The sequence below is a fragment of the Caballeronia sp. DA-9 genome (assembly GCF_051615025.1).
Classification (GTDB): domain Bacteria; phylum Pseudomonadota; class Gammaproteobacteria; order Burkholderiales; family Burkholderiaceae; genus Caballeronia; species Caballeronia sordidicola.
The window spans coordinates 1,823,395-2,054,080 of the sequence record NZ_CP195133.1; the positions used below are offsets into that span (position 1 = coordinate 1,823,395).

General features: G+C 61.3%; 197 protein-coding genes, 1 other RNA gene and 1 pseudogene (2 of these 199 running past the window's edge). 76 read left to right on the plus strand and 123 right to left on the minus strand.

Translation table 11 applies throughout. The features are described 5' to 3' along the window. The 5 genes from ACRWA7_RS24635 to ACRWA7_RS24655 all read left to right on the plus strand — a co-directional run. Positions 1 to 29: the end of a sugar ABC transporter ATP-binding protein gene (locus ACRWA7_RS24635; RefSeq protein ID WP_438396651.1), read on the plus strand. Its footprint begins 1,501 nt before the window's first position; only the last 29 of its 1,530 coding nucleotides appear in the window; its start codon lies beyond the left edge, outside the window; the stop codon is at positions 27 to 29. A 40-nt stretch (positions 30 to 69) separates the two neighbouring features. Continuing rightward, positions 70 to 2,169 (plus strand): ABC transporter permease subunit, encoded by a 2,100-nt coding sequence (locus tag ACRWA7_RS24640; RefSeq protein WP_438396652.1) that lies wholly within the window; start codon positions 70 to 72, stop codon positions 2,167 to 2,169. Between the two features lie 17 nt (positions 2,170 to 2,186). Further along, positions 2,187 to 3,134 carry a 3-hydroxyacyl-CoA dehydrogenase gene (locus ACRWA7_RS24645; protein WP_438396654.1) on the plus strand — a complete coding sequence of 316 codons (948 nt, stop codon included), beginning with the start codon at positions 2,187 to 2,189 and terminating at the stop codon, positions 3,132 to 3,134. Between the two features lie 13 nt (positions 3,135 to 3,147). After that, complete coding sequence (locus tag ACRWA7_RS24650; protein WP_060858931.1) at positions 3,148 to 4,050, plus strand: SMP-30/gluconolactonase/LRE family protein; 903 nt, start codon at positions 3,148 to 3,150, stop codon at positions 4,048 to 4,050. A 174-nt stretch (positions 4,051 to 4,224) separates the two neighbouring features. Further along, positions 4,225 to 5,364 carry an iron-containing alcohol dehydrogenase gene (locus tag ACRWA7_RS24655; protein ID WP_438396655.1) on the plus strand — a complete coding sequence of 380 codons (1,140 nt, stop codon included), beginning with the start codon at positions 4,225 to 4,227 and terminating at the stop codon, positions 5,362 to 5,364. A gap of 74 nt (positions 5,365 to 5,438) precedes the next feature. On the opposite strand, the gene ACRWA7_RS24660 is transcribed toward ACRWA7_RS24655, so the two are convergent. Together ACRWA7_RS24660 and ACRWA7_RS24665 are read right to left on the minus strand one after the other, a co-directional pair. Continuing rightward, positions 5,439 to 8,450 (minus strand): EAL domain-containing protein, encoded by a 3,012-nt coding sequence (locus tag ACRWA7_RS24660; RefSeq protein WP_438396656.1) that lies wholly within the window; start codon positions 8,448 to 8,450, stop codon positions 5,439 to 5,441. A 188-nt stretch (positions 8,451 to 8,638) separates the two neighbouring features. Beyond that, positions 8,639 to 9,487: an N-acyl amino acid synthase FeeM domain-containing protein gene (locus ACRWA7_RS24665; protein WP_438396658.1), complete on the minus strand. Its 849-nt coding sequence runs from the start codon at positions 9,485 to 9,487 to the stop codon at positions 8,639 to 8,641. A gap of 249 nt (positions 9,488 to 9,736) precedes the next feature. Between ACRWA7_RS24665 and ACRWA7_RS24670 the strand changes: the two genes are divergently transcribed. The 6 genes from ACRWA7_RS24670 to ACRWA7_RS24695 all read left to right on the plus strand — a co-directional run bounded on the left by ACRWA7_RS24670 (position 9,737) and on the right by ACRWA7_RS24695 (position 17,975). Then, positions 9,737 to 10,975: a site-specific integrase gene (locus ACRWA7_RS24670; RefSeq protein WP_438392302.1), complete on the plus strand. Its 1,239-nt coding sequence runs from the start codon at positions 9,737 to 9,739 to the stop codon at positions 10,973 to 10,975. Positions 10,976 to 10,977: 2 nt separating this feature from the next. Continuing rightward, positions 10,978 to 12,522 (plus strand): site-specific integrase, encoded by a 1,545-nt coding sequence (locus tag ACRWA7_RS24675; protein WP_438392301.1) that lies wholly within the window; start codon positions 10,978 to 10,980, stop codon positions 12,520 to 12,522. Further along, positions 12,519 to 14,843 carry a hypothetical protein gene (locus ACRWA7_RS24680; RefSeq protein ID WP_438392300.1) on the plus strand — a complete coding sequence of 775 codons (2,325 nt, stop codon included), beginning with the start codon at positions 12,519 to 12,521 and terminating at the stop codon, positions 14,841 to 14,843. Before ACRWA7_RS24675 ends, ACRWA7_RS24680 begins: the two co-directional genes overlap by 4 nt. Further along, the gene (locus tag ACRWA7_RS24685) at positions 14,836 to 15,342 is read left to right on the plus strand and encodes a hypothetical protein (protein ID WP_438392299.1); all 507 of its coding nucleotides are present in this window, start codon (positions 14,836 to 14,838) and stop codon (positions 15,340 to 15,342) included. The genes ACRWA7_RS24680 and ACRWA7_RS24685 overlap by 8 nt, the downstream gene beginning before the upstream one ends. 106 nt (positions 15,343 to 15,448) lie before the next feature. Beyond that, complete coding sequence (locus ACRWA7_RS24690; protein WP_438392298.1) at positions 15,449 to 15,955, plus strand: hypothetical protein; 507 nt, start codon at positions 15,449 to 15,451, stop codon at positions 15,953 to 15,955. Between the two features lie 409 nt (positions 15,956 to 16,364). Continuing rightward, positions 16,365 to 17,975, plus strand: coding sequence for an MFS transporter (locus ACRWA7_RS24695; RefSeq protein ID WP_438396660.1), 1,611 nt, complete (start codon positions 16,365 to 16,367; stop codon positions 17,973 to 17,975). Between the two features lie 115 nt (positions 17,976 to 18,090). Here the strand turns inward: ACRWA7_RS24695 and ACRWA7_RS24700 are convergent, their stop codons facing one another. Then, the gene (locus tag ACRWA7_RS24700; protein ID WP_063493218.1) at positions 18,091 to 19,260 is read right to left on the minus strand and encodes a YbfB/YjiJ family MFS transporter; all 1,170 of its coding nucleotides are present in this window, start codon (positions 19,258 to 19,260) and stop codon (positions 18,091 to 18,093) included. Beyond that, on the minus strand, positions 19,257 to 20,165 hold the full coding sequence (locus ACRWA7_RS24705) for a LysR family transcriptional regulator (protein ID WP_438396662.1): 909 nt from the start codon (positions 20,163 to 20,165) through the stop codon (positions 19,257 to 19,259). Before ACRWA7_RS24705 ends, ACRWA7_RS24700 begins: the two co-directional genes overlap by 4 nt. Before the next feature lie 118 nt (positions 20,166 to 20,283). On the opposite strand from ACRWA7_RS24705, the gene ACRWA7_RS24710 reads away from it, so the two are divergent. Beyond that, positions 20,284 to 21,519 carry an MFS transporter gene (locus ACRWA7_RS24710; protein WP_438396664.1) on the plus strand — a complete coding sequence of 412 codons (1,236 nt, stop codon included), beginning with the start codon at positions 20,284 to 20,286 and terminating at the stop codon, positions 21,517 to 21,519. 62 nt (positions 21,520 to 21,581) lie between these two features. On the opposite strand, the gene ACRWA7_RS24715 is transcribed toward ACRWA7_RS24710, so the two are convergent. Then, positions 21,582 to 22,400, minus strand: coding sequence for an isocitrate lyase/PEP mutase family protein (locus ACRWA7_RS24715; RefSeq protein WP_438396665.1), 819 nt, complete (start codon positions 22,398 to 22,400; stop codon positions 21,582 to 21,584). Positions 22,401 to 22,515: 115 nt separating this feature from the next. Next, the gene (locus tag ACRWA7_RS24720; RefSeq protein WP_438396667.1) at positions 22,516 to 23,412 is read right to left on the minus strand and encodes a LysR substrate-binding domain-containing protein; all 897 of its coding nucleotides are present in this window, start codon (positions 23,410 to 23,412) and stop codon (positions 22,516 to 22,518) included. A gap of 119 nt (positions 23,413 to 23,531) precedes the next feature. Between ACRWA7_RS24720 and ACRWA7_RS24725 the strand changes: the two genes are divergently transcribed. Further along, positions 23,532 to 24,794 carry an MFS transporter gene (locus ACRWA7_RS24725; RefSeq protein ID WP_438396668.1) on the plus strand — a complete coding sequence of 421 codons (1,263 nt, stop codon included), beginning with the start codon at positions 23,532 to 23,534 and terminating at the stop codon, positions 24,792 to 24,794. 22 nt (positions 24,795 to 24,816) lie between these two features. Here ACRWA7_RS24725 and ACRWA7_RS24730 read toward each other — a convergent pair whose 3' ends face one another. The 5 genes from ACRWA7_RS24730 to ACRWA7_RS24750 form a co-directional block, all read right to left on the minus strand. After that, complete coding sequence (locus tag ACRWA7_RS24730; protein WP_438396670.1) at positions 24,817 to 27,069, minus strand: xanthine dehydrogenase family protein molybdopterin-binding subunit; 2,253 nt, start codon at positions 27,067 to 27,069, stop codon at positions 24,817 to 24,819. A 19-nt stretch (positions 27,070 to 27,088) separates the two neighbouring features. After that, on the minus strand, positions 27,089 to 28,093 hold the full coding sequence (locus ACRWA7_RS24735; protein ID WP_438396672.1) for an FAD binding domain-containing protein: 1,005 nt from the start codon (positions 28,091 to 28,093) through the stop codon (positions 27,089 to 27,091). A gap of 12 nt (positions 28,094 to 28,105) precedes the next feature. Next, the gene (locus ACRWA7_RS24740) at positions 28,106 to 28,678 is read right to left on the minus strand and encodes a (2Fe-2S)-binding protein (RefSeq protein ID WP_438396674.1); all 573 of its coding nucleotides are present in this window, start codon (positions 28,676 to 28,678) and stop codon (positions 28,106 to 28,108) included. A 268-nt stretch (positions 28,679 to 28,946) separates the two neighbouring features. Continuing rightward, positions 28,947 to 30,500: a UxaA family hydrolase gene (locus ACRWA7_RS24745; RefSeq protein WP_438396676.1), complete on the minus strand. Its 1,554-nt coding sequence runs from the start codon at positions 30,498 to 30,500 to the stop codon at positions 28,947 to 28,949. Positions 30,501 to 30,544: 44 nt separating this feature from the next. Continuing rightward, positions 30,545 to 31,882 carry an MFS transporter gene (locus ACRWA7_RS24750; protein WP_060856176.1) on the minus strand — a complete coding sequence of 446 codons (1,338 nt, stop codon included), beginning with the start codon at positions 31,880 to 31,882 and terminating at the stop codon, positions 30,545 to 30,547. 146 nt (positions 31,883 to 32,028) lie between these two features. Between ACRWA7_RS24750 and ACRWA7_RS24755 the strand changes: the two genes are divergently transcribed. The 5 genes from ACRWA7_RS24755 to ACRWA7_RS24775 all read left to right on the plus strand — a co-directional run bounded on the left by ACRWA7_RS24755 (position 32,029) and on the right by ACRWA7_RS24775 (position 37,260). Next, complete coding sequence (locus ACRWA7_RS24755) at positions 32,029 to 32,982, plus strand: LysR family transcriptional regulator (protein ID WP_438392854.1); 954 nt, start codon at positions 32,029 to 32,031, stop codon at positions 32,980 to 32,982. Positions 32,983 to 33,050: 68 nt separating this feature from the next. Continuing rightward, a complete protein-coding gene (locus tag ACRWA7_RS24760; RefSeq protein ID WP_060856178.1) occupies positions 33,051 to 33,956 on the plus strand; it encodes a LysR family transcriptional regulator in 906 nt (301 codons plus the stop codon). A 248-nt stretch (positions 33,957 to 34,204) separates the two neighbouring features. Then, positions 34,205 to 35,533, plus strand: coding sequence for an MFS transporter (locus ACRWA7_RS24765; protein ID WP_438392857.1), 1,329 nt, complete (start codon positions 34,205 to 34,207; stop codon positions 35,531 to 35,533). A gap of 21 nt (positions 35,534 to 35,554) precedes the next feature. Continuing rightward, positions 35,555 to 36,577 carry an amidohydrolase family protein gene (locus ACRWA7_RS24770; protein WP_438392859.1) on the plus strand — a complete coding sequence of 341 codons (1,023 nt, stop codon included), beginning with the start codon at positions 35,555 to 35,557 and terminating at the stop codon, positions 36,575 to 36,577. 14 nt (positions 36,578 to 36,591) lie between these two features. Then, the gene (locus tag ACRWA7_RS24775) at positions 36,592 to 37,260 is read left to right on the plus strand and encodes an RraA family protein (protein ID WP_438392860.1); all 669 of its coding nucleotides are present in this window, start codon (positions 36,592 to 36,594) and stop codon (positions 37,258 to 37,260) included. On the opposite strand, the gene ACRWA7_RS24780 is transcribed toward ACRWA7_RS24775, so the two are convergent. From ACRWA7_RS24780 to ACRWA7_RS24790, 3 genes are read right to left on the minus strand one after another with little or no spacing between them, the layout of a single operon-like run. Continuing rightward, positions 37,257 to 38,378 (minus strand): aminotransferase class I/II-fold pyridoxal phosphate-dependent enzyme, encoded by a 1,122-nt coding sequence (locus ACRWA7_RS24780; protein ID WP_438392862.1) that lies wholly within the window; start codon positions 38,376 to 38,378, stop codon positions 37,257 to 37,259. The genes ACRWA7_RS24775 and ACRWA7_RS24780 overlap by 4 nt on opposite strands. Positions 38,379 to 38,383: 5 nt before the next feature. Beyond that, the gene (locus tag ACRWA7_RS24785; RefSeq protein WP_438392864.1) at positions 38,384 to 39,787 is read right to left on the minus strand and encodes an FAD-binding oxidoreductase; all 1,404 of its coding nucleotides are present in this window, start codon (positions 39,785 to 39,787) and stop codon (positions 38,384 to 38,386) included. A 7-nt stretch (positions 39,788 to 39,794) separates the two neighbouring features. Next, positions 39,795 to 40,766 (minus strand): isopenicillin N synthase family dioxygenase, encoded by a 972-nt coding sequence (locus tag ACRWA7_RS24790; protein ID WP_438392866.1) that lies wholly within the window; start codon positions 40,764 to 40,766, stop codon positions 39,795 to 39,797. A gap of 417 nt (positions 40,767 to 41,183) precedes the next feature. Between ACRWA7_RS24790 and ACRWA7_RS24795 the strand changes: the two genes are divergently transcribed. The 5 genes from ACRWA7_RS24795 to hutC are packed head-to-tail and all read left to right on the plus strand — an operon-like array spanning position 41,184 to position 45,094. Further along, positions 41,184 to 42,017 (plus strand): transporter substrate-binding domain-containing protein, encoded by an 834-nt coding sequence (locus tag ACRWA7_RS24795; protein WP_060856185.1) that lies wholly within the window; start codon positions 41,184 to 41,186, stop codon positions 42,015 to 42,017. A gap of 52 nt (positions 42,018 to 42,069) precedes the next feature. After that, a complete protein-coding gene (locus ACRWA7_RS24800) occupies positions 42,070 to 42,726 on the plus strand; it encodes an amino acid ABC transporter permease (RefSeq protein ID WP_438392869.1) in 657 nt (218 codons plus the stop codon). 1 nt (position 42,727) lies between these two features. Beyond that, on the plus strand, positions 42,728 to 43,396 hold the full coding sequence (locus ACRWA7_RS24805) for an amino acid ABC transporter permease (RefSeq protein ID WP_438392870.1): 669 nt from the start codon (positions 42,728 to 42,730) through the stop codon (positions 43,394 to 43,396). A gap of 40 nt (positions 43,397 to 43,436) precedes the next feature. After that, positions 43,437 to 44,315 carry an amino acid ABC transporter ATP-binding protein gene (locus ACRWA7_RS24810; RefSeq protein ID WP_060856188.1) on the plus strand — a complete coding sequence of 293 codons (879 nt, stop codon included), beginning with the start codon at positions 43,437 to 43,439 and terminating at the stop codon, positions 44,313 to 44,315. A gap of 5 nt (positions 44,316 to 44,320) precedes the next feature. Continuing rightward, a complete protein-coding gene (gene hutC / locus ACRWA7_RS24815) occupies positions 44,321 to 45,094 on the plus strand; it encodes a histidine utilization repressor (protein WP_438392872.1) in 774 nt (257 codons plus the stop codon). A gap of 30 nt (positions 45,095 to 45,124) precedes the next feature. Here the strand turns inward: hutC and hutH are convergent, their stop codons facing one another. The 6 genes from hutH to ACRWA7_RS24845 form a co-directional block, all read right to left on the minus strand. After that, a complete protein-coding gene (gene hutH, locus ACRWA7_RS24820) occupies positions 45,125 to 46,654 on the minus strand; it encodes a histidine ammonia-lyase (protein WP_438392874.1) in 1,530 nt (509 codons plus the stop codon). Positions 46,655 to 46,997: 343 nt separating this feature from the next. Next, complete coding sequence (locus tag ACRWA7_RS24825) at positions 46,998 to 47,636, minus strand: LysE family translocator (protein ID WP_060856191.1); 639 nt, start codon at positions 47,634 to 47,636, stop codon at positions 46,998 to 47,000. 131 nt (positions 47,637 to 47,767) lie between these two features. After that, positions 47,768 to 48,637: an ABC transporter substrate-binding protein gene (locus ACRWA7_RS24830; RefSeq protein ID WP_438392876.1), complete on the minus strand. Its 870-nt coding sequence runs from the start codon at positions 48,635 to 48,637 to the stop codon at positions 47,768 to 47,770. A 68-nt stretch (positions 48,638 to 48,705) separates the two neighbouring features. After that, a complete protein-coding gene (locus tag ACRWA7_RS24835; protein WP_438392878.1) occupies positions 48,706 to 50,100 on the minus strand; it encodes an MmgE/PrpD family protein in 1,395 nt (464 codons plus the stop codon). Beyond that, a complete protein-coding gene (locus tag ACRWA7_RS24840; RefSeq protein WP_438392880.1) occupies positions 50,097 to 51,017 on the minus strand; it encodes a polysaccharide deacetylase family protein in 921 nt (306 codons plus the stop codon). Before ACRWA7_RS24840 ends, ACRWA7_RS24835 begins: the two co-directional genes overlap by 4 nt. A gap of 3 nt (positions 51,018 to 51,020) precedes the next feature. Further along, the gene (locus ACRWA7_RS24845) at positions 51,021 to 51,890 is read right to left on the minus strand and encodes a polysaccharide deacetylase family protein (protein WP_438392882.1); all 870 of its coding nucleotides are present in this window, start codon (positions 51,888 to 51,890) and stop codon (positions 51,021 to 51,023) included. 181 nt (positions 51,891 to 52,071) lie between these two features. On the opposite strand from ACRWA7_RS24845, the gene ACRWA7_RS24850 reads away from it, so the two are divergent. The 3 genes from ACRWA7_RS24850 (at position 52,072) to ACRWA7_RS24860 (ending at position 54,491) form a co-directional block, all read left to right on the plus strand. After that, on the plus strand, positions 52,072 to 52,977 hold the full coding sequence (locus ACRWA7_RS24850) for a LysR substrate-binding domain-containing protein (protein WP_060856195.1): 906 nt from the start codon (positions 52,072 to 52,074) through the stop codon (positions 52,975 to 52,977). Positions 52,978 to 53,304: 327 nt separating this feature from the next. Continuing rightward, on the plus strand, positions 53,305 to 53,634 hold the full coding sequence (locus ACRWA7_RS24855; RefSeq protein ID WP_438392884.1) for a hypothetical protein: 330 nt from the start codon (positions 53,305 to 53,307) through the stop codon (positions 53,632 to 53,634). A 53-nt stretch (positions 53,635 to 53,687) separates the two neighbouring features. Next, positions 53,688 to 54,491 carry a glycosyltransferase family 2 protein gene (locus tag ACRWA7_RS24860; protein ID WP_438392885.1) on the plus strand — a complete coding sequence of 268 codons (804 nt, stop codon included), beginning with the start codon at positions 53,688 to 53,690 and terminating at the stop codon, positions 54,489 to 54,491. Positions 54,492 to 54,542: 51 nt separating this feature from the next. Here ACRWA7_RS24860 and ACRWA7_RS24865 read toward each other — a convergent pair whose 3' ends face one another. From ACRWA7_RS24865 to ACRWA7_RS24890, 6 genes are read right to left on the minus strand one after another with little or no spacing between them, the layout of a single operon-like run. After that, a complete protein-coding gene (locus ACRWA7_RS24865; RefSeq protein WP_438392887.1) occupies positions 54,543 to 55,598 on the minus strand; it encodes a vWA domain-containing protein in 1,056 nt (351 codons plus the stop codon). After that, a complete protein-coding gene (locus tag ACRWA7_RS24870) occupies positions 55,595 to 56,122 on the minus strand; it encodes a hypothetical protein (RefSeq protein ID WP_438392889.1) in 528 nt (175 codons plus the stop codon). The genes ACRWA7_RS24865 and ACRWA7_RS24870 overlap by 4 nt, the downstream gene beginning before the upstream one ends. Further along, a complete protein-coding gene (locus ACRWA7_RS24875) occupies positions 56,119 to 57,099 on the minus strand; it encodes a vWA domain-containing protein (RefSeq protein ID WP_438392891.1) in 981 nt (326 codons plus the stop codon). Before ACRWA7_RS24875 ends, ACRWA7_RS24870 begins: the two co-directional genes overlap by 4 nt. After that, a complete protein-coding gene (locus ACRWA7_RS24880; RefSeq protein ID WP_438392893.1) occupies positions 57,096 to 57,959 on the minus strand; it encodes a calcium incorporation protein MxaA in 864 nt (287 codons plus the stop codon). The genes ACRWA7_RS24875 and ACRWA7_RS24880 overlap by 4 nt, the downstream gene beginning before the upstream one ends. Then, a complete protein-coding gene (locus ACRWA7_RS24885; RefSeq protein WP_438392894.1) occupies positions 57,956 to 58,828 on the minus strand; it encodes a DUF58 domain-containing protein in 873 nt (290 codons plus the stop codon). The genes ACRWA7_RS24880 and ACRWA7_RS24885 overlap by 4 nt, the downstream gene beginning before the upstream one ends. Positions 58,829 to 58,832: 4 nt before the next feature. Then, positions 58,833 to 59,852, minus strand: a complete 1,020-nt coding sequence (locus ACRWA7_RS24890; RefSeq protein ID WP_438392896.1) for an AAA family ATPase — start codon at positions 59,850 to 59,852, stop codon at positions 58,833 to 58,835. Positions 59,853 to 60,138: 286 nt separating this feature from the next. Between ACRWA7_RS24890 and ACRWA7_RS24895 the strand changes: the two genes are divergently transcribed. Beyond that, positions 60,139 to 60,405 carry a hypothetical protein gene (locus ACRWA7_RS24895; RefSeq protein WP_438392898.1) on the plus strand — a complete coding sequence of 89 codons (267 nt, stop codon included), beginning with the start codon at positions 60,139 to 60,141 and terminating at the stop codon, positions 60,403 to 60,405. A gap of 42 nt (positions 60,406 to 60,447) precedes the next feature. On the opposite strand, the gene ACRWA7_RS24900 is transcribed toward ACRWA7_RS24895, so the two are convergent. Genes ACRWA7_RS24900 through ACRWA7_RS24915 form a run of 4 tightly spaced genes read right to left on the minus strand, consistent with a single transcriptional unit; the run spans position 60,448 to position 63,761 of the window. Then, positions 60,448 to 61,359, minus strand: coding sequence for an MBL fold metallo-hydrolase (locus ACRWA7_RS24900; protein WP_438392900.1), 912 nt, complete (start codon positions 61,357 to 61,359; stop codon positions 60,448 to 60,450). After that, the gene (locus ACRWA7_RS24905; RefSeq protein WP_438392902.1) at positions 61,346 to 62,119 is read right to left on the minus strand and encodes an SDR family NAD(P)-dependent oxidoreductase; all 774 of its coding nucleotides are present in this window, start codon (positions 62,117 to 62,119) and stop codon (positions 61,346 to 61,348) included. The genes ACRWA7_RS24900 and ACRWA7_RS24905 overlap by 14 nt, the downstream gene beginning before the upstream one ends. Positions 62,120 to 62,133: 14 nt before the next feature. Beyond that, complete coding sequence (locus ACRWA7_RS24910; protein ID WP_438392904.1) at positions 62,134 to 63,114, minus strand: shikimate dehydrogenase family protein; 981 nt, start codon at positions 63,112 to 63,114, stop codon at positions 62,134 to 62,136. Continuing rightward, positions 63,111 to 63,761 (minus strand): glucose-6-phosphate isomerase, encoded by a 651-nt coding sequence (locus ACRWA7_RS24915; RefSeq protein ID WP_438392905.1) that lies wholly within the window; start codon positions 63,759 to 63,761, stop codon positions 63,111 to 63,113. The genes ACRWA7_RS24910 and ACRWA7_RS24915 overlap by 4 nt, the downstream gene beginning before the upstream one ends. 263 nt (positions 63,762 to 64,024) lie before the next feature. Here ACRWA7_RS24915 and ACRWA7_RS24920 point away from each other — a divergent pair, with 263 nt between their 5' ends. The 5 genes from ACRWA7_RS24920 to ACRWA7_RS24940 all read left to right on the plus strand — a co-directional run bounded on the left by ACRWA7_RS24920 (position 64,025) and on the right by ACRWA7_RS24940 (position 70,052). Then, positions 64,025 to 65,452: an FAD-binding oxidoreductase gene (locus ACRWA7_RS24920; RefSeq protein WP_438392907.1), complete on the plus strand. Its 1,428-nt coding sequence runs from the start codon at positions 64,025 to 64,027 to the stop codon at positions 65,450 to 65,452. Between the two features lie 23 nt (positions 65,453 to 65,475). Beyond that, entirely contained in the window at positions 65,476 to 66,453 is a 978-nt protein-coding gene (locus tag ACRWA7_RS24925) for a sugar ABC transporter substrate-binding protein (protein ID WP_099050539.1), read from the plus strand. Positions 66,454 to 66,521: 68 nt separating this feature from the next. After that, the gene (locus tag ACRWA7_RS24930; RefSeq protein WP_060856209.1) at positions 66,522 to 68,030 is read left to right on the plus strand and encodes a sugar ABC transporter ATP-binding protein; all 1,509 of its coding nucleotides are present in this window, start codon (positions 66,522 to 66,524) and stop codon (positions 68,028 to 68,030) included. A 31-nt stretch (positions 68,031 to 68,061) separates the two neighbouring features. Beyond that, positions 68,062 to 69,060: an ABC transporter permease gene (locus ACRWA7_RS24935; protein ID WP_438392908.1), complete on the plus strand. Its 999-nt coding sequence runs from the start codon at positions 68,062 to 68,064 to the stop codon at positions 69,058 to 69,060. A gap of 134 nt (positions 69,061 to 69,194) precedes the next feature. Continuing rightward, the gene (locus ACRWA7_RS24940; RefSeq protein ID WP_438392909.1) at positions 69,195 to 70,052 is read left to right on the plus strand and encodes an SIS domain-containing protein; all 858 of its coding nucleotides are present in this window, start codon (positions 69,195 to 69,197) and stop codon (positions 70,050 to 70,052) included. A gap of 14 nt (positions 70,053 to 70,066) precedes the next feature. Here ACRWA7_RS24940 and ACRWA7_RS24945 read toward each other — a convergent pair whose 3' ends face one another. The 8 genes from ACRWA7_RS24945 to ACRWA7_RS24980 all read right to left on the minus strand — a co-directional run bounded on the left by ACRWA7_RS24945 (position 70,067) and on the right by ACRWA7_RS24980 (position 79,139). Then, entirely contained in the window at positions 70,067 to 70,972 is a 906-nt protein-coding gene (locus tag ACRWA7_RS24945; protein ID WP_438392910.1) for a PhzF family phenazine biosynthesis protein, read from the minus strand. 231 nt (positions 70,973 to 71,203) lie between these two features. Beyond that, complete coding sequence (locus tag ACRWA7_RS24950; RefSeq protein ID WP_438392912.1) at positions 71,204 to 71,974, minus strand: SDR family NAD(P)-dependent oxidoreductase; 771 nt, start codon at positions 71,972 to 71,974, stop codon at positions 71,204 to 71,206. Positions 71,975 to 71,995: 21 nt separating this feature from the next. Continuing rightward, positions 71,996 to 73,087, minus strand: a complete 1,092-nt coding sequence (locus ACRWA7_RS24955; RefSeq protein ID WP_438392913.1) for a glycerol dehydrogenase — start codon at positions 73,085 to 73,087, stop codon at positions 71,996 to 71,998. Positions 73,088 to 73,096: 9 nt separating this feature from the next. Further along, entirely contained in the window at positions 73,097 to 73,756 is a 660-nt protein-coding gene (locus tag ACRWA7_RS24960; protein WP_438392915.1) for an HAD family hydrolase, read from the minus strand. Beyond that, positions 73,753 to 75,258 (minus strand): xylulokinase, encoded by a 1,506-nt coding sequence (locus ACRWA7_RS24965; protein ID WP_438392916.1) that lies wholly within the window; start codon positions 75,256 to 75,258, stop codon positions 73,753 to 73,755. Before ACRWA7_RS24965 ends, ACRWA7_RS24960 begins: the two co-directional genes overlap by 4 nt. Positions 75,259 to 75,518: 260 nt before the next feature. Further along, positions 75,519 to 76,463 (minus strand): ABC transporter substrate-binding protein, encoded by a 945-nt coding sequence (locus ACRWA7_RS24970; protein WP_060856336.1) that lies wholly within the window; start codon positions 76,461 to 76,463, stop codon positions 75,519 to 75,521. A gap of 101 nt (positions 76,464 to 76,564) precedes the next feature. Continuing rightward, entirely contained in the window at positions 76,565 to 77,593 is a 1,029-nt protein-coding gene (locus tag ACRWA7_RS24975) for an ABC transporter permease (RefSeq protein WP_438392918.1), read from the minus strand. Beyond that, on the minus strand, positions 77,586 to 79,139 hold the full coding sequence (locus ACRWA7_RS24980) for a sugar ABC transporter ATP-binding protein (protein ID WP_438396773.1): 1,554 nt from the start codon (positions 79,137 to 79,139) through the stop codon (positions 77,586 to 77,588). Before ACRWA7_RS24980 ends, ACRWA7_RS24975 begins: the two co-directional genes overlap by 8 nt. 259 nt (positions 79,140 to 79,398) lie before the next feature. Here ACRWA7_RS24980 and ACRWA7_RS24985 point away from each other — a divergent pair, with 259 nt between their 5' ends. Both ACRWA7_RS24985 and ACRWA7_RS24990 read left to right on the plus strand, forming a co-directional pair. Then, positions 79,399 to 80,091 (plus strand): FadR/GntR family transcriptional regulator, encoded by a 693-nt coding sequence (locus tag ACRWA7_RS24985; protein ID WP_060856218.1) that lies wholly within the window; start codon positions 79,399 to 79,401, stop codon positions 80,089 to 80,091. Between the two features lie 309 nt (positions 80,092 to 80,400). Next, the gene (locus ACRWA7_RS24990; protein WP_208603281.1) at positions 80,401 to 82,596 is read left to right on the plus strand and encodes a TonB-dependent receptor; all 2,196 of its coding nucleotides are present in this window, start codon (positions 80,401 to 80,403) and stop codon (positions 82,594 to 82,596) included. 75 nt (positions 82,597 to 82,671) lie between these two features. On the opposite strand, the gene ACRWA7_RS24995 is transcribed toward ACRWA7_RS24990, so the two are convergent. From ACRWA7_RS24995 to ACRWA7_RS25020, 6 genes are all read right to left on the minus strand, one after another. Further along, positions 82,672 to 84,261: a PepSY-associated TM helix domain-containing protein gene (locus ACRWA7_RS24995; protein WP_438392921.1), complete on the minus strand. Its 1,590-nt coding sequence runs from the start codon at positions 84,259 to 84,261 to the stop codon at positions 82,672 to 82,674. A 6-nt stretch (positions 84,262 to 84,267) separates the two neighbouring features. Next, entirely contained in the window at positions 84,268 to 84,657 is a 390-nt protein-coding gene (locus ACRWA7_RS25000) for a hypothetical protein (protein ID WP_438392923.1), read from the minus strand. Beyond that, positions 84,588 to 84,860 carry a hypothetical protein gene (locus ACRWA7_RS25005; RefSeq protein ID WP_438392924.1) on the minus strand — a complete coding sequence of 91 codons (273 nt, stop codon included), beginning with the start codon at positions 84,858 to 84,860 and terminating at the stop codon, positions 84,588 to 84,590. Before ACRWA7_RS25005 ends, ACRWA7_RS25000 begins: the two co-directional genes overlap by 70 nt. Positions 84,861 to 85,331: 471 nt before the next feature. Beyond that, entirely contained in the window at positions 85,332 to 85,649 is a 318-nt protein-coding gene (locus tag ACRWA7_RS25010; protein WP_438392925.1) for a hypothetical protein, read from the minus strand. A gap of 24 nt (positions 85,650 to 85,673) precedes the next feature. Beyond that, complete coding sequence (locus tag ACRWA7_RS25015) at positions 85,674 to 86,822, minus strand: Rieske 2Fe-2S domain-containing protein (protein WP_438392927.1); 1,149 nt, start codon at positions 86,820 to 86,822, stop codon at positions 85,674 to 85,676. 240 nt (positions 86,823 to 87,062) lie between these two features. Next, positions 87,063 to 87,698, minus strand: a complete 636-nt coding sequence (locus ACRWA7_RS25020; protein ID WP_438392929.1) for a DUF938 domain-containing protein — start codon at positions 87,696 to 87,698, stop codon at positions 87,063 to 87,065. 360 nt (positions 87,699 to 88,058) lie between these two features. On the opposite strand from ACRWA7_RS25020, the gene ACRWA7_RS25025 reads away from it, so the two are divergent. From ACRWA7_RS25025 to ACRWA7_RS25040, 4 genes are all read left to right on the plus strand, one after another. After that, complete coding sequence (locus tag ACRWA7_RS25025; RefSeq protein WP_438396775.1) at positions 88,059 to 88,577, plus strand: ankyrin repeat domain-containing protein; 519 nt, start codon at positions 88,059 to 88,061, stop codon at positions 88,575 to 88,577. A 119-nt stretch (positions 88,578 to 88,696) separates the two neighbouring features. Beyond that, positions 88,697 to 89,788 (plus strand): hypothetical protein, encoded by a 1,092-nt coding sequence (locus ACRWA7_RS25030; RefSeq protein WP_244164068.1) that lies wholly within the window; start codon positions 88,697 to 88,699, stop codon positions 89,786 to 89,788. Between the two features lie 14 nt (positions 89,789 to 89,802). Then, positions 89,803 to 91,086 carry an MFS transporter gene (locus ACRWA7_RS25035; RefSeq protein WP_060856225.1) on the plus strand — a complete coding sequence of 428 codons (1,284 nt, stop codon included), beginning with the start codon at positions 89,803 to 89,805 and terminating at the stop codon, positions 91,084 to 91,086. Positions 91,087 to 91,092: 6 nt separating this feature from the next. Further along, on the plus strand, positions 91,093 to 91,836 hold the full coding sequence (locus ACRWA7_RS25040; protein WP_060856226.1) for an enoyl-CoA hydratase/isomerase family protein: 744 nt from the start codon (positions 91,093 to 91,095) through the stop codon (positions 91,834 to 91,836). Between the two features lies 1 nt (position 91,837). Here the strand turns inward: ACRWA7_RS25040 and ACRWA7_RS25045 are convergent, their stop codons facing one another. Then, entirely contained in the window at positions 91,838 to 93,223 is a 1,386-nt protein-coding gene (locus tag ACRWA7_RS25045; protein ID WP_438392932.1) for an FAD-containing oxidoreductase, read from the minus strand. 226 nt (positions 93,224 to 93,449) lie between these two features. Between ACRWA7_RS25045 and aldA the strand changes: the two genes are divergently transcribed. From aldA to ACRWA7_RS25065, 4 genes and pseudogenes are all read left to right on the plus strand, one after another. Next, positions 93,450 to 94,874, plus strand: coding sequence for an aldehyde dehydrogenase (aldA, locus tag ACRWA7_RS25050; RefSeq protein ID WP_438392934.1), 1,425 nt, complete (start codon positions 93,450 to 93,452; stop codon positions 94,872 to 94,874). A 66-nt stretch (positions 94,875 to 94,940) separates the two neighbouring features. Then, a pseudogene (locus ACRWA7_RS25055) lies at positions 94,941 to 96,268 on the plus strand (MFS transporter). Then, positions 96,265 to 97,482, plus strand: coding sequence for a mandelate racemase/muconate lactonizing enzyme family protein (locus ACRWA7_RS25060; protein ID WP_438392936.1), 1,218 nt, complete (start codon positions 96,265 to 96,267; stop codon positions 97,480 to 97,482). Before ACRWA7_RS25055 ends, ACRWA7_RS25060 begins: the two are co-directional and overlap by 4 nt. Before the next feature lie 15 nt (positions 97,483 to 97,497). Next, positions 97,498 to 99,162: a GMC family oxidoreductase gene (locus ACRWA7_RS25065; RefSeq protein WP_438392937.1), complete on the plus strand. Its 1,665-nt coding sequence runs from the start codon at positions 97,498 to 97,500 to the stop codon at positions 99,160 to 99,162. On the opposite strand, the gene ACRWA7_RS25070 is transcribed toward ACRWA7_RS25065, so the two are convergent. Then, positions 99,129 to 100,025: a LysR substrate-binding domain-containing protein gene (locus ACRWA7_RS25070; RefSeq protein WP_438392939.1), complete on the minus strand. Its 897-nt coding sequence runs from the start codon at positions 100,023 to 100,025 to the stop codon at positions 99,129 to 99,131. The two genes, ACRWA7_RS25065 and ACRWA7_RS25070, sit on opposite strands and share 34 nt — an antisense overlap. Positions 100,026 to 100,279: 254 nt before the next feature. Between ACRWA7_RS25070 and ACRWA7_RS25075 the strand changes: the two genes are divergently transcribed. After that, positions 100,280 to 101,578, plus strand: coding sequence for a cation:proton antiporter (locus tag ACRWA7_RS25075; protein ID WP_438392941.1), 1,299 nt, complete (start codon positions 100,280 to 100,282; stop codon positions 101,576 to 101,578). Between the two features lie 37 nt (positions 101,579 to 101,615). On the opposite strand, the gene ACRWA7_RS25080 is transcribed toward ACRWA7_RS25075, so the two are convergent. Both ACRWA7_RS25080 and ACRWA7_RS25085 read right to left on the minus strand, forming a co-directional pair. Then, the gene (locus tag ACRWA7_RS25080; protein WP_438392942.1) at positions 101,616 to 102,725 is read right to left on the minus strand and encodes a saccharopine dehydrogenase NADP-binding domain-containing protein; all 1,110 of its coding nucleotides are present in this window, start codon (positions 102,723 to 102,725) and stop codon (positions 101,616 to 101,618) included. A 156-nt stretch (positions 102,726 to 102,881) separates the two neighbouring features. Beyond that, positions 102,882 to 103,343: an Lrp/AsnC family transcriptional regulator gene (locus tag ACRWA7_RS25085; protein ID WP_438392943.1), complete on the minus strand. Its 462-nt coding sequence runs from the start codon at positions 103,341 to 103,343 to the stop codon at positions 102,882 to 102,884. 247 nt (positions 103,344 to 103,590) lie between these two features. Between ACRWA7_RS25085 and ACRWA7_RS25090 the strand changes: the two genes are divergently transcribed. Together ACRWA7_RS25090 and ACRWA7_RS25095 are read left to right on the plus strand one after the other, a co-directional pair. Continuing rightward, positions 103,591 to 104,112: a Spy/CpxP family protein refolding chaperone gene (locus ACRWA7_RS25090; protein ID WP_438392945.1), complete on the plus strand. Its 522-nt coding sequence runs from the start codon at positions 103,591 to 103,593 to the stop codon at positions 104,110 to 104,112. Between the two features lie 169 nt (positions 104,113 to 104,281). After that, positions 104,282 to 104,716 (plus strand): PGDYG domain-containing protein, encoded by a 435-nt coding sequence (locus ACRWA7_RS25095; RefSeq protein ID WP_060856235.1) that lies wholly within the window; start codon positions 104,282 to 104,284, stop codon positions 104,714 to 104,716. Positions 104,717 to 104,756: 40 nt separating this feature from the next. Here ACRWA7_RS25095 and ACRWA7_RS25100 read toward each other — a convergent pair whose 3' ends face one another. The 8 genes from ACRWA7_RS25100 to ACRWA7_RS25135 form a co-directional block, all read right to left on the minus strand. After that, on the minus strand, positions 104,757 to 105,125 hold the full coding sequence (locus ACRWA7_RS25100) for a DUF3022 domain-containing protein (RefSeq protein WP_438392947.1): 369 nt from the start codon (positions 105,123 to 105,125) through the stop codon (positions 104,757 to 104,759). A 1-nt stretch (position 105,126) separates the two neighbouring features. Beyond that, on the minus strand, positions 105,127 to 105,945 hold the full coding sequence (locus ACRWA7_RS25105; RefSeq protein ID WP_099050540.1) for a YhfC family intramembrane metalloprotease: 819 nt from the start codon (positions 105,943 to 105,945) through the stop codon (positions 105,127 to 105,129). Positions 105,946 to 106,009: 64 nt separating this feature from the next. Continuing rightward, on the minus strand, positions 106,010 to 107,050 hold the full coding sequence (locus ACRWA7_RS25110; RefSeq protein WP_438392948.1) for a LacI family DNA-binding transcriptional regulator: 1,041 nt from the start codon (positions 107,048 to 107,050) through the stop codon (positions 106,010 to 106,012). 89 nt (positions 107,051 to 107,139) lie between these two features. After that, a complete protein-coding gene (locus ACRWA7_RS25115) occupies positions 107,140 to 108,114 on the minus strand; it encodes an NAD(P)-dependent oxidoreductase (RefSeq protein ID WP_438392950.1) in 975 nt (324 codons plus the stop codon). 29 nt (positions 108,115 to 108,143) lie between these two features. Next, positions 108,144 to 109,442, minus strand: coding sequence for an MFS transporter (locus ACRWA7_RS25120; protein WP_438392951.1), 1,299 nt, complete (start codon positions 109,440 to 109,442; stop codon positions 108,144 to 108,146). A 31-nt stretch (positions 109,443 to 109,473) separates the two neighbouring features. After that, positions 109,474 to 110,445 carry a sugar kinase gene (locus ACRWA7_RS25125; RefSeq protein ID WP_438396776.1) on the minus strand — a complete coding sequence of 324 codons (972 nt, stop codon included), beginning with the start codon at positions 110,443 to 110,445 and terminating at the stop codon, positions 109,474 to 109,476. 58 nt (positions 110,446 to 110,503) lie between these two features. Beyond that, on the minus strand, positions 110,504 to 111,331 hold the full coding sequence (locus ACRWA7_RS25130) for a sugar phosphate isomerase/epimerase family protein (RefSeq protein ID WP_438392953.1): 828 nt from the start codon (positions 111,329 to 111,331) through the stop codon (positions 110,504 to 110,506). Between the two features lie 166 nt (positions 111,332 to 111,497). Continuing rightward, positions 111,498 to 112,382, minus strand: coding sequence for a LysR substrate-binding domain-containing protein (locus ACRWA7_RS25135; protein WP_438392955.1), 885 nt, complete (start codon positions 112,380 to 112,382; stop codon positions 111,498 to 111,500). 106 nt (positions 112,383 to 112,488) lie between these two features. Between ACRWA7_RS25135 and ACRWA7_RS25140 the strand changes: the two genes are divergently transcribed. From ACRWA7_RS25140 to ACRWA7_RS25165, 6 genes are all read left to right on the plus strand, one after another. Then, positions 112,489 to 113,553: a YeiH family protein gene (locus ACRWA7_RS25140; RefSeq protein WP_438392956.1), complete on the plus strand. Its 1,065-nt coding sequence runs from the start codon at positions 112,489 to 112,491 to the stop codon at positions 113,551 to 113,553. A gap of 254 nt (positions 113,554 to 113,807) precedes the next feature. Beyond that, on the plus strand, positions 113,808 to 114,542 hold the full coding sequence (locus tag ACRWA7_RS25145; protein WP_438392957.1) for a glutathione S-transferase: 735 nt from the start codon (positions 113,808 to 113,810) through the stop codon (positions 114,540 to 114,542). A gap of 52 nt (positions 114,543 to 114,594) precedes the next feature. Continuing rightward, positions 114,595 to 115,398, plus strand: coding sequence for an aldo/keto reductase (locus ACRWA7_RS25150; RefSeq protein ID WP_438392958.1), 804 nt, complete (start codon positions 114,595 to 114,597; stop codon positions 115,396 to 115,398). A 166-nt stretch (positions 115,399 to 115,564) separates the two neighbouring features. Further along, positions 115,565 to 117,301 (plus strand): ClcB-like voltage-gated chloride channel protein, encoded by a 1,737-nt coding sequence (locus tag ACRWA7_RS25155; protein ID WP_060856245.1) that lies wholly within the window; start codon positions 115,565 to 115,567, stop codon positions 117,299 to 117,301. 276 nt (positions 117,302 to 117,577) lie between these two features. After that, positions 117,578 to 117,853 (plus strand): hypothetical protein, encoded by a 276-nt coding sequence (locus ACRWA7_RS25160; protein ID WP_438392960.1) that lies wholly within the window; start codon positions 117,578 to 117,580, stop codon positions 117,851 to 117,853. Between the two features lie 26 nt (positions 117,854 to 117,879). Further along, complete coding sequence (locus ACRWA7_RS25165; RefSeq protein WP_438392961.1) at positions 117,880 to 118,122, plus strand: DUF2795 domain-containing protein; 243 nt, start codon at positions 117,880 to 117,882, stop codon at positions 118,120 to 118,122. A gap of 19 nt (positions 118,123 to 118,141) precedes the next feature. Here the strand turns inward: ACRWA7_RS25165 and ACRWA7_RS25170 are convergent, their stop codons facing one another. Further along, a complete protein-coding gene (locus ACRWA7_RS25170; protein ID WP_060856248.1) occupies positions 118,142 to 118,771 on the minus strand; it encodes a TetR/AcrR family transcriptional regulator in 630 nt (209 codons plus the stop codon). A 246-nt stretch (positions 118,772 to 119,017) separates the two neighbouring features. Between ACRWA7_RS25170 and ACRWA7_RS25175 the strand changes: the two genes are divergently transcribed. The 4 genes from ACRWA7_RS25175 to ACRWA7_RS25190 all read left to right on the plus strand — a co-directional run bounded on the left by ACRWA7_RS25175 (position 119,018) and on the right by ACRWA7_RS25190 (position 125,699). Then, a complete protein-coding gene (locus tag ACRWA7_RS25175; RefSeq protein WP_438396777.1) occupies positions 119,018 to 120,172 on the plus strand; it encodes an efflux RND transporter periplasmic adaptor subunit in 1,155 nt (384 codons plus the stop codon). Continuing rightward, a complete protein-coding gene (locus ACRWA7_RS25180; protein ID WP_438392962.1) occupies positions 120,169 to 123,354 on the plus strand; it encodes an efflux RND transporter permease subunit in 3,186 nt (1,061 codons plus the stop codon). The genes ACRWA7_RS25175 and ACRWA7_RS25180 overlap by 4 nt, the downstream gene beginning before the upstream one ends. After that, entirely contained in the window at positions 123,351 to 124,817 is a 1,467-nt protein-coding gene (locus ACRWA7_RS25185) for an efflux transporter outer membrane subunit (RefSeq protein ID WP_438392964.1), read from the plus strand. The genes ACRWA7_RS25180 and ACRWA7_RS25185 overlap by 4 nt, the downstream gene beginning before the upstream one ends. Before the next feature lie 135 nt (positions 124,818 to 124,952). After that, positions 124,953 to 125,699, plus strand: coding sequence for a hypothetical protein (locus ACRWA7_RS25190; protein ID WP_438392966.1), 747 nt, complete (start codon positions 124,953 to 124,955; stop codon positions 125,697 to 125,699). Here ACRWA7_RS25190 and ACRWA7_RS25195 read toward each other — a convergent pair. The 10 genes from ACRWA7_RS25195 to ACRWA7_RS25240 form a co-directional block, all read right to left on the minus strand. Continuing rightward, a complete protein-coding gene (locus tag ACRWA7_RS25195) occupies positions 125,696 to 126,835 on the minus strand; it encodes a diguanylate cyclase (RefSeq protein ID WP_438392967.1) in 1,140 nt (379 codons plus the stop codon). The genes ACRWA7_RS25190 and ACRWA7_RS25195 overlap by 4 nt on opposite strands. 58 nt (positions 126,836 to 126,893) lie before the next feature. Then, positions 126,894 to 127,916, minus strand: coding sequence for a chemotaxis response regulator protein-glutamate methylesterase (locus tag ACRWA7_RS25200; protein WP_438392969.1), 1,023 nt, complete (start codon positions 127,914 to 127,916; stop codon positions 126,894 to 126,896). Between the two features lie 38 nt (positions 127,917 to 127,954). Next, the gene (locus tag ACRWA7_RS25205; RefSeq protein WP_438392970.1) at positions 127,955 to 130,288 is read right to left on the minus strand and encodes a hybrid sensor histidine kinase/response regulator; all 2,334 of its coding nucleotides are present in this window, start codon (positions 130,286 to 130,288) and stop codon (positions 127,955 to 127,957) included. After that, positions 130,285 to 131,064 (minus strand): chemotaxis protein CheW, encoded by a 780-nt coding sequence (locus ACRWA7_RS25210; protein ID WP_438392972.1) that lies wholly within the window; start codon positions 131,062 to 131,064, stop codon positions 130,285 to 130,287. Before ACRWA7_RS25210 ends, ACRWA7_RS25205 begins: the two co-directional genes overlap by 4 nt. Continuing rightward, complete coding sequence (locus tag ACRWA7_RS25215) at positions 131,057 to 132,571, minus strand: CheR family methyltransferase (RefSeq protein WP_438392973.1); 1,515 nt, start codon at positions 132,569 to 132,571, stop codon at positions 131,057 to 131,059. The genes ACRWA7_RS25210 and ACRWA7_RS25215 overlap by 8 nt, the downstream gene beginning before the upstream one ends. Further along, entirely contained in the window at positions 132,568 to 133,035 is a 468-nt protein-coding gene (locus ACRWA7_RS25220; RefSeq protein WP_438392975.1) for a chemotaxis protein CheW, read from the minus strand. The genes ACRWA7_RS25215 and ACRWA7_RS25220 overlap by 4 nt, the downstream gene beginning before the upstream one ends. Before the next feature lie 15 nt (positions 133,036 to 133,050). After that, positions 133,051 to 134,712: a methyl-accepting chemotaxis protein gene (locus ACRWA7_RS25225; RefSeq protein WP_438392976.1), complete on the minus strand. Its 1,662-nt coding sequence runs from the start codon at positions 134,710 to 134,712 to the stop codon at positions 133,051 to 133,053. A gap of 519 nt (positions 134,713 to 135,231) precedes the next feature. Next, positions 135,232 to 136,500 carry a type II toxin-antitoxin system HipA family toxin gene (locus ACRWA7_RS25230; RefSeq protein ID WP_438392978.1) on the minus strand — a complete coding sequence of 423 codons (1,269 nt, stop codon included), beginning with the start codon at positions 136,498 to 136,500 and terminating at the stop codon, positions 135,232 to 135,234. Further along, positions 136,497 to 136,769 (minus strand): helix-turn-helix domain-containing protein, encoded by a 273-nt coding sequence (locus tag ACRWA7_RS25235; protein ID WP_438392979.1) that lies wholly within the window; start codon positions 136,767 to 136,769, stop codon positions 136,497 to 136,499. Before ACRWA7_RS25235 ends, ACRWA7_RS25230 begins: the two co-directional genes overlap by 4 nt. A 175-nt stretch (positions 136,770 to 136,944) precedes the next feature. Further along, positions 136,945 to 139,332, minus strand: coding sequence for an AsmA family protein (locus tag ACRWA7_RS25240; RefSeq protein ID WP_438392981.1), 2,388 nt, complete (start codon positions 139,330 to 139,332; stop codon positions 136,945 to 136,947). A gap of 99 nt (positions 139,333 to 139,431) precedes the next feature. On the opposite strand from ACRWA7_RS25240, the gene ACRWA7_RS25245 reads away from it, so the two are divergent. Together ACRWA7_RS25245 and ACRWA7_RS25250 are read left to right on the plus strand one after the other, a co-directional pair. Beyond that, positions 139,432 to 140,112: an ABC transporter ATP-binding protein gene (locus tag ACRWA7_RS25245; RefSeq protein ID WP_438392983.1), complete on the plus strand. Its 681-nt coding sequence runs from the start codon at positions 139,432 to 139,434 to the stop codon at positions 140,110 to 140,112. Then, on the plus strand, positions 140,109 to 140,918 hold the full coding sequence (locus ACRWA7_RS25250; RefSeq protein ID WP_438392985.1) for an ABC transporter permease: 810 nt from the start codon (positions 140,109 to 140,111) through the stop codon (positions 140,916 to 140,918). Before ACRWA7_RS25245 ends, ACRWA7_RS25250 begins: the two co-directional genes overlap by 4 nt. A 13-nt stretch (positions 140,919 to 140,931) precedes the next feature. On the opposite strand, the gene ACRWA7_RS25255 is transcribed toward ACRWA7_RS25250, so the two are convergent. From ACRWA7_RS25255 to ACRWA7_RS25295, 9 genes are all read right to left on the minus strand, one after another. Further along, a complete protein-coding gene (locus tag ACRWA7_RS25255) occupies positions 140,932 to 142,872 on the minus strand; it encodes a hybrid sensor histidine kinase/response regulator (protein ID WP_060856260.1) in 1,941 nt (646 codons plus the stop codon). 66 nt (positions 142,873 to 142,938) lie between these two features. Beyond that, complete coding sequence (locus tag ACRWA7_RS25260) at positions 142,939 to 143,403, minus strand: response regulator (protein WP_060856261.1); 465 nt, start codon at positions 143,401 to 143,403, stop codon at positions 142,939 to 142,941. 59 nt (positions 143,404 to 143,462) lie between these two features. Beyond that, positions 143,463 to 145,898, minus strand: a complete 2,436-nt coding sequence (locus ACRWA7_RS25265) for an ATP-binding protein (protein WP_438392988.1) — start codon at positions 145,896 to 145,898, stop codon at positions 143,463 to 143,465. Beyond that, positions 145,895 to 146,494 carry a biliverdin-producing heme oxygenase gene (locus tag ACRWA7_RS25270; RefSeq protein WP_438392990.1) on the minus strand — a complete coding sequence of 200 codons (600 nt, stop codon included), beginning with the start codon at positions 146,492 to 146,494 and terminating at the stop codon, positions 145,895 to 145,897. The genes ACRWA7_RS25265 and ACRWA7_RS25270 overlap by 4 nt, the downstream gene beginning before the upstream one ends. 329 nt (positions 146,495 to 146,823) lie before the next feature. After that, the gene (locus ACRWA7_RS25275; protein ID WP_060856264.1) at positions 146,824 to 147,132 is read right to left on the minus strand and encodes a hypothetical protein; all 309 of its coding nucleotides are present in this window, start codon (positions 147,130 to 147,132) and stop codon (positions 146,824 to 146,826) included. Positions 147,133 to 147,172: 40 nt separating this feature from the next. Beyond that, the gene (ligD, locus tag ACRWA7_RS25280; RefSeq protein ID WP_438392992.1) at positions 147,173 to 150,001 is read right to left on the minus strand and encodes a DNA ligase D; all 2,829 of its coding nucleotides are present in this window, start codon (positions 149,999 to 150,001) and stop codon (positions 147,173 to 147,175) included. Between the two features lie 27 nt (positions 150,002 to 150,028). Beyond that, a complete protein-coding gene (locus ACRWA7_RS25285) occupies positions 150,029 to 150,970 on the minus strand; it encodes a Ku protein (RefSeq protein ID WP_438392994.1) in 942 nt (313 codons plus the stop codon). A 124-nt stretch (positions 150,971 to 151,094) separates the two neighbouring features. Further along, positions 151,095 to 151,652 carry a DUF6013 family protein gene (locus ACRWA7_RS25290; protein WP_438392996.1) on the minus strand — a complete coding sequence of 186 codons (558 nt, stop codon included), beginning with the start codon at positions 151,650 to 151,652 and terminating at the stop codon, positions 151,095 to 151,097. Between the two features lie 189 nt (positions 151,653 to 151,841). Then, on the minus strand, positions 151,842 to 152,858 hold the full coding sequence (locus tag ACRWA7_RS25295; RefSeq protein WP_438392997.1) for a zinc-binding alcohol dehydrogenase family protein: 1,017 nt from the start codon (positions 152,856 to 152,858) through the stop codon (positions 151,842 to 151,844). A gap of 367 nt (positions 152,859 to 153,225) precedes the next feature. On the opposite strand from ACRWA7_RS25295, the gene ACRWA7_RS25300 reads away from it, so the two are divergent. Both ACRWA7_RS25300 and ACRWA7_RS25305 read left to right on the plus strand, forming a co-directional pair. Then, complete coding sequence (locus ACRWA7_RS25300; protein ID WP_438392999.1) at positions 153,226 to 153,462, plus strand: BrnT family toxin; 237 nt, start codon at positions 153,226 to 153,228, stop codon at positions 153,460 to 153,462. Continuing rightward, the gene (locus tag ACRWA7_RS25305) at positions 153,446 to 153,739 is read left to right on the plus strand and encodes a BrnA antitoxin family protein (protein WP_060856270.1); all 294 of its coding nucleotides are present in this window, start codon (positions 153,446 to 153,448) and stop codon (positions 153,737 to 153,739) included. Before ACRWA7_RS25300 ends, ACRWA7_RS25305 begins: the two co-directional genes overlap by 17 nt. A 19-nt stretch (positions 153,740 to 153,758) precedes the next feature. On the opposite strand, the gene ACRWA7_RS25310 is transcribed toward ACRWA7_RS25305, so the two are convergent. Then, positions 153,759 to 154,976: a cytochrome P450 gene (locus tag ACRWA7_RS25310; protein ID WP_438393001.1), complete on the minus strand. Its 1,218-nt coding sequence runs from the start codon at positions 154,974 to 154,976 to the stop codon at positions 153,759 to 153,761. A gap of 128 nt (positions 154,977 to 155,104) precedes the next feature. Here ACRWA7_RS25310 and serB point away from each other — a divergent pair, with 128 nt between their 5' ends. Continuing rightward, positions 155,105 to 155,950, plus strand: a complete 846-nt coding sequence (gene serB, locus ACRWA7_RS25315; protein WP_438393002.1) for a phosphoserine phosphatase SerB — start codon at positions 155,105 to 155,107, stop codon at positions 155,948 to 155,950. A 31-nt stretch (positions 155,951 to 155,981) separates the two neighbouring features. On the opposite strand, the gene ACRWA7_RS25320 is transcribed toward serB, so the two are convergent. The 10 genes from ACRWA7_RS25320 to ACRWA7_RS25365 all read right to left on the minus strand — a co-directional run bounded on the left by ACRWA7_RS25320 (position 155,982) and on the right by ACRWA7_RS25365 (position 168,174). Then, entirely contained in the window at positions 155,982 to 157,178 is a 1,197-nt protein-coding gene (locus ACRWA7_RS25320) for a cystathionine beta-lyase (protein WP_438393004.1), read from the minus strand. Between the two features lie 79 nt (positions 157,179 to 157,257). Then, the gene (locus ACRWA7_RS25325; RefSeq protein ID WP_438393006.1) at positions 157,258 to 157,908 is read right to left on the minus strand and encodes a hypothetical protein; all 651 of its coding nucleotides are present in this window, start codon (positions 157,906 to 157,908) and stop codon (positions 157,258 to 157,260) included. Positions 157,909 to 157,930: 22 nt separating this feature from the next. Then, on the minus strand, positions 157,931 to 159,118 hold the full coding sequence (gene bktB, locus ACRWA7_RS25330; RefSeq protein ID WP_438393007.1) for a beta-ketothiolase BktB: 1,188 nt from the start codon (positions 159,116 to 159,118) through the stop codon (positions 157,931 to 157,933). A 21-nt stretch (positions 159,119 to 159,139) separates the two neighbouring features. Continuing rightward, entirely contained in the window at positions 159,140 to 160,516 is a 1,377-nt protein-coding gene (gene rimO / locus ACRWA7_RS25335; protein WP_438393009.1) for a 30S ribosomal protein S12 methylthiotransferase RimO, read from the minus strand. Positions 160,517 to 160,805: 289 nt separating this feature from the next. After that, positions 160,806 to 161,393, minus strand: a complete 588-nt coding sequence (phaR, locus tag ACRWA7_RS25340) for a polyhydroxyalkanoate synthesis repressor PhaR (RefSeq protein ID WP_060856274.1) — start codon at positions 161,391 to 161,393, stop codon at positions 160,806 to 160,808. Between the two features lie 155 nt (positions 161,394 to 161,548). Next, a complete protein-coding gene (locus ACRWA7_RS25345; protein WP_060856275.1) occupies positions 161,549 to 162,289 on the minus strand; it encodes a 3-ketoacyl-ACP reductase in 741 nt (246 codons plus the stop codon). 64 nt (positions 162,290 to 162,353) lie between these two features. Further along, positions 162,354 to 163,535 carry an acetyl-CoA C-acetyltransferase gene (locus tag ACRWA7_RS25350; RefSeq protein WP_438393012.1) on the minus strand — a complete coding sequence of 394 codons (1,182 nt, stop codon included), beginning with the start codon at positions 163,533 to 163,535 and terminating at the stop codon, positions 162,354 to 162,356. 226 nt (positions 163,536 to 163,761) lie between these two features. Next, positions 163,762 to 165,744 carry a PHA/PHB synthase family protein gene (locus ACRWA7_RS25355; RefSeq protein ID WP_438393013.1) on the minus strand — a complete coding sequence of 661 codons (1,983 nt, stop codon included), beginning with the start codon at positions 165,742 to 165,744 and terminating at the stop codon, positions 163,762 to 163,764. A 316-nt stretch (positions 165,745 to 166,060) separates the two neighbouring features. Then, the gene (gene pgeF, locus ACRWA7_RS25360) at positions 166,061 to 166,930 is read right to left on the minus strand and encodes a peptidoglycan editing factor PgeF (RefSeq protein WP_438393015.1); all 870 of its coding nucleotides are present in this window, start codon (positions 166,928 to 166,930) and stop codon (positions 166,061 to 166,063) included. 5 nt (positions 166,931 to 166,935) lie between these two features. Further along, positions 166,936 to 168,174: an RluA family pseudouridine synthase gene (locus ACRWA7_RS25365; protein WP_438393017.1), complete on the minus strand. Its 1,239-nt coding sequence runs from the start codon at positions 168,172 to 168,174 to the stop codon at positions 166,936 to 166,938. A 57-nt stretch (positions 168,175 to 168,231) separates the two neighbouring features. On the opposite strand from ACRWA7_RS25365, the gene ACRWA7_RS25370 reads away from it, so the two are divergent. Beyond that, positions 168,232 to 169,104: an outer membrane protein assembly factor BamD gene (locus ACRWA7_RS25370; protein ID WP_438396778.1), complete on the plus strand. Its 873-nt coding sequence runs from the start codon at positions 168,232 to 168,234 to the stop codon at positions 169,102 to 169,104. Between the two features lie 102 nt (positions 169,105 to 169,206). On the opposite strand, the gene ACRWA7_RS25375 is transcribed toward ACRWA7_RS25370, so the two are convergent. The 3 genes from ACRWA7_RS25375 to ACRWA7_RS25385 all read right to left on the minus strand — a co-directional run bounded on the left by ACRWA7_RS25375 (position 169,207) and on the right by ACRWA7_RS25385 (position 172,584). Next, entirely contained in the window at positions 169,207 to 171,429 is a 2,223-nt protein-coding gene (locus ACRWA7_RS25375; protein ID WP_438396779.1) for an ATP-dependent DNA helicase, read from the minus strand. Positions 171,430 to 171,538: 109 nt separating this feature from the next. Continuing rightward, entirely contained in the window at positions 171,539 to 171,757 is a 219-nt protein-coding gene (locus tag ACRWA7_RS25380) for a DUF465 domain-containing protein (RefSeq protein WP_060856278.1), read from the minus strand. Between the two features lie 86 nt (positions 171,758 to 171,843). Continuing rightward, positions 171,844 to 172,584, minus strand: coding sequence for a hypothetical protein (locus ACRWA7_RS25385; protein ID WP_060856279.1), 741 nt, complete (start codon positions 172,582 to 172,584; stop codon positions 171,844 to 171,846). Positions 172,585 to 172,790: 206 nt separating this feature from the next. Here ACRWA7_RS25385 and ACRWA7_RS25390 point away from each other — a divergent pair, with 206 nt between their 5' ends. Further along, complete coding sequence (locus tag ACRWA7_RS25390; protein ID WP_279616264.1) at positions 172,791 to 172,916, plus strand: hypothetical protein; 126 nt, start codon at positions 172,791 to 172,793, stop codon at positions 172,914 to 172,916. A gap of 27 nt (positions 172,917 to 172,943) precedes the next feature. Continuing rightward, a complete protein-coding gene (locus tag ACRWA7_RS25395; protein ID WP_438393018.1) occupies positions 172,944 to 175,304 on the plus strand; it encodes a Tex family protein in 2,361 nt (786 codons plus the stop codon). An 87-nt stretch (positions 175,305 to 175,391) separates the two neighbouring features. Here the strand turns inward: ACRWA7_RS25395 and ACRWA7_RS25400 are convergent, their stop codons facing one another. From ACRWA7_RS25400 to ndk, 17 genes are all read right to left on the minus strand, one after another. Then, the gene (locus ACRWA7_RS25400; protein ID WP_060856356.1) at positions 175,392 to 177,284 is read right to left on the minus strand and encodes a potassium transporter Kup; all 1,893 of its coding nucleotides are present in this window, start codon (positions 177,282 to 177,284) and stop codon (positions 175,392 to 175,394) included. A gap of 228 nt (positions 177,285 to 177,512) precedes the next feature. Further along, on the minus strand, positions 177,513 to 178,073 hold the full coding sequence (locus tag ACRWA7_RS25405; protein ID WP_060856281.1) for a phosphoribosyltransferase: 561 nt from the start codon (positions 178,071 to 178,073) through the stop codon (positions 177,513 to 177,515). A gap of 91 nt (positions 178,074 to 178,164) precedes the next feature. Beyond that, positions 178,165 to 179,511 (minus strand): adenylosuccinate synthase, encoded by a 1,347-nt coding sequence (locus ACRWA7_RS25410; RefSeq protein WP_438393020.1) that lies wholly within the window; start codon positions 179,509 to 179,511, stop codon positions 178,165 to 178,167. Positions 179,512 to 179,675: 164 nt separating this feature from the next. Next, a complete protein-coding gene (locus ACRWA7_RS25415; RefSeq protein ID WP_060856283.1) occupies positions 179,676 to 180,827 on the minus strand; it encodes an ATP phosphoribosyltransferase regulatory subunit in 1,152 nt (383 codons plus the stop codon). Between the two features lie 130 nt (positions 180,828 to 180,957). Then, positions 180,958 to 181,149 carry a DUF2065 domain-containing protein gene (locus ACRWA7_RS25420; RefSeq protein WP_047897627.1) on the minus strand — a complete coding sequence of 64 codons (192 nt, stop codon included), beginning with the start codon at positions 181,147 to 181,149 and terminating at the stop codon, positions 180,958 to 180,960. A 43-nt stretch (positions 181,150 to 181,192) separates the two neighbouring features. Next, the gene (gene hflC / locus ACRWA7_RS25425) at positions 181,193 to 182,107 is read right to left on the minus strand and encodes a protease modulator HflC (protein WP_438393021.1); all 915 of its coding nucleotides are present in this window, start codon (positions 182,105 to 182,107) and stop codon (positions 181,193 to 181,195) included. Positions 182,108 to 182,118: 11 nt separating this feature from the next. After that, entirely contained in the window at positions 182,119 to 183,594 is a 1,476-nt protein-coding gene (gene hflK / locus ACRWA7_RS25430) for an FtsH protease activity modulator HflK (RefSeq protein WP_438393023.1), read from the minus strand. A gap of 47 nt (positions 183,595 to 183,641) precedes the next feature. Continuing rightward, positions 183,642 to 184,916, minus strand: coding sequence for a GTPase HflX (gene hflX, locus ACRWA7_RS25435; protein ID WP_060856285.1), 1,275 nt, complete (start codon positions 184,914 to 184,916; stop codon positions 183,642 to 183,644). Positions 184,917 to 184,951: 35 nt separating this feature from the next. Next, on the minus strand, positions 184,952 to 185,188 hold the full coding sequence (gene hfq, locus ACRWA7_RS25440) for an RNA chaperone Hfq (RefSeq protein WP_031356421.1): 237 nt from the start codon (positions 185,186 to 185,188) through the stop codon (positions 184,952 to 184,954). Positions 185,189 to 185,350: 162 nt separating this feature from the next. Then, a complete protein-coding gene (gene der, locus ACRWA7_RS25445; RefSeq protein WP_056364601.1) occupies positions 185,351 to 186,688 on the minus strand; it encodes a ribosome biogenesis GTPase Der in 1,338 nt (445 codons plus the stop codon). 455 nt (positions 186,689 to 187,143) lie between these two features. After that, the gene (gene bamB / locus ACRWA7_RS25450; protein ID WP_438393026.1) at positions 187,144 to 188,283 is read right to left on the minus strand and encodes an outer membrane protein assembly factor BamB; all 1,140 of its coding nucleotides are present in this window, start codon (positions 188,281 to 188,283) and stop codon (positions 187,144 to 187,146) included. A 145-nt stretch (positions 188,284 to 188,428) separates the two neighbouring features. Beyond that, positions 188,429 to 189,058, minus strand: a complete 630-nt coding sequence (locus ACRWA7_RS25455; RefSeq protein ID WP_060856286.1) for a tetratricopeptide repeat protein — start codon at positions 189,056 to 189,058, stop codon at positions 188,429 to 188,431. 100 nt (positions 189,059 to 189,158) lie between these two features. Beyond that, positions 189,159 to 190,505 (minus strand): histidine--tRNA ligase, encoded by a 1,347-nt coding sequence (gene hisS, locus ACRWA7_RS25460; RefSeq protein ID WP_438393029.1) that lies wholly within the window; start codon positions 190,503 to 190,505, stop codon positions 189,159 to 189,161. A 6-nt stretch (positions 190,506 to 190,511) separates the two neighbouring features. Further along, positions 190,512 to 191,831, minus strand: a complete 1,320-nt coding sequence (gene ispG, locus ACRWA7_RS25465; RefSeq protein WP_438393031.1) for a flavodoxin-dependent (E)-4-hydroxy-3-methylbut-2-enyl-diphosphate synthase — start codon at positions 191,829 to 191,831, stop codon at positions 190,512 to 190,514. 239 nt (positions 191,832 to 192,070) lie between these two features. After that, positions 192,071 to 193,225 (minus strand): RodZ domain-containing protein, encoded by a 1,155-nt coding sequence (locus tag ACRWA7_RS25470; protein WP_438393033.1) that lies wholly within the window; start codon positions 193,223 to 193,225, stop codon positions 192,071 to 192,073. A gap of 242 nt (positions 193,226 to 193,467) precedes the next feature. Beyond that, positions 193,468 to 194,610, minus strand: a complete 1,143-nt coding sequence (gene rlmN / locus ACRWA7_RS25475) for a 23S rRNA (adenine(2503)-C(2))-methyltransferase RlmN (protein ID WP_438393034.1) — start codon at positions 194,608 to 194,610, stop codon at positions 193,468 to 193,470. A gap of 96 nt (positions 194,611 to 194,706) precedes the next feature. Next, entirely contained in the window at positions 194,707 to 195,132 is a 426-nt protein-coding gene (ndk, locus tag ACRWA7_RS25480) for a nucleoside-diphosphate kinase (protein WP_047897645.1), read from the minus strand. Between the two features lie 308 nt (positions 195,133 to 195,440). Between ndk and ACRWA7_RS25485 the strand changes: the two genes are divergently transcribed. Beyond that, complete coding sequence (locus ACRWA7_RS25485) at positions 195,441 to 196,139, plus strand: Bax inhibitor-1/YccA family protein (RefSeq protein WP_060856291.1); 699 nt, start codon at positions 195,441 to 195,443, stop codon at positions 196,137 to 196,139. Between the two features lie 92 nt (positions 196,140 to 196,231). On the opposite strand, the gene rlmD is transcribed toward ACRWA7_RS25485, so the two are convergent. The 15 genes from rlmD to ffs form a co-directional block, all read right to left on the minus strand. After that, positions 196,232 to 197,596, minus strand: coding sequence for a 23S rRNA (uracil(1939)-C(5))-methyltransferase RlmD (gene rlmD, locus ACRWA7_RS25490; RefSeq protein WP_438396781.1), 1,365 nt, complete (start codon positions 197,594 to 197,596; stop codon positions 196,232 to 196,234). 141 nt (positions 197,597 to 197,737) lie between these two features. Continuing rightward, positions 197,738 to 198,514 carry a 3'-5' exonuclease gene (locus ACRWA7_RS25495; RefSeq protein ID WP_060856293.1) on the minus strand — a complete coding sequence of 259 codons (777 nt, stop codon included), beginning with the start codon at positions 198,512 to 198,514 and terminating at the stop codon, positions 197,738 to 197,740. Positions 198,515 to 198,579: 65 nt separating this feature from the next. Next, positions 198,580 to 199,674, minus strand: a complete 1,095-nt coding sequence (gene rpoS, locus ACRWA7_RS25500) for an RNA polymerase sigma factor RpoS (RefSeq protein WP_438393037.1) — start codon at positions 199,672 to 199,674, stop codon at positions 198,580 to 198,582. Between the two features lie 11 nt (positions 199,675 to 199,685). After that, positions 199,686 to 200,672, minus strand: a complete 987-nt coding sequence (locus ACRWA7_RS25505) for a peptidoglycan DD-metalloendopeptidase family protein (RefSeq protein ID WP_438393039.1) — start codon at positions 200,670 to 200,672, stop codon at positions 199,686 to 199,688. Between the two features lie 5 nt (positions 200,673 to 200,677). After that, positions 200,678 to 201,907, minus strand: a complete 1,230-nt coding sequence (locus ACRWA7_RS25510) for a protein-L-isoaspartate(D-aspartate) O-methyltransferase (RefSeq protein ID WP_438393041.1) — start codon at positions 201,905 to 201,907, stop codon at positions 200,678 to 200,680. Continuing rightward, on the minus strand, positions 201,904 to 202,662 hold the full coding sequence (surE, locus tag ACRWA7_RS25515; protein WP_438393042.1) for a 5'/3'-nucleotidase SurE: 759 nt from the start codon (positions 202,660 to 202,662) through the stop codon (positions 201,904 to 201,906). The genes ACRWA7_RS25510 and surE overlap by 4 nt, the downstream gene beginning before the upstream one ends. Positions 202,663 to 202,923: 261 nt before the next feature. Next, positions 202,924 to 203,748, minus strand: a complete 825-nt coding sequence (locus ACRWA7_RS25520) for an ABC transporter permease (RefSeq protein WP_438393044.1) — start codon at positions 203,746 to 203,748, stop codon at positions 202,924 to 202,926. Between the two features lie 25 nt (positions 203,749 to 203,773). Further along, positions 203,774 to 204,601: an ABC transporter ATP-binding protein gene (locus ACRWA7_RS25525; RefSeq protein WP_438393045.1), complete on the minus strand. Its 828-nt coding sequence runs from the start codon at positions 204,599 to 204,601 to the stop codon at positions 203,774 to 203,776. A 3-nt stretch (positions 204,602 to 204,604) separates the two neighbouring features. Beyond that, on the minus strand, positions 204,605 to 205,642 hold the full coding sequence (locus ACRWA7_RS25530; protein ID WP_438393047.1) for an ABC transporter substrate-binding protein: 1,038 nt from the start codon (positions 205,640 to 205,642) through the stop codon (positions 204,605 to 204,607). Positions 205,643 to 205,717: 75 nt separating this feature from the next. Beyond that, positions 205,718 to 206,923 (minus strand): CaiB/BaiF CoA transferase family protein, encoded by a 1,206-nt coding sequence (locus ACRWA7_RS25535; RefSeq protein WP_060856301.1) that lies wholly within the window; start codon positions 206,921 to 206,923, stop codon positions 205,718 to 205,720. A 58-nt stretch (positions 206,924 to 206,981) separates the two neighbouring features. Continuing rightward, positions 206,982 to 207,206: a DUF1653 domain-containing protein gene (locus tag ACRWA7_RS25540; protein ID WP_060856302.1), complete on the minus strand. Its 225-nt coding sequence runs from the start codon at positions 207,204 to 207,206 to the stop codon at positions 206,982 to 206,984. A 60-nt stretch (positions 207,207 to 207,266) separates the two neighbouring features. Next, on the minus strand, positions 207,267 to 207,863 hold the full coding sequence (gene recR / locus ACRWA7_RS25545) for a recombination mediator RecR (protein WP_438393049.1): 597 nt from the start codon (positions 207,861 to 207,863) through the stop codon (positions 207,267 to 207,269). Between the two features lie 40 nt (positions 207,864 to 207,903). Further along, positions 207,904 to 208,230, minus strand: coding sequence for a YbaB/EbfC family nucleoid-associated protein (locus ACRWA7_RS25550; protein ID WP_056363948.1), 327 nt, complete (start codon positions 208,228 to 208,230; stop codon positions 207,904 to 207,906). A 139-nt stretch (positions 208,231 to 208,369) separates the two neighbouring features. Next, complete coding sequence (locus ACRWA7_RS25555) at positions 208,370 to 210,883, minus strand: DNA polymerase III subunit gamma/tau (protein ID WP_438393051.1); 2,514 nt, start codon at positions 210,881 to 210,883, stop codon at positions 208,370 to 208,372. Positions 210,884 to 211,128: 245 nt separating this feature from the next. Continuing rightward, positions 211,129 to 211,227: signal recognition particle sRNA small type (ffs, locus tag ACRWA7_RS25560), an RNA gene on the minus strand. A gap of 378 nt (positions 211,228 to 211,605) precedes the next feature. Between ffs and trxA the strand changes: the two genes are divergently transcribed. The 12 genes from trxA to ACRWA7_RS25620 all read left to right on the plus strand — a co-directional run bounded on the left by trxA (position 211,606) and on the right by ACRWA7_RS25620 (position 230,332). Then, positions 211,606 to 211,932 carry a thioredoxin TrxA gene (gene trxA / locus ACRWA7_RS25565; protein WP_031356443.1) on the plus strand — a complete coding sequence of 109 codons (327 nt, stop codon included), beginning with the start codon at positions 211,606 to 211,608 and terminating at the stop codon, positions 211,930 to 211,932. Positions 211,933 to 212,281: 349 nt separating this feature from the next. Beyond that, the gene (gene rho, locus ACRWA7_RS25570; RefSeq protein ID WP_056363952.1) at positions 212,282 to 213,547 is read left to right on the plus strand and encodes a transcription termination factor Rho; all 1,266 of its coding nucleotides are present in this window, start codon (positions 212,282 to 212,284) and stop codon (positions 213,545 to 213,547) included. Positions 213,548 to 213,652: 105 nt separating this feature from the next. Next, positions 213,653 to 214,189: a MerR family transcriptional regulator gene (locus tag ACRWA7_RS25575; RefSeq protein ID WP_060856305.1), complete on the plus strand. Its 537-nt coding sequence runs from the start codon at positions 213,653 to 213,655 to the stop codon at positions 214,187 to 214,189. Next, the gene (locus ACRWA7_RS25580; RefSeq protein WP_438393053.1) at positions 214,189 to 215,736 is read left to right on the plus strand and encodes an MFS transporter; all 1,548 of its coding nucleotides are present in this window, start codon (positions 214,189 to 214,191) and stop codon (positions 215,734 to 215,736) included. Before ACRWA7_RS25575 ends, ACRWA7_RS25580 begins: the two co-directional genes overlap by 1 nt. 24 nt (positions 215,737 to 215,760) lie before the next feature. After that, a complete protein-coding gene (locus tag ACRWA7_RS25585) occupies positions 215,761 to 216,585 on the plus strand; it encodes a zinc-dependent peptidase (RefSeq protein WP_438393055.1) in 825 nt (274 codons plus the stop codon). A 187-nt stretch (positions 216,586 to 216,772) separates the two neighbouring features. Then, positions 216,773 to 217,027 carry a type B 50S ribosomal protein L31 gene (locus ACRWA7_RS25590; RefSeq protein WP_438393057.1) on the plus strand — a complete coding sequence of 85 codons (255 nt, stop codon included), beginning with the start codon at positions 216,773 to 216,775 and terminating at the stop codon, positions 217,025 to 217,027. A 272-nt stretch (positions 217,028 to 217,299) separates the two neighbouring features. Further along, positions 217,300 to 219,063, plus strand: a complete 1,764-nt coding sequence (locus ACRWA7_RS25595; protein ID WP_438393058.1) for an ArnT family glycosyltransferase — start codon at positions 217,300 to 217,302, stop codon at positions 219,061 to 219,063. 2 nt (positions 219,064 to 219,065) lie between these two features. Beyond that, positions 219,066 to 220,412, plus strand: a complete 1,347-nt coding sequence (locus tag ACRWA7_RS25600; RefSeq protein WP_438393060.1) for an MATE family efflux transporter — start codon at positions 219,066 to 219,068, stop codon at positions 220,410 to 220,412. A gap of 127 nt (positions 220,413 to 220,539) precedes the next feature. Beyond that, positions 220,540 to 226,509, plus strand: a complete 5,970-nt coding sequence (locus ACRWA7_RS25605) for an MG2 domain-containing protein (RefSeq protein ID WP_438393062.1) — start codon at positions 220,540 to 220,542, stop codon at positions 226,507 to 226,509. Between the two features lie 17 nt (positions 226,510 to 226,526). Then, a complete protein-coding gene (pbpC, locus tag ACRWA7_RS25610; RefSeq protein ID WP_438393064.1) occupies positions 226,527 to 228,731 on the plus strand; it encodes a penicillin-binding protein 1C in 2,205 nt (734 codons plus the stop codon). Between the two features lie 329 nt (positions 228,732 to 229,060). Beyond that, a complete protein-coding gene (locus tag ACRWA7_RS25615) occupies positions 229,061 to 229,648 on the plus strand; it encodes a ComEA family DNA-binding protein (protein WP_438393066.1) in 588 nt (195 codons plus the stop codon). A gap of 228 nt (positions 229,649 to 229,876) precedes the next feature. Next, positions 229,877 to 230,332, plus strand: coding sequence for a YidB family protein (locus ACRWA7_RS25620; protein WP_060856359.1), 456 nt, complete (start codon positions 229,877 to 229,879; stop codon positions 230,330 to 230,332). 65 nt (positions 230,333 to 230,397) lie between these two features. Here the strand turns inward: ACRWA7_RS25620 and ACRWA7_RS25625 are convergent, their stop codons facing one another. After that, positions 230,398 to 230,686, minus strand: partial view of a nuclear transport factor 2 family protein gene (locus ACRWA7_RS25625; RefSeq protein WP_060856314.1) — the 3' portion only. The gene runs 146 nt beyond the window's last position; the window shows 289 of its 435 coding nt (coding positions 147–435); its start codon lies off the right edge, out of view; it ends in the stop codon at positions 230,398 to 230,400.

Below are 230,686 nucleotides of genomic sequence, written 5' to 3' on the forward strand. Positions count from 1 at the left end.
ACGTGATGCGCAAGATGCTGTCGAGCTAGAAGTAATGTTGAGTCGAACCGAAGCAACCAGAGGTCGATCATGAAAATTGCAATTGCGTCACCCGACAGCGAGATCGTGCGGCCAGGCGCGCACGTCGGATTGCGGGCGCGCATCGATCATTATCGCGGGCTGATCATCGCCATTGGCGCGCTTCTCGCGATGTTGATCGCGTGGGTGTCGCTCTCGGCCACGCCCGTTGGAATGTATGACATCGGTTCCGTGATCTCCAGCGGCACGACACTCGCGCTGGCAGCCATCGGGCAGACAATCGTGGTGCTGAGCGGCGGTTTTGATCTGTCCGCTTCGGCGGTAGTGTCGCTCTCCAACGTGCTTGCCGTGCGTTTCGTGCAAGGCACGCCGGTCGAGCAATGGGGCGGCGTTGCATTGATCATCGCGATAGGCGGCGGGATCGGCCTCATCAACGGCGCGCTGATTGCGTGGTTCAGGCTTCAGTCGATCGTGGTCACGCTCGCGACCATGTTCATGGTGCAGGGCCTGACGCTGCTGATCCAGAACAAGCCGGGTGGCAGTATCGGCGATCAGTTCGGAGGACTGATCACGTCGGACCTTATCCCCGACAAGGTGCCCATGTCAGCCGCCGTGCTGATCGTCGCGCTGCTGGTGTGGACCTTCATCAAGCGCACGCGTTTTGGCGTTGGCTTGTACGCGCTCGGCAGCGATCCGGACGGCGCTTATTCGAACGGCATGCCGGTGCGTGGATATCGGATTGCGACGTACGCGCTCGCCGGGATGTTCTACGCGGCGGCGGGACTGTATGTATCGGCGCAAACGGGCTCTGCCGATCCGCTCGTCGGCCGGCCATTGCTGCTTTCCATGTTCACCGCGGTCGTGCTTGGCGGGACGTGGCTGGGCGGCGGGCGAGGCGGTTGTGTCGGCACCGTGTTCGCGGCCATGACGCTGATGATTACCGTCAACATTCTACTCGTACTCAACGTATCGGCGTTTTTCACGACCATTGCTGAAGCGGTGATCCTGATTCTCGCCGTGCTGGGATCGTCCATCGGCAAGCAGTCGGCGGCGCATCATTGCGCGCGATATGCCGGCCGGTGGCTGAGCGCATGGCGAACCGGAACGCGCGCGAGGGACGATCGGCGTGCACGCCGCGTGAACTTCGAAGTCGAGCACTTTCGTCCGATGGAAAACACCGAGCTCAAGGGCCGCGCGATATCGGACTGGATAGAACGCAATCGCGAATGGGTGAAGTACGTGGTGCCCGCCTATTTGCTGTTCTTCGGCGTCATCGCGATCACGGGCGTGGTGTACGGACCAGGCGTGCTTGCAAGCGCCAACTTTTATACGAGCCTGCTGACGTTGACGCTTTTCCTCGCGATCCTCGGCCTGGGTCAAGGTGCGGTAATTCTCACAGGTGGTCTCGATCTGTCCGTGCCGTGGCTCATCACGTTATCCGGTGTACTGCTCACCGGCCTCACGCATGGTCTCAACGATGCCGCGCTCTGGGCCGTGCCGCTCGTGCTCGGCGCAGGGCTGCTGGTCGGCGTCTTCAACGGCGTCGGCGTGGTCGTGCTCGGCTTGCCGCCGATCGTGGTGACGCTTGCCGCCAACGGCCTGCTGCAGGGCATCACGCTGATCTATTGCAATGGCTCGCCGCAGGGCTGGGCGCCATCGGCAATAAGCAATTTCACGAACGGCCGCTTCGGGCCGCTGTCGCTGGCTGCGTGGTGCGTGCCGTTGTTCCTTGCGCTCGCGTTGTTGCTATTGCATCGCACGTCGTTTGGGCGGCGTGTCTATGCGGTCGGCAATTCGCCCATCGCGGCCAAGCTTTCGGGCGTGCGTGTGGGCGCGACGCTGATCGCGGTGTATTGCCTCTCCGGGTTGTGCTCGGCGGCCGTGGGCCTGTTGCTCGCCGGCTTCAGCAGTCAGGCGTTCCTTGGCATGGGCGACCCATACCTGTTGCCATCGATTGCAGTCGTGGTCGTGGGCGGCGCATTGATCACCGGCGGCCGCGGCCATTACCTTGGCGTGTTCGGCGGCGCACTGTTGCTGACCGCGCTCGGCACGTTGCTCGCGGGAACCACCGTGCCGCCGGCCGTACGCGACATCATCAACGGACTTGTTGTGCTGGCTGCGGTGATCACGTTGCGCGACAAGAAAGCTTGAGTGTTCAGGAGCATGCGATGACAGCATCGAAACGTGTTGCCGTGATTGGATCGGGGCGCATTGGACGCGCGTGGGCCATTGTGTTTGCGCGTGCGGGATTCGAAGTGCATCTTCACGATGCCGACCCTGCAGTGCTCGAAGGCGCGATTCCATCCATACGCGAAAGCGTTTCCGACCTCCGCGAATATGATCTGGTCGATGAGTCCATCGACCAGATTGCCGCGCGTATCAGCGCTCACGAAAATCTCGCCGATGCCGTGCACGATGTCGATCTGGTGCAAGAGAACATTGCGGAAATCCTGGAGGTGAAACACACGCTGTTCGCCGAACTCGACAGGCTGACGCGTCCCGACACGGTACTTGCAAGTTCGACTTCCGGCCTGCCCGCGTCGACGTTCACGGAAGACCTTGCCGGCCGCGCGCGATGTCTCGTGGCGCATCCCGTGAACCCGCCGTCGCTCGTGCCGCTTGTCGAGCTATGCGGCGCGCCGTGGACCACGTCCGAGACGATCGCCCGCGCTCGTGCGCTATACGAGGAAGCCGGTCAACAGCCCGTCACTGTCACGCGCGAGATACCCGGTTTCCTCTTGAACCGGCTTCAGGGCGCGCTGCTCGATGAAGCCCTGAGCCTTTATGCACGCGGTTACGCGAGCGCGGCGGATCTCGATACCGTGATGCGCGACGGCCTCGGGCTGCGCTGGTCGTTCATGGGCCCGTTCGAAACCATCGACCTGAATGCGCCGGGCGGCATTTCGGATTACGCCACGCGTTATGGCGCGATGTATCGATCATTTGCGAAAGACAGCGCGCCGTTCGACTGGTCGCCCGAGAGCATCGCGCGGCTCGACGCCGAGCGTCGCGAAGTGCTGCCGCGCGGCGAGATAGAAAACCGCAGCCGCTGGCGTGACAGACGGCTGATGGCGCTTTTGGCGCATCGGCGAGCCACTGCAAAGTCAGACAAATAAACCGGAGACAACCATGATCGAAACGCGCCTGATCGTCGATGCCGACAATCATCTTGGTGAAGGACCGTTGTGGGATGTGAAGGAACAGCGCCTGTACTGGATCGACAGCACGGCCGCTGAAATCAGCAGTTGCCGCGCCGACGGCAGCGACATCCGGCGTTATTTCGTGCCGCGCCACATTGGTTCCATGGCCCTACGCGAAGAGGGCGGCGCCGTGGTTGCGCTTGCCAACGGCCTGCATTTCTACGACTTCGATGCGCAGACGGTCAAGCTCATTGCGGACCCGGAAAGCGATGATCCAGAGACGCGTTTCAACGACGGCAAGGTCGACCGGCGAGGGCGGTTTATCGCGGGAACCATGGCCTACGACTTCGACCGTTACGACGCCGATCGCGGCCAGCGTTCGAGCCGCAGCGGCGCGTTGTATCGGCTGGACACCAACGCTCAGGTGACGCGGCTCGATGGCGGCATCAGTTGCTCGAACGGTCCTTGCTGGAGCCCGGACAATCGCACCTTCTATTTCACCGATACCTACGACCGCCAGATGTACGCATATGACTACGACATCGAAACCGGGTCTGTTGCGAACCGGCGCGTGTTTGCTTCCGCGCGCGACATGGCGGGAACGTTCGATGGCGCGACCGTGGATGCCGAGGGCTACGTGTGGTCTGCGCTCGTGTTCGGCGGTCGAATCCTGCGTTTTGCGCCCGACGGAACGCTTGACCGCGTGGTGCCATTTCCGGTGCGCAACCTGACGAGCGTGATGTTCGGCGGCCCTGAACTCGATATCCTTTTCGTCACTACAATGGGACGCCCGATGTGGGGCATTCCGCAGAAGGAGCGCGACAAGGGCGGCCTTTTTGCAATTACGGGGCTCGGCGTGAAGGGTTTGCCCGAGCCGCGTTTCGCGGGTTGAAGGATTTTGGGGCCAGGCGCGCTCAGACTTGAGCAAAAGCGATAGCGGCATGAAATCTTGTCAATGTTCAGGTCAGGGGGCCAAGCCTATACTGCGTGACCAACCAGCGCGAGACGCGCTGCAAGACGCGTTTCTGCCGGTCTGATAACCCATACATAGTGCTTGCCCATTGCCATGTCGCTCATCAATTACATCACGCAGATCCAGTTCGACTTCGGCGCCGTCAAGCTCATTAAAAGCGAATGCGAGCGCATTGGTATTCATCGTCCATTGATCGTGACCGACGAGGGCGTGAAGGCCGCGGGCATAGTCGATACGGTGCTCGACGCCCTCGCGCAAGCCGGACCGGTCCCGGTTTATGACCGCACCCCGCCGAATCCCAACGAGGCCGCCGTACGCGACGCCGTAGCCCTGTACAAGCAATCGGAATGCGACGGAATCATTGCGATAGGCGGCGGTTCGTCGATCGACCTCGCGAAGGGCGTGGCCGTTTGCGCCACGCACGAAGGGCCGCTGCAAAGCTTCGCTGTCATCGAAGGCGGCACCGCGCGCATTACGTCCGCCACGGCGCCGCTGATCGCGATCCCGACCACCGCGGGCACCGGCAGTGAAGTAGGGCGCGGCGCGATCCTGATTCTTGACGATGGCCGCAAGGTCGGCGTCATATCGCCGTACGTGGTGCCGAGGTCGGCCATCTGCGATCCGGAACTCACCATGAAGTTGCCGCCCGCGCTGACCGCCGCAACCGGCATGGACGCCATCGCGCATTGCATTGAAACGTTCCTGGCCCCGGCGTTCAATCCGCCTGCCGACGGCATCGCGCTCGACGGATTGTGGCGCGCGTGGCGTCACATCGAACGCGCCACGCATCGACCCGATGACCGCGTGGCACGCATGAACATGATGAGCGCATCGATGCAAGGCGCGCTCGCGTTCCAGAAGGGACTCGGGTGCGTGCACAGCCTGAGCCATTCGCTTGGCGGCATCAACCCGAAGCTGCATCACGGCACGCTCAACGCAATCTTCCTGCCCGCCGTGATCGACTTCAACAGCGCGGCGCAAAGCGTGAAGAATGAAGGCAAGCTCGGCCGTCTCGCCCTGGCAATGCAACTCGAATCCGGTGACCAGGTCAGCCCGGCGATTCGCGACATGAGCCGCAAGCTTGGCATGCCTTCGGGACTGGCCGGGCTCGTCGTGACGCATGACATGTTCGAGCGGATCATCGGCGGGGCGCTGAAGGATCACAGCCACAAGACGAATCCGCGCGAGGCTACGCCGGATGACTACCGCGACATGCTCGAACGCTCGATGTAATCGGTAGGAGTAATCGGTCCAGGCCCGTTAGCTCCTACACCGTGACTCGCGGGTAGCACGAGAAAAAATAATCGCTAGTGCAGGGGACTCGTCGAGCGATCGCTTTGCGCGAACTCAACGGTTCGTGGCCCGATCAACGCGAGAATCTCGGGGTCAGTAATGAAGTCCGCCGCCGACGTGGCCGCAAGGATCACCTCCGGCAGTTGCGGCCGGGCGATAGCGAACCCCTGCACGTAATCCACGCCCATGGTCTGCAGGATCTCGAGCGTGTGCGCGTCCTCGACCCATTCTGCAATGCTCTGCATGCCGAGGTTGCGCGCGAGGCCCACGATCGCTTCGACAATCGCTGCATTCGCCGAAAATTCCCTGATACGCCGCACGAAACCGCCATCGATTTTCAAGGCATCGGCGGGCAGTTCGGTCAGGTAAGGGAACGACGTATAACCCGCGCCGAAGTCATCGAGCGCGACTTTTGCGCCGAGCCGCTGCACGCTGTCGATAAGACGCCGCGTATTGTTCAGGTCACGCAATGCAACGCCTTCCGTGATCTCGATGCAAAGCATGGGAACCACGTGCTGATACCGGCGCAGCAGATCGCCCACTTCCGCGACAAACCGTTCGTCGTTCAACGACGCAGCGCTTACGTTGACCGATACGAACCGCGTTCTCGACAAACGCGTGAGGTTGCGGTCGATCCAGCACAGCGTGGTCTCCATGACCCATTTATCGACAAGGGAAATGGTGCCGTTGGCTTCCGCCGCCGCGATCACTTTCACGGGCGGGATCACCGTGTTGCCGGGACCGCGCATGCGCAGCAGCACTTCGAAATCCAGCGCGTCATACGGTGTTTTCAGCGACATGATCGGCTGCATCTCGAGGAACAGGCCGGTCAGCGGAAGATCGCCGCTGAACCGCTCGATCAGGCTCAATTCATGATGCCGTTCCACGAACATCGGTGCATCGCTCCGATACACCACCACGCGCCCGTTGCCGTTGAGCTTCGCTTCCCGGCAGGCGCTGTCGGCGGCCGAAATGGCTTCCTCCGCCCGCAAATCCGCAGGCGACTCGATCAAGCCGACCGATGCGTGCACATGGAACGCACGCTGGCCGATCTGATAGGACTCGCGGCCGATGGTATCGATAAGGGCCTGCGAAGCGAGCGCCGCCGCGTCCAGCGATGTATCGCGAAACAGGATGACAAACTCGTCGCCGCCGATCCGGCAAATCCGGTCGGCTGGCCGCAATCCGGTTTCAATGCGCGAGCAGACTTGCTTGAGCACTTCGTCGCCAATGTGATGGCCGAACAGATCGTTGATCAGCTTGAAGCGGTCGAGATCCAGATACGCGATGATCAGCGGTATCGACTGGCGTCCGGCTGCCGTGGTTGTCTCGGCGATACACCGGTCGATACCGCGCCGGTTCAGGACGCCCGTCAGCGGATCGTGGTGCGCGAGGAAGCTCAGGGTATGGATCGCCTGCTGCCGCTCGGTAACGTCCTGCACGGAACCTTCCAGTTGCGTGCCGGCGGACGCCGCCTTGATCAGATAGTGGTGCTGGTGAGCGCCGCTTGGATGGGACGCAGCCGGGAGATCATCTGCTGCAACGGGCGGTTTGCCGTCGAGCGTCATTTCGAATTCGACCGCGCCCGTTTTCATCGCCTGCTTGTAGATGGGCCGCCAGCTTCCCGCCTCGAAGTAATCGTCCCAGTGCCGGCGTTGCGCGTTGTCCGCCATGCCGAGCATTGATTCGAGCGCCGGGTTGACGCGCACGAAACCGCCGTCGGGATCGAGCGTGAAAAGCCCGACCGGCGTCACTTCATAGGCGCGGCGGACCTCGGCTTGCGCCCGCAGACGCTCGGCGCGTTCGGCCCGCATCTGCTCGGCGATGGCGAGCGCCGCCATCAGGCTGGACACGAGCGCCGCCGTCACGCTATTGAACGCGGGGATAAAAAAGTGCGTCTTGAAAGCCGCCGAGGCAACCTCCGAAAAGCTCGCGAGCAGCGCGATTGCGAGCGCGGCGCTGTACCAGAGCGCCGTGCGCGATGGCGCGATGATCAGCAAGCGAACAAGAATGAAGACGATCACCGCGATCGAAAAGCTCGCAATACTCCACATCAGCGGCAAGTAGAACCGGACTGGCAGCGCTATGGATGCGATCAGCAGCACCGGCCCGAGCCATTGAATGGCGCGAAGCAAACGCTTGTGCCCAACGCGCGGCAGGTCGTTCCTGAAAAGGTTCTGAAAGAGCGTCCACGTGAGGATGTAGTAGACGGGAACCGTGATCTTGCGGATCAGCGAAACCCAGCCGAGCGGCAACGCCGAGCCGAGCCATTGTTCGTCCCAGCCCATGGAGATTGCGCCCAGACGGAGATTGCCGAACAGCCACGCGGCGAACAGCACGTAGACCCAGTCACGGTTGATGATGGCCGTGATCAGCACGAATGCGGCCAGCGTCGCGAGGCCGCCTTCGAGCAATCCTGAATGCCGATAGAACGAGTCGTTTCGATGCTTCAGATCACTCGGTGACAGGCTCAAGGCCGAGTGGACCGCAGGGCCGCTGAAGCGTGCCCGGCACACCACGCCGTCGCGTGGACTCGAAGTCACCGCAATGCCGCTGCCCGAGCGGGCGAGGGCGCCTGAAGCAGGCGCGTCTTTCGATACGCTGCCAATTGGCGCAAACGTCGATATGTCGAAACAACTGATCTGCTGGATATGCCGAGAGGGGAAAAAAATTGCCTGAGGAGCTGGTGCAGCGGCATTCAACACATCCGGTCCGGACGACTCGATCGAGAACCAGGTCGGCGCTTCGCTGAGCCGCGTATCGTAGCGATCCTGCAGCGGCTGGGCACGCAGCGCGGCGACTGCGCTCGCCACGTCAAGTTGGCTTTTTTGATCGACCAGGATGTGCATCGACAGCGGCCTGCCGCTTTCGTTGCCTGAGGGCGTGCCCGGGTGCAGTAGCACGATCAGCGACAGAATCCCGATAGCAAGCGGAGTCGCGTAGTAAGAAAACAGAAATGAAAACGTATCGATCGTGAAGCCGGCCCGCGCTCTCGTCCGACACTGCTTTCGGTCAAACCATTTCATTCATCGGCCTGTCAATGTGCGTGGCGGCATTGGATCGATCCCGCCGGCTGCGCAATATGGATGCGCGGCGGGTACTTTACTCGTAAAAAGCCGCCTCCGTCTGAAGGCTGAGGCGGCTTAGATGGCAACGTTCCAATTTCGACGGCAATGCCACGCCTTTCGGCGCGGCATGTACCTGTGAATGCCGGTTAGTAGTGCAACGCCTCGCCAGTGCCCGCAGAGCCGTTCGCTGTTTGCCTTTGCTGAGGCGGCAAGCTGCTTGGAGTATTGATAGCACTTGCTGAACCTGCTGCTGGGGGCCAGTTCAGAGAGGGCGCTGCGCTCAGATCGATATCCGGATGATGTGTCGCCACCATGAAATCATAAAGTGGATGACGCGCTTCATGCCAACGCTGCTGCGCCGTGGCTACTTCGAAAGCCATGACACGGTGCGGGATGTTGTTGGCGTGGGCAAGCGGAATAAACTCCTTCTCGCCGAAAACGTCGCGAAAAAGCATTGCGGCGTATTGGCGATCGAGCGGCGTTCGCGCGGCAATCACCATCCATTCGATTTTCTCAAGCATGCAGTATAAATAGAACGCTTTAAATAGCGCAGTTTTAACCATGCGTCCGGCAGCGCCGGCCTCGACCCCGAGCCGTGTTGCGCCGACCAGTTTGCCGGAGACCCAGTCAGGCAGGTCCACCGATGTCTGGAGCGAGAGCCTGCGATACCGGTTGCTCTGGATTCGCATGGTGCCGACGGGTGCGCCGTTGAGTTTCGCCTCCGCGAGAAAGATCAGGCCGCCAGGTTCGCGGTCGTAGGGTTCCGGCTGGTCCATCGTTCGGGCGAAATCGGGAACGTGCCGTTGATACGCCGCCTGCCGCATTTTCAGAGCGCGTTCGAGAGCCTCGTCGTCGGCGACCACGCGAACCGTGAACGGCAAGCGCGCCTCGCGTTGGATATTTTGCGACGCTGTGGTTTGCGCGGCCGGCGAAAGCGGCATGAACGATGGGCTTGCGAGCGTTGCCGCTCGAACTTCGTGCGTTGCGTCGTGCATGTGTTGCTCCTGGTTGAGCTGGCGCCGGGTGGCGTCAGTAATCGGAGCTTCGCACGGACGTCAAATTGTGTAGTTCGCGGGGCGGGAGCTGGTTGCGGCTGAATCGCGGCTTCTGCTAACTAAGTTGACATAACATAAATTATCAACTTCAGTGGTATCTAAAGAAGTGTTGCGGATTTCGCCTCGCTGTCATGGATTCGACGCAACAGCTTCATATCATTTGGCACCTTTTTACCGTTGCGTCGATCGATGACTTTCCTCCAGTTATCGGATTCGCTGGTTCCGGGCCAACTGAGAAGCGTCACCCTGGTCGGTGAGTCTGCAATTCCACGATATTGGGCCAACGTCTGGCTGATCATGTCGATGGGCCATCTGGCCGAATCGACCCAAACTGGCAAGCTTCGGTACATCGAGGACCTTTACCAGCACGCGGACCGGATTCTGGGACCAAACGGTCTCGACGATGCGCTTGCTGGCGTCGATGATGGCGCGCTGGCCGACGTTCTTGAGTCGTGGTTTGTCTCGATCCGGAATCGGCCGCGAGCCACCCGAGCCGACGAGCTGCGCTGGCATGCCGGCCTCGGGTTTGTGACGGACGTGGTGACATGGCGTTCCAAGAGCCGAATTCCGGATGATCGCCTGCGAGCCATCGAGGCGCGCTTGCACAGGCTTTCGACCTTATACAGCCAATTGCATGTGCGGAAAACCAGTCAGGTTGAAACCGTCCGCTCATTGCCAGCATCCGTCGTGGAGGCGCTTTACGATCTGCTGGACCCGGAGTCGAGTGGGAATCCGTTCACGCGTGCGAAGACCCGCTGGCGCATTTACATCGCCTTCGTGCTGATGTTGCATCAAGGACTGCGGCGTGGCGAGTTGCTGCTGCTTACAGCCGACTGTGTAAAGTCCGGCTTTGACAAGAAAAGGCAAACACCGCGTTATTGGCTCAATGTGCAGGAGAACGAATATGAGGACGGCGAAGCCGATGAGACGATCGACTCGCGGTACTCGAAGCCAAGCATCAAAACAGTCCATTCTGTCCGACAGATTCCTGTCAGTGGGCTAACGGCTCAGCTGGTCCAGACCTACGTTGAAAACTATCGCGGCCGCCCGAGCCACCCCTTCCTGCTTAATTCATATCTTGGCAACCCGCTCGCGACTGAATCGCTGACAAAAGCGTTTCGCGAAGTCTCGAATGTGTTGCCGGAGCCGGTACGTCGTGAATTGAGCGATCGCTGTGGCAAGGATTCCGTTATGCCGCATGACCTGCGTCACACAAGCGCTGTCGTGCGCTTACATCAACTGCTGGATAGCGGTGACGCGATGGATGAGGCACTGCAGAAGATGCGAGCGTTCTTCGGATGGTCAAAGAAATCGTTGATGCCCTCACGCTACGCGCGGGCTGTGTTCGAGGACCGGCTAGCGGACGTGTGGAATGACAGTTTCGATGACCAGGTAGCGTTGCTACGCGCCATCCCGAAAGGGCTCTGACCATGCAAGTGCCCCGCAGCATCGGCGTTGCGGATGTCGCTCGCAAGGCCGGAGATCTGATCGCCGACGTGGTCTCGCGACTTCCAGCGCTTCCTCCCATCATCCGCTACTACGACGAATTTGATGACGCTACCCGCTCGATCACTTCGCCCGCGGACACTGTGGTATTCGAACTGTTGATATATGGGCGGCTGCACAGGCTGGACTTCGATCGTTGTCCAGGCGCATATGGCATGCTGGTGAAGCAGCTCTTCTTGTTTCTGCTAGGCAAAGGACTTCATGTCGTTTCCGCCTTCAAGGCAGCCAGTGGAGCGATGCACTTCTCGGTTCCCGAAGTCGAAAGGCTGGTCGACGCCGGCCCGCACAAAATCGGTCGTGAATGGGCCGTCATGCGCGCTCGCGACTTGCCTCAGGATGCGTACCGCTTCGGCAAAACACTGCTGCGGCTGCTGTGTGCCCACCGACTTTGCGGCTGGTCTCCGACGTATGAAGAATTTATACGCTCTTCCCTGCCTGGTCCTGCAACAGATTCGCACGCTGGAGTGCATTCTGGAGATGTCTTTCTATCGGTCGACGAAGAAGCAGCGATCGTGAGGCATCTGGACGAAACGGTTTCAGCTCTCACGTCGTCCGTGAGCGCACCTCCAGCACACGAGGACCTCTGCGACGCCGGCATGTTGCTGTGTGCCTATCAGTTTGCCATGCGTCCGATCCAGATCGCGATGCTGAGCATGAGAAATGTGCGTATCTGGCAGGATGCGCCGGATGGTCCGCCGACGGTGCATTTGACCTTCCATATGGCCAAGCAGAAAAGTACCTCAAAAAGAAAGCCACTCACGCGCCGGGTCAAGCGAGAATGGGCTCCGATCATCGTTGCGTTTAATGGTCACCGGCAAGCTGAAGGAGCTGCTGGTGCCGCTCGTTTCTTTGCTGTTCAATCGAACTACGAAGCGGGAGCGCGCATTGCCACGCTGGTGAGGAAACTGATCGGTTCTGATGATCTCGGTACGGCCATGGACCTGCGACATACAGCGGCCCAACGACTCGTTGACGCCGGTGCCAGTCACGAGGAGCTCGCCGAATTCATGGGCCATTCCAATGTGCGGACCGGGCTCGTTTACTACGAAACATCTGCCACTCACGCGGAGCGCGTCAACCGTGCACTCGGCGCATCGGACATATACCGACGCGTGGCGAAAATTGCACACGACCGGTTCATCTCCCCGGAAGAGCTCACCCTTCTTAAAGGTGAGCAACAGATCGCTGGTGTGCCTCACGGCATTCCGATTGCAGGTATCGGCGGATGTTCTTCGGGGCAACCTGCCTGCCCTTACAACCCGGTCACGTCGTGCTATGGATGCAGGAAGTTCATGCCCTTGCACGATAAGGCGATGCATGAGCACGTGCTAGCCGCCATGCGTGAAGTAGTGGTGTTCTTCGATCAGAGTTCTCGCGGCGACACCAGCTCGCCAGCCTACCTGCAACTGCAGCGCACGATCGCTGAAATACAGTCGGTCATCGAGGAACTGGAAGGCGAGAATCGATGAATCCACACTACTCCGCGTTCATCGATCTGGGCAAAGCGCTGGCCCATGAGAAAGGCCTGTCATGGGACATGCCTCTCGACGAAACAGGCGCCGCATGCGACGGCGTCGGCTGGAATCTTACTGTCATTGCCGGCGACGTACCGCCACCGACCCATTACCTGCGAGATCTCGGACCTGATGCGAAGGCGCTCGCGATCATCAATGCGGAGCGCGCTGAGCAGGGCCTGGCGCCACTGCCCCGGCGCCCTCTCTCGCCGGCCTGGCAGGACCTGATCAAGGCATCCGTTACCGAACAGTTACTGTTCAAACGGAACACCACCGGACATGTCATGCAACACATCGCGCGCCCGCTCCGGGTGGTTGCAACATGCGTGGAAAAGGATCCTTGGCAGCTAACCGTTGATGATCTCCGTATCGCGATCCGCATTGGAGCAGCGATACAGGCCAGCGGCAAGCTTGGCGATCTGGTCGCCGGTATCGTCAAGGTGATTCTTGATGCCCAGCACCTCTGCGATGTGGGGCAGTTGTATCCGTCGCTAGACAGTGCGCGCATGCGTACGAAAAGCGTGATCAAGGCGAAACATACCTGGTCGCAGGACGAGTTGCGCGCCGACCTGGAGGCACGCAAGCGCAAGGAGCGGCTACCCGAACGCCGGGCGTTCTGGGAACTGACCCGGATCGTGATGACCGAGAGCCCGCGGACGTTCATGGACGATCTGCGGTTCGCCGCCGTGCGGACAATGATCGTGACTGGCATGCGTGCGGGCGAAGCTGCCCTGTTGCCGGTCGACTGGAAGCGCGAGCGGACGTATCTGGACTCAAAGGGGCGGCCTGCCGGCGAAGCCGGTGGAATCTCAACGTCGCTGATGGCCCGGCACTTCGCGGAAAAGCAGCAGGACGACGAGTCGGACAGCCGCTTCCTGCGTGAAAACACCCAGCCTGTTCCCGACATGTTCCGGGCTCTGCTGACTGAGACGCTTGACCACATCGCGAAGCTCACAGATCCGCTACGCGCGACGCTGAAGCTGCAATGCGAGACAGGGCGTCTGCTTCCGTGGTACCCGAGCGACGGCCTCGTGCCCATCATCGAAATCTATACGCGGTTGATGGGTAACCCGTTCTGGCTGGACATCAAACGGGAACCGTTCATTGAGCGCTACCGGCAGGAATTCGATCCGGAGGTGCTGATTGAGTTGTATCGTCACCAGACGGAACGGTATCTGCACGGTCCGGTCGGACTTGATATGGCGGTCTACAAGTTCGGAAGCAGACTACTAAAGAAAATGCGGGACGGACACACTACCCTTCGCGTCCGCCGTGCTGACGGTAGGGCCATCGGGGACCGACAGCGTGCGGGATGGCATGACAGCTATCTGAACATCGGCGAGCTTGAGGAGCATATCCGTTCGGCGACCCCGACGAAGGTCTCTGATATAACACCGCTGCCGCTTGCGGTCGGCGTGGTGCAACCGTGGGAGTTTCTGTTCGTTCAGCCCAAGCGCTCGCTCGCCGAGGAGCGCAACGACGGCGTTTGCGACGTGACCCGCTACATGGCGGTCAACCGGCCTGATCCTACGTTCATCGGACAGGCGCTCGGCGACTCGAAGGACCTGCCGTCGCTGTTCGAAAAATACGGACAGACCGACGAAGACCGTGCCTTGAAGATCGAGTCGCACATGCTGCGTCATCTGCAAAACACCGAGCTGTTCCGGCTGGGCGTCGCCGACACCATCATCTCGAAGCGCTTCAACCGGCGCAGCGTCGCACAGAGTTACGAGTACGACCATCGCAGCCTCGCAGAAGATTTGGACCAGATCGAGATCCCCCAGGACATCGAGATCATGCTCGGTGAAAAAGCCAGCACGGTTGCCAGGCTCATCAAGGGCGGCAAGGCCAATGGCCCGATCGTGGACGCGTTCCGGCGCATCCAGGCAACAGAGGGCGACACTGCCGCGTACGAGTACCTGCGCGCCGAAGCGGACGGTTTCCATGTCACACCGTATGGGCATTGCCTGAATTCATTTACGGTCGATCCCTGCCCCAAACATCTCGAGTGCTTCGCGGACTGCCGCCATCTGTCGGCCACCGACCTGCCGGAGAACCGGCAGAACCTGATCCGGCTCGAGGGCAAGTTCAAGCTTGCCCTTGAGTCGATCAAGGCTAGACCATCAACCAGCATCGGCTGGCAAAACCAGCTTGACCACGCAGAAAAGCGCTTGGCCGGCGTACAGAAGCTCCTCACGACGCCACCAGGAGAACGTCCCTTCCCTGATGGCCCGGACCTGTCACAGCCCCGGGAACGTGGAGTACTTGATGACTAAACCGAACGAGATTGCACCGTCCAACGACAACGAAATGCGCGAGATCCTCGAAACGTTGCTGGCCGATGACGCAGACATTACGGCACGCGCCGTCGCCCGACTGCACCCGTCCATCAATGCCGCATCATCTATCACGCGCAGTGAGCCACGAAGCAAGTTGCTCGCTGAATATCAGCAGCGTCAGGCGGAGTATCGGCGCTGGCGCGCTCGCGTTGCGAAACGGTCCGGCGCAGACACGGCAACATCACTAGCCGACAAGAATATCCGGATCGCAGAGCTCGAGTCGACCGTTGAGTTGCTGACGGCATCGCACCTCGCCATGCTACGCGCCGTTGGTGAACTGGGTGGCTTCAGCACGTGGGCGAAGTTCTACGAGCCGTATCGGGAAGCACGAGACAAACTCGCCGAGCTTGGTGCGCTGCCGGAGGCGGCAGTGTCTGCGATGTCCCCGGACTCTCGCGTCGAGCCGGCCCGTGGCCCGGCGAAGAAGCGACGCTGAGTTCTTGGTCTAGCGCTATAGCGGTATGCTAACGGTTGTCGAACGCTTTGCCACGAAATGGCTGAGCCTCGCGGCTGGCGCCGCCCTCTCCCGAAAGGAGTGTCACATGTCCTACTGCCCGTTCTTCCAGACGCTGCATGATGAAACTCGTCCCGTGGGCCATCTCGGCCGGGGAAGTCACTACTCCGTTCTGCGAGTACCGACGTGGCACGATGAGCTGTTGAATCCGCTCCAGAGCGCCACGTTTCTTGACTTCGCTATTGTCTGGGATGAGGACCACGACGAGCGGATCATCGATGCGATTCTGATCCTTTACCTTGGTGGCCTGCTGGCTCCGGTTCGATTCATCGGGGAACGAAAAGGTGTGCTCTCGATACTCCTGGCGCCGGCCGTCATAGACGCGTGGGATGAGCCGACTTTGCAGCGTTATCGTGACGATGTTGAGAGCGTTTGCACGAGCCTTGAGGATCCGTGGACGGCGGAAGTGAACAGCATTGATAGCTCGCTACATTCAATCATCCACGCGGCACCCGAGGACGTCGCCACATATCTGAAAAACATCGACATGCTGTGGCGACTCGGGACCAGAGCAGCCGGGGATCAATATGCGTGAACGCAACAACCACCAAGCATGTCGTGTCGGCGATGAGCCACGGGTGTTGCGTCACTACGCGCTTGGGCGCGCAACGCTGGGGTGCTCTTCGTTAGCGCAACAGCACTTCGACAAATACTCTGCGCCTGTGGATAACTTCGACCTTATAAATAAAGGAAGAGTCGAAGAACAGACCTTCGCAACACCACGCCCTAGGTGCCAAGAATCACTTTTTTACGTGTGCGAACTTGACCGGCCAATAATCGTCTGTCCACGCAGCCAGTCCCATTATTCGCGTTTCCCGACAGATGAATTCGCATTGCCTTCCTTTATCCACGACGTTGACATCCCTACGATTGACGCACTCGCAGGAACGGGAGAAACCCGTCGCGCCGCTCCTGTATTGCATGAACCCTAGGGAATCTTATCGATGCTCCAGCGCACCACGCATGCTTCTCCAACGGCGCCCTCGTCAAAACGAGCCAAAACCCTTGTTCTCATTGCGGTGATTTTGGCCTGCATCAGCTTGCCTTTGAGTCTTTCCGCGGGACCTGCCGCTCAGACATTCATCGGTCGAGACCTTGCGGGAGGCACCGTTGCGCTTTCCTGGATCACCAACGCGTTCATGCTCGCCTGCGGCAGCACCTTGATGGTGGCCGGCGCGCTTGCCGATCACTATGGGCGCAAGAAAATCTTCTTCATCGGCATGCTGGTCATGACGGTCGTTTCGCTTCTGATGCCGCTCGCCCCAAGCGTCTTGTGGCTCGATTTCCTTCGCGTCCCGCATGGTCTTGCGGCGGCGTGCGCTTATGCCGGCGGCGTATCAATGCTGGCCCAGGAATTCGAAGGTCCCGCACGCGTCAGGATTTTCAGCCTTATAGGAATCGCGTTTGGCGCAGGCCTGGCCTTTGGCCCGACTCTGGCCGGTATCCTGATCGCTTCTTTCAGTTGGCATGCGGTCTTTCTCAGCAGTGCGCTTATCAGTGGTATTGCGCTGGTCCTGTGCATTTTCTTCATGACGGACAGCAAGAATCCTTCGGCGCATGGTCTTGACTGGGCAGGAGCCGGCACCTTCACCCTCATGTTGACGCTCTTCACCTTCGCAGTGGTTGAAGCCCCAGTGCATGGATGGACGAGTCCGCTCGTCCTGGGACTCTTTCTGGCGAGCGCTCTGGTGCTGGCCCTCTTTGTCGTGATCGAGATGAGAGTCTTGAATCCCATGCTCGATCTCAGCCTTTTTCGATATCCGCGCTTCCTGGGCGCACAACTTCTGCCGCTTGCGACCGCGTATTCATATATTGCGCTGCTGGTTATTCTGCCGCTGCGGTTCATCGGGATTGAAGGACTCAATGCACTCGATGCTGGCATCCTGATGCTTTATTTCTCGGCGCCCCTGCTCTTTATTCCGTTCTTTTCGGCGATGCTTACCCGATTTGTTCCGGTCGGCATCCTTTCGGGTCTGGGCATGCTCATCTCGGTCGCGGGCCTCTTTTTATTCACTCAGGTGCCACTCGGAGATCATGGCGTCCTGATGCGCATGGATCTGGTTTTGATCGGGCTGGGTGCTGCCATCCCATGGGGATTGATGGATAACCTCGCCGTCAGTGTCGTTCCCAGCGACAAAGCCGGTATGGCTGTTGGTATCTTCGGCGCCTTGCGCGTTTCGATTGATAGCACGGCCATGGCTATCGTAGGTTCGTTGCTGGCATTTTTTGCGCGCCAAACCCTGACAGGAATCAGGCCCGATCAGAATCCGGACACGCTGGCGTCAGGTGCAGCGCAGCTTGCTGCCGGAACGCTGGCGAAAGCCGGATCGATCCTTTCGGACTTCGATCATGCACACCTGCTTCTCGCCTATGACCTTGCGTTCAAGCAGCTTCTTTGGGTCGCGATCATCCTGACCCTGATTGCTGCCGTCCTGGTCTTTGCTCTGCTTGGGCGGGTTCGTTCCGACCACGGAGAAGTTAAAGCCGATAAGGAGGACGAAACGCATCGTGGGATAGCTACGCCGTTGGCACAAGAATCGCCTGCTCTCGATTAATGACTTCCTGAGTAGCGCCCCGGCACTGAGTCATGCATTACTACCCTGCACTTCGGCCTTGGGGCAGCTAAATGCCCAAGGTCTTGCGCGAAACTCCGCATCATCTGCCCTGATCTCAGCCACGCGAAATATTCGGACGCACGCATAACAACGCCGCCACGGCGAGCGCTGCCGCCGCCGTCTCAAGCGACGTTGCGAACGAATGATGCGATGTATACATTGCATTGGCGACAAGCGGTCCGACTATCTGCCCAACGCCGAAGCACGCGGTCATCATTGCAAGAATGCTGATGCGCATGGTGTGCGCGACGCGACGCGCGGCCAGCATCGCAATGGTCGCGGTGCCCATGAACGTCCCGCCTACGATCAATGCACTGCCAAGATACCCGATGGGGTTCGCAGCCAGCACCGGCAAGACGACGCCCACCGCCTGCAGCGCTAGATTCAGAAACAGTGCCCGCCTCGTGCCAAGCCGCATGTGGACCGCGTGCCATACAAAGCACGACGGTATGGCGCCCAGACCAAACAGTGCCCAGACCTGGATTGGATCGATTGAACCAATCGCGTCCCTGACGAAGAGCGGCAGATAGGTTGCTGTGATGATGTAGCCGAAGCCGGCAAGTCCATAGAGCGCTATCAGCGGTTTCGCGCCAAGCGCGGGAAAGGACTCGTGGCCGTGTAACGCAGCACGCGTTTGCGTGTCGTGGACCGGACGTGCATCGAGACCGGGTAGCGCAACTGCCCCGAGGACCACCGCACCGGCAGCCAATACCCACCAAAGTCCAGCGCTATGCAGGCCGGAAGCACGGCCGGCGACCAGCATTTCGGACGACAGCACAATGCCGATGCCCACGCCTGCATAGAGCATGGGCGCGCCGCGTGTGTGACCGCGATGCTGCAAGAGCCAGAGAGAAGCCGCCACCATGGTGACCGCGCTGACAGCGCCAGTCATCCCGCGCATGGCGATGATCAACCAGGGCGCATTCAACAACGCCGTCACACCGAGACAAACCGCGATGCCCACAAGCGCAAGCATGCACAACCTGCGCGAGTGCCGCGGATGAACGGCCGCAGTCAGCAATGCCCCAGCCAGATAACCGGCATAGTTGGCGGAAGCGGCGAGCGTTCCCTGATGCACGGTAAGCACTGCATCGCTGACCATGACCGGGTAGATGCCTGTAAAAGCAAACCGTCCGAATCCCATTCCAACCGCCATGACGAGCGCGGCAACCAGCGCGGCCATACCCTGGCCTGCAGTCGATGAAACCTGCCGGATCGTGCTCATGACAATGCCCCTTTGGTGGTCCGAAGCTTCGGCATGAATGGCGTAAGCGCCTCGCGCAGTGCGTTGTATGCAGCGGTCTGATATCCACTTCGATAGACCAGCCACGTATCCACTTTCGCGACGACGTGTGTGCGGAACTTCGGTGGTTCGCGCAGCAGCTCGAGCACGCTGCGCGGTACGAGCGACACGCATCCCCCCGCCGCTACGCATGCGAGCATGCTGTGATACGAACCGACCTCCTGGATGTCGAGTGGCGATGCGCCCTGCCCGAGCCACTCTTCGGCGAGCACGCGATAACTGCAGCCCTGCGCGAATGCGGCAAGCGAACGCACGGCAACGTCCTCGCCCCGGCGAACCGCGCCATGTCCGGGCGGCAGCACGAGCAGTATCTCTTCGCGAAAGACCGGTTCGCCGTGAAGTCCCGCAGCCTCCAGATCCGATGCCGATGTCATGTCGCCACAAGGCGGCAACGCCGCGAACGCGCAATCGATGAGACCAGTGCTAACTTGTTCAAGCAACTGCCTGGAAGGCGCCGTCGAAATCCGGAGCTGGACCTCCGGATACTGGACGTGAAGCGCTGCAAGCGGGCCGGGCAAACGAGCCGCCGCCGTACTTTCCATGGTGCCGATCCTGAGCGTGCCCGACGGTGCTTGCGGGGCGAGCACCTGCCGCGCTTCGTCGGCAAGCGCGAGCATGCGGTTCGCATAGCCGAGAAAGCGTTCGCCTTCGGCACTTAGCGTCAGCCGATTGCCATCGCGCCGAAACAGCGCAACACCCAGCTCTTCTTCCAACTGCTGGATTCGCGTCGTGACGTTCGATTGCACCCGGCCAAGCCGCTTGGCCGCGCGGGTCACGCTGAGTTCGGCGGCAACGACACAAAAAATGTCGAGAGTCGTATGGTCCACTTAAAATCTCTTATAGAGAACGATGTAAACATGTTATTCCCAAATAGAGATAATATGCAAGCCACGTACTTCGTTTCACGGTCACTGATCAACGCTCCTACGGACAATCGAGGTTTCCATGAATCAGCAAGCAGCCGGCGTACTCAGCTATGCCGAGCGCAACGCGCCTTATTGGCGGCGCAATCTTTTCGTCTGCGTGTTCGGATCCTTCACGACCCTGCTGAGCCTGAGTATGTTGTTGCCGTTCCTTCCGCTATACGTCGAGCAGCTGGGCGTGCGAACGCCATCGGCAATAGTGCAGTGGTCGGGCGTCGCCTTTGGCGCGACGTTTTTTGGCACTGCGGTTACGGCACCGCTCTGGGGCCGTCTTGCCGACCGGTACGGGCGCAAGCCAATGCTGGTGCGCGCGGCGCTCGGCATGGCTGTCGTGATGTCCTTGATCGGCCTGGCTCATAACCTGACCGAGCTTGTCGTGCTGCGTTTGATGGCCGGATTGATTGGCGGCTACGCATCCGCGTCCATAGTCATGGTCGGCACACAGGTCCCGCGCGAACGTTCAGGATGGGCGCTCGGCGTGCTGTCTACAGGCGCGCTCGCCGGCAATCTCGTAGGGCCGCTGGTCGGCGGCTTTCTGCCTACATGGGTTGGCATCCGCGGAACGTTCTTCGTAGGCGGCGTGATCATTGCGGTCGCTGCCATTCTCACCATCTTCGTGGTCCGGGAGAACTTCGATCGCGCCATCGACACAAGGAAAAGGACCAACCCGGGCGTGGCGTCGTTGCCATCCGTCAATCGCGGGGTGATCGCCGTGTTGCTCGTGACGGCAATGATGGTGTTGCTGGCAAACATGTCGATAGAACCGATCATTACCGTCTTCATCGAAGAACTCGGCGTGGCCGGAGATCACGTTTCACGCATGGCAGGCATTGTGATGGCGGCCTCGGCGTTCGGCAGCATGCTGACCGCCGCACGGCTTGGCGCCCTCGCTGACCGGATTGGAAGCGCCAGGGTAATCATTGGATGTCTGGCCGCAACGGCCGTGGTCCTCGTGCCGCAGGCGTTTGTCACTCAATGGTGGCAGCTTGCCATTCTTCGCGGCCTGATGGGCATGTCGCTTGCCGGATTGCTTCCATCGATTGCGAAGGAAGTGCGGCATGCAGTTGCCGATCACAACTCGGGCAAGACCCTCGGATTCCTGCAGTCCGCTCAATTCAGCGGACAGGTCATTGGTCCGTTGATTGGCGGCCAGATTGGCGCACATGTCAGCTTGCGCGCTGTGTTTTTTGTGACTGCGGCCCTGCTGCTCGTTTGCGCGGGTTTGAACGGGTGGACGAGGCGCGAAACCGTGAGATAGAAATGGCAAGGCGAGTTCGCTTCAGCGTGAAGCGAACGTGCTGTTTTCATGCGAGCGCGTGCTCAGCCGCCAAATTGTGCGTTCAGCGTCTTGCCGGGCGCCGCGCCCTCAAACCCATCGAAACGCCCTTCTGCCAGCAACTCGGCTGCACGCATGAAACCTCCCCATGCCGCGCGCGCCAGCGCGCCTCCCACGCTCACGCGCCGCACGCCGAGGGCCGCGATCTCGTCCACGGTCAACTCGCTCGCAGACCCAACCAGCAGATTGACCGGCTTTGGCGCAACCGCCGCGACTACGGCCGCAATCTGTTCATGCGTGCTGATTCCCGGCGCATACAAGCAATCCGCGCCCGCGTCCGAATACGCTTTTAATCTCGCGATAGCATCCGCCAGATCCGGCCGCCCGGCGATGAAATTCTCCGCGCGGCCCACGAGCAAGGTGTCCCCGCCTGCTGCGTCGATCGCCCTTCGCGCAGCCCGCAATCGCTCGACCGCAACGTCGATGCTGTATAGCGGCTGGTCGGCATTGCCCGTCGAATCTTCGATCGACAATCCGGCCACGCCTGTCTCGATTGCCAGGCGTACGCTTTCGGCGACGCCGTTGGCATCGGTGGCATAGCCGCTTTCGAAGTCCGCGTTGACCGGCAAGTCGGTCGATGCAACCATGTCCCGCAGATGCGTCAGGATCAGGTCGCGCGCGACGGTGTTGTCCGCGTGTCCCTGCGACCATGCGAAGCCGGAACTCGTGGTCGCCAGCGCCTTGAATCCGAGGCTTTGCAGATACCGCGCGCTGCCAACGTCCCAGGGATTGGGGATCACGAAACAGCCTTCTTCATGAAGGGTACGAAATACGGCGCGTTTTTCGGCGATAGATCGATTCATTTGAAGTCTCACAGTTGGCGCATGAAAGTCGGGCGGTTGCCCTGAGAGGAATACTAAGCGCTTCCTTCTCCACTGTGCGATTTTCGCGGTCATGCGCTCCACGCGGGGCGAATCATCAAGCAGTTCTCGCTTCGCGCGTTCGTAATGGACGCTCGACCGGCGTATCGAGGACAAGCCTGCCGAACTCCTTAGCTGCCAGCGTCTTTTCACCCTTGCCCCACAGCAGCCTGAATTCGGCCTCGGGCAATGCGGGCAGGCCGTACTGCCCGTCGATGACGGCGATCCCCGGTTCCAGATCGTCACGCGTGAACACGGTAACGCCCAGTCCCGCCATCACGGCCGCACGAATGCCCGACTGACTCGACGACGTGAACGCCACATGCCAGTCCACAGCCAGGGCATCGAGCGTTTCGACAGCCACGCGCCGGTTCACGCAAGGCGCGGGAAAAAACGCCATCGGCAGCGACGCGCCCTCGCGCAGTTCAACCGATTCAGCCGCGACCCAGACAAAACGCGTGCGGCGCAACACGATGCCTTCGTCACCGGTCTTGCGCTTATGGTCGCGCACGCACAAGACCACGGCGAGATCGAGTTCCTGCGCGTCGACCATGGCTTCCGAATCGATACTCATGCCAACACTGACATCGAGCCTCACGTTCGGAAACGCCCGCGAGAATTGTGTCAGCAACACGGGCAGGCGTTCGCCCATGAAAATATCGGGCGCGCCGAAACGCACCACGCCTGATGCCGGCGACGAATGAAAGCGCTGCGTAACCGCCTGCATTGCGTCGAGTATCTGGGTGGCATACCGCAGGAAATCCGCACCGTCTTCCGTCAGCGTGAGCGCGCGCGTCGTTCGATAAAGCAGCGGCCTGCCAACTTCTTCTTCGAGCCGGCGGATCTGGTGGCTAATCGCAGATTGCGTGAGATTCAAGCGCCGCGCGGCCTTGGTGAAGCCGCCCGCTTCGGTGACAGCAATAAATGCACGCAGCAGGGCAGGATCGAGATTCACAATAAATCCGATGATGAAGTGATTTAATGAATGATAGTAAATTAAATCATTTCCGTCATGGCGGTGATTTACCGAGAATGGGACTGACACTTTCGTACATCTTTTTCCGGTAGATCCTCATGGATGATTCGCCTCACGTCTTGCGGCCCGTCGTGCTCACACTGCTGCTGAGCGCCGTGATTGCCGCGACCTATGGCTTCGGCGTCTATCTGTTTCCGGTCGTATTGCCGGAAATGAAACACGAGATCGGCTTCGGCTACGCGCAGGCCGGCTATATCACCGCAGCCAGGCAGATTGCGAATGTCGCGATGGCCTTGCTGTCCGGGCTCGCCGCATCGCGTTTTGGCGCGGCCAGAGTCATGCTCGCGGCCACCGCACTCTCGGCCGTGGGACTTGCGTGTCTGGCATTCGCTCAAGACGCGTGGCTCGTGGGCGTGGTGATCGTTGCACTCAACGCATGTGCGGCGGCGACCTGGGTTCCCATGATGGCGCTCGTTGCTCCATTGATCGATGAACGGCATCAGGCAAAAGCCATCGGCGTGATTGGCAGCGGCACCAACTATGGCGTACTGCTCAACGGCCTTTTGGTGCCGGCGTTGATGGCGTCATGGGGATGGCGTTCAGTCTGGCTCGCAACCGCATCGCTTACGGCGGCGCTCAGCGTTGTGATCGTGCTGCTGTTTGCGCGGCTTGGTACGTCAAGGCAAGCGGCGAGCGTCCGGCCACGGACAACACGTCCGCGCATGGAAGTACGCTCGATGCTGTCGCGGCGCTGGCTGCTCGTCTATGCCATTGCGCTGCTGTCGGGCTTCGCGGGCGTTCCCTTCGTCACCTACTTCTCGGCTTACGCGCATGACGACCTGCATCTCGGACTCAATGTCACCGCGCACGCCTGGGCTCTGGTAGGGCTCGCCGGTGCGGTGAGCGGCCTGGCGCTCGGCATGATTGGCGACGCACGATCCGCTGCCGGACAACGGCAACGCGACGGCATGCGCACGGCGCTGATAAGCGCAGGCATCCTGTTGCTGTGCGCATCGGCGATAACAGCATCGCGGCCCGGCGTTCTTGCGCTGATGATCGCGGCGGTCGCGTTCGGTTTCTCGTTCTTTCCGCTTTTCGGACTGCTTCATGCTTATGTTGGCAAGACGAGCGCGCCGGCATTCGCGGCTATTGTTTGCGGCGTCTGCGAAGCGTCGTTTGGTGTGGGCGGCGCAGCGGGCAACCTGATCGGTGGCCTGTGCAAGAGCGTATCCGGATCGTTTCAACCGGTTTATGTCTGCGCCGCCATTGCTTCCTTTCTTGTTGTGGGACTGACGTGGTTTGTGCCGGGCGTGCGGCGAGCGCCACAGGCCAACCCATGCGCGCTCGCCAACTTGCGTTGAAAGTCGAAAGTTCAAATACCGCCTAATTTTGCGCGCCGAGCAGATCCTCGATCATCACCGGCAGCCTTCTTACCCGTACACCCGTCGCGTGATAAATAGCACCCGTGATCGCCGCCGCGATGCCCGCTAACCCGATCTCCGCGATACCCCTTGCCCCGAGCTCGTTGAAGATCGTATCGGGATGATCCAGGAACGTGACATCGAGCCTGGGTGTATCCGCATGAGACGCCATGATGTAGTCGGCCAGATTGCTGTTGATGGGCGCGCCCGTGCGTTTGTCGTAACTCGTGTGTTCGAACAGCGCCATGCCCACGCCCATCACAATCGCGCCTTCTATCTGGTTGCGCCCTGCCTTCAGATTGAGGATGCGCCCGGCGTCGATTACCGTTGTGACGCGGCTCACCCGCAGTTGTGCGATTTCCGGCTGCCACGTGACTTCGGCGAAATGAGCGCCATACGAATGGATCGAGTATTTCTTCTTCAGCGGATCGTCGAAGCCGCCCTTCGCGCTCGCGCTTCCCGAGGCGGCATGCATCTTTGCGGCGCCGAGAATCTCGGCAAAAGGCACGCCGCGTTCAGGCGCTTCGTTCTTCGAATGCACGCGGCCATTGCTGAACGCGAGCGTATCCGCCTTCGCGCCTTCGAATGGCGAGCCGGAGACCGAAGCCGCGCGTTCGAGCACAGCCTTGATCGCCGCGCCCGCGGCATCGGAGACGGCTGGAATCAACGATGCCGTCGCCGCCGAGCCACCCGAGATCGGGCCACGCGGCAAAGCGGTGTCGCCCAGTCCGACTTCGATCCTGTTCAGCGGCAAGCCGGTTTGCGCGGCCACGAGTTGCGCAAGAACGGTGTACGTTCCCGTGCCGATATCCTGCGTCCCGCACACCACCCGCGCGGTCCCATCGGCACGCAGATCCACGGTAGCGTCAGCCGAAAATCGTATGCCGGGCCAACTGCACGCGCCTACGCCCCAGCCGAGTGTGAGGCCATCGCGTTTCATTGAACCAATGCCCGGCGTGCGTTGCGCCCAGCTAAATTTATCGGCGCCGGTTCGCAGACATTCCGCCAGATGCCGCGATGAAAACGGCAGGCCGCTGCTTTCATCCACGCTCGGTTCGTTTTTCAGGCGCAGTTCCACGGGGTCCATATTCAGCTCGACCGCCAGTTCGTCCATGGCCGATTCGAGCGCGAACAACCCCGGCACCGCGCCGGGTCCGCGCATGGCGGTCGGCGACCCCACATTGCGTGCAACCGTGCCCGCTGTCACACGCAGGTTCGGCGTGCTGTAAAGACCCGGCGTGGCCTCGCCACAATCTTCTGCGTAGGTATCGAGGATCGACGTGTGGTTGAGATAATCCTGCCGGATGGATGTCAGCGTACCATCCTCTTTCGCCGATAAACGCATGCGCTGCTGCGTGAGTGGCCGGTGTCCGACGTTCTGGAACATCATCTTGCGATTGAGCACCAGCTTGACCGGATGCCCCGTATGACGCGTCGCGGCAGCGGCAAGCAACGAGTGCGGCCACATCCACAGCTTGCCGCCGAAGCCCGATCCAAGATAACGCGAGATCACCCGGACCTTTTCCTTAGGTAAGCCAAGCATCTGCACGAGCGTGCCCTGATGATTGGAAATGGCCTGCGTGGTTTCGTAGAACGTGTAGGAATCGCCGTCCCAGTAGGCGACCGTGGCGTGCAGTTCGATCGGATTGTGCGTCTCGACCGGCGTGACGTAGGTTTCATCTATCTTCACGGGCGATGCATCGAATGCGCTGGCCGCATCGCCACGTTCGCTTTCCACATCCGATTCTTTGGCGCTCGCAAGCGTGGTGCTCACATCGTGCTCCGATGTTTCATAACCGACCTTGATCGCCGCCGCCGCGGCGCTTGCGGCCTCGAAGGTATCGGCAATAACCAGCGCGACGTACTGTCCGTAGTAGCGAATCACATCGTCTTCGAACGGCGGGCGCGCTTCATCGACAAAACCTGTGTCCATCGAATTGCCGGCGATCCGATAAAACCGCCCGATATTCCCCCGATGCAGCACCGCATGCACACCCGGCATGGCTTCGGCAGCGGCGAATTCGAGCGACACAAGCTTGCCGCTCGCGATGGTGCTGCCCACTGGAACCGCGTGCAGCATGTCCGGCAAATCGACATCGGACGTATAGGTTGCTTCACCGCTGACTTTCAGCGGGCCATCGATGCGCGAATGCCCGCGGCCAATGACGTCATGAGCGTCATGAACTGCCTGCGATGATTCAGATATGGTAGACATGGAGCGTTCCTTTATGCGGTCAGGTTGAACGCGTGACGAGCGTCAGCGCATGCACAAGGCAGCGTTGCGCGAGTTCAACCTTGAAGCCATTTTCAGATTGCGGCTGAGCCTGGGCCAGTGCGTCGCTTGCCGCGCGCCTGAAGCTCGCGGCATCTGGCGTGGCCGATGCAAGCGCGGCCTCTGCTTCGCGCGATCGCCAAGGCTTTGTGCCGACTCCGCCGAGCGCCACGCGCGCATGGCTGATATGGCCATCGGTGACACTGACCACCACCGCCGCCGAGACCAGCGCAAACTCATACGACGCACGATCGCGCAGTTTCAGATACAGCGAGCGGCTGCCTGTTGCTGGCGGCGGCAACGTGACATGCGTGATGAGATCGCCGGGTTCGAGCATGGTTTCGCGCTCCGGTGTATGACCCGGCAGCAGGAAGAAATCGTCGATGGCCACGCTGCGTTCGCCGCGCGTCCCCTGAATATGAACCACTGCGTCGAGCGCCATCAGCGCCACGTTCATGTCGGACGGATTGCTTGCAATGCATGAATCGCTTACGCCTAGAATGGCTTGCGTGCGGTTGAAGCCGCTGATTGCCGCGCACCCGGATCCGGGATTGCGCTTGTTGCAGGCCATTGCGGTATCGCGGAAATAGACGCATCGGGTGCGCTGCAGCAGATTGCCACCGGTCGTCGCCATGTTGCGCAATTGCGCCGATGCACCGGCAAGCAGCGCTTGCGACAGCACCGGGTAAGCATCGTGAATCAGCGGATGGTTCGCGAGATCGGCATTGCGCACTGTCGCGCCAATCTTCACACCGCCGTCGACCGTTGCTTGAACCTCGCCAAGCGGCAAGCGGCTGATGTCGATCACCCTGCCCGGCCGTTCCACGTTCAACTTCATCAGGTCGAGCAGCGTGGTGCCGCCCGCAAGAAAACGCACTTCGGCGCCTTGCTGCGCCGTGTGCGATGCAGCACCGTGCTTGATCGCGTCCTGCACGTCGCGCGCGCGGGATAGTTCGAAGAGATCCATGGTGGCGGCTCCTCAGGCTTTGCCGCGCACGGTCTGGATCGCCGCGACAATGTTCTGATAAGCGCCGCAGCGGCACAGGTTGCCGCTCATGGCTTCGCGCACGTCGGCGTCGCTCGCGCCGACAGGTTCGCCGAGTAGCGCGACCGCCGACATGATCTGCCCGGACGTACAGTAGCCGCACTGATAGCCATCGCACTCAACGAACGAGGCTTGCATGGGATGCAGCGCGTCGGAACTGCCGATGCCTTCTATGGTGGTGATATCGTCGCCCGCGTGGTTCGCCGCGAGACACAGGCAAGAATTGACGCGGCGTCCGTTGACGTGCACCGTGCACGCGCCACACTGCCCGTGGTCGCATCCCTTCTTGGTGCCGGTAAGGTGCAAATGCTCTCGCAATGCGTCGAGCAAGGTGGTACGAGGATCGAGCGAAATCGCGTAATTTCTGCCGTTGACTGAAAGCTCGACGGCAATAGTGACGGATTCGGTTGTGCGCGCAGTCACGTTCTGATTGTTCGATACCGGCGCTTCGGCTTTAGGCCCGACCGTTTCATCCAATAGGCGCGTGGGGGAAGACTGGACATTCATGGCGGAAATCTCCTGGCTGTGGGGGCATGGAGAAGTCGGTTGCATCGAACGCGCTCACGCGACTGGCAGTCAGCTTAGCGATGCGTTGCCGGTAACTGGCGGGTGCGTGTGGAAGCCCCAAAATTTGCGTCGATGACCAACGACGTGGCTAGTATAAGCAGCCATTTCCAACTCTGCTAATTCACGTTCCCAAAGGCAGCGGGAACGTTTTTTGATGCGGTATCGAATAAAATAATGGCGCGTTCTCAATGACGCGCCATTTGGATTTTTAGGTAATCGCACCAATTTGCCACGGGACGAATTCGTTCTGCCCGTAGCCATGCACTTCGCTCTTCGACAACGTGCCCGACGCTGTTTCCAGCATCAGTTCGAAAATCTCCTGACCGAGTTCATCGACGCTCTTTTCGCCGTCGAGAATCGAGCCGCAGTTCAAGTCGATATCTTCTTCCTGACGCTTCCACAAAGCAGTATTCGTGCTGAACTTGAGCGACGGCGATGGCGCGCATCCGTATGCGGAACCGCGTCCCGTCGTGAAGCAGATAAGGTTTGCGCCGCCCGCGACCTGCCCTGTCGCCGACACCGGATCGTAGCCCGGCGTGTCCATGAACACGAGGCCGCGCGCACTGACATGCTCGGCATACCGATATACATCAACAAGGTTCGTTGTCCCGCCCTTCGCCACTGCGCCGAGGGATTTCTCGAGGATCGTCGTGAGTCCGCCCGCCTTGTTGCCCGCCGACGGATTGTTGTTCAGGTCGGCGTTCATTCGCGCGCAATATTCCTCCCACCAACGAATGCGTTCGATCAGCTTGTCGCCCACCTCCCTCGATACTGCCCGCCGCGTCAGCAAGTGTTCCGCGCCATAAATCTCAGGCGTCTCGGAGAGGATGGCCGTGCCGCCGTGCGCGACAAGACGATCGACCGCTGCGCCGAGCGCGGGATTCGCCGTTATCCCCGAATAGCCATCCGAGCCGCCGCATTGCAGGCCGATCACGAGATGGCTTGCATCGACACGTTCGCGCACCACTTCGTTTGCGTCCCCAAGCATTACCTTGATGGCTTCAATACCTGCCGCAACCGTGCGCGCCGTGCCGCCCGTTGCCTGGATTGTCATGGTCCTCAGTCGGGCGCCTGTTTGAAGATGCTGTTCCTGCAGGAGTCCATCGATCTGATTGGTCTCGCAGCCGAGCCCGACCATCAGCACGCCGGCAAAATTCGCATGCCGCGCGTAGCCGCCAAGCGTGCGGCGAAGCATCTGCAGCGCCTCGCCTTCGGAGTCGACCGCGCAGCCCTGACCATGCGTGAGCGCGACCACGCCATCCACGTTCGGAAACGCGGCAAGCGCTTCGGGATGCACGTCACGCCGAAAATAGTCAGCGATAGCGCGCGCGGCTGTGGCCGAGCAGTTCACGGACGTCAGCACTCCGATGTAATTGCGCGTCGCGATTCGTCCATCGGGACGGCGGATGCCCAGGAAGGTCGCGGGCTGCGCTACACGTTGCGTGGGTTTGGCGTCGGCGCCGAACGCATAGTCGCGAGCGAAATCGCCCATCGCGAGGTTATGCACGTGCACGTGCTCGCCCACTTCAATGTCACGCTTCGCGAAGCCGATGATCTGTCCATAGCGGCGCACCGCCTGACCTTGCGCGAGCGCCTTGACCGCAATCTTGTGACCCGCCGGGATCAGGCCGCGAACGGTGACGTCGCCATCGGCGAGTTGCATGCCGGCGACAAGTTGATGGCGCGCGATAAGCACATCGTCGACAGGATTGAGGCGCACCGTCGCCGAATTTGCAGTGGCTGTTTCGATTACCGATTTCATGTTGGTTTCTCCGTCGTTCGCGCGATAGTCTGCGTCACTGCCCCTCAGCGCGAGGCCGTTTTCGATGCAGCCAGTTGCCCTGCTTCCTGACGGCGCCCTCGCATACCGATACTCAGCAGCAGCAGCACGCCGATCACACCCGCCACCGCGAGCGCGCCCATGCCCGCGCGCTGACTCTGAAAGAGGGTCTCGACCGCGGTCTTCAACGTGGGCGCAATGAAACCGCCAAGGTTGCCCAACGCGCCGATCAACGCGATACCGCTCGCTGCCGCCGTCCCGCTCAGATATGCCGTAGGCAGTGTCCAGAACAGCGGCTGCACGACTACGAAGCCGATGGTGGCCACGCAAAACGCGAACAGCACGGGCACGAGATGCGTGCCCATCGTCGAAAATCCTATTCCCGCTGCCGCCATGACCAGCATCAGCACCGCGACTTCACGATGCTTGCCGCGTGCATCGGCATAACCCGTCACGAAACGCAACGCCACTAGCGCGCAGAACCACGGAATCGCAGTGAGAAAGCCCACCTTTGCGCCTATTGCCGTGCCGGTCAGTTCGGAGATGCGAGTAGGCAGATAGAAGATCACACCGTACACGCTGACCTGGATCGCGAAGTAGATAGCGACGAAGCGCAGCACGTTCCAGTTGCCGAGCGCGGCAAGCGCAGTCGTCGGACCATGCGCCACCTTGTGGCGATCCTCCGCCGCGATGGCCGATTCGAGCGCATCTTTTTCGGCGTCTGTCAGCCACTTCGCGTGACGTGGCTTGCTCACGAGATAAAAGAACGCGATCACGCCCACAACGGACGCAGCCAGCCCTTCGATCAGGAACATCCACTGCCAGTTGCGCAAGCCGAGCAAACCGCCCATGACTTCCATCAGATAGCCGGACAATGGACTGCCGAGCACGAGCGCGACCGGCACGCCAAAGTAATAGATGCCGAGCGCCTTGCCGCGTTCTCTCGCCGGAAACCAATACGTTGAATAGAGGATCACGCCCGGAGAAAAGCCGGCTTCCGCCACACCGAGAATAAAGCGCAGCACGTAGAACGCCGTCTCGTTGTGCGCGAACATCATGGCCGCCGACGCAATGCCCCACGTGACCATGATGCGGCTCAACCAGAGCTTCGCGCCAACACGATGCAGCATCATGTTGCTCGGAATCTCGAACACCGCATAGCCGATAAAAAAGATCCCGGCGCCCAGCGCAAACGCGGCATTACCAATGTTCGAATCGACCTGCAGCGCCTGCTTGACGAAGCCGACGTTGGACCGGTCGAGCATGGATAGCGCGAACATCAGCGCGAGAAAAGGTGTCAGGCGCAACCGCGCCTTGCGCACGGCGCTCGCCAGCGGCTGGGACGAGAGTGCCTGGGTCTGCATGTGTGTTGTCTCCATCGTGAGGACGCCGGATCCGCCCCGGTCTATTCATCTGGCATCACTTTAAGCCAACTCGGCAATAAACATCCAATCGCTTATTGGCTACAATCGATTCCATCCGGTTATGAGTCGATACAGGTTAACCCTCCATGTCGAAACCTTCCGCGCTGGTTTTATCGGCCATTCTTGGCCGTCTGCGATACCGGCACCTGCAGTTGCTCGACATTCTCGGACGCACGCGCAACATGCGCGTCACCGCCGAGCAGATGCATATGACGCAGCCTGCAGCGACCAAAATTCTCGGCGACATGGAAAGCCTGCTCGACGCGCCGCTGTTCGAGCGGCTGCCGCGCGAGATGAGGCCGACCGAACTGGGACATCTTGCCTTGCGGTATGCAAACACCGCGCTCGGCGATCTCGGGCGCTTTGTCGGCGAGTTCACGACCCTCAAGAATGGCGGCTATGGACACATCACGGTCGGCGCGATTTCAGCCTCGGCGGCGCAACTGGTGACGGCCGGTATTGGCGAGATCCGCCGAATGCGGCCTCAACTGGTCGTAAAATTATTCGAACTCAGCAGCGATCAACTCGCAATCTGGCTGGACGAAAAGAAGCTGGACGTCATGGTCGGCCGGCTGACCGAGCCGCGTCATCATGCGTTGTTCGACTTCGAGGTACTCGCCGCCGAACCGGTCTGCGTGGTGGCGGGAAGCCATCATCCGCTACTGAAGAAGCGCAAGCTGGAACTGGCCGATCTTGCCGAATGGCCCTGGATTCTTTATCCGCAGGCCACTGCGATCAGGCAGTTGTTCGAGGAGACGTTCTCGGCCGCGGCCATTCCTGTTCCGGTCGGGATGGTGGAACTGACGTCGATTTTTTCCGCGCTGGAACTCCTGCAGGCCACCGACATGATTTCATTGCAGCCACAAGCCGCTGTCGAAAAATATGTGAATCACGGCTTGCTGGGACAGCTTCCAGTTCCGATCCGCCGCATCATGACCAGTTACGGAATCGTGACGCGCAAGCATGAGACGCCCGCGCAGCCGGTGCAGGAATTTATCGGCATATTGCGGTTGCTGGCAGCCGGAAAGGAGAATCCTTGAGCGTTGCCTCGTAACCCTTTGTGCCAGGGCCAACTCATGACCGAACAAACGCTTAAAGTCGAAACACCATGAATCTGCGCCATCTGCACGCGTTTGTCGTACTTGCGGAAGAACTGAACTTCAGCCGAGCGGCGGATCGACTGCATGTCGCACAGCCGGCGCTCAGCCAGCAGATTCGCGCGCTGGAGGACCGGCTCGGCACGCAGCTCGTGGATCGGGGCAGCCGTCCGCTGCGGCTCACCGAAGCAGGGAGCTATCTGTGCATCGAGGCGCGGCAGATCCTTGCATCGTTCGATCAGGCCGCGCTCGGCACGCGTGAAATAGGACTCGGCTTGCGCGGATGGCTCGGCATAGGCTTCACCCGTTCGTCGATGTATAGCGTGCTGCCGCCCGCGCTCAAGGCGTTCCACCTCGCCTATCCCAACGTGGAACTGAAGCTCTTCGAGATGCTCACCGAAGAGCAAACCGATGCGCTTCACGAGACGCGGATTCACATCGGCATCGGGCGGCAGGTTCAGGACATCGCAGGCTGCACGACGCTGCCGCTGTTGCATGAGCGCGTAACCGTTGTGCTGTCGCCCGACCATCCGCTTGCGCGCGCAAAGTCCGTGCGTATAGCGCAACTCGCCGATACCCCGCTGGTCCTCTACCCGAAGCATTCGAACGGACAGTATTCGCGATTCGTGGAGTCGCTTTATCGGAATGCGGGCGTCACGCCGCATATCGCGCATCAGGCCTATGAAATCCAGACTGCCATTGCGCTGGTTGCGGCCGGACTGGGTGTGACGTTCGTGGGTGAGTCGGTCGCGCGGCACGGCCGCTCCGACGTCGTCTATGTGCGCCTGAACGCGCCGCTGGCTTCCCAGATCACGACGCTGTCGGCGAGCTTTCGCAGCGACGACACGTCATCCCATCTTCAGGCCTTCCTCAAGTGCCTGGCGCCCGTGCCCCGGAAACCGCGCGCCGCACTATAAGAAAATCATTATAAAAAGATAAAAACACGGTCTTGGACGCGCGGTGCGCAGGTTCGTAACATGGCTATACCGGTCATGCACTGGATGCAGCACAGCGCCCGCAGCAGTTCTGGTTTTCGCATGGCAAACCAATTGGCGTTCACGGCGGACAACGCGGCATCGCCCGCGGGAATACGCTCGCCTCTGCCATAAGCGAGCCATACATATGACGCCCGGTCCACGGGCGCCCGAAAAGACAGGAGACGTCGATGATCGACCCAATTGAAAGCGCGACTATGCGCAAGGTTTACGGCCGTCTCATGCCGTTGCTCTTCGCCATGATGTTCTTCAATTACCTGGACCGGATCAACATCGGCTTCGCCGCGCTCGACATGAACAAGCAGCTCGGCTTCAGCCCCGCTGTCTTCGGCTTTGCGGGGAGCATCTTTTTCTTCGGCTACATGCTGCTCGAAGTCCCGAGCAATCTCCTGTTGCACCGGCTCGGCGCGCGGCGCTGGATCGCGCGGATTCTCCTGACATGGGGCGCTGTGGCAGCCGCTACCGCGTTTGTCTTCAGCGAGTCGAGTTTCTACGTGCTGCGCTTCCTGCTGGGCGTGATGGAAGCGGGCTTTCTGCCCGGCGTTGCCGTGTATCTCACGAAGTGGTTTCCGTTGCGCTACCGGGCGCGCGCGGTCGGCGGCTACATCATCGCGGGATCTTTTTCGGCGGTGCTGGGTGGCCCTATTTCAACCGCGCTGATGACCTACGCGAACGGGCCGCTCGGCCTGCAGGGATGGCAATGGATGTTCATCCTGGAAGGCGTTCCCGCCATGCTGCTCGGCCTCCTGACCTTGCGCCTGATGACCGAGCGCCCGTCGGAAGCGGCGTGGCTCGCGCCAGAACAACAACACTGGCTCGAGTCCACGCTCGCGAAAGAGCGCGAAGCGCTTGGCGCAGATAAACATTTTCCGATGCTGCGCGTAGCCAGCGACATCCGCGTATGGAGCCTTGCCTGTCTCTTCGGCTGCGCGCTCGTGGGTATCTATGGCCTCTTCCTGTGGCTGCCGCAGATCGTGAAGAGCCTTGGTCATTTGAGCAACCTCGAAGTCGGATTTCTTTCCGCCATGCCGCCGCTTCTTGGTGTTGTCGGCACGATGGTCATCAGCCGCAGTTCCGACCGGACCGGCGACCGGAAAAAGCATCTTGCCTTCGTTTATGGAATGAGCGCGCTCGCCATTGCAGGCAGCGCATATGCGCCGAATCCGGTGATCGCCTACGCGCTGCTTTGCGTGACGGGTCTCTTTATCTATGCCGGAAATCCGCTGTTCTGGAGCCTCGCCTCGTCGTTCAGGACGGGCGCGGCGGGTGCAGCGACCATTGCGCTGATCAACACCATCGCGCAGTTCGGCGGGCTGGTCGGTCCGTGGAGCATCGGGCTCGTGCGCAATGCGACCGGCAGCTTCAAGTTAGCCCTGCTGACCATTGCGGCCTTCCTGATCGTGGCGACCATCATTGCGCTGGTGATGCGGGTGAAGCCATCGGAAGACGAACACGACTCGCTGCCTGCGGGCGATTCCCCTGCGGGACACCTTCATTAAGCCTCGATCTGGAAACCAGCAATGATTATCGACTGTCACGGCCACTACACGACATCCCCGCCCGAGCATGAAGCCTGGCGGGCGGCGCAGATTGCCGCGCTGAAGGACGGACTCCCACCGCCGCCGCGCCCGGTCATTTCCGACGAACAGATACGCGAGAGCATCGAGACGGGACAGTTGCGCATTCAGCGCGAGCGCGGCACCGACCTGACGATCTTCTCGCCGCGCGCAGCCGGCATGGGCCATCACCTGGCAGGTGCCGAGGCCAACGCGCGCTGGTCGCAAGAGAGCAACGACCTGGTGCACCGCGTCTGCTCGCTGTTCCCGCGCAACTTCGTGGGTGTTTGCCAATTGCCGCAAGCGCCTGGCGTAGCGCCTTCGAATTGCATTGCGGAGTTGCGCCGATGCGTCGAGGAACTCGGATTCGTTGGATGCAACCTGAATCCCGATCCTTCTGGCGGGCATTGGAGCGGCTTGCCGCTGACCGACCGCTCCTGGTATCCGCTATACGAAGCCATGGTCGAACTCGACGTGCCCGCGATGATCCACGTGTCGTCGTCATGCAATCCGAATTTCCATGCGACCGGCGCGCACTACATCAATGGCGATACGTCCGCATTCATGCAGTTGCTGACAGCCGATCTGTTCGCTGACTTTCCTGCGTTGCGTTTCATCATCCCGCATGGCGGTGGCGCAGTGCCGTATCACTGGGGCCGTTATCGCGGACTCGCTCAGGACATGAAAAGACCTTTGCTGAAGGACTATCTGCTCAAGAACGTGTTCTTCGATACCTGCGTGTATCACCAGGCCGGCACCGACCTGCTGGCGAAGGTCATACCTGTCGAGAACATCCTGTTCGCATCGGAGACGATTGGCGCGGTTCAGGGCATCGATCCCGAGACAGGCCATTACTACGACGATACGCGCCGTTATATCGACGCCATTGAATGGCTGACCGACGACGACCGCCAGCGCATTTACGAGGGCAACGCACGCACCGTGTATGCGCGTCTTTCGAGCCAGCTCACCCGCCAGTTTTCCTGAAGGAGATGACAGTCATGAATCAACCTGGATGGCGTCGCAATGCATCCGCTAGCCAAGCGAGTCCTGAAATACTCGAAGTCCTGCGCGGCCTTGCCGTATCGCTATTGAGCGACAACATGGCGCGCGTGAGCGGCACGACAGGACTCATGCCTTATCACAAAGCCAGGCCGATGGCCGGGACGGCAGTGACCGTGCGCACGCGTCCGGGCGACAATCTCGCGATTCATCGGGCCTTCGATTTCTGCCGCCCCGGAGACGTGCTCGTGATCGACGGCGGCGGCGACGTAACCCAAGCGCTCATGGGCGAAATCATGGCAACCTACGCCGAAAGCCTCGGGGTGCAGGGGCTGGTGATCGATGGCGCAATCCGTGACGTCGGCGCATTAAGCGCGCATGACTTTCCCGTTTACGCACGCGGCGCCACGCATCGCGGGCCGTATAAGAACGGGCCCGGAGAAGTCAATGTGCCGGTGAGTGTGGGCGGCATGGTCGTGCATCCGGGAGACATCGTGGTCGGCGACGAAGACGGCGTCCTCGCGATTGCTCCCGGAGACGTGAGCACGGTGATCGAAGGCGCGAAGCGTCAGGCGGACAAGGAAGCCGCGGCGCTTCGATCCATCGCCGAGGGACGTTTCGACCGCGCGTGGATTGAAGCGCAAGAGAAGAAGATGATGGGCGTCTAACCCGCTGTGCGGCGCCGCTTGAACGAGTCGATAAACAACGCGTTGTCGACGGCGCTTCCGACCGATACCCGCATGCACGTCTCATAGCCCGCTTCACGCCACGGCTTCACGATCACGCCATCGGCGAGCATGCGCGCGGCGAGCGCCGCAGCGTCCTCGCCGCAATCGAAGAAGAGGAAATTGGCGAGCGAACGCGCGGGATCGATGCCGAGCGCTTCGAGCGCAGCCCGCATCTGCGCTCGCCCAGCGCGCGCATCTTCCACGCTCGCCGCAACATGTCCCTCATCTTGAAACGCGATCGCCGCCGCTTCCTGCGCGATCTGGTTGATGTTGAACGGCGTGCGCACGCGATCCATCAGGCCCGCCAGTTCCGGCGCCGACGCGATCCCGTACCCCACGCGCAGCCCGGCAAGTCCGTAGGCCTTCGAAAAAGTACGCAGCAGCAGCCATGGCAGTCGTGTTTCACGCAGTATCGCGAGGCTGTCGGGATAATCTTCTTCGTTCTCAGCGTACTCGAAATAGGCCTCGTCCCATAGCACGAGTGTATTCGGCGATACCGCGTCCAGCAGCCGTCGCATTTCCTTCGCGTCCATTGCACAACCAACGGGATTGCTCGGATTACTAATGATCAACATTCGCGTTTGCGGCGAGAGTGCGGCAATCAACGCGTCGACATCGAATTCAAAATCGGAGCGCATGGGCACAGTGATGACATTCGCACCGACACTTTGCGGATAAATGATGTGCAGGCCGAACGATGGCACCACGGTGACCACGTCTTCGCCCGCGGCTATAAACGTATGCGCCGCAATGGCAAGCAAATCTTCCGAGCCGTTGCCAAACAAGATCTGTTCAGGTTCGACGCCCAGCTTGTCGGCAATCATTGTGCGCAACACGCTGCATGAAGGATCCGGATACAGCGCGAGCGAAGCAGCGGTCGTCCACTGGGTGAGATGTGCCAAAACCGCCGTACTTGCCCCGCGCGGGTTTTCATTGCTGCCGAGTTTCGCGACGTGCGGCACGTCATAACGCGTCCGCACGGCGTCGCTTGAAAGACCCGCGTTGTAAGCAGGCAAGCCACGCACTTCAGCACGCAGTCCGTCCATAAAACCTTTCACGCTCATTAGATTCCTTCCTGATTATCCGCCGCGGGCAGCACCTTGCCGGGATTGAGAATGCCACGCGGGTCGAGTGCGTGCTTGATCGCGCGCATACACGCGAGTTCCGCGGGACTGCGCGAGTAGCCGAGAAATGACCGCTTGAGCAAGCCAATCCCGTGTTCCGCGGATATGGAACCCTTGCAGTCGCGCACCATGCCATACAATGCATGATCGACCTCCTCCACGGTGACACCGGGAATCGATCGGGCGTCGAGCGTGACGTGCAGATTCGAGTCGCCGATATGCCCGAAGTACACGCCATGATGCGTGGGCCAGCGCGCGCTGAAATCCTTGCGGCAGGCATCGACGAAATGCCCGATCTCGCCTATGGGCAAACTCACGTCGAAGTTGATCGGTTCCAGTTTCACTGGCAACTCCGCCGTTGCTTCACGGATCGCCCAAAGCGCTTGCGTCTCGGCTTGCGACTGCGCAATCACCGCATTGAGCACCACTCCGGCTTCAAGCTGCGCGTTGAGCGCCGCCGCAAAGCGCTCGCCGTGGTCATCGGAAAAACCCGCCTGCTCAATAAGCGCGTACAACGGATACGCATTGCCCAGCGGCGATTGTCCCGAACGCGTCAGCGATACACCGAAGTCGTAAAACTCCGGCCACATGATTTCGAATGCGCCTATTTCATCGCCGAACGTGGATTGCAGCGCGCGCAACAGCGCAACCGCGCCGTCGTAGTCATTCAATGCGCATAGCGCCGTGCTTCGAGCCGCCCGACGCGGTTTCAGGCGCAACACCGCGCGCGTGATGATGCCGAGCGTCCCCTCTGATCCAATGAACAGATTGCGCAGGTCGTAGCCCGTATTGTTCTTGACCATCTTGTTCATGGAACTGAGCACGCTGCCATCGGCGAGCACGGCTTCAAGACCCAGCACCTGCTCGCGTGCCGTGCCCGACTGCAGCACACGAATGCCGCCCGCGTTCGTGGCGAGATTGCCGCCGATCTGGCAGGATCCTCGCGCGCCGAGATCCAGTGCGAATTCGAAACCTGCGGCTTGCGCGGCGTCCTGAACAGTCTGCAACGTGGTGCCGGCAAGCACCGTCATGGTCGCGGCTGCCCGGTCGAGTTCTTCGATACCTACGAGCCGTTCCATCGAAATGCAGACGTCTTTGCCCGAGGGAATGGAGCCGCCGGCCAGGCCCGTCATGCCGCCTTGCGGCACGACACTTTGATGCGCCTCATTGCAAAGCCGCAAGACGTCCGAGACCTCGCTCACGGTACGCGGCAACACAACCGCCAGCGGTGCAACTGCCGAACGCCCGCTCCAGTCGCCAAGATAGCGCGGCTCGATTGCATCGCCGGAACGCACCGACTCCGGACCGAGTACATCGATCAGCTTTTGTACGATCGGCTTCATTGCATGCTCAGCCATTAGCGCGCTTCTTTCTATAACCCATTGAGTCGTTGATGCGCCCGAGTATGTAGTCGCCTGCCGCGACCGGATCATAAAGCGGCGGTGCGCCATCCAGGCCAAGGTCGCGAGGATCGACGCGTGCGCTGTAGGTTGGATCGTAAAACGTGGCGATCGAATAACGCTCCTTGCCCGAACGATTGATCACCCGGTGCAGCGTGGAACGAAAGCGGTCGTTGGACCATCGCGCAAGCAGATCGCCGACGTTCACCACCAGCGTGCCAGGAATCGGCGGCGCGTCGATCCAGCTATCGGTGGCAAGCTCCTTCACCTGCAAGCCGCCTATGTTGTCCTGCCACAGAAGCGTAATGCAACCGTAGTCCGTATGCGGCGCCACACCGAACTGGTCGGCGTCGGACTTGGGCGCTTGCGGCGGGTAATAGACCATCTGCGTGCGCTGCATGCGCTTCGTGTACTTGTCGGCAAAAAACGCTTCATCGATATCCAGGCTCACCGCCACTGCCCGCAATAAATCCGCGCCACAGGCGCCCACCGCTTCGTAGTAGCCGTACAGCGCGGGACGCAACGACGGCATGAAATCCGGCCAGTTGTTAGGACCCCGCAAGGCTTCGCCCGCGAGCACGCTGGGATCGTCCTCGGGCAACTCCAGGCCGATGCTGAAGAATTCCTTGTAGTCGGGCTTGGTCGCCTGATACATGACGGCGTCGCCAAGCGCATTGAAGCCGCGGTGCCGATGATTCACCGCCACGCGACGCTTCACTTCCGGTGGATGCGCAAAGAATTCGCGTGCGCCCTTAACTGCGCCATCTAGCACGTCCGAAGGCACACCATGATTGCTCACATAGAAAAAACCGATGCTTGTGCACGCATCACGGATAGCAGCAGCGGCTTCTCGCAAGCCCACGGTATCGTGCGCGCGAACAGCCGCCATATCGACAACAGGAATATGGGAAGCCGGACTCATCCGTAACTCCAGGGTTGATGTCAGGTTTGCAAACCGTCGATACCGCACGCTCGAAACCCAGGGACGTACGGTGGCGGGAGGTATATACACCACGTACTTACTACGTCAGATCCGTCGTGACGCGCGTTGGTGGCAACGACCTGCGCATAAGTCAGGACCACGCGCAAGACCGCGTCAACATTGTCTGTATATACCGCCGATTACTCGAACGCAACCCGGCGTTTGTTCGAACTTGAACATGCCTCCACGCAAGCCCGATACTGCCTTTCACGAAGTATTTTTGACACGCTTGGCAATGCAAATTGACGGTATATACTGAATCGCGTCATCTGGAATTCAGCATGCTTGCTCACAATCCGCCCATCAAAACCGCTCGCTAAACAAAGCCGGGTTCTCTTATATCAGGGGAGTTCAACAATGAATGTGTTCTCGAAGTTGAAGGGTCGCCTGCTCGTGACCGCATGGGTCATGGCGGCGATTTCGGTTTCAGCGCATGCGGACGACCAGTTGGCGAAGGTCAAGAAGGCGGGAGAACTGGTCGTTGGAACCGAGATGCAATTCGCTCCGTTCGACTTCCTGGAAAACGGTCAGCAACAAGGCTTCAACAAGGACTTCTTTGCTGAACTCTCGAAGGAAATGGGCGTGAAGGTACGCTCCATAGACTTACCCTGGCCGAGCGTGCTACCGGGCCTGGAAGCCGGCAAGTTCGACATTGTCAGCGGTCCCGTGACCATCACCAAGGCGCGCATGGAGCGCTACGAATTCATGCTGCCGATTGCGGACGGCACGGTCGCCCTTCTCAAGCGCGCAAACGACGCAAGCATCAAGACGAACGCCGACGTCGCCGGCAAGGCGGTCGGCGGCGGCAAGGCAACCGCCCAGCTCGACCAGTTGAAGCAATATGTCGCCACACTGCCGGGCAAGACCAGTGTGCGTGAATATATCGATAACAACCAGGCTTATGCCGACCTTGCGGCAGGCCGGATCGTCGCCGTGGGCAACTCGCTGCCGAACATTGCCTATGTGGCGCGCCAGCGTCCCGACACCTTCGCCGTGGTGCAACCGCCGTTCGGCACGAAAGTGTATTTCGGTTATCTCGGGCGCAAGGACGCAGACAGCAAGCCGCTGCTCAATGCGATCAACCAGGCGATCATCAAGATGCATGGCGACGGGCGCCTTGCCGCCCTGCAAAAGAAGTGGTTCGGCGTGACCATGGATACGCCGACAACCATGCCAACGCCTAACTATTGATCCGGGAACCGATGGCGGTTCGCCGCGCCTTCGAATTCCCGCCGGACAGCCCATGTTCAGCCTTCATGCATTGTTGGACGCCCTGCCGCTTCTCATCAAGGCCGCGCAAGCCACGGTCCTGATTTCACTTGTCGGGCTCGTGGTGGGATTTGTCGTTGCGATCGGCGTGTGCAGCGCGCGGCTTTCCAGGAACCGCGTTGTGTCGAAGCTCGGTGGCGCGTATGTCGGTTTCTTTCGCGGCGTGCCGCTGCTCGTGCAGCTTCTGCTGACCTATTATTTCCTGCCCTTCATAGGCATCAACGTGCCGCCGCTGGTCGCCGCGGCCGCGGCGGTTTCCCTGTGCGAGGCCGCTTATCTCGCGGAGATCCTGCGTGGCGGTTTTATCGGCATTGCGCATGGGCAACTGGAAGCCGCGCAATTGCTCGGCTTGTCGCGCATGCAGGCCGTGCTGCGAATTCAGGTGCCGCAGGCGCTGCGCATGACGCTGCCCTCGCTCGTCAATGAAATGGTGATGCTCGTGAAAGCGTCTTCGCTGATCTCGGTCGTGGGTGTCGCCGACGTCACGCGCACCGCGCAGAATATTGCGGCGAGCACGTACCGGCCGCTCGAAGCGTATGTGGCGGCCGGGCTGGTGTATCTCGTCATCAACGGTGCGCTCTCGCTCGCGGGTCATCGCGCCGAGCGCCGCCAGGCTCAAGCTGCGGCGTAGCATGGCCATTCATTTCGATCCAACCGTTCTCACCGGTTCCCTGCCCGCCCTGGCCGAAGGCTTCGCGACGACCATCGCCGTGTGGATTGGCGGCGTGATGATCGGCATGGGGATTGGCTTCGCCATCGCGATCCTGCAAATTTTCTGCGGCAAATGGGTGCGCGGGTTCCTGCGCGCGTATATCGAGATTTTTCGCGGCACGCCATTTCTTGTACAACTTTTCGTGCTGTATTACGGCGGTCCGTCACTGGGGCTGTCGCTTGAACCGTTGACGGCCGGTATCGTGGGATTGGGCTTGTACGGCAGCGCGTATTTCGCTGAAGCATTTCGTTCGGGCTTTACTTCCGTGCCGCGCGGCCACATTGAAGCCGCGCAGTGTCTCGGCTTCACGCGGCTGCAAGTCATCATGCGCGTACAGTTGCCGCAGATGCTGGTGATCATCGTGCCGGCGTTGACGAACCTGATTATCGTGCTGAGCAAGGAGACTGCCGTGCTGTCGGTTGTCACGGTGCCGGAGTTGACGTTCGTACTGACGGGCATCGGCTCGGAAAAGTTCGCATTCGTCGAGACACTCCTCGCGCTGTGCGTGTGTTATCTCGTGCTCGTTGAAGCTGCCTCACGGGCGGGACAGTGGGTCGAACTGCGTGTCGGCCGATTCCTTGCGCGATGAATCCATGAACGGCAGCAACACACAACGCGAGTTCTGAATCATGAAAAAACCGCTCAATGGCAACGCGCCGGCGCAAACCGAATATCTCGTCGATGCCCGGCATGTCGGCAAGCATTTCGGCACGCTCAAGGTGCTGGACGACGTATCGCTCGCCGTGCGCAAGTCGGAGGTGACGTGCATCATCGGGCCATCGGGTTCAGGCAAGAGCACCTTGCTGCGATCGCTTGCGTTCCTGGAGGAATACAGCGAAGGCGAGATATACATTGAGGGAGAATTGCTCGGCTACGTGACCGGACGCAACGGCAAGCGCGTGCGCGCACCGCAGGCCGAGATCAACCGCGTGCGCCGTAACGTGGGCATGGTGTTCCAGCAGTTCAACCTGTGGCCGCACATGACGGCCATGGAAAATGTCGCCGAAGCGCTCGTGCGGGTGCGCAAGCTGCCGAAGGCCGAAGCGCACAAACGCGCGCTAGCAATGCTCGATAAAGTCGGCCTCGCCGATCGTGCGAACAATCATCCCGCGCGCCTTTCCGGCGGCCAGCAGCAGCGCGTGGCGATTGCCCGGGCGCTGGCAATGGAACCGCACATCATGCTCTTCGACGAACCCACGTCTGCGCTTGATCCCGAACTCGTTGGCGAAGTGCTGCAGGTCATGAAGAACCTCGCCAACGACGGCATGACCATGGTCATCGTCACGCATGAAATGGGGTTTGCGGCGCAGGTGGCCGACACCGTCGTGTTTATCGATCATGGCAGGATTGCCGCGCACGGTTCGCCCGAGGATGTGTTCCATAATGCGCAGCAACCGCGCCTTCGCCAGTTTCTGCAAAACTATCTCGACCGCAATGCATTCTGGGCGCGTCGCGAGGAAACCGCTCCGGGCGCCGTGCCGGTCGCGACCGAATCCAGCAGGATATGACGAACATGAATACGAACGGGCTTTCCAATCCAGCGCCGGCGCCCTCTGAGGCTGCCGCGCCGCTCGCACGCTACGAGCGCGTGAAGGAACATATCCGCACGCGCATTCTCTCCGGTGAATGGCGGCCGGGTGACCGGATTCCATCGGAGATGACGCTGGTCGGCGAGCTGGGTGTATCGCGCATGACCATCAACCGTGCATTGCGCGAGTTGACCGAGCAAGGTGTATTGACGCGCTTTTCGGGCGTCGGGACGTTCATTGCAGAAGAGAAGCCGCAATCCACGTTACTGATGATCGCGCACATAGGCGACGAGATCCGCGCCCGCGGTCACGAGTACGGTTACTCCATCATGCTCGCCGCGCGCGAGGCGGCCGCAAGCGATGTTTCCGCCGCGCTCGGTCTTGCGCCGGGCGCGTCCGTGTTTCATGTGGTGTGCGTGCATCGTGAAAACGGCGTGCCGGTGCAACTCGAAGACCGGTATGTGAACCCGGAAGTCGCACCGCATTTTCTCGAGCAGGATTTTTCGGCCGTGCGGCCGTCGGAGTATTTGTTCAACACCGTGCCGGCGCACGAGGTGGAGCATGTCGTGGATGCCGTGCTTCCATCACGCGCCGATGCAAAGCTGCTCGAGATCGGAGCCGATCAGCCGTGCCTGACACTGGTGCGCCGTACATGGGCCAACAACGTGGCGGTGACGTTCGCGCGCTTCGTGCATCCTGGCACGCGGTATCGGCTGGGATGCCGTTTCAGCAACGACAGCATGCAGCGGCAGAGTTGACCACGCATCTGCCGCTGCAAGGTGCAAAGCTTAAAGCACGCCGTGCGATGCGAATTGCAGCGGGCAGAATCCGGCAATCTTGCCGCTCGTGACCTGCTTCGCCACCGCCACAATGTCGGGCGCGAAGTAATGATCGAGTTCGTAGTGCTCCACGTCGGTGCGAATGGACTGCATGACGGGCTGCAGACGCGGGCTCGTGAGATGCGGAGCGCGCAGGTCCACGCCTTGTGCCGCCGCGAGCAGTTCGATTGCGAGAATATGCGTGACGTTCTCGGCAATATCGCCAAGCTTGCGGGCCGCGAACGTTGCCATGGAGACGTGATCTTCCTGGTTCGCCGAGGTCGGCAACGAGTCGACCGAAGCCGGATGCGCGTAGGTCTTGTTCTCCGACGCAAGCGCCGCCGCCGTCACGTGCGCGATCATGAAACCCGAGTTCACACCGCCATCGCGAACCAGAAAAGGCGGCAGGCCAGAGAGCGTGGCGTCGATCAACAATGCAATCCGGCGTTCCGCCAATGCGCCGATTTCCGCTGCGGCAATGGCGAGGTTGTCGGCCGCGAACGCGACCGGTTCCGCGTGAAAGTTGCCGCCTGAAAGCACTTCGCCGGTGTCCGGGAAAATCAGCGGATTGTCCGATACGGCGTTCGCTTCGATCAGCAACACATTGCCGGCGTGACGGATCTGGTCGAGGCATGCGCCCATGACTTGCGGCTGGCATCGCAGGCTGTAGGGGTCCTGAACCTTGTCGCAATCCTGATGCGACAGGTTGATGTCCGAGCCTTCCAGCAATGTGCGATAAGCCGCCGCTGCATCGATCTGGCCTTGATGGCCGCGCAGCGCGTGAATGCGGGCATCGAAGGGAACGACGGAACCCATGGCGGCGTCCACCGACAACGCGCCCGACACCAATCCCGTGCGATACAGGTCTTCGATTGCGAACATGTTGTACAACGCAAGCGCTGTGGATGCCTGCGTGCCGTTGAGCAGCGCGAGCCCTTCCTTTGCTTGCAGCGTCAGCGGCGCGAGTCCCACCGACTTGAGGCCGTCGAGCGCGGGGGCAATTTTTCCATCGAGAAACACTTCGCCGATACCCATCAGGACGCCCGACATATGCGCGAGCGGCGCAAGGTCGCCCGATGCGCCAACCGACCCTTTGACAGGAATGACAGGCAGCACGTCCGCGTTGAACAGCGTGATCATGGCGTCCATCACCTTGCGGCGAATGCCGGAGTGACCGCGCCCGAGGCTCGACAATTTCAGCGCCATCAACAGGCGTACAACGGGCGGCGACATGGGCTCGCCTACCCCGACCGCGTGCGATAAAACCAGATTGCGCTGCAGGAGTTCAAGCTGGTCGGCGGGAATATGGGTGTTGGCGAGGCGCCCGAAACCCGTGTTGATGCCGTAGGCCGGCAAACCTTTCGCGGCGATCTCCTCGACCGCTTTCGCGCTGGCGTCGATAGCCGCGTGGCTTGCGGCATCGAGTTCCAGCTGGACGCGCTCACGGGCGATCTGGCGCAGTTGCGGGAGAGTGAGTTTGCCGGGGGTTAGCTTGATCATCGGTTGTCCTTGGGCTGTGAGGCTGCGCGTTTTCGCGCAAGGCTATCTTGTCTATACAAGAGCATACCCGCGAGTCTAGGACAACAAAATCGGTATATACAAGTACTTTTTAGATTCGGGCTACGTGAAAGCGGCCGGAAATTTTGGCTCGCGGCGGCCGTACTGGGGCTTTGCGCATAAAAGGTGGAAATAAAATCGAATCGTGAAATTTTAAACCCTGGCATCCGCTCCGCTCATTCCGTGTCATGAAATTTCCTGTCTATACCGCGTGAGTGCCACGGCAACTGCGGCAACGCGGTTCAACGTCAGAATTCGCGAAGTTGGCTTCCAGATGCATTGAACTTCATATGCCCGCTTTGTGCGCCGCAAAAATCAGCCGCAGCCCCAGCAAGGCGACCGCCGTCGCGGCAACGCGATCCACCCATTTCTTCCCACGCAGATAAACCTCCCGCGGACGGCGGCTCGAAAAACACAATGCAACGATGGTGTACCAGCCAGCCTCGATTCCGAAAAGCATGGGAGGCAGAACGAGATAGCACCAGAGCGGCGGGTGTTGGGGTAAGAGCGCCGCGAAAATACTGCCATACCAGATGGCGGTCTTCGGATTGCTGAGTTGCGTGGTGAGTCCAATCAAGAACGACTTGCGCAGGTTCCGGTTCTGCGCAGAACGCGCCTGGTCCACCGATAACGGACTTGATGCACCACGCCAGATATTGAACGCTATGTAGATCAGATAAAGCCCGCCGGCAATTTTCAAGGCCACGTAAAGCCACTCGACCGCCGACAGCAGCGTATACAAACCCGCAAGCGCGATGCCGCTAAAGAAGACTCCGCCCACGCCCATGCCGAGCGCGGTAGCGAGTCCATCGGCGCGAGACAGGCCGATTGCGTTGCGCGCGACCAGTACAAAGCTTGGACCCGGACTCATGGCGCCCATCAATATCGCAGCGAGAATGGCAAGAACGGCGGCTGATGCGGTCATTGGCGAAGCTCCTTTTTGCGAGCGGCGAAGCGTTTTCGAGATCATGAAAATAACACGGTAACGCAGGCTGATCCAGCGCTCGCGCAACGCCTCAACGGTGTTTTTGAAATCGAGTCGAATCCGATGCAGCCCTAACGAAGCGTCGTACCGTTCAACGTGATCTGCCTGACCGCGCTCGATTGCAGATTCCACTTCGCGGCAATCGCGGCGTACGTCCCGTTGGCGATCAACGTATTGAGCGCGCCGAGCACGGCGTCGCGCAATCTCGCATTCGACTTCGCGAACGCAATGCCTTCGGGCGATGTCGCAAACGGTTCGCCGATCGGCTTGTACGTATTCGGCTCAAGCTTCATGACGTACGGCAGGGTTTCGCTGCCCTGCACGCCTGCTGCAATCCGGCCCTGCTTGAGCTGCAGACGCGCCGCGGATGTGTCCTCGGTTCCCGCTACGTCTATTGCGGCCTTGCTCGCGCCTTCGCAATGCTTCGCACTCCAGGCGGTTGTATCGGCGGGGAAGGATGTGCTGCGGCTCGTTCCGACCGGTTTGCCGCAAAGATCCGTGGCCTGCCTGATCTCGTTTGCACGCGACGCGAGGATATAAAACTGCGCGCCCGAATTCAGGTAGTCCAGAAAATCCGCTGTATCGCGACGACCCGGGACGTCGCTCAAGCCGCTCAGGATCATGTCGACACGACCCGTCGCCAGCGACGGCAACAATTGTTCGAACGCCGACTCTTGCCAGTCGAGCTTCACACCCAGTTGCCTCGCAATCGCGTTTCCAAGATCGATGTCGAAACCGACCAGATCGCCGCTCTCTGGATCCTTGTATTCCATCGGCGGATAGATGGAATTCACCGCGACCTTGATCACCTTCGACTTCATGATTGCATCGGGCAAGGCCTGCGCGTTCGCGCCGCTTGCGAACAGACCCGTCAACAGACACGCCGACAGGCACACGGTCATCAGGCTGGAAACGGCACGCATCAAGTTCAGCTTTTTCATGGAAGTCACCCCTGTATGGAAGGTCTGGTTGAGTCGGATTTCGCGCTTTGATATGGCGAGGTGCGTGCCTAGAGCAGTACAGGGCGCGCGTCGGCGTCGCCGTCGAGCCACTGCGCGAGCGCTCGTGCATCGGCGAGATGGTCGAGATCGAGCACCGCGGTTTCAATCGCGTTGACCGATGCTTCGGGAAGCGTCAGGCTCGCCAGCGCGCGGAACTTCGCAGCCAGGTCTGCATCGGAAAAGGGGTTGCGCGGGTCGCCAAGCGGCACGTTGACCTGTTGCGAACGCGGCTTGGCGCCGGACATGGCGAGCGTGATGACCGGCTCGTCCAGATCCGACATGGCGGGATCGATCTCGAGCGTGATACGTCGCATGGCGGCTGCAATGCGAGGGTCGTGACGCTGTGCATCGAGGTACGCACTTATGCCCGCGTGACCGTTGACCAGCACCGTGGCGATAGCATATGGCAAGCTCATCTGCGCCGACGCAAGCGTATTCAGGTCACGTCCACCGCACATCTGATTCACGAAGGCGCTCAAGTTGACATGCACGCCGGTCAGTTTGTCCAGGTCCGCCGCTCGCCCCTGCAAGAGCTCCAGCGTGGCATCAATGGCCGCATGCGTGCTTCGGCACGCGGCGTGCGGTTTGATCGAACAGCGCATTAGCTTCCACACAATGCCGAGATCCGCGAGCAAGGCGTCGGGTTGCTGCGTATTGCGTGCGAAGGCGTTGAAAAAACCGCCCCATACATCCTCGAAAATCTGCTTTGGACCACTGATATTCTCTCGCGCGAGCAATGCGGCAAGCAATCCGCCCTCTGCCGCGCGGCCCGTATGCATGCGTTTTGTCTGCGATGCATCATGGATGAAGCCCCACAATCCGCCGCTGAAACTTCCGGCGTGGCCGAGTGCTGCGGCAATCCCGGTGGCGTCGAGGCCAAGCAGACGCGCGCTCGTAGCCGCCGCGCCGAACACGCCACACGTCATGGTGGAATGCCAGCCGGTGTTGTTGTGCGGCGAATATCCTCCGCATGCTTCGAGCACGCGGCGGCCGACGTCATAGCCAATCACCACTGCTGTCAGGAATTCTCGCCCCGATACTGGCCGCCCGGTGCAGGCAAGCGCGGCGAATGCCGCGGGCAGTACAACCGCGCCCGAATGATCGCAACCGCCGGCGTCATCGAGTTCGAGGGCATGGGCCGCAACGCCGTTGACGAAGGCGGCGTCGCGCGCGTTGAAGCTCGAGGACGTACCCCATGCGCGCACATGGCCCACGCTTCCCATGCTCATTACTGCACGCGCGCTGCGCGCTTCAACCGCCGCCGCGCCGCCCAACGCGGCGCCGAGCGTATCGAGGATATGGCGCTTTGCTTTATGCACGACGGCGTCTGGCAGCGAGTCGCCTGAAGTCTCGCCGATAAAATCCGCCAGTCTCTGCGACAAGGTCGATTCGCGTATGTTCATGCGTGCTCCTGCCTGTGCCGGGCATACACTTCAACCGGATGACCGGACTCATTGCGCGTGACGCGCTCGCGCCACCACGCGGCCATCTCCGCACCGGTCGCAATCCAGACATCGTTGTGCGAGCGGAGATGGGCGAGCAGTTCGCGCAGTACGTCAATGCGCCCCGCCGTGCCGATAATTTCCGGATGCAGCCTCAGCACAAAGCACAATCCAAAACGATGAAACGCCGCGAAGTCATGCTTCCAGTTAGCAAGCACTTCACGATAAGACGGGATACGCGGCTGCCCGACAGGCACCGCCGGCGAGAGGTTGTACGCGAAGTAAGGTTCGTCTTCGAGTTCGTAGTGCAGGGGCAATTCAACAAGCGGCGGCTTGGTCAGCACGGCATCCGTATCCGGCAGATGGAGGTACGGAAGATCGTCGCCGCGCCAGGACGACGACCATGTGACGCCTTCGTCCCGGAGAAAGTCCGCGAAGCCCGGCGCCCAGTTTCCAGTGAACGAGCGAAAGCCTTCGGCACGGCGGCCGGTGACGTGTTCAAGCGCGGCTTGCCCTCGCGTGAAGACATCCTTTTGCTGGCCGAGCGTGAGCGCATCGAAGTTTTCGCACACGTAACCGATATTGCCGATCTCGTGTTTCTGCCCTGCTATCCGGGCAAGCAGTTCCGAATGCGTCTCGGCCACGCGGCCCGGCACGAACCAGCTTGAACGGACATCGAATTCTTCCAGTGCATCAAGCACGCGATCCACGCCGCGTTTCGCGCCATAACGCCATACCGACAGCGATTTTTCCCGGCCCGCAATACGTGGCTCCTGCATAAGGATGCCGTGTTCATCGTTGAAATCGACCGTGACGACCACGGCGCTTCGCGCATCCTGCGGCCAGCGCGAAGCGTGTGTTGCCTGTTTCTCCTGCATCGCTCAGGCCTCCTTCGGATTCATGGGTGCGTACTCGTCGTGCCACCATTGCGCCACGTCGCGGCACGTGGCGAACCACACGTCGCCTTTCGCGTGCATGTGATCGAGCAGGCTCTCAAGCAGCGCAATGCGCCCCGGCTTGCCCGAGACCTTCGGATGAAACAGCGTAGTCAGACACAGTCCGTCGCGATGCGAACCGTCGAACTCACGGCGCCAGTTGTCGAGCGTGGTGTCGTAGCTGGCAATGCGATCCAGGCTCGCCGGGAAGTTCGGATTGCGGTGATACGCAAGCGACGCATAGTCGTCCATCTCCCAGCGCCCGGGGATCTCGACCAGGGGCGTACCGCCGCGTTGCGCGGGGAGGAAGTAAGGACGATCGTCGCCGCGCATGGAGCTCGAATAGCGCACGCCGGCTTCCATCAGGACGCCGATAGTGTCAGGCCCCCAGTCGCCCGAGGGCGTGCGGAAACCGACCGGGCGCATGCCGAGATATTTGTCGAAGACTTGCGCCGAGCGTTCCATCACCGCGCGCTGTGCATCGCGGTCGAGCGTCCAGAATGCTTCATGCTGGTAGCCGTGATAGCCGATCTCATGACCGCCTTCCAGGATCGCCGCGCATTGTTTCGGCCAGTTCTCGAGGACCCACGCGGGCACGAAGAACGTGGCGGGTACGTTGCGTTCCGCGAGCATGCCGAGCAAACGGCCCAAGGCGCGCCACGGGCCGTAACTGCCGAGCGTGAAATACGCCGGGTTGTTCCAGATCGAACCGTCGAGCATGGCGTCGCCAGTGGGACCATCGAGATCGAAAGCGAGTGCGAAGCAGGATCGCTTTCCATCGGGCCAGCGTGGTCTGTCGAGATCAGTTGCCGGCATTGATGAACGCCTTCTGGTCTGAGTGTTGACTCATGCGAAATCTCCACGGAACTGATGATTTGCAGCGGTGGCTAGCGATCAAAAACGCAAAGCGGCCCACGCCATTCCACCGATTTTATGAACGCCAATTTCTGGCCCACCAACGGTAAAATCTCATGGTTACCATGCACAACTTGCATAAATGAAAATCGAGCGATATCCGCCGTTCAATGTTCTGCAGTCGCTGCTCGTAGTTGCGCGGTGCGGGAATTTCACGGCGGCTTCACAGCAGTTGTTCCTGAGCCAGAGCGCCGTCAGCCGGCATATCCAGCAGATCGAGGAGTATTTCGGCTGCGCGCTTTTTGTGCGCCATACCCGCATGGTCGTCCCGACGGAGGCGTGCCAGCGACTGGTGCCGATCGTGGAAGAGTTGCTGGCAACCGCGCGCCGATCCATGCATGTCACGAGCACGGGCGGCCAGACAGTGACCTTGCGCGTCACGCCGACGCTCGCCGCGCGCTGGCTGATGCCGCGCCTGCCGAGCTTTTATGAGGATGTGCCGGGAACGCAGCTCAATATAGATACCGCGTGGTTCCTGCCGACCAATTTCGGCGAAGGCACGCTCGATGCCGCCATTCTCTTTGGCAACGGCCGTTGGGACGGGCTGGAAGCGACGTGCCTGATGCGGGAAAGACTGACGCCGGTCTGTTCGCCGCAGACGGCGCACGGAGAGCCGCCGCTGCGCACGCCGGCAGACCTGAAACGGCACACGTTGCTGCATTCGAGCTTTGGGCGGCGCGGCTGGATGTTATGGCTGCAGCAGGAAAGCGATGAGCTTGCTTCGCATGCGTATCGGGAGCAAGTCTTCGATACGCTCGACCTCGCGTTTGGCGCAGCCGTTCGCGGGATGGGCGTCGCGCTGGGCGATTTGAATCTGGTGCAGGAGAATCTGGCGAACGGCGCGCTGGTAGCGCCGTTCGACCGTGTGCTGGAATCGGGCTCGGGATATTACCTCGTGCATCCGCCGCGCAATGAATATCGCGAGAAACTCAGGCCGCTGCTTGCGTGGTTGCAGGGGATTGCGGCGGCAAATCTGTACACAGGCTAATGCGTGACTGTCCTGTCCATTGTCTTCAGACTCAGACCAAAAGCAGTATTGGCGTAAGCGAGATTCAACCGTCGCACCGCCAAATGCCATCTGTTTTCTGCGAAATCACCGACCTGCGGGCTTTTCGGAAAATTAGGACAATGCTTATGCCCCAAAGATCAATAATTCGATACATTTGTTTCCCGACGAATATTCGTGATTTTCCAGTATGGAGCGTCTCAATCGTTGACGTTTATTCGCGGAAAAGATGGGAAGCATCTTTTCCGGAAGTGTCGAGGTTGAATATGGCTATTAATTTTTATCGAATTAGCAGGAATGGAGGTCTTAATGGATTCGCTTGATTCAGCGCACAGATTCATGGGCGGGGTTTTTCTCGGAGCGCTTGTTGCTGCGGCAATTTCACTTCTTCTCGGCTACGTCGGCGACTATATTCCCTTTATTGTAGCAATGCCGCCGATTGAGAAAATCGTCATATCGGCAATCATCTCGATCATTATCGTATGCACAAAGCCGTGCATAGAAAAATTTATTCAAAAACGCGACGAAGATAATCCTGTGCTACGTGAAGACCGGAATTCGGTCATTCGCGGAAGGATTACCGGAGTTCCCTTGGGTGTTATCGTTGCAATTCTGATTCAAATTTATATTATTGCCTAGCACGTAATGCACGCTGATTTAAGTTAGCCAGATATCCGGAACATGTTGAGCTCATGAATCAGCAAATAGATACGCCAACGCTAGCGACCGTTATCCGTTGCCACAATGGTGCAAGCACATTGGCTCGCGCCATTCTTTCCGCAATAAACCAGGTCGAGCTAAATGAACTCGTAGTTGTAGTGGACGCGTCTTCCGACAACAGCGCGCTCATTGCACAGCAGTTCGCGCAATCCGATCCGCGAGTACGCGTCATCGATCTCGTGACGCGAGGCGGGCCGGGGTTCGCGCGCAACATCGGCGCGGCTGCGGCCACCGGCGACATCCTGTGTTTTCTCGATTCCGACGACGAGCACTTACCCGGGTATTACAAGTTTGCAAAAGCCGCACTCACGGCCAATCCGCAGTGGGGAGCGGTGAAATCGGGTGCCGAGATCGTCGGCCTGCCCGCGGACCTTTCTTGCGAAGACAGTGATCCGCGCTACGCCGCCGCCATGTACTCGGCGCCCTGGAATCTTGCAATGCGCAGGCCGCTTTTCTGGCTGGTTGGAGGTTTCCCCCAAAGCGCACTCTTTCTCGGCGAGTTCGGCGGCGAAGACATCGCGTTGAACAGGGCATTTCATGCCAACTTTCCAGTTGCGATTACCGCGCTAAAGTTCTGTCGGCATTACAACCATCACAATTCGCACCTCGAAAGGTTTCTGCGGCGCGCTACCGTGGTTGACGGAGAAATAGTGGTCAGCAAAGGTCAGCCGGATAAACGCGATCTTGCGGTGAATGACGCCGTGCTCCAGCACGTCGCCCAGGCGGCAGCCAACCGCTCTGTGCTATCGCGTTACATGGCCCTGGATCAGCCCTGAACAAACGCCGGAAAAAGATAATGCCGGCGCTTCTCTCCACGAGCGCCCCCGCTATTCGGAAAACGCACGAGTTCCAGCCGGGTTAGTCGTCGCCGTGGTTATATGACGCGAGGCCAACTCCCGATTCCTCTTGCCTCGTTTGATGGTCTGCAAAGCTGCTACCGGAGCTATTGCGGCAAGCGCTGCGCGTCGTGGGACCCGCCTCGCGGGTAACGGCAGGAACCTCCACGTCAGCAACAGCAGCGCAAGCAATGCCGGGCATCCATTGACCTTCGTCTCCGCAGGTTCGCTATGCGCCAGATTCGGATCGAGCATTGCTTTGGTCAACGACGAAGCGTCGCGCAGGCGTGCATAGCCAAAACCAATTCGCGAGGCCACAGAAGCCAGATACTCACCGCGCAGCGACGACAACTCTTCGTGACTCTCAGCCGTAGTTGGCTTGCCCGGAATTGTCGGAACCTGGATGACCTGATCGGCACGCCAGAAACCTGTCCTGTTGCCGTTCGCATCTGTCTTCGGAACGCTGACCGGCTGATCGCCACCCACGCCGATCAACCAGCCGCGCACCTTGCTATCGGCAATCGCGCGAACCCGGTCATTCGATGGCAACACAGGCGGCGCTTCCTGCCCATCGGTAAAAAATATCACGGCGCTGTTCATCGCGACCTGCTCCGCCGTGTGCACCGCCGAATAAATTCCACCTTCGGCCACGCGGCTCCAGTTGGTCCAGCGCATACGCCCATTGATCTCGTTGAGCGACGAAAGCAGCGCATCGAAGTTGCCGCATACTTCAATGGGCGGCATCAACAACAAGGTCCGCTGGCCGGTGAAAATGCTCCATCCGAGCTTCGATCCACAGGGCAATTTGCCAAGCGTCTCGCGCATGGCCGCACGCGCGTAATCGAGCCGGCTCAACGGAATCTGGCCGCTGCCGACATCTTCCGTATCCATGCTTTGCGTGATGTCGAACGTGACAATGTAGTTGGCGTTGTCGCGCGGCAGCTTTACAGGCGGCATGACAAGGGCTGCGATCAGCAACAGCAGCGCGAGGGTAATCGGCCATTGGCGTTTGCCGGCGAGGCCCCGCGCGAGCGCCCGGATCGTCATGGCAGATCCTCGGCTTGCGCGCCGCGAAGCTTCACGTCGTGCTGTTCCTTCACATCGGGTTCGTCGGCGCCCTGCGCCGCTTCCGGTGCGAGCCACAGCACACGCTCGAGGTTATAGCGCGCGTCCCAGTCGTCCGGGCTCACGCGCAGCAACTGCCTGTAGCGTTGCTTCGCCTGCTCGAGCAGCGGCAACGATCTGACCGGCCCCGCACTGCCCTCGCCTGTCGCCTGCCGCACGTACATATTGCCCAGATCGAATAGCGCATCGTTCGCGACGCGTCCCGAGTTTTCGTCCTGGATCAAGGCGTCATAGAGCTTTTGTGCGTCAGCATAGGCTTGTGATTTCGATAACATCATCGCGCGCGCGAGCCGGACTTCGGGCGCATCCACGTTTTGACTTTGCGGGTTTGCAACTGCTTGCGCGATATCGGCTGCATGCTTCAATTGCAGTGCGTCATAAACCGCGACGACCGCACAACCTAGTGCGATCACGCCGAACGCGATGTGCACCGTCGAGCGCTTCATGCCCAACTCCTCACCTGAATGAGATGCAGCGCAAGCAGCAAGGTGCAAAACATGAGCGCGGCCGCGAAGCAATATGAACTCCGGTCCTGGCGCGGCAACTGTTCCACGAACGACACCTGATACTTCTGCTGTCGGTTGATGTCGGCCATGGCGGCGGCCATTGCGTCGGCATCGCTTGCCTGATAGAGATGATACGGGGACCTGAGCGTAAGGAAGAACCGATGCAACTCGGCTTCCGCAGACGCGTCGCTGGCGGCCAGCGCCCGCAGGTCGGGACTATAGACGCCGCTGCGCAAGTAGATGAAATACAGGTCGATGCGATTGCGCGCAAGCCCATCTTCAATGTCACGGCGCGCTTGTGCGTCGAGTCGTGCGCCGCCGTCGGAGACGAGTACGATTGCGCGCCGCGCATCGAAGCTGCGGCCGTCGAACTGGCCGATCGCCGCCTTGAGGCCGCGATCAAGCTGCGTGTCCGCCATGCCACGGCCAATGCCGGTTCCGCCGATTGCATCCAGAATGATCCGGTGATTCGCCGTGAAGCGCGCCACGGGGATCGGGCTGATGCCGAACATCATGAAAGCGAGGCGATCGTTGGGACGTTCGTCGACGAAACGGCTGATCGAACGCCGCGCCACTTCGTTCTTCGACATGCCGCGCGAATCGATGGGCTGTCCACCCATTGCGTCGTCCATGCTCGAACTGCGGTCCATGAGAATGAGGATTTCGGCGCCCGTACCGGTGCGCAACGCGCTCAGGTTGGAGCGGCCCGGACCCGCCAGCCCTACGACAATGGCAAGAATGGTCAGCATGGCGCATGCTCTCCACAGCCATCCCACAGCGCGTCCAACCTGATCGGCCGGCAGCCATCCAATGTACGAAAAGCTGAGCGTATCGCCTCGCCGGCGCAGCAGAGGCAAGAGCGCGAGCGGCAAGAGCACGAGTGCCCAGGGCTGAGCGAAATCGACAGGCGACGTCATCGCTGCTGCCGCCTTTGTGCGCGATAAAGCGAGCGGCATAAGTCCGGTAAGGAGAATTCGGCATCGGACAAAGGGAGTTCACGCGATGCAAAAAACCGCTCCCCGGAGTGCTGGTAGAAGCGTTCAAGCTGCGCTTGCATGGGCCGCAAATAAGGCGCCTTCGCGAACAACGCGGCAAGCGTTCCCGCATGCACGACCTGCCCTGCCGTCTCATTCAACGCACGATGCAAACACAGCCAATCGCGCGCGCCCCTATTCTTTCCATCGTCCTTCGAGCCCCGCATCTCGTTCCATGCGCGCGCGAACGGCAGGCGTTCTGCATCGCGGCGATTACGCCATTGCCACCAGCCGAACCACGCCAGAAGCGTGAGCGCGAGCACACCGAGCGCCCACGTCATCTGCCGGCGCAGCGGCGCGGTTCCAGCAACCCACGCCTGCCGGTCAGGCCGCAGCGCCTGAAGATCGCCTGTCGAAAACGCCGTCTGGGGCGTCAACGGACTCACGCTCACGGGCCACTCGGGCACCTGCAACGCACTGCCGCCGGGTACGTTCAACGTCAGCGATGGCAGCATGACGGTAGTCAGCGCTTGCGGTGCATTGGTGATCTGGTAGTCGATCGTGAGCCACGCGCGGCCTTGCGCGTCGTGTTCGATCCGGGGATTGTGCCGCTCGAACCAGACGCCGGCACGCCCGGTCGATGGCATCGCCACGTTGCCCTTTGACGGGAGCAAGATGCGTTGCGTCAGGACGTCCCCAATCACATGTCCGAAGGCGCGCGGCTGCTCGACGGTGGCGGCCTGCATTGTCAATGCAATCGAGCAGAGAGTGATGGCGGCCAGCCCGCGCGCGAAAAATCTCATGCGGCTGCTTCCAGGAAGTATCGCGACAACGCTTCTGCGCTGAATGCTCCTTCAATGTAGAAGGGCCGCAAGCCGCGTTTGTCGAAGAGACTGTTTATTTCGGCGCGCCGGCGCAGCACGCCCGCACGCCAGTCCTGACGCGTTTTTTCGCGCAACCACAGGGTTCGCCGGTCACCCGTTTCAGCGTCGTCCACGCTCAGCAGCGAGCCGTGACCGGGCGGCTCGGTCTCCGCGCGATCCCAGACGATCATCGGGATGACGTAGGCATGCGTCAGCGTATCGAGCACCTTCGGCAAGCGCGTGAGCGGCCAGTGAAAGTCCGACACAATAAAAATAATGCCCTGCCGCCCCGCCAGTTTCGCGACCGACTTCTCAAGTCCATCGATACCGCCCGCCACGCCCGGCATCCGCGCGGCCTCCCGCAGCAGGCTGGCCAAAACGTCGCCCACTCCCTGACCGTAGCGCGCCGGTGAATACAGTTCTTCGCGCTCGGTTGCGTCGAAGGCGAGCATGCCAACCTGGTCTCCCGCGCGAAAAGCGCTATATCCCAGCGCTTCGACAAAATCTGCCGCCACGTCCAGCTTCGTCTTAAGCAGCCCGAAATGCATGGACGCGGATACGTCGATAACCACATAAACCGGCACTGCGACTCTTTGAAGATGAACCCGCACGAGCCATTCGGCGGGAATGGCGCGCATGCTCGCGCGCAAATCCATGCGGCGCGGGTCCGGGTGATCGAACAGGCGCGCGTGCATGGCGAATGCCTGACCCGCGCCGAAGCTCGAACCCGGATGCGAGCCAGGACGCGATCCACCGGCGCGCATCGGCAAGCGGTAGTGAAATTCTGGCATCGCGCTGAATGTATTCATGATTTCAAGGCACCGCGACTTTTGCCATGATCTGCGCAATCAATGCTTCCGCGAGTTCCTGCCGGCGCAACTCGTAAATAGGCGTGAAGAACACGCGATGACCGAGCGCGGGCAGCAAGACCGCGTGAATATCCTCGGGAATCAGATGCGAGCGGCCTGCGAGCCACGCAATCACGCGCGCGGCCCGCAGCATGGCGCTCATGCCGCGCGGACTCGCACCAACGAGAATGAGCCGCTGCATGTCGACGTTATCCAGCGCGATATCGAAGTGTTGCGGGTTTTCAGTCGCCTGCCAGATGTCGAGCACGTAGCGCTCGATAGTCGCGCTGGCGCTCACGCTGCGCTGAATGTCCGCGCCAATGCTGTTCAGTTCTTCCCACCGGACCACGCCCGGCGTGACTTGCTCGAGCAGTGCGTCGACATCGTGGAAAACAGGATCGAACACCAGCGCGCGGCGCACCTCCGGGTCGGACGGCGTCGGCATGCTTAGCTCGAAGAGAAACCGGTCGCGTGCCGCCGATGCCAGCTCGAACGTTTCCTCGCGCTCGACCTTGTTCCTGTCGGCGAACACGATCATGTGCGGAAAACGATATTCCCGGTCGAACGCCGAGACGGAACGCTCGGCCATTGCGCGCAGCAGGAGCGATTGCACTTGCGGCCGGGCGCGGTTGATCTCGTTGAAGAAGAATGTGGTCAGCCTTTCGCCGTGCCGCAGCAAAGGCCCGGGATCGATCCGCGGCTGGCCCCCGGCATCCACATAGGTGTGGTAGACGAGATCGCCCGGCATCATGTCGATGGTGCCTTCAACCCGTCCAAAATCCCCGCCAATAGCACGAGAGAACGCCCGCAGCACCGTGGTTTTCCCGACCCCGACACCGCCTTCGAGCAGCACATGTCCACGCGCAAACAGCGCTACGTTGATGAGGCGAACAGTCTCGCGCTGCCCGATCACGGCTTTTGCCACGCTCTGTTCGACGCGCAACGCACTCTCGCGCCAATCCTGCAGGTGCTCGTCAAAAGCCATCTATCGGGTCTCCATTCGCACGGCGGCACCATGCCGGAATCAACGCGCCGATCAGGCCATGCATAAGTCATACCGAGCTATGAGAACCTTGGTAACAGTAACAAGAGCGCCTTGAATTCAGCGGCCGGGAAACAGACTGTCACAGCATTCGATACACCTTGTGCCTGCGCTGCTGCATTGCAACTCATCACGCCTTGACGCCGATTGGGCACATCGGATGCTGAATGAAAGATGTAATGCAGCGCGAGCGGCGCTGTCCAAACCTGAAGAACATTTGGAGAAAATCATGAAGACCATGATCGTGGCAGCATGCCTGCTTGCGGGTATTGGAAGCACGTGTGTCTATGCGCAAAACAGCGGGAACAAAAGTACGGCGAACAGCGGAACAGCCACACAGGGCAATCCCGCAAGCGCAGGCGAAGCGATGGGTCAGCCCGCAAGTGCAGGAACCAGCACATCGGGTAATCAGGGATCGCTGATGCAACAACGGCAGAAAGCAATGTCGCCGCAAGGCGCATCAGGCGGCGCAGCCACGGGCACGATGAAGCAATGAGGCAAGCGCAAGCAAAAGCGCAGCGCAGCAAAGTCGTGCGCTTTAAACGATCGCCCCTGGCTGGCTTGCGCGCTTCAAACGCCAGGCCAAGCCGGTTTGCGCACGCAACAGGGTTGAGCGACCGCTTGCCTCAAGCTCTATACGCTGATCGATGACATCGGCAGAGATAGTATTGAAATCGAACAAGCCATAATGATGCGCAATCAATGCCCGGGCGCCACTGTTTTTGGCGAGCGCAACAGCTTCGTCGAGCGTGAAGTTTCCGGGCACGCCATTGCCGCTGCGCTCGGCATCGCGACCGTTCACGGGCAGCAGCGCCACGTGCGGCTCGAACGCCGACACTGCTTCATCGAGCCCAGCATACGGCACGCAATCGCCCGAGTGATACATACGCAATCCGCTTGCTTCTATCGCGTAGCCCAGCCACGGATAGCGCCCCTCGGCGTCCCGATCCAGCGACTCGTGCGCGGACGCAATCGGCGATACGAAGCAGCCGGGAAGGACCTCGATCCGCTCGCCCGCGTTCACCGGAACCAGACGTTCGCTGTCAACGCCACACCGCTTGATTGCTTCATCGACGACCGCTGCGGGAACCACGAACCTGAGATTTTGGAACTGCCGGCCAAGCGGCTGCAATGTTCCGGGGTCCATATGATCCGTGTGCCGATGCGTGCACAACACGACATCCAGCCGGTCGAGCTCATCGGGCAAGACCGGCGCTGCCATCATTCGTGTATGAGGAAACTTCGTGCCCTTGTACTTCTCCGCGAGCGAGTCCGAGAGATACGGATCGATCAACATCCTGAAGCCGCCAGACTCGATCACGAATCCAGCCTGCCCGAGCCAGTACAACACGACTTCGCCATGACGAGGCGCCGCGCTGGAATCGGCCAGCCGTTCGCGCAAGGACGTGGAAAAAGTCTCGGTCAGCAGCTGCACGTCACCAGCAGACATAACCGCCATCGGCGAGCACGATCGATCCCGTCATGAGGCTCGATGCATCGCTTGAGAGGAACAGGATCACCGACGCAACTTCGTCCATGCGTCCGAGCCGGTTCATGGGCGTGCCGCCCACCCATTTGTCGAACATTTCCTTGTTCTGATACACGTAGGTATTCATCTCGGTATCGATATACGTAGGCGCAACCGCATTCACCCGCACGCCGCGCGCGCCCCATTCGGCCGCAAGCGACCGCGTAAGGTGATGTACGCCCGCCTTCGACGCGTTGTAGTTCGCCTGTTCCTGCGGACGATTGACAATGAACCCCGACATCGACCCCACGTTCACGATACTGCCCGCGCCTCGCGCAAGCATGCCTTTGCCGAATGCGCGGCACGCCCAGAACACGCCGTTGAGATTAACGTCGATCACCTTGTTCCAGACTTCGTCCGACATGGTTTCGGCAGGATGATTCGAGATCGCGATACCCGCGTTGTTCACGAGCACGTCCACGCGCCCATGCCGCGCGACCACTGCGTCATTCACGCGTTGCGCCGCGCTCGAATCGGTGACATCGAGCAATTCGGTTTCAACGCGATACCCCTTCGCCGCAAGGTCTGCCGCAGCTTTATCCAGCAACTCCGCGTTCATGTCGGTGAGGACCACGAGCGCGCCGGCTTCCGCCAGCGCCTCGGCCGTGGCGAACCCGATACCGCGCGCGGCGCCCGTCACCACGGCGATCTTTTTATCGAGCTTGAATTTGTCGAGATACATGCGTGAGTTCTTCCTTAAGCTGTTTTGGCTGGCGCGGGTTTGCCCGCTTGCGCCGCGATGCGGCTGATTTCATCGAAGCCGGGACCGCTCACCGGAATCTCGACGTGAAAGACTTCGGCGATCACGCGCGTCCATCCATAGATGAAGTAGGTCCAGCCGTCCTCTATCTGCAGCTTGCGTGCGGTTTCCTGCGCGCGCGCCTGATCGAGGAAAACCAGGTCGCCACGATAATTCAGGTCCCACACGACCGCACGTTCCGGAAACACGGCCGCGTTGCTCAGCGGTGAGCCCGGCGCGTCCTTGCCGAGGCCCGTCGCGTTGATCACGAGCGCGCCCGGCGACAGCCGCGCGAGCACGGCGTCGTTATCTTCGGGTCGCGGAGCCACGACATATTCGCACGGTACATCGAATTCGAGTTCACGATGAATACGTTCGATTTCTTCGAGCCGTCCCGCCGACCGGTTCGATACGATCACCTTCGAAGGACGGTTCGCGCCCCGCGCCTTTTGCATCAGATGCCACGTCAGCGCAATGGTCGAACCGCCCGCGCCCATTGAAAACACTTCCGCGCCGGTGTTGGCGAAATGGTTCGCCGGCAGAAAACCATCGAGCGACAAGCCCGATGTAATGGGATCCTTGGCATGACAGATGAATTTTTCACCCTGCTTTGACAGGCAACTCGTCTCGCCCATGATCCTGGCGGTTGGATCGATGACGTCGAAGAGGTCCTTGCACGCCGCGTACAGATCTATCTTGTGCGTGGTCACCAGCGCGCCAACCGACATTGGATCGTGCTTCAGGAATTCCACCGCTTCCCTGTACGCCTCGAGCGCTGCATGCGGCTGGAAGTCAATGCCCTTGATCTCGACATCGCCAAGACCGAGATGCTTCGCCCATTCCGGGAACACGCGCATGATGGAACTCTGCGCCGTCGTGACGCCAATGAAGTAGAACGTCGGACGCGTCGCGGCCTGGTATTTTGCGGAAGCGCTCATCGGCCGGCTCCTTCTGCGGCGAGCGCGCCGCGCGCGAGCAGCGCCTGAACTTCTTCGGGCGTGCGCTCCTTGTAATCGGGATTCGGCTCGCTGCGCCACGACCCCGCGCCGTCATCGACAATGCGCAACTTCATGCCGTTCGACTGCTCGATGATCGCGTAATCCTGCCCCGAATCCGCCGGATAACAAAACAGCATCACGAAGTCCCCCCGTCCAAGATTCACCGACCGATGAATCCAGCGCGGCGGCACGTAACACGCCGTGTTCGCCTTCACCTCGACCACGCGCGTGTCGCCGGAGGGCGACTCCATCAGCATCACGCCGTGACCCTTCAGGCCAAAATAAAGCTCGGGCCGGTCTATGGCCGCGTGAATGTGGCCGCGCGTCATGAAGAATTCGTCGCCGACCTTTCCCGGGCTCATGCGCGTCACGCCCGTGATCAGGTCGCCGGGATTGCTGTTCGGCCGATGATCGGTGACTTCGTACACGACCTCTTCGCCGCGCTCGGCTGCAAGCGCACTGAACGCGGCGCTGTCGGCGTAAAGCCCGCTCAGGTCGCGAAGGAATTTCTGATAGCGCGAGCCGGTGCCATTCATCAGGCCCGTCTGCAAATCGACATCGAAGGAACGGGGTTCAGGCCATTGCATCGGGTCCATCTCCTGGAAAAGTGCAAGCCGCCTCGCGCAGCAAAGCGAACGTTAGTTTTAATAATGATATAGTTAACTTAAATACAAAACATCAGGGTTTTCCCCGCCGTAACCGTGCTGTTTTTCGGCTTAATGATAGCTATACTATCGTTCAAGGTGTGCAGAGACAACGTTACTTCTACTTAAGTTGAATCGGCGTTTCTGCTCATGGAAGGAAAGCTGGAAGCGAACCATTGCTCGATCCCATCTGCTGGAGACATTCAATGCAAGACAAGCAGCCCTCCGGACACACTCCGCCCAACGCCGCGGTTACGGCGCTGCGCGAGGCGCTCGGAGCCGACGTGGTCAGCCTTCCGCATGAATTCGCGGGGCGCAGGAACTCGGATTCGAGCCGCATGCCCTGCGACGAACCGTTGGCATTGATCCGTCCGCGCACGACCGAACAGGTCGCGACCGTCATGCGGATCTGCCACGAGCACAGGCAGCCGGTCGTCACGCAAGGCGGACTGACGGGCCTCGCGGGCGGCGCGTGCTTGCTCGGCGGAGAGGTTGCGCTGAGCCTGGAACTGATGAACGGCGTAGAAGCCATCGACGAAGTCGGCGCGGCCATGACGGTCTGGTGCGGCACGCCGCTTCAGGTCGTGCAGGAAGCCGCCGATGCCGCCGGTTTCATGTTTCCGCTGGATCTCGGCGCGCGCGGAAGCTGCACGGTAGGCGGCAACCTCGCGACGAACGCAGGCGGAAACCGCGTGATCAAGTACGGAATGATGCGCGATCAGGTGCTGGACATCGAGGCGGTGCTCGCGGACGGCAGTGTGGTCGGCGGCCTGCGCAAGATGATCAAGAACAACACCGGCTACGACCTGCGCCACGTGTTGATTGGCAGCGAGGGAACGCTCGGCGTCATCACGCGCGCCGTGCTGCGGCTGCGGCCAAAACCGCGGGCGGTATCGACGGCATGGTGCGGATTGCCGGACTACGACGCGGTCACCACGCTCTTGCGACGCGCTCAGGAAGGCTTGCCCGCCGGCGTCTCGGCCTTCGAGGTCATGTGGCCCGGTTACTACGATTTCGTGTTGTCGCGTTTGCCCGAATTGCGCGCGCCGCTCGAAGGCAGGCACGCGTATTACGTGCTGCTCGAAAGCAGCGGCGCCGACCCGCAACGGCAAGCGGACGCGTTCGAGGATTTCCTCGCCGGGATGCTGGAGACAGGCGTGATCAGCGACGCCGCCCTCGCCTCATCCGAATCCGACGCCGCCGCGTTCTGGGCGATCCGCGACGCCCCCGGCGAGTATCAGCGCCTGATTCCCGGCCGCGTTTCCTTCGACGTGAGCTTTTCGATCACAGACGTGGGCCGCGCCGCGCACGAATGCGAAAAGCTGCTTCGCGCGCGCTGGCCCAACGCAACGATCCTCATCTACGGGCATCTCGGCGACGGCAACCTGCATATCGTCGTGCAGGAACCCGACTGGCCGCCGACGACCGCGCCCCAAGTGCAGGAAGTCGTCTATGGCGTGACCGGCGCAATGGGCGGATCGGTCTCGGCCGAACACGGCATTGGCACGAAGAAACTGAAGGTGCTCGCGTTATCGAGGACACCGGCCGAACTGGCCGCGATGCGCGCAGTGAAAGCCGCGCTCGATCCGCTGAACATCTTGAACCCAGGCAAGTTGTTGTTGAACGTTGTTTAAAAATCCCGATAAAAGGAGGAGACATGACGCGATTCGTAAAGAAGGTGATGTGTGGTGTGGCGCTGGCAGTCGCAGGTGTAATCGCGGCATCGCCGGCAATGGCCGCCGACAAGATGAAAGTGGGCATCTCCATGAAGGTGCTCAACGCGCCTTATTTTTCGGCCGCCATGGAATCGGCCAAGGCGCGCGCAGCCGAACTCGGCAATGACGTCATCACGGCCGACGCGCAAGGCAAGATGGGCAAGCAGATTTCGGACGTCGAAGACATGCTGACGCGCGGCATCAAAGTGCTGATCATTGATCCGGCCGATCCAAAAGGTCTCGTCAACGTGGTCAACACAGCGACCGCCGCGGGCGTCAAGGTGATCGTGATCGACAGCACGCTCGATCCCAAAGCCAACTACCTGACGCTCGTGCAATCGTCCAACCGCGAGAACGGTGCGCTGGTTGGTTCGTGGGTCGTCGACACCATGGGCGACAAGCCGCTGAAGATCGCGCTGATCTCGGGCGAGAAAGGCAATCCGGTTGGCAAGGAACGGCGCGACGGCGTGATTGAAGGGATTGTCGAAGCGCAGCTTGCGAAGACCGGCAAGGTCAACTTGCAGATCGTGGGCCAGGGCTGGGGCAACTGGTCCGACGAAGGCGGCCTGAAGGCGATGGAAGATCTGCTCGTCGCCAACAAGGACATCAACATGGTGCTCGGCGAAAACGACAGCATGGTGCTGGGCGCGCGGCGCGCCATCGAAAGCGCGAACCGCACGGGCATCACGCTGGTTGCCGCCGCCGATGGCCAGAAGGAAGCGCTCAACCTGATCAAGCAGGGCAAGTACGGCGCGACCGCGCTGAACGATCCGGCGCTGGTCGCGCGTACGGCGGTGGATATTGGCGTGAAGGCGGCGAAGGGTGAAGCCACCAACGTGCCGAAGATCTCGTACACGCCGTCCGCTGCAATCTATAAGAGCAACGTCGACAAGTACTACAACCCCAAAGCGATTTTCTAACGCCTGCGGGTTCATGCAAGAGCGCGCCGGCGAGTCCGGTGCGTCCCGCATTCTGGAGACACCTTCATATGATTCCCTTTATTGCGCTGACCGGCGTGGACAAACGCTTCGGCGGCATTCACGCTATCGAGGGCGTGGATTTCGACGTCTTCAGCGGCGAAGTCCACGCGCTGGTCGGCGAGAACGGCGCGGGCAAGTCCACGCTGATGCGCATTATCGGCGGTGGTCATCAGCCCGACTCCGGAACGATCAAGGTCGAAGGACACGAGATGTCCTTTCGCAATCCGCACGCGGCAATGGAAGAAGGCATCGCGGTGATTCATCAGGAAACGGCCTTGGCGCCGGATCTGTCCGTGGCGGAAAACGTGTTCCTGGGCGCGTTGCCGGCGGTCATCGACTGGGGAACGCTGCGCAGGAATGCACGTGCGCTGATCGCAAGTCTCGGCTTCGATATCGATCCCGCCGCGCTCGTCGCCGACCTGTCGGCGGCGCAATGCCAGGTGATCGAGATTGCCAAGGCGCTGAGCCGTCAAGTGAAGCTCCTCGTACTCGATGAACCCACGGCCGCACTCGCGCCATCGGATGCGAACAAGCTGCTTGAAATCGTGCGCGAGTTGCGTTCGCGGGGCGTGGGCATTGTTTATATTTCGCATCGGCTGGAAGAGGTGTTTGCGATCGCGGACCGCATCACTGTGCTGAAAGACGGCAAGCGCGTGGACACCATCAAGCCGGCCGACGTCACCATGGACGGCCTGATCCGCAAGATGGTCGGCCGCCCTCTTTCCGTGCTGTTTCCACAACGCCATGCCACGCTCGGCAAGGAAGTGCTGAAGGTCACGGCGCTGGTGCGCGGTCATGCGGTGCGCAACGTGTCGTTCACGCTGCGCGCCGGTGAAGTGGTCGGCCTGGGCGGGCTGATCGGCTCGGGACGCACGGAAGTCGCACGCCTGATTTTCGGCGCGGACACGCGCGATTCCGGCACCATCGAATTGAATCAGAAGGTCATGGCGATCCGCTCGCCAATGGCCGCGGTCAAGGCCGGTATCGGCTTCGTGCCGGAAGACCGCAAGGGGCAAGGCGCGGTGTTATCCATGCCGATTCGCGTCAACGCCACGCTCGCCGCGCTGAAGTCGGTAAGCAGTCCGGGAGGGTTCCTCGCCTTCGGCCGCGAACGCGCCTTCGTGCAAAAGCTGATGGAACAACTGCGCATCAAGGCGCGCTCCATGGACGCCGATGTCTCCACGCTCTCGGGCGGCAATCAGCAAAAAGTCGTGCTGGCGAAATGGTTCCACGCGGACGGCGACCTCATCATCCTCGACGAACCCACGCGCGGCGTGGACGTAGGCGCGAAGGTCGAAATCTATACGCTCATCAACCAGCTTGCCGAACGCGGCAAGGCGGTGCTCGTGATTTCATCCGAACATCAGGAACTCATGGGCCTGTGCGATCGAATCCTGGTGATGGGCGAAGGCGAGATTCGCGGCGAACTGCAACCCGCCGACTTCAGCGAGGAACAGATCCTCTCGCTGTCGCTGCGCCGCGCGCCGGACGAAGCGCCGGCCACGCTCACTCATTAAATGCATTGTGAATAATCCGGAGACCCGCATCATGAATCCCAGCGCCGTCACCCCGAAAACGCATCCGGCGAGCTCGGCACAGGCCCACGCAAAACAATGGTGGTCCGTCGCGCGACGCTTCAACACGGTCGCGATCCTGATCGTGCTCGTGATTGCCGCGTCGTTTGTATCCAGCGACTTTTTCTCCGTGCCCAACCTGTCGAACATTTCGCGTCAGGTCGCGGGCGTCGGCATCATGTCGGTGGGCATGTTGCTGGTCGTGCTGACGGGCGGTATCGATCTGTCGGTGGGTTCCATCGCCGCGCTTGGCAGCGTGTTGTCCGCATTGCTGATTCCGCAGTACGGGCTGACGGTCGCCCTCCTCGCCACACTGGTTATCGGCGGCTTTTGCGGCTTCATATCCGGCGCGCTGATCGCGTGGTTTCGCCTGACGCCGTTCGTCGTCACGCTCGCCATGATGACGGTCGCGCGCGGTGTCGCAATGATCGTGTCGAACGGCTCGCCCATTCTCGTCGATGACCCCGGCCAGGCCCTGCTCGACTTCGGCCGTCATTCGTACTTCGGCATTCCCGGTCCCACGCTCGTGATGCTGATCGTGTTCGTGATCGGCGGCATTGCGTTGAACCGCTTGCGCGCGGGCCGCGTGGTTCGCGCGATAGGATCGAACGAAGAAGCCGTGCGGCTTTCCGGCGTGCCGGTTGCACGTCATGTGCTTGGCACGTATGTCAGCTCGGGATTGCTGGCGGCGCTCGCCGGCATTATCTCGACGTCGCGCGCGGGCGTGGGCGCGCCGACCGTTGGCGTGGGCGATGAACTCACCGTGATCGCGGCGGTGGTGATCGGCGGCGCGAGCCTTGCCGGTGGCAAGGGCGGCGCGCTGAACACGCTGATGGGCGTGCTGATTCTTGGCGTGATCGGCAACATCATGAATCTGGCGAGCGTGCCGGGATACCATCAGCAAGTGGTGATGGGTGTGATCATTGTCGCGGCCGTGCTGTCGCAGCGCGGCGCGCGGTTCTGGCGCCGCTAGGCGGAGCCGCCGCGTTTTCCGGCTAATCCGATACACTTGGAAGCCAGGTATCAACGCAGGACATCCGCACAAAGAGCACGAAGCACGGGGCGCCGCTTGCGGCGCCCCGTTCATAATGAACGAAGGAATATCGAGTGCCCGATTACAACATCCTCGAACTGATCGACCGCGCGCGTCCCAATCTGCGCCGTGGCAGCCGGCAAGTGGCCGAGTACATTCTCGCAAACCTCGGTTCCATCTCAGACATCAACCTGGCCGAACTCGCGCGCAACGCGAAAGTGAGCGAGCCTACCGTGCTGCGGTTTTGCGCGTCGCTCGGGTGCAGCGGCTTCAAGGACTTCAAGATTCGCGTGGTGCAGAGTCTCGCGCTCGGCGCGCCCGCCACGCATTCGGTACTCGGCAAGGCCGATGATCCTGAAACCGTCGCGACCAAGATCTTCGACTACACCATTACAAGCCTCGACTGGGCGCGCAAGAAGCTGGATTTCGCTGCCGTCGGCCGTGCGGTCGATTTGCTGGCGAAAGCGCGGCGCATCGAGTTCTTCGGGTTCGGCGCGTCGGGCATTGTCGCGCTGGACGCGCAGCAGAAGTTTCCGCTCTTCGGCGTGCCGTGCGTTGCGCACCAGGATTCGCATCAGCAATTCATTGCGGCGTCCATGCTGAAGCCCGGCGACGCCGTGGTCGCCATTTCCAACACCGGGTCCACGCGATCATTGATCGAAGTCGCGCGAACGGCGAAAGAACGCGGCGCGAGTGTGATTGTCATCACCGGCTCGAATAGCCCGCTGACGAACTTTTCCGATGTCGCGGTCATTGCCGAGACGCTCGAAAACACGGACGTATACACGCCGACGACCTCGCGCCTCGCCGCCCTTGTGATTATCGATATCCTTTCGACGAGCGTAGCGCTGCGCAAGGGCGAGGCGCATACGCTCGAAGTGCTGGACATGAAAAAGCGTCTTGCGGACATGCGTTCCACGGGCGTGATTTGAATCGATGAAATGGCTCAGCCTTCTCCATCGAGATAAAACGAGCCTTCCATCACGCTCACGCATGTCCCGCCGATGCGCACGCGCGGCTGACCGTCATGAACATCCACGGTTGTAATCAACACGCTCGGGCGGCCCATATCGACGCCCTGGCTCACACGCAGCAATAACCTGGACTCACCCCGCACGTCGGCAATAAGCGCAACGGCCGCCGCAGTCGCGCTGCCCGTAGCAGGATCTTCGGTCATGCGCGGCGTGAACATCCGGGACTGGATATCGCAGGATGTGTCGTTGCCGACATCTCGCGTATAGGCATAGATCGATACCGCGCCATCGACGGGCAGCACCTTCTTGTAGTCCACGAGACTGGGAATGCACCGGCGCAACGCTTCCCGCGATGCAAGCTCGGCCACGACAAACGGCAGGCCGACAGACGCCACTTGCGGCGCGTGAGCGTCGGTGCGGATATCGGATGCATCGAGCGACAAACAGGCGGCCACGCTTTCGGCCGAGAGCGTCGACAGGCGTGTCAGCCGTTCCGGCACGGTGAGTTCCGCGCCGGCCGCGACTCCGCCCTGCTTCATTTGCGTGACCGGCACCAGGCCCGCGGCCTCCTCGAACACGAGCCGGTCGGGCAATGGCGTTCCGTTAGCCGCGGCTCGCGTTGCAAGGACGAACGCGGTGCCTATGTTCGGATGCCCGGCAAACGGAATCTCGCGGATTGGCGTGAAAATGCGGACCCAGGCGGTATGCGCCGGGTCGCGCGGCGGCAATACGAAGGTGGTTTCGCTGTAGCCGAACTCGGCGGTTATCGCCTGCATCTGGCTGGTGGAGAGACCTTCTGCGTCCAGCACGACGGCGACCGGATTGCCGTGGAATCGTGTGTGGGTAAAGACGTCCGCTGTGACGTAACGACGGTTCATGGCTCATGCCCCTGTAGGATGATGCACCCGCGACAAGCCCTGATTGTGGCCTTATCCATCGGTCATGCACCATGTACAGTTATGTAAGCGAGCATTGGGCCAGCATCCCGGATTCACCGGATCACATGCACAGTTTTACGACTGCGAACACACCGCCGGCGATCTCGCTGGCATCTCGCTGGAAAACAGAAGCTGCTGAAAGACCCTGGCTCACGCTCGAAGCCCAAGCCGTCAAACCCCGCTTGCGTATCCGCCGTCCACCGGCAACGTCACGCCCGTGATGAACGCCGACGCCGGCGATGCCAAAAACAGCGTCGCCCCAACGAGGTCGTCGACTTCGCCCCAGCGCTTGAGCGCGCTGCGCGCGGCGATCTTGTCGGCGCTCGCCGGCACTTCCCAGAGCGCGCGCGTCATGTCTGTCCGATGGTAGCCTGGCGCAATCGCATTCACGCGCACGCCCGCGGGCCCGAACGCGTGCGCAAGCGAACGCGTCAGACCCAGAATGCCCGTCTTGCTCGCGCAATACGCGGGCACTTCCACGTCGGCGATATAGCTAAGCATCGAGGCCACGTTCACAATCGAGCCATGCGCCCGCTCGAGCATGTCGCGAGACGCCATCGCGAGGCGCATGGCGGCGGTCAGGTTGACGTCGATCACTTCGCGAAAGACATCATCACGATATTCGTCGGCGGGACGCGCGACGCCCGCTGCATTCACCAGCACATCGAGCTCGCTCAATGTTTCAACGAACGCCTTGATTGCTTCGTTGTCGCGCACATCCAGTTGCTCGAAGCGAATGCCCTTGAGCGTAGTGTCCGCGCGCAAGGCCTCGAGCTTTCGCGCCGAACTGCCTGTCGCGATCACTTGCGCGCCGAGCGCGGCGAACCCTTGCGCGATCGCGAGGCCAATGCCGCTCGTTGCGCCCGATACGAGCACCTTCTTTCCATCGAAAAGGCCGGGACGGAACGCCGCCGTTTCCTGACCCTTGAGTTCAGTTGTCATGTTGTCTCTCGTGTAGATTGATTAGTCAACCTGATCGAATCGGGCCGCATAGCGGTCCATCGCTTTCAATGCGGCAATGACCAAAGGTACATCAACGGGATACGGTTCGTTGTGGATGATCTCGCCCGCGCGGCAGGCACGCTTCGCCACGGTTTCGAGCGCGGCCTGATCGGCGACGTCCACGTTGATTTGGGAAAGCCGCGTCGGCAAGCCGACTGCCCGGCAGAATTCAAAGACACGTCGCCGCTCGCCGTCTGGCACCGCCGATAAAAACAGCGATGCGAGCACGCCAATCGCGACCTTCTCGCCATGCAGCAAGCCGTGCGACGAAGGCAGGTCCGCCAGGCCATGATGAATCGCGTGCGCCGCCGCAACGCCGCCCGACTCGAAGCCAATGCCCGAAAGCAGTACGGTCGCCTCCAGCGTGGCGTCGAAATCCGGCGTCACGATTTGCGCTCGGCAATCGTCCACCGCCTGCACCGCATGCGCGAACAAGGTATCGCGGCACAGCTTTGCGGCTTCGAACGCGAGCGCCGTGCCACGGCCGCCGCACAGATTCTTCGCATAAGCACGGCGGCAGGCATCGGCTTCATAAAAGGTCGCGAGCGCATCGCCAATCCCCGCGATAAAAAATCGCACCGGCGCTCGCACGATCAGGCTGGTATCGAGCAGCACGAGATCCGGGTTTCGACGCACAAAACGATCGCGCACCACGCGGCCTTCCTCGTCGTAGATCACAGCGAGCGCGGAACACGGCGCATCGGACGCCGCGATGGTCGGCACGCAGACGAACGGCAGGCGCAGGTCATCGGCGGCGGCGCGGCCGGTATCGACGACCTTGCCGCCGCCAAACGACACCACGATGTCCGCTCCGCTCTCGCGAATCCATTCAGCGGCGGCGGCGACCGAACGCTCGGTGCAGGCGGCATCGACGGCGCGCACGACAAGTTTCACGCGCTCGGCCTTCGATAACGCCGGCTGCAATAACGAAGCGACGTTGCTGTCGACGAGACACGCGGCGTGCGTGCCGAGACGCGCGAGTTCGGCATCGAGTGAATCGAGCGCGCCTGCGCCCTGGACATATCGTGAAGGGAAGATGCTGGTTCTGAGCATGGTCGTGGATCAGGAGTCAAGTTGAACGCCGAGTGCGGCGGCGAGTTCGTGTTCGGAGAAGACTACTTCGGAGCCGTCGGGGAAAGACGCCGCCGCGCTAGCATGTTCCGGCCACGCGAGCACGCGCATGCCTGCCGCAATGGCCGCACGCGCGCCTGTTGGACTGTCTTCGACCACGACTGCTTCGTCTGGCGTGACGCGCAGAAGCCACGCAGCGCGTTCGTAGGGTTCGGGATCGGGCTTGCCGGCGCGCACGTCGTTCGCGCTGATCGAGACGAGTTGCGGGTCTTGCAGACCGAGCGCGCGAAGCCCGGCTTCGAGCAACATGCGCGATGAATTCGATACGATCGCCTGCCGGATCCCTGCCGCGCGCACGGCGTGATACACGCTCAACGCGCCGGGGCGCGGTTGCATGTTCGCCGCTTCGGACACATAGTGGCGTGCGCGCGTCATGGACCATTGACCGTAGTCGAAATCGATGCCGAAACGCGTACAGCAATAGCGATGAACCTCGCGTCCGGTCTTGCCGAATATCGATGCATGCAGGTCGTCGTCCGCCTCCAGTCCGTGCTCCTTCAGCACTGCGACGAGCGTGTCCAGGTGCAGCGCTTCGCTGTCGGCGAGCGTACCGTCCATGTCCCATAGAACTGCCTTGATTGCGTGCGTCATGCATGGATCTCGGCAAGACGATCGAGGTCGTCATAGAACTGTTGCGAACTCGCGTAGAGCCGCTCGAAGATCGGCATCATCCGGTCGTAGGTGTCGCTCGCGCGCGGGTCCGGCTGGACCTCCCGCTCGAACTGCACGAAGGCTGCAACGGCGTCGGCCACGCGCGCAAACTGGCCGTGCGCGGTGGCCGCCAGAATCGCGCAGCCCATCACGCCGCACTCTACTTGCGCCGGTACGAGAATTGGCGTTCGATACATGCTCGCCTTGATGTCGAGCCACAGCGCCGCCTTCGCCCCGCCGCTCGCGGCAACGAGCCGCTCCATGCGCACGCCCGCCGATTCGATCACGCCAATGTGCCGCCGCACGCCGAACGCGACGCCTTCCAATACCGCCCGATGCAGATGCGCCGCACCATGTTTCGCGCCGATGCCAAAGAATTGCGCCCGCGAATTCGAGTGCTCGCCGAGACGTTCGCCGGTGAGATACGGCAGGAAAAAAAGGCCTTCGGAGCCGACCGGCGCTTCGGCCGCCTTTTGCGCGACGGCTTCGTAGCTCAATGCGTTTTCGTGAAATGCGCGACGCGCCCAGCGCACGGCGTCGCCGCCTGAGTCGAGCAGCATGAAGCGTCCCCACAGCCCTTCGGCGGTCGCCACGTTCGATACTTCCGGATGCAGCATGGGGGTATCGGCGATCACGGTGATGATGGACGACGTACCAGTGATGTCCGACCCGAGACCGGGCGCGTACACGCCCGAACCGAGCACGGACAGCGGATAATCCGCGCCGCCGACGAGCACCGGCGTGCCTTCACGCAAGCCCGTTGCTTCGGCGGCGTTCGCCGTGACGCTGCCAAGGATTTCCTGCGGCGAGCGGATGGGCGGAAACTTGTTGATATCGAGGCCGAGCGCATCGAGCATGGGCCGGGACCAGGTCCGCGTTTGCGGGTCCATCAGGAAGCTCGTGGATGCGTCGCTCCAGTCCCACGCCCGTTCGCCGGTCAGCCGGAAATTGATGTAATCCTTCGACATGAACACGGTCGCGGCACGCTCGTACGCCTCGGGTTCGTTCTGCTTGAGCCATTGCAGCTTGAAACCGGGCCACGCGGGCGTCGCGGGGTTCGCCGTCAGCGGAAGATATGAAGTGGATGCGTTGCGGGCCCGGAAGGCTTCGACTTGGGCGAGCGTGCGTTTGTCGTTCCAGAGCGGCGCGGTTTCGCGGGTGAGCCGGCCATCGGCATCGATCAGGACCGTGCCGTGCATCTGGCCGCATGCGCAGACAGCAGCAATGTTCGCAGCGGCGTTCGGGACGCTTTCAAGCACTTCGCGAATGGCGCCGGCAGCGCCTTGCCACCAGTCCGCCGGGCGTTGTTCGGACCAGCCGTAACGGGGCACGATCTGCTCGTGCTCGCGCGCGGCCATCTTCACAATTGTTCCACGTCCATTGACGAGGGCAGCGCGGACACTGCCCGTGCCAACGTCGATGGCAAGGTAATACGTCTCCATGACCCGAGTCCCCAGGTATTGCCTGAACGAGCGAATTCGTCGTGCGAAAGATACGCCGCGACCACGCCAAGCTTCTAATTAACGTTATCTTGACTACGTTTTGTAGCCATGTCAATTAGCTGCTAATGCTTATTCTGCCTTGCATATTCAGTTCAGGCTCTGGAAAATCTCGGTTTCAGTCTCCTACTTTCGTTGTTTTCACTAACTTTATTTGTTAACGATGCGGAAGGTGCTTCCGCATCGCCGCGCTGCCGGAAACGTCAATACAGCACGTTCTTCGCGACCGGCTGATCGATGTTGCCCTTGTCGACCATGACCACGCCTGTATCGACGAATTTCGGCGGCGATTTCTTCTCGATCACGCCGACCACCGTTTCGATTCCTTTGTAGCCCATCTGATAGGAACCCTGCACGGCGATCGCCTGGATCGTGCCGTCCTTCACGAAGTTCTGCAGATCCTGATTGCCATCGAAACCGATGGCCACGATCTTTCCGGCCTTGCCCGACTGCGCCAGCGCGCGGCCCATGCCAACGGCGGTCGGTTCGTTCGCACCGAAAATGCCCTTGAGGTCGGGGTTCGCGGCAAGCACGTCAGTGGTCTGGTTCAACGCGTTCGCCATTTGCGATTGCGAGTAGAACGGACCCACCACGGTCAGCTTCGAATGCGCCTCCAGGTACTTGCGGAATCCGCCAACGCGCGCGGCTTCCGAACCCGCGCCGGCCACGTACGACATCAGCGCGATCTTGCCCGTCTGCCCAACCTTCGCAATCAGGGCCTGGGCGCACAACTCGCCAGCCTTGGCGTTGTCGGTGGAAAGGAAAGCCTGGTAATACTGCTTGCCCGAATCGGACAGCGCCGAGTCGATGATTACCACCGGGATATGCGCCTCCCAGGCCTTCTTGACAGCCGGCACGAGCGCGTCGGGATCGGAAGCGGCCAGCACGATGCCCGAGACCTTGCGGTTCACCGCGTTCTCGACCATGTTCACTTCGGCTGCGATGTCCGACTCGGCGGCCGGCCCCTGGAAGGTCATGGTGTAGCCCTTCTCCTTGGCCATGGCCGCAGTCGCGCCCTTGTTGACGTTCTGCCAGTAGTTCGAATCGGCGCTCTTCACGATCACTGCAATCTCGCCGCCTGCGGCAAAGGCCGTGCTCGCGGCAACAGTCAGCACGGCGGCAAACATTGCCTTGCTTGTCAGTTTCATGGTCAGTTTCATGTCTCGCTCCTTTGGTTTTATAAGACCTCTTCGGCCCGCTTCACTTGGTGCTCGTCGAACGCTTCGGATTCCTTCACGCTCGATAAAACTCATCGCCGGTTTCGAATCTGGTCGATCCACACCGTGCCCAGAATCACGAGGCCAATGATGATCTGCTGGATGAAACTCGATACGCCGTTCATGTTCAATCCATTGCGCAAGATGCCGATCACGAACGCGCCAATGGCCGTGCCCGAGATCGTGCCCACGCCGCCCATCAGCGACGTTCCGCCGATCACCGCGCTGGCGATGGCATCGAGTTCGTACATCACGCCTTCGTTCGGCTGTGCGGTCACGAGCCGCGACATCAGCACGCAGCCGGTCAGACCCGCCAACGCACCAGACAACACGTAGGTGAAAAGCTTCACGCGATTCACATTCACGCCCGATAAACGCGCCGCTTCCGCATTCGATCCAACCGCGTAGATATGCCGTCCCAGCGACGTGCGGCTGAGCATGATCGCCACCAGAACGGCGAGCACGACCATGATGATCACCGGATACGGAATGCCGGGAAAGACCACGTCGGGAAAACCATCCGAACCCATCCGGACAATACGGAACAGCGACCCGTTGCCCAGTTCGGCAAACGAATCTCCGAGACCCGATACCGGCCGCGCGCCGGTAATCTGCAGCGCAAGTCCGCGCGCAACGAGCATCATGCCCAATGTCGCGATAAACGGCGGCAAGCCCATGCGCGTGACGAATATGCCGTTGAACACGCCGCAAATCGCCCCGACGATCACGCCGCCCAGCATGCCAACGGGCACCGGAACGCCCGCCTTCACGAGCAGCGCGGCGGCCACGCCGGATAGCGCCAGCACGGAACCCACCGACAGGTCGATCCCACCGGTAATGATCACGCACGTAGCACCGAGCCCGAGATACGCAATCGACGTCACCTGCAGCGCGACCGTCATGCCGTTGCCCAGAGACATGAACGCGTTGCTCGTCGCGGAGAACACGACCACGAGCATCACCAGGCTGCCGAGCGCGGCGAACTTCTGTATCAGGTCGCGCCGGCGTTCACGAGCGCGTGCGCGATCGGCATGAGCGGGATCGGTAGTCATCTCAAGCATGGGTCGTCCGTCCTGATGCGTAGTGCATGATTTCTTCCTGATTGGTGTTGCGGGTTTCGAGCACGCCCGCTATTTCGCCTTCGTGGAACACGGCCACGCGGTCGGTCATGCCCATGATTTCGGGCAACTCGGAACTGATCAATACAACGCCAATGCCCTGGGCCGCGAGCCGGTCCATGAGTTCGTAGATGGCGTATTTCGCGCCAACGTCGATGCCGCGCGTGGGTTCGTCGAAGAAAAGAATTTTCGATTCACGGAACAGCCATTTGCTGATCACCACTTTCTGCTGATTGCCGCCCGACAGATTGCGCGTGATCTGGTTGGCGCTCGGCGTGCGGATGCCGAGCGCATCGATATATTTGCGCGCGACCTTCCCTTCTTCCTCGAAGCGGATAAATCCGCCCGCGCCCGACACCGCTTCCACGTTCGCGAGCGTGATGTTCTTTGCCACCGTCATCTGCAGCGCGAGGCCATTGCCCTTGCGGTCTTCCGAGAGATAGGCAATGCCGTTGCGGATTGCATCGATAGGCGAATGAATCGACAAGCGCTCGCCGCCCAGATGAACGTCGCCCGCGTCCACCGGATCGGCGCCGAACACCGCGCGCGCCACTTCCGTCCGGCCCGATCCCATCAAGCCTGCAAAGCCCAGGATCTCGCCGCGACGCAATTCGAAGCTCACCGGCCCGAACACTTCGCGGCGCTTGAGTCCGTTGACGCTCAGCAGGACGTCGCTGGAAGGCTGCGATTTGCGTTCGGGGAAAACGTCGTCCAGAGCGCGGCCGACCATATGCGACACCACTTGTTCAATGGTCGTGGCGGCAAAGTCGTCGGTGGAAATCGTGCGGCCATCGCGCAGCACGGTCACGCGGTCGGCGATCTCCGCAAGCTCGTCAAGCCGGTGTGAGATATACACAATCCCCACGCCCGACTGGCGCAGTTCCTTGATGATCCGAAACAGGTGCACCGTCTCGGATTCGGTCAGCGACGACGTAGGTTCGTCCATGATCAGAAGCCGCGCGTTCAGCGACAGCGCCTTCGCAATCTCGATCATCTGCTGCTGCGCGACCGACAGCGACCCCACCAGCGTGCGCGGCTTGAGCGGCAAGCCGATCCGGTCGAGCGCGGCTTGCGAATCGGCGGCAAGACGAGCGCGATCGATAAACAATCCGCGCTTCGGCTCGCGCGCCAAGAAGATGTTTTCAGCGATCGACAAATGCGGAATCAGGTTCAGTTCCTGATGAATGATCGCGATGCCGGCGGCTTGCGCATCGAGCGTGGAAGCGAAGTGCTGCACGCGGCCATCGAGATAGATCTCGCCTTCGTCCGGCCGGTATTGGCCGCTGACGATTTTCATCAGCGTTGATTTACCCGCGCCGTTTTCGCCGCAAATGGCATGGACTTCGCCCGCGCGAACGTCGAAGCTGACGTTCTGCAGCGCGATCACGCCAGGAAAGCGCTTGCCCACGCCGCTAAGACGCAGCAAGGATTCCGCTGATGCGCGATGCGCGGGCCCGTGGTCCGGCACGACACCCGGTTCGGCCGTCATGTTCATTGCACGGCCCGCGAGACTGATTGGGACGGATGCATCGGCTTGTGTCTCCTCGATGTAAGTCGATCCTGCAGTCAAGTGGTCAAGCCAATTTAGTGTTTGAAGAGGCGGCCTGACCTGCTGCTAATGATAATGGCGTTATGCCTGCGCTGGAATCGAGGTATTTACCCTTATATCCAACGACATAGGCCTCGGGCGATGCTGACGCGAATTGGTCAAGCCACCTTACACGTTTCGCGTTACGCATCCGAGTCCCATGACATCACTCGTCAAACCCGTTGAGACACGGCGGCTATATCAGTCCATCGCCGATCAGATCAATACGCTGATCCGCCATGGCAGTTTCCAGGCCGGCACACGGCTGCCGCCGGAACGTGAACTGGCGCAGCAACTCGGGGTATCGCGTCCCTCGCTGCGCGAAGCGTTGATCGCGCTGGAAATTCGCGGACAGGTCGAGATCCGGATGGGCTCGGGCGTCTACGTCTGCGATGGCGGAAACGAAACGTCGCCCCTCACCGCCATGGGAGAAAGTCCGACCGAACTCATGCAGGCGCGCGCGGCGATTGAAGGATCGGTGATCGTGCTGGCTTGCACGCGGCTCACGTCCGATGGCACGGCCAAGCTGCAGAAAAGCCTGGATATCATGCGTGAACTGATCGCAGCGGGCCGTTCACCGTTGGAACCCGATCGCCAGTTCCATATGACGATTGCCGAGATTGCCGGGAATTCAGTGCTGACGCGGCTCGTGGGTGAATTGTTCGACGGTCGCAACGATCCTATCGCGGCCAAAGCCAGCGTGCTTTCGGAAAACATCACGACCTGGGGCGTCGCGTTATCCGAGCATGAACGGATTCTCAGGTCGCTCGAGGCGCGCGATCCGATCGCTGCGCAGGCAGCGATTCGCTCGCACTTGAAGGCATCGGAGGAACGGTGGGTCGGCGACGCGTAAGCACGCGTTGCGCCACCGGACCGATGTCCTAACGCCCAAAAAAACTTTCCGCCACGCCTCGTTATCATTTGTGTCGTTTTTTGGTGGCACAAATGATAACGATTCGCATTCGTGTATAATTCGCGCGGTTGTCAGTTCTTGTTGTCTAGTTGTAAGTCCAAACTCGCAAGTCCAGACATTACCCCACTACAAAGCACCGTTCCGTTGCCCATCGCCGCCTGATGGATCGACGGGGCGAAATCACGACCACTTCGCTACTGCACTCCTTCGATGCTTCCAATCAAACAGCAATCGCTTCGCGTCCGGCCGATGTCCGCTGCCGTCCGTCACGTTTTCCTCCGCGCGGCAGTGCCGCTTGCCATGGGTGTCGCCGGTATTGCGGGTGTTGCGGGGAGTGCGCATGCACAAAGCAACGGCACGGCCGACGCCGCCGACAAAACCTTGCCCGCGGTGAAGGTACAGGGAACCGCGGAAGCGCTGCCCGGCGATTTCGCACCGACATACAGTGGCGGTCAGGTCGCGCGCGGCGCGAGCTTTGGCGTGCTGGGTGACCAGAAGATGATTGACGTGCCATTCAGCATGACCACGTACACGTCGAAGCTGATCGAGGACCAGCAGGCGCGAACGCTTGCCGATGTGCTCGACAACGATCCGTCCGTTCGCTCCAGCCTCGGTTTCGGTAACCAGTCGCAAGTGTTCGTTATCCGTGGTTTCCAGTTGAACGGCGACGACATCTCGCTCAACGGGCTCTACGGCATCACCCCACGTCAACTCGTGGCCACGGAAACGCTGGAACGCGTGGATGTATTCAAGGGCGCCAACGCTTTTCTGAACGGCGCGTCGCCGACCGGATCGTCCATTGGCGGCGGTGTGAACCTGCAATTGAAACGCGCCGACGATAAACCCCTGACACGCGTGACGGTGGAGGGAACGGCGTCGGGCGAACTCGGCACGCACGTGGATGTGGGCCGCCGCTTCGGCAGCGAAGGCCAGTTCGGTGTTCGCGTGAACAGTTTTGTGCGCGACGGCGAAACCAGTGTCGACGACGAGCACAGGCGCAGTACCGCGACGTCGGTTTCGCTGGATTATCGTGGCGACAAATTGCGTCTTTACGGTGACTTCCTCTACCAGCGCGAACGCGCCAACGAAGCGCGCCCCACGGTCAATCTGAGCGGTACCGACATTGTGATCCCGGCGGTTCCGTCGGCGACGCATAACTACGCGCAACCGTGGTCATTTACCGCGCTCGAAGACACGGTTGGCATTGCGCGCGCCGAATACGACTTCATGCCGGGATGGACCGCGTATGTGGCAGGCGGCGTGCATCACGCGAACGAGCATGGCGATTACTCGTCGCCGAATTTCAACGGCGATACAGGGTTGACGACGGCATATCGCTTGGGCGTTCCGCGCAAGACCGACGCCTACTCAACCGAAGGCGGCGTGCACGGACGGTTCAATACCGGTCCTGTCTCGCACTTCGTGACCTTAGGCGGGTCGCTCACAAGTATTGAAGACCGCTCGGCCTTCGATTTCTCCAGCACCTTCAATACCGACCTCTACAACACGCCTCAGGTGCCGCGCCCGTCCGCAAGCCCGGTCGGCAATTTCGCGGATCCGTTCGTGACGGACCGCGTGCTGATCCGCAGCGTGGCGGTATCGGACACGCTCGGCTTTCTCAACGATCGTGTGCTGTTCACGCTTGGCGCCCGACGCCAGGAGTTGCACCAGAACAACTACGACACAGGCACTGGCAATCTCACGTCGTCATACAACGACTCCATCACCACGCCGATTCTCGGACTCGTAGTCAAACCGTGGCAAAACGTCGCGTTCTTCGCCAATCGCAGCGAAGCGCTGGCTCAGGGACAACCGGCGCCATCGACGGCAGCAAACTTCGGCACGAATCTCGCACCGTCGCGCTCGAAACAATATGAGGTCGGCGTGAAATACGACACGAACCACTTTGGTTCGACGTTTTCGGCGTATCAGATCGAAGAGCCGACCGCGTACACCAACGCCGACAATATCTTCGCGGCGAACGGGCGCGAGCGGCATCGCGGGCTGGAAGCATCCATCACGGGCGAACCGATGCAAGGCGTGCGCTTGCTGGCAGGTGCGTCCTACATCCAGGCCGAATTGCTCAATACCGCTGGCGGCCTGACCGACGGCAATCGTCCTACTGGCGTGCCCGCGTTCCTGTTCAACCTCGGCGCGGAGTACGACATTCCGATGGTGCCCGGCCTGACCGTGACCGCACGGTATCTCCACACGGGCAAGCAATACTTCGACGTTGCCAACACCGCATCGATTTCATCGTGGAATCGTTTCGACCTCGGCGCGCGCTATGCGACCAACGTGTTCCACAAGAACACAACCTTCCGGATCAGCGTGCTGAACGTGGCGAACAAGGCCTACTGGGAATCGGCCTCCACGTCGGGCCAAGGATACCTGACCCAAGGTGCACCACGCACGTTCCTGTTCTCGATGACAACGGACTTTTAACAAGGACGTGGTGTTGTGAAACAAAGGCGCCGATGGAAGTTTCATCGGCGCCTTTTTGCGTCCGGATCATGCCCTTCACGTGCCGTGGAGAGGGCGTCCCCAAACGCTATCCCGCCCACCCTGCGCGACACGCCGCGCCGTTACCCGCAGCATCCATCCAAAGCAGCCCGCTGCAATCAGCGCACAGATATCGACGCCAACGGTCGCGGAATCGAACCACATTCCCGTCGATGGAACCAGCCATCCAATAACCGATGCCGCCGGCACGAGCAAGGTGGCGCAGATCGTCAGCGCCAGCAATTCGACCGATCCACGCGCAGCGCCCCGCAGGAACGCCCAGCCAATGCTCGCCAGAAAAACCGTGTAATAGATCCGTGCGTGCCATGCAGGCAGATCCGCGACGCGCCCGCTCAGCAATTTCCCGGCGGCGAGTGTCGCGGAGATCCCGGCCATGCAACCGAGCGTCACGCCCACCGTCAACGCGGCCATGAAATAAGTGGATGGCCGTTGCTTCACCACGCCGCTTTCCTCGCGACGCTCGGCCTTGCGACGGCTCTCGATCCACAACAGGTTGCCCGAGTAAAACAGGAACGCGCCGCCGAGTCCCAGGAACAAATACGCCCATTGAATCGTTTCGCCGCCATAGCTGCCAAAATGCAGCGCGAAAAATGCACTGGTGGCCGCGGACCAGGCGGTGCCATCAGCGCCGGGAAGAAATTGCGCGTTCAGGAAACGGCCGGACACGGGATCGAGCAACGCGAAGCCGCCGCTGCGCGCGAGATAGCGCGGATCATCGCCGGCCACGAACACGGTGGCGCCGGGTTCCCCTGCTCCCCGATAACTCAGTTCGCGAGGCTCGAACGCAGGCGCGCGCTGTTTCACGGCGGCGAGAATTTGCCCGGGCGCAAGCAGCCTTGTGGGGTCGACGCCCCGCTGGACCGGCGCCTTCGCAAAATACGGGTTCTGCGCTTGCCTGGTGGCATCGAGCGTGCCGCCGTAGATCACGCGGTCCTGCACCGGAAAGATGTAGTCGTTCAATCCGAACGCGACGACCGATAGCGCCATCACCACATGAAACGGCAGGCTCAGGATGCCAACGACGTTATGCGCATCAAGCCACATCCGCTTGAGGTTCCTGCCCACGCGCACGACGAACAGATCCTTGATCAGGCTCGGCAACAGCACGATCACGCCCGACACCAGCGCGAGCCCGTACACCAGCGACACCACGCCCATCACGCCCATGCCAACGCTGAAACCACCGGGAATGCCGACCGTCATGTGCAGGATATCGATAAAACGTGCCGCGTCCGAGAGCCCGCGAGTGTGTGTCCGAAGCTTGCCCGCAGTATCGAGCGTGGCGGAAATACGCTGCGCCTTGCCCCTCGCACGCCACGATAAACTCGCGCGTCCCTCGGGTTCGAGCCGCAAGGTGAACTGCCGCCGCGCGTCGGGAAAAGAAGCCAGCGTCTGTTCTATCACCGAAGACGCCTGCGTCAAGGGAAAGACCTGCGTGTTGGCGGCGGGCGGCGTGACCCATGCGTCGAGCGTGTCCTTGAACATGGTCACCGCGCCCGCATAGAACGCGATAAAAAGCGCGAGACCGGCAACAATGCCCGTCCACGTATGAACCGTCTTGTAGACGCGAATGACGTCGCTGCGCATGCTTTCTCAGTGAGCCGACAAAAAGTGACGGGCCAGCGCGAACATCGCAAAACCGAATGCATTGGCGCCGCCAAGCCAGAGCCACGCGCGCAGGCCGCTGCGAAACACGAAGCTCGCGCTCATCACGCCGATCCATACCGGTGGCACGAGCCACATCGCGACCTGGAATTTGTTTTGTGCATCGAGCGGACCGGGCGTGAGACAGGCGAGCAACCCGCTCGCGGCAATCCCGATCCCAAAGCCACCGATAACGCCCGCAAGCGTCTTGAGCGTCCAGTCGCGCGACAGATTTTCGCGGTCGCGCCCGGATTTGCCCGCCTTCGAACTCACCGCGAAGCGCCCTGCAATCGCGACCGCGCAAGCAGCACGCCGATGAACGGACACGCCGTGAGACATGCCATGACCGCGGTGAAAACCACGGCAAGCGATGTTGCCGGATTCAGCCCTTTCGCGCCGATCACGAACGCCGCGCTCACGAACACAGACGCGAGCGTCCTGCAAGGCCGGGGCGCGAGCGGTGCGCGCAACCATCGCTGCCCCGGGGCCGCGAGATAAAACAACAGGGAGCCGGCGATCGCGAACAAAACGGATGCCGGCATGGAGAGGTCATGCATAGAAAGAAAGCGCGATTTAGCTGCCCAAGACGAACAAACAGATTTCGGGCACGTTATTGAGAATCATTATCATACAGAAATTCACGATTCAGCGTGGCGTTGACTTGGTGCCTCGAAGGCATACAGCTAAATGCAAACGGCCCGCGTGAAAGCGGGCCGCTGGAAAAGATGTACTGCAACAACGTAATGCCGGGAGTTTCATGCCGGAAGCTTCAATTCGAACCGGCGGCAAAATCCTCCTTGACCTTACCGACGTTGCTCAATGCAAAACGTCATTGCGCCTATTGCCGCTTGCTCGCCTCCTTCTTCAGCTTCTTCGCTTCTTTCTTTTCTTTAGGCGATTTGAGGGCGACCTTTTTCTCGGTTTTCTTCGCGTCCTGGGCTTTGCTCATGATGTGCTCCGTGGTTGGTCTTGAATCTTACCCGGGTTACGGCCCGGGCTGGCTACGGCCTGTGTCAATCGATCCGTGAACGCAGTTCTTCGGCGCTCACGAGCAGCGCCTGATAGCCGGAGCGCGCGTGCTCGGGCAGATCCGGATCGCCAACAAGCGTTCCAAGCGTTTCGATCACGCTATATAGAATGCCCTTTGCAGCCTTGGCGGCCAGGACGCCCGATGAGTAGGAACTGTCGACGTGGCTGATCGCTGCGTCGAAGTGATCCTGCTCGGGCGGCTCGGTCGCGCTGACTGAAGCATTGACTGAAGCATTGACAGGCGTGCCGCGGTCTTCTGTCGGGTTGGGTTCCATGATGATCGGCCTCTTTGGTTGGTACATGATTCTCTGCTGCTACATACAATATCAGTCGCTTGCCGGCTGGATCGGCTGGATCCTATGCACGCGACGTTCCACCGCAGGTTCGCGAAGCGGCGCGCCGCATTCCGTCAAGAGCGAACGCAGTTCGAGAATGACCGGAAACACCTCGTGATTATGATCGGCGCCCTGCCTGTCGTGCGCTTCCTGCTCGCGTTCCACGATCCACCGGTCTTCCTTGAAGATACGCTCGGTGAACCACACCAGCAATGGCCACGCGGCATCGAGAATGCCCGGAATCTTCGGCCGCCGGATGGACAGCAGACCGAACGTGCGGTTCGTTCGCTGCTCGGCGTCGAGCGGCACGTATGCAATCCACAGATCCATCACCATCGTCTGGTCCTTGGTACGGATCCGGAGCGTCTGGTACGGATATTCCGTGCGGATCGTCATTACGTCCTTGTTGTTGTCGTCGGGCTTGGTGCCGCGTTTCTGGCTGAACACGAGCGCTTCGCCAATCGGCTGCTTGCCTTCTTCGCGCGCGAACGTGTAATTCACCTCCACCCAGTCCGCGCCCCGGCTGCGCCCGACCGAACGCGCCTTCATCTGGCCCATCTGCTTGCGATGCAGGAACTGATGGTTCATGTCCATCAGGTTCTCGTGCATGAAGGTGTAGTGGCACTTCACCTCGCGGCCGAAGCGGCGGGTTTTATAGGCTTTATCGTCGACAGAACCCAGCGCCGGGAACGGCACGGTTTCAGCGAGCAATGGATCGCCCGGGAAGATGAAGATCAGGCCGGCTTCTTCGCGGCACGGGTACGAGCGCACGCCGTTGGGCAGACGCTCGCGCCCTAGATAAGGCACGTCGATGCACTTGCCCGAGCAGTCGTAGGTCCAGCCGTGATAACAGCACCGGATGGATTCGCCGTCGACGACCCCCGCATGCAGCGGCACCTGCCGATGCGCGCAGCGGTCTTCGAGCGCAAACACCTTGTCGCTTTCGGTACGGACCAGCACGACCGGTTCGCCCGCGAACTTCACGCCATGCGCTTTACCACGCTTGACTTCGCGAGACCACGCGACGGGATACCAGTGATCGGGATGAATATCGACGCGGCGCAGATCGCGCGGCGGGGTTTGAGGATGTTCGGCAGGCGTGCCGCTCGTGACGGCGTCCTGCTGCAGCGCTACATGCATGTACGATGCCTCCGCTTGAGGGTATCGGCGAAAATCGGCGGAAAACCGCCGAAACTGGCGAAAAAATGTTTTTGGGGAGACGGCGTAACCAACGGGTCTCACGCAGTCTACACGCGAGAGGCCATTTAAGGCGCAAAGGCGCAGCGCTGAAAGTTCGGCGAAGGCCTGCGGGGCGGGCGTCGGACCGGAAAATACAGCGCTTTTGCGAAGCGCCGCCGGCAAGCCCGGCCGGCATCCTGGCTAGATCCGCGCGCGCCTGAATACCAGGCTGAAGTTGTTGGCGGGCATGGGCACGACTTCTTCCATCAGCAAGCCTGCCCGCCTTCCCAGCTCCACGACGTCCTCCATATTGCGCACCCCCCATTCGGGATGGGTCGCGCGAAGCTGGGTATCGAAGGCTTCGTTGGACGGCGCCGTGTGCGCGCCCTCGCGTTTGTAAGGACCATAGAGGAACAGGGCGCCGTCGTTGGTCAGCCGCTCGCCTGCGCCCCGGAACAGCGCTTCGGCCGCAGCCCACGGCGCGATGTGGATCATGTTGATGCAGACGATTGCCGCAAGCGAATCCGGCACGGGCCATGGGCTGGCGCATACATCCAGCTCGATCGGCGGGTTCAGGTTGGCGAGCGCGGCATGAGCCCGCCATGCATCGATGGACGCGCGCGACGCCGCGTCCGGGTCGCTTGGCTGCCACGTGATGCCCGGCAGCGCAGCCGCGACGTGCACCGCGTGCTGCCCGGTGCCGCTCGCGATTTCGAGCACAATGCCGGTCTTCGGCAACACGCGCACGAGGACATCGCGGATCACGTCGCGATTACGCGTGGCAGCGGGTGCAACGCGGCGCGAGGTATCAGGCGTGCCGGAATTATCGGAACTCACAACGCGTCTCCAGATGAAGTGTTGGCGAGCGTAAGCGCACCGTTTGCGCGGGTCAAGCGAAGATGCAGAGCGGCGCCACGCCTCATACGGCGGCCTCAGGAACAGCCGGCTTTGGCGAGGCCCGAATCCTGCTTCTTCGTGCGGCCCTCAATCAAACCTGTGTATCCTGACGCACTTGGCCCGGCGCTGGACACTCGTACTTGAAACGCCGGAGACCGGCCTGCCGTGGGCGAAGCGCATCGCCATATCGCAGGAAACGCGAATGCCGGCCGTCCCGGTCCATCTCACTCCATGGAGCCTTTCATGAATCCCGAGCAACCCGATTCCCGTTCAGGCGAGCAAAACCCAAGCTCCGAGACAATGAGCGAAGAGCTCATCAACTTCGCCGCCGAAGTCTTCGATACCGCCCGCCGCGGCGACGCCGCCATGCTCGACGCGCTGCTGCACAAGGGCTTGCCGCCGAACATGCGCAATGACAAGGGCGACACGCTCGTCATGCTCGCGAGCTACCACGGACGCGCCGACGCCGTGCGCGTGCTGCTTAAGCACAAAGCCGATCCGAACCTGCGCAACGACAACGGCCAGACGCCGATTGCAGGCGCGGCGTTCAAGGGTTACAAGCCGGTTATCGAAGCGTTGCTCGAACATGGCGCCGACGTGGAAGGCGCATCACCCGACGGCCGCACGGCGCTGATGATCGCGGCCATGTTCAACCGCGTGGAAATGGTCGAATTCCTGATCGAGCACGGCGCGAATCCGGACGCCCGCGACGCAAACGGCTTTACCGCACGCGACGCCGCCGCGAAAATGGGCGCCCCCGACACCGTCGCGCGTCTCGCCCAGGCAACCGAAGCGAAATCGCGGCCGCCGGGCGTTTGATTAGCACCAACACAACGGCAGTAAAACCGAAGTAAAAACCGATAACCCCGCGCCATCGAGTCCTCCCATCGGCGGCGCACGATTCTTTGAAGGTGATCCGGCAACATGGAGCTCTTGTGATGAGTGGCGGCTTCCCGCGGGGCGGTTTCCCGCTTCGAGCGTACGACTGGCGCTGGCGCACGATGGCCAGGACGCTTGCGATCCTGATCGGCCTGGCGGTTCTCTCGGTCATGTCCGGATGCAGCCTGTTCCCGACACAACCGGCCGCGCCGATCATCGATTTGTCGACGCCGCAGCCGGCAAGCGAGCCCGAAGTCGTGGAACCGGAAGAGGAGCCAGCCTCCGCGCCGGTCGTCGCGCAACCGCCGGCCGAGCAAAAAGCGCCGCGTCCGAAACCGAAGCGCCGTGTTGTCGTGCCCAAGAAACCGCCGCCGCCTCCGCCTCCGCCCGTGGAAGAGAAAGCGCCGCCGGCTCCGCCGCCGCTTCTCACCACGCGCATCCTGCAGCACGAACAGATTCATGGCCTGCTCGACACCGAGATCCAGCGCGACGGCAAGGTCGTCGGCCGGGCGGTGGACATGTATGTGGATGCCACGGCCAAACCCCGGCTCATGGTCGTGAACCTGTCGGGCTTCCTCGGCGTGGGCGACCGCAAGGTCACGTTCCCGTGGAGCGCGTTCCGCTTCAATCCGCTGGACAAGAAAGCGCCCGTCACGTTCGTGATGCCCGCGCCGGCGAACGGCAAGGCCAAGCCGGAAGCCCCGCCAAAACCCGGGTCGGTCGCCGATATCCCGCCGTCCCTCGCGCAGCTTGTCGATTCGAACGTCACGCAGAAAAGCGGCGCGCGCATGGGCCGGGTGGTCGACGTGCTGATCGATTCACAGGCGCAGCCGCAGGCGCTCGTGATCGATCTCTCGGATTCCCTCGCTGGCGACAAGCGGCAAGTCGCGGCCAACTGGCCGGACCTCCATGTGATTTCGCGCAACAAGGTGCTGCAATTGCAACTCGATTTCACCGATACACAGATCAAGGCAGCGCCCACGTATTCGCCCGATCAGCCGATCAAGATCGTCTCGCCGGTCGTTCCGCCAGCGGAGCCAGCTGCGGCGTCGGCGCCGGAAGCTGCATCGGCATCGGCGGCGGTGCCGGCTTCAACGTCCTCGGGTCCGGTGTCGGCTGCAGCATCCGCCGCACGGCCCTCGAAACAATGAGGACGATCTGAAATATGGTTACTGCACGAAGTCTGCGCGCGCTGGATTGGCTGAACTTTTTCGTCGCGAATGTGCAGACAGGTTTTGGGCCTTTCATCGCGTCCTATCTTGCCGCGAACAAATGGACACAGGGCGAGATCGGGCTGATGCTGAGCGTCGGCACGATCAGCGCGATGGCGAGCCAGTTGCCAGCCGGCGCGCTGGTCGATGCCTTGCGCAACAAGAAAGGCGCGGCCGCCGCCGCGATCATCGCGATCATTGTCAGCGCGCTGCTGCTCGGCGCGAGCCCCACGTTCGTCTCCGTGTTCGCGGCCGAAGTGCTGCACGGGTTCGCCAGTTGCATGCTCGTTCCCGCCATGGCCGCGATCTCGCTCGCCCTCGTCTCGCGCGCCGATCTCGGCGACCGGCTGGGACGCAACGCGCGCTGGGCGTCCATAGGCAGCGCGCTGACGGCGGCCTTGATGGGCGTGTTTGGCGAATACCTGTCGCTGCGCTCGGTGTTTTTCCTCACGGCCGCGCTGGCGTTGCCGGCGCTCGTGGCGTTGAACATGATCCATCACGAGATGCCGCCCGTCGTGCCGCGCATGAAAAAGGCGGCGGCGAAAGCAGGCGCGAATCTCGCCGATGCCTTGGGTTCGGCGGGCGGCGAGCGCCCCGAAAGCCTGCGCGATTTGCTGCGCGATCCGCGTTTGCTGACGTTCGCGGCGTGCGTGGTGCTGTTCCACTTGTCGAACGCGGCGATGTTGAATCTCGCCGCCGGCGAAGTGACCGCGCACATGGGCGACAACGTTCAACTGGTGATCGCGGCCTGCATTATCGTTCCGCAATTTATCGTGGCCGGGCTGTCGCCGTGGGTCGGACGGCAGGCGCAAAGCTGGGGACGGCGGCCGGTGCTGATACTCGGTTTCTCCGCGCTGCCCTTGCGTGCGCTGCTGTTCGCGGCGGCCAGCAGCGCGAGCAGCCCTTATCTGCTCGTGCCGGTGCAAATGCTCGACGGTATCAGCGCAGCGGTGTTCGGCGTGATGCTGCCGCTGATCGCAGCCGACGTGGCCGGTGGCAAGGGCCGGTATAACCTGTGTATCGGCTTCTTCGGGCTCGCGGCGGGAATTGGCGCGACCCTGAGTACGGCGATCGCCGGGTTTGTCGCCGACAAATTTGGTGTGAACACGAGCTTTTTCGGACTTGCGGGCGCGGGTGCACTGGCTGTCGCACTGGTTTGGCTGGCCATGCCGGAAACACGCGACGCCGCCGCCAGCGAAGAAGCCGCAAAAAAGAAGGAAGTTACGCCAGCGGGGTGAACCGATATGACAGAGACGGGCGTGAACGAAGGATTTTCATGGTCACGCCATGAAGGCGTGGTGACGATCCGGCTGACGCGCGTTGCGCAGCACAACCGGATCGATCCCGCCGACATTGCCGGGTTGCGGGAATCGGTTGCCAATGCCTCAAGCAATGCGGATTCAATCGCACTTGTGATCACCGGGTCCGGTAACGCTACGTTCAGTTCCGGCTATACCCTTGCGGCGCTGGCTGCAGGCAATATCGATGATTCATTCGAAAGCCTGCTGAACGAACTCGAAACGTGCCCACTACCTACGATTTGCGCACTAAATGGCAGCGCCTACGGCGGCGCGACGGATCTCGCGCTGTGCTGCGATATCCGGATTGGCGTTGAAGGGTCGCGAATGTTCATGCCTGCGGCGCGCATTGGCTTGCACTATTACCCGGACGGCATGCGGCGCTACATTCGTGAACTTGGACTTGCGCAGGCCAAGCGGCTGTTCCTCACAGGCATGACAATCGATGCGCCGGAAATGCTGCGGATCGGCTTTCTGACCGATCTGGTCGCTGCCGAACAGTTGACAACGTGCACGACGGAGTACATCGATGCGTTGCGTGCCTGCGAACCGGACGCGGTACGGTCGATGAAACGACAATTGAACGCCATCGCCGCGAGCGACCCGTCCGCGTTGGCCGATCGATCCGCATACCAGGCTTCGCTTCAAAGTCCAGCGATCGCAGAACGCATCAAGCGTCGCCGAAGCTGAATCAAACCAACGGCTTCAACATCCCCAACAACGTAGGAATCAGCTCGCTCACGGTCGGATGAATATGCATTGCGCGCTGAAGCGTGGTGTACGGCGCATCGGCGTTCATGATGTCGATGAACGTATGAATTGCTTCGTCGCCTTCAATGCCGAGTATCGCCGCGCCGAGAATCTTCTTCGTTCCCGCGTCCACCAGCACTTTCATGAATCCATCCGTCTCGCCGCGCTCGCGCGCCCGGCCGACGCGCGACATCGGCATGGTGGCGATCAGCGCGGGACGGCCGTCCTTGCGTACGTCGGCTTCGCTCATACCCACGCGCGCAAACGGCGGATCGACAAAAACCGCATAGCACATGATCCGCGAATCGACGCTGCGCGATTCGCCATCGACCACGTTCGAAGCAATGATTTCGTAGTCGTTGTATGAGGTATGCGTGAACGCGCCGCGCCCGTTGACGTCGCCCAGCGCCCAGACGCCCTCAGTTTTGGTGCGAAGCTGGCCGTCGACATCGACCAAGCCGTGCTTATTCGGCACAATGCCTGCTTGCTCCAGCCCAAGGTCGTCGGTGTTCGGCGTGCGCCCGGTGGCGAACAGCAAATGCGATGCATCGATGCTCTTGCCGTTCTTCAGCAAGATCCGTACGCCGTCGTCCACGGCCTCGACTTTCGACGTCTCGGTGTTGAACCGGAACTCTACGCCATCGCGCGACAAGACCTTCTGCACTTGCTCCGCGAAGTCCTTGTCCTCACGCGCCAGGACCCGCGCGCCCCTGACGAGCACGGTCACCCGGCTGCCGAAGCGCGCGAACATCTGCGCAAATTCAAGCGCGATATAACTTCCGCCCACGATCGCCAGATGGTCGGGCAAATCGGTCAATTCCAGAATCGTGGAATTCGTCAGATATGAAATTCTGTCCAATCCCTCGATTTCCGGCACGGTTGCCCGCGTCCCCGTATTGATGAAAATGGCGTCGGCCGAAAGTTCGTGCTGCTGGCCGTCGTTGCCCTGCACGCTGATGGAATGCGGCCCGGAAAAACGCCCGTGACCGTTGAACACAGTTACGCCCGACGCACCCCGCAACCACTTCTCCACGCCGCTGCGCGATTCGCCGATCACCTCGTCCTTGCGCGCCTTGACCCGCGCCAGATCCACGCGCACGCCGCCCGCCAGAATCACGCCGTAATCCGCCGCGTGACGCGCCACGTGCGCCGCGCGGGCGCTTGCCACATACGTCTTGGTCGGCGTGCATCCCACGTTCACGCACGTACCGCCGAACAAGGATCGCTCGATCACCGCCGTGCGCTTGCCGCTCCCGGCAAGCTTGACTGCAAGCGGCGCACCGCCTTGTCCGGTCCCGATCACGATGGCATCGAAGTGTTGCGGCATGTTCAATCTCCTCCTGATTTGACGGTCAAGGTGTCCAGCGAAGGCTGCGGTTTTCGCATGGTAGCTCGCCACGGCCGCCGGTGCAGCAGGAAAGGTCCGCGCCGCGCGTGCGTTTTACGCATGGACGGGTCGAGATTTAATCGCTTGTGGCCGAGTGTCACGCCCGATAAAACTACCGCCATTCACGTCGCGGATCCGCTGCGGCGCTTCTTCCCGGGCAATCACGATGCGCACCTACCGAAATTTCATCGACGGCCGCCTGATCGACTCATCGTCCGATCGGTTTGCCGATGTCGATAATCCCGCCACCGCTGAAATCATCGCGCGCGTCACGCTCGCTTCAAATGACGATGCGCTCGCCGCCGTGGAAGCCGCGTCCCGGGCGCAAAAAAAATGGCGCAAGCTGAGCGCGATTGAGCGTGGCGAACATCTGCGCCGTTTCGCCGACGCCATCGTGGAACGCGCGCCGCAGATCGGCGCGGCGCTCGCGCTGGAATCGGGCAAGAGCGTGGCGGATTCGGAAAACGAAGCCCGCTACGCCGCCGACATCACCCGCTATCACGCAGAATGGGCGCGCCGGATAGAAGGCGAAGTCATTCCCAGCGACACCCTGAATGAAAACCTCGTGCTGCATCGCGAGCCGATTGGCGTGGTCGCCTGCCTGATCCCGTTCAACTATCCGGTCTACACGCTCTTGCGCAAGGTCGCGCCCGCGCTGATCACAGGCAACGCGGTCGTGGTCCGGCCGAGCAACAACACGCCCACCTCCGCTTTCGAAATTGCCGAAGCCGCGCAGCAAGCGGGCCTGCCCGCCGGCATCTTCAACGTGCTCGCCATGGACCACGCGACCGCGGGCACAGTCTGCACGCATCCGGCCGTCGGCATGATCACGCTCACCGGCAGCGTGAACGCGGGGCGCATCGTGCTGGATTACTGCAAGGCGAATATCGCGAAGCCTTCGCTGGAACTCGGCGGCAAGGCGCCCGCGATCATCGAGCCGGACGCCGACCTGGAAGCGGCGGCGAGCGCCATTGTCGGATCGAAGACCACGCATTGCGGGCAGTTGTGTACCTCGATGGAGCGCGTCTACGCCCACGCGAGCGTGCACGATCGTTTTGTCGAGTTGCTGCGCGCGAAAATGAGCGCGGTGAGTTTCGGCGACCGGGCAAAGGACGCATCGAAGATGGGGCCGCTGGTGAGCCGCACTGCCCAACAAAACATTCACGCCATGGTCGAGCGCGCGGTCGCCGAGGGCGCGAGCGTCGCGACCGGCGGCACGTTGCCCGACTGCGCCGGCTATTTCTACCCGCCCACGCTGCTGCTCAATTGCCGCCACGACATGGAAATCGTGCGCGAGGAAATCTTCGGGCCGGTGCTGCCGGTGATCCCGTACAACACGCTCGACGAAGTCCTCGCAATGGCCAACGATCATCAATACGGCTTGTCGTCGGTGCTTTATACGGAGAACTATCGCACCGTAATGCGTGTGGCCAACGAGATCGAAGCGGGCGAACTGTACGTGAACCGCACGCCGGCCGATCCGTACCAAGGCTTCCACGCCGGCTGGAAACGTTCGGGGCTCGGCGGCGACGACGGCAAGCACGGCATGCTCGAATTCACCCAGACGCGCCTCGTCGTCATGAAGTACTGAATTTCCCCAACCCTGCAAATCGATAAAAACGGCGCGCCTTGACGAGCGCGCTGAAGGAGACATATTGTGGATAAAACCTTGACCGGCATCACGCCGGCAGCCATTGAACCCAGCAGCTCGCAGCGCTACCTGCAGCTTCTGCTGCTCGTCATTGCCGCCGGCGCGATCTACCCGCTGCTGTATTTGCGTCAGGTCTACCAGACGCCGATGCTCGAGTTTTTTCATATCGACAACAGCCAGCTCGGTTATCTGTATTCCATACTCGGCACCGTTTTTCTATTCTGTTATTTGCCGAGCGGCTGGCTTGCCGACCGCATTGCGCCGCGTTTCCTGATCTGCTTTTCGCTGATGGCGACCGGCGCGCTCGGGCTGGTCTATTCGACCGCGCCGAGTTTCCCGGTCTTGTTCGCCGTGTTCTGCTGCTGGGATTGACCACGGGCCTGACGTTCTGGGCGTCGATTCTCAAGCGCGTCAAGACCATCGCCCGGCGCGACGAACAAGGCCGCTTCTTCGGCCTGCTCGACGGCGGCCGGGGCCTGATTGAAGCGCTGCTCGCAACCGTCGCGCTCGTGATCTTCGCCACCGCGACCGAAAAACATGGCCTGCCGACGAACACCGGTTTTCGTTATGTGGTTTATCTGTATTCGGGGTTTTGCATTGGCCTTGGATTGCTGATGGCGCTGGTAAAAGAACCGCCCGCGACACCACAAGAACGTCAGCAAGCCGCCGACAACCTCAAGCAGAAACATAATCTTGGGCGCGATCTCCTCACGCTCATGCGCATTCCGCAACTCTGGCTGATGGCGGCCGTCGTGTTCTGCGGATACCAGATCTTCTGGGCGACCTACAGCTTTTCCGCGTACTTGCAGGTCGGCGACCTGAAGATGACCGTGGTGATGGCGGGCACGCTCACCACGCTCAAGCTGTGGATGCGGCCTATTGGCGGTATCGGCGGCGGGTATCTCGGCGATCGTTTCTCCACGCTTGGCGTCCTCGCGAGCGCATTGTTTCTCGCAGCGGCCGGGCTCGTGGCGCTGACCGTGCTGCCGAAAATGCATATCGACCCGCATGTGGGCGTTGTCGTCATCGCAACTGTGGTGCTGGTGATCGGCATCCTGACGTACGCCATTCGCGGGCTTTACTGGTCGCTGCTCGACGATTGCGGTATTCCGTTGCGCATCACGGGCCTCGCGATCGGCCTGGTTTCGCTGATCGGTTACTCGCCCGATGTGTTTCTGCCACTGGTGAACGGCTGGACAACCGAGCATTTCCCCGGCCTTCCCGGCTATCAGATCTATTTCTCCTATATCGCTGTGGTCAGCGTGATCGGCGGCGTGGCCGCCCTCGCCCTGATGCGCATGCGCAAGACCGTTACAAAGGATGCCATCCGATGAAAATCGTCTCTCTCGAAACGTATTTCGTAGCCGTGCCGCCGCCGCATCTAGGCGGCATGTACTGGATCTTCGTGAAGCTGAAAACGGCTTGCGGGATTGAAGGCGTGGGTGAAATCTATTCGGCGACGTTCCATCCGAAAGCGATGGCCCACATCATCGACGACGTCTTCGGCCGTTACTTGCAGGGCCACGATCCGCACCACGTCGAGCGCTTTTTCCGCGAAGCCTATTCGAGCGGCTTCACGCAACGCCCCGACCTCACGATGATGGGTGTCGTGAGCGGCCTCGAGATGGCGTGCTGGGACATTATAGGCAAGGCGGCGGACAAGCCGGTGTACGAGCTGATGGGCGGTCTGGTGAACGACCGGCTGCGCTCATACACGTATCTGTATCCGAAGAACGCCGCGGGTGAATACGATTACGACGACGTCGACCTTGCCGCCGAATGCGCCGTGAAGAACGCGGACCTCGGCTTCACCGCGGTCAAGTTCGACCCGGCTGGGCCGTACACCGCGTATTCCGGACATCAGCTTTCGCTGGACGTGCTCGAGCGCTGCGAGACGTTCTGCAAGCGCATCCGCGAAGCCGTCGGCAACCGATGCGACCTGCTGTTCGGCACGCACGGGCAGATGGTTCCATCGTCGGCGATTCGTCTTGCCCAGCGCCTTGAGAAATACGATCCGCTGTGGTTCGAAGAGCCCGTTCCTCCTGGCCAGGAAGACGCCATGGCGCAGGTCGCGCGGCACACCAGCATTCCGATTGCGGCGGGCGAGCGGCTTACCACCAAGTACGAATTCTTCAAGCTGCTGCGCTCGGGCGCGGCATCGATTCTTCAATTGAACGTCGCGCGCTGCGGCGGGCTGCTCGAAGCAAAGAAGATCGCGGCGCTCGCCGAAGTCCATTACGCGCAGATCGCGCCGCACCTCTACAACGGTCCCATTGGCGCGGCCGCGAGCATCCAGCTTGCCGCGTGCACGCCCAATTTCCTGATCCAGGAAAGCATCGGCACATGGGACGGCTTCCATTCGCAGATCCTGAAGACGCCGATCAAATGGGAAGACGGTTACATCATTCCGTCGAAGGCGCCGGGACTCGGCGTGGAACTGAACATGGACGTGGTGCGCGCGCATTCCCCCTATACCGGCGACCGCCTGCACTTGCAGATGGCGTCAGAGCCCGCCGATGTACGGGATTCTTCTCCGGCCAGAGGCTGAGGCGAGCAACCAGATATGACTTACGACTACATCATTGTGGGCGCCGGATCGGCCGGTTGCGTCCTGGCGGAACGGCTGTCGGAATCGGGGCAATATTCCGTGCTGGTTCTCGAAGCCGGCGGCAAGGCCGATTCCTTCTGGTTCAAAATACCCGTGGGATTTGCAAAGACGTACTACGACCCCGGCTGCAACTGGATGTATTACTCCGAGCCCGAGGCGGAACTCGCCGGCCGCAAGATCTACGCGCCGCGCGGCAAGGTGCAAGGCGGTTCGGGCTCCATCAACGCAATGATCTTCGTGCGCGGCGCGCCCCGCGATTTCGACGACTGGGCCGCGGCCGGCAACCCGGGCTGGTCGTACAAGGAAGTCCTGCCGTATTTCCGCAAGCTCGAGACGCACGCCGCGGGCGACACGGCCGTGCACGGTTCGAGCGGCCCGATCCACGTGACATCGATGAAAGACGGCATTCATCCCATCACGCGCCATTTTCTCGATGCCTGCGACGAACTGAAGTTTCCGCGCAACGACGACTTCAACGGCGCGCGCATTGAAGGCGCGGGCGTGTATGACGTGAATACGCGCAACGGCCAGCGTGCATCGAGCAACGTGGGGTATCTGGAACCGGCGTTGAAGCGCTCGAATGTGACTATCGAACATCACGCGCTGACCACGCGCGTCCTGTTCGACGGACGCCGTGCAACAAGCGTTGAAGTTTCCCAGAACGGCGTCAAGCGGACCTTCAACGCGAAGCGCGAAGTGCTGCTGTGCGCGGGCGCGGTCGATACCCCGAAGCTGCTGCAACTCTCGGGCGTCGGCCCGGCGCAACTGCTTGCGCGCCACGGCATTCCCGTCGTGCATGCGCTTGCCGCTGTTGGCCAGAACCTGCAGGATCACCTGTGCGCGAGCTATTACTATCGAGCGAATATTCCGACGCTCAACGGCGACTTCAGCTCGCTTCTGGGCAAGCTGAAACTCGGGCTGCAATACTTGCTGACGCGCAAGGGACCGCTTGCGATGAGCGTGAACCAGGCGGGTGGATTTTTCAGCACTGATTCCGCTAGCGAACACGCGAACATACAGCTTTACTTCAATCCGCTGTCCTATCGGATTCCGAAGTCGAGCCGCTCGCAACTCACGCCTGAACCCTATCCCGGCTTCCTGCTCGCGTTCAATCCGTGCCGCCCGACGAGCCGTGGTTCTATCGAAATAGCGTCCGCGAATCCGGCCGATGCCGCGCTGATCCGCGCGAACTACCTGACGACGCAAAAGGATATCGACGAAGTGATCCAAGGCAGCCGCCTGATCCGTTCCATCATGAAGGCGAATGCGTTGCGCGCGGTGACGATGGAAGAAACATTGCCGGGAGAGCCGCTCGTGCCCGATGGCGACGAAGCCGCCATGCTCGAATATTTCCGCGCGAACAGCGGCTCGATCTATCACCTGTGCGGTTCATGCGCGATGGGACCGGATGCCCGGACCGCCGTAGTGGACAACCGCTTGCGCGTGCACGGCCTGGACGCGTTGCGGATCGTGGATGCGTCGATTTTCCCGAACGTCACCTCCGGCAACATCAACGCGCCGGTGATGATGGTCGCGGAAAAAGCCGCGCAGATGATCCTGGACGACGCCACCACGCCAGGTTTCGTTCAACGCAAGGCGCTCGCCGCCGCTTCGGCCTGAAGCCATTGCTGGAACAAGCGCTGCGTCCCGCTTGCACGCTGCTCGGGACGCAGCACGAACCAGTACGATTGCCGTCCTTCGATCTCCACGTCGAGCACTTGCCGCAACTGCCCCGACGCCAGTTCGGCCGCGATCATGTGGCGATCGGCAATGGTGATGCCCATGCCGTCGACGGCCGCTTGTATCGATAAATCGAGCACGTCGAACTCGTGCCCGCCGTCCGTATCGACGCCTTCCACACGCGCCGCGTCCAGCCAGTGCTGCCACGTCAAATAGCGCTGGTCCTCGCCCGAAAGCACATGCAGGAGCGTGTAGCGGTTCAAATCCACTGACACGCCCTCGCCTTCGCGGTCCAGCAGAGCCGGGGCCGCCACCGCAATATGCCGCTCGTGCATCAGCAGGGTGCTTTCCAGGTTGCTCCATTCACCATCGCCGAAACGAACCGCGCAATCCAGCCGGTTCGAATCCGTGATGCCATCTTCCACGCGCGTGGTGATGCTCAGATCCAGGTCGGGGAACGCCTCGCGCAGACGGCCGAGACGCGGCACGAGCCAGCGAGCCGCGAACGTGGGCGGAACGTTGATGCGCAGCCGGTTCACATCGTTTTTTTGGCTGATCGCGCGCACGGTCAGCTCGATCTTGTCGAACGATTGCTGCAGCGCGCGCAAGAGCACCCGGCCGCTGGGCGTCAGCACCAGATGTTGATGTCGGCGCGAAAAGAGCGTCTCGCCAACCTGTTCCTCGAGTTGCCGGACCTGCCGGCTTACCGCGCTTTGCGTGACGCTGAGCAGCGTCGCGGCGCGGGTAAAGCTGCCGGTGGTCCCGGCAGCCTCGAAGGCTTTCAGCGCATTGAGCGCAGGCATTTTGCGTTTCACAGGGTTTGAGTGATTCGATGGTTCATGGTCCCGGGAGGTCGGGCGCGGTGCGTTCTTCCATTCGCGTGATCTCGTTTGCGTAATGTTACGCAGCCCGCCACCGCAACTGTGGCGATTTCATCATTTCACGCATTGGCGGGCGAAGCGGGCCGTCCGGCATTATCCGCTGGATGTTCCCGATCGCCCTATCGTGGCACGTCCCTTGCTCAAACAGGCCTACGTCGTACCCACCTCAGGCTCTCATGACCGAAACGATATGGTTTCTCGTCGTTGGCGGTGTGCTCATCTTCATGGGGCTTGCCAGCTCGACGTTCAAAGAACTGCCCATTAGCAGCGCAATGGTGTACCTCGCCATCGGTTTTGGCCTCGGTCCATTTGGCGTCGGCCTGCTCAGGATCGATCTGCTCGGCGAAGCCACCGTGCTGCGCCGCATAACCGAAGTTGCCATGCTCGTGTCGCTTTTTGCTATCGGCCTGCGGCTGCGCGTGCCACCGACCGACCGGATCTGGCTGTTGCCGTTGCGACTCGGGCTTGTGGCGATGGTCGCGACCGTCGCCATTATGACGCTTGCCTGTGTCTTCGTGCTGCACATGAGTTGGGGACCCGCACTGCTGATCGCCGCAATGCTCGCGCCCACCGACCCCGTCCTTGCCCACGATGTCCAGGTTCAGGTGCCCGGCGACGTCGACCTCCTGCGCTTTTCGCTGACTGGCGAAGGCGGCCTCAACGATGGCATCGCGCTGCCGTTCGCGTTGCTGGGCATTGCGGTATGCAACTACGAGGCGTCGCCGCAACAGGCATTGAGCTGGCATTTCGCCGGCGACGCGCTTTGGGGCGTCGCTGGCGCATTGGCTGTCGGCTGGCTTCTGGGTGACCTCGCTGTGCGGCTGATTGCGTATCTGCGCACGCGCCATAGCCTCGCGCTCGGGCCAGAAGGTTTTTACGCACTCGGCCTTATCGCGCTTTCGTATGGCGTAGCCGAACTGATGCATACCTACGCGTTCCTCGCCGTATTCGCCGCCGGACTCGCAATGCGCCGTGTCGAACAAAAGGCGAGCGGCGATAAATCCGCGCACGAAGCAGTAGGCAAGATCGACGCGCAAGACGTAGGCGCGACCGCGTCCGATCCAGACCGCGCGCACGCGTTTGTTGCTGAACGGGTGCTCGGGTTCACCATCGAACTCGAACGCATTGCCGAGGTCGCGGTCATGCTGATGGTGGGAAGCGTGCTCGCGAATGTATGGGATCGGCTGTTCACGTGGCACAGCGCGGCGGTCATTGCCTTGCTGTTTTTAGTGGCGCGGCCGGTCTCGGTGCAGGCGTCGCTTATCGGCTCGTCGGCTACGCGATCGCAGCGCCTGCTCACCAGCTGGTTCGGCATCCGCGGCGTCGGGTCGTTTTATTATTTGCTCTACGCGCTGGAGCATGCGCCCAGAAGCGCGGCCGAACCGTTGGCGCCGCTGGTGCTGGCGGTGATCGCGGCTTCGGTGATCCTCCATGGCATCACGTCCACGCCGTTGATGAACCGCTATCGAGGATGAGATTTCAGGGGCGGATTTCACGGCCGCCCCGCTTCTTTCAAGCTTCCTCTAGTGCCCGAGCGCTCGTGACTTCACGTGCGCCTTCATACAGACGTCCGAAGCGGTTTTCCAGGAACGCCTTCAAAGGCACCTCCTCCTGCCGGATAAAGCCGTGACCCGGCAATACACGCTCGCGGAACAAATCGAGCTCGGCGCAAACCGCACCGGCCGTCGTGATCTGGATGGCGCTCATGGGCACACCACATACTTTCTTCGCGAAAATCTTCCGCGTGAAGACGTCCTGCACCAGACGGCCGTCGCGCATGCCGGTCGCCGTCACGAAAACCAGCACCACGTCCTGCGCCGTCGCCGGCACCGCGCGCCGCAACATGGCCTTCAATCCGTCACGATCGCTCGACATCCGCAAGTCATCGAGCAGGAACTTCATCAACTCGCGATGGCCGGGATAACGCACCGACTTGTAGTCGAGCGACTCCACCTTCCCCGCCAGCGTCTCGCACAGGGTACCCAGGCCGCCCGATGTATTGAACGCCTCGTACTCGGTGCCATCGAGCGAAAAATGCTCCAGGCCTTCCAGCGGCTGGACCCATTGCGTATTGCCATCGCGAATTGCTTCGCATGGCTGACAATACTCGTTGATCAAGCCGTCGATACTCCACGTCAGGTTGTACTTCAATGCGTTCGTCGGGAACTCGGGCAGCGCGCCGACGCGCATCTTGACTTCGCGCAATTCGGTGAAACGCTTCGCCAGATCGTTCGCCACAATGCCGATAAACCCCGGCGCGAGCCCGCATTGCGGCATGAACGCGTGCGCTGAATCGCCGGCGATGGCGCGAATCGCATGCGTTGCGCGCACGTCTTCGGTCAGGTCGAAGTAATGCACGCCGGCCGCTTTCGCCGCTGTTGCAACGGTCACCGCAAGGTAATAAGGCATTGCGTTGATAAGCGCATCGAAACCCTGCAGGGCGAGGCGCAACGCGTTGGCGTCGGCGCAATCGACTCGCCGTGCCGGAATATCCTGCGCTTCCAGCAGGCCGAGCGCGTGCGCATCGCGGTCGAAGACCACGACTTCATAGTCACCGGTTTCACGCAGCAAACGAGCGATGCTCTGGCCAATCAGGCCTGCGCCGATGAGGGCTATTTTCATGTTTATCTCCTTGATGGCGTCACGGGGCAATCCCTGAACGCCAGTTTAGGAGCGCATGAATATTGATAAAAGACACAAAAAGATGCGAATCGACATCGATTTCGACGTTTTGACCAATTTTCGATACAAAACGTCGAAATCCGATAATGCGAGCCGCTAACTCAGCCCGCCCCGATCCACCTTGCGCGCAAGAATGATCGACGTCGTGGTGCGCTCAACGCCTTCCAGCCCGCCGATTTCATCGAGGAGATCGTTGAGCCTGTCGGGCGAGTCGGCCCGCAGCCACGCGACATAATCGAACTCGCCGCTCACCGCGCAAAGCAGTTGCATCTCCGGCATCCTGGCGAACCGCTTTTGCACGTCGCGGCCGTACTTCGGTGCGAGCTTGATGCCTACATAAGCCTGGATGCTGGCATCGAGCACGTCCTGCCCGAGCCGCACGCCATAACCGGCTATGACGCCGGACTTCTCGAGCCGCGCGAGTCTGGCGATCACCGTGGTGCGCGCAATGCCAAGCTGGCGCGCCAGTTCGGCCACGCTCTCGCGCGCGTTCACCTGCAACGAAGCAACGAGATTCCGGTCGATATCGTCAAGTTGATCGAGACGCGGCGGTCGCATGGAAACAAGATCCTTTCGTAAAGAGGTGAGGCATTAGAGCACGGCCCTCGATCTGCGCCGGGTGCATCGAGTTGGTTAAACTGCGGGTCTTCATGTGAATTTTTCGCAGTCGTATCGGTTGTAAGCAGTTGTGGCAATGAAAGCTGGGCCGCGTGCTAACGTGATATTAATAGCGCGTTGCCAAGCAGCACATGAGGTATTTCGCGTGTATCGCTTGCCCCTTATCTATGGAACCAAGGTGTCACCCATGAAAAAAACACTCGTTGCACTGGCCGCCTCGCTCGCCCTCTCGACCGCATTTGCCCAGTCATCCGCTCCGGCTGCAGCGTCAGCGCCGGATGCGGCGGCAGCGCGCGGCCAGGCTCGCGAGGCCCACGTGGAGCAACGCATTGCCGACCTGCACAGCAAGCTCAAGATCACGTCGGCGCAGGAAGATCAATGGAACAAGTTCGCCGATGTCATGCGCGATAACGGTCACACCATTGGCGAGTTGTATCGCCAGCGTATCGCGCTCGGTTCGAACACGAGCGCCGTGGACGACATGAAGCAGTACGCGCAGATCACGCAAGCGCAAGCGGACGGCACGAAGCGCCTCGTGGATGCATTCGAGCCGCTTTACGCGAGCCTTTCGCCGGAACAGAAGAAGCTCGCCGACGTCAACTTCCATCAAAACGCTCGACGTGGCGAACACAAGGGCCGGCGTGCACCGCGCGCCAAGGTTACGCCCGATAGCATTGCGCCGGACGCAGCATCTGCAACGAAGCCGTAAGTACTTGTTTTCAAGCGTAAGTCTTGCGGCAACAGCTTGAGGCGAATAGCAAAAAGCGCTTGCATCGGCATATCGATGCAAGCGCTTTTTAGTTTGCCGTGTGCAAAACGCAAGGCTTGGCGTTACGATCCCGGTTTCCTTTGGGCTTCGGCCTTTCACATTACAGCGCATGACATCGATTATCCTGATCCAGCTCGACCTCACTTCGGACCCCGCCGCCCGGCGCGTGGTGAAAGACGAAACCGTCGATGTCCAGTTCGCGCACGAGGCCGGTTCGCTGATGAGCCTGGAAGGTCCGAACCGCTATGAGATCGGCGATGCATTGATCACGGGCGCGACGGGCGAACGCTGGGTGGTGTCGCGAGATCGATTCGATGCGAAATATGTTCCGCGCGATGAAATCAAACATGGCGACGCGGGCGCGTACAGGAACGTTCCGGCGGCCGTGCTCGCGAAGCAGATGCACGAAGCGTTTTCAATCGCGCGGTCGGACGCGGGCGACGTGCTGCACGGCGTGGCCGGCGACTGGGTCATGCAATACGCGCCGGGCGACTACGGCGTGGTGAAAGCCGCGCGTTTCGCGAAGGTCTACAAGCCGGCATAAGCGGGATTCACCTCGGCTTGAAGTCCAGACCCATCCCTATTCAGGCGAAATCGTCGCCCATATCGATCGCCACGTTCCGCGGCACCGTTTCCCCGTTCGCATACATCTCCTCGAGCGCGCCCAGTTCCGTTTCCACATACGCGCGCAGCACGGCGTAACTGCGCGCGTGCATGCGCGGCGGCATTGCCCTATAACGCGCAAGCGCGGCGGGATCGAAGTGAATATCGATGGCAATGCGCCGCGCCGTCGTCCCGAAACGCATGGCGATGTAATGAATCACGAGCGAAAGCCGGCCGTCGTCGCCGGAACGCTCGACGAATTGCGTCTGCTCTGGAAACAGGTCGCTGATAACGCGCGCCAGAATCTCGATATCGGCGCTTGGACATTCGAATTGATATTCGTCGCTCATCTCAGGCTCCGGTCTTCACGCGCGCTTCACGGTCGGCCGCCACCCGCACGCCGATGAAATATCGCCGCAACGCCCGCATCACAATAAGCCCGAACACCAGATAGACGGCATCCGCCGCGAGCAGCGGAATCAGCCGCGCCTGATAAAGCGCAATGGGCAACGCAATCAGCGCATGCGCCACGATCATGAACGGCAGCGTAAAGCGGAAACGCTCGCGCAGCATGTGCCACATCGCGACCGAGAAACCGATCTGGAAAACGAACGCCGCCGCGCGTTCTACCAGAAACAGCGCGGCGGATTCGGGCGTCAGGCTGTTCAGCACAATATGCAGCCGCAGCAGCGACTCGGCGGGAACGCTCGTGAAATACTGATCGAGCAGGTTGCGGTCGGCGAGCGTGGCGTACAAAAGCCATTGAAGCTGGACCAGCACGCCGACGAGCCACGCTTCAGCACCGCCATGACCGATTCCATAGCCCAGCGCCGTACCCGGCTTCTGCAGGGAAACGGGATTGCGCCGCGCCAGCCATTTCATGCCGACAAAACGCCCGACTTCCTCGCAGATGCCTGTCGCTAATGCGCCGTAGATCACGAACAACGCCGGATTCATCAGCAAGCCAACCGTCGTGGCGTTGCTCAGTACGAGACCATGCAGGCCGCGTTCGATGACCATCGAAAAAAGCGCGAACACCGCTATACCGACGATCACGTCGCGCCGCTCGAAGCCGTAGCGCGGCCTCATCCTGCGATACAGCCAGATAGGCAACACCGCGATCAGCAGCGTTGCGAGCGTAAGGCAAACCAGCGTCAAGACACTTACCATCAATCAATTCCTCAAAACCGTATAGCCTGGATTGTGCCAGTCCGCGCGAGTGGTCAGTGCATGGTCATTGCGTGGTCGAAGCCCGTATAACCAGTTCGCCCGGCAGCAGGCATTCACGCGGCGCGACGATTGCGCCTTCAATGCGTTCGTGCAGGAATTCGACCGCGCGCTCGCCTATGGTATAGGTCGGCTGGCGCACGGTCGTCATGCCGGAGAGTTCGGCCCACTCGGAATCGTCGATGCACATCAGCGCCGCACCGCGCTGCCAGTCCGCGCCATGGCGCTCCTTCATATGCAGCGCCACACGCAGCGCGACCGGCGCGTTCGCGGCAAACAGCGCGATACGGCGCTTGCGTTGCCGGGCGGCTTCGATACACACATCGATTCCGTCGAGCGCCCCGGCGGCCTGCTCGACATTATCCAGGTCGAGCACGATTGTCGCGCCCGACACCCCAAGGGCGACGATAGTGTCACGAAACGCCGCCTCGCGCACGCGGCGCGAGCTCACATGCGTAAAAGGCTGCACCACGAACACGAGTTCATCGAAACCCTGCTCCGTCAGGTGACGGATCGCCGCCGCGACCGCTGCAGTGTTATCGAGTCCGACCATGTCCGTGACGAGTCCTTCAATGGAACGGTCCACCAGCACGACCGGCACCCCGCCGCGCGCGAGCGTCTCCAGCGTTTCTTCCTTCACGCCAAGCGCATTCACGATCACGCCTTCCACGCGGTACGTGCTCAGCAACTGCAGGTATCGCCGCTCAAGATCGACCTCATTTGCCGCGTGGCAGATCAGCGGCATGTAGCCGAACGCATGGCACGCGGCCTCCACGCCCTGCAGCACTTCGACCGAATACGGATTCGTCAGGTCCGCGAGCAACATGCCGACAAGCCTGTTACGGCCGCGTTTCAGTCCGCGCGCCATCTGGTTTGGCCGGTAGTCCAGCCTGGCGATCGCTTCTTCTATGCGCTCTCGCAGGTCCTTCGAAAGCAGGCCCGTCTCGCCGTTCAGATAACGCGAGATGCTGGTCTTGCCGGTGCCGGCTTCACGGGCTACGTCGGTGATGGTCGCCCGGCGATCGTTGGGAAGGTGGTCTCTTGGCATGGTCTCGTTCGCCCATCGGTTGTGTTCCGGTAAAAACAAAGCGCGCCGCAGCGCGCTTTGTTGGTTGCCACAGATTCACGCCACGGCGCTCAGCGCTTCACCTTCACCGCTTCCGGATTCACCATATTGCTGGTCAGTGTGCCGTTGAGCGCGCCGATCAGGTTCTCGGCCGCGTTCCTGTTCATCGCGTGCCGGGTTTCGTGCGTGGCCGAGCCAATATGCGGGAGCGCGACCACGTTCTTCAGCTTCAGCAAGGGCGAGTCGGCTGCGAGCGGTTCCTTGACAAACACATCGAGACCCGCAGCCAGAATGGTGCCGTCTTGCAGCGCTTCGATCAGCGCGGATTCATCGACAGTCGGTCCGCGCGATGCGTTGATCAGGATCGCGCTCGGCTTCATTTTCTTCAGTTGCGCCGCGCCGATCAGGTTGCGCGTCTCGGCGGTCAGCGGCACTTGCAGCAGCACGAAATCCGAAGTAGCAAGCAATTCGTCGAGTTCAACCTTCCTTGCGCCGTAATCGCGTTCGGCCTGTTCGTTCGCGCTGCGGTTCGTGTAGAGCACGCGCATCCGGAAGCCCAGCGACGCACGCCGTGCAACCGCCCCGCCAATGCGCCCCAGGCCGATGATGCCCAGCGTCTTGCCCTGCACATCGACGCCAAACTGTTCTTCGCCGATGCTTTTCGTCCACTTGCCCGCCTTTACCCAATCCGCAAGTTCCACGACGCGGCGCGCGCTTGCGAGGATCAACGCGAACACCGTGTCCGCCGTCGATTCCGTCAGCACGTCCGGCGTATTCGTGAGCAGGATGCCCCGGCGGTTCAGGTCGTCGATATCGAAGGCATCGAAGCCCACGGACACCGTCGCCAGCGCCTTGAGCTTCGTCGCGCCCTCGAGCATGGCGGGCGTGATTGGCGCGCTCGCACCGATCGCGCCATCGGCGTCCTTCAATGCCGCGACGAACGCGTCGTGCTGCTTCGGATCGACGGTCGTGACGTCCGCGTGTTCCTGCAGATAGCCAAGCACGTCAGCTGGCAGCGGCTTGTACGCGACGATTTTCTTTTTCATCGAACGGGTCCTGTGGATCAGATATCGGATTAGTGAGCGGCCAGTTTAGCGGCCGGCGCAACGGGTTGCGGTTTCACGGCAAGCGTCAGGATGACGGCGGCCACGAGCGCCGCGCTCATGAACACATACGACGCCGCGGGAGATCCTGTCGCGCCGTTCAAATAACCGACCACGTAGGAACCCACGAACGAGCCGAGCGCGCCCATGCTGTTGATCAGCGCCATTGCGCCGCCCGCGACGTTCTTCGGCAGGAGTTCCGGCACGATCGCGAAGAACGGACCATAAGGTGCGTACATGGCCGCGCCCGCGATCACGAGCAATGCATACGACGCCCAGAAATTCGTCGATCCCAGCATGTACGATCCCGCGAACGCGAACGCGCCGATCAGCAGGAACGGCCATACAAAAAGCTTGCGGCGTTCGAGTTTGTCCGATGCCCAGGACGCCGCGATCATCGCAATGGTCGCCGCGAGATACGGCACGGCGGAAAGCCAGCCGGTCTCGACCATGCCGAACGTGGAAGCGTTCTTGAGAATGGACGGCAGCCACAGCACGAAACCATACACGCCGATGCTCCAGCAGAAATACTGCGCGGAAAGCTTCATCACGGCCGGTGATTTGAACGCCTCGCCGTAGTTCTTGACCGGTTTGATCGCGGCTTGTTCCGCGCGCAGGGTTTCATCGAGCGCGCGCTTTTCCTGATCGGAAAGCCATTTCACCTGCGCCGGCTTGTCCTGCACGATAAACCACCAGATCACCGCCCAGATGATCGCCGGCACGCCTTCGACCACGAACATATGGCGCCAGCCAAACGCGTTGATCAGATAGCCCGACACCACCGACATCCACAGCACCGTGACCGGATTGCCGAGAATCAGGAACGTGTTGGCGCGCGAGCGCTCGGATTTCGTGAACCAGTTCGAGATGAAGATCAGCATGGCCGGCATCACGGCGGCCTCCACGATGCCGAGGACAAAGCGCAGCGCCATCAGCGAGGGAATGTTGGTCACCACGCCGGTCAGCGCCGCGCATCCGCCCCACAGGATCAGGCTTGTGAACACGAGCTTTTTCACGCTGCGCCGTTCGGCGTAGATGGCGCCGGGGATCTGGAAGAAAAAATAGCCGAGGAAAAACAACGCGCCGATCAGCGATGCCAGCCCCTTGCTGATCCCAAGATCGTGATTGATCCCCGCCGCCGATGCAAAGCCGAAGTTCGCCCGGTCGAGGTACGCGAGGCTGTAGGTGATGAACACGATCGGCATGATTGTCCACCAGCGGCGCACCGCGAGCGTGGGCTTGTTTGTCGTGCTGTCGCTGATTTGTTGCATGCCTGGTCTCCTTTTTTGCACTCGCGCGCGATCAAGCGGCGTGAATGGCCGCGGGTGCGTGTTCCAGCTTGTCGAGTTCGGCGCGTGTAGGCAGGCCTTCGCTGTCGCCGATCACCTGGATTGCCAGCGCGCCGATGCGGTTGCCGCGCGTCAATGCGTGGCGCACATCGCGGCCTTCGAGCAGCGCGCTGACCACGCCGACGGCGAAACCATCGCCGGCGCCCACCGTGTCCACGACCTTTTCGACCGGGATAGCCGGCACCGTGCCCTGGTCGTTGTCCGCGGTGCGGAAATACGCGCCGTGCGCGCCGAGCTTTACCACGACGCCCTTCGCGCCCTGATCCAGATAAAACTGCGCAATGTCCTCGGGCGCCGTGTAGCCCGTCAGGATCTTGCCTTCGCTTACCCCCGGCATGACCCAGTCGGCGTGCGCGGCGAGCGCATTGAGCGCTTCGGCCATGGCTTCCTGCGACGGCCAGAGCGTGGGACGCAGGTTTGGATCGAAGGAAATGGTCTTGCCGGCCTTGCGCATTTCTGTCGCCATGTGGAACGCGAGTTCGCGCGATGTCGCCGAGATCGCGGGCGCCACGCCCGTCAAATGCAGATGGCGTGCGCCGAGCACGTAGTCCGCAACGTAGTCATCGAGCGACAAATGGCTCGCCGCCGAACCCTTGCGGAAATATTCGATGGCCGGATCGCTGCCGTCGTCGTTCTTCGATTTCAACTGGAACGCGGTGGGATAGCGGTCGTCGACTGTCACGCGGCTCGAGTCGATGCCTTCTTGCGCGAGCACATCAAGCACATAGCGGCCGAACGAATCATGGCCCACGCGGCTCATCCAGCCGACCTTGAAACCAAGCCGCGACAAGCCGATCGCCACATTCAGGTCGGCCCCGGCCACGCGCTTGGCAAAGTGTCCGACCTTGGCCAGATCGCCGGTTTCGGTCGCGACAAACAGCGTCATGGCTTCGCCATAGGTCACGACGTCGAGTGCTGGAATCATGTTCGGTCCTTCGGTATTCATGTTCATTGAGTGCTTGTGCCGGGTTCGTGCTGGATTTTTATGCTGTTGCGATTTGCTGGACGTATCGGGCGGCATCGTCCGCCATGTGCGCCGGGTCAAACGGGAATTCGATACCACGCGGAACGTCGCGCGGGAGTTGAGCGAGGAGCATGGTGAAGTAGGTGTCGTCCGTTGCGGGCGCGGTTGCGAAACGCCGTGCGCCCTCGCCCTGCACGGCCTTGCAATGCACATATGTGACGTATTCCCCCAAGCGCTTTGCCGCGTCCAGCGGGTCCTGATTGGCCCAACGCCAGTTGCCGGTATCGAAAGTCATAGAAAGCGCGTGTTTCCGTGGTTTCAATGCTTCGAACAAGGCCGCGAACGCGTCGATCGTCCCACCTGCTTTCAGTTGACCGTTCTCGACCACGACCTTTGATTTCGACCCGGCGACGCCGGCAATCAGCCGATCAAGCGTGCTTTCGTCAGTTGCCGTGCCGGTCACCGGCGATCCGCCAAGCTGAAACTTGACGATACGCGCGCCGAGCGCATCGGCTTCGGCGAGCGTCAATGTCATCGCGGGTTCATCGAGCGCGCCTTGGTCGTCAAACAACGTCGCAGGCGTGGAGTAGACCGGCCACATACCGGCGGCGCGGATCTTGTCGCCGAGTTCGCGCAGGGAATCGGGCTGCGACTGGGTGTCGTCGGCAAACAATTCGCGGCGCACTTCAAAGCCTGCCGCGCCCACCTTCGCCGCGACCGCAGCCCAATGTGCGTGACCGTCGCGGCGAATCGCTTCCACCCCAAAGGCACTCGCCACGATGACAATCGGGACGTTCGTGACGCGCGCGGTATTTTTGACCAGATTTACGGAATTGCCCTTTTCCATGATCAAATTCGCCTGATTATTTGTTTGGAACCGGTTCCAAATGCTGTTTTTAAAAAAGACGCGTGTGCGTCTCGATATGAGTGGAATGATCCGCCACTGGCCACTCAGTCGCCATCATGGATATCCCTAGGGCATTTCATCTATCTAACGGATTGGCGCGCCGCTTTCAGACTCCGCCTTCCAGACACAGCGCATAAAAGCTCGCCGCGACCCGCGACGGCGTGGCTGCGTGCGGCATCAGGATCGAAAACCGCCGCGTCAGAGGCTCCGGCGCGATACGCAAACGCTGCAGCGCGCCGTCCTCGTGCCGCATCGACATGGCCGATACAAAACCAACTCCCATTCCCGCCCTGACCGCTTCCTTCACGCCCTCCACACCCGCGATTTCCAGCGCGACGCGCATTTGCACGCCCGCCCGCGCGCACGCGCGCTCAACCAGTTGGCGCACGCCCGACCCCGCCTCGCGCAACACCAGCGGTCCGGCGCACAGCGCTTCCAGCGTGGCTTCGCCGTGCGCCTTCGACCAGGCGTGACCACTCGGCGCGATCGCCACAATCTCGTCCTCGCGCCACGCCGTGGCTTCGGTCCCCGGCGGCAGATCGGCGCCCACCGGCCCTTCGATCATGGCGATATCGAGCGAACCGAGCGCCGCGACGATCTCGGCCGTATTGCCGTCGATGGTATGAATAGCCACATCCGGATGTTGTCTGCGAAACGCCGCGATCAGATAAGGCAGGAGATAACTTGCGGGCGTTGTGCTCGCGCCGATCCGCAGTGTGCCGCTTTCAAGCCCGCGCAGAGCGTTGCGGTAAGCATGCGCCTGGGCGAAGGTTTCCCGGATCCGCGAGGCATACACGGCGAGTTGCTCGCCGGCAGCGGTCAGCCTTACGCCACGGCCATCGCGCTGATAAAGCGGCTCGCCAAACTCGTCCTGCAGCTGGCGCAACTGCCCGGACACCGCGGGCTGGGACAAATGCAGCGCAACCGCCGCCCGGCTGATGTTTCCATGCTCTGCAACAGTTGCAAACGTTATAAGCTGCTCAGGGGTCATATTGGTGAAAGTATCAGTCCAGCCGATACTTTACATTCTAAATAACGATTTTTCATATCGATATATCGAGAATAGGATTGCATGGTCAAACCAAGGTGAAAAAACCATGTCCTCCGTCACTACGCCCGCCACTCACCACCGCGCGCCAGCCAGCCAGACGCGCGGCCAACTGAACGGCATTTTGTTTGTCGCGCTCTTCGCCGCCGCGGTCACGCAGGTATCGGCATTGCCGGTTATCGCGAATTTGGGGCTGAGTCCGCTGATTGTCGGGATTGTCGCGGGCGCCATCTACGGCAACGCACTGCGCGACGGCATGCCGGAAAGCTGGGCATCGGGCGTGAACTTCTCGGCACGTAAGCTGTTGCGTATCGCCGTGGGATTTTTCGGACTGCGCGTGAGTCTGCAGGAAATCGCTCAGGTCGGGTTGCCTGGGTTGACGGTATCGGTGCTGGTAGTGGTGAGCACGCTTGCTATTGGCACGTGGGCGGGCATGAAGCTGATGAAGCTCGATCGCGATACAGCCCTGCTCACCGCCGCGGGCAGCGCGATTTGTGGCGCAGCAGCGGTCCTTGCGTTCGAATCGACACTGCAATCCGAGCCGCATAAAAGCGCGATGGCCGTCGGCAGCGTGGTGCTGTTCGGCACGCTTTCCATGTTCCTTTACCCGCTCGCCGTGCACCTTGGCTGGTTGCATCTGGATACGCTGGGCGTGGGCTTGTTTTTCGGCGGCACGATTCACGAAGTCGCGCAGGTCGTGGGCGCGGCGAGCAACGTCAGCCCGGAAGCGACGCATATTGCGACCATCGTGAAAATGACGCGCGTGATGTTGCTCGTGCCGGTGCTGCTGGTGATCGGCATGTGGGTGAACCGGTCGCGCAGCGCCGCTCACGGTGCAAAGCGCAAGCTCGCCATTCCCTGGTTCGCGCTTGGTTTCCTTGCGCTGGTTATCGTGAATTCGCTGCACGTCTTGCCCGATACCACCACGCACACGCTCAATACGCTCGACACGTTCGCGCTCACCATGGCAATGACCGCGCTGGGAATCGAAACGCAGGTGGCGCAGATTCGCCGGGCCGGACCGCGTGCGCTGGTGACGGGGGCGATTCTGTATGCTTGGCTGATCGGCGGTGGACTTCTGATCACGACGGGTGTCGAAAAGCTGTTGGGATAATCGGGCACCGATCACCTTGGCCTATGTGACAATTTTCGAGTGAAGATCGCGAAACGCGCAAAAAATAAGTTTTTCAAATCAAATGCGCTTTCGCGACCCTGAACGTGCAAATGGCGTCCAGGCGAATCCGCTTACGGATATAGCGGCCTTACGAATCATCCACGCTTGAATCCACGCGCCCTGCCATTCGTCGGCACAGCCGTTGCTACTTCCTCTTGCTCCGATGCACAGCTTCACACGCGAGGACATGACGAATGGCGTACGAACTATATTACTGGGATGGACTTCAGGGCCGCGGCGAATTTGTCCGGCTAGCACTTGAAGACGCGGGCGCGGACTACGTGGATGTCGTGCGCGGCGCGAAGAAAGACGGTCAAGGAATGAGCGCGATGACGAAGATCATCGAAAGCAAGAGCGAACCGCAGATTCCCTACGCTCCGCCTTTCCTGAAAGACGGCGAACTGGTCGTGCCGCACGTCGCGAACATCTTGTTGTACCTTGGCCCCAGGCTCGGCCTCGCGCCCAAGGACGAAGGCGAGCGCTATGTGGCGAACGGCCTGCAGCTCACCATTGCCGACATGGTGACGGAGGTCCACGACACGCATCACCCGCTCGCCTCGGGCCTCTATTACGAGGACCAGAAAGATGCGGCGAAAGCGCGCGCGAAGGATTTCATCGATAATCGGATTCCCAAGTTCATGGGCTATTTCGAGCGTGTGCTCAAGCAAAATCCGCACGGCGACAAACACATGATCACCGACAAAACCACGTACGTGGACCTGTCGATATTCCAGCTCGTGGAAGGCCTGCACTATGCCTTCCCACGCGCGACAAAAAAGTTTGTGAAGCAATACCCCCGCGTGCAGGCGCTCCACGACGCCGTGCGGGAACGGCCAAACATTGCCGCGTATGTGGATTCGGAACGCCGGATTCCCTTCAATGAATCCGGCATCTTCCGTCATTATCCCGAACTGGATCAGGACGCCTGACCCGGACGGCCCTTGAATCAACGTAGACGAACGCAGTCAAAAGGAGCATCAGATGGTTGAAACGATTCCCTCATTCGGACTGGGCACTTTTCGTGTGGATGCCGAAAAGACCGTGAACGCGGTCAAAAGCGCGCTGCAACTGGGTTACCGCCATATCGACACCGCGAAGTTCTACAACAACGAAGAGTCCGTTGGCAAAGGCGTGCGCGACTCGGGCATTCCGCGCGAGGACATCTGGGTCACGACGAAGGTCTGGCACGACCAGTTGCTCCGTGCGGACGTGGTGAAAAGCCTTGTCGACAGCCACAAGAAACTGAACATCGGCACGATCGATCTTGCGCTGGTTCACTGGCCGTCGCCGGACAGCGTGGTGCCGATTGCCGAAACCATTGCGGGATTCCAGGATGCGCAAAGAGAAGGGCTGATCCGCCATTTCGGCGTATCGAACTTCACTGCTCCCTTGCTCGAGGAAGCGCTCAACGCGCCGGGCGGCGAAGGCATTGTGACGAACCAGTTCGAAATCAGCCCGTTCCTCGCGAACCGCAAGCTGGTCGAGGCAACGCAAAAGCTCGGCGTGAAAGCCACCGCCTACATGCCGCTTGGCGAAAGCCGCGCGCACAAGGATCCAACGCTCAACGAAATCGCGAAGAAACACGGCGTGACGGCGGCGCAAGTGACCTTCGCGTGGTTGTTGTCGCGCGATATCGTGGTGCTGTCGGCATCGACCAATCCGGAGCATCAGCAAACGAACTGGGACTCGCAAAAACTCAAGCTCGACGCCGACGACATCAAGAAGATCGACGCGTTAGACGAAGGCGAACGCCACGCCAAGCCGCCGTTCGCGCCGAAGTGGTGAGGTAGCAGTTTGACTGCCGGGAAACCCGGCCTTGCGCATGCAAGGCCGGGTTTTTTGTTGCCGCGAGCCGTCTGAACACACCGCGCAACCGGTCCCCACGGCCTGTCCCGGGTGATATCCTTGGCCCCGCATTCATCCGACTCGATCCAAGTCAAGCCAGGCTCACGTGCTTTCATTTCTCCTCAAGCTGCGTACCCGGGTACAGCGCCGGTTCCGTTTCTCCGAAGCCCATACCATGCTCGTATGGGCGGTCATTGTCGGCGTGGCCGGCGCGTTTGCGACGGCGGCATTCCGGATCGGTATCGACGAACTGCAGCGTCTGTTTGGCGGCGCGAACGGCAACTTCGTCGAGATGGCAACGCGCCTGCCGTGGCCAGTGCGCGTGGCGTTGCCCACGGCGGGCGGCTTGATCGCGGGACTGTGTCTCCTGATGGCGCGGCGCCTTCCGGCGAGTCAGGCGCACGCCGACTATATGGAAGCCGTGACCATCGGCGACGGCGTCGTGCCGGTCTCGCAAAGCTTGTGGCGCAGCGTCTCATCGCTCTTCACCATTGCGAGCGGCGGCTCCATTGGACGCGAAGGATCGATGGTCCAGCTCGCGGCGCTCTGTTCATCCCTGATCGGCCGATGGGTACACTTCGATCCCGCACGCCTGCGCCTGCTGGTTGCGTGCGGCGCGGCGGCCGGGATCACGTCGGCTTACAACGCGCCCATTGCCGGCGCGTTTTTCGTGACCGAGATCGTGCTCGGTTCCATCGTCATGGAAAGCTTCGGGCCGATCGTGGTGTCGTCGGTGGTCGCGAACATCACGATGCGAGAATTCGCGGGGTATCGGCCGCCTTACGAAATGCCGGTGTTCCCGACGGTGACGGGCGTCGAAGTGCTGTTGTTCGTGGCGCTCGGATTGATCTGCGGCGTGCTCGCGCCGTATTTCCTGCGGTTGCTTTCGGCATCGAAGGAACGCTTTGCCCGACTGCCCTTGCCTGTGCCCATCCGGCTCGCGCTCGGCGGACTGATTGTCGGCGGGATTTCCGTCTGGTATCCCGAGGTCTGGGGCAACGGCTACGAAGTCGTGAATTCGATCCTGCATCACGCATGGACCTGGGAAGCGCTCGCCGCCGTGCTGCTGTTCAAGATTGTCGCGACCGCCGCAACCGCCGGTTCGGGTGCGGTAGGCGGGATCTTCACGCCGACGCTCTTCGTGGGCGCGGTGGTCGGCTGCCTGTTCGGACTCGCGGCGCACGCCATCTGGCCGCACTCCACGTCAGCACCCTTCGCCTACGCAATGGTCGGCATGGGCGCGTTTCTCGCCGCCGCCACGCACGCGCCGCTCATGGCGATCCTGATGATCTTCGAAATGACGCTGAGCTATCAGGTCATGCTGCCGCTGATGCTGTCATGCGTGGTGGCGTTTTTCATCGCGCGGGCGTCGGCGCAGACGTCCATGTACGAAGTGACCTTGCGCCGCAACCGCGACGAAAAAGAACGCCTGCGCCTTGCCGCCACGCAGATGCGCGAACTCGTGAAACCCGCCGACACGGTGGTCCAGCTCGACGCGGACGTGAAAGCAATGACACGCGTGTTCCTCGAATATCCGGTCAAGTATCTGTATGTCGTCGATGCAGACAACCAGTTTCGCGGCGTGGTCGCGCTGAAGGACATCACATCCGACCTGCTGGACGAACGCAATACCGAAGCGAAGAAGGCGGCGGATTATCTGCAGCCGCATTTCGATGTATTGACGCCGAACATGTCGCTCGGCGAAGCGCTCCAGCACTTCCTTGCGTTTCAGGGCGAGCGCCTGCCGGTCATCGACTGCGCGGCGCGGCCGGTGTTGCTCGGCGTGGTGTACAAGACCTCGCTGCTGGACGCCTATTTCCGGCTGAATCCGTCATCGCGTTGAATGGCGGGCCGAATCAGGACAAACCCGCGTTGAAATTGCGCACGGCGTGCAAAAACGCGGCGTGGGTCGCGAAGGAGGATAGAACGCGCGCTTCTAGAAATCACTCGAACAACTGCCGCTCGTACCCTGTCCACACAACCTTCTTGTGATCTCGAAAATCCTCAGCCGAATCTCGTTTGAACCGTTAAAACCGATTGGCATAGCCTTTGCTCGGATCATCGCTAAAATTACTGTACTGCCTTGATCTGATTCGTTTTGTTGTCAGGAGGGTTGGCGATGAAAACCTCGACGGTGTTATCCATGGCGCTGGTCTCCGTGTCCTGCTACGCGGCGCCGCTTCATACGAGCGACGACGCGGCCTACGCCGCACGGCAGGAGCAAGCCATGCGCGTCGCGCTTGCCTTGCGCGCAAACGCAGCGCCGGTTTCGCCTCCCGCGCCCGACATCGCCGCGCAGGAAATCGATCACGCGCGCTGGCGTCACGTGCCGCTGCCGAAGTCGCGCTCGCCGAGCCACAGCATGGCGAGCCAGGTCGTGCAGGTCCGCACATAATATTTGAACGACAACAAAGGATACAAATGACGGATACACGCATCAGCGAAAGCCTCAACTACGAGCCCATCGACGATGAAATTGCGCAAGTCCTGCGCGACATGAAGTTTCCGGCCAACAAGGACGGAATTGTCGATGCAGCCCGCGCCGCCGGCGTCAGCAACGACGTGATCGCCATTTTCGATGGATTGCCGGAACAGGATTACGCAAGTGCGGACTCGGTGGAGCAACTGCTCGGCAGCAATGGTGCGTCGGGCATATCGGTCTGAACCGCCGATATTCTGAACATCAGACAGACCCGATTTTCTCCGCCCCGAATACCACGCGGCTGAAAAACTTCGCAAGCACGGCTTCGGACATCTCGGCGCCGCACGCTTGCGGATCCGACGTATAAAAAAACTGCATCCCGTCGATCAACGCCGTCAGGCCCAACGCCAGTTCTTCGGCCGGCATGGGCAGAGGCGTTCCCGCCCGCTCCGAAAACGCGACAATATACGCCGTCGTTGTCTGCAACAATTCCCGGATAAACGCATTGAATTGCGCGCGAAATTTTGCATCGCGGCTTGATTGCAATTTCGCCTCGACCCACAACAGAAAACACTTGTTGTCGCGATAACACTCGCTGTAATACTGCAGGAGCCGGGCTTCCATGTCGGCTCGGCTCGCTTCGCCGTCGAAGATGGAATGCAGCCGCTTCATGATGACGTCATGGTCGCGTTTGAGCAGTTCCAGGAACAACGCGGACTTGCTGCCGAAGTTCGAATAAAAAGCGCCGCGCGTATAACCGGCCGACCCTGCGATGTCCTCGACACTCGCAGCGACAAATCCCTTCTTCATGAACACAGCTTGAGCAGCGTCCATCAAACGCTCTCTCGTCTGATCGCGACTCTGTTCCCGGGTGAGGCGAATTCGTTTCATGCGCGGAAGTCTATCATCTCAAAAATTTTGATACAGCCTCGATTCCAAATACAGTGTTGTATTAGAATGCACGATGTATTTGGTAGCGGCAAGTCCGAAAGCATATGGGCATTGGCTTTCCAGCGCTTCGAGCGCCGCGCCCAAACCGCTCCAACATCTTGAAACGCGCTGCGGCAGACTGGATTGGCGTTGCGCGCCCAACGTTTTGCGTCGAGGTCATTCGTGATACTGCAAGTCTGCCGTCGCATGTTTGCGTTGTTACTGCTGGGAGGCGCCAGGGTTTCGCGGCGCACCGCGTTAATCAGCACGGTTGGCGTGCTCGCCGTCGTGGCGCTCGCGGCATGCGGCAAGAAGGAAGCGCCGCCCGTCGTCGTGCGTCCGGTGGTCGCCGTCGCCGCAGAAGCGGATACGAAGGCTTCGCAGTCGTCGTTGCCGGGGACCATCGAATCGCGCTATTCCACCCCGCTTTCGTTCCGGGTTGGTGGAAAGATCATCGAGCGCCGTGTGCGTCTCGGTGACCGGGTGAAGGCGGGCGAAATCGTGGCGCGCCTCGATCCCGCCGATAACACCAAGAACGCCGCAAGCGCGGCCGCGCAACTCTCCGCCGCTCAGCATCAGTTGACCTACGCCGAGCAGCAGGTCACGCGCGACCGCGCACAGGCGCAGGAAAATCTGATCTCGCGCGCGCAGCTCGAACAGACCGAAAACGCCTACGCCGCCGCGCTCGCACAGCGTAATCAGGCTCAGGCGCAGGCGGCGTTATCGCAGGATCAGTTGAAATACACCACGCTCGTCGCCGATAAAGCCGGCGTCATCACGGCGGAACAAGCCGATACAGGGCAAAACGTCTCCGCGGGGCAAGCGGTCTACAACCTCGCGTGGAGCGGGGAAATCGACGTGGTGTCCGACGTGCCGGAAACGTCGCTTGGCGCGCTCGCGGTTGGGCAGACCGCCACGGTCACTATCGGCGCGCTTTCCGGCAAGACATTCACGGCGCGCGTGCGGGAAGTGTCGCCCGCCGCCGATGCGCAAAGCCGGACGTATCGCGTGAGGCTGACTCTGGAATCGCCCACGCCGGAAGTCCGGCTCGGCATGACCGCCGATGTTGCGTTCGCCCAGGCGGCGGCGTCTTCCGCCTCCGGCACGCCAGCGCAGTCGTTCACGCTGCCCTCCACCGCGCTCTTTCATACGGGCAAGCTGCCTGCGGTCTGGATCGTCAAGGCCGACAATGCGCTCGAGTTGCGCCGCGTCGAGGTCTCGCGTTACGGCGAACGCACGGTGACGGTGTCGCAAGGGATTTCGGCAGGCGACCGCGTCGTGTGGCAAGGCGTCCATACCGTTTCCGCTGGCGAGAAAGTCCGCGTGGTCGCGCCGCTGCATCCAGAAGACTTCGCATCATGAGCGACCAGGATCGGGATCAGTTTGCCCGCGAAAAGGCGGCGGCTTCGGGCGATTATCGTCACGAGGAAGGCAGCTTCAATCTTTCTGCCTGGGCGTTGCGGCATCAGGCGCTGGTCGTGTTCCTGATCGCGATGGCGACCATTTTCGGCGTGCTCGCGTACACGCGCCTCGCGCAATCAGAAGACCCGCCGTTCACGTTCCGCGTAATGGTCATCCAGACCTTCTGGCCTGGCGCGACCGCGCGGCAGGTGCAGGAACAGGTCACCGACAAGATCGCGAAGAAGCTGCAGGAAACGCCATCCACGGATTTCCTGCGCAGCTATTCGCGCCCCGGCGAATCGCTCCTTTTCTTCACCATGAAAGACGGCGCGCCCGCGAAGGAGGTGCCGGAAGAGTGGTATCAGGTCCGGAAAAAAGTCGGCGACATTGCGTACACGCTGCCTCCCGGCGTGCAGGGACCGTATTTCAACGATGAATTCGGCGACGTCTTCACGAACATCTATACGCTCGAAGGAGATGGCTTTTCGCCGGCCCAGCTACACGATTACGCCGACTCGCTGCGCACCGTCCTGCTGCGCGTTCCCGGCGTCGCGAAGGTCAATTATTTCGGCGATCAGGACGAACGCGTCTACGTCGAGATATCGAATACGCAACTCACCCGGCTTGGCATATCGCCGCAACAGATCGCGCAGGCTATAGACGGACAGAACGCCGTCGCCCCCGCCGGCACAATGAACACGCCCAACGACCGCGTGTTCGTGCGCCCGAGCGGGCAGATCACCGACATGGCCGCCCTCGCCGACACGCTCATCCGCGTGAACGGCCGCTCGTTTCGCCTCGGCGACATTGCGACCATCAGGCGCGGTTATCTCGATCCGCCCGCCACGCAAATGCGCTCGGCTGAGAAGCCGGTGCTCGGTATCGGCATCACCATGCAGCCGGGGCAGGACGTCGTGCGTCTTGGCCGGGCGCTGGACGCTCAAGTGGCGCAACTGCGCACGCAGCTTCCCGCCGGGCTCGTGCTGAACGAAGTGTCGAGCATGCCGCACGCGGTATCGAAGTCGGTCGACGACTTTCTCGAAGCCGTGGCCGAAGCGGTCGTGATCGTGCTGATCGTGAGCCTTGTTTCGCTCGGGTTTCGCACCGGCATGGTGGTCGTGATCTCGATTCCGGTCGTGCTCGCGGTAACCGCGCTCTTCATGTATCTCTTCGATATCGGCCTGCACAAGGTCTCGCTTGGCACACTGATCCTCGCGCTCGGCCTGCTGGTCGACGACGCGATCATCGCGGTGGAAATGATGGCCGTGAAGCTCGAGCAAGGATGGAACCGCTCGCGCGCCGCGGCTTACGCGTACACCAGCACGGCGTTCCCGATGCTTACCGGCACGCTTGTCACCGTCGGCGGTTTCCTGCCGATCGCGCTCGCCAAATCCAGCACGGGCGAATACACGCGCTCGATCTTCGAGGTGTCTGCGATCGCGCTGATTGCGTCGTGGTTCGCGGCGGTCGTGCTGATTCCGCTGCTCGGCTACAAGCTGCTGCCGGAGCGCAAGCGCGAGGCGCATCACGCGCCCGATCATGAACACGACATCTACGACACGAAATTCTACACGCGGCTGCGCGGCTGGCTCACGTGGTGTATCGAGCGGCGTTTTGTGGTGCTCGGCATCACGATCGTGCTGTTCGTGATCGCCATGGCGGGCTTCACGCTCGTGCCGCAGCAGTTCTTCCCGAGTTCGGACCGATCCGAACTGCTGGTCGATGTCCGCCTGCAGGAAGGCGCGTCGTTCGACGCCACGTTGCGCGAAACCAGGCGTCTTGAGAAGCTGCTCGAAGGACGGCCCGAGATCGATCATGTGGTGAATTTTGTCGGCACGGGCGCGCCGCGTTTTTACCTGCCGCTCGACCAGCAGTTGCCGCAGCCCAACTTCGCGCAGTTCGTGATCACGGCGAAATCCGTGGAGGACCGCGAGAAACTGGCAAGCTGGCTCGGACCCGTGTTGCGGGAAAAGTTTTCATCGATACGAACGCGTTTGTCGCGACTCGAAAACGGACCGCCGGTCGGCTATCCGGTCCAATTCCGCGTCAGCGGCGACGATCTGCCGACCGTGCGCGGCATCGCGGAAAAAGTCTTCGCCGAAATGCGCGCCGACAGCGGCACGACCAACGTTCAATACGATTGGGACGAACCCTCGGAGCGTTCGGTGCGCTTTCAGATCGACCAGAAGAAAGCGCGTGAACTCGGCGTAAGTTCGCAGGACGTGTCCAACTTCCTCGCAATGCAGTTCACCGGTTACACGGTCACGCAGTATCGCGAGCGCGACAAGCTGATCAGCGTCGACCTGCGCGCGCCGCTGCGCGAACGCGTCGATCCGGCAAGACTCGCCACGCTCGCCATGCCAACGCCCAATGGCGCCGTGCCGCTCGGAACGATCGGTCATGTCGTCAACGATCTGGAATACGGCGTGATCTGGGAACGGGATCGTCAGCCGACCATCACCGTGCAATCGGATGTGCGCGCGGGCGCGCAAGGTATCGACGTGACGCACGCCATAGAAAAGAAACTCGGCACGCTGCGCGCGAGCCTGCCGGTGGGTTACAGGATCGAAGTGGGCGGCCCGGTTGAGGAAAGCGGCAAGGGTCAGGCTTCCATCAATGCGCAAATGCCGATCATGGTGATCGTCGTGCTGACGCTGCTGATGATCCAGTTGCAGAGCTTCGCACGCGTGATGATGGTCGTGCTGACTGCGCCGCTCGGGTTGATCGGCGTGGTGATCACGCTGCTGCTTTTCAACAAGCCGTTTGGTTTTGTCGCCATGCTGGGTGTGATCGCCATGTTCGGGATCATCATGCGCAACTCCGTGATTCTCGTGGATCAGATCGAGCAGGACATCGCGGCGGGACATCCGCGCTTCGACGCCATTGTGGGCGCAACCGTGCGGCGCTTCCGGCCGATCACGCTGACCGCCGCCGCTGCGGTGCTGGCGCTGATCCCGCTCTTGCGCAGCAACTTCTTCGGCCCGATGGCGACCGCGCTGATGGGCGGCATCACGAGCGCCACCGTGCTTACGCTGTTTTACCTGCCGGCGTTGTACGCGGCTTCGTTCAGGGTGAAGCACCACGAGCGCGCGGGTCATCAGGACCCCAACACGCCCGCTGCTGGCGACGGAGGCCGCTCATGATGCGCTTTTCCTTGACCACGCTTGCGTTCGCGTCAGTGCTCTCGGCGTGCTCGTTCGGACCGGACGGCAAGCCGCCCGCGTTGCCGCCTGTGTCGCATTACGGCGTCACGGCGCAGCCGTCGCATACCGTCTCGGCCGAAGGCGTCTCACAAACCTTCGATGCCAGCGCGAAGCCCGTTCCCGACTGGTGGAAGCTCTACCAGTCCGACGCGCTGAATGCGCTTGTAGACGAAGGCCTGCGCAACAGCCCGAACCTCGCCGCCGCCGACAAAAGCCTCGCGGCCGCGCGCGAGCAACTGCGGGCACAGATCGGCTCGTCGATGCTGCCAAGCATCGACCTGGGCGGCCAGGTCGACCGCGAGCGTGCTATCGGCGTGCCGAATTTCGGTCCGCCAACGGTGCTCTATAACCTGTTCGTCGGCCAGATCCGTGCGCAATACACGTTCGATCTGTTCGGCGCGGCGCGGCTGGCCGACCGCGCGCTGGCGGCCCAGGTGGACAGCCAGTCCTGGCAATTCGATGCCGCCCGCCGCGCGCTTGCCGCGAACATCGTGACGGGTGCGATCGGGGCCGCCGCGTTGCGCGCGCAAATCGATACGACCGAGCGCCTCGTCGTTCTCGCCGACGAAGACGCGCGCGAGACGCAGCGCCGCTATGAACTTGGCTCCGCCTCGCGTTCGGACGCGCTCAACGCGCAATCGAGCGCGGCCGGGCTTGCGGCTTCGCTTCCCGGCCTCAAGGCGCAATGGCTCTCGACGCGTCATGCGCTCGCCGTGATGCTCGGCCGCACGCCCGATCAGGCGCCGCCCGATCTCGACCTCGCGGCGCTCACGGTGCCGGCGAACGTGCCGGTCGTGGTGCCGTCGGACCTGCTTGCAAGCCGCCCCGACATCCAGGCCGCCGATGCCTTGCTCAAGGCCGCCGCCGCGCAGGTCGGCGTGGCGACCGCGCAGATGTTCCCGAGCTTGTCGCTGTCGGCGCAAATGGGCAAGGCCGGTTTTAGCTGGCCCACGGCGCTCTCCGGCGCGGGCGCGATCTGGGGCATTGGCGCGTCGCTCTCGCAGCCGCTCTTTCACGGCGGCGCGCTGCTCGCGCAAAAGCGCGCGGCGCAGGCGAGCTACGAGGCTGCGGTCTCGCAGTACAAGCAAACGGTCCTGACTGCGTTCCGCAATGTCGCCGATTCCCTCGCGGCGCTCGAGCAGGACAACGAGGCGCTCAGTTTCGCCGATACCGCTAGCCGTACGTCCATGAGCGTCTTCTCCGATTCCACGGCACGTGCGCGGCTCGGCGCCATTGCGCCTTCGTCGGTACGCGCAAGCGAACGGCAATACCGGAACGCAAGGCTCGACGCGATCCGGTACGAAAGTGCACGCCTCACCGATACTGCGCTCTTGTTCCAGGCAATGGGCTCGCCGAACGGCGGCGCGGCAAACGTCGCGGCAGCGGCTGATCCCGCCAAATGACCTCTCACATTGTTGAACGCTCTTTTACGAACCGTGCACCCGGAACGAAACCAGTCACTATTCAGATAAATCGTGTTATTTCGAACGCGCATTTGCCATAGGCTGACGATCTTTCGTGCAATCTGAGGAAATGCCATGTCTCGACCACCCATTCGCGATGTCTTCCGGCTTGCCCGTTTGGGACTGGATAAAGTCGCGCTGGCATGCGCTGCCTTCAGCTTGATGCATGCAAGCGCTCGTGCCGCAGAAGCGCCAGCGGCGGAAGCTGTGAGCATCGATCAATGGGCTGCGCAATCGAGCGATCAGGTCGCGCGGCGTTCCATTAATGACGATGCGTGGGTAAATCTGTCGGCAGCCCATGTCGCGCAAGACGATGCATGGAGCGCGCCGCCCGCGCCACTGCGCGTAGCAACGCCGCCGCGCGAGACATTGCCTGTCGCCAACGAGGCAATTCAGCCAATACAACCGCCGCAACACGCAAGCGCGCTGGTAATGGACGGCTCGGACTGGAATGAAACGCCGCGCGGCCGCTCTCCCGGATTGATTGCGGGCAACAACGCGTGGCGCAACCGCATCGCGCCCGAGACAGCACGAACCATCGAACGCAACGCGGCCGAACAGAACCGGAGCGGCGAGCCGGCAACAGCATCGAAATATGAAGGTGTCTTGCAGCCTGATCCGTGGAGCGTGTCCGCAGCCGCTTCCGTGGGAGCCGACAACGCAGCAGATTGGCAGAACCTCAAAGTCGCGTCCACGACGCAGCAGCGGACATGCAGCCGTGACTGGAGTATTTTCTCCGGCGCGGGTTGCCTGGATTCGAGAAAGGCAGCAGACCCTGCGAAAGACCAGGGAACAGGCAACGCGAATCCACGGCCGCTCTAAGCTGATCCGCCGGCTTCGACCCGGTTGCGGCCATCGCGTTTCGCACGGTACAGCGCCAGATCCGCCGCTTCGATCAGTTGTTTCACGTTCTCTCCCGGTTGCGGCACCTGCGTCACGCCGCCCACGCTGATGGTCACGCATTTGGCCAGCGACCCGGTATGCGGCACGGCGAGCGCCTCCACGGCCATGCGGATTTTCTCGCCGAGAACACGCAACCCGGCCGCCAACGTAGACGGCAACACCACCGCGAACTCCTCGCCACCGAAGCGCGCCGCCAGATCTGCAGGGCGGTTGAGGCACGACTCAATGGCGCGCGCAACGAGCTTGAGCACGTCGTCGCCGGCAACGTGGCCGTAGGTATCGTTGTAGGACTTGAAGTTATCCACGTCGATCATCAGGAAACCGAGTGACGACTTGTCGCGTGCGGCGCGCTTCCATTCGGCGCTCATATAGTCGTCAAGACAGCGCCGGTTCGACAAACCCGTAAGCCCGTCGGAATTCGTCAGGCGTTGCAGCTCCAGATTCGTTTCCAGCAGCTTTTGCTGCGACTGGCGCAACGCCCGATACGCGTCGTCGCGCTGCAGGAGATTCAAATATGAGCGCGAGTGGTATCGAATCCTCGCGATCAGTTCAATGCTGTCCGGCAGCTTCACCAGATAGTCGTTGGCGCCCGCCGCGAACGCGGCGCTCTTGATCCGCGGCTCATCCTTGGTGGACAGCACGATGATCGGAATATCGCGCGTTGCCTCATGCTCGCGATACTGCCGCACCAGCGTCAGGCCGTCCACGCCGGGCATCACCAGGTCCTGCAGGATGACGGTCGGCCGCGTGGCCTGCGCGACGCGCAATGCGTCCTCGGGATTCGCACAGTAATGGAAATCGAGCCTCGGTTGATCGACCAGCATTCGGCGCACGGCTTCCGCAACGATTGTCTGGTCATCGACGAGCAGCACCATGACCGAACTCTCCGCGGCGCTCGGCGTGTTCAACGCTTCGGCGACCAGATCCGTGAGCGAGTCGGCGGCGAGCGTGGCGCAAGCCGAAGTGTCCCCGGCCGCATCTTTCGGGGCGGCCTGCCCGCTTTCCGACTCACGTCGGGCGCGCTCTGCCAGCGGATCTGCGTTTCGATGTTCCATGACTGTCCTGTGTGATCCTGAATACTCGATCAGTGTTCAAGCGCATTTTGGCGAAAGTTCAAATGCCTCGCCTGCGCGACGATGCGAACGCACCGACCACGGCGTTCGCGATGTTCTGAAGCGGCAGGATGGAAACGGCCGCATTGATCGCGGCAGCCGCTTTCGGCATGCCATATACGGCGCACGTCGCCTCGTCCTGCGCGATCGTGTGATATCCGTTCGCACGCATGGCGGCCAGGCCTGCGGCGCCGTCCCGGCCCATGCCGGTCAGGAGCACGCCGACCGCGTTGCCGTTCCAGCGCGCGACCACGCTGTTGAAAAACACATCAATGGAAGGCCGGTATGGCGTCGACATCGGGTCTTCCGTGTAGGCGAGCCGGTTACCGGCGCCAAAATGCAGGTGGTCGTTGGTTGCCGCCAGCAGCACTTTGCCCGGCTCCGGGCGCTCGCCCTCGCGCGCCACGCGCACCGGCAATCTGGACTGCGCGTTCAGCCAGTCGGCCATGCCGACGGCAAACGCCTGATCCACATGCTGCACGATGACCGTCGCCGGCGTGAAATCGGCAGGCAGCGCGGCGAGCAGCACGGCAAGCGCACCGGGGCCGCCTGCCGACGCGCCAATCGCGAGCAAGGCGGTGCCGGATGTTATACGCGGCGCGGCGTCCAGTGGATTCGCTGCCGCTTTCGCGCGCTGCTGCGCCCCGATCTGATCGATCTTGGCGATCAGCGCGGCGATTCCGCGCTTCGCGTCGGGACCCGCGAGCGCGGGTGTATCGACAGCATCGAGCGCACCCGCGCCCATTGCCTCGTACACGCGCCACGCGTTTGCACCTACATCCACGGTCACGATCAGGATCGCGCACGGCGCCTGGCGCATGATGCGCCGCGTGGCTTCCGTGCCGTCCATGTGCGGCATCACGAGATCCATCAGGACGACATCGGGCTTCTGCGCCGTGCAGTAGTCCACGGCCTGCTCACCGTCGGTCGCGACCCAGATCACTTCGAAATCATCCCGCGTCGCCAGCGCCGAGCGCATGGCTTCCACTGCAAGCGGCATGTCGTTCACAATTCCGATCTTCATTGCGCGCCCCTTCGGTCTCTCGTTTTACGGGTGGGTGATCACGGCTGCGCCTCGCCGATCAGGTCGCGCACGGCATCGAGCAGGGTTTGATCGTGGAAACTGCCTTTGGCCAGATAGTAATCCGCGCCCGCATCCAGCCCGCGCTGACGGTCTTCCGCGCGGTCCTTGTACGACACGATCATGACCGGCGTGTCGCGCAGTTGCGGATCGCGCCGGATCAGCGCCACCAGTTCAATACCGTCCAGCCGCGGCATGTCGATGTCCGTGATCACCAGATCGAAACGATCGCTGCGCACCGCGTTCCAACCGTCCATGCCATCGACTGCAATGGTCACGTCGTAACCGCGGCTCGCGAGTAGCTTGCGTTCGAGTTCACGCACGGTCAGCGAGTCGTCGACCACCAGCACGCGCTTTTTCGGCACGGCGGCCGCCTGGGCCGTACCTTGCGAAACGCGGCCGAGTTCACCATCGACAACCAGCTTTTCCACGGCGCGCAGCCAATCATCGAGATCGGCGATCAGGAGCGGATCGCCGTTTTCCATCAACGCGCCCGCTGCTATGTTGGGGACCTTGCCCAGGCGTTTGTCGAGCGGCTGCACGACCAGCATGCGCTCGCCGAGGAACCGGTCGACCACCACGCCGTAGGTCGCCGCGCCCTGCCCGATCACGACCACATTGAGCGCGTTGCCGGCGGCATTGAACGTGCCGGCGCGCAGGATCTGGTGCGCCGTGACAATGCCGAGCCGCCGGCCTTCGAACTCGAAATGCTGATGGCCTTCGAGCAGTTCGATTGATGCACGCGGCAACACGAGCGTGCGCACGACATGCGCGAGCGGCAGGCCGTAAGGCTCGCCATCGATTTCGACGATCAGGCTGCGGATCACCGACAACGTCAGCGGCAGTTGCATCAGGAAACGCGTGCCGGCCAGCGCTTCCTGCGTGACGCGCAAGCTGCCGCGCACCTGGCGCACGACGTCGTGCACCGCGTCGAGACCGACGCCGCGGCCGGAAACGTCGGTGACCGTATCGCGCATGGAAAAGCCGGGGAGAAACAGGAATTCGAGCAATTCGGCTTCCGACAGACGCGCCGCCGTCGTCTCGCTGGACAGGCGTTTTTGCACGATCGCCCGGCGCAGCGCGGCCAGATCGACGCCACCGCCGTCATCGCTCACGCTGATGAAAAGCGATCCCGCGCGGTGGCGCGCCTCGAGCGTGATCGTGCCCTCGGGCGGCTTGCCGAGCGCCTGGCGGATCGACGGCGCCTCAATGCCGTGATCCACCGCGTTGCGCAACAAATGGCCGAGCGGCGCTTCGAGCATGTCGAGGATGTCGCGGTCCACTTCCGTGGTTTCGCCCGCGATCACGAGGCGCACCTGTTTATCGAGCGAGCGGGCGACGTCGCGGACCATGCGCGCAAAACCGCCGGTGGCGTCGACGAAAGGACGCATCCGGCATTCGAGCGCTTCGTCGTAAAGCTGCTGCGAGAGATGCGTTGCACGGCGGTCGTAGTTTTCGAGTTCGACCAGGCGCTCGCCCAACTGTCGCTGCGCTTCGGCATTGAGGCGGCGGATTTCATCGAGCGCGGCGAGCGTGCGCACGTCGAGCGCGGCAGTCGGCGTCATGCCGGATTCGGGATTCGAACTCCGCGATGATTCCGTCAGCGATTCATGCAGGAAATCGAGCGCCCGGCTGGCGTCGCGCTGAATGCGCTTCACGCGCAGCATGGATTGCGCGAACGGCTTGAGCCAGCGCGATTCCACCAGCGATTCGCCCGAATGGCTGAGCAGGCGGTCAAGGGTATCCGTACGCACGCGCAGCATGCGGGTCGATTCACGTTGTTCGGCAGGCGACCAGACTGGCAGCGGGCGCTCGGGTTCGGGCCCGCGTGGCATGTCCTCGGAAACCGGCGCGGCAAGCGTCAATTCCTTCGATAGACCAAAAAACGCGTCGGTAACCGGCGTCTCGGACGAAGGCCTGTCGACCTCAAACGCGTCGCCGTTCATCCGCCCGTTCAGTTCATCGACGAACGTAGCCACCTCCGCTTGCGGCACGGTTTCGTCGCCGGAAGCCTGGCCAATCCGCACGATCAGGTCGACGCCCGCCAGCAGCACGTCGATCATGGCGGCGTCCACGTTCACGCGCCCCTGCTGCGCGCCGACGAAGCAATCCTCCATGACGTGCGCGAGGCTTACGCCGACCGGTATGCCAACAATCCGCGCCGCGCCCTTCAGCGAATGCGCGGCGCGCATGCAGGCTTCGAGCGTGACCGAATCGCGGGGCGCGCGTTCGAGCGCGAGCAGGCCGTCGCTCAGGATCTGCGCCTGCGTGCGTGCTTCCTCGCGAAACAGGTCGACGAGCGAGGCGCCGCTCATGTCAGGCTCCGGTTCAGGGTTTCGAACAGCTTGGCGGCGTCGAGCAAACCGACCGTCACGCCCTTGCACGCCGTGACCGCGATCGCATGCGAGGCGGACATGCTCGCGATGGTCGCGGGGACTTCCTGGAAATCGGCGCGCGCGAATCGATGCACACCATCGACGGCATCGACCGGAAACACGGTCGGGTTCGCAAGCTCGCCGCGCTGGCTGCCATCGGCTGCGGGTTCGACCACGAGCAGGCGTGCGAGATCGCGGGCATCGACGGCCTGTTGCGAGCCTTCGCGCCGTCCGTCCTGAGCGAATTCCGACTCGATCCCGAAAAGCCGCGCGAGCGAGGCGCACACGAGCAGCGCCCCGCGGATGTTCACCACCCCAAGCACGGCCCGATGCCGCCGGTGCGGCAGCGAGTGGATCGGCCTCAGTTGCGCGACCTGCTGGAAGATGGCCGTGGGCAGCCCGAGCCATTCTTCGCCGATACGAAACACGAGCCACGACGTGGTATCGGCTTCCCGCGCGGTTCGACTGGTGAAGGGTTGCGTGGTCAGCGAATGCGGCGGCTGATTTTCGATCTCCCTATCCACGGTTCGCTCGCGGTCGAGCACGCGCGCCGCCGCGGCATCGTGCACGGGACAATTGCGGCAATGGACATGGCCTGGCAGGCGCGAACACGAGCCGTCGCCGCGCACGCCAGTGCGGTTCCAGCAATCGTCGATGGGCGCGGCTCCAGCGGTCTCGCGAAGTGGATCCGGGAGCGGAGCATGGACATCACGCATCGCGTCCTCCCAGTGCCCGTCCTGCGCGTGCCAGCAGCAACTGGGCGCCCGCGCGATCGCCCTCCAGCCCCAGTACGGCAGCCAGATGCGTCAACGCTTCGGCATGCCCGGGATCGAGATACAGCGCGCGTTTGTAGTGGCCGCGCGCCTCGGTCTGCGCGCCTTGTGCATCGGCGAGCACGCCCAGCAGGTAATACGCGTCCGCGCTCGACGGATTGGCCTTGAGATACGCGCGTGCGACAACCGACGCTTCGGACAAGGAGCCGCCATCGGCCAGGGCGTGCGCCTGCTCCAGCGTGCCGTGTTTTTGCTGCATCAGTGTTGACGCTTGCAACGCTCGCGGCGGTTGCGTCCTCGAAGCGGGAACTAACACCGGACGCGTCGCGCCGGGCTGGGATCTGCCCAATCCGCTTGATTCGCTCAGCAGCGCGCCCGCCCGCAACGTGAAGGTGTTCGCCGCGGCGAGATTCAAGCTTGCGGAGGCGTGTCGTGGCGCGCCGTATTGCGCCTGGAATTCCATTTCACGTTCCGCCTTCGCAATGGCGCCGTACAGCGCCAGCGTCCCCGTGTCCTGCAGGCCAGGGCTGCGGGTGTTGTCGAACGATGTGCGGCCTTTCTCCGGCCGCCGGAACGCAAACGCAAGCGCGAGTTTCGCCGACGCCATTCCTTCGCGCATCATCAAGCCGGTTTCCGCCGGTCCGACAAAGAGCGTTCCGCCGGGCGCGAGCAGCCCATCCAGCACAGTCACCGCGTTGCGCTGCGTCTCGCGGTCGAAGTAGATCAGCACATTGCGGCAAAACACGAAGTCGAACGGTTCGAACGCCTTCGCATCGAGCGTGAGCAGGTTCGCCTGGCGAAAGCGCACGCGCTCCGCGACGTCGGGCGAAAGCCGCCAAAGATCTCCCGATGCCTTGAAGTGGCGGTCGCGAAATCCAAGCGCGCGGCTGCGGAACGCATTGCTGCCGTAGCTTGCCGCGCGCGCGAAATCGAGCGCGTGGCCGCTGATGTCGATGGCGTCGATAGTAAAGCGCTCCGGCGCAATCCCCGCGTCGAGAAGCGCCATGGCAATGGTGTACGCCTCCTCGCCCGTCGAGCACGGCATGCTCAGGATGCGCACCGGCTTGAACGGCTGCTCAGCAAGTCGCGTGCGCACGAGCGTGACGAGCGCGTTGAATGCTTCGCCATTGCGGAAAAACCACGTCTCCGGCACGACCACCGACTCAATCAACGCCTGCATCTGCTGCGGTACGCCGTTCACGGCAACCCAGAAATCATCGATACCCAAGGCGTCGACGTTCGAAGCGTCGATCGCGCGCCACGCGGCGAACTGGTCCGCCACGGCGCGCTCGATCGCGTTTTCGCCAATGGACGCCGCATCCAGCCCGATGGTCCGATGCAGCAACGCCGCAAAGCGCGCGACCTGCTCGCGCGGCAACGGTTCGCGCGTGCTTTCGTGAAGCGCGTCGAGCGGCCGGCGGATTGGGCTGGGGATGAGGTCGTGATTCATGCCGCGCTTTCGGTGAAGAGTTGCGCCCGTACGTGATCCGGCAGCAGATGTTCGACCCGGACCCACTGCACGAAGCCCTGCGCGTCGCGCGCAAGCGGCCCGAGATACCGGGCTTGCGCCGCTTCCACACCTGAGTGGCTGAACGCGGTTGCATCAAGGGAAAGCGTGCGGATGGCGCGCTCAAGCATGATTGCAAGCCGCCGCTGCTCCACGCCCGCAGGCGTCTTGTGCGGGTAATACACCAGCGCGAGGCGTGTCGATAAACGTTCGAGCGAGCGGCGCCCGAGCGCAAGCGCCGCCAGGTCGATGACTGGCACCGGCGCACCCTCATGCTCGAAAATGCCCGCCACCCAGGCCGGCACGCCCGGCATGGTTTTCAGTGGCACGAGCGGCAGCATCCGTTCGATCTGCGAGCTGTCGAGGACGTAGCGGTCGTGATCGAGCGTGAACTGGACGAAGAGCATGGCCGTTTCAGGTCTTCAGGTCGCCACTTTGAAACGCGAAACACCCGTGCGCAGGCCGTTGGCGGTATGCGTGAGATCATCGATAGCTTGGGTCGACTGGCGCAGCGACTCCGCTGTTTGCTGCGCGGCCTCGGACAATTGCGCGAGCGCTTGCGTGATCTGATCGGCGCCGCTCGCCTGCGTCTGCATGCCTTCGTTGACCATCACGAAACGCGGTGCGAGCGTCTGGACCTGCATGATGATCTGCGACAACTGACCGCCCACCTGCTGCACGTCGGTCATGCCGCGCCGCACTTCTTCCGAAAACTTGTCCATGCCCATCACGCCCGCGGCCACCGCCGACTGGATCTCTTTCACCATCTGTTCGATATCGAAAGTGGCGACCGCCGTCTGGTCCGCAAGCCGGCGAATCTCGGTCGCCACCACCGCGAAACCGCGCCCGTATTCGCCCGCCTTCTCCGCTTCGATAGCCGCGTTCAGCGACAGCAAGTTGGTCTGGTCGGCGACCTTCGTAATGGTGGCGACCACCTGATTGATGTTGCTCGCGCGTTCGTTGAGGATCGCGAGCTTGCCGTTCACCGAACCGGCCGCTTCCATCACGAGGCGCATGGTGTCTTCCATGCGCGTGAGGCCGATTTGCCCCGTGCCTGCGAGTTGCGCGGACTGCTCGGCCACGCCCGAGACTTCGTTCATGGTGCGCACGAGATCGCGCGAGGTCGCGAAAATTTCCCGCGACGTCGCGCCAATTTCAGTGGTTGTCGCGGCGGTCTCGCTTGCCGTGGCTTGCTGTTCCCGAGCGGTCGCGGCGATTTCCGCCACCGAGGTCGTCACCTGGAGCGCCGACTTCTGCGCCTGTCCGACCAGGCCGGTCAGTTCGTCGGTCATGCGGTTAAAACCTGCGCCGAGCGTGCTGAATTCATCGCCGCGATCGAGGTGCAGCCGTTGCGAAAGATCGCCGGTCCGCATTGCATCGACGACTTCGACCAGACGCTGCATTGGGATCGTGATGGCCTTGAGCAACAGGAAGCCCGCCCACGCCGCCACGAAAAATGTCACGAGCAACACGACGAGCAACGTGATTTCAGCTTTCGTGACCGAATGGCGAATGCTCTGTGCCGACTTGATCTGCTGCGCATTGTTCAGTTCCACCAGCTCGCGAACGGCCGTCCGTCCCGCCTCCCAGATCGGCGTGAGCTGTGTGTTGAAGGCTGTCGCAGCCGCGGCCTTCGATACAGGCAAGTCCGCGAGGATCTGCGCCTGGATCGGTGCGTAGAGCGTGCGTTGCTGCTTGAAATCGTTGAAGAGACGCCGGTCGTCGTCATCGAAAATGGTCGCGGCGTACTTGTCCATCAGCTTGTCGAGCGACTCCTTGGTTTCTGCTGCACGCTGCGTGTCACGCTTGATCTGGTCGGGCTCGGCGTCGATGTATATCAGGCGCTGCGTCACCGTGTAGTTCTCGAACCAGGACGCGCGAATCGTCGTGGCGAGATATACGCCCGGTGAAAAATCGGCTTCCTGGCTCTGTGCGTCGCGATCGATGTCGCGGAACAACGCGTAGGACACCACGGCCATCACCAGCATCAAAGCCAGGATCAAGCCAAAGCTCGCAAGTATTCGATTTCGAATGGTCAACTGCTTCACGCATGAACCTTTATGGTTGGATCCGCGTCCGGACAAAGAAACGCCGGCGCAATTTTAAGACGGAAAACAAAACAACCTGCGAATTGATATGGAGATATTTGTTGGTTATCTGCCAATGCGGGTTTTGTTTATATCGAGCAAGGGTTCGAAACGCGGACAAAACTTATACACAGAAATTGGGGAGCACTCTGTTGATAACGTGCTGATAAGCGGCGGCCCATATTGAAAACAAACGGTTTTCAGTCACCGCTTCAAAGTGTTCGAAAAAAGCATTCGGAGATTGGTGTCACGCCAGGTTGTGCACACAAACTGTGGACGGCCCTGTGGACAAGCATGGGCCTATGTCCGCAACTCTTTGATTTTTTGCAGAAAAACGAGAGCGATTCGTTTTGATACACGAAGCGTGGGACAGATTCGCGAGTCGTGACCGCACGGGTCATACCCAAGAAATATTCATGGGCGTGATGATTGGCGCAGCTCGGCACCTGACTTACTGAACGCAGCCGCGAAATAACGGCGATTTAAAAACGCCGATCTCAAGCCAAGCGCTTGCGTTCAGTGAGCGCCGCCAGCCGGCCGCTTTGGCTTCGTGACCGGCAACGGACCTGTGCGGCGGACCTCGCCATGAATGCGCGCGAGCAGATCGTCTTGATACCGTTCGTCGGCGGTGAGCCGGTTGACGACCCTTTCAAATGCGGCGTCGATACGCAACAATACCGCCTGCGCCTCGGCGCCCTTCAGACCAAGGCGCTCGCCGTACGCCACAAGTTGTGCGGGCACAGGAAACACTTTGGATTTATTCAGGTTCAATGCCATGCGGCCATCGAGTGACGGATAGATCCCCGTGCAGACGACGTCGTAAATTGGCGAAAGCCGGCGCGCTCCGGTCGGATTCTCATACACGATGCCGATGTTTTTCATATGGGCATCGCCGTCGCGAAGAAAGCACGACAACGCAACGCGTTCGAACAGCCGGATGGCCTGCGCGCGAAAATCAGCGCCGGTGTAAACCTCGACCGCCCTCGCGATCATTTCGTAGCTGCCGCGATATTTATCGTTGCCTGTCAGCACGCTCATATCTTCGAAACCAAGCGCGGCGCCATCCGGCGTGCGGTCGAAACGAGCCATGACAAACAGCAGGCCGTCGTCGGAGAGCCAGAAATCCGGCACTTCAAAGCCTGCTTCGAGCGCGACCGACATACAAAGAAACTCGTTGCGCGCGATGCCCGGAAAATCGTCGCCCTCCGATTTCACGATGACCGTCTTGAGGGGCAGTGCTGCATGCGAATCGATGGTGGCTGCTTCGGCGGATGCAACCCCGGAAGCCGGCAACAGCGGCACGACGGTCTTGGGCTGCACGCCCGAAATGCCGGAACCCAATGCGTACTTGCTCACCAGCCGCTCGAAGAGTTGACCCGACGGCGACGACAGCAATTCGTCCAGCCGCTCGCCCTCGCCTTCGGGCACCGATTCGCCGCGCAGCGCATACGTCAGGCGGCCAATCTGGTTCCGGCCGGCGAGAAACAGCAGGAACATATCGCTCGGCGTGCCAAACCTCGCCAGCCGTTCTTCGATGATGTAGCGCAGATAACCTTCCGGCCTGTTCATTGCGAATACGCTCATCAACGCACCGCTGCTGTAGCTCTTTCGGCGGACGGGCATGGTCAGCGATACGGCGGCGCTTGCCTCGACGTCGCCGTAATTGAAAACGAAGGTGCTTTCTTTCGCCAGCAATCCCGCGATGCCTTGAGGCGTGTGTACATCGAGTTGACGAATTTTGTCGAAGAGGGTTTCGAGGTCGAACCCTGCGGGAGGCGTGCTCATTCCTCCTCCCGAAAGAAGAAGTCCAGGTCTTCGTAGACGACCGTGTCCTTGGGTCGCAAGGTCAGGTCGTAACCGAGCGCATTCGCCATCCTGCAGAACTCGTGAAGTCCGACGTTCTGCGCGGTTTCCGCATTGGTGATCGTGCGCCGCGACACGCCTGCGCGTTCAGCAAGCGTCTGCTGGCTCATGCGGTGCTCGCGACGAAGCGTACGTAGTTCGTCCGCGACTCGTTCACCATTTCCAATAGGGTTGGGATTTTTGCGCGTCATAATGCGCAATTATAGTCAGCATCTTTAATTTGAGCACTATACTGCTCAAATTAAATTTTTGGAGAGGTTTTCAAAAAGCGGTTTTGCGCATAATTCTGCGCTTATGTCGATAAAATACAAAAAATGCGCATTTTGATGCGCATTTCTTGTTATAGCGGCTAGCTTCAGCCGACCTTCAGCTTCCTCGATACGCCGCCGCACTAGCTGGCGACGGCGCTGCCGGCTGGGCCTTCGCGCCCTTCGCGCCGGTGGATGCCGGAGCCGATGCCGCCGCCGGATTCGACACACCCGGTTCCATATATCCGGGCGCGCCCTTCGCTTTTTGTTTTTGCCCGGGCGGCGGCGCGGATGGCGCTTGCCGCATGTCCGCAAGCATTTGCGTACACGGCAACGGCTTGTTGTTACTCGGCGCGATCAACGGAATCAGTGCGGCGAATGGATTCAACAATCCGAGCCCAACCGCCGCTGCGCCACGCGCTGCCAGCGCACCCGCATCCACGCCCACATGCGGGTCCTTGAACGTGCCCTTCACATAAAGCGGCGAGCGCAGCGAAAACACCCGGAAGCCCTTCGTATGCGGATGAATGCCCAGATTCATCTCCTCGGTCTTGAGATTGATGGTGCCGTCCATGTTGATCACGGCGTCGTCGGTATCGAGGGCGAATACGCGCGATTCAAGCACGCCGTTGGTCGCCACGAAATCAGCCGCAGCGCAGTTGATTTTCACGTCACGCTTGCCGAAGAGTTTCTCGTACACCGCGTTCGCCACGTTCAGGCCAGCCGCCTCCATATAAAGCCGGCTGACGGTGCCATCGGTGACGAGCGTTTTCACCTCGCCATTCATCGTGCCGGCGAGCGCGGCAGGAGAATTGCCGGTCGCGGACAGCGCCGCGTCGCCATTCACTTCGCCCAAAGCCGATTGCATCGTCTTGACGGTCGGCAAGAGCTGCTTCAACTTCAGATGCCGCGCCGATGTCGAGAAACGGCCCTTGAGCGGCACGCCGCTGCCATCCAGATGAATGTCCGACGACAACGTTCCCCCCGCCACGCCGAACTTCAGCGGTTCGAACGACAACACGCCGTCCTTCATCACGACATGCGTGTAAAGATCCGAGATCGGCAGCGCTGGATCCTTGACGATCTTGCGGCCGGTGAACTTCACGTCGGCGTCAATGGCCTTCCAGCGGTCCGTCTTGAATTCTTCGGTCGGCAATGCTTTCGCGGAAGGCTGCTTCTCGGTTTCGCCGCGCTTGGCCTTGTTTGCGTTGGAATCGGCACCGATAATCGGCGCAAGATCCGAGAATTGAAGAAGGTTCGACACAAGCTCGCCCGAAAGCAACGGACGCGGCTTGCGCCCGACGAACGTCAGTGATCCGTTAAGATCGCTGCCGCCCACCCGGCCGGTGAAGTTTTCGTACTTGAAGACGTTGCCGTCCTCGCGGAACTGGCCGACCAGACGCCCTTCCGTGGCGTATGGCGGTGTGGTCGGCAAGGTTACGCCAACAATCGGATAGAGGTGATCGAGACTCACGCCTTGCAGCCAGAGGCGCAGGTCGAGCGCGGCCAGATGCGCCGGGTCCGTCACCGTGCCCACAAACGCAATATGCGTGTCGCCGATACGAACGTCCGCCTGCACCGGGAACGGGCGCATTGCGTCCTGCAAGGCCAGCACGCCGCCCACCTTGCCATCGCCGGATACCGCTACGTTGTTGTACTTCCCCTTGACCGACCAGCCAATGCCATACGGCGGCACCGGGGGCTTGGGCGCGTCCTTGGTCGTGATGCTCGTGTTGGCGGAAACGCTCGCGGGGTTCGGCGCGCTCGCGTTGGCGGCGGCTGCGGCGGACGCCGCCGAGGCCGCTGCCGCTTCCGATGCCGCGGCTTTATCGACTTGCTGGTTGAGCTTTTTCGCGCCGCTCTTGCCCACCTGCTCCGCGGACGATTTCTGCGATGCAGCTTCCTGCTGCTTCATCACGTCGCCAATAGGAATCATCTGGCCAAGCGTGTTCACGACCGCCTGCATGTCCGCTTTCGTGATTTCATCGGCGTAGGCGATATTGCCTTTATTCAGCGCGATATCGTGAAGCTGCAGATTCCACGTCGACGGTTCCGTGGATTGCTTGAACTTGAATGTCCAGTTATTGCGGTTGTCTTTCAGGCGTTCGAGATCAACCGACGGGTTCACCAGATTGATGGATGGAATAACGATATTGCGCGCGAGCAGCGGCAATATCTCGACCTGGAAATCGATTTCGTCCAGTGTCGCGAAGTATTTCTGTTTGGTCCAGTCCGGATTGGCGACCGTGATCTTTTCGGCGGAAAAACGGGGCCACGGAACCCATCGGCGCCAGCCGGTTTCATTGGGCGGGCGCTGCCAGCCGACCTTCAGATCGCCGGTGATCTGGAACTCCCGGCCAATGGCTTGCGAAACCTTGTCGTCAATCCACGGTCTCGCGCGATTCCAGTCGAAAGTCAGGAACACGATCACCAGAACGGCGATCAGCACGAGCAGAACCGCGACGGTCCAACCCACTATTTTTCCGATTTTCCGGCCAATTGCCATCGTGGCATCCTCATTTTTCTCTTGGATTAGGGGTCAGCACATCGCGTGCCCGGCGTGCTTTATGATTGCGCTCAAATAACAATCCGATCCGTCAACGCAATGCCCACACAAGCCGACACGCCGCCGCTGCGCGCCATTGCGCTCACACGCCGCGATCCCGCGCGCAACGTCATCCTTCTGCACCCAACTACGTTTGCCCTTGCCGCGGGACAGCGCGCGGTCGTCACAGAACCATCGGGGTCAGGCAAGAGCGTGTTCCTGCGGGCGCTCGCGCTGCTCGATCCGGTCGATGACGGCGTCATCCAGTGGCGTGGACAACCGGTCGCGCGCGGCGGCATTCCCTCGTACAGGCGGCGCGTGGCCTACATTGCACAGCGGCCCGCCATGCTCGACGGCAGCGTGGAAGACAACTTGCGTTACCCGTTCTCGCTGAAGGTGTATCGCGATGTGCGCTTCGATCGTGAGCGTGTGGTCGAACTCGCACGGCGCGCCGGCCGCGAAGCCGATTTCCTCGACAAAAGCGCGAGCGATTTATCGGGTGGCGAAGCGCAGATAGCCGCGCTGATCCGCGTGCTGCAGGTCGATCCCGACATCCTGCTTCTCGACGAACCCACCGCTTCGCTGGATCCGGCCTCGGCGCTGGAAATAGAAGCGCTGGTCGACGCATGGTTCAACGACGGCCGCGGCGAGCGCGCCAGCATCTGGGTGTCGCACGATCCGGCCCAGGCTAAACGGGTGGGGGAACGCCAGCTCGTCATGACCGCCGGGGTCTTGTCATGAGCGGCTACCAGACGCTGAGTCTTGTCGATATCGGGATCGCGGCGGCGCTGGTCCTGGTGAACGGCGTGTTGTCCGTGCTGCTGAAGCTCGATCTTGAACGCAAGCTCGCGTGGGCGGCGGTGAGAACCGTCGTGCAGTTGCTGGCCATTGGCTATGTGCTTGGTTGGGTTTTCCAGCACGCGCGCTGGTACGTCGTGCTCCCGTTGATGGCATTGATGACATTGATCGCGGGGCTGTCGGCGTCGAACCGTGGACGGCGCACGTACGCCGGGCAGCGCGCGGACAGCATTGTGTCGATCTGGGTGAGTTCGTGGCTCGTGGCGGCGGTGGGATTGTTCGTCGTGATCCGGATTCATCCGTGGTACGAACCTCAGTACGCCATTCCTATTCTCGGGATGATCCTCGGCAATACGCTGACGGGCGTGTCGCTCGGCATCGAACGGATGACGGAAGAACTGACGGCGGGACGCGGCGTCGTGGAAATGTCGCTCGCACTTGGCGCGACGCGCTGGGAAGCGGCCCAGGGTCCGGCGCGGCAGGCGGTGCGCGCGGGCATGATTCCAACGTTGAACCAGATGACCGTGGTCGGACTTGTGAGTTTGCCGGGGATGATGACGGGCCAGGTTCTCGCCGGGCAATCGCCGCTGCAGGCGGTGCGCTATCAGATCGTGATCATGTTCTTCATCGCGGCCGCGTCGGCGCTCGGCACGGTGGGCGCGGTGCTGATGACTTACCGGCGGCTGTTTTCGGCGGAACACCGCTTCATGGCGTCGAAGCTGGCCGAGAGAAAAACCAGCCGCAGATGAGCGGCCAGCCGCTTCATGCGGCGCCCGGCCGCCGCGCGAACGTATGGATCAGCGACTCGAGCCGCGCAAAATTCACCGGCTTCGTGAGGTGATCGAGAAAACCTGCTTCGTGGCATCGACGGATATCTTCGTCCATGCCGTAACCGGTGATCGCAACGGATGGCTTGCCAGGCTGCAATCCCGCCCATGCGCGCGCGACGTCGAGGCCGCTGCCGTCAGGCAGGCCGATGTCGCTGACAAGCAGGTCGAACGTATCCGATGCCGCCACCGACAACGCTTGTGCAACGGTCGTGGCAACGGTGACCTGATGACCGAGCACTTCCAGAACCTGCGCCATGGCCGACGACGTATATTCGTTGTCCTCGACCAGCAAGACCTTCAGCGAGCGCACGATTTCATCGGGATCCTGAGCCGCGCTCGGCGACGCCTCGTCCTGCGCGCCGGATTTGACCAGCGGCAGCGTCAGCGTGAAACGCGCGCCCTTGTCGCGTCCGTCGCTCTGAGCGGTCAGCGTGCCGCCGTGCTTCAAAGCCAGCGTGCTCGCGATGGCGAGTCCCAGTCCCAATCCGCCGAACGCGCGGGTAATGGAATCGTCGGCTTGCTCGAAGGCCGAAAAGATGCGCGGCAATGCCTCGGCGCTGATGCCGATCCCGCTGTCGGTCACGGAAATGGCAATGGTCGATGCATCCGGATTCCACATCCGCACCGCAATACGCCCGCCCGCCGGCGTGAACTTCACCGCGTTCTTCATCAGGTTCCAGACGATCTGCTGCAGGCGCGCGGCGTCGCCGAAAACCAGCGTCGAGCTTGCGCCCAAGGTGGTTTCGAGCGTCAGCCCCTTGCCGCGCAGATCCGACTCGGACATGTCGAGCGCGCTCGACATCAGCGTCTCGAGCACCACGTTCGCAAAATTCAGCGACAGCTTGCCGCGCGCGATGCTGGTCAGGTCGAGCAGATCGTCGATCAGGCGCGCCTCCAGCTCCACGTTGCGCCGGATCAATTCGAGCGTGGGCTGGGCTTCGGCCGGCAGCGTGTGGCGCATTTCGAGCAGCCGGACGGCGGCCACGATAGGCGTCAAGGGCGTGCGCAATTCGTGCGACAACACCGCGAGGAAGTGGTCCTTCGCCCGATTCGCTGTTTCCGCCTGCTCTTTCGCGACACGCAAGGCGTCGGCGGCCATGTGTTCTTCGGTGACGTCGCGGATGATCTTCGAATAGCCGATCAGGTCGCCGTTTTCCGCGCGGATGGCAGTGGTCACGCCCGATGCGAAAAACGAGCGGCCGTCGTTGCGCCACAACCAGCGGTCGTCGCTTGCGCTGCCCTCGGCTTGTGCCGTCGCCAGTTCGGCGCCAAATATATCGGCCTCGCGATCTTCCGGGCCGTAGAACACTTCGGCGGACCGGCCAACCACGTCATGCGCCGAAAACCCCAGAATGCGCTCCGATGCCGCGTTCCACGTTCGTATTCTGCCCTCCTGGTCGAGCGTGATGACGGCGTAGTCCTTCAATGCGTCGACCAGCAGCCGGAAATGCGTCTCCGTTTCGCGCAGCGCGCGTTCGACGGCAATGCGCTGCGCGCGCTCCGCGCTCTCCGTCATCGCGCGGCGCACGACCGCCGGCAAGCGCTGCAAACGTTGCTTGAGCACGTAGTCGGTGGCGCCGCGCTTGAGCATATCGACGGCGTGTTCCTCGCCGAGCACGCCGGAGACAAAGATAAAGGGCGTATTCGGCACCCGTTCACGGGCGATCGCGAGCGCTTCCACGCCGGAAAACACCGGCATGACGAAATCGGCGAGGATGACATCGAAATCAGACGTCTCCAGCGCCGCGATGAAATCCTGTTCGGTATAGACAATCTGCACGTCGACCTTGTAGTCGGCACGCTCCAACTGAGTCAGGGTCAGTTCCGCGTCGAGCGCGTTGTCTTCTACGAGAAGCAGGTGTAAAGGCTGCATGGTCTATGTCTCAGGCGAACCGGCGCGCGCAGCAAGGCGCCGGACAGACGAAATAGCGCGTGTGGTTCATTCTGGAGCCGGTTGACGGCGCACCCGCATGGAACCGGGCGGCGGCTCGTTCAGCACGGCCCAGAACACCCCCAGATCCGCGATGGCTTCAACGAACTCGTTGAACTCGACCGGCTTCACCACATAGGCATTCACGCCGAGCGCGTAGCTGCGCACGAGATCCTGCTCTTCACGCGACGAAGTCAGCATGACAACAGGAATGGACTTCAGCGTCTCGCTCGTGCGAATGGTCTCGAGCACTTCCAGGCCATCGATTTTCGGCAGCTTCAGGTCGAGCAGGATGACCGCCGGATTGCCGGGGTTGCGCGTGCTCCAATCGCCTTCGCAGCGCAGGTAGTCGATCGCCTCCTGTCCGTCGCGCGCCACGATCACTTCATTGGCGAGCTGGCTTTTATCGAGTGCGACGAGCGTCAGTTCGAGATCGCTGGGATTGTCTTCCACAAGCAGGATGGGTTTCAGCATGGTCTGAATTGGACTGATTTTTTAAATAACGCGGGTCCGACGGGGCCGCCCAAACATGTTCACTTCGATGACGGCGCGGCTCCGGGCTTGCGCTCCTTGCCATCGGTATTCACGGAATCCGTCCTGAACACCTTGGGCAGCGAGAAATGAAATGCGGCCCCTTCGCCCTCACGGCCTTCGGCCCACGTCCGGCCGTCGTGCCGCTCGATGATCCGGCGCACATTGGCGAGCCCTATGCCGGTGCCGTCGAACTCTTCCGCGCGATGCAGCCGCTGGAACACCCCGAACAGCTTGTTCACATACTTCATGTTGAAACCGACGCCATTATCCCGCACGCTCAGGATGTATTCGTCGGCCGTCGAATTGACCGACAGTTCGATTTTCGCCGATTCTCGCGTGCGCGTGTATTTCACGGCGTTCGAAAACAGGTTGCGCAATGCGATCTGGAGGAACGCCGGGTCGCCGGTGACGCTCGGCAGCTCTGGAATGATCCATTCGACTTTCCGGTTGGCGGTTTCGGCACCGAACTCCTGCATGACGGATTGCACTAGCTGGTTCAGGTCGACTTGCACCGGACGCAGCGCCGCACGGCCCATCTGCGAAAACGTCAGCAAGTCGTCCACCAGCACGCCCGCGAGCCGCGCCGAGTCCAGCATGTTGGTAAGAAAGCGCCGGCTGCGCTCCGAAAGCTTGTCGCCCTCGGTCTCACGCAGCAGATCGCCATATCCCGCGATGTGACGCAGCGGCGCGCGCAAATCGTGCGACACCGAATATGAAAAGGCTTCGAGTTCCTTGTTCGCGCGGCGCAGTTCGTTTGCAAGTTCCGCCAGTTCCTCGGCGCGGCGCAGCACGATATTGAGCATCGATGCACGGAATTCAGCCGCTATTTCAAGTTCCACCGGACGCCAGTGCAGCGACCGGTTGCGCACGATTTCGAGCCAGGGCGCGAAGTCCTTGCGCGGCGCCACGCTGCCATCCTGATTCGATACACGCTTGACCGGCTCGCCGGCCCACTTGATGGTGCGCGTGGCTTCCGGCCGGAACCAGATCACGTAATTGCGGAAAATCTGCGAGATGGGCACCGCCAGGATGCCGCTCGCGGTATCGATGTGAAGGGACGCGCGCGGCCACTCTTCCGGCAGCGAGTCGGTCGCATAGACGCCCGTGGTGCTTGATTCGAGCCATTGCGCCAACGCGAGCACGGTCTCGGCGTCGGGCGTTGCGCCCACGAGCGAAACCTGGCCGTCCGCGACGATCGCAGCACCGCGCGAACCGGCGAAGCACAGCAATTCGTCGGGCGCCGATTCGAGGGCCACGCGGTAGTCGTCGTGATCCGAGAGCCTCGCTATAAGCCGTGACATCGTGGCGCGCAAGCTCAGCAAATAAGCGGCCTCGGCGCGTTCCTCCTTCGCCTCGATCTGCAGCGAAACGAGCTGCCCAAGATGCTCGACCGCCATGCGCACTTCGAACGGCACCAGTTGCGCGTCATGGTCGTGGCAGGAAATCAGGCCCCAGAGCTTGCCGCGCACGACCAGCGACACCGACATGGACGCAAACGTGCCCATGTTGCGCATGTATTCGAGATGGATCGGCGAAAAGCTGCGCAGCGACGTATAGGTCAGATCGAGTGGCCGTCCCGTGACGGGACTGAGCGGCGGCACGATTCGCGCGGCGCGGGCGTCGACGTTCGCGACCAGCCGCGCGCGCTGCTTGACGTAAAGCGCGCGTGCCTGGCGTGGGATATCGGAGGCGGGAAAGGTCTGGTGCAGGAACGATGCGTAGCTGTCGTCCCTGTCTTCGGCTAATACGTGGCTGCGGCCTTCCTCGTCGAAATTGTAGAAAAGCACGCGGCCAAAACCTGTGATGCGCCTGACCTCGCGCACACTTAGCTCCGCCAGTTCGGCCACCGTTTCGACGTCCTGCATGCTGCGCGTGAAAGTGCGCACGAGCGGATAGATCGATGCAAACACATCCGCGTTCGGATGGCGCGCGACTTCCAGCTCGACAATCAGGTTGCCATCGTGCCGATGAACGGTGATATCGAATTCGGAACCGTCGGCAGGTGTAATCGGGTCCGTCTCCGTCTTCGTCTCCGGCCGGTAAAGCACGTTCTCCGCCACGCCGATGTAAAGCGGCGTCTGGTCGAGCACCGCGGTCGCCTTCGCGTGCGCGATGCGCGCCGCAACATCAGCGCCAAGCAGCACATCGACCGGCTCGCCCAGCAACTGTTCAACCGGCCGGCCCGCGAGCACCGCAAGATTTTCGCTCGCCTGGAGGATCGTGAAGGTATCGGACAGGCACAGCAAATATCCATGAGGCTGGATACCGCCGGGAATGTGGATCGGCTCGGCGTCGCATTGCGCATTGGCCGCGCCCGAAGCCAGCGTCAGATGACGCGCCTTCGCGTCAGGCAAGGCCGAGGAATACGGGATCTCGCCATCCGCCATACGCGCTGTCACGCTCATACCTTGCGTAGGCTCTGATCCACTGCTCATGCCGTTGCCCCCGAATCTGCGCGAACCGCGCCCAGCCAGTCGTGCAAGCCCTCGAAAGTGGCAATGGCAGCCTCCGCTGCAGCGTCGTACTGGTCGCGTGGCACAGTGGCGCTCGCCGTCTCGCGAAATGCATTCCACATGCTGCCGGTCCGTGCGCCGTAGCCATCGAAATAAGCGTTGCCGAAGCCCGCTTCGAAATCGAACAGCTTTGCGACATGCGGTGCGATGAACCGCCCGCCAAGCGTCGAACCTTCCATGACATACATGGATCCGAACACGCGGCCCATGGTGTTCATCAGCGGCAGATGGCTAACCCTGGGCGCCTGTTGAGCATGCGTTGAATCACCGGTTAGAAACGCCAAATCCGCTTCTAGGAGCCGCGCTTTCCGGCGTGCTTCGAAAAACGGGCGCAAATGCGTCGGCATGGAGATCGCCACCGCTTCTTCCCACGGGGCGACATAACCGTAAAAGCCGTCCAGCAGCGCGACGTAGTCTTCACGAGACCACTCGGTGCGCATCAGGTCCAACTCATTCTCAAGCCGCGTATGACTCTCGGCGGTTGCGGTTTTCAGAAGGGACAGAAGATCGTATTGCATGGTCCGTTCATGGTTTTTCCATGGGTTCGCTGCACGGCGTGCAGCGCCTGGCTCAATGCCGCATTGCGACGCCGCGTGAGACACGCAGCACTGCAGCGGCCGCCTCGATGGAACTGAGAGGTTGATTTGCGTAAGCGCGGATATCGGCAAGGATTACCGGAACCCGGGCATCGGCCACGCTGAAAAGGTAGGAATAACTGCCGCGAACTCCCTTGAACGCCTTTACCAGCTTGGCTTACGCGCCGATCACACCGGTTTTCGATTCCGCGGGCCCATTCTACGCAAGAGGCGCTTTGTTGACCACGGGCAGCATTCCTGGCGATGACGAATCAGGGCTTGCGCGGGCTGTTCGTGTTCGCGTGCTCGTCCGTTTGCGTACGCTCCTGATAGTCAGCGCCGCCTCGCCGGTCCGTGTCTTCCAGCCCGCGCTCCAGGTCTTCATGCGCCTGTTCACCGACCCGGCGCGGCTCGCCGTCATCCTGCGAGGCCGGACTTTCATCGGTTTCGTGCGGAAGAGGCGCGACAGTCCCGTCGTCGTGTTTCTGCTGGGCGGCGCGTTTGCTTTCCAGTTCGCGGCCATTTTTCGTGGGACCACTGCGCGTGGCGTCGTCGTGGGATGTCGTGCGTTGTTGCGTCATTGCTGCCTCCGCAGTTCAAGCGTGTGTTTCAAGCTCGCGGTCACTTGATATCGAGCCGCTTTTTCATGGAAGCGGTGATGCGTTGCTTGGTCTTTGCGTAGTCGGCCCACGGGTCGGCCTCGAGTTCATCCAGACGCTCATGCAGGTTGCCGATATTCCACTGATCGCCGGCCGTGGTGGTCTCGAGTTCATCCCAGCCAATGGGCACCGATGCCCCCATCCCCGGCCGTGCGCGCAACGAGTATGCCGCGACGGTGCTGGAGCCGCGGTTGTTGCGCAAGTAGTCGACAAATATCTTGTCCTGGCGATTCTGCTTGCCCATCTTCGCCGAGAAATACTTCGGCAACGCGCTGGCCATATGTTGCGCGACCGCTTGCGAGAAACCTTTTATTTCGTCCCAACCGGCTTGCGCAGTGAGCGGCACGACCACGTGCAATCCCTTGCCGCCGCTCGTCTTGCAAAAGCACGCGAGGCCGAGTTCTTCGAGCAGTTCGCGCGTGAGGCGCGCGGCTTCCTTCATCCGGTCCCAGCCGAGTCCTTCGCCAGGGTCAAGGTCGAACACCATGCGGTCTGGTTTTTCCAGCTTTGCCGCGAGCGCATTCCACGTATGCATCTCGATCGTGCCCATTTGCGCGGCGCCCACCAGCGCACCGACTGTTTCAATCGTGATGAGCGCGGGGTGGCCAGGATCAATACCGGGATGCTGCGTAACATTCGGGATCGTGAGCTTTTCGCTGTGCTTCTGAAAGAACAGTTCTCCGCCGATATCCCCTGGCGCCCGCACCAGCGATACCGGCCGGTCCTTCAAATGCGGCAACATCCACGGCGCGACAGCTTCGTAGTAAAGAGCGAGGTCGAGCTTGCTCGTGCCCGTCGACGGGTCGAGTACGCGATCCGGATGACTGACCTTCACGCCGGCGACCATCTCGGTTCCGGCCGAACCGCGGGAGGTTTTTTTTGCGGGTGCTTTTTTCGCAGCGGCTTTCCTGGCGGCGGCACTGGTTTTGCTCGCAGACTTCGCCGCAGCTTTCTTCGCGGTTTTTTTCGTGGCCGCCGGGGCGGCTTCGTCTTCGTCGTTCAACACGACCTCCTCCGTCGATTTCGGCTCTTCCTTCACGATCTCCTTTGCGGGTTTATCGGTTCGCAGGCTGACGAACGATGCCTGCCGGACGATCCGCTCCGAAGTCCATTCAGCAAAGTTGCATTCGGCGACAAGCTCAGGTTTCACCCAATGCACCGGCGTGCGGCTGCGTTCTTTCGGCGCTGACGCGAACGGCATCTTCGCGGTCTCGCGCTTGTCCAGCGCCTTCTTGACATCACGCAGGGTGTTCGCGTCGAAACCGCTGCCCACGCGCCCGGCATAGTGCAGCTTGCCTTTCGCGTCATGAATGCCGAGCAGCAAGGCACCGAACTCGCCGCGGCTGCCTGTCGGCTCCGAATATCCGCCGATCACGAACTCCTGACGCCGCCTGCATTTCAGCTTGATCCAGCTACTGCTGCGGCCCGGCGTATAACCGCTGTCGCGACGCTTGCCGATAATGCCTTCCAGCGCCATGTCGCAAGCGCTTTTCAGCAGATCGTCGGCGCCGAATTCAAAGTCGGCGGAAAAGCGCAGCACGTCGTCATCCAGCGGTTCGAGCAGCGCTTGCAGGATGGCCCGGCGTTGCACGAGCGGCACGTGGCGCAGGTCGTAGCCGTTCAGGTAAGGGATATCGAAGAAATAGATGGCGATGTCTTGCGGACGATTCGTATCGAACGCGTTCTGCAGTTTCTGGAAGTTCGGCAAGTCGTTGTCGTCAAGCACCACGGCTTCGCCGTCGAGCCACGCGTTCTGCACGTCCAGCGTGTCGAGCGCCTTGACCTGACGGCTGAATTTGTCGGTCCAGTCGTGGCCGTTGCGCGTGAAAAATCGCACCTTCTCCGCCTTCCCACCAGCCTCGCGGTCGATGCGAACCATGACCCGATATCCGTCGAACTTGATCTCGTAGGTCCAGTCGCCACTCGATGGCGGCGCGTCAACCAGCGTCGCGAGTTGCGGCTTCATGGTGGCCGGAAGCCTGGCCTTGACCGCGTCCTGGATGGCCGGGTTATCGGCGAGCGTTCGGAGCGACTCACCGCTCCTGTTCGCCACGATATCCGGCCTCGGCCGCTCGGGACTCTTGCCTTGATCCTTGACGGCCGGCCGTTTCGGCGATGGCGCGGCTTTCGTGGTCCTGGCGGCGTTCTTGCGCTCGGCGCGCTCGCGCACCTCACCGCTTTTCGTACGCGCGCCAAGCGAATCGCTCATCACGCTGCCGGGCTTCTTCACCAGTACGTCGTAGTCGGCTTCGCTGCGGGCTTCGTCGTCGCGCTCCTTGATGAGCAGCCACTGTTCCTTGTCGCTGTTGCCGCGCATGTGGCTGCGAACGAGCGTCCAGCCGCCCTGCAGCTTTTCGCCGTGAAGCACGAACTTGAGCTTGCCTTTTTCATAGGTGGCGCGCGCTTCGTCAATGCTCCCGCTTTGCGGCGCCCACGTCCCGCGATCCCACACGATCACGCTGCCGGCGCCATAGTTGCCCTCGGGAATATCGCCTTCGAACGAACCGTAATCGATCGGATGGTCTTCCACATGCACGGCAAGCCTTTTCACCGACGGATCCAGGCTCGGACCCTTCGGCACGGCCCAGGACTTGAGGGTGCCATCGAGTTCGAGCCGGAAGTCGTAGTGCAGGCGGCGCGCGTCGTGTTCCTGGATGACGAATGAAAGCGCGCTCGCCTGAGCCTTTTTCGATGCGCGTCTGGCCCTGGCCTTCTCGGCGGCGTCGCCGGAAGGCTCGGGCGTCTGATTGAAACGCCGCATGCGCTGATAGGTTTCGAGTTTTCCGGCCATCGGCGGTCCGCTTGGGCGGTGCGTTCTTCAGGCGCGTTTGCGGCGCGTGGCCGTCTTGCGCGCGGGTTTCGCCGCGGCAGCGGGTTTCGCCGCGGCAGCCGGTTCCTCCGCATCCGATGCATCGTCGTCGCTGCCGGACGCTGTCGCCTTCGAGCCACGCTTGGCCGCGGGCTTGCCCTTCTTCAAGCTGCGCTTGAGCAACTCCGACAAATCCAGAATCTCCGCCGACGACTTGCGCGGCGTGCCGTCCTCGACCTCGGACACTTCCTCCGTCTTGCCTTCCTTCACCTTCTTCTCGACCAGCGCCATGATGTCTTCGCGAAACGTATCGTGGTAGTCGTGCGGGTTCCACGTATCGCTCATGTCGTCTATCAGCCGCTGCGCCATCTCCAGCTCTTTCGGCGTCACGCCGGCTTTCTTCGGGTCTTCGTCGGGCAGCTTGAACTGATCGAAATCGCGCACTTCGTCGGCCCAGCGCAAGGTGTTGAGCGCCAGCGCCGGACCGACCGGAATCAGCGCCGCCAGATGCTGCTTGTTATGCAGCACCACACTCGCGATACCGACTTTCCCCGACGCCTTCAACGCGTCGCGCAGGAGCGCATAGACCTTCTCGCCCTTGCGGTCGGGCGCGAGGTAATACGGCGTATCGAGGGAAAGAAACGAAATGTCGGGCGCCTCGACGAACGCGAGGATATCGACGGTTTGCGTCGATTCGGGATTGGCCGAGCGGATCTCGGCGTCGCTCATCACGACGTACTTGCCTTTCTCGTATTCAAAACCGCGCACGATGTTCTCGCGCGTGACGTCCTTGCCCGTGTTCTTGTTGAATTGCTTGTAGCCGATGGGATCCATCGAGCGCTTGTCCAGCAGGTTGAAGCCGACCTTCTCCGACTGCGTGGCCGGATAAAGCTGTACGGGGACGTGGACCAGCCCGAAGCTGATCGCGCCTTTCCAGATCATGTGTGGCATTGCGCTGTGACCTTCTGGCTGGTTATCGGCGTTGCAGTCGACGGTTCATGAACCGCGCAAGGAGCGCGGACCGTCATTGCGTCGCAGAAAACGTGCCAGATGGAAAACGCTGCGAGCCGGAGTTTTACTTGCGGCTCGCGCTGACGGTGAGCCTTGTACCGTCGCTGAGCGTCAGGGATTTTTCCGCACCGCCGGTGGGCATCGTGAAATGCACCATCTGGCTGAAGGAATTGTCGGTGGGACATTGCAGTTTCTTGCCCGCTACCGTGACCGTTGTCGCCGCGCGCGGCGCGTGGCCCTGGAAGTTCAACTGGACATCGGCGTCGCCGTTACTGGCAATCACCGCGGAAAAGCGGATCTTCACTTGGCGCACCGTCACACCGATGGCGTTGCGGATGGAGCCCACGTCCGGGCATGCATCCGGGACGTTTTGCGCACCGCCGGCAGGTTTGCTTTGCCACGTGAAGTCATCGGTCTGTCCGGAGCGGATCGTGCGCGTTTCCTGCTCGTTGCCCCACGCCTTCGACACCATCTTGACCGTGTATTTGATCGGGCCGTCGTTGGCGACTTCCGACATCACCTTGATGCCCGGCGTCGCATGCGCCGACGAGGCAAGAAAGCCCAGCGCCAGGGCCACGCTGGCAACCCGGTGAAACCGAACGAAATCCAGACGATCGATCATGCGTTGCCCTCCGTTTGCGGCCGTCACGCGAAAGCACGAATCCCGGAGAGACCAGGAACGGCGCCCGAGGAAGCTCGGACCGCGCGCGAGGCGCGTCCAGTCTAGCGCGACGCGCACTGCGGGCTTCTCATGGGAAACCCGCGGCGCACTCGGCGTGCAACGCAACAGCGCATCGGTTCAGGCGGCGAATCAGAAGCCCGTCAGCACCAGCTTGCCGATCGCGCGCCCTTCTTCCAGAAGGCGATGCGCCTCGCGCAGGTTCGCCGCGTTGATCTTGCCGAGATCGCGGCCGAGCGTCGTCTTGATCGTGCCTGCGTCGATCAGTCGCGCCACTTCCGTCAGCAGCTTGTGCTGTTCGATCATGTCCGGCGTACCGAACATGGCGCGCGTGAACATGAATTCCCAGTGGAACGCAGCGCTCTTTGCCTTCAGCAATTCGACCGCAATCGGCTTGCTGTTTTCCACGATCGTGCAAATACCGCCTTGCGGCGCGATGACCGCGGCGGCGGCCGGGAAATGCTTGTCGGTATCGTTAAAGATGAGCACGTAGTCCACTTGCTCGAAGCCGGCGTCTTTCAATTGCTTCGGCATGTCGCCGAAATGATCCACGATGTGATCCGCGCCCAGTTCCATTGCCCATTTCGCCGATTCCGGCCGCGACGCCGTTGCGATCACCTTCAGCTTCGCCACTTTCTTCGCAAGCTGAATGCCGATGGAACCCACGCCGCCCGCGCCGCCCACGATCAGCACGGACTTGCCCGCATCCTGCCCTTGCGCCGATACCCCAAGCCGGTCGAACAGCGCTTCCCAGGCAGTGATGGTGGTAAGCGGCAAAGCGGCGGCATGCGAGAAATCAAGCGACGCCGGCTTCTTGCCAACGATGCGTTCATCGACGAGATGGAATTCGCTGTTCGTGCCGGGCCGCGTGATGCTGCCCGCATAGAACACCGGGTCGCCGACCTTGAAAAGCGTGACGTCCGGGCCAACCGCTTCCACCGTGCCCGATGCATCCCAGCCCAGCACGCGCGGCGACTCTTCAACCTTGTCCTTGGGTGCACGGACTTTTGTATCGACGGGATTTACGCCGATCGCTTCAACTTTCACCAGCAGGTCGTGACCGGTTGGCGCGGGTTTGTCGATCTCGACATCCGTCAGCGATTCGGGATTGGAAATTGGAAGGTAACGAGTCAGGGCAACGGCTTTCATGGGTAGCTCCTTCAAGGTTGAGCATGGACTGCAAGGCATGAACCCATCTTATTGAAATGCAGCTTCGCAGAGAACCACGGTAATCAATAAAACATCTTCAGCCAGAGCACGAAAATCGTAAAAGCTACCAGACATTCCCGACCGATGCGCATAGGACAAGTCAGGAGTTCATCTCGAAGAATAGGAATAGAAATTTGCTTATTTTTGAGCGTCTCGGCTGGTTTGATTATCTGAATGCACCGACCGCGAAAACCATTTTTGAATAGCACGATTCACTATTTACGGGTGTACAAAATAGGCTTTGCACATTCTGTTTTTTGGGGGTACATTATTAATGCCGATCTCATACAACGCGTTGAAGAATGAGATGAATATCCGGGACCGTGGTTTGTCCTTCGAGGCGGTACGCGACCTGGACATGTCGAGTGCGCTGATTGTCGAAGACACCCGGAAGGGTTATGAAGAGCGGCGTTTTCAGGCGCCCGGTTTGATCGAAGCCCGGCTTCACATGCTGGCATTCACACCGCGGGGCAACAAGATGCACGTCATCAGCCTGCGAAAAGCGAACATACGTGAGATCAAGAGATATGAACAAGCACAGTAAGACAGAAGCGCTGGACGACAACCCGGAATGGACCGACGCGGAATTCGCCCAGGCGCGTCCCGCTGCCGAGGTGTTGCCGGAGCTATATGGACAGGAACGCGCCCGGGAACTGATGCGTCCGCGCGGACGGCCGAAGCTCGAAAATCCGAAACTGCCTGTCAAGCTGCGCATCGATCCAGACGTGGTCGACGCGTACAAAGCGCAGGGAGATGGCTGGCAAACGCGCATGAACGCCGCGTTGCGTCACTACGCGAAGTCTCACGGGTTGATGCGCTGAAAACGTGCCGCCCATCCCGTCATTCCACACGTACCCGCGCCGTCACGAATCCTCGAAATCGCGCGCGGGCAGCGCGTGATGGTTCACTAGCCAGCCCATACGCAGGAAAGCGCGTCACGAATCGCCCGATCGCAATCCGGGCTTCAAGACGCGCCAACGATAACCCCGCACACTGGTGAATGCCGAATCCAAACGCGAGGTGCCGGTTCGGCGCTCGGGTGATATCGAACTTATCGGCGTGATCGAATTGCTCGGGGTCGCGGTTCGCCGCGCCAATGCAAAGCGTCACGGGCGTCCCGCGCGCCACCGCAACGTCCGCAATCTGCGTGTCCACGGTTGCTATCCGGTTACCTAGCTGATTTGAACTCTCGTAACGCAGGCATTCCTCGATTGCGCTTTCTATCAGCGCTGGCTCAGCAAGGAGGCGCGCGCGTTGCTCCGGCCATTGCGCGAGCAAGACGATGCCGTTACCAATCAGGTTGGTAGTCGTTTCGTGACCGGCGTTCAGGATAAAGATGCAGTTGTGCAGCAATTCCGCCTCATTCAGCCGCTCTCCGTCAGACTCGCTTTGAATGAGCCGCGTCAGAACATCATGCTGCGGATCACCTGGTTTTTCGCGTCGACGCGCGACCAGTGTCACGAGGTAATCGATGAACTCCGTCACCGCGCGGTTTCCCGTTTCATGCTGCTGCGCCGTGAGCGCCGGTTCCAGCGCGCCGAGAATCGCGAGCGACCATTCGCGCAGCGGTGCACGTTCGTCGTGAGGCACATTGAGCAGATTGCCGATCACCTCGACCGGAATCGCCGATGCAAACCCATCGATCAAGTCTATTTCGCCGCGCCCGGCCGCCCGGTCGAGCAAGCCATCCACCAGGCGCACGAGGCCGGGTTCCATCTCGGCGATCGCGCGTGCTGTCAGCGCGCCTGAAATGAGCTTGCGCACGCGCGCGTGGCGCGGCGGATCGTTGAAGACGAGGCTGGTCGTGTGATGCGCGAAAAGCGGTGTGTCAACGCCGTACTTCGGACCAAACTCCACAGTCTTGTCCGAGCTGAAGGTCTTCGGATCGCGATAGACGGCCTGTACGTCCTTGTACCGCGTGAGAAAGAGCGAACCGTCGGGCATTTTCCTGATTGGCTCGGCGGCGCGCAACGCGTCGTAGACCGGATACGGATCGGCGTAGAACGCAGCGTCGAGCTGGCGAAGGTCGAAGGCACGCGCGCGTTCGGTCGGGGTCATGCGGGTCTCCGGTCTATATTCCGACGTTGATGATAACGGCGCGGCGCGTGCATCCGCCATCGGTCGGGACCATTACAATGACGGTCTTTCGCGCGTTTTCCTCTCGCCAAACTCTTTCGCCGCCCGTCATGAACCTTGTCATCCAAAGCCTGGAACCGATTGCCGATACCCATCTGAAACCGCTCGCCGCCCTCGCCCGCTCGCGGCAAACGGAACGTGCGGCAGCGGATGGCACGGTGCTTAAGTTAAGCGGCGCCGATCCGTTGCAACGGCCGGACATCGATGCGTATTGCGGCACGCATCGGCTGGACTACGCGTTCATGACGCCGGGCGCGCGCCTTGCCGACTTCGGTCTCGTTGCAATGGACATGGATTCGACGCTGATCACGATCGAATGCATCGACGAAATCGCGGACTTTTGCGGCCTGAAGGCGGAAGTCGCGGCGATCACAGAAGCATCGATGCGTGGCGAAATCAAGGACTTCAACGAAAGCCTGACGCGTCGCGTCGCGCTGCTGAAGGGACTTGATGCAAGCGCGCTCGAACGCGTGTACGAGGAACGGCTGCGTCTGTCGCCGGGGGCGGAAACAATGCTTGCGGAGGTCCGCGCCGCCGGTCTGAAAACGCTGCTGGTCTCCGGCGGATTCACGTTCTTCACCGAAAAATTGAAAGCCCGCCTCGGACTCGATTTCACACGTGCGAACACGCTCGAAATCATCGATGGGAAACTGACTGGCAAGGTGGCCGGCGAGATCGTCAACGCCGAGGTGAAAGCACGCACGTTGCGCGAAACCTGCGCTCAGCTAGGCATCGATCCGGGGCGAACCATCGCCATGGGCGATGGTTCGAACGATCTGAAGATGATGGCGGAGGCGGGGTTATCGGTGGCGTTCCGGGCGAAGCCGGTCGTGCGGGAAGCAGCGACGCTGGCGTTGAACTTTGTAGGACTGGACGGATTGTTGAAGCTATTTTAAAGGCGGTTTTACAGGCCACCTTTAAAACGTTTCAGCCGCTCAGCCCATCCAGCGCCCGCTCCAGGTCCGCGCGCAGATCCGCTTCGTCTTCCAGACCAATATACAAGCGCACCAGCACGCCCTCGTGCGGCCATACATTGGCGGTGCGCATCGACTTGATGTTGTACGGCATGGCGAGACTGTTCGCGCCGCCCCAGCTCCAGCCAATCGCGAAGTTTTCGAGCGCCTCGACGAATGTGTCGATTTGCGCCGGGCTATAGCGTTTGTCGAAGACCATCGAAAATAGGCCGCCTGCGCCCGTGAAGTCGCGTTCAAAGAACATGTGTCCCGGACAATCCGGCAAAGCCGGATGCAACACCGTGGTAATTTCCGGCCGCGTCTTCAGCCAGCGCGCGAGCGAAAGCGCGGTCCGGTCATGCGCGTCAAAGCGAATCTTCATGCTCGGCAAACTTCGCAGCACGAGCGAACAATCGTCCGACGACACGCCAAGCCCCATGCGCATGCGTGCACGTTTGAGACGCGCGTGAAGGTTTTTATCGGCGGTGATGACCGCGCCCATCAGGATGTCGCTGCCGCCCGACTGATACTTCGTCAACGCCTGCACCGAAATATCGACGCCGTGTTCGAACGGCTTGAACGCAAGACCCGCCGAATACGTGTTGTCGATAGCACTCAGCACCTGACGCGAACGCGCGACCTGCGTGATTGCCGGCACGTCCTGCACTTCCATGGTCACCGAACCCGGCGCTTCCAGCCATATCAGCCTGGTGTTCGGCTGGATCAACGCTTCGATTCCCGCGCCGATCAACGGATCGTAATACGTCACTTCCAGGCCGAAATCCTCGGCGAGCCAGTCCGCGTGCTCGCGATTGGGCGAGTATGCGTTATCGGGAATCAGCACGTGATCGCCGGACTTGACGAGCGCGAAGTACACATTCGATATCGCCGATAACCCCGATGGCTGCAGCAGCGCGTGCTGGCCGCCTTCGATCACCGCGAGCCGCTGCGCGAGAGCAAGCGACGTAGGCGTGGCGTGCAATCCGTAGCGCCACTGGCTGTCGTCATGCCAGACGAGCGCGCGCATGGTGGCGAGATCCGGGAACACGACCGTCGATGCACGCGCCACCGGGACGGAAAACGACTGGAAACCGGGCGTGAGTTTGTCCTCGGGATGGACGATGCGGGTCTGCAAGCTGCGTTCTTTCGACGAATGGCTGGAATCGGTCATGAAATGTCCTGCTTATCGGGCTCCATGAGCGGAGCCATAAGAAAAAGTGTCATGCGGAACGGGGGAGGTTTAAACGCACTTACTCGCCCATGATCACATTGCTCACCCCGCCCACCGCATTGCGCGGCGGTGCAGGTTCGAGCGATGGCGCGGCGGACTGCGGCGCTTGCGGCGTTTGTGGCGCAAGCGCGCCACTCGCGCGAGCGGGCGGCAATCCCGCGCCGACAGGCTTGAGTTCAAACGGCACGGGATTGGAATCGTCGGCATTCATGCGCTCGCCGGACACGCTGCCATCGGCCGCGAACTTGCCGACCCAGTTCCCGGTAATGTGCGTGCCGTCGGTCGATTCTTCGATCTCGAGCGTATCGCCGTCGCGGTCCCCCGCCACCACGATCACCGTCGCGCTTCCCGCAAACCGGTATTCACCGTGCACGCCCGAGGCTTCGTCGGTCTTCGCGCCGAGCTTCATCTCGATCTGCCTGTCGCCGAGCGTGCCAACGTACACCGGAAACCGCGCGAACGCGGGATCGGGCGTCAAAGGTTTGGCAGGCGGCAACGCCAGCGTTTCGATAGCCTCCGACGTTCCCGGCGCGCGCAGGCCAAGATCGCCCGGCGTGCTCGCGGCACGCGCCGCCGCGACCGGGCGCGAGCCATCGGGCGGCATGGCCGAATTACATCCGGCGAGCACCAGCGCTGCCATCGCCACTGCCGCCACTTTCAATTGCGTCATCGAATGATCTCTGCCTGTTTTCTCATGCACGTTCGAAAATTGCCGCGATACCCTGCCCGCCGCCAATACACATCGTCACGAGCGCATATCGTCCGCTCGTGCGCTGGAGTTCGTACAACGCTTTCACGGTGATCAACGCGCCTGTCGCGCCAATCGGATGACCCAGGGAAATGCCCGAACCGTTCGGGTTCACCAATGCCTGATCGAGCGCCAGTTCCTTCGATACCGCACACGCCTGCGCCGCGAACGCTTCATTGGCTTCGATCACATCGAGATCGGCAACGCTCAAGCCGGCGCGCTCCAAAGCCTTGCGCGTCGCCGGAACCGGGCCGATGCCCATATATTTCGGATCGACGCCCGCGTGCGCGTACGACACCATGCGCGCGAGCGGCTTGAGGCCGCGCCTGTCTGCTTCGTTGCGCTCCATCAGAACCACAGCCGCGGCTGCGTCGTTGATGCCGGACGCATTGCCCGCCGTCACCGTGCCGTTTTCCTTCGCGAAGACCGGCTTGAGCCTGGCGAAATCCGCAAGCGTGGCGTTCATGCGGACGTGTTCGTCGGTATCGAAGACGATGTCGCCTTTCTTCGACGCCTGCGTCACCGCGAGAATCTGCTCCTTGAAATAACCGCCCTCGATAGCCCGCGCCGCTCGCCGATGCGATTCCAGCGCCAGCTCATCCTGCATCTCGCGCGAAATGCCGTACCTGGCCGCGACGTTCTCGGCGGTCACGCCCATATGGATGGAATCGAAGGGATCGTGCAGCGCGCCGAGCATCATGTCGACAAGACGGGCGTCGCCCATGCGCTGGCCGAAACGCGCGGCGGGCGCAAGATACGGCGCGCGGCTCATGCTTTCCGCGCCGCCGCCAATTGCGATATCCGTATCGCCAAGCAGGATGGATTGCGCCGCGGACACGATCGCCTGCAACCCCGAGCCGCACAAACGGTTGACGGTCAACGCCGGCGCATGTTGCGTCACGCCGCCGTTCAGCGCCGCGACGCGCGCGAGATACATGTCCTTCGGTTCGGTCTGGATCACGTTGCCGAACACGACGTGACCGACGTCGTCCCCGGACAAATCCGCCCGCGATAAAACTTCGCGCACCACGCGCGCGCCGAGATCGGTCGGACTGAAGTCCTTCAACGCGCCGCCGAAATCGCCGATTGCAGTGCGCACACCGCTCACCACCACCACTTCACGCTGCGTCATGAAAGCTCCTTTATCCGCTATTTAAACTTCGCCCCACAGGTCGTGGCCGTCGGCGCCGGTGATCTTCACCGAAACGAAGTCGCCCGCCTTGTAGCGTTTGGACGCCTTCTTCGCCGGCTCGATATACACCACGCCGTCGATCTCGGGCGCGTCCGCCGCGGTACGTCCGACGCCACCCTCGACGCTGATTTCATCGACCAGCACTTTCAGCGTCTTGCCCACCTTGCGCTTCATGCGCGCGGCCGACAACTCCTCGGCCAGTTCCATGAACCGCGCGCGGCGTTCTTCGCGGACTTCGTCGGGCAACGCGCCATCGAGTTCGTTCGCCGTTGCACCTTCGACCGGTGAATAGGCGAAACAGCCCACACGATCCAGGTCGGCGATACGAATAAAGTCCAGCAAGGTTTGAAACTGCTCTTCCGTCTCACCAGGAAAGCCCGCGATGAACGTGCTGCGGATCGTCAGATCCGGACACATGGCGCGCCATTTCTGCACGCGTTCGAGCACCTTTTCGGCGTTCGCCGGGCGTTTCATGCGCTTGAGCACTTCAGGATGCGCGTGCTGGAATGGCACATCGAGATACGGCAGCACGTGGCCTTTGAGCGGACCTTCGGCCATCAGCGGAATGACCTCGTCCACGCTCGGATACGGATAAACGTAGTGCAGGCGCACCCATGCGCCGTACTGCGCCGCCAGTTCGCCAAGCGCGCCGACGAGATCGGTCATGCGCGTCTTGACCGGCTTGCCGTTCCAGAAACCGGTGCGGTATTTGACATCGACGCCATATGCGCTCGTGTCCTGCGAGATCACGAGCAATTCCTTGACGCCGGATTTGAACAGGTTTTCGGCTTCGAGCATCACGTCGGCGATGGGACGCGAGACCAGATCGCCGCGCATCGACGGAATGATGCAGAACGTGCAGCGATGATTGCAGCCTTCCGATATCTTCAGATACGCATAATGGCGCGGCGTGAGCTTGATGCCGGCGGGCGGCACGAGATCGACGAACGGATCGTGCGGCTTGGGCAAATGCTGATGCACGTGGATCATGACTTCGGCAGTCGCATGCGGACCGGTCACCGCCAGCACTTTCGGATGCACTTCCTCGATCAGGCCCGTCCCGCTGGCACTTTTTTTCGCTCCGAGACAACCGGTCACGATCACCTTGCCGTTTTCGTGCAGCGCTTCGCCGATGGCGTCGAGGCTTTCCTGCACGGCTTCATCGATAAAACCGCAGGTGTTCACGACGACGAGATCAGCGCCGTCGTAGGAGCTCGAAATTTCGTAACCTTCAGCGCGCAGTTGCGTGATGATCTGTTCGGAGTCGACCAGGGCTTTCGGGCATCCAAGGCTTACGAACCCCACTTTGGGGGCTGTGGGCGTGGTGATCAGGGACATAGTGTGTTCTGGCGATGTGAGTGCCGCGTGGCTTGGGCGAGCCGGCGGGCACGAAGCTAACGAGCGCAGCGGCGCGCGTGCTGCCGTGAGCGTCACCGCTGAAAAGCAGGACAAAAGACGCTTGGAGAGGCAATAACCGGCGCGGCATCCGCCACAGGGCGACTATTCGCCGTGGGCGCTGCGCTGCAAAGCGGTATTGTACCGTGAGGCGGATGGGGAGGAATGGCGTATGGAGTGGACAAAGCGGGATTGACGGGTCGACAGCCTGGGGCGTCAACCCATCGCACCCCTACTTCTTCTCCCCCGGGCCACCCGTCCCCGTTGGATTCGGATTCGGAAACGGAAACGTGCTGAACATCGATTTCGCCTGGTTCTGCATCTGCTCCTGCATCTGCACGAACATGTTCTTCGATTGCTCGATATAGCTCGTCATCATCCCCTGCATCATGGGCGCCTGCATGTTCATGAACTGCGACCACACTTCCGGGTTCAACTGCGTGCCATTGCCGCCTTCGATCAAGCCCTTCGACTGGTCGGTGAGCTTGTGCTGGATATCGATGAACGCCTGGATGTTCTTTTCCAGATACGTGCCCATCATCCCCTGCATGGCGTTGCCGTAGAAACGGATGATCTGCGAAAGCATGACCGACGAAAACATCGGCAGCCCGCCACTCTCCTCCTCCAGAATGATCTGCAGCAGGATGCTGCGCGTCAGATCCTCGGACGACTTGGCGTCCATCACCTTGAAGTCTTCCTGGTCGAGCACGAGCTGCTTGACGTCGGAAAGCGTGATGTAGGTGCTGGTTTCGGTATCGTAGAGCCGGCGATTCGGATATTTTTTTATGAGCCGTTCGGCGGATTTCTTTGTAGTGGTCATGTAACGCCTTTAAACGCAAAACTCGAACTGTGCCGGCGGACTTCATGTGCTTCCAGCAACGGAAGCCACCGGTTCGTAGTGGGCGCCGAGGGTCACGGGCAACGGCGCAGAAGGTCTCCCTGATCTTTCACGCCGCCCGGAGCGCCTTCGCGCCCTCAGCCCATATGCAGGCCGCCATTCAGCGAGAAGTCGGCGCCGGTCGAGAAACCCGATTCCTCCGATGCCAGCCACGCCACGATCGACCCGATTTCCTCCGGCCGGCCGAGCCGGCGTACAGGAATGGTCGCGACGATTTTCTCCAGCACGTCCGGACGGATCGACTTCACCATGTCGGTGCCGATATACCCCGGCGAAATGGTATTGACCGTCACGCCCTTGGTCGCAACTTCCTGCGCCAGCGCCATGGTGAAGCCGTGAATGCCGGCCTTCGCCGTCGAATAGTTCGTCTGGCCGAACTGCCCTTTCTGACCGTTCACCGACGAAATATTGATGATGCGCCCGAACCCACGCTCGACCATGCCGTCGATCACCTGCTTGGTCACGTTGAAGAGACTCGTCAGGTTGGTATCGATGACCGCCGTCCAGTCTTCGTGGGTCATCTTGCGGAACACGACGTCCCGCGTGATGCCGGCGTTGTTCACCAGCACGTCGATCTCGCCGACTTCGGCCTTGACTTTGTCGAAGGCATTCTTGGTCGACTCCCAGTCGCCCACGTTGCCCTCCGAGGCAATGAAGTCGTAGCCGAGCGCCTTTTGTTCATCGAGCCATTTGACCCGGCGTGGCGAATTCGGCCCGCAGCCGGCGACAACCGTGAACCCGTCCTTATGCAGCCGCTGGCAGATGCTCGTGCCAATGCCGCCCATGCCGCCCGTTACGTACGCTACTCGTTTAGTCATTGCTCGCTCCGGTTATCGTTATGCGCGCTGGAACAGCGCGCCGTGCTCGTTCGCACGGTCTCCCTCAAGGGCGCTCGAGTGCGAGCGCCACGCCCATGCCGCCGCCAATGCACAGCGACGCCAGCCCCTTCTTCGCATCCCGTTTTTGCATCTCGTGCAGCAGCGTGACGAGAATCCGGCAACCGGACGCGCCAATCGGATGGCCGATGGCGATGGCGCCGCCGTTCACGTTTATCTTCGATGTATCCCAGCCCATTTGCTGATGCACCGCCAGCGCCTGAGCCGCGAAAGCTTCGTTGATCTCCATCAGGTCGAGGTCGCCCACCGACCAGCCGGCACGTTCGAGACATCGCTTCGATGCCGGCACCGGGCCCATGCCCATCACCTTAGGATCGACGCCCGCGTTCGCGTACGCCTTGATCCGCGCGAGCGGCGTCAGGCCGAGCGCATCGGCTTTCTTCGCCGACATCACGATCACGGCCGCGGCGCCGTCGTTCAATCCGGATGCGTTGGCGGCCGTCACCGTGCCTTCCTTCGAAAACGCCGGTTTGAGCGACGCCAGCGATTCCGCCGTCACGCCGTGACGCACGAATTCGTCGGTGGCGAAGCGCACGGGGTCGCCTTTGCGTTGCGGAATCTCGACAGCCACGATTTCATCGTCGAAACGGCCGGATTTTTGCGCCGCTTCCGCCTTGTTCTGCGACAACGCAGCAAATGCGTCCTGATCCGCGCGCGAAATGCCATATTCCTTCGCGACGTTTTCGGCCGTGACGCCCATGTGGATGGAATTGAACGCATCCCACAGGCCGTCGACGATCATGGAATCGATCAGCTTGGCGTCGCCCATGCGGAAACCGTCGCGCGAACCCGGCAGCACATGCGGCGCCGCGCTCATGTTTTCCTGGCCGCCGGCAACCACGATCTCGGCGTCGCCGGCAATGATCGCGTTCGCCGCGAGCATGACGGCCTTCAGGCCCGAGCCGCACACCTTGTTGATGGTCATGCCGGGCACCGCGTTCGGGAAGCCCGCCTTGATCAGCGCCTGGCGCGCCGGATTCTGGCCGGAACCCGCCGTCAGCACCTGGCCGAGGATCACTTCGCTGATCTGCTCGGGTTTCAGGTTGGCGCGCTCCAGCACCGCGCGCAGCACGACTGCGCCAAGATCAGGCGCGGCGATCTTCGCCAGCGACCCGCCGAATTTGCCGACGGCCGTCCGTGCGGCCGATACGATCACTACGTCTGTCATTTTCAGTTCCCTATGAGTATCGAAAGTAATAGCCGGGTGTGCGCCGGCTCACAACTTGCCGGCTCGATGCATCACGCGATGTGTATCAGGCAATGCGGGCAGCGCTCTCGACCGTATCCGGGTCTTGCGTCATTACCCGCTTACTGTTGACCCGTCGCGGACGAATTGCAATCAGGTCTGGTCCGCATTCGGCCTTCCCGCGCTTGTTCGCCCGCTCCCACGCCGATCACTGATCCCGCTGCAAGACATACCGCCCCGGCGCCGGCTCGATCACCGGGAAATCCTCCGATCCGAGTTCCGGCTTCGGCTTCACTTTCTTGCCGCCGTAACCATCGAGCCACGCGGTCCACGTCGTCCACCAACTGCCCGGATGCTCGGTCGCGCCTTCGAACCAGTCATCGGCCGAGTCAGGCAGGGTTTTGCCGTCCGTGTCCAGCTTCCAGAAACTGCGCTTGTTCTTGGACGGCGGATTGATCACGCCCGCAATATGTCCCGACGCGCCGAGCACGAACGTCTGCGGCCCGGTCAGCAACGGCGCGGACGCGTAAGCCGCCGTCCACGGCACGATGTGATCCTCGCGCGATCCGTACAGGAACGTAGGCACGTCGATCAGCGACAAATCCACCGGTTCGCCGCACGTCGTAAGTTCGCCGGGGTTGCACAGGCGATTTTCCAGATACGTGTTGCGCAGATACCAGACGAACATCGGTCCGGGAAGATTGGTGGAGTCGCTGTTCCAGTAGAGCAGGTCGAACGCCTGCGGCGTGCGGCCCTTCAGGTAGTTGTCCACCACGTAGTTCCACACCAGGTCGTTCGGGCGCAGATACGAGAAGGTGTTCGCAAACTCGACGCCGCGCATGAGACCCACAGGCGCGCCGTCCTGACCGCCGATAGTCTGCTCGCGCATCTTCACGTGCTGTTCATCGATAAACACATCCAGCACGCCCGTGTCCGAGAAATCGAGCATGGCGGTGAGCAAGGTCATGGACGCCGCCGGATGTTCTCCGCGCGCGGCCAGCACGGCCAGCGCGGTCGCGAGCATGGTGCCGCCCACGCAGAAGCCAAGCGTGTTGATCTGCTCGCGCCCGCTGATCTGCTTGACCACATCGATAGGCGTAAGTACGCCTTCGTCGATGTAATCGTCCCACGTCTTGTGCGCGATCGTCGCATCCGCATTACGCCACGAGATCATGAAAACCTGATGGCCGGCGTCGAGCGCATGACCGACGAGCGAGCCTTCCGGCTGCAAGTCCAGGATATAAAACTTGTTGATGCAAGGCGGCACGATCAACAACGGCCGCTCGCGAACCGTCGCGGTATGCGGCGTGTACTGGATCAGTTGCAGCAGGTCGTTTTCGAACACGACCGAGCCTTGCGTGGTGGCGATGTTCTTGCCCACCACGAAACCGGATTCATCGCTTTGCTGGATCTTGCCGCGCTGCATGTCGCCAAGCAGATTCATCATGCCCTTTTGCAGGCTTTCTCCACGGCTTTCGATCAATGCCTTCTGTGCGTCCGGATTCAATGCAATGTAGTTGCTCGGCGACGCCGCGGCCGCCCATTGCTGCACGGCGAAGCGAATCCGTTCGCGCGTCTTGGCGTCGCCTTCGACCGCTTCCGCGAGTTCCTGCAGATACCGCGCGTTCAGCACATACCATGCGGCGGCAAACGCGAAACCGGGCGTGGATTGCCATGCGGTTCCACTAAAGCGCCGGTCCTTCAACGCCGACAAATCGATGCTCTGCGCGCTCGCCTGCTTCATGAGTTCCGTGGCGTCGCGCGAGAAACCGGACTGCAGTTCCTGCAGGCGCTGTGCGGGGATGGCGGCCATCGGGATTTTCGGCATGGCGGGCATGCCGGACACGGGCGGGAACATCGACTGGAGGTTGCCATTGCTGCCGGAAAAACCCGGAAACCCGGCAAAGCCCGGCATCGCGCTCATGGTGGCGAACGGATTTGCAGAAGCCGGCGACCCCTGGCCCGGATTGGCTTGTGCGACAAGCTTTTGCCACAGAGCAGGATCGGCGACCGAGCGCCATGTATTGAGCCACTGCTCGAACATCTTTTGCACGCCGGCGGGATCCGCGCCTGGCATGCCAAACGGAGAGTCCGGTGCAGCATCCGTGGCAGCCTTGGCTTTAGCCGACTGACGTGACGAATCTGGCGACGAACCCGGCGAGGATGAAGAAGACGATCTGGAGGCAGCCATATCCGCGTTTGACCTAAGCGTCCCGAAAGACTGAGTTGCTGAGAGAGGCGTGACGTGGAGCCGCGTCGGGAATCATCGCGAATGAAGTGCCGCGCGCGTGAGCGTCCAACCGCGATGATGTGACCTTGCTTACGCCGTGCGCTTTGTGAAACATTCTTGCTCCACGGTGCAAGGCGTGTCAATGCGTCGCCTTGATTTTGACGCAGTGCGATATTTTTTTCATCATCGTTTTCCCGATGTAATCAAGCGATCGGCCGATGAAATTTGTTGCGCAACATAAATGCCATGCATGCGCTCCGGTGCAGCGCCGCGAAGTTCAATCGGCGAGCCAGATCATCGCGGCCATGCGACCGGTTGTCCGCTCCCGCCTGTACGAATAGAACCGTTCGGCTTCGTTAAACGTGCAGTGCGTTGCGCCGTGCACGTTCTGCGGCAAGACACCCGCCAGTTCCAGCCGCAGACGCGCGAGCGCATAAAGATTGGCAAGGTATTTGCCCTTTTGCTCGCGCGCAACGAACGCGGCGGCCACGGCGTCTTGGTGCGCGGGATCGGCTGCACTCGCGAATGCATCGAGCACATCCTCGCCAACTTCGAAAGCCGCCGGTCCGACCGCCGGTCCAAGCCATGCATGCAGTGTTTCCATGCGGGCGCCGGCGATACGTGCCACTCGCAACGCAGTCTTTTCCACGATACCGCCAGCAAGTCCGCGCCACCCCGCGTGCGCGGCGCCTACCGCGCGGCCGGCGGTATCGCAGAAAAGCACCGGCAGGCAATCCGCCACCATCACCGCGCACACAGCGCCCGCGCGATCGGTCACAACGGCGTCCGCCTTGACCTCCGATGCGGGAGAACCCGCACAGCGGTCGATCACCTCGCCCGCTGCTTCGATATCGACGCCATGCACCTGCGTAAGCCACGCAATAGGCGCCCCCGTCAACTCAACCACGCGGCGGCGGTTTTCAAGCACCGCTTCCGGCGCGTCGCCGGTGTGCAAGCCAAGATTCAAGCCGCCCCGGCCGTTGGCCCCGCCGAACGGCGCCCGGCTCACGCCGCCATTGCGCGTGGTCGCAAGCGCACGCACACGCTTCGATACCGCCGCCGGTCCGACCGACCAGTCAGGCCAGAGACAATCGTCGTGACGAAGCGGCGCGTGGTCCAAAAAAGCGGCGGGGGAAGATTGGCTCATCGCGCTCATTCCTCGTCGTCATCTTCGTCGTATTCAATTGGCTGCGACTCATCCCAGCCGGCGCGCGCCCGGGCGTCGTAGCCCTCTTCCTCGATGAAATCCTCGTCTTCCGGATCGAGATCCGTCGATTCATCCCGGCCAAGCCCGAGTTCCGCCGCCAGCGCTTCAATGTCGTCAGGCACGTCCGCGCGCCAGCTTATGTCGCGCCCCGTGGTCGGGTGAATCAGGCCGAGCCGCCACGCGTGGAGCGCCTGCCGGTTGAAACCATCGGGAAGCGGCTGCACGGAGCGCTTGCCGCGCGCGTGGCCGTAGATCGGGTCGCCCAGCAACGGATGGCGGATATGCGCGCAATGCACGCGAATCTGGTGTGTACGGCCGGTATCGAGATCGCAATGCACGGCGGACACGGGCTGCTGGTTCCACATCGCCCGGTCGATGGTGCGGTAATGCGTGCGGGCGTATTTCCCCGACGCGCTCTCGACCACCGCCATGCGCGTGCGGTCGCGCGGATCGCGGCCGATGGGCGCGTCGATCGTGCCCTCGTCCGGCATCGTTCCCCACACCAGCGCGACGTAGCGGCGCTTCACCGTGCGCGCCTGCAACTGGCGCGTGAGGATGGTTTGCGCCTCGAGCGTGCGGGCAACGACCATGAGTCCGGAAGTCTCCTTGTCCAGCCGATGCACGATACCCGCGCGCGGCAAGCCAGCGGCGGCGTCGCCATATCGGTAAAGCAGGCCGTTGAGCAGCGTACCGCTCCAGTTGCCCGCGGCCGGATGCACGACCATGCCGGCCGGCTTGTTGATGACCACGAGCGCGTCGTCTTCATAAACGATGTCGAGCGGCACCGGTTCCGGCGTGAACGCAAGCTGCTCGGGCAGGAGATCGGGAATCAGCGTGATCGTGGCGCCCAGAGGCACAGGCTGACGGACCTTGGCCGGCGCGCCGTCGACCTGTACGCGCTGTGCGTCGATCCACGTCTGCAGGCGGCTGCGCGAGAATTCCGGGAACAGGCGCGCCATGACCTTGTCGAGGCGCTCGCCGGCGTACTCGTCCGGCACAGCAATCGTTCGCGGCGTTTCGGCATCGGCGCGGCGCGCGTGCAGGTTGGTAGAAACAGGCGCATCGGGCGTCTGCGTTTCACGCTCCAATGCGGTCAAATCGTCCGGACGTGCGTCGTCGGCCGATGTGCTTGGGCTATAATCTTTGCTGCGATCTTTGGTACGACTTGTACTTGAGCGGGTCATTTAGACTGAAAGCTGGGAATTAGCCAGAAAGGCATGAGCTAGAAAATGCAAGCACTGATGCGAGCCGTGAATCAAGCTTTGAAAACCGTTTTGAACCCTGTGCGCCGGTTGATCAGGCTATCGTCGAATTCGTCTGTCAGGGTTGCGGCGCTGGCTGCGGGTGCCGTTTTTGTCGCGGGCTGTCATGGTTTGCCCGAGAAAACCGACGAAACGGCAACGTGGAATAACGGCAAATTATACTCGGAGGCGCAGGATGCGCTGACCGGCGGCGACTTTGGCAAATGCGCGAAGTACTTCGAAGGCCTCGAAGGCCGCGACCCGTTCGGACATTTTGCGCAACAGGCGCAGATCAACGTTGCATATTGCAACTGGAAAGACGGTGAAACCGCATCGGCCGACGCCGCCATTGACCGCTTCATCAAGCTGCACCCGGATCATCCGGACATTGCCTACGCGTATTACCTGAAGGGCATGATCCACTTCAACGACGACCTCGGTCTGTTCGGCCGCTTCTCCGGTCAGGACATGAGCGAGCGCGATCCGAAGTCGCTGCGCGAATCGTACGATGCGTTCAAGGTCGTGGTCGACCGTTATCCGCAAAGCAAGTACGCGCCGGATGCGGCGCAGCGCATGCGCTATATCGTGAACGCACTTGCTTCGCATGAGGTTCATGCTGCCGATTATTACTATCGGCGTGGTGCTTATGTGGCCGCGATCAATCGCGCGCAACTGGCCATTCGCGAATACAGGAATGCGCCCGCTACCGAAGATGCATTGCATATCATGATGCTGTCGTATGGAAAGCTGGACCAGCCGCAACTGGAAGGCGACACGAAGCGCGTGCTGGCCGCCACGTTCCCGGACAGCCCGTATATCACCGGCAAGTCACGGCCGGGCAAGGAAAACAAGTCCTGGTGGCAGATCTGGTAAGCACGTTGATGCGTTGATCGTAGAAATTAAAAACCCGGCTTTTGAAAGCCGGGTTTTTTGTTATGTGCGCGTCTGAATCGAAGCGTTTTGCCTGCGTTTTGCCTATTCGCCTGCTTGCGCTATCGCCGTTTCAGGATCAGTGAAGAATGCGCGCACCACTTCTATTTCCCGTGTGCGCTTGAACGGCGGCAGGCTTTGCCAGATACGCCGGCCATAAGGTTTATCGACGAGACGGGTATCGCAGATCATCAGCACGCCGCGATCCGTTTCCGCGCGGATCAGTCGCCCCGCGCCCTGCTTGAGCGTGATCACCGCCTGCGGCAACTGATGCACGGCAAACGGACTCAAGCCTTTCTTCGTCAGCGCATCCAGTCTCGCCGACAGCACCGGATCGTCGGGCGGCGCAAACGGCAGCTTGTCGATGACCACCAGCGACAGCGCGTCGCCGCGCACGTCCACGCCCTCCCAGAAACTCTGGCTGCCGACCAGGATCGCATTGCCATAAGAACGGAAACGGTCGAGCAATTCGGTGCGGCTCGCGTCGCCTTGAACCAGCAGCGGATAATCCCAGCCGCGCCGCTCGATTGTGTCGCGCAAGCGGTTCGCAATACGATCGACGGCGCGTAGCGTGGTACACAGGAAAAACACGCCACCCTTCGATGCCTCGATGACAGGCAAGGCAGCGTCGAATACGGCGTCGGTGAAATTCGGCGACGACGGTTGCGGCAAGTTGCGCGGCACGTACAGCAAGCCTTGCGCTGGGTAATCGAAGGGACTGGGCAGCGTCATGGAGCGCCGCGCGTTCAGGCCCATTTGCGCGGCGTAATGCGTGAAGTCGCCACGCACGGATAACGTCGCCGAGGTGAAGATCCACGCACGCGGCACGCCCGCGCGCTGCTTCGAAAAAATCGGCGCAACGGACAGCGGCGTTTCATGCAACTGGACCGTGTGCGAGAACACCTCGATCCATCGGACCATTTCGTTTGGATCGGCCTTCGTGGCGGCGTCTTTTTCCTGCGCGACCGCTTTTTCAACAGGCGTAGGCGGCGCGGTCCAGCCGCCCAGCAAACCCTGCAGTTCGCGAGCGCGCCGCTGCAACGCACCCAGAGATTCCGCCCGTTCAGCATGAGCGTTCAGCGCTGCCGTGAGCGCATCGAGATGCGCTTCGAGCGTGTCGAGGGCCTCGAACAAAGGATGATTGTCGGCGAGCTGGCCGAGCGACATGCGCACCGAGTCTTCCTTGAACGCAAGCCGCACATCGCGCGCCGCGCGTTCCAGCGCCGCGCCGAGTTTGGTCCAGTCGGAGAAATCGCGCGCGTGGCTCAGGCCTTCGGCGACCGCGTCGCGTGCCAGTTCGAGAAACTGCGTGGTGGAAACGGTCTCGCCGAAAAAGAGCGTCGCCGTTTCGGGAAGCTGGTGCGCTTCGTCGAAGATGATGGTGTTCGCGGTCGGCAGCAACTCGGCCATGCCGGTGTCGCGGAGCATGACATCGGCGAAAAAGAGGTGGTGATTCACCACCACGATGTCAGCCTGCTGCGCCTCGCGCCGCGCCTGCATCACGAAGCATTCCTTGTACTGCGGGCATTCCTGGCCAAGACAATTGTCGCGCGTGGACGTGACCATTGGCCAGACCGGCGAATTCTCGGGCACGCTTGCAAGTTCAGCTTTGTCGCCGGTGCGCGTGATCTTCGCGAAGCGGATGATCTCCTGCAAATGCGCCGTGTCCTGGCGCGTCGGCAAGCGGCCGTTATCAGCGGTGCGCTGCAGGTAGTAATGGCATAGATAATTCGCGCGGCCTTTGAGCATCGCAACGGAAACCGGCACCGCGAGCGCGTCGCGCACAGTCGGAATGTCGCGCTGGAAAAGCTGGTCCTGCAAATGCTTGGTGCCGGTCGAGACGATCACCTTGCCGCCCCATAACATGGCCGGCACGAGATACGCGAAGGTCTTGCCCGTCCCTGTCCCGGCTTCCACGATCAACGTGTTCTCGCCGCCATCCACGCCCGTGGAGGCGGTCGCAAGGCCTACCTCGTCCCCGTTTTCCTCGACGGCCACTGGCGCATCCGAAGGACCCAGCTTGCGCGCGGGACGGCGTTGTGCGTCGAACATGGCGGGTTCGGGCATGGCGCGGCCGGACGCTTCCATTGCGGCCGCGACTGCGCGCGCCATGTCGATTTGCGACGCGCGCGAGCGATAACCATCGATTTGACGCGCCAGCAAGCCCTCGGCAGCAAAAATCGCGTCGAGTTCGGTGCGGCGTTTGGCGCCAAGCGTGAGCGAAAGCGATGTGTCGGCGACACCCGCTTTCGCGTCCGGCTTCAGCACGGATTCCGCGTTGTCTGTCACGGCGTTGTCGGGCGAATTCAAAGGGAAGGTTCCTGCTTTGTAGCGTGGGTGTCTTGCCGCGCGCGCCGCTGAAGTGCGTGACGCCGTTTCAGCGCGCGTCCGGTTCCAACTGTAACTGCAGCAGGATGATCGTGTCCTTGACCTTGAGCTTGCGCTTTTTCAGGCGCCTGATTTCCAGCTCGTTGATGCCCGGCACATCCGCCATCTTGCCAATCAGGCTGTCGAGGCCATGATGCTCCGCCTGCAACTGCCCGATACGCTCGCGGATCGTACCCGTGTCCACTGCTGCTGCAGGATATGCGTGCATGTTCGGCTCCTCTCGTCGCGGCGAACCGCTCGGAATCACTGGCGGCATCGCCCGAGGTTGCTGTCCACATTCCGACCTTCGTCAGCTTACTTCGGCTGTTGCTGCTGCTTGAGTTGCTCCTGATGCGCGCGATCCGCGGCTTCCTGCTGCGCGCGCTGCTGCTGTTTGACAGCCGCTTCCTTCTGCCGTGCCTGAACTTCCGCCTGGTGCTCGGCGGCGTCGCGCTGCTTCGCTTCGAAGCGCGCGGCCTTCTCGTCGCGATTGCGTGCGTCCTGCACGCCGCGCGCGGCGGCATCGTCGAGTTTCTTCTGGTAATCCGCCTGCTTGCGGTCGTAATCCGCCTGGTTCTGCGCACGCTGCGGTGCTTCGGCTTTACGCTGCGCTTCGGACAGTGCGTTCTGGCGCTGCTTTTCAGCGAACGATTCCGCGCTCGCCTTTTCACTCGCCGCGCGCTGCGGCGCTTCCGCTTCGTATTGCGCGCGCTTGATCGCAGTCTGCTGGTCGCGCTGCTGTGCGTGTTGCAAGCGTTGTTCGTCGTCTAGCGCGAGCTGCTCCTTGCGGATCTGCTGGCTCACATCGCGTTTCTCCGCCCGGGCGGCATTGAGGCAATGATTGACGAAAAAGTTGCTGTAACAGTCGTGCTGCTTGACCGCATATCGATAGTTGTTTTCCTCGCTGCGCACGTCCAGCGCTTTTTGACGCGCGCCGAAACCGTTCGTGTCCGCGTCCGCTGCATTGGCGGCATTCGCACCGGTCGCGCTGGCGTTGTCAAGCGGCGATTCCGTCACCGAGGTGCCCGGATTGATAGGCTTCGGCGTCTGCGCCATGGCTCCGTGCACAAAACCCGCGCACGCCAGCACGGCCACCACGGCACCAAGTGAACGAAGCCATCGCGAGTAGGAGCGCGCAACGTGACGCGTGTGACGCGCGGCCAACGAATCGACTGGAGCAGTCGGCAAAACGGACAAAGGGCGGGAGGTCGGCAACGTGGTGGCCAGCGTGTTGAACAATGTATTGAAATGCAGCTTCTACGATGGCGAAATTCTATCACCGCGCGCCGGAGGCCTCCGGCATTTATGGCAAAATGCCCCGCTTCACCAACCCGGCAAACGTGTTCGCGCGGATTCAAGTGAAATGCGCGGCGCGCGAAAGCCCCTGATGAGCCAGCAGGCAGACGCAGACACCCATGACGGAAACCGTAGCACTCAAGATTGTCCAGCGCATCGCCACCGAGTTGAACGTGCAGCCGCGCCAGGTCGCCGCCACCGTGCAACTTCTCGACGAAGGGTCCACCGTTCCGTTTATCGCCCGTTATAGAAAGGAAGTGACAGGCAATCTCGACGACACGCAATTGCGCACGCTCGAGGAACGGCTCGTTTATCTTCGCGAACTCGAGGACCGGCGCGCGGCGATTGTCCTGAGCATCGACGAACAAGGCAAGCTCACGCCCGAACTGCGCGCCGCCATTGAAGGCGCCGACAGCAAGCAGGTGCTCGAGGACCTGTATCTCCCGTATAAGCCGAAGCGCCGCACCCGCGCGATGATCGCCCGCGAAGCCGGCCTGCAGCCGCTTGCGGACGCCCTCCTCGCCGACCCGAAGCTCGATCCGCAAACGGAAGCCGCGCGTTATGTGGATACGGAAAAAGGCGTCGCCGATACCAAGGCCGCGCTCGATGGCGCCCGCGACATTCTTTCGGAGCAATTTGGCGAAACCGCGGAGATTCTCGGCAAGGTGCGCGAATATCTGTTCAAGCAGGGCAGCGTGATATCGACCGTGGTCGAAGGCAAGGAAACCGAAGAAGGCGAGAAATTCCGCGATTATTACGATTACTCAGAAACCATTCGCACGGTGCCGTCGCATCGCGCGCTGGCGCTGTTTCGCGGTCGCAATGCGGGCATTCTGTCCGTCAAGCTGGGATTGGGCGGAGAACTCGACGCACAAGTGCCGCACCCGGGCGAGACGCTGATCGCGAACCACGTAGGCATCGCCAATCAAGGCCGCCCCGCCGACAAATGGCTGGCCGACGTCTGCCGCTGGTGCTGGCGCGTGAAGGTGCAGCCGAATATTGAAAACGATCTGCTCACGAACCTGCGCGAAGAAGCCGAAGGCGAAGCAATCCGTGTGTTCGCGCGCAACCTGAAAGATCTTTTGCTGGCGGCGCCGGCGGGTCCGAAAGCGGTGATCGGACTCGATCCGGGCATGCGCACGGGCGTGAAAGTGGCGGTCGTGGATCGCACCGGCAAGCTGCTTGCAACCGATGTCATCTACCCGCACGAACCGCGACGCGACTGGGACGGCTCGCTTGCCAAGCTCGCGCGCATCGCGGCGCAAACGCAAGCCGAACTGATCAGCATTGGCAACGGCACCGCGTCGCGCGAAACGGACAAGCTCGCGAGCGAATTAATTGCGAAACACCCCGAGTTGAAGTTGCAGAAGATCGTGGTGTCGGAAGCAGGTGCATCGATTTATTCGGCATCCGAACTGGCATCGAAGGAATTTCCCGATCTCGACGTGACCTTGCGCGGCGCTGTTTCCATCGCGCGGCGGCTGCAGGATCCGCTCGCCGAACTCGTCAAGATCGACCCCAAAGCGATCGGCGTGGGCCAGTATCAGCACGACGTGAATCAGCGCGAACTCGCGCGCTCGCTGGACGCCGTGGTCGAGGATTGCGTGAACGCGGTCGGCGTGGATGCGAATACGGCATCGGTCGCGCTGCTGGCGCGGGTCTCGGGATTGAATGCGACATTGGCACGCAATATCGTCGATTTCCGCGATACCAATGGTCCCTTCGCGTCGCGCGACCAGTTGAAGAAAGTCCCCCGTCTCGGCGATAAAACCTTCGAGCAGGCCGCTGGTTTTTTGCGCATCAATAACGGCGTGAATCCGCTGGATCGTTCTTCGGTGCACCCGGAGGCGTATCCGGTCGTCGAGCGAATCCTGGCGAAGATCAAGAAGCACGCCGCCGATGTCATGGGCAAGCGCGAAGCTTTATCGGGTCTGTCGCCAGCGGATTTCGTCGATGAGCGTTTTGGTCTTCCCACCATCCGCGACATTCTGGCCGAGCTCGAAAAGCCGGGCCGGGATCCACGTCCCGAGTTCAAGACGGCCACGTTCCGCGAAGGCGTCGAAAAACTTTCTGATCTGACGCCGGGGATGATCCTGGAAGGCGTGGTCACGAACGTGGCGGCGTTTGGCGCGTTTATCGACATTGGCGTGCATCAGGACGGACTCGTGCATGTGTCGGCGATGTCGACCAAGTTCATCAAGGACCCGCACGAAGTCGTGAAGGCGGGTCAGGTTGTGAAGGTGAAAGTGCTGGAAACCGATGTGAAGCGCCAGCGCATCGCGCTGACCATGCGTCTTGACGACGACTTCACGCCTGAAGGCGCTTCGCCGCAGCAACAGCAACGCGGCGGGCAGGATCGTCGGGGCGGTGGTGGCAGCGCTCGCGATGTACGGGGCAACAGCAATGGCAACGGCGGCGGCCGTCGCGAGCCGGAAGCGGCAAGCGCAATGGCGGCGGCATTCGCGAAACTGAAGAAATAATCCGCCACGAATCGGCAAGGCAGAAACAAGAACGGCCCATCGAAAGATGGGCCGTTTCTTTTCATCGATCAGTCAACAACACAGCGCTCAAATCTCGATCTTCGTTCCAAGCTCGACCACGCGGTTCGCCGGAATGCTGAAGAAGTCCGTGGGCTTCGCGGCGTTCTGGTGCATCCACGCAAACACGCGCTCGCGCCACACCGACATGCCCGGCAACTGCGTCGGCACGACTGTCTCGCGCGCCATGAAGAACGACGTGTCCATGAGCTCGAACGTCATGTCGTGCGTGCGCCCGATTTCGTGCAAAACGGCTTTCACATCCGGCGTTTCATTGAACCCATACTGAGCTTTTACGAGGAACAACCCGCCGCCCGCGTCCTTTACTTCCACGCGCGTGCTGTCGTCCACATACGGGACATCGCGCGTCGCGAAATTCAGGAAAATCGTTCGCTCGTGCAGGACCTTGTTGTGTTTCAGGTTATGCAACAAGCTCACTGGCACAAGCGAATCGCTGCCGGTCAGGTAGATCGCCGTGCCGGATACGCGATGCGGCGGGTGCGCAAGCAGGCCCTGCAGAAACGGCATGAGCGGAATACCATCGGCGGCTGTCCGGTCCTTGACGATCATGCGGCCCTTGAACCACGTCATCAGCAGGAAGAACAATACGCCGCCGATACCCAGCGGCAGCCAGCCGCCCTGCTCGATCTTGAGCAGGCTCGCGCCGAAGAATCCGACATCGATAATAAAAAACACGCTGATGATTCCGCCCACCAGGAACTTGTTCCAGCCCCACAGTTTGGTCATCACGACCGACGCAAGAATGGTCGTGACCAGCATGGTCGCCGTAACGGCAAGCCCATATGCCGCCGCGAGATTCTCCGAGCTCTTGAAGCCAATCACGATGCACAGGATGATGAACAACAGCATCCAGTTCACGACCGGAATATAGATCTGCCCGATGGCCAGATCCGAGGTATGCAGAATCTTCATGCGCGGCACGTAACCCAGCTGAATGGCCTGGCTCGTCAGCGAATACGCGCCCGAAATCACGGCTTGCGACGCGATCACAGTCGCGATGGTCGACAAGATCACAAGCGGCAGCAGCGCCCAGTCAGGCGCCATCAGGAAGAACGGGCTTTCGCGCGCTTCGGGCGAGTGCATCAGGAGCGCGCCCTGGCCGAAATAGTTGAGCAGCAGCGAGGGCATGACGAGGCCGTACCAGCCGTATCGGATTGGCTTGGCGCCAAAGTGGCCCATGTCGGCATAGAGTGCCTCGGCGCCGGTCAGCACCAGCACGACCGAACCCAACACAATATACGCCTGCAACACATGCGCCTGCATGAACGAAAACGCGTAATACGGATTCAGCGCGACCAGCACGCGCGGCATTTGCACGATATGAAACACGCCCATTACGGCAAGCGTGACGAACCACACGAGCATGATCGGGCCGAACAGCTTGCCCACCACCGACGTGCCGCGCCGCTGAATCCAGAACAGCATCACGAGAATGACGATGGTGATCGGGATCACGTAATTCGCGAGCTTCGGCGAGGCGATTTCCAGCCCTTCCACCGCCGAAATCACCGACATTGCAGGCGTAATCACCGCGTCGCCGTAGAACATGCAGGCGCCGAAGATGCCGAGCATCATCAGCACGCCGGTCGCCCGGCCAGATTCTTTCAGCGTGCGCAACGCCAGCGTCATGAGCGCGAGCACGCCGCCTTCGCCGTTATTGTCCGCGCGCATGACGAAAAGCACATATTTGATGCCCACCACGATCACGATCGCCCAGAACAGCAGCGAAATAACCCCAAGGATGGCAGCTTCATTGAGCTCGATGCCGTGTGATTTGCTGAACGCCTCTTTCAGGGCATAGAGCGGGCTCGTACCAATGTCGCCGAACACTACGCCAATAGCGGCGAGCGCCAGGGCAGGCAACGGTTGTTTGCGCTCGTGCGCGTGGGTCATTGTTGTCATAAACGCGGGGGAGCCGTCCTGATCGGAAAAAACGAACGCCATTCTAACGCCGGGCCTGCTGTCCCACCGTCGTGTTGTGATACCGCGACGACCATGAAGATGAAGCGATTTGACATTGCGGTGAAGTCACTAAGATGCATGGGCGATGATCGTGAAAATGCCGTCCGAGCATGCTAACAGGCTATCGAACGGCATTTTGATTTTGGTGCAGAAAGGGAAGTGGAAGAATCAGTTGCGCTCGTCGTGCAGGCCGCGCTTGATCCACGCACCGAGGTTGTGCGGCCGGACCGTGTCCCACTCCTCGAACGGCTGATGAATCCACGGATTCGTTTCAAGAAACTGAACGTAATAGTCGGGCTTGACCTTGGAACAGCCTTTGTACCAGAGCACGGCCGAGCGTACCGCCGTCACCGCGGGATAACGCTCCTTCAAATGCTGCTGAACGCGCGAAAGCGTGACCCCCGAATCGACCAGATCGTCGACCAGCAGCACGTTACCGGACAACTCGCCTCGCGTCATCGTGATGTATTGACCGATATCGAGCGCGCCCTGCTCCGTGCCCGCCGCCTCACGGTAGGAACTCGTCGCCAGGATGGCGAGCGGCAGATCGTAGATGCGCGAAAGCTGGTCGCCCACGCGCAGTCCGCCACGCGCCAGACACAGGATATTGTCGAACTTCCAGCCCGAGTCGTGCACCGAAAGCGCCAGCAACTCGATCAGGCGGTGATATTCGTCCCAGCCCACCCAAAGGTTGCGGTCGTCGTTGCGCGGGTCTTTCATCGCGATCATGGTCAATGTTCTATGAATACGTAAAGCGGTTGAAAATGCAAAGTGGCCGCACATTCGCGGCCACTTGGGTCTTGGCTAGACGCTCAAGGTCTTAAACCTTGAACGGATGACGCAGCAGGATGGTCTCGTCGCGGTCCGGACCTGTCGACACCATGTCGATAGGCACGCCCGCCACTTCCTGCACCCGCGACAGATATTTGCGCGCGGTTTCCGGCAAGCTGTCCCATTGCGTAATGCCGATGGTGCTTTCCTTCCAGCCGCCAAACGTCTCGTACACCGGCTCGCAACGCGCCACTTCCGACGCGCCGCGCGGCAGGATGTCGACGTCCTTGCCTTCGAGCTTGTAGCCCACGCACAGCTTCACTTCGTCCAGTCCGTCCAGCACGTCGAGCTTGGTCATGCACAGGCCCGAGATGCCGTTGATCTGGATGGAACGGCGCAGCGCGGCGGCGTCGAGCCAGCCGGTGCGGCGCGGACGCCCCGTGACCGAGCCGAACTCCTTGCCAACCGTCGCAAGCGTCAGGCCGATCTGTTCCTGACGATGTATGTTGTCCGCATCGTACAACTCGCTCGGGAACGGTCCTGCGCCCACGCGCGTGCAGTACGCTTTCGTGATGCCGAGAATGTAATTGAGCTTCTGCGGACCCACGCCCGCGCCCGCCGTTGCAGCGCCCGCCACGCAATTGCTCGACGTGACATACGGATACGTGCCGTGGTCGATGTCGAGCAGCGTGCCTTGCGCACCTTCGAACAACAGGTTGCGGCCAGCGTGGTTTTCGTCGTAAAGACGGCGCGAAACGTCCGTCACCATGGGCGCGAGGCGCTCGGCATAGCCGAACATGGTGTCGAGCGTTTCCTGATAGTCCACGGCGGCCGCGCCGAGGTAACCGGTCAGCACGAAGTTATGGAAGTCCAGTGTTTCGCGCAGGCGTTCGGCAAACACTTCACGGTCGTACAGGTCCTGCACACGCAGTCCGCGGCGGCCGACCTTGTCTTCATACGCCGGACCAATGCCGCGTCCTGTCGTGCCGATCTTCGCCGCGCCGCGACGCGCTTCGCGCGCCTGGTCAATGGCAATGTGATACGGAAGGATCAGGTTGGCGGCTTCGGAAATGAACAGGCGCTTCTGGACGTCGACACCGACCGCTTCCAGTTCGCCGATTTCCTTGAACAGCGCTTCCGGCGACAAGACCACGCCATTGCCAATGTAGCAAGCCGTGCCGGCGCGCATGATGCCCGACGGAATCAGGCGGAGGATGGTCTTCTTGCCGCCGATAATCAGCGTATGGCCGGCGTTGTGACCGCCCTGGAAGCGCACGACGCCCTGGGCGTGGTCCGTCAACCAGTCGACGATCTTGCCCTTGCCCTCATCACCCCACTGGGTGCCGACCACGACGACGTTGCGCCCCGGGTTCACATTCACTGCGCTGGCAGACATGTCAATTTGATAGCTGGTTAAAAAAGCATTTTACCTATGTTCGCCGAAGGTTCCGAGTTTTTCCCGGTATTTGCGAACGCTTATCGACTTTGTGTCGATTGGATGAGGCTGGAGTCTTGTCTGACGCTTGCCGCCCTGAATCGCGTAGGCAAACGCCGGAGCCGCTAGGAACGGGCCTCGACGACCCATTTCCCGTCGCGCTCGACCAGCACGCGGTCGAATGCGAACTCGTCGAGATCATGGTCGTGTCCAGGCAACGCCTGGATCACCACTTCGCCAGCATCGCGCAGTTGCGCAACCGCGGCGCGCAGCGGTTCGTCGTGATTCCAGGGCGCGAGCACCGCACTGCCGCGGGCGTCGATTGGAGAAATGCGCGCAACTTCGCGCAGGTCCAGCGAGAAACCCGTCGCCGGACGCGCGCGTCCGTAGGCGAGGCCCACGTCGTCGTAACGCCCGCCGCGCGCCACCGCGTTCGGCACGCCGTCCACATAAGCCGAGAACATCACGCCGCTGTGATACGCATAGCCGCGAAGATCGGCGAGATCGATCATCAGTTCGGCGCCATTGGCCTGATGCGCGAGGAACGCGAGGTCATCGAGCGCGCGGGAAATCGCCGGCAGGTTCGGCAGTCGGGCGCGCGCGTCTTCGAGCACCGACGCATCGCCGTACAGCGACGGCAACGCGCGCAGGGCGTCGCGGGTGACATCGCCGAGCTTCGCCGTCAATTCGTTCAGGCGCGGCACGTCTTTGGCCGCGAGCGCGGCGTAGAGCGATTCGCCAAGCGCGGCCGCAGCCGGTTCCAGTTCGAGCAAAGCCCGCAGAACACCCGAATGGCACAAGTCAAGGCGCACTTTGTTCAGGCCGCTCAGATGCAGCGAATCGAGCATCAACTGCTGGATCTCGAGATCCGCCTCAAGACCCGCATGACCGTAAATTTCCGCGCCAATCTGAATCTGCTCGCGCGTCGCATGCAAGCCGCGCGGCCGCGTATGCAGCACGTTGCCCGCATAGCAAAGGCGCGTCACGCCTTGCCGGTTGAGCAAATGCGCATCGATACGCGATACCTGCGGCGTAATGTCAGCGCGCATGCCGAGCGTGCGTCCGGACAACTGGTCGACAAGCTTGAACGTGCGCAGGTCCAGGTCGCGGCCGCCGCCCGTCAACAGTGACTCGATGTACTCAAGCATCGGCGGCATTACGAGCTCGTAGCCATACGAACGAAAACGGTCGAGCAGCCGGCGGCGCAATTCTTCGATCTTGCGCGCCTCGGACGGCAAGACGTCGGCAATATTCTCAGGGAGTAACCAGGTGGACATCGGGGCGTTTCCTAAGGAACGTTTTTGAGCGCGGCGGTGCGGGTGGACGTGGCATCGCCGGTCGGTCAGGATAATCTTTTGATCTGCGGGCGGCTACTGGCGGTTTCGGGCCGGCTCGCCCGGCGGCATTTCAGGTCGCAATCAGCAGCAGAATCACGCCAAGCACCATCGCGATCAGGCCGCCGATGCGAATCTGATGCGGCGGGCGCTGGGCGATCCGGCGGAACGTGTCGCGCCAGGAGTTCGGGAAGACGAACGGAAACATCCCTTCGATAATCAGCATCAACGCAATCGCGAGCAGTAACGATGCAGCCATGTCCATTCGATAAATTGCGCCGCGGCTCGCACCGCGGCGCTTCGGAAGCTCAGCGCTTGCGCGCGAGCGCCGGGGGGGTGGCATCGGCGGCGCTCGGCGCGGCGCCATTCGGGCTGCGCATGAAGCGGAAGAAATCGCTGCCCGGATCGACAACCATCACGTCGCCGGCATTGAACGTCTTTTTATACGCTTCGAGGCTTTGATAGAACTGGTAGAACTGCGGATCGACGCCGTACGCGTCGGCGGCAATCGACGCAGCCCGGCCGTCGCCCTCGCCCTTGATGGTCTGCGCTTCCTTGTAGGCGTCGGCGAGAATGGCTTCTTGCTGGCGATCCGCGTTGGCCTTGATGGCGTCGGCGTCGGCCGTGCCCTTCGCGCGCTCTTCAGCCGCCGCCTGCTGGCGCGCCGCGATCATGCGCTTGTAGACCGAATCCGCCACCGCGGCCGGAAAGTCGATGCGCGTGAGCTGCACGTCCACGAGTTCCACGCCGAACGCCGCTGCCGGCTGCTCGATCGCCTTCTGCGCTTCCGTGCCAATAGCCTGCTGCTCGCCGAGCACGTCGCCAAGTGTCCGCTTGGTGAACGACGAGGTCAGCGCGGTGCGCGTGAGCGCGGCCAGCCGGTCCTGCGCTGTCTGCGTGTTCTTCTCGTTGCTTTCAAAAAGCTTGAGCGGATCCGCGACGCGATACTTGATGACCGTATTGGCAATCACCTCGTTCTGGTCGGACGTATTGAAACGGTCCGTGCCCGCTTCATCGAGCGTGAGCGTGCGCGTGTCGATCAGCGTAAGCGTCTGGAACGGCGGCGGCAGCTTGAAATGCAGGCCGGGCGTGACGAGCTTCGGCTCGCCGCCACCATGCGCGGTAACCACGCCGGCGTGGCGTTCGTCGACCACGAACATCATGGAAGAGCCGATGAACAACACGACCACCACGGCAACTACGAGAGCCACGATTCGATTCATGATCGCGCCCCTCATTGCGTGTCGTCTTCACGCGAACGCGAACGGAACGCGTCGCGCGAGCGCAATGGATCACCACCGGTCGTTTTCGCCGATGCCGACGCCGGGGAAGAAGCCGCCGCGCTCGCTTCGATGCTGGCGGACGCGGTTTGCGCCGCGACCGCTGACGCGGCCTGCGCGCTTTCGGCACGCGCGTCCTGCGTGATCGAGCCGCCTATACCGGCGACACCTGCGGGCGCAGCGCCAACCGGCTGATTCGGCGCGGCAGCCGATGCCTCCGGCGCGCCGCTTGCCGGCGCGGCCGCATTCGCGCGCTGACGGTTTGCATCGACGAGCTTGTCGAGCGGCAGATAGACCACGTTATTGGAACTCTTGCTGTCGACGAATACCTTCGTCGCCCGCGAATAGATCTGCTGCATTGTTTCCAGATACATGCGTTGACGAATCACTGCCGGCGCCTTCGAATATTCTGCATAAACCTGCTTGAAGCGCTCGGCATTGCCTTGCGCCTGCGAAACGGCCCGGTTGCTATAGCCCTTGGCTTCGTCGATCATGCGCGCCGCGTCGGTCTTCGCACGCGGCAGAAGCTGGTCGGCGTAGGCCTTGGCGGTATCCACCGCGCGTTCGTTGTCCTGGCGCACCTTCGCCGCTTCTTCGAACGCGGGTTGAACCTGAGCCGGCACCTGCACGCTTTGAATGGTCACGCCGGTCACCTGCAAGCCGGTCTGGTAAGCATCCAGCGATGCCTGAATGCGATCGACCAGCTTTGCGCGCAATGCTTCGTGATCCTTGAAGAGCAACTCGTCCGTGCTGTGCGTACCGGCGATCTCGCGAATGGCGGCCTGCGCCGACTCCGTCACGTTCTGTTCGGGATCGAGATTGCGGAACAGGTAATCCGTTGCCGACTTGATCTGATACTGCACGGCAAAGCGAACGTCGACGATATCCGCGTCGTGCGTGAGCAGCGACGCGTCGCGAACATTGGCATGTGTGAGCGTGTTGTTGCGCCCGATATCCACCGAACGGATCTGCGACGTATTGACGATCTCGTGCGACTCGAACGGATATGGCAAGCGCCAGTGCACGCCCTGCTCGGCCTGGCCTTCGTACTTGCCAAAGCGCGACACGACGCCCACATTGCCGTCCTGCACGACAAACACGCCGCTGCCGAGATAGATCGCAATCAACGCACCGACAACAATCCCGAAGCCGATCTTCGCGCCACGGCCGTTATCCGGACGCGGACCGCCGCCCGCCGGCTTCTTGCCGAACAGGCCCGCGAGCTTCTTGTTGAAGTCGCGCCACATTTCGTCGAGATCCGGCGGTCCCTCACCGTCCTTGTCCTTCGATGGACGCTTCTGTTCCTGCGGACGTTTCGGATCCTGGCCTTTAGTGTCGCCATTGCCGTCGCCCCGCCCCCAGCGCGGATCGTTGATCGAAAAGACGGCATGCGAAAGCTGCCGGGTACTCCGCTCGTTGTAGTCGTTCACTCGGTGATTCACCATTAGACAGCCGGGTCAATGCAAATCGGAACAGATCAGTGCCCGTGCTCGGGGACCTTGCGGTCTTCACTTTCGTCGGCTGGCCGGTGGTCTTCCGGTAGCGTGGTTCCGTCGTCGGATGTGCTATCCATGGACTCCGGCACGATTGTGCCGTCCGGAAGTTCCGTGTACTCGTTGTTATCTTTAGGTTCGGAAGCCGCAAATTCGGCGATTGCCGCGCGCAGCGCGTCGAGTCCCTGACCCGTTCTCGCGCTCAAAAAGACGCGCAAAATATTACCATACTCGTCCCTTTCAACCGCATCGTTGCGGGCCGCGAGCTCAGGCACCGCATCGATCTTGTTGAACACGAGAATCTGCGGAACGCCGTCGGCGCCAATGCTGCTCAGCACCTTGTTCACTTCTTCGATCTGATCGAGCCGCACCATGCTCGACGCATCCACCACGTGCAGCAGCAAGTCGGACTGAACGGTTTCCTCGAGCGTCGCGCGGAACGCCGCGACAAGCTGGTGAGGCAGGTCGCGAATGAAACCCACCGTATCCGATATCACCGCCTGCCCCGCTTCCTCACCGAGATAGATCCGGCGCGAAGTGGTATCGAGCGTGGCGAACAACTGGTCCGCCGCGTAGGCTTGCGCCTTTGTCAACGCATTGAACAACGTTGACTTGCCCGCATTCGTATAACCCACGAGCGACACCGACGTGGTCCGGTTGCGCTCGCGCTGGCGGCGCTGCGTGCCGTGCTGGCGCTGCAGCTTCGCCAGCCGCGCCTTCAACGCCTTGATCCGCTCGCCGATCAGCCGGCGGTCGGTTTCAAGCTGCGTTTCACCCGGTCCGCGCAAACCGATACCGCCCTTCTGGCGCTCGAGGTGAGTCCACGCGCGAATCAACCGCGTGGACAAGTACTGGAGTTGCGCGAGTTCGACCTGCAGCTTGCCTTCGTGACTACGGGCACGCTGCGCAAAAATATCGAGGATGAGACTGGTCCGGTCGATCACGCGCAGTTCCAGCGCGGTTTCCAGATTGCGCTGCTGCGCGGGCGCCAAGGCGTGATTGAAAATGACGAGTTCCACGTCGTTGGCAACGCACGCGAGGCGCAGCTCTTCGACTTTGCCGCTGCCGACAAACATCTTGGCATCAGGGCTGGAACGACGGCCGGTCAGGGTAACGGCGGGATGGGCGCCCGCACTTTGTGCGAGCAGACTGAGTTCTTCGAGACTGGCGTCGAAATCGATTTTCCCGAAGTCGACACCCACAAGCGCTGCGTTGATCAAATTGATGTTTTCATTTTGAAGCGACCGGTGAATTAGCATGTTTATTCATGCCGTCGCACCGGACGCTGCGAGGTTTAGGGCGTTTCAGCATCCGGGTGGAAATTCACCGGACGCGCTGGCACGACCGTGGAAATGGCGTGCTTGTAGACCATCTGGGTAACTGTATTCCGGAGCAACACGACGTACTGGTCGAACGATTCAATATTGCCTTGCAGCTTGATGCCGTTGACCAGATAGATCGACACCGGCACATGCTCTTTTCGCAGTGCGTTCAAAAACGGGTCTTGTAACAATTGCCCTTTGTTGCTCATAGCAAACTCCGTATTATTTTTGCAGGTTAACGTGATTGCGACGAAGAAAAAGAGATCCGCCGTCAATCGCTACACTATAGCCGATTTTCATTTTCGCACCAGCGCGCGCCGGCCGCCCTAAACCCGGCGAAACGCTTGATACACGCGGGATTCAGCCAGACTTCAGCCCTTATCCGCGTAAGGATTCGCACTCGAACGAAACTCTATGCGCAATGGAGTCCCAACCAGCCCAAAAGTTTCTCTGAAGCGCCCTTCGAGGTAGCGTTTATAGGTGTCGGTGATCGCGTCGAGCGCATTTCCATGCACGACAATGATCGGGGGATTCTGCCCGCCCTGATGCGCATAACGCAGCTTCGGACGGATCGGGCCGCGACGCCGCGGCTGCTGGAACTCCACGGCGTCAATCAGCGCGCGCGTGAGCTTCGGCGTTGGCAGCTTTGCCATGGCGGCGGCGTAAGCGTCGTCGACAGATTTCATCAACTGGCTAATACCGGTTTTCTCCAGCGCCGACACGTAATGAAATTTAGCAAAGTCCAAAAACTTGAGCTTGCGTGTCAGGTCAGCCTTGGTGCGCTCGCGCACATGCGAATCGAGCCCGTCCCACTTGTTCACGCCGACCACCAGCGCACGCCCCTGTTCAACCACGAATCCCGCGATGTGCGCGTCCTGCTCGGAGATGTCCTGCTGCGCATCGAGCAGCAGAATCACCACGTTCGCGTCTGAAATCGACTGCAGCGTCTTCACCACCGAGAACTTCTCGATCGCTTCGAACACCTTGCCGCGACGACGCAAACCCGCTGTATCGATCAGTGTGTACTTGCGGCCACTTCGCTCGAAATCAACATAGATGGAATCGCGCGTGGTGCCGGGCATGTCGAACGCGATCACGCGCTCCTCGCCAACCAGTGCGTTTATCAGCGTGGACTTGCCGACGTTCGGACGTCCGACGATGGCGATCTTCACACCGCGCGCAGCCTTCTCCTCCGGGTCTTCTTCCGGCTGGCCGGCGTACGCGATCTCGAGTGCATCGCCGATCATTTCCGTCACGCCGTCGCCGTGCGCTGCCGAAATGGCGCGCGGGTCGCCGAGGCCAAGCTCGTAGAAGTCAGCGGCCACTGCGCTGTACTTCATGCCTTCGGCCTTGTTGACCACGAGAAAGAGCGGCCGGCCCGTCTTGCGCAGATAGTCCGCAATCGCCTTGTCTTGTGGCGCGAGGCCGTTGCGGCCGTCGGTAATGAACACGACCACGTCGGCCTCTTCCACCGCCTGACGCGTCTGACGAGCCATTTCATGCAGGATGCCGTCTTTCGCGACCGGCTCGAAACCGCCGGTATCCACGACCAGATACGGACGGTCGCCCACGCGGCCTTCGCCATAATGGCGGTCGCGTGTGAGACCGGGCAAGTCGGCGACGAGGGCGTCGCGCGAACGCGTCAGGCGGTTGAAGAGCGTCGATTTCCCCACATTGGGGCGCCCCACGAGGGCAATTACGGGTTTCATCAGATGGTGTTCTTGGTTGAACGCAAGGCGGATCATTCCGGCCCGGCGTGCGCCGGATGTCACTCCGGAAACGGCGAACCGCGAGTGCGCGATCCGGCGGTGTGTCGAAAATTAGCACGGTTCCAGCGGATCGGTCGCTGGATGCAGCATATACGGCTGTTTTTAACTTCCTGCTGATCGGTCCTGCCGGCTCGTTCGAGGCGCATTTGGAACGCGTTGATGCGCTCCGTCGAAAACATGAATTTGCGCGCCCAGCGGCAGGAATGCAGATGCCGGGATAAACGGTGTGCCGTTGCCAATGCTGCTTGTGCGCTTATTTGCCGCACGACAGATTCGTCATGTGCAGCGTTGATGAATCGATTCTATTCGCACGGCGCGGACTTAAAAAAACAAAAAGTCCGTAGAAACACGAGCGGCCGGCAAGACCGGCCCGCTCGTCAGCTCAATCCAGACCCTCAGCGCGGACGGAAACCGTACAGGCCGCCGTCATGCGTCTGGATCACCAGCGTGTCGCCAGCCAGAACCGGTGCAGCCGTGATTGCGCTGCCGTCGGTCTTGGCGCGGCCGACAAATTCGCCATTGGTCGTGGAAAGGAAATGTACAAAACCTTGATAGTCACCGATCACGACCGCGCGACCCAGAATGAACGGCACGCTGACCGTGCGATTCTTCAGCTTGTCGTTCTTCCAGAGCGGGGTGCCGTCGATCGCGCTGAATGCGTTGACCACCGACCAGTCGTCACCCGCCGCCACGACTTCATTGTCCTGCGCGAGACCGCTGTCGCTCGAGAAGTTCTTTTCCCATTGCGGACGGCCCGAGTTGGCATCGAAACAGCCGATGCGGCCCTGGAACGTCACCGCACAGGTCTCCGATCCGACCAGCGTCGGCGCACCCGTCACGTCGTTGATACGTTCGACTTCGGTCACGCCCTTCGGGAATGAAACCGGCGTCTGCCAGTATGCGTCGCCGGTTTGCAGGTTGATTGCCGCGAACGTGCCGCCCGGGAAACCCGCCAACACCGCCTGCGATGCCGCGAACGTCATGCCGGCCGCAACACGCAGGTTCAGCGGCACCGCGCGCGCCTGGAACATCCACTTCTGCTCGCCCGTTTGCGAATTGAACGCCACGATCTTGCCGTCAATGGTGCGGACGATCACGAGGTCGTTGCCCACGAGCGGCGGCGAGATGATTTCGCCCGGCGCCGTAGCCGTCCACAGTTGCTTGCCGTCAGGCCCGAGCACGAACACGCTGCCCTTCAGGCCACCGACCGCGGTCAGGTTGCCATCGGTACCCACGCCCGCCGACAGATCGTCCTTGAGCTTGACGCGCCATACATCCTGACCCGTCTTCGCATCGATCTTCGCAACGGTGCCGTTCGCACCCGCCGCAAACACAGCGTCGCCGACGGCAACCGGCGAGAACATGTAGCGTCCAGCCTTGCCGACGCTCGCCTTCCAGGCCTGCTCCACATTCAGAACGGGCTTGATGTCGACAAGCGGAGTCGGCACCCGGCGCTCGTCCTTGGTGGCACAGGCCGTGAGCATGACCGACATCGCGCAGGCGAGCGGCAGAGCGTAGCGTTTCAGAAAATTCATCGGTGGACGCAACATGGATAAGGTGAAATCGGTTGATCGGTGTGCTGCGCGAAACCCGCTTGAAATAGCCGGGAACCCGCGACTTTAACCCATTGAGCAACGCACTCGCATAAAGACCACGGTTGATGCGTGACTCAATCCAGCGCTAGCCGCCCAGCGCGTCGAGCTTGAACTGGATCAACTGGCGCGCGGACGAGTCGGATTGCGGCAGCGAATCGAGCGCCAGTTTATAGGCGGTGCGCGCGTCGTCGCGCTTGCCTTGCGCCGCCAGCAAATCGCCGCGACGGTCCGCCACCACGCCCTTGAACGCGTCGAGCGGTTCGTCGGCCAGCACTTTCAGGCCGGCGTCGTAGGCTTTTTCATCGAGGAGAATCAACGACAGCCGCAGTTTCGCGATCTGCTTGTATTCAGCATCCTTTGCGTGATCGATGACCCATTGCAATTGCGTTTTCGCGCCTGCGCTGTCGCCGCTCATGTATAGGGATTTGGCTGCGGCGAGCGCGGTCATCTGCGCGTAGGCGGTACCGCCGAACTTGTCTTCCATGTCCGAGGAAACGCGCGAAATCAGCGTCTTGTCGCCCGCGGCCACAGCCTGCTGGACCTGATCGTAGAGGACAGCGGCTTCGGCGGCCTGCCTGCGTTGCCAGAAGTTCCAGCCGTTCCAGCCTGCCGCGACCACGAGTACCGCGAGCACGATCCAGGTCGTGGAGTTGCCCCATTTGGCCCACCAGGCCTTCAGGTTTTCAAGTGACTCTTGTTCTTCGTGATAGCTCATGCCCAGCGTATTCCTTGACTGCTCTTGTGTTCGCGTGCAATGCCGCGCGCCATTGTTTCGGTCCATCGCACGGGGCTTTCCGGGCGACGCCGCCGGACAATCAGTCGGCGCTGTCGTCGGCGGTTGCCACCATCGCATTGATTAGAAATTCGGTCAAGTCTTCCACAGGCACGGTGGCCTGCTCGTTCTTTTGACCCGTTGATTCAAGCGATGTCGCGCGCAACGGCTTGACGCCGACCATGCCCTGCGCAAGCTCGTTTTCGCCGAGTACGACTGCAAACGCCGCACCGCTCGCATCGGCTTTTTTCATTTGCGACTTGAAGCTCGCCGCCGTGCCATCCGGGCTGCAATGAAGGATGACGTCGAGGCCGGTATCGCGCAAACGCTCCGCGATGATAAACGCCTGCAACGCCGCAGCCTCGCCTTGATGCACGACGTAGATGTCAGTGCCTTCCGGCGCCGGCACGAGATCTTCTTCTTTCAGCAATTCAAGAATCCGCTCAACGCCCATGGCCCAGCCGCACGCAGCCGCCGCCTTTCCGCCAAGCTGCTCGATCAGCGGATCGTAGCGCCCGCCGCCCGCGACCGTGCCTTGCGAGCCAAGCTTGTCGGTCACCCACTCGAATACGGTCAGATTGTAGTAATCAAGACCGCGAACGAGACGGGGGTTGATCGTGAACGGCACGTTGTTCGCCTTCAGCAAACGCTGAACGCCTTCAAAGTGCGCAAGCGATTCCGGCCCGAGAAAATCGACAAGCTTTGGCGCGTTCTGCGCGATTTCCTGCATCGCCGGATTTTTCGTGTCGAGCACGCGCAACGGGTTCGTGTAGAGACGGCGTTTCGCTTCTTCATCGAGTGTGTCGATGTGTTGCTCGAGATAGGCGATCAGTTCCTTCCGGTGCGCCGCGCGTTCTTCAGGCTGACCAAGCGAATTCAGTTCCAGACGGATGCCAGAGAGCCCGAGATCGTCCCACAGGCGCTGACACATCATGATGATTTCAGCGTCGGTGTCCGGACCCGCAAAACCCAGCGCTTCCACGCCAACCTGATGAAACTGCCTATAACGCCCACGCTGCGGACGCTCGTGACGGAACATCGGCCCGACATACCAGAGCCGCTTCGGGCCGTCGTACAGCAAATTGTGTTCAATCGTCGCGCGCACCACTGCGGCCGTGTTCTCCGGTCGCAGTGTGAGTTGCTCGCCATTGAGCGCGTCGGTGAAGCTGTACATTTCCTTCTCGACAATATCCGTCACTTCGCCAATGCCGCGCGTGAACAGTTGCGTATGCTCGAGAATGGGCGTGCGGATCTGCTGGTAGCCGTAGGCCCGCAGCATCGACTTCACGGTACTTTCGAAGAATTCGTACAACGCGGCGTGCTCGGGCAGGATGTCGTTCATCCCTTTCACGCCGCTCAGCTTTTCAAGCTTTTTCTTGACTTCAGTCATCTGTCTTTAGATTGTTTCTGCCTGCGCGGTTTCGCGCTTGCCATAAGTGCGCGTGACGTACTCGCTGACGATTTGCTGGAACTCCTGAGCGATATGTTCGCCGCGCAACGTCTTGACCTTCACGCCGTCAATAAACACCGGCGCCGCGGGATTCTCGCCCGAACCCGGCAAGCTGATGCCGATATTCGCCTGCTTGGATTCACCCGGCCCGTTCACGATGCAACCCATCACCGCAACATGCATCTTCTCGACGCCGGGGAACTGATCGCGCCAGACCGGCATTTCGTTGCGCAGGTAAGTCTGAATCTGCGAGGCCAGTTCCTGGAACAACGTGCTCGTGGTGCGTCCGCAGCCTGGGCAGGCAATGACCATTGGCGTGAACGAACGCAAGCCCATGGTCTGCAGGATTTCCTGCCCGACGATCACCTCGCCAGTTCTCGCGCCGCCGGGTTCGGGCGTGAGCGAAATCCGGATGGTGTCGCCGATGCCCTCTTGCAACAGCACCGACAACGCCGCCGTCGACGCCACAATGCCTTTCGAGCCCATACCCGCTTCGGTGAGCCCGAGGTGCAGTGCGAAGCTGCAGCGCTTGGCCAGTTCGCGATAAACCGCGATCAAGTCCTGCACGCCGCTGACCTTGCACGACAAAATGATCTGATCGCGCCGCAAGCCAAGTTCGACCGCTCTTTCCGCCGAGCCGATCGCCGACTGGATCAGCGCTTCGTACATCACGCTTTGCGCTTCCCAGGGTGTTGCACGCGCGGCGTTTTCGTCCATCATGCGCGCGAGCAGGTCCTGGTCGAGACTTCCCCAGTTCACCCCGATCCGCACCGGCTTGTCGTAACGCGCGGCCGCTTCGATCATCTGGGCAAATTGTGTGTCGCGTTTTGCGCCAGCACCGACGTTGCCCGGATTGATACGATATTTCGACAGCGCTTCCGCGCAAGCAGGATAGTCGCGCAGCAGCGTGTGACCGTTGTAATGGAAATCGCCGACGAGCGGCACGGTCACACCCATTCGGTCGAGCTGTTCGCGCACGGCCGGCACCGCCGCCGCGGCTTCAGGCGTGTTCACCGTGATTCGCACCAGTTCCGAGCCGGCTTGCGCCAGTTCCTTGATCTGAATTGCCGTACCAATTGCATCTGCGGTGTCGGTGTTTGTCATCGACTGGACGCGCACGGGCGAATCGCCGCCAATGGTGACGAGCTGGCCGCCCCATCGAACGTCAACCGCGTGCGACGCCCTTCGTTTCCACGATCCGCCGAAGACAGGCTCCGACGAACAAATCCTGCTTTCAATTAGGGGTTGTTGAGCTTCGGATTGCATCTAAATGGCCCTCTGCGTTGCCGGATACCGCACGGTGACGCGTTTCTGGAATGAATGAGACTCAAGGACAAGGAACGGCGTTTGAAAATTCGCAACGCCTCGCCGAAATCTTCGCACGGTTTCGTGTCAGACCTGAAGATCGAGGCCAGACGGCTCGATTCAGCGCAGCACGAGAACCGGCCAGCATCCGTTGTTCGCCAAACCCCGGCGCGCTTCGCCCGGAGCTTGCGGCATCCGCCTCACGGCAAGGAAAAACGCGCGACATTGCCTTTGGCCGGTCCGAACTTGGCAGGATCGACCGGCTGTCCGTCGAACGTCAGCGAGTCGAGACCCGCGCGATTTCCAACGGTGATCTTGAACGGCGCGTCTCCCGCTACGCGCTGCACCGAATCGGCCTTGACCAGACCCGAGAAGACTTCCTTGCCGTCCTTCTGGCGCACGCTGAACCAGCTATCGCGCGCCACCTTCAATTCGAGCGTATTTGCACCGGTCCCAACCACAGCGGCAGCCGACGCAGGCGCCTCGGGTTTAGCCGCGTTCGCGAGCGGCACGGCGGCCGGGACGCTTGCGCCCTTGGCGGCCGTGCCCTGAACAGCCGTAATAGTCGAGGAAGACGCGGGCAGCGCGTTCGTGCCCAACGGACTCGGCATTGGCTGAGCGGCCGCTTGCTGCGCGGTCGAATTATTCGATGCAGCGCCACTCGCAGCCGTATCGCCAGGTGCGACCGAACCCGCGTTTGCGCTGGACTCTTCGGACGCGACCACGGCCGAGCCCGAACTCGTTTCGCCGCCCGCCGACTGACTCGCACCATTGGCGCTAGCCTTCAATCGTGAGAGCCACGCCGCCGAGTCGCCGCCGGTATGCCACATTGCAAGCGCGATCACCGCGACAATTACTGCCGCGACACCCCACAACCAGGACCGGCGCTTCGGCGAACTGCCAAGCGGCACCGAGACACGGCCGCGAGGCAATCCCGCGCCCGACGACGCGGGCAACGACAAATTCTGTTCTACCGGACCATTGGCCTGACGCAGCGCTGCCGTGAACGGTGCGGGATCCGCGCCCATGATCTTCGCGTAACTGCGCACGATGCCCGCTGCAAAGTTGCGATCCGGGAAAAGGCTAAGATCGCCACTTTCGAGCGCGCGCAACTTTTGCGGCGATACCTTCAGCCGCGCAGACACGTCATCCAGCGACCAGTTCTTCGCCTCGCGAAGTTGCGTTAGACGCACGCCCACCGCTGCGACCGACTCAAGGCCCGCTGCTGCCTGGACTCCACCCTGCACTGCGCTTGGAGCTTGCTCCGGCTGGCTTGCGGACACAGGCCCGGCCTGACCGCCCGACTGGCCACCTTTATGAGCGCCAAATGGCGTCGGGTGCTGCGGCTCACTCATCCCAATTTCCTCGCATCGATTCTTTTTTGTCGCTGCTCGGCTTCGTTGCCGAGCACGGCGCTACCGCACGAAACTGCCGCACCGGCGTTGCAGACCGCTTTATAACAAAATGCACGGTGTTGTGCGCCGACTTTGATCGTTTATTGCCGAATTTTCCGATTTCGCAACCGAATGGCACATATCGGCTAATTAACTAACGCGCGTGCAGCCGCAACGCCGTGGCGGCTTGGCCGATACGCACGTCAAACAGCCCGAACCTCAATAACCTTCGACGCCTTGCCCATACGCTGCGCAAGACGCGTACGGTCCTGCACCGCGCCGGCCAGTTGCCCACACGCTGCATCGATGTCGTCGCCGCGGGTCTTACGCACCGTGGTCACAACACCGGCGTCCATCAATACCTGTGCAAAACGCTTGATTTGTTCATTGCCGGATCGCGTCAATCCGGATTCAGGGAATGGATTGAACGGAATCAGATTGAATTTGCACGGTACGTCGCGAGTCAGCGCAACGAGCTCCCGAGCATGCGCCTCGCTGTCATTCACACCGTCGAGCATGCAATACTCGAACGTGATGAAATCGCGAGGCGCCACTTTCAAATAACGCTGGCACGCGGCCATCAGTTCGCGCAGCGGATACTTCTTGTTGAGCGGCACAAGCATGTCGCGCAGCGGATCATTCGGCGCATGCAGGGACACGGCGAGCGCCACCGGCAAATCCGCGCCAAGCCGGTCCATCATGGGCACGACGCCCGACGTGGACAAGGTCACCCGGCGCCGCGACAACCCGTAGGCGTTGTCGTCGAGCATCAGGCGCATGGCGGGCACCACGGCGTCGTAATTGAGCAACGGTTCGCCCATGCCCATCATCACGACATTGGTCACGACGCGGTCCGCTTTGCCGTTGTTCGGCACGCCATAAGTACCGCTCCTGGATGCACGCAGCGCAAATTCCGCCATTCGCAACTGGCCGATGATTTCGCCCGTGCTCAGGTTGCGGGAAAACCCCTGCTTGCCGGTCGAGCAGAACCGGCAATTGACCGCGCAGCCCGCTTGCGATGAAACGCACAGCGTGCCGCGATTTTCTTCTGGAATGTAGACAGTCTCGACCGCGTTGCTGTTGCCCACGTCGATCAGCCATTTGCGCGTGCCGTCGGTGGAAACGTGGTCGCGAACGATGGCGGGCATGTCCAGACTTGCCCGGCCTTTCAATTTCTCGCGCAATGATTTCGCGAGATCGGTCATGCCGTCGAAATCGTCAACGCCGAACTGGTGGATCCAGCGCTGCAATTGCTTGGCGCGAAACGGCTTCTCCCCCAGGCTGTCGCAATATGCAACGAGCCCGGCGGCATCGAGATCCAGAAGGTTGACGGTGGAAGCTGTCATTCGATTTCTGCCATTTCCTGATAAGCGAAGCCGGAGGCGTTCGAAGTCGCGCTCCGGTCATTTCGCGCCAATTCCTGCGATAAATCTACTCCCGAATCAACGCGAATAAACGTTTACTTCGGGGAAGAAGAACGCGATTTCCTGACGCGCGGTCTCTGCTGCGTCCGACCCGTGCACTGCATTAGCGTCGATGCTGTCCGCGAAATCAGCGCGGATCGTGCCCTTGTCCGCCTTCTTCGGATCCGTTGCGCCCATCAGGTCACGGTTCGTCAGGATGGCGTTTTCGCCTTCCAGCGCCTGGATCATCACCGGGCCGGAGATCATGAATTCAACGAGGTCCTTGAAGAACGGACGCGCAGCGTGGACTGCGTAGAACTTTTCCGCGTCAGCACGCGACAGGTGAACCATGCGAGCTGCGATAATCTTCAGGCCCGCCTGTTCAAAACGGCTGTAGATCTGGCCAATCACATTCTTTGCCACTGCATCCGGTTTGATAATCGACAGGGTGCGCTCGATTGCCATGAAAAACTCCAAAAAATGAACGGGTTACGAATATAAATGAATCGACAATTGTAGCACGAAGCGTTGTATGATTGCGATGGAAACCTTACGGCATCGTAAGTATCAAAGCACATGTGCAGTAACGAAATGCGCGGTAATTTTAATGACCCGCTCGTTGCGGTGCAGCACCGTTGAATTTGGCGCAACATAGACGCATATTGCGTCTGTAAGGGCCCGCCAGTGGCCCGCAACGCTGCGGCGTAGAACAAGTCGGGCCAGTATTTTTTGAACCAGGTTGCTTTACACAAGTTTAGGCAAGGAGAGAAACCATGAACGAGTCCCCTTACGGTTTTGGCCGTACCGGCAGCGTCACGTCGTCCGAAACCCGCAACCGTGTGTTGCGCAATACGTATTGGCTACTCGCCCTCTCGATGGTGCCGACAGTTCTCGGCGCCTGGGTCGGCGTTGCAACGGGCTTTTCGCTGTTTGCAGCGACCAGCCCGGCCATGAGCTTCATTGCCTTCCTCGCGATAGCGTTCGGCTTCATGTTTGCTATCGAACGCACGAAAAACAGCAGCCTGGGCGTCGTCGTACTGCTTGGTTTCACGTTCTTCATGGGACTGATGCTGTCGCGCATGCTGAGCTTCATTCTCGGCTTCTCGAACGGACCGCAGCTCATCATGATGGCCTTTGGTGGCACGGGCGTGATCTTCGCGGCCATGGCGACCATCGCAACGGTCAGCAAGCGCGACTTTTCCGGCCTCGGCAAGTGGCTGTTCGTGGGCGTGCTCGTGCTGCTGCTCGCTGCGTTCGCGAACGTATTCCTGCACTTGCCCGCATTGATGCTGACAGTGTCCGTGCTGGCGATCGTGATCTTCTCGGCGTATATGCTGTTCGACGTCCAGCGCGTTGTGAACGGCGGCGAGACGAATTACATCAGTGCCGCACTCGCAATCTATCTGGACCTGTACAACGTATTCACGAACCTGCTCGCGTTACTCGGTATTTTCGGCGGCAACCGGAACTGATCTGGTCCTCGAAAGTTTCAAACAAAAAAACCGGCCTTTCTGGAGGCCGGTTTTTTTATGCCTGGCGCAAACGCATCCGGATAGACGAAGAATCAGTCTCGTTCGAATAATGCGATCGACTCGACGTGCGACGTGTGCGGAAACATGTTCATCACGCCGGCGCCCTTGAGCCGGTAACCCGCCTCCCGGACAAGCACGCCCGCGTCGCGCGCGAGCGTTGCAGGATTGCACGATACATACACAATACGCCCAGGCATCAAGTCGTAGTCCCCATGCTGCGCCAGTTCAGCAAGCGCCTTCGACACTGCCAGCGCACCGTCGCGAGGGGGATCCACGAGGTATTTATCGAAGCGTCCAAGTGCACGCAGATCGTCGGCCGTGACTTCGAACAGGTTTCGGCATGCGAACGATGTATGACCATCCACGCCATTCGCCCTGGCATTTTCGAGCGCGCGCTGCGTAAGCTCTTCGCTCCCTTCAATACCCATCACTTCACACGACACCCGCGCAAGCGGCAGCGTAAAATTGCCGATACCGCAAAAAAGATCCAGTACGCGATCGGCGCGTGAAGGCGCCAGCAATCGCAACGCGCGACTCACCAGCACGCGGTTGATCTGATGATTGACCTGCGTGAAATCGGTTGGCTTGAACGGCATCCGGATATTGAACTCCGGCAAGGTGTACGCCAGTTCACGTTCGACCGGATGAAACGGATATGCGGTATCGGGTCCTTTGGGTTGCAACCAGAACTGTACGCCGTGCCTGTCGGCGAAGGCACGGACCAGCGCCTCGTCGGCCTCGGTCAACGGTTCAAGAATCCGCAGGACCAGCGCCGTGATTTCGGCGCCCACAGCGACTTCGATTTGCGGCAGGCGATCGCGAACGGAAAGATCCTGAACAAGCTTGCGAAGCGGCATGAGCAGCGCCGACACGTGTGGCGTCAGCACCTCGCAAGTTGGCATATCGGCGACAAAATCGCTTTTCTTCTCATGAAATCCGACCAGCGCGCCGCCCTTTCCCGCGATCAGCCGAACGGATAGACGCGCGCGATAACGATAACCCCAAGACGGCCCATGAATCGGCCGGTAGATTGTCTCGGCGCGCAGCTTGCTAATGTGTTCGAGGTTGTCCTCGAGCACCCGCTGCTTGACCGCGATCTGTGCACGCACATCGAGATGCTGCATGGAGCAGCCGCCGCATTTACTGAAATAGGGACATTTCGGACGCGTCCGCATCACGCTTTCGCGCAATACCTTGACCAATAGCCCTTGCTCGAATGCCGCTTTCCGGCGAAAGGTCGCATACGAGACACGTTCGCCCGGCAGCGCGCCTTCCACGAAAATAACCTTGCCCGCCGAACCGTCTTCCGTACGCGTGCGGCCGACGCCCTGGGCCTCCATATCTAGCGACTGGATTTCGATCTCGAGTGGTGCCGCCGCGGGGTCGAGCGGAACGATTCGTCCAGGCGGATTCCATCGGCGATTGGATTTTTTACGAGCGCGAGGCACCTACGGACTTCCTGACTGATATATGAATTGAAGGGAAAGACTGCGAAGGCGGGAATTGTAAACGATGCCGCACCAGCAATCGGCAGATGCCTATTGGCCGAACGCCGCAAGGTATTCGGCCCAGTGCGGCGCGGGTTCCAGCGCGAGCGCGTTTTTCACCACGTTGATTTCATCAACATATTCCTCTTGGGAAAACCCGCCGCGCATCAACTGGAAACGGCAATACATCAGGTAAGTATTCACCACGTCGGTCTCGCAGTAATTGCGGATTTCGTCGAGCCGCCCTTCCGAATACGCCTGCCAGACCTTGCCGCCGTCCATGCCCAGTTTTCCCGGAAAACCACACAGCTTTGCGAGAGCGTCCAGAGGTGCATTCGCGCGTGCCTGATACATCGCGAGCACATCCATGAGGTCGGTGTGGCGTGCGTGATAACGGCTGATGTAATTGTTGTAGCGGAATTCGCGGTCATCGTTGCCCAGGTCCCAGTATCGGGAAGCCGTTACGCCATGAATCAACGCGCGATAGTGCAAGACCGGCAGGTCGAAACCGCCGCCGTTCCACGACACGAGTTGAGGCGTGTATTTCTCGATCACGCGAAAAAACGACTGGATCAGCGCAGCTTCCGAATCCGTGGTGGCGCCGAGCGAGCGCACGCGAAAACCGGTGTTGTCGCGGAACACGCATGAAATGGCGGCGATGCGCTGCAAATGGTGCGGCAGGAAGTCATTGCCGACCCGCTCGCGGCGCGCGGCGAAGGCGTGCTCGGCGACTTCGGCGTCGGTGAGCGTGGCGGGGAGATCTTCGAGACGGCGAATACCCTCGACATCGGGGATTGTCTCGATATCGAATACGAGAATGGGAGTCATTACTTGATTGGATACGGCGTTTTTTTAAGGAAAGCGCTGACCGGTCGCCGCCTGACTACAGACCACTACAACACCGCGTCTTTACGCACGCCGTTCGATGCAAAAAAACGCTTTAGCCGCACCAGCGCCTCTTGCTGGATCTGGCGCACGCGCTCGCGCGTCAGGCCCATTTCGTCGGCAAGTTCCTCGAGCGTGGCCGGTTCGATGTGATTCAAGCCAAAACGGCGTTCGATCACGTGCCGGTGTTTGTCGGAAAGACGGGAAAGCCAGAGCTTCGTCAGCGTTTCCAGTTCGCGATGCTGGACTTCGGAATCGGGAGACTGGCTGGCGTCGTCGGAAAGCAGGTCGAGCAAGCTGCTCGCCGGATCGAGATCCAGCGGCGCATCCAGCGACGCCGTGTGTTCATTCAGCGCCAGTATGTCAGTGACTTCCTCGGGCGTCTTGCCGGTGAGATGCGCGATGTCGTCAATACTCGCGTCGCGTCTATCCGGCGCTATGGCCGCCGTGGAATTTGCCGAGCTTTTCTCGAGATGGCGTTTCGCGCGCAGCACCTGATTGAGTTCACGAATCACGTGAACGGGCAAACGCACCGTGCGCGCCTGATTCATGATTGCGCGCTCTATGCTCTGGCGGATCCACCATGTGGCATAGGTCGAAAACCGGAAACCACGCGTAGGATCGAATTTTTCGATCGCGTGCATCAGGCCGAGATTGCCTTCCTCGATCAAATCGAGCAGCGGCACACCCCGATTGAGATAACCCTTCGCGATACTCACCACCAGCCGCAGATTGCGCTCGATCATCACCTGCCGCGCTTCGAACTCGCCGGCTTTAGCGAGCCGCGAGTAACGCTGCTCTTCTTCGACAGTCAAGAGCGGCTTTACGCTAATACGATTCAGGTAATGCTGGATGGTGTCGGCGGTCAGTTCGGCCTGCAGGATCGACTTGAAGTCGTCGACGTCGGGCACGGAATCGTTTGCGCCCTCCGCTGCATCCTTGCCACTTGATCCGCTTTCTTCGTCACCGTCGAGTTCGGCTTCGACCGTTTCGGATTCCGACTCGTCTGCGTGGCTCGAAGCGCCGTCTTCCACCGTTGTCTGCGTGGGTCGGCTGATTGGCTCAGTCTCGGCTTGCGGCGGGCGGCGCTTCGATTTAGGCATGGTGATTTCGCTTATTGCGGCGGCAAATACGTCAGAGGGTCGACAGGTTTGCCCTGCCGGCGAACTTCGAAATGCAACATCACACGGTCCGAATCGCTGTTGCCCATCTCGGCGATCTTCTGCCCTTTTGTCACCGCGTCACCTTCTTTTACCATCAAAGCGCGGTTATGTGCGTACGCGGTCAGAAAAGTTGCGTCGTGCTTGATGATGATGAGATTACCGTACCCGCGCAGCCCGTTGCCGGAATAAACGACGCGTCCATCCGCCGATGCATTGACCGGATCTCCGGGCGATCCGCCAATATTGACGCCTTTGTTCTTCGCGTCGTCGAACGTGCCGAGAATCGGTCCACGCGCAGGCCAGATGAATGCCGGCTGACCCGCCGGCGCCGCTGCTGCGCCGTTGTCAATCCCACTCGCTCCCGGCTGATTCATCGCCACTCCTGGCGCCACCGCCGGCGCTGTCCCAGGCAACGGGGCAGGCGCCGTACCCATACCGGACGATGAACCGTAAGCCGGCGCGGTCGGCAGGGTTGCGCCGTTGGAATTGTTCGCGCCATACGTATTCGTCAGCGGCTGGGCCTGCACGCCTCCACCTGCGATAGGAGCGGTAGAAACACCCGGCGTTGCGGCGGCGAGATTCGCGCCCGGAGGTGCGACCCGAAGCAATTGATCGACTTCGATCTGATTCGGGTTCGTCATGTTGTTCCACGATGCAATATCGCGATAATTCTGACCGTTTTCCAGCGCAATCCGGTATAGGGTGTCACCCGGTTTCACGCGGTAATAGCCTGGCGGCGGCGGACCGGGCGGCAACACGGCGCCATCCTGAGCGGCTTGCGTGCCGATAGCGGCTCCGGTCCGGTCGACGACGGGCGCGTTGTCCATCCGTGTTGCGCACGCAGCCAGCACGGACAGCGCCGCGACGCACACCATGCGCTGAACCACCGTCAAACCGGGGTTTGCGCTCACTTGTTGTTTAGCACGCAACATACTCATCGGTGTCAAATCACTCCGGATTTTAAAGGTACAAAGAAAACCCTATCAAGCTGCGACTCGCGCCACTGCGTGGGCGAAACGCGCTCGACGAGCGTCAGTATCTGCGCTTGCGCCGTCTGGGAACCGACCGGCGCAACCAGCCTGCCGCCAACAGCGAGTTGATCAAGCAGCGCCTGCGGCACATCAAGCCCCGCACACGCTATGACAATGGCGTCGAACGGCGCGGCCGCCGGCAATCCGAGCCGGCCATCGCCGTAATGGAGACGGATATTCGGCACACGCAAAGGACGCAAATTCAACTTCGCGCGCTCCGACAACGGCCGAATCCGCTCGATGGAATACACGTCCGTGGCAACCTGCGACAACACGGCTGCCTGATATCCGCAGCCCGTACCGATCTCCAGCACGCTCCTGAGCGTGCGCCCCGCCGCAACCAATTCGATCATTCGTGCGACGACAGACGGTTTCGAGATCGTCTGGTGATGACCGATCGGCAGCGCGGCGTCCTCATAGGCCTGCGCGGCAAGCCCCGGATCGACGAACATGTGACGCGGCACTGCGGACATTGCGGCAAGCACACGCGGGTCCCCAATGCCGTTTGCACGCAGCCGTTCGACCATTCGCTCGCGCACGCGTTCCGATGTCAAGGCATGCGTGCCGGTGTGCGTGCCTTGCAGCGCCGTCTTGCGGACATTACCCGGCCTGACGTCCGGCGGCTGTACCGGCTTCGCCTCCGGCACGGCCTGAATTTTCGCGCTCATGGCCGAGTCCCGCATCGCATTCGCGCGGGCACCGGAACGCAACGCGCCCGGTTGATGATGAGCCACGACTGCGGACGGTTTCGTGACCGGGTGTGGCTTGACTGCTGGACGATGAACCTCGCCTGCCGAAGCGCCTCGCGGGCCAGCGGTTTCAGCAACGCCGACCGGCTTGACTGCTGCTTTCACAGTCGCTGCGGGCTTGACGATGGCATTGGCTTTCGTTCCGGAATGAAGCGCCGTCGACAATTTTGCAACCTTTGCACCGGCCGGTTTCAGCGTGGCCGCGCCTGCGTGGTGCACCGCGGCCGCCGGCCGCGCAGCACCATTACCGCCAGTAATTGACTTGAACGCCGGTTTGCCGGCCGGCCTAGCATTCGACTTGCCGCTTGCATCCGGACGCGCAATTGCTTTGCGCGGTTCGCGCACCAGATCAGCGAGCGCCAGCGGAAAGCGTTTCGCGCGTTCGTCCGTCATGAACGGCGGCTCCGTGCCTCGGCCCACTCGCGTGTAGCGGGCAACAGCTTGGTATGCGTGAGATCCAGTTGCAGCGGCGTAATTGAAACATGCCCGTTCGCAACGGCGTGAAAATCTGTGCCTTCGCTTGCATCGAGCGCGTCGCCGGATGGCCCGATCCACCAGATGGGGTTTCCGCGCGGATCGATCTGCCGGATCACCGGTTGCGACGGATGACGTTTGCCAAGCCGCGTGATGCGCCACTCTCCCATCTGTTCATAGGGAAGACTCGGAATATTCACGTTCAGCAACGGATGGCCGGGCATGGGATGCGCCAGAAAATGCGCAACGATGTCGGCAGCCACGCGAGCGGCGTCTTCCAGATGTAACCAGTCGCGGCCAACCAGCGAAAACGCAATGGCCGGCACGCCGAACATGAAGCCCTCGGTTGCCGCCGCCACGGTCCCTGAATACAGCGTGTCCTCGCCCATGTTCTGGCCGTTATTGATACCCGAGACGACGAGATCCGGCTGCGTTTCCAGCATGCCTGTCAGCGCGATGTGCACGGAGTCCGTGGGCGTACCGTTCACGTAGTTAAAACCGTTGGGCGCAGTGTGAATGGTGAGCGGCCGGGAGAGCGTCAGCGAGTTCGAAGCGCCGCTGCAATTCTGCTCGGGCGCCATGACCGTGACTTGCCCAAGCGGCTGCAAGGCCGCGTGCAGCACGTTGAGCCCGCGAGCCAGATAACCGTCGTCGTTGCTGAGTAGGATTTGCATTGGACGATTGTAACCGAGGAAAGATGGCGCGCGGACTGGCGGCGGAGCCCTCGGCCGAACGGTCAGGTTTTCCCTGAAACACGCGCTGCTTCAAGCCGTTTTATTAGACCAGATGGCTAACGCGGTACGTGCAGAGGCACAGCCGGACAAAGCCGTTCTACACTGGACGCGTCAAGATATTTCAACGGAGAGGTCATGCGCACCATTCGATGCCGTCAATACGAACCACTTGAATCACTCGTGTTCGAAACCTTGCCTGACCTACATCTTCTCGGTGTCGCCGGCGCTTGGCTGCCACTTCATCAGGCGGCGCTCGACCAGCGCGACGATGCCGTCGAGAATCAACGCAAACGCCGTAAGCACGAGAATCCCCGCGAATACAGTGTTGATATCGAAAGTGCCTTCCGCCTGCAGGATCAGGTATCCGACGCCCCGCGCCGAGCCCAGGTATTCGCCGACTACGGAGCCCACAAACGCAAGTCCCACCGATGTATGCAGACTCGAAAACACCCAGCTTGTCGCGCTCGGCAAATATACGTGCGTGAGCAATTGCTTTCGATTGGCGCCGAGCATGCGGGCATTGGCGAGCACGACAGGACTCACCTCCTTGACACCCTGATAGACATTGAAGAACACGATGAAAAAGACCAGCGTGACGCCGAGCGCCACTTTCGACCAGATCCCAAGCCCGAACCAGACGGCGAAGATCGGCGCGAGGATCACGCGCGGCATCGAGTTCGCGGCCTTGATGTACGGGTCGAAGAGCGCGCTCATCATGGGAGCAAGAGCGAGCCACAAGCCAACGCTCAATCCCAAAACCGTACCTATCACAAACGCGAGCACGGTTTCTATCAGCGTGACCCACAGATGCACGTAGATCTCGCCGGTCGTAAACCACTGCCAGATGCGCAGCAACACCTTCTGCGGTTCGCCGAAGAAGAATGCGGCCTTGCTTGAATCGTCGAAATAAAAAGCCGGCAGCAATGTCGGGCTGGTCAACACGTACCAGAGTACGAAACACAGCACGAGCACCAACCACTGCCACAAGACCAGGTTTGCGCGGTTCGGGCGCAACGTTTTCCACATGATCGGGATGCTCTTTTAATCAGTTTTAAACGGCGGTCAACTGTTGCTTGTAGCCCTTCAGGACCTCTTCTCGCAGCACGGACCAGATTTGCGCGTGCAGTTCCACAAAGCGAGGATGCGAGCGGATTTCGGCAACATCGCGCGGACGCGGCAGATCGATTACAAACTCGCCGATCGGATGCGTGCCCGGACCCGCCGACAACACCACCACGCGATCGGACAACGAAATCGCCTCATCAAGGTCATGTGTGATGAACAGCACGGCTTTGCGCTTGGCGGCCCACAGCTCAAGCAGCTCGTTTTCCATCAACTGACGCGTTTGGATATCGAGTGCGGAAAACGGCTCATCCATCAGGATGATGTCGGGATCGAGGATCAGCGTCTGCGCCATGCCCACGCGCTTGCGCATGCCGCCCGACAACTGGTGCGGATAGCGATCGCCGAAACCGCCAAGGCCCACGCGTTTCAACCATTCTTCGCCCATCGCGCGCGCTTCGTCTTTAGGCACGCCCCTGAACGACAGACCTGCCGTGACGTTGTCGAGCGCCGAGCGCCACGGCATCAGCGCTTCGGCCTGGAACATGTAGCCGGCGCGGCGATTGATTCCATGGAGTTCATTGCCGAAGACATTGATCGTGCCCGAGGAAGGTGCGAGCAAACCCGCGCCCACGTTCAGCAGCGTGGACTTGCCGCAACCCGTGGGACCCACGACCGAGACAAACTCTCCGGGCGCTACACGCAGCGTTGTTCCCTTGACCGCCGTGTAGCGCGAGCGGCGGTCATCGCGGGAAATAAACGTGCAGGTAACGTTTTCCAGCGCAAGCGCGGGAACCTGTGTGGTTGTCTGCAGCATCGTTCAGGCCTTGACCGTGGCCAAGGCTTTCTTCACAAAGTCGTTGGTCCACGTCTTCGACAAATCGATCGGCTTGCCTTTCACGGTTTCATCGAAAGCCTGAAGGGTCTTGAGCGACGTCGCGGGACCGTTCGCCGGCATCAGCCCGTCGGGCGACATGGCTTCCTTCACGTGCTGCCATGCATCCAGATAGAGCGAACTGTCGCCGAGCAGGTAGGCTTCCGGTACCGTCGAAATCAGGTCCTTGCCCGATGCGGTTTGAAGCCATTTCAGCGCCCGAACCATGGCGTTCGTGAGCGCCTGCGTGGTGTTCGGGTTCTTCGCGATGAAACTTTGCGATGCATACAGGCAACCCGCCGGCATGTCGCCGCCGAAGACCGCGCGCGTGTCCGCAAGTGTTCGCGTGTCCGAAACCACGCGGATATCGCCGGAGCGCTCCAGCTTGGTCATGACCGGATCGAGATTCGCCATGGCGTCGATCTGGCCCGACTGCAACGCGGCGACCGCGCCCGCTCCCGCACCCACGCCAATGAACGAGACGTCGCTCGCGCTGAGCCCGGCCTTGGCCAGGACGAAGCTCGCCATGATGGAAGTCGACGAACCGGGCGCGGTCACGCCGATTTTCTTGCCTTTGAGATCGGCAATGCTCTTGTAATTCGGCATCGCTTTCTTCGATACCGCCAGCACGATCTGCGGCGCGCGCCCTTGCAGCACGAACTCGCGGAACATCTGCCCTTTCGCCTGCAGCAGCAGCGTATGTTCGAACGCGCCCGACACCACGTCCGCGCTGCCGCCCACCGCCGCCTGCAACGCCTTCGCGCCGCCGGCAAAATCGGATATCTCGATCTCGAGGCCTTCGTCCTTGAAGTAGTTGCGGCGCTCCGCAATAGTGAGCGGCAGATAGTAAAAGAGGTTCTTGCCGCCGACCGCGATCGAAACCTTGGGATGTTCCAGTTTCGCTTGCCCAAACGCGAACGGGGTATCGATCAGCGTGCCGGCAGCGAGCGCCGCGCCGCTTGCGATGAAAGTCCTGCGTTGCATCTTGTCTCCTTGATTTTTTATTTTTTGCGGCTTTATCGGGGAAGCCAAGGCATACGCCGAGGTCTGTGCCGAAACTCAAATCGCCTTGTTCGCCCGCAATCTTGCAATCTCGTCAGGATCATACCCGAGCGATTGCAGGACTTCATCGGTGTGTTCACCGAGTTGCGGCCCAAGCCACCGCGTCTCTCCGGGGGTTTCGGAAAGCTTGGGCGTCACGTTCGGCAACGCAATCTCGCGGCCGTCCTGCCACGGAAAATGCTGGATCATCTGGCGCGCGATGTATTGCGGATCGGCGAACATATCGGCGACGCTGTAGATGCGGCCGGCGGGCACATCGGCCGCGTTGAGCACGGCGAGCGCTTCATCGATGGAACGTGTGCAGAGCCACACGCGGATGGCGTCATCGATTTCCCGAGTACGCGGCACCCTCCCATCATTCGACGCCAGCGCGGGATCGTTGCCCAGATCGTCACGGCCGATCGCCATCATCAGGCGCTTGAAAATGGGATCGCTGTTGCCGCCGATCACAATGCTGCCGTCGCGGCACGGATAGGTATTGGAGGGCACGATACCCGGCAGCGAAGCGCCCGTGCGCTCGCGGACCATGCCGTACACGCCGTATTCCGGCACCACGCTTTCCATCATGTTGAAGACGGCTTCATACAACGCGACGTCCACGACCTGCCCTTTGCCGCCGTTCGCCTGCCGGTGATGCAGCGCCATCAGCGCGCCTATCACGCCGTGGAGCGCCGCGATGGAGTCCCCAATGGAAATGCCAATGCGCGGCGGCGGCAGGTCGGGGTAGCCCGTGATATGACGCAACCCGCCCATGGACTCGGCAATCGCGCCAAACCCCGGCCGGTCACGATACGGCCCGGTCTGGCCGTATCCGGACAAACGCACCATAACGAGGCCTGGATTCCCGGCGGACAGGACTTCATAGCCGAGCCCGAGTTTCTCGAGCAATCCCGGCCGAAAATTCTCGACGACAATATCGGCTTCCTTCGCGAGCCGGCGGACAATTTCCTTGCCTTCCGGGGCCTTCAGATTGATCGTCACCGATTTTTTATTGCGCGCCTGGACGGCCCACCATAGCGATGTGCCGCCCACTTCCGGATAGAGCTTGCGCCATTTGCGCAGCGGATCGCCGCCGTTCGGATCTTCGATCTTGATGACGTCGGCGCCGAACTCGCCCATGAAACGCGAGGCGAACGGCCCGGCGATCAGCGTGCCGAGTTCGAGCACCTTGACGCCGGCGAGCGGTCCCGAGGATGCGCCCATGCTGTCTCCTGACGTGTTGTTTTGATTGCGGTGTTGAAGCAAGGATGTGACGAACGGCCTAAAGCGGAATCTCGAGCGCCTGAAAACGCGGCGAACCATCCGCGAGCGTGTCGTTGAAGATCGCGGCCGGGCGCACCCATAATCCATGGTCGTGCGGCCACAGATGCTCGTAGACGATCATCGATTCTTCGGTTTCAGAATGCCGCGCCACGCCGATCACGCGATACAAGCCGCCTTTGTAGTGGCGATGCGTCGCCAGCGCCAATGCTTCTGCTTCGGTCATGTCTGTTTTCCCTTGGCCGTCTGCCGTCTTCCGCCGACTTCTGCCGTCTGTATGGAACATCTACACGGAGCGCCGATCCAGCATCGCGCGCGCGATCGTGCCTGCATCGACGTATTCGAGTTCGCCGCCCACCGGTACGCCGCGGGCCAGCCGCGTCACCTTGAGACCTTTTGATTTCAGCGTCTGCGCGAGGTAATGCGCAGTTGCCTCGCCCTCGTTCGTAAAGTTCGTGGCAAGCACGATTTCCTTCACGATTCCGTCAGTGGCACGCTGGATCAGGCGATCGAAATGAATTTCCTTGGGCCCGATTCCATCGAGCGGACTCAGCCGGCCCATCAGCACGAAGTACAGCCCACTGTAGGTCAGCGTCTGCTCAAGCATGATCTGGTCAGCGGGCGTTTCGACCACGCACAGCATTTCGGCGTCGCGCTCCGGGTCGCTGCAGACTTCGCAGATCGCCGCTTCGGTGAACGTGTTGCATTTCTCGCAGTGCTGCAGATGCTCGGTCGCGAACATCAGCGACCGGCCGAGCTTTTCCGCGCCCGGACGATCGTGCTGCATGAGGTGATAGGCCATGCGCTGCGCCGACTTGGGACCCACGCCCGGCAGCGCGCGCAGCGCTTCGACGAGCGCCGACAAGGCGGAAGGTGGTTTCATGCGCGGTGGCCGTTGGTCTCGGAATGAATATGCCGGCGGCTTAGAACGGCAGCTTGAAACCCGGCGGCATCGGCATGCCGGCGGTCATGCCGCTCATTTTTTGCTGCGTGGTGGCTTCGGCCTTGCGCACGGCGTCGTTGAACGCGGCAGCGACCAGGTCTTCCAGCATGTCCTTGTCATCGGCGAGCAGGCTCGGGTCGATCACGACCCGGCGCACGTCGTTCTTGCAGGTCATCGTCACTTTTACGAGACCGGCGCCCGACTGGCCTTCCACTTCAATAAGCGCGAGTTCGTCCTGCGCCTTCTTCATGTTGTCCTGCATTTGCTGCGCTTGCTTCATCAAGCCGGCGAGTTGGTTCTTCATCATGATCGGGCTCCTTACGGGAAACGGATGGAAAACTGGATGTGTGCTGCGGGTGCCGAGTCCGGCTCAGGTCCGCGCTGGCAACGAATGTGCGCCTTGCCTTGGGGCGCTTTAAAATGATGTTCTGGTGTTCTCTGCAAACTCAATTCGCCGATGCCGCGCTTTGGCCGCCTTGTGCATTGTTTTCCGGCGCGATCGGCTTGATGGATCCCTGCACGATCCTCGCGCCAAAATCGCGGATCAGCGACTGTACAAAAGGGTTCTGCGTGATCTCCTTTTCCGCCTGCTGCTGGCGTTCGGCGCGAAGCGCGGCATCGACGGCCGCAGCGGTACGGCGCGCGGCCCCGACGCTCACAATCACATCGAGAGTCCGGCCGAGCTTCTCGGTCAACGCAGTTTTCAGCTTCGCGACCTGCGCGCTTTCGGCGTATTGGGGAACGGGCACGACAAGCGTTATCGATCCGGCGTCGCAGGCCGTTAGTTCGCTGTTGAACGCGAGCTGATAAGCAATGCCTTTCAACGACAAGTCCACGGCCAGCACCGGCCAGTCGCCGCTCACGCCGATTGCGTCGAGCGCAATGGCTGGCGGCAGTGGACGGAGATCCGCCTTGACTTCCGGTTTAAAGCCGGGCGCGTCGTTAAAACGCACGTCGTCGGGACCGCTTTCGAACGCGGGCATGGAACCGTCGTCGGGCGACATGAAATAAGCATCGTCCGATGACGCCGGCTGGTAGTCATCCAGCGGAATTTCTTCCCACGGCGGCACGGCGTCGCCGCTGCGTTGATCGCGGGCGTTCGTGTTCGCGTTCGTGCTCGTGCTGCTACTGGCGGAAGAACCGGGCCGGACATTGCTCGCGGTATCGCTTCGCTCAGGCGGCGCGGGACGGCGCGGCACCGGAACCTGCACGGTCGGTGCGGCCTTTGGCGCGACGGCTTTGCGCACCGGTTCGGCGACACGCGCCCCTCGATCCGACGATACCCGCATGCCGGCGCTGCGCAGCACGTCAAGCGCCGCACTCGCGCCGCCGGGTGCGCGCGGCGAGGAGAGCATTGCGGGATTTTCAACCGGTGCGTTCCGGGTCGCTTCTGTTGCCGAGCGCTCGGCAAGTTCGTGAGCGGCAGCGGCTATTGGCGCAGGCGCCGGTCCTGGCTCGGAAATCTCGGACGGCAGCTCGATTTCGGCCGGGACTTCGGGCTCGGCGGTTTCAAGCGAAGAGGTATCGACGGGAGTTTGTATGCTCGTCTCCAGCGCACTCGCGGCAGCCGGCGCGGCTGTCGAAGCAGCAGGGACATCAGCCAAACCGCCCTCGATACCTTTCGCTCCTACTTCAGATGCGCCCAGGGAAGGTGCCGCATCGACAGCGGCTTGCTCTGCCGCCTTCGAACCGCGCACCCCGCCATCAACGTCAATGCGCTCACTCGATGCCGACGGCTGAGTCGCACCATGCGGACGCGTCGCCACATCCGCAGCGCGAGTTGTGGCGGCTGCTACGCTGCTGGGCGCGGCCCCTCGAACGCTCGCCCCCGTTTCCGCAGCTTTCACGCGCGCACCTCCACCGCCCCCCGGACCACCGGCAGGTTCGAACGCGAGCATCCGCAGCAGCGTCATTGTGAAACCGGCGTATTCGTCGGGCGCGAGACCCAGTTCGCCACGTCCGATCGTCGCAATCTGGTAGAACAGTTGAACGTGTTCGGCGCTGAGCGCATCGGCGAAGCGGCGGATATCGGCGGCCTCGGGCCATTCATCGAGCACCGATGCCGGCGCGAACTGCGCCCATGCAATCTTGTGCAGCAACCCGGCGAGATCCTGCAGCGCCGTGGAAAACGACAGGCTTCGCAACGCCATCTCGTCCGCGATCGCGAGCACCCCGGGCCCGTCGCCTTCCGCGAGTGTATCGAGCAAACGGATCAGATAGCTCTGGTCGAGCGCGCCGAGCATGCCGCGCACGGCTTCCTCGGTGACCTGATTTGCCGAATAAGCGATGGCCTGATCAGTCAGAGATAGCGCGTCGCGCATGCTCCCGTCTGCCGCACGCGATAACAGCCGCAATGCCTGCGGCTCGTAAGGTATCTTTTCCTCGCCAAGCACGTGTTCCAGATGCCCGACAATATGCCCCGCCGGCATCTGCTTCAAATTGAACTGCAGACAACGCGACAACACGGTGACCGGGATCTTCTGCGGATCGGTGGTGGCGAGGATGAACTTGACGTGCGCAGGCGGCTCTTCGAGCGTTTTCAACATGGCGTTGAACGCGTGGTTCGTGAGCATGTGGACTTCGTCGATCATGTAGACCTTGAAGCGCGCATCGACCGGAGCGTACACGGCACGCTCGAGGAGCGCCGCCATTTCGTCCACGCCGCGATTACTGGCCGCGTCCATCTCCACATAATCGACAAACCGTCCTTCGTCGATTTCCTTGCACGCCCGGCAGACGCCGCACGGCGTTGAAGTCACACCGGTCTCGCAATTGAGCGCCTTGGCGAAGATGCGCGACAGCGTCGTCTTGCCGACACCGCGCGTTCCTGTGAACAGGTAAGCGTGGTGCAGCCGCCCGCCGTCGAGCGCGTGCGTAAGCGCGCGAACCACGTGCTCCTGGCCGACGAGCGAGGCGAAAGATTTGGGGCGCCACTTGCGTGCGAGAACTTGATAGGTCATGCCGAAATTGTATCAGCAACGTCAAGAGGCCAAGCGTTTCCCAGGGCGGGATGACACGTGCCACACAGAGCATTTGGCGTGGCGCACAAAGAGCAAGAAATCAGTTCGAATAACGGAGAGTGGCTTGCGCAAAACTACACGCGTCAGGCACAGCAGGATGCGCATTGAAATGCGACATGACGGCCATACATTCGAAGCAGGAGGAATGAACCGGAAGCGGAGATAGTACGAAAACACAAAGCGAAGGTGACGAGCCCGACCCTCGGCACTGGTAGAAAACGGCTGTGGCTGCTTCGTTCCCGACCTGACCAGGTTGACCGCGCCACCATGCGAGGAGGCCCGTCACGCAGAATCATATCAGAGAAGGATCGCGCCGCCCACTCCCCGGCTGTCATGGGCTGGAATACACGCTTCATGAATCCGGCTCGAACGAACTTTCCCAAGCAGCCTCGGCGCATAAAAATCATGCGCTGCATGATGAAACAGACGTGTCCGGGTGTGTCCTATCGGTACCCGGCAACAGATAGCAAAGTAGGCTAAGATGACATTCTGAAGCCCCGGTAAAACACCGTGTGGCGGGCGAAAGCGGCTTATCAGGCAGCAGCTGCGCCCACCCAAGCGAGCGGTTCTACACCCCGCAGCGCGGGCGAACAATTTCCTTGTTTTGGTGTATCGTGGCGAGCATTCAAACGCGGGCCTCGAATTCAGAGAGGTATTCAATAATGAGCGAATCGATCAAACATATTAGCGACGCATCCTTTGACCAGGACGTGACGAAGTCCGACAAACCCGTTCTGCTCGATTTCTGGGCCGAATGGTGCGGTCCCTGCAAGATGATTGCGCCCATCCTCGACGAAGTCGCCAAGGATTACGGCGATCGCCTGCAAATTGCAAAGATCAATGTGGACGAGCATCAGTCCACCCCCGTGAAGTTCGGTGTGCGCGGCATCCCCACGCTGATCCTGTTCAAGAACGGTGCAGTCGCGGCGCAAAAGGTCGGCGCCCTGTCGAAGTCGCAATTGACCGCGTTCCTCGACAGCAACCTGTGAGATTGAATCCGAAGCGCCAGCGGCCGGCAAGCTGGCGGGCGCTTCGGATATAGCGGCAAGCTCGTAGCTCTACTCGGTCCGGCGTGAATACCGATTCATGCGCCAGATCAATGCGCTGGGTCAATACAAGTAAAAAAGATTAGCTGCACGTGTGAGATTCCCGCAGAATGTTGTGCGACCACAACATGAGCGAATTCCCCTGCCACCAAGCCTAGCCGAGGCTCTGTCGGCATGTGCTATGCTAGAATCCTAAGACTGCAAGACCAAGACGGTTTAGGTCCTTGAGCGTTCAGCTCACTTCTCCTCCCAAATTCTCTGTTGTACCTCTTCTCCCTGGCGGGAAATCCGTATGCATTTATCCGAGCTCAAGTCTCAGCACGTCTCCGCATTGATCGAAATGGCCAATGGCCTGGAGATCGAAAACGCCAATCGCCTGCGCAAGCAGGAATTGATGTTCGCGATTCTTAAAAAGCGCGCCAAGACTGGCGACACGATTTTCGGCGACGGCACGCTCGAAGTATTGCCGGACGGTTTCGGCTTTCTGCGCTCTCCCGAGACTTCCTATCTCGCCAGCACGGACGATATCTACATCAGCCCGTCGCAGATCCGCCGCTTCAACCTGCACACCGGCGACACCATTGAAGGTGAAGTGCGCACGCCGAAAGACGGCGAGCGCTATTTCGCGCTGGTCAAGGTGGACAAGGTCAACGGCCAGGCGCCGGAAGCCTCGAAGCACAAGATCATGTTCGAGAACCTGACGCCGCTGCATCCGAACAAGCCGTTGCCGCTCGAGCGCGAAATGCGCGGGGAAGAGAACGTGACTGGCCGGATCATCGACATGATCTCGCCTATTGGCAAAGGTCAGCGCGGCTTGCTGGTGGCGTCGCCGAAATCTGGCAAGACGGTGATGCTGCAGCACATCGCGCACGCCATCAAATCGAATCATCCGGATATCGTGCTGTTCGTGCTGCTGATCGACGAACGCCCGGAAGAAGTGACGGAAATGCAGCGCTCGGTGGTCGGCGAAGTGATCGCTTCCACATTCGACGAACCGGCCGCTCGCCACGTGCAAGTCGCGGAAATGGTGATCGAGAAGGCCAAGCGCCTGGTCGAAATGAAGCACGACGTCGTGATTCTGCTCGACTCCATCACGCGTCTCGCACGCGCCTACAACACGGTCGTGCCGGCTTCGGGCAAGGTGCTGACCGGTGGTGTCGATGCAAACGCGCTGCAACGGCCGAAACGATTCTTTGGCGCGGCGCGCAACATCGAGGAAGGCGGATCACTGACCATCATTGGCACGGCGTTGATCGAAACCGGCAGCCGGATGGACGACGTGATCTATGAAGAGTTCAAGGGCACGGGCAACATGGAAGTGCATCTGGAACGCCGCCTTGCTGAAAAGCGCGTCTATCCATCGATCAACCTCAACAAGTCGGGCACGCGCCGCGAAGAACTGCTGATCAAGCCGGACCTGCTGCAAAAGGTCTGGGTGCTGCGCAAGTTCATTCACGACATGGACGAGGTGGAATCCATGGAATTCCTGCTGGACAAGATTCGTCAGACCAAAAACAACGCTGAATTCTTCGACCTGATGCGCCGCGGCGGCAGTTAAGCCCGGACACCCGAAGGAAACACTGCAAGCCGCCCGCATTCGCGGGCGGCTTTTTTTCGTGTATCGAAATCAGTGACGCGATTGGTAACGTGAACGTACACGTCCATGTTGATCTATAATTCGCAGATCATCCTGACCGCCGGACCAAAACCGACCGACGCCATGTCCGAAGAACTTCTGACCGTACGCGATGCAGCTGAACGTCTCGGCGTCACGCCCCGCACGCTGAAATATTACGAAGAGCGCGGACTTGTGGTGCCAAGCCGCAGCGAGGGCCGTTACAGGCTGTACGACGCGAACGATCTGGAACGCTTCGGTCGGATTCTACGGCTGCGGTCGCTTGGATTTTCGCTGCACGGAATTGTCGAGATGCTCAAGCGGCCGCTCGAAAAAACCGAGGCCGGCCAAAACCGTTATTCGCCGGATTCGCTGGCCGAAATCAGGAAGGGCTTGAGGCAACAACTAGATGCCATCGATTCACGCATCGAATCCGTGCGCCGCGAACTCAACGAAGCACAGGCCGTGCGCGCGGAGTTGCGGCTCGATCTGGATTACGTGGAGGCGCGGCTCGCGGGCCACTCCGCCGATGCGCTGCTCGAACATCAATCGAAAGCGCGGGCCAGGCCGGGGAGCAAGAAGTAATGAGCGCCCGGGCACCCGTATTTGTGGTCGAGCGGTTGCGCGGCGACTTCTTCCCGTGGGTGCTCGCGCTGGTCACCGGCCTCGATTACTTCGACAACGCCATCTTCTCGTTTTTTGCGAGCTACATTGCGGGCGGAATCAACGCATCACCGGATGAACTCGTGTGGTCATCGAGTGCCTACGCGGTCGCCGCCGTCCTCGGGATCCTGCAGCAGCAATGGTGGGTCGACCGGCTCGGGCATCGCCGCTACGTGGCCGGGTGCATGCTGTTCTACGGATGCGGCGCAATACTGTCGGCGCTTACGCAAAACTCGCTCGAACTCATGTTCACGCGCGGGCTTCAAGGCTATTTCATCGGCCCGATGATGGGCGCCTGCCGCATCCTGATCCAGATCAGCTTCACGCCGCAAAAACGCGCCGGCGCAACACGCGCGTTCCTGATGTTGATCGTAGGCAGCAGCGCGATCGCGCCGTTGCTCGGCGGCTGGCTGGTCTCGCATTTCGACTGGCGTGCGCTCTTTGCCTGCACGGCGCCAGTGGCGTTCGCGTTCGCGGGCCTCGCACTGATCGCGCTGCCCGATTCGGGCAATGTTCATCGCGACGAACGGGGCGCCACGCCGTTCTGGCCATATCTGTTATTCGCATTCGCTCAGGGCGCGCTGCAGATTGTGATGCAGCAAGTGCGGTTCGAACACTTCACCACGTCACCCACGCTCGTCATGTTAACCGCAGCGGGTATTGGCGCCCTCGTGTGGTTTGCATGGCATCAGTGGCATCACCCTGCTCCGCTGGTTCGCCTTCACGCGTTACGAGAACGCTCGTTCCAGATCGGCCTTCTGCTCTACATGCTCTATTACTTCGAGTCCACGGGATTCAGCTATCTGATCGCGCGTTTCCTCGAACAGGGACTCGGCTATCCGGTCGAGAATGCAGGCCGGCTTGTGGGAATTACGTCGCTGATATCGGGGTCCGCGCTGTTTCTCTATTTCAGATACACGAAGTTCGTCACGCGCAAGAAATGGATCATCGTGCCGGGTTTTGCGATTGCAGCGCTCGTTGGATGGCTGATGACGCGCATGTCGCCGGGCGTGGCGCAAATCGACCTCATTCTGCCGATGCTGCTGCGCGGCCTGTTGCTGCTTTTTATCGTGTTGCCGGTGGCGAACCTCACGTTCAAGATCTTCGCGATCGAGGAATTCACGCATGGTTACCGGCTGAAGAATATCGTGCGGCAGTTGACGCTGTCGTTTGCAACGGCGGCAGTGATAATCGTGGAACAGCACAGGCAGGCGCTGCATGAATCCCGGCTCGCCGAGGCCGTGAATCCGTACAATCCGGAGTTCCAGAACGCCGTAGCCGCGCTGGCGCACGGATTTGCCGCCGCCGGGCATACGGCCGGCGAGGCGCATGCGCTCGCCATCGTGACAATTTCGCGCATGGTCACACAGCAGGCGAGTTTCCTGGCCTCGCTCGATGGTTTTTACTTCATGATGGGCGTCGCAATCTGCGGCGGTCTGTTCGCGTTGTGGCAAAAACAGATCGACTGAATTCGAGAGACTCACACGAACCTCATGGCCAATTTTCTGACTCGTTTTATCGGCGGGAATCGCCGGGAGCGGGCGCTGCGCAAGTACGCGATCGAAGACGCGCTCTGGCGCGCGACGCTCGACCGGTTGCCGTTCTTCGGGCATCTCGACTCGGGCGATCTCGCGCGCTTGCGGGAGAACACGACGCTGTTTATCGCGGAAAAGGAGTTTTCGACGGCGCACGACCTGCCGCTGACCGACGCGATGATCGTCGCCATCGCCGTACAGGCGTGTTTGCCCGTGCTCAATCTGAGCCTGGAGTTGTATCGCGGATGGGTCGGAGTGATCGTGTATCCGGGCGAATTCGTCATCAGGAAAACGGTGGAGGACGAAGACGGCGTGGTGCACGAGATCGAGCACGACGCCAGCGGCGAAGCGTGGGAAGGGGGCCCGGTGGTGTTGTCGTGGGAAGACGCGCAAATGACCGATGGCGAGGACGCGTACAACGTCGTGATTCATGAGTTTGCGCACAAGATCGACATGCTCAACGGCGAGGCGGACGGGCACCCGCCGCTGTATCGAAAATGGCATGCGCCGCTGGATTCCGCTGCATGGAACGATGTCTTCGATCACGCCTACGATCATTTTTGCGCCCAGGTCGACGCCGTTTCAGATCGCCGATGGCACCGTTTCGAGCGCGAATCCCTGATCGATCCTTATGCTGTCGATCATCCGTCGGAGTTTTTCGCGATATGCAGCGAGGCGCTTTTTGTCAAGCCAGCGGCCTTCGAACGGGTATATCCAGAGTTGTACAGGCTGCTCGCGCGGTATTACCGGCAGGACCCGGCGGGTGTGGATGCGCTTGCATAAACCCACAGGACGTCGCCCGCAGAAAGCCCGCAAAAACATGCCAAACAACTGATTTTCTGGCATAATCCACGGTTTTCGACCTCAGGCAAGTGGCTCGCGCTCGGAAAAAGTTCCACTGGAAGTACCGTCGAGTACTTTGAGCGCATGCAGAGCGGGCTGGCTACCAACAGATACCAAAGGAAATACCATGAAAGAAGGCATTCATCCGAATTACCGCGAAGTGCTGTTCGTCGACATGTCGAACGATTTCAAGTTCGTGACGCGTTCGACCATCAACACGCGCGAAACCGGCGAGTTCGAAGGCAAAGAGTACCCGCTGGCAAAGATCGAAGTGTCGTCGGAATCGCATCCGTTCTACACCGGTCAGCAGAAGATCATGGACACGGCCGGCCGCGTCGAGAAGTTCAACAAGAAGTTCGCAGCGTTCTCGTCGAAGAAGTAATTCACTTGGACTGCAGCACGGCAGGACTGAAGAAAGGCAGCGAAAGCTGCCTTTTTTTTCGCCGCTTTTTCCCATTTTTTCACGGAAAGCCACGCCTGGACGCACCGCAATGACGCGCGCCGCGGCTCCCGTCTACAATGCCGGATTCGTTAAAAATTGCACTAACTAGAAAGTGACGAAAAATCGTCACGAAAACCGCGTGCGTCCGGCATCTCCGTCACGATCCGGCGCCGCCGCCTCGCCCAATCAGTTCTGTTTTCTGTCGCCACCGCATGCGAAATGTCGTCCGCCTGACCGCCTCCGCAACCAGCGCCCTGCCGCGCTGGCTGCTGCTCGCCATATGTATTGTCTACGCGTCGTTTGGCCTGTTTGGCCGCGACCCCTGGAAAAACGAGGACGCGGCGGGTTTCGGCGTGATGTGGACGATGGCCAACGGAGACCTGAAGGACTGGCTATTGCCGAATCTCGTCGGCAAGGCGCTGACCGCCGATGGTCCCTTCGTCTACTGGTTTGGCGCGGGCTTCATTCGCCTGCTGAGTCCATGGGTCGATGCCAGCAACGCCTCGCGGGTCGTCACCGGCTTGCTGTTCTGTATTGCGTGCGCATTCGTCTGGTACACGGCCTACCTGCTTGGCCGCCGCGACGAAGCCCAGCCTTTCAAATATGCGTTTGGCGGCGAGCCCGAGCCGCGCGACTATGGCCGCACGCTTGCCGACGGCGCCCTCTTGATCCTGCTCGCCTGCTTCGGCCTCGCCGAGCGCGGCCACGAGACCACGCCGCAGCTTGCGCAGTTCGCCGGCACGGCCATGCTGGTGTACGGCCTCGTGCGCAGTTGCGACAAACCCATTCAGGGCGCGCTCATCTGGGGTGCGGCGATTGGACTCGTCGGCTTGTCGAGCAGTCCGGTCCTCGTGCTCGCGCTTCTGATCTGCACGCTCGCCATGACGGTGATTGTGCGCGAAGTGCGGCCGTTCTACCTGCTCGTGCTCGGCGTGCCGCTTGCGGTCGTCGTGATCGGCGCATGGGTCTGGCCCGTGCTGCACTTTTTTCCCGACGACGGCGAATGGTGGCTGCGCCAATGGTGGCGCAACAGTTTCGATTCGTTCTCCGGTTCGCCGATCCTCGCGCTTTCCTACGCGTTCAAGAACCTGCCGCTATTCACCTGGCCGGCATGGCCGCTCGCCATCTGGACCTTCGTGAGCTGGGCGGGACTGCGGCGCTCGCCGCACGTGGCGGTGCCGGTATCGGTGATCGGGCCGTTGCTGGTGCTCGTGATCCTGCAGAGCCATCAGTCGAACCGGCTGTTCATGCTGCTGCTGCCGCCGCTTTCCGTACTCGCCACCTTCGCGCTGCCCACGCTCAAGCGTGGCGCGATCAACGCCATCGACTGGTTCGCGATGCTGAGCTTCACCCTCCTCGCCACCTTCGTCTGGCTGGTCTGGACGGCGGGTCTCTACGGTTTTCCAGCGCCGCTCGCCCGCAATCTCGCGCGGCTCGCACCCGGTTTCCAGCCTGAATTCAAGATCCTCTCTTTCATATGCGCGGTAGCGGTGACGGTGTGCTGGTTCTCGCTCGCGCGCTGGCGGCTTTCGCGGCATCCGAAGGTCTTGTGGCGCAGCGTGGTGCTTTCGAGCGCCGGCACCACGCTGATGTGGGTGCTGCTGATGACACTGTGGCTTCCAGTGGTGAACTACAGCCGGACGTATCGTGACGTGGCGGAGCAGATTGCCGACCACCTTCCGGCCGACTACACCTGCATTTCCCCGGTCCGCCTGGGCGATGCGCAGATCGCGACGTTCGCGTATTTCGGCGGCATGCATTTCGCCTTCGATGAAGACTGCGACGTCATCCTGCGCCAGGATACCCAGGATTACGGCGAGCCCTCGTCCATCTCCACGTTTGCATGGAAACTCGTGTGGGAAGGCCGGCGCGTCGCCGACCGCGACGAGCGTTTCCGGCTGTATGTGCGCATCGAGCGGCCTGTCCCGCCGATCAGGCGGCCCGGTCCGAAGCCGCTGCGCCGGAGCGCGAACTGACCATGTGGCCAGACGTACGGAAGATCGCGGCGCTTGCGTGGCCGGTGCTGATCGGACAACTGGCGATCATTGCTTTCGGCGTAATCGATACCGCCATGGTCGGCCGCTTTTCCGCCACCGACCTGGCCGCGCTCGGCCTGGGTTCATCGATATACATTTCCGTCTACATTGGCCTGACCGGCATTCTCACCGCCTTGCAGCCCATCGCCGGACAACTGTTCGGCGCGCGGCAGGAAGCGGAGATCGGCGAGGAAGTGCGCCAGGCGTTGTGGCTCGCGGCGGTGTTGTCGGTGATTGGCTTCGTCTGCCTGTATTTTCCGCAACCGCTCCTGAGCATCGCCGATGCCCCGCCAGCGCTTCATGAACGCACCCTCTCCTATTTGCGCATTCTCTCGCTGGGTTTGCCCGCGAGTCTCGCGTTTCGCGTCTACAGTTCGCTCGCCAACGCGCTCGGCAAGCCGCGCCTCGTAATGTTCCTGCAGGTCGGCGCGCTCGTGCTGAAAGTGCCGCTCAACCTGTGGTTCATTTTCGGCGGTTTCGGCATGCCGGCGCTGGGCGGCCCGGGCTGCGCCATCGCGAGTACGCTGATCAACTGGCTGATTGCGATTGTCGGACTGACGGTCCTCGTGCGCGTCGAGTTCTTCCGGCCGCTCGGCATCTTTTCGCGCTTTTGCTGGCCGGTGTGGCAACGTCAAAAGGCGCTGCTCAAGCTCGGCATTCCGATGGGTTTGTCCTATCTCATCGAAGTGACGTCGTACACGTTCATGGCGCTGTTCATCTCGCACTTCGGCACGACCACGCTTGCAGGTCATCAGATCACGGGCAATATTGGCGCGGTGCTCTACATGACGCCGCTTTCGATTGGCGTGGCTTCGGCCACGCTCGTCTCGCAGGCGCTCGGCGCGCAACGTTTCGATGCCGCCCGTTCCCTCGCGCGCCACGGCATTGCGCTCTCATGCGCAATTGCATGCGTGTACGGCATCGTGCTGTTCGCGCTGCGGCCGTACGTGCTGATGGCTTACACGCCGGATGCACAGGTGATCGCCGCAGCCATGCCGCTGCTCGCGATCGTCGTGTTCTATCACCTCTTCGACGCCCTCCAGATCACCACAGCGTTCGTGCTGCGAGCCTACAAGGTCGCGGTCGTGCCAACGGTCATCTACGCCGTTGCGCTGTGGGGAATCGGGCTAGGCGGCGGTTATCTGCTCGGCTTCAACGTAGGCGGATTTGCGCCGCCGTGGCTGCAAGGCGCGCGCGGCTTCTGGGTCGCGAATTCGGCGAGCCTGGGCGTGGCGGGCGTCGGACTGTTTCTCTATTGGCGCAAAGTGAGCAGGCGGCATATCGCCTGATGCGCAACACTGCGCATTCGATGCAAACAATCTGAGAATTCTTGTCGCGCGATGGAAACAACGGGCAAGGATGACGTAATGCTCCGGTAAAATCGCCAGCGATTTTGGCCATCCTGGAGCGTAATCGATGATCGGCGTCATAAAAAAACGAACGTGGACGCTGGCTTCGGCCGTCGCTGTCGCATTGCTGGCAACGGGATTTCTTGGCGCCACGCATCGCGCCGACGCCGCCCGCACGGTAAGCGTTTCGCCGCAAGGCAAGGTGACGCAGGTGCGGCAGGTGGTGGTCAAGTTCGACGCGGCCATGACAGCGTTCGGCGACGCGGCCGCGAAAGCGCCGGCCCAGGTACATTGCAGCGGCGGCGGGTCGGCTGGTTCGGCCCATTGGATCGACAGTAAGACGTGGGCCTACGATTTCAATCAGGACCTGAGTCCCGGCATGCGCTGCTCGGTGACACTCGCCGACGGCCTCAAATCCAGCACCGGCAATGCGCTCACCGGACCGCGCGAGTATCGATTTGAAACGGGCGGCCCGTTCGTCCTCGGCGTCATGCCGGGCTACGGTGAAATAGAAGAAAACCAGTTCTTCGTGCTGCGCCTGAATGGCCCTGCAACCGAAGCATCGGCGCTGCAAAACATCTGGTGCGAATCGAACGGATTGGGTAACCGCATTCCCGTGAAATCCGTCGACACCACGTCGCGCACAGCGCTTCTCAAGCACTTCCATCTCGAGAAAGACAGCGCACGCGTCCTCACGCTTGCTTGCCAGCAGACCTTGCCGTCGGCGACCAAGATGCAACTCGTGTACGGCCGTGGCGTAACGGGTCCGAGCGGGCTCGCGAACGACGTGGAAAAGCGCTTCGACTTCGATGTCCGCGAACCCTTCACCGCGAGTTTCTCGTGCGAACGCGAAAACGCAAAAGCGCCTTGCACGCCGTTGCGTCCGCTGCGGATTCGTTTCAGTTCGCCCGTGCCGCGCGCCGACGCCGCGAAGATCACGCTGCATGGCCCGGGCGGCAATGCAGCACCGAAATTCGATCCAGACGAAAAAGACAGCGAAATCAGCACGGTCGAGTTCGCGGCGCCGTTGCCGGAACACGCAGATTTATCGATCGAATTGCCAAATGGATTGAAGGACGCGAGCGGCCGCGCGTTGTCCAATGCGGATCTCTTTCCGCTGAAAACCACAACCGCGCCCATGCCGCCGCTTGCGAAGTTTTCATCGTCCACGTTCGGGATCATCGAGCGCTTCGCCGAGCCGAACATGCCCGCCATGTTGCCGGTCACGCTGCGCCACGTGGAAGCCGACCTGAAGGTCAGCGGATTGAATGCGGGCGCATCGAGCGTGACCGAGTTGCGTGTGGACGCGGACACGGATATTCGCCGATGGATGAAGACAGTCGACCGGTTCGACGGCTTCTCCATGCCGGTCTCGCAAATCGAAGCGGACATGCCGCAGGTGCTTCACACCGGTATCAAGCCGGTCTACGCGCCGGGCAGCACGGCAAAAAATCCGCAAATCGATATCCGCTCGTTGTCCCTGCTCGCAAAGCAGCCGGGCGTCGAGACCTTGAGCGTGCCGCAAGCTGATCCGAAGTCCTTGCGGCCGTTCGAAGTGGTCGGCATCCCGCTCGCGAAACCGGGCTTTTATGTGGTCGAACTGGCGTCGCCGGCGCTTGGGGCGTCGCTGCTTGGCAAGCCGCAAGCCATGTATGTGCGCACGTCCGTTCTGGTCACGAACCTTGGCGTGCACTTCAAGCAGGGACGCGAGAACAGCATTGTCTGGGTGACGGCGCTCGACAGCGGCAAATCCGTGCCCAACGCGCAAGTCCGCGTGAGCGATTGCAACGGCGCCCAGATCGCCGAGGCGAAAACGGATGCGCAAGGCATCGCGACAATCAACAAGCCGCTCGCGTCGCTCAACGACTGCAATGAAAATAGTCTTGATTGGTCGGGATTTTTCGTATCGGCGCGTGTGGATGATCCGAAGACCGGACCCGACATGGCGTTCGTGCGTTCGGACTGGAATCGCGGCATCGAAAACTGGCGTTTCAATGTCCCGACCGACATGAGCCGAGATCACACCACGCGCGCCACGACCGTGTTCGACCGGACACTCTTGCGCGCGGGCGAAACGGTGTCCATGAAGCATCTGATGCGCGAGGAAACGCTCGGCGGTTTTGCATTCCCGGCGCATACGCCATCGCGCGTGACGATCCGGCATCTGGGCAGCGGCCAGACTTATCGCCTGCCGCTCAAATGGACCGCCGATCACAGCGCGGATTCCACCTTTCCCATTCCCGCCGCGGCAAAGCTCGGCGAATACAGCGTGACGCTGGACGATGGCAAGGTCGACGCCAGCGACGACGATTCCGCGTCCAGTTCCATGAGCATCGATACGGGCAGTTTCCGCGTCGAGGAATTCCGTCTTCCGGTGTTCAAGGGATCGATCGGGATACGCGACCAGAAAACCGGCGCGCTCGTGGCGGCAAAAGAAGCGCCGCTCGCGGTGCAGATTGAATATGTGTCGGGTGGACCGGCGTCGAACCTGCCTGTGCAAATATCGGCGTTGATGAAAGACGCATCGCCGCCTTTTGCTTCGCAGTTCGAATCGTTCAGTTTCGCGCCTTATAAAAAGCCTGCCGACGACGGCGCCAGCGCGCCCGCAACCCAGGGCGACGACGACAATTCCGGCTCGCAGGAAGACACATCGACAGCCAAACTCGTCGCCGATAAAACCGCGCTCACACTTGATCGTAACGGCGCGGGAACGCTGACGCTCAAGTCGCTTCCGCTGGTCGAAGCGCCGAAACGGCTGGCGCTGGAAGCGACCTTCGCCGACCCGAACGGCGAGATCCAGACATTGCGCGGCGACGCCACGCTCTGGCCCGCCGAGGTTGCCGTGGGCATCAAGGCGGGAGATTGGGTATCGGTTGGGAACGCGGTGCCGGTCCAGGCGCTTGCCGTCGATTTGCAGGGCAAGCCGAGAGCAGGCGTTGCACTGGAAATCCGCGGCGTCGCGCGCACCATGACGAGTTCGCGCAAGCGCATGGTCGGCGGTTTCTACGCCTACGACAACCACACGGAAACCAAAGACCTGGGCACGCTGTGCAGCGGCAAGAGCGACGACCACGGCCTGCTTTCCTGCGATGCGAAACTCAAGGAAGCCGGCAACGTGGATTTGATCGCGGTCGCGAAGGACGGCGATGGACGAGTGGCCAACGCGACCACGTCGGTGTGGGTGACGCGCGAAGACCAGCTCTGGTTCGGCGGCGAAAATACGGACCGCATTGACGTGTTGCCCGAGAAAACCAGCTACGAACCCGGCGAAACCGCGCGCTTCCAGGTGCGCATGCCGTTCCGTTTCGCGACCGCGCTCGTTGCCGTGGAGCGCGAAGGGATTGTGGAAACGAAGGTCGTGGAACTCGATGGCAGGAATCCGACTATCGAATTGAAGGTGAAGGATACGTGGGGGCCGAACGTATATGTCTCGGTACTTGCGATTCGCGGGCGGATTCACGAAGTGCCCTGGTATTCGTTTTTCACCTGGGGCTGGAAATCGCCGCTCGACTGGGCGCACGCATTCTGGTACGAAGGCCGGCAATATGAAGCGCCAACGCCGCTCGTCGATTTGTCGAAGCCGGCTTTCCGATACGGCCTGGGCGAAATCAAGGTCGGCACGGCCGCGCACAAGCTTGGCGTGACGGTCACGCCCGACGCGAAGTCGTATGCCGTGCGCTCGAAGGCCCATGTCAAGGTCCGCGTGAGCTTGCCCGGCGGCAAACCCGCGCCTGCTGGCACGCAAATCGCGCTCGCCGCGGTGGATGAAGCCCTGCTCGAACTCATGCCGAACGAAAGCTGGAACGTGCTCGACGCCATGCTGCAACGGCGCGCGTATGGCGTCGAGACATCGACGGCGCAAATGGAGATCATCGGGCGCCGCCATTTTGGACGCAAGGCCGTGCCCGCGGGCGGCGGCGGCGGACATAGCGCGACGCGCGAACTCTTCGATACGCTCTTGCTCTGGAACCCGCGCGTCACCTTGGATGCAAACGGCGAGGCCACCGTCGACGTGCCTTTGAACGATGCGTTGACGAGTTTCCGTATCGTTGCAATAGCGGCCGTCGGCGCGGGGCAATTCGGGACTGGAAGCGCATCGATACGCAGCACGCAGGACCTGCAACTGATCTCGGGCTTGCCGCCGCTCGTGCGGGTGGGCGACCAGTTCCGCGCCCTCTTCACGCTGCGTAATACGACAGCGCGCAGCATGCAGGTCGTGGTCACGCCGAACATGCCTTCACTCGACCTGAAAGCGCAAACGGTGGAGCTTGGGCCGGATTCATCGAAGGAAATTGCCTGGGACGTGAACACGCCGGACGCGATCGGGCTGGCGGCAACCGGCGCGTTGAACTGGCAAGTGAACGCAGCCGAGCAAGGCGGTCCGAAAGCCGCCGACGCGATCAAGCTCACGCAACGCGTCGTGGCGGCCATTCCCGTGACCGTTCAACAGGCGACCATCACGCAAGTCGATGGCGCCTACACCTTGCCGGTCGCGCCGCCGGAAACGGCGGTGGCATCGGCCGATGGTCAGATCCGCGGCGGCATTGCGGTGACTTTGCAGCCCAAACTCGCCGATGGCTTGCCAGGCGTGCGCCGCTGGTTCGAGCGTTATCCGTATAGTTGCCTCGAGCAGCAGACATCGCGTTCGCTTGGACTCGACGATCTCGCGCAATGGCAAACCGTGATTGCGCGCATGCCGTCGTATCTGGATAGCGACGGGCTCGCGAACTACTTCCCGCCCGCCGACGATTCACGTGCCTACGGCAGTCCGGCTTTGTCGGCGTATCTGCTTGCTGTCAGCGACGAAGCATCGAAGGCGGATCGCCGCTACGCCCTGCCCGACGATCTGCGCGACAGGCTCGCGGGCGCGCTGACGAACTTCGTGGAAGGCAAAATCCAGCGCAAGTTCTGGTCGCCGCGCCAGGATCTGGATTTCGTGAAGCTCTCGGCAATCGAGGCGTTGTCGCGGTATGGGCTCGCCGAACCGCGCATGCTCGGCTCGATCACGATTGCGCCGAACCAGTGGCCCACGTCCGCACTGCTCGATTACTACGCGATCCTTTCCCGAGTGAACGGCATTGCGCAGCGCGACGACCAGCGCGCGCAAGTCGATCAGATCCTGCGCGCGAGAATGACGTATTCGGGCACGCGCCTGACCTTCTCGACCGCCGCCGATGACGACCTTTACTGGCTAATGACCGGTCCGGAAACGAACGCGGCGCGCATGGCCTTGCTTTTCGCCGATAACCCGTCGTGGAAGGACGAAATGCCCCGGCTGATCGGCGGATTGCTCGCATTGCAGAAGAACGGCGCGTGGGCAACCACGACATCGAATCTGTGGGGCAAGCTTGCCGTCGAGCGCTTCTCGCGCGTATTCGAAAGCACGCCGGTTGCGGGACAAACGAAAATTGCGCTCGGCGGAGTCGAGAAAGCCATCGACTGGAATACGCCCGCCGTGCCTGCTTCGGCCGCCACTCCGCGCAGCGTGACGTTGCCGTGGAGTTCCGGCGCGCTGAACCTCACGCAGGACGGCAGCGGGAAACCCTGGGCGACCATCGAAAGCCTTGCGGCCGTTGCGCTGAAGGCGCCGTTCGCCGCGGGTTACCGGATCACCAAGACCATCACGCCGCTCAATCCCGCCGTGAAAGGCACGCTTTCGCGCGGCGACATTGTACGCGTGCACCTGGATATCAATGCCCAAAGCGACATGACGTGGGTCGTCGTGAACGATCCGGTTCCGGCAGGCGCAACGATTCTCGGCTCGGGTCTTGGCCGCGATTCGGAAGCCGCGACCGAAGGCGAAAAGAGTCCGCAAGGTGCATGGCCGGCGTTCGTGGAACGAGGTTTCGATGGATATCGCGCGTACTACGACTATCTGCCGAAGGGAAAACTGGCGGTGGAATATACGGTCCGCCTGAATAACGCGGGCACGTTCGGCTTGCCGCCAACGCGCGTGGAAGCGCTGTACGCGCCATCTGTATTCGGCGCGATTCCGAATGCAACCGTGGTTGTCGCGCCGCTTGCCACCGTCAAATAAGCCCATGAGATAAGCCGATGAAACGCGCCGCTCTCGCTCTTCTCGGATGCATCCTCGCCGGCTCGGCCAACGCAATGGCGAGCTTCGACGAAGTGCGCTCGGGCTGGCGCAGTTCCGATTGGCTGCTGCTTGGCCGCGATGGCGAGCCGCTGCAGCGCACGCGCATCGATACAAAGGAGCGGCGCGGCGACTGGGTCGCGTTGCAGGATGTATCGCCGGCGTTGCGCGAGGCGATTGTCGTTTCGGAGGACAAGCGGTTCTTCGAGCACAGCGGTGTCGACTGGCGTGGCGCCGCTGCCGCCGCGTGGGCGAACCTGTGGAATACGCGCACGCGCGGCGCGTCGACGGTGACCATGCAACTGACCGGTTTGATCGATGACGATCGCCAGCCAGGCCGAAGATCGGTTACCGAAAAAGCGACGCAAACGGTCGGCGCGTTGTGGCTCGACCACGCGTGGCGCAAGGATCAAATTCTCGAGGCGTATCTCAATCTCGTGCCGTTTCGCGGTGAAATTGTCGGCTTGTCCGCTTTATCGCAGACGTTGTTTGGCAAGCTGCCTTCTGGATTGAACGAGCGTGAGGCGGCGCTTACGGCCGCGCTCGTGCGCGCGCCGAATGCGAATTACGCGAAGGTATCGGCGCGCGCGTGCGGGATCTTGCGCGACATGAAACGGCCAAAGTCATCGACGGCGGACCCGTGCATGAACCTCGATAGCTACGTTCAATTGACGTTGACGCACACGGCGTCGGCAGCGCAACGCCCGTCCGATTCGGAATCGCTCGCGCCGCACTTCGCGCGCCGTATTGCAAGCGAAGTCCATCCGCAAGCCGGCGCGCGTATTTCATCCACGCTCGATACACGCCTTCAGCGCTTCGCCCGCGATACGCTCGCGCGCACCTTGCTCGAACTCAACGCGCGCGCGCATCAACGCAACGTGCACGACGGCGCGGTCATTGTCATGGACAACCGCAGCGGCGAGATTCTCGCGTGGGTCGGCTCGGCGGGCGGTTTGTCGAATGCGCCGGAAGTCGATGCGGTTCTCGCATTGCGTCAGGCCGGATCGACGTTGAAGCCGTTTTTATACGCTCAGGCCATCGACGAAAAGCGTCTCACGCCGGCAACCCTGCTCGACGACGCCCCGCTCGATCTCGCCACGGGCGGCGGCCTGTATATCCCGCAAAACTACGATCACGATTTCAAGGGCTGGGTGAGCATGCGCACGGCGCTGGGGTCGTCATTGAATGTGCCCGCGGTGCGCACGCTCGTGATGGTCACGCCGCACAAGTTCGCGAAGACGCTCGTGTCGCTCGGCTTGCCGCTCACGCAAGCCGGCGATTACTATGGCTTCAGCCTCGCGCTGGGCAGCGCCGACGTGACGCTCGTCTCGCTTGCAAACGCGTATCGCACGCTGGCTAACGGCGGTCTCGCCGGCCCCCTGTTCGATCTCCCCGCGCATGCGTCCGCTGTACCGAACAAGTGCATTTTCAGCCCGCAGGCGAGCTTTATCGTGACCAACATTCTCGCCGACAACAACGCCCGCACCCGCACATTCGGCTTTGACAGCGTGCTCGCCACGCGCTTTTTCAGCGCCGTGAAAACCGGCACGAGCAAGGACATGCGCGATAACTGGGCGGTCGGGTACACGTCGCGCTACACGGTCGGGGTGTGGGTCGGCAACGCCGACGGCGCGCCAATGTGGGACGTGTCCGGCGTGACGGGCGCGGCGCCCGTGTGGGCGGCGCTCGTCAATTACCTGCATCGGCACACGGCGAGCCCCACTCCTACAGCGCCTGCGGGCGTGGTGCGCACGAAGATCGTGTATCAGAACGATATAGAGCCGACGCGCGATGACTGGTTTTTAAGCGGGACGGAGATGTCGCGGATCGCGTTATCGGCGAATGCGGAAGGAGCCGCGCCCGGCAAAGGCACGGTCAACGGCGGTGCGGCGCGGATCGCCACGCCGACCGACGGCACGATCTTCGCGCTCGATCCGGATATTCCCGCCTCCCGCCAGCGCGTCTGGTTCGAAAGCGGACAAGGCGCGTCCTCGGGCAGTGCATGGCGTCTGGACGGCAAGCCGGCCGGGCGCGCGCAACGCATGGCATGGCTGCCGTGGCCTGGACATCACACATTGGAACTCATCGATAAACGCGGCGAAGTGGTCGATTCGGTGAAATTCGAGGTGCGCGGCGCATTTGCAAAGACCAGGACGAAGGGCTGAAACACGTGGACAAGATAGATGGCCCAAGTTAATCGCCACGACATTCAGAAACTGTTAAATCTTGCCGGAAACTTCCTTATCCGCCACGCCACTGGCGATAATTGCCACAGAGAAGCGAAACGTCGCGGGGCAAGCGGTTCGACGGCAAAATAATAGCCGGCCCTGTTGTCAAAATTAATGCTGCCCGGGCTAATCGGCCTTCTCCGCCGTTATCCTGACGATCGTTTTGTCCTATGCTAGTTGGACTTTCTGGCCAGGCTTCCAGTAAAGTCGTGACGGCTACCGCGACACTGATTTCTCCTTTTTGCTTTTAACCTGGAGCACTTGTCATGCTTAAAAAGCTGTTGATGCTGTTTCTGGTCTTCTCGTTGTCGATTGGTGCCGCATTCGCGGCCACTGACGTGAACACCGCGGATCAATCCTCGCTCGAAGCCATCAAAGGGCTGGGGCCGGTGAAATCGAAAGCGATCATCGACGAACGGACTGCGAACGGTCCGTTCAAGGACGCCGACGATCTCGCCAGTCGTGTGAAAGGGCTTGGCACGAAGTCCGTGACGCATCTGGAGGAAGCCGGTTTGACCATCGGCGGCTCATCCGCGCCGCCAACGGGCGCAAAGCCCGCCGGGAACAGAACGCCTGCCACGAGCACGAGCGCTGCGCCGGGTAAATCGACAGTGAAGTCGTCGGCTGCTGCAACGGCCGCCACTTCGCCCGCCGCGACGACCGCCACCACGCCCGCGGTCACGCCGGATGCGGCCTCGGCTCCGAAGGGCAGAAAATCGAAGAAAGCAAAAGCGGCGGACGCTGCAAGCGGCTCGGCCACCACCACTGCTGACGCGGCATCTGGCGCGAGCGGCGCCAAGGCGTCGAAGAAGTCAAAGAAGAAGAAAGCCGCGAGCGACGCGGCAGCAACCTGAGGACAGCGACGCATTGACGCGCGTTTGAGCCTTGACACAACGAGCGTGTCATTCGTGCAATGGCCACCGGCACAACGTTCGAAATCAAGCCTCGAAATCAGGCGCGCTCAGGTCGCCATGCAGCAGAACAACCGCCGTCCTGCGGGACGGCGCCTTCTTCGCCCGGCAAGCAACGGCAACACAACCGCCGGGCGATATCAACCCGTACTGCTTTTGAGAGAGACAGCCATGAGCCTACTCGATACCCTCGCCTCCTCGTTTGGCAAATCGTCACCGGAAGGTGGCGGCGCAGCACCGGCCGGTCTGGTCGCCATAGCAATGGAATTCATCAACAACCAGCCGGGTGGCCTGACCGGCCTGATCCAGCGCTTCCATGAAAACGGCGCGGGCGATGTTGTCTCGTCATGGATCGGTCATGGCGAAAACAAGCCGATCAGCTCCGACACCCTGACTAACGTGCTCGGCTCGGGCGCGGTCACGGACCTCGCGCAAAAAGCGGGCGTGTCGGGCGACCAGTTGAGCGGCATGCTGGCCGCAGTGCTGCCGCATCTCGTGGACAAGGCCACGCCCAACGGCGAAGTGCCGGCAGACGGCAAGCTCGATCTGACGAGCGTGCTGGGTTCGCTGGGTGGTCTGGGCGCACTGGGCGGATTGCTTGGCAAAGGCGAAGAACCGAAGGCCTGATCGGTCTGCTTGACGCTTGATGCAGGAAAAAGGGGCAACGGAGTGATCCGTTGCCCCTTTTCACATCAGTGCTTGTAGCCTTGGCGCGCGAGCAGCTTCCAGCTATTGCCGTACTTCTTCCACACCATCAGTTGATCGAGTTCGACGTCGGTCTGTTTGCCTCCGCTTTCCACCGTTGTCGAAAAATGATCCCGGACAATGGCGTTATCGCCGGCGAGTGTGGTGCTCGGCTGAGTCAGATCGATGCGCTTGTAGTGCGTCTGACCGCTCGTGATCGTCTCGATATAAACCTGCTGGTTCTGGACCGTGGCGTTCGAATGTCCATAACTCAATGTGGGCGTGGTCAGTGCCTTC

Coding starts and splice junctions, on each gene's coding strand:
- ACRWA7_RS24770 (WP_438392859.1), top strand. CDS start 35,555: ATGATTATCGACTGTCACGGCCACTACACGACATCCCCGCCCGAGCAT.
- ACRWA7_RS25135 (WP_438392955.1), bottom strand. CDS start 112,382: ATGACCCCTGAGCAGCTTATAACGTTTGCAACTGTTGCAGAGCATGGA.
- ACRWA7_RS25240 (WP_438392981.1), bottom strand. CDS start 139,332: ATGGCAATTGGCCGGAAAATCGGAAAAATAGTGGGTTGGACCGTCGCG.
- ACRWA7_RS25015 (WP_438392927.1), bottom strand. CDS start 86,822: ATGCATGTAGCGCTGCAGCAGGACGCCGTCACGAGCGGCACGCCTGCC.
- ACRWA7_RS24775 (WP_438392860.1), top strand. CDS start 36,592: ATGAATCAACCTGGATGGCGTCGCAATGCATCCGCTAGCCAAGCGAGT.
- ACRWA7_RS25260 (WP_060856261.1), bottom strand. CDS start 143,403: ATGCTGAAACCCATCCTGCTTGTGGAAGACAATCCCAGCGATCTCGAA.
- ACRWA7_RS24960 (WP_438392915.1), bottom strand. CDS start 73,756: ATGACGCACGCAATCAAGGCAGTTCTATGGGACATGGACGGTACGCTC.
- aldA (WP_438392934.1), top strand. CDS start 93,450: ATGCGCACCTACCGAAATTTCATCGACGGCCGCCTGATCGACTCATCG.
- ACRWA7_RS24990 (WP_208603281.1), top strand. CDS start 80,401: ATGTCCGCTGCCGTCCGTCACGTTTTCCTCCGCGCGGCAGTGCCGCTT.
- ACRWA7_RS25210 (WP_438392972.1), bottom strand. CDS start 131,064: ATGCGTGATGTCCATGCTCCGCTCCCGGATCCACTTCGCGAGACCGCT.
- ACRWA7_RS25075 (WP_438392941.1), top strand. CDS start 100,280: ATGACCGAAACGATATGGTTTCTCGTCGTTGGCGGTGTGCTCATCTTC.
- ACRWA7_RS25615 (WP_438393066.1), top strand. CDS start 229,061: ATGCTTAAAAAGCTGTTGATGCTGTTTCTGGTCTTCTCGTTGTCGATT.
- ACRWA7_RS25590 (WP_438393057.1), top strand. CDS start 216,773: ATGAAAGAAGGCATTCATCCGAATTACCGCGAAGTGCTGTTCGTCGAC.
- ACRWA7_RS25120 (WP_438392951.1), bottom strand. CDS start 109,442: ATGCAACAAATCAGCGACAGCACGACAAACAAGCCCACGCTCGCGGTG.
- der (WP_056364601.1), bottom strand. CDS start 186,688: ATGAAACCCGTAATTGCCCTCGTGGGGCGCCCCAATGTGGGGAAATCG.
- ACRWA7_RS25555 (WP_438393051.1), bottom strand. CDS start 210,883: ATGACCTATCAAGTTCTCGCACGCAAGTGGCGCCCCAAATCTTTCGCC.
- ACRWA7_RS24710 (WP_438396664.1), top strand. CDS start 20,284: ATGAATCAGCAAGCAGCCGGCGTACTCAGCTATGCCGAGCGCAACGCG.
- ACRWA7_RS24790 (WP_438392866.1), bottom strand. CDS start 40,766: ATGAGTCCGGCTTCCCATATTCCTGTTGTCGATATGGCGGCTGTTCGC.
- ACRWA7_RS25205 (WP_438392970.1), bottom strand. CDS start 130,288: ATGAGCGGCGCCTCGCTCGTCGACCTGTTTCGCGAGGAAGCACGCACG.
- ACRWA7_RS25350 (WP_438393012.1), bottom strand. CDS start 163,535: ATGACAGACGTAGTGATCGTATCGGCCGCACGGACGGCCGTCGGCAAA.
- ACRWA7_RS24850 (WP_060856195.1), top strand. CDS start 52,072: ATGAAAATCGAGCGATATCCGCCGTTCAATGTTCTGCAGTCGCTGCTC.
- ACRWA7_RS24875 (WP_438392891.1), bottom strand. CDS start 57,099: ATGACGTCGCCTGTCGATTTCGCTCAGCCCTGGGCACTCGTGCTCTTG.
- ACRWA7_RS24835 (WP_438392878.1), bottom strand. CDS start 50,100: ATGAACATACGCGAATCGACCTTGTCGCAGAGACTGGCGGATTTTATC.
- ACRWA7_RS25150 (WP_438392958.1), top strand. CDS start 114,595: ATGGTTGAAACGATTCCCTCATTCGGACTGGGCACTTTTCGTGTGGAT.
- ACRWA7_RS24745 (WP_438396676.1), bottom strand. CDS start 30,500: ATGAAATCGGTAATCGAAACAGCCACTGCAAATTCGGCGACGGTGCGC.
- ACRWA7_RS25215 (WP_438392973.1), bottom strand. CDS start 132,571: ATGAATCACGACCTCATCCCCAGCCCAATCCGCCGGCCGCTCGACGCG.
- ACRWA7_RS24665 (WP_438396658.1), bottom strand. CDS start 9,487: ATGCACGACGCAACGCACGAAGTTCGAGCGGCAACGCTCGCAAGCCCA.
- ACRWA7_RS25345 (WP_060856275.1), bottom strand. CDS start 162,289: ATGACTAAACGAGTAGCGTACGTAACGGGCGGCATGGGCGGCATTGGC.
- surE (WP_438393042.1), bottom strand. CDS start 202,662: ATGCAAATCCTACTCAGCAACGACGACGGTTATCTGGCTCGCGGGCTC.
- ACRWA7_RS25060 (WP_438392936.1), top strand. CDS start 96,265: ATGAAAATCGTCTCTCTCGAAACGTATTTCGTAGCCGTGCCGCCGCCG.
- ACRWA7_RS25090 (WP_438392945.1), top strand. CDS start 103,591: ATGAAAAAAACACTCGTTGCACTGGCCGCCTCGCTCGCCCTCTCGACC.
- ACRWA7_RS25255 (WP_060856260.1), bottom strand. CDS start 142,872: ATGCAGCCTTTACACCTGCTTCTCGTAGAAGACAACGCGCTCGACGCG.
- ACRWA7_RS25585 (WP_438393055.1), top strand. CDS start 215,761: ATGGCCAATTTTCTGACTCGTTTTATCGGCGGGAATCGCCGGGAGCGG.
- ACRWA7_RS24965 (WP_438392916.1), bottom strand. CDS start 75,258: ATGGAGACGTATTACCTTGCCATCGACGTTGGCACGGGCAGTGTCCGC.
- ACRWA7_RS25305 (WP_060856270.1), top strand. CDS start 153,446: ATGAACAAGCACAGTAAGACAGAAGCGCTGGACGACAACCCGGAATGG.
- recR (WP_438393049.1), bottom strand. CDS start 207,863: ATGAAACCACCTTCCGCCTTGTCGGCGCTCGTCGAAGCGCTGCGCGCG.
- ACRWA7_RS24950 (WP_438392912.1), bottom strand. CDS start 71,974: ATGACAACTGAACTCAAGGGTCAGGAAACGGCGGCGTTCCGTCCCGGC.
- ACRWA7_RS24945 (WP_438392910.1), bottom strand. CDS start 70,972: ATGAACCGTCGTTACGTCACAGCGGACGTCTTTACCCACACACGATTC.
- ACRWA7_RS25070 (WP_438392939.1), bottom strand. CDS start 100,025: ATGCCTGCGCTCAATGCGCTGAAAGCCTTCGAGGCTGCCGGGACCACC.
- ACRWA7_RS24730 (WP_438396670.1), bottom strand. CDS start 27,069: ATGTCTACCATATCTGAATCATCGCAGGCAGTTCATGACGCTCATGAC.
- ACRWA7_RS25165 (WP_438392961.1), top strand. CDS start 117,880: ATGACGGATACACGCATCAGCGAAAGCCTCAACTACGAGCCCATCGAC.
- pbpC (WP_438393064.1), top strand. CDS start 226,527: ATGAAACGCGCCGCTCTCGCTCTTCTCGGATGCATCCTCGCCGGCTCG.
- ACRWA7_RS25310 (WP_438393001.1), bottom strand. CDS start 154,976: ATGACCCCGACCGAACGCGCGCGTGCCTTCGACCTTCGCCAGCTCGAC.
- ACRWA7_RS25105 (WP_099050540.1), bottom strand. CDS start 105,945: ATGGTAAGTGTCTTGACGCTGGTTTGCCTTACGCTCGCAACGCTGCTG.
- ACRWA7_RS25145 (WP_438392957.1), top strand. CDS start 113,808: ATGGCGTACGAACTATATTACTGGGATGGACTTCAGGGCCGCGGCGAA.
- ACRWA7_RS24935 (WP_438392908.1), top strand. CDS start 68,062: ATGAATCCCAGCGCCGTCACCCCGAAAACGCATCCGGCGAGCTCGGCA.
- ispG (WP_438393031.1), bottom strand. CDS start 191,831: ATGCAATCCGAAGCTCAACAACCCCTAATTGAAAGCAGGATTTGTTCG.
- ACRWA7_RS24655 (WP_438396655.1), top strand. CDS start 4,225: ATGTCGCTCATCAATTACATCACGCAGATCCAGTTCGACTTCGGCGCC.
- ACRWA7_RS24900 (WP_438392900.1), bottom strand. CDS start 61,359: ATGTCTGCTGGTGACGTGCAGCTGCTGACCGAGACTTTTTCCACGTCC.
- ACRWA7_RS24840 (WP_438392880.1), bottom strand. CDS start 51,017: ATGCAGGAGAAACAGGCAACACACGCTTCGCGCTGGCCGCAGGATGCG.
- ACRWA7_RS24690 (WP_438392298.1), top strand. CDS start 15,449: ATGTCCTACTGCCCGTTCTTCCAGACGCTGCATGATGAAACTCGTCCC.
- ACRWA7_RS25505 (WP_438393039.1), bottom strand. CDS start 200,672: ATGAGTATGTTGCGTGCTAAACAACAAGTGAGCGCAAACCCCGGTTTG.
- ACRWA7_RS24885 (WP_438392894.1), bottom strand. CDS start 58,828: ATGAATACATTCAGCGCGATGCCAGAATTTCACTACCGCTTGCCGATG.
- ACRWA7_RS25455 (WP_060856286.1), bottom strand. CDS start 189,058: ATGAGCTATCACGAAGAACAAGAGTCACTTGAAAACCTGAAGGCCTGG.
- ndk (WP_047897645.1), bottom strand. CDS start 195,132: ATGGCAATCGAGCGCACCCTGTCGATTATCAAACCGGATGCAGTGGCA.
- ACRWA7_RS24760 (WP_060856178.1), top strand. CDS start 33,051: ATGAATCTGCGCCATCTGCACGCGTTTGTCGTACTTGCGGAAGAACTG.
- ACRWA7_RS25535 (WP_060856301.1), bottom strand. CDS start 206,923: ATGGGCGCATCCTCGGGACCGCTCGCCGGCGTCAAGGTGCTCGAACTC.
- ACRWA7_RS25000 (WP_438392923.1), bottom strand. CDS start 84,657: ATGTCTCACGGCGTGTCCGTTCATCGGCGTGCTGCTTGCGCGGTCGCG.
- ACRWA7_RS25395 (WP_438393018.1), top strand. CDS start 172,944: ATGACGGAAACCGTAGCACTCAAGATTGTCCAGCGCATCGCCACCGAG.
- ACRWA7_RS25110 (WP_438392948.1), bottom strand. CDS start 107,050: ATGCCAAGAGACCACCTTCCCAACGATCGCCGGGCGACCATCACCGAC.
- ACRWA7_RS25265 (WP_438392988.1), bottom strand. CDS start 145,898: ATGAGCAGTGGATCAGAGCCTACGCAAGGTATGAGCGTGACAGCGCGT.
- ACRWA7_RS25085 (WP_438392943.1), bottom strand. CDS start 103,343: ATGCGACCGCCGCGTCTCGATCAACTTGACGATATCGACCGGAATCTC.
- ACRWA7_RS25160 (WP_438392960.1), top strand. CDS start 117,578: ATGAAAACCTCGACGGTGTTATCCATGGCGCTGGTCTCCGTGTCCTGC.
- ACRWA7_RS24675 (WP_438392301.1), top strand. CDS start 10,978: ATGCAAGTGCCCCGCAGCATCGGCGTTGCGGATGTCGCTCGCAAGGCC.
- ACRWA7_RS25580 (WP_438393053.1), top strand. CDS start 214,189: ATGAGCGCCCGGGCACCCGTATTTGTGGTCGAGCGGTTGCGCGGCGAC.
- ACRWA7_RS25390 (WP_279616264.1), top strand. CDS start 172,791: ATGGCGAAATTCTATCACCGCGCGCCGGAGGCCTCCGGCATTTATGGC.
- ACRWA7_RS24975 (WP_438392918.1), bottom strand. CDS start 77,593: ATGCTTGAGATGACTACCGATCCCGCTCATGCCGATCGCGCACGCGCT.
- ACRWA7_RS25600 (WP_438393060.1), top strand. CDS start 219,066: ATGTGGCCAGACGTACGGAAGATCGCGGCGCTTGCGTGGCCGGTGCTG.
- ACRWA7_RS25065 (WP_438392937.1), top strand. CDS start 97,498: ATGACTTACGACTACATCATTGTGGGCGCCGGATCGGCCGGTTGCGTC.
- ACRWA7_RS25235 (WP_438392979.1), bottom strand. CDS start 136,769: ATGACGCGCAAAAATCCCAACCCTATTGGAAATGGTGAACGAGTCGCG.
- hisS (WP_438393029.1), bottom strand. CDS start 190,505: ATGACTGAAGTCAAGAAAAAGCTTGAAAAGCTGAGCGGCGTGAAAGGG.
- ACRWA7_RS24930 (WP_060856209.1), top strand. CDS start 66,522: ATGATTCCCTTTATTGCGCTGACCGGCGTGGACAAACGCTTCGGCGGC.
- ACRWA7_RS25275 (WP_060856264.1), bottom strand. CDS start 147,132: ATGACGCAACAACGCACGACATCCCACGACGACGCCACGCGCAGTGGT.
- rho (WP_056363952.1), top strand. CDS start 212,282: ATGCATTTATCCGAGCTCAAGTCTCAGCACGTCTCCGCATTGATCGAA.
- ACRWA7_RS24695 (WP_438396660.1), top strand. CDS start 16,365: ATGCTCCAGCGCACCACGCATGCTTCTCCAACGGCGCCCTCGTCAAAA.
- ACRWA7_RS24825 (WP_060856191.1), bottom strand. CDS start 47,636: ATGACCGCATCAGCCGCCGTTCTTGCCATTCTCGCTGCGATATTGATG.
- ACRWA7_RS25485 (WP_060856291.1), top strand. CDS start 195,441: ATGAACGAGTCCCCTTACGGTTTTGGCCGTACCGGCAGCGTCACGTCG.
- ACRWA7_RS25525 (WP_438393045.1), bottom strand. CDS start 204,601: ATGCTGCAGACAACCACACAGGTTCCCGCGCTTGCGCTGGAAAACGTT.
- ACRWA7_RS24895 (WP_438392898.1), top strand. CDS start 60,139: ATGAAGACCATGATCGTGGCAGCATGCCTGCTTGCGGGTATTGGAAGC.
- ACRWA7_RS24755 (WP_438392854.1), top strand. CDS start 32,029: ATGTCGAAACCTTCCGCGCTGGTTTTATCGGCCATTCTTGGCCGTCTG.
- ACRWA7_RS24660 (WP_438396656.1), bottom strand. CDS start 8,450: ATGAAATGGTTTGACCGAAAGCAGTGTCGGACGAGAGCGCGGGCCGGC.
- ACRWA7_RS25250 (WP_438392985.1), top strand. CDS start 140,109: ATGAGCGGCTACCAGACGCTGAGTCTTGTCGATATCGGGATCGCGGCG.
- ACRWA7_RS25380 (WP_060856278.1), bottom strand. CDS start 171,757: ATGCACGCATATCCTGCAGCAGCAGTGGACACGGGTACGATCCGCGAG.
- phaR (WP_060856274.1), bottom strand. CDS start 161,393: ATGACCACTACAAAGAAATCCGCCGAACGGCTCATAAAAAAATATCCG.
- ACRWA7_RS24860 (WP_438392885.1), top strand. CDS start 53,688: ATGAATCAGCAAATAGATACGCCAACGCTAGCGACCGTTATCCGTTGC.
- ACRWA7_RS25180 (WP_438392962.1), top strand. CDS start 120,169: ATGAGCGACCAGGATCGGGATCAGTTTGCCCGCGAAAAGGCGGCGGCT.
- pgeF (WP_438393015.1), bottom strand. CDS start 166,930: ATGAGCCAATCTTCCCCCGCCGCTTTTTTGGACCACGCGCCGCTTCGT.
- ACRWA7_RS24910 (WP_438392904.1), bottom strand. CDS start 63,114: ATGAGCGCTTCCGCAAAATACCAGGCCGCGACGCGTCCGACGTTCTAC.
- rlmN (WP_438393034.1), bottom strand. CDS start 194,610: ATGACAGCTTCCACCGTCAACCTTCTGGATCTCGATGCCGCCGGGCTC.
- ACRWA7_RS25040 (WP_060856226.1), top strand. CDS start 91,093: ATGACAGAGACGGGCGTGAACGAAGGATTTTCATGGTCACGCCATGAA.
- ACRWA7_RS25355 (WP_438393013.1), bottom strand. CDS start 165,744: ATGGCTGCCTCCAGATCGTCTTCTTCATCCTCGCCGGGTTCGTCGCCA.
- trxA (WP_031356443.1), top strand. CDS start 211,606: ATGAGCGAATCGATCAAACATATTAGCGACGCATCCTTTGACCAGGAC.
- ACRWA7_RS24725 (WP_438396668.1), top strand. CDS start 23,532: ATGGATGATTCGCCTCACGTCTTGCGGCCCGTCGTGCTCACACTGCTG.
- ACRWA7_RS25095 (WP_060856235.1), top strand. CDS start 104,282: ATGACATCGATTATCCTGATCCAGCTCGACCTCACTTCGGACCCCGCC.
- ACRWA7_RS25220 (WP_438392975.1), bottom strand. CDS start 133,035: ATGCTCTTCGTCCAGTTCACGCTCGATCACGACCGCTACGTCCTCGAC.
- ACRWA7_RS25200 (WP_438392969.1), bottom strand. CDS start 127,916: ATGAAGATCGGAATTGTGAACGACATGCCGCTTGCAGTGGAAGCCATG.
- ACRWA7_RS24985 (WP_060856218.1), top strand. CDS start 79,399: ATGACATCACTCGTCAAACCCGTTGAGACACGGCGGCTATATCAGTCC.
- ACRWA7_RS25420 (WP_047897627.1), bottom strand. CDS start 181,149: ATGGACATGGCTGCATCGTTACTGCTCGCGATTGCGTTGATGCTGATT.
- ACRWA7_RS25175 (WP_438396777.1), top strand. CDS start 119,018: ATGTTTGCGTTGTTACTGCTGGGAGGCGCCAGGGTTTCGCGGCGCACC.
- ACRWA7_RS24700 (WP_063493218.1), bottom strand. CDS start 19,260: ATGAGCACGATCCGGCAGGTTTCATCGACTGCAGGCCAGGGTATGGCC.
- ACRWA7_RS24870 (WP_438392889.1), bottom strand. CDS start 56,122: ATGAAGCGCTCGACGGTGCACATCGCGTTCGGCGTGATCGCACTAGGT.
- ACRWA7_RS24865 (WP_438392887.1), bottom strand. CDS start 55,598: ATGACGATCCGGGCGCTCGCGCGGGGCCTCGCCGGCAAACGCCAATGG.
- ACRWA7_RS25495 (WP_060856293.1), bottom strand. CDS start 198,514: ATGACTCCCATTCTCGTATTCGATATCGAGACAATCCCCGATGTCGAG.
- rpoS (WP_438393037.1), bottom strand. CDS start 199,674: ATGCCTAAATCGAAGCGCCGCCCGCCGCAAGCCGAGACTGAGCCAATC.
- ACRWA7_RS25045 (WP_438392932.1), bottom strand. CDS start 93,223: ATGCCGCAACACTTCGATGCCATCGTGATCGGGACCGGACAAGGCGGT.
- ACRWA7_RS25530 (WP_438393047.1), bottom strand. CDS start 205,642: ATGCAACGCAGGACTTTCATCGCAAGCGGCGCGGCGCTCGCTGCCGGC.
- bktB (WP_438393007.1), bottom strand. CDS start 159,118: ATGACGCAGCGTGAAGTGGTGGTGGTGAGCGGTGTGCGCACTGCAATC.
- ACRWA7_RS24890 (WP_438392896.1), bottom strand. CDS start 59,852: ATGGCTTTTGACGAGCACCTGCAGGATTGGCGCGAGAGTGCGTTGCGC.
- ACRWA7_RS24955 (WP_438392913.1), bottom strand. CDS start 73,087: ATGCTCAGAACCAGCATCTTCCCTTCACGATATGTCCAGGGCGCAGGC.
- ACRWA7_RS25140 (WP_438392956.1), top strand. CDS start 112,489: ATGTCCTCCGTCACTACGCCCGCCACTCACCACCGCGCGCCAGCCAGC.
- ACRWA7_RS24765 (WP_438392857.1), top strand. CDS start 34,205: ATGATCGACCCAATTGAAAGCGCGACTATGCGCAAGGTTTACGGCCGT.
- ACRWA7_RS25605 (WP_438393062.1), top strand. CDS start 220,540: ATGATCGGCGTCATAAAAAAACGAACGTGGACGCTGGCTTCGGCCGTC.
- ACRWA7_RS25030 (WP_244164068.1), top strand. CDS start 88,697: ATGAGTGGCGGCTTCCCGCGGGGCGGTTTCCCGCTTCGAGCGTACGAC.
- ACRWA7_RS25195 (WP_438392967.1), bottom strand. CDS start 126,835: ATGGAACATCGAAACGCAGATCCGCTGGCAGAGCGCGCCCGACGTGAG.
- ACRWA7_RS24805 (WP_438392870.1), top strand. CDS start 42,728: ATGGCCATTCATTTCGATCCAACCGTTCTCACCGGTTCCCTGCCCGCC.
- hflC (WP_438393021.1), bottom strand. CDS start 182,107: ATGAATCGAATCGTGGCTCTCGTAGTTGCCGTGGTGGTCGTGTTGTTC.
- ACRWA7_RS25010 (WP_438392925.1), bottom strand. CDS start 85,649: ATGTACCAACCAAAGAGGCCGATCATCATGGAACCCAACCCGACAGAA.
- ACRWA7_RS25365 (WP_438393017.1), bottom strand. CDS start 168,174: ATGACCCGCTCAAGTACAAGTCGTACCAAAGATCGCAGCAAAGATTAT.
- ACRWA7_RS25620 (WP_060856359.1), top strand. CDS start 229,877: ATGAGCCTACTCGATACCCTCGCCTCCTCGTTTGGCAAATCGTCACCG.
- ACRWA7_RS25405 (WP_060856281.1), bottom strand. CDS start 178,073: ATGATCGCGATGAAAGACCCGCGCAACGACGACCGCAACCTTTGGGTG.
- ACRWA7_RS25470 (WP_438393033.1), bottom strand. CDS start 193,225: ATGAGTGAGCCGCAGCACCCGACGCCATTTGGCGCTCATAAAGGTGGC.
- hflX (WP_060856285.1), bottom strand. CDS start 184,916: ATGCTAATTCACCGGTCGCTTCAAAATGAAAACATCAATTTGATCAAC.
- ACRWA7_RS25410 (WP_438393020.1), bottom strand. CDS start 179,511: ATGTCTGCCAGCGCAGTGAATGTGAACCCGGGGCGCAACGTCGTCGTG.
- ACRWA7_RS24970 (WP_060856336.1), bottom strand. CDS start 76,463: ATGAAACTGACAAGCAAGGCAATGTTTGCCGCCGTGCTGACTGTTGCC.
- ACRWA7_RS24845 (WP_438392882.1), bottom strand. CDS start 51,890: ATGCCGGCAACTGATCTCGACAGACCACGCTGGCCCGATGGAAAGCGA.
- ACRWA7_RS25170 (WP_060856248.1), bottom strand. CDS start 118,771: ATGAAACGAATTCGCCTCACCCGGGAACAGAGTCGCGATCAGACGAGA.
- ACRWA7_RS25320 (WP_438393004.1), bottom strand. CDS start 157,178: ATGACCGATTCCAGCCATTCGTCGAAAGAACGCAGCTTGCAGACCCGC.
- ACRWA7_RS24740 (WP_438396674.1), bottom strand. CDS start 28,678: ATGAATGTCCAGTCTTCCCCCACGCGCCTATTGGATGAAACGGTCGGG.
- ACRWA7_RS25550 (WP_056363948.1), bottom strand. CDS start 208,230: ATGATGAAGAACCAACTCGCCGGCTTGATGAAGCAAGCGCAGCAAATG.
- ACRWA7_RS25190 (WP_438392966.1), top strand. CDS start 124,953: ATGTCTCGACCACCCATTCGCGATGTCTTCCGGCTTGCCCGTTTGGGA.
- ACRWA7_RS25025 (WP_438396775.1), top strand. CDS start 88,059: ATGAGCGAAGAGCTCATCAACTTCGCCGCCGAAGTCTTCGATACCGCC.
- ACRWA7_RS24915 (WP_438392905.1), bottom strand. CDS start 63,761: ATGCAATGGCCTGAACCCCGTTCCTTCGATGTCGATTTGCAGACGGGC.
- ACRWA7_RS24995 (WP_438392921.1), bottom strand. CDS start 84,261: ATGCGCAGCGACGTCATTCGCGTCTACAAGACGGTTCATACGTGGACG.
- ACRWA7_RS25130 (WP_438392953.1), bottom strand. CDS start 111,331: ATGGAAAAGGGCAATTCCGTAAATCTGGTCAAAAATACCGCGCGCGTC.
- ACRWA7_RS24670 (WP_438392302.1), top strand. CDS start 9,737: ATGACTTTCCTCCAGTTATCGGATTCGCTGGTTCCGGGCCAACTGAGA.
- ACRWA7_RS25290 (WP_438392996.1), bottom strand. CDS start 151,652: ATGATCGATCGTCTGGATTTCGTTCGGTTTCACCGGGTTGCCAGCGTG.
- ACRWA7_RS24795 (WP_060856185.1), top strand. CDS start 41,184: ATGAATGTGTTCTCGAAGTTGAAGGGTCGCCTGCTCGTGACCGCATGG.
- ACRWA7_RS25510 (WP_438393041.1), bottom strand. CDS start 201,907: ATGACGGACGAACGCGCGAAACGCTTTCCGCTGGCGCTCGCTGATCTG.
- ACRWA7_RS25370 (WP_438396778.1), top strand. CDS start 168,232: ATGCGAGCCGTGAATCAAGCTTTGAAAACCGTTTTGAACCCTGTGCGC.
- ACRWA7_RS24905 (WP_438392902.1), bottom strand. CDS start 62,119: ATGTATCTCGACAAATTCAAGCTCGATAAAAAGATCGCCGTGGTGACG.
- hutH (WP_438392874.1), bottom strand. CDS start 46,654: ATGATCAAGCTAACCCCCGGCAAACTCACTCTCCCGCAACTGCGCCAG.
- ACRWA7_RS24785 (WP_438392864.1), bottom strand. CDS start 39,787: ATGAAGCCGATCGTACAAAAGCTGATCGATGTACTCGGTCCGGAGTCG.
- ACRWA7_RS25230 (WP_438392978.1), bottom strand. CDS start 136,500: ATGAGCACGCCTCCCGCAGGGTTCGACCTCGAAACCCTCTTCGACAAA.
- ACRWA7_RS25400 (WP_060856356.1), bottom strand. CDS start 177,284: ATGACAACAATGACCCACGCGCACGAGCGCAAACAACCGTTGCCTGCC.
- ACRWA7_RS24880 (WP_438392893.1), bottom strand. CDS start 57,959: ATGAGATTTTTCGCGCGCGGGCTGGCCGCCATCACTCTCTGCTCGATT.
- ACRWA7_RS24645 (WP_438396654.1), top strand. CDS start 2,187: ATGACAGCATCGAAACGTGTTGCCGTGATTGGATCGGGGCGCATTGGA.
- rimO (WP_438393009.1), bottom strand. CDS start 160,516: ATGTCCCTGATCACCACGCCCACAGCCCCCAAAGTGGGGTTCGTAAGC.
- ACRWA7_RS24685 (WP_438392299.1), top strand. CDS start 14,836: ATGACTAAACCGAACGAGATTGCACCGTCCAACGACAACGAAATGCGC.
- ACRWA7_RS24800 (WP_438392869.1), top strand. CDS start 42,070: ATGTTCAGCCTTCATGCATTGTTGGACGCCCTGCCGCTTCTCATCAAG.
- ACRWA7_RS25295 (WP_438392997.1), bottom strand. CDS start 152,858: ATGAAAGCCGTTGCCCTGACTCGTTACCTTCCAATTTCCAATCCCGAA.
- ACRWA7_RS24855 (WP_438392884.1), top strand. CDS start 53,305: ATGGATTCGCTTGATTCAGCGCACAGATTCATGGGCGGGGTTTTTCTC.
- ACRWA7_RS25115 (WP_438392950.1), bottom strand. CDS start 108,114: ATGAAAAAGAAAATCGTCGCGTACAAGCCGCTGCCAGCTGACGTGCTT.
- ACRWA7_RS25285 (WP_438392994.1), bottom strand. CDS start 150,970: ATGCCACACATGATCTGGAAAGGCGCGATCAGCTTCGGGCTGGTCCAC.
- ACRWA7_RS25245 (WP_438392983.1), top strand. CDS start 139,432: ATGCCCACACAAGCCGACACGCCGCCGCTGCGCGCCATTGCGCTCACA.
- ACRWA7_RS24830 (WP_438392876.1), bottom strand. CDS start 48,637: ATGAAAAAGCTGAACTTGATGCGTGCCGTTTCCAGCCTGATGACCGTG.
- ACRWA7_RS25520 (WP_438393044.1), bottom strand. CDS start 203,748: ATGTGGAAAACGTTGCGCCCGAACCGCGCAAACCTGGTCTTGTGGCAG.
- ACRWA7_RS25540 (WP_060856302.1), bottom strand. CDS start 207,206: ATGACCGAAGCAGAAGCATTGGCGCTGGCGACGCATCGCCACTACAAA.
- ACRWA7_RS25125 (WP_438396776.1), bottom strand. CDS start 110,445: ATGATTCCAGCACTCGACGTCGTGACCTATGGCGAAGCCATGACGCTG.
- ACRWA7_RS25325 (WP_438393006.1), bottom strand. CDS start 157,908: ATGACGCAATTGAAAGTGGCGGCAGTGGCGATGGCAGCGCTGGTGCTC.
- hutC (WP_438392872.1), top strand. CDS start 44,321: ATGAATACGAACGGGCTTTCCAATCCAGCGCCGGCGCCCTCTGAGGCT.
- ACRWA7_RS25035 (WP_060856225.1), top strand. CDS start 89,803: ATGGTTACTGCACGAAGTCTGCGCGCGCTGGATTGGCTGAACTTTTTC.
- serB (WP_438393002.1), top strand. CDS start 155,105: ATGAACCTTGTCATCCAAAGCCTGGAACCGATTGCCGATACCCATCTG.
- ACRWA7_RS25385 (WP_060856279.1), bottom strand. CDS start 172,584: ATGGCGCAGACGCCGAAGCCTATCAATCCGGGCACCTCGGTGACGGAA.
- ACRWA7_RS24680 (WP_438392300.1), top strand. CDS start 12,519: ATGAATCCACACTACTCCGCGTTCATCGATCTGGGCAAAGCGCTGGCC.
- ACRWA7_RS25100 (WP_438392947.1), bottom strand. CDS start 105,125: ATGAGCGACGAATATCAATTCGAATGTCCAAGCGCCGATATCGAGATT.
- hfq (WP_031356421.1), bottom strand. CDS start 185,188: ATGAGCAACAAAGGGCAATTGTTACAAGACCCGTTTTTGAACGCACTG.
- ACRWA7_RS25415 (WP_060856283.1), bottom strand. CDS start 180,827: ATGTCCACCTGGTTACTCCCTGAGAATATTGCCGACGTCTTGCCGTCC.
- ACRWA7_RS24640 (WP_438396652.1), top strand. CDS start 70: ATGAAAATTGCAATTGCGTCACCCGACAGCGAGATCGTGCGGCCAGGC.
- ACRWA7_RS25300 (WP_438392999.1), top strand. CDS start 153,226: ATGAATATCCGGGACCGTGGTTTGTCCTTCGAGGCGGTACGCGACCTG.
- ACRWA7_RS24750 (WP_060856176.1), bottom strand. CDS start 31,882: ATGCAGACCCAGGCACTCTCGTCCCAGCCGCTGGCGAGCGCCGTGCGC.
- ACRWA7_RS24980 (WP_438396773.1), bottom strand. CDS start 79,139: ATGACGGCCGAACCGGGTGTCGTGCCGGACCACGGGCCCGCGCATCGC.
- ACRWA7_RS25080 (WP_438392942.1), bottom strand. CDS start 102,725: ATGAAAATAGCCCTCATCGGCGCAGGCCTGATTGGCCAGAGCATCGCT.
- ACRWA7_RS25185 (WP_438392964.1), top strand. CDS start 123,351: ATGATGCGCTTTTCCTTGACCACGCTTGCGTTCGCGTCAGTGCTCTCG.
- ligD (WP_438392992.1), bottom strand. CDS start 150,001: ATGGCCGGAAAACTCGAAACCTATCAGCGCATGCGGCGTTTCAATCAG.
- ACRWA7_RS25005 (WP_438392924.1), bottom strand. CDS start 84,860: ATGCCGGCATCCGTTTTGTTCGCGATCGCCGGCTCCCTGTTGTTTTAT.
- ACRWA7_RS24650 (WP_060858931.1), top strand. CDS start 3,148: ATGATCGAAACGCGCCTGATCGTCGATGCCGACAATCATCTTGGTGAA.
- ACRWA7_RS24735 (WP_438396672.1), bottom strand. CDS start 28,093: ATGGATCTCTTCGAACTATCCCGCGCGCGCGACGTGCAGGACGCGATC.
- ACRWA7_RS24925 (WP_099050539.1), top strand. CDS start 65,476: ATGACGCGATTCGTAAAGAAGGTGATGTGTGGTGTGGCGCTGGCAGTC.
- ACRWA7_RS24920 (WP_438392907.1), top strand. CDS start 64,025: ATGCAAGACAAGCAGCCCTCCGGACACACTCCGCCCAACGCCGCGGTT.
- ACRWA7_RS25595 (WP_438393058.1), top strand. CDS start 217,300: ATGCGAAATGTCGTCCGCCTGACCGCCTCCGCAACCAGCGCCCTGCCG.
- ACRWA7_RS24715 (WP_438396665.1), bottom strand. CDS start 22,400: ATGAATCGATCTATCGCCGAAAAACGCGCCGTATTTCGTACCCTTCAT.
- ACRWA7_RS24810 (WP_060856188.1), top strand. CDS start 43,437: ATGAAAAAACCGCTCAATGGCAACGCGCCGGCGCAAACCGAATATCTC.
- ACRWA7_RS25270 (WP_438392990.1), bottom strand. CDS start 146,494: ATGCAATACGATCTTCTGTCCCTTCTGAAAACCGCAACCGCCGAGAGT.
- ACRWA7_RS25575 (WP_060856305.1), top strand. CDS start 213,653: ATGTTGATCTATAATTCGCAGATCATCCTGACCGCCGGACCAAAACCG.
- bamB (WP_438393026.1), bottom strand. CDS start 188,283: ATGAATTTTCTGAAACGCTACGCTCTGCCGCTCGCCTGCGCGATGTCG.